Source organism: Enterobacter sp. 22452, from assembly GCF_052045065.1.
GTDB lineage: Bacteria > Pseudomonadota > Gammaproteobacteria > Enterobacterales > Enterobacteriaceae > Enterobacter > Enterobacter mori.
In genome coordinates, this window is the sequence record NZ_JBQEOB010000001.1 from 594485 (window position 1) to 825170 (window position 230686).

A 230686-nucleotide genomic window follows, 5' to 3' on the forward strand; every position below is an offset into this window, starting at 1 on the left:
CGAAATCAAACCCGCGCAGGATAATCTGGCGGTTATAGCGCAGCATCTCCTGGTCGCTCAGCTCCACCGTCATGTCAGCCTCCGAACAGGTGGTTAAAGCGCTCGATCTCAACCCATTCGCCTGCTTCCACATTGCCGCGCTCGCGCTCCAGCACGATAAAGCAGTTGCCCTGGCTGAAGGAGCTGAAAATGTGCGAGCCCTGGTGCCCGGTGGTGCTCACTTCGAGATCACCGTCCGCGTTGCGCGCCAGAATGCCGCGCTGGAAATCGAGACGGCCCGGTGATTTTTTCAGGCGCGTGGCGGCACGCACGCGCAGGCGCTCCGGCAGCGGGTTAGCCTTGTTGCCGGAAAGCTTCGCCAGCAGCGGGATCACCAGCTGGTAGAAGGTGAGTGCCGCAGAGACCGGGTTACCCGGCAGGCCGCAGAACCAGCTGTGTGTGAGCTTGCCAAAGGCGAACGGTTTGCCCGGCTTGATAGCCAGCTTCCAGAAGGCGATTTCGCCCAGCTCTTCAAGGATGGTTTTGGTGTAATCTGCTTCACCCACGGAGACGCCGCCAGAGCTGATGACCACGTCGGCTGCGTTATCCGCCTCGATAAACGCGGCGCGCAGTTTTTCCGGATCGTCAGGAATGATGCCGAGGTTAATCACGTCGCAGCCCAGTTGCTCCAGCATCAGGTGTACCGCCAGGCGGTTGGTGTCGTAAATCTGACCGTCCTGCAGCGGCTGGCCCGGAAGCTGCAGCTCGTCGCCGGTGGAGAAAACGGCAACGCGCACGTTACGGATAACGTCAATTTCAGCAACGCCGAGCGACGCCAGCACCGGCAGCTCACCTACCGTCAGCCTCTGCCCGGCAGAAAAGACCGTCGCGCCAAGGGTGATATCTTCGCCCGTGCGGCGAATGTTCTGGCCCGCTTTAACGTTCGTGGTAAAACGCACGCCGTCGTCGGTCTGTTCGGTCTCTTCCTGCATCACCACGGCGTCGCAGCCAGCCGGAACGGGCGCACCGGTCATGATGCGCACGCAGGTACCCGCAGGCCATTCACCGCTAAACGGCTGACCCGCAAAGGCTTTACCCGCCACCGGCAGGGCGTTACCCGTCTGGAGATCCGCCAGGCGCACCGCGTAACCGTCCATCGCGGAGTTATCAAACCCCGGCACGTTAAGCGGAGAGACAATATCGCGCGCGGCAATACGGCCAAAACAGCGTACAAGCGGCAGCGTTTCAACCTCATGCAGTGGGGTAATGCGGTCAAGCATCTGCGTGAGTGCCGTCTCAAGCGGCATCAGTCCGGCGGTAAAATCCATGGTGGGCTCCTGCGGAGTAACAACGAAAGCGCCCATTATGGCAGAAAAGTGCGGCTAACTGTATGACCCGATGGGTGTACGCTTTACATCACAGTTGCGTCTTTCTATATTCAAAAATCATCTGAAGTTTCATCGACGATAATGATATTTATAGAAAAAGCCGCAAATCAGGCTAACGGGTGATGCGAAATGGTTAATGCGGTAATCGCAATTCATGGTGGCGCCGGGGCAATCACCCGTGCACAGCTCAGTCCCGAGCAGGAAAAGCGCTACATTGACGCGCTGTACGCCATTGTGGAAACAGGCCAGCGGATGCTGGAAGCGGGCGAGAGCGCGCTGGATGTGGTCACCGAGGCGGTGCGCCTGCTGGAAGAGTGCCCGTTGTTTAACGCGGGTATCGGTTCGGTCTTTACCCGGGATGAAACGCACGAGCTGGACGCCTGCGTGATGGACGGTATTACCCTGAAAGCGGGTGCCGTGGCAGGCGTCAGTCGTCTGCGCAACCCGGTGCTGGCGGCGCGTCTGGTGATGGAAGCGAGTCCGCACGTCCTGTTGACGGGCGAAGGGGCGGAGACGTTTGCCTTCGAACACGGAATGGAGTCGGTATCGCCCGATCTTTTTTCCACGGAGGAGCGCTATCAGCAGCTGCTGGACGCGCGTACGGCAGGCAAGACGCAGCTTGACCACGCCGCGCCGCTGGATGAAACCACCAAAATGGGCACGGTCGGCGCAGTCGCGCTCGATAAAGCCGGAAACCTCGCGGCGGCAACGTCAACGGGCGGGATGACCAACAAGCTGCCGGGGCGCGTCGGCGACAGCCCGCTGCCCGGCGCAGGGTGCTATGCCAACAACGCCACGGCCGCCGTGTCCTGTACCGGAACCGGCGAAGTGTTTATTCGTGCTCTCGCGGCCTATGACATCACCGCGCTGATGGATTACGGCGGATTAAGCCTGAGCGAGGCCTGCGAGCGCGTGGTAATGGAAAAACTCCCCGCGCTTGGCGGCGTCGGCGGGTTGATTGCGGTGGATCGTGAGGGCAACGTGGCCCTGCCGTTTAACAGCGAAGGGATGTACCGCGCCTGGGGCTACGCCGGTGATGAGCCCAGTACGGGGATCTATCGTGAATAAGGGGGCAAAACGTGCCGCACAGTGAAGAGCTGGACAACCGCCAGGTATTGGCTGTCCATCAGCTGAATATTGCGTTTCAGGAGGAGCGGCAGTTCATCCCCGCAGTACAGAATTTATCGTTTTCGCTGCATCGCGGCGAAACGCTGGCCATTGTCGGTGAGTCTGGTTCCGGTAAATCGGTTACCGCACTGGCATTGTTGCGCCTGCTGGAGCAAACGGGCGGACAGATCGGCAGCGAGAAAATGCTCCTGCGCCGCCGTAACCGTCAGGTCATTGATTTAAATGAACTGAGTGGTTCGCAGATGCAGGGCGTGCGTGGGGCGGATATCGCCATGATTTTCCAGGAGCCGATGACCTCGCTGAACCCGGTTTTTCCGGTGGGCGAGCAGATTGCCGAGTCCATCCGCCTGCATCAGGGGTTAAGCGGCGATGAAGCGCTCCTCGAAGCGAAGCGGATGCTGGAGAGGGTGCGCATTCCTGAAGCGCAGGCCATTCTGGGGCGCTATCCGCATCAGCTTTCCGGGGGAATGCGCCAGCGCGTCATGATTGCGATGGCGCTCTCGTGCCGTCCGGCGGTGCTGATCGCCGACGAGCCGACAACGGCGCTGGACGTGACGATTCAGGCGCAGATCCTGCAGCTGATCAAAGTGCTGCAGCAGGAGATGGAGATGGGGGTGATTTTTATCACCCACGACATGGGCGTGGTGGCGGATATCGCCGACCGCGTACTGGTGATGCACCAGGGGCACGCCGTGGAGACGGGCACGGTTGAGCAAATTTTTCATGCGCCTGTTCATCCTTACACCAAAGCGCTGCTGGCGGCGGTGCCGCGTCTTGGGGCGATGAACGGCAGCGATTTACCGCGCCGTTTTCCGTTGATGGCTCAGGGCGAGTCGGGCGTGCAGACGGCTGAAACCGAGCAAGACACGGTGGTGCCGGGCAGGCCCATTCTGGAAGTGCGCGATCTGGTCACGCGTTTTCCGCTGCGTAGCGGGGTGTTCAATCGCGTGAAGCGCGAAGTCCATGCGGTGGAAAACGTCAGTTTTGATCTCTGGCCGGGCGAAACGCTGGCGTTGGTGGGTGAGTCGGGCTGCGGTAAATCCACGACCGGACGCGCGCTGCTCAGGCTGGTTGAGACCCAGGCCGGGACCATTACCTTTAACGGCGAGCGTATCGACACTCTGCCAGACAGCAAGCTGCAGGCCGTGCGCCGAGATATTCAGTTTATTTTCCAGGATCCGTATGCCTCTCTCGATCCGCGTCATACGGTGGGGTATTCGATCATGGAGCCGCTGCGGGTGCATAACCTGCTCGACGGGGACGCGGCGCAGCGTCGCGTGGCCTGGCTGCTGGAGCGCGTCGGGCTGAAGCCTGAACATGCCTGGCGTTATCCCCACGAGTTTTCCGGCGGACAGCGGCAGCGCATTTGCATTGCGCGGGCGCTGGCGCTGAACCCAAAAGTCGTGATTGCGGATGAGTCCGTTTCGGCACTGGATGTCTCTATCCGCGCGCAAATCATCAATTTATTGCTCGATTTACAGCGGGATATGGGCATTGCCTTCCTGTTTATCTCGCATGATATGGCGGTGGTGGAGCGTATCAGCCACCGTGTTGCGGTGATGTACATGGGGCAAATTGTGGAAATTGGCCCACGGCGGGCGGTATTTGAAAACCCGCAGCATCCTTACACCCGCAAGCTGATGGCCGCTGTGCCGGTTGCCGATCCTGCGCATCACCACGCCCAGCGCGTGCTGCTGCAGGATGAAATGCCGAGCAATATTCGTAAGCGGGGCGAAACCCTGGAGCGCGTTACGCTTCGGGAAGTCGGTCCCGGTCATTTTGTCGCACCACCGCGTCAGGACAATGCATTCTCGCGGTTATAACGTACACCAGGCAGGAGAACACAATGGTTAAATTTGTTGCTCGTACATGGCTGTTAGCCGCGAGCGTGACGGCGGCGCTGGCCGTCGCCCCCGCGTTCGCTGCCAAAGACGTGGTCGTGGCGGTCGGCTCTAATTTTACGACGCTCGATCCGTATGATGCTAACGACACGCTGTCGCAGGCGGTGGCGAAATCGTTCTACCAGGGGCTGTTTGGCCTGGATAAAGAGATGAAGCTCAAAAACGTGCTGGCGGAGAGCTATACCGTTTCGGACGACGGGCTGGTGTATACCATCAAGCTGCGTTCCGGCGTGAAGTTCCAGGACGGCACAGATTTCAATGCTGCAGCGGTAAAGGTCAACCTCGACCGCGCCAGCAACCCGGAAAATAGCCTCAAGCGCTACAACCTGTATAAAAATATCGCTAGCACCGAGGCGGTTGACCCGGCAACCGTGAAGATCACCCTCAAAGAGCCGTTCTCCGCGTTTATCAATATCCTTGCGCATCCGGCAACGGCAATGATTTCGCCAGCGGCGCTGAAGAAATACGGCAAAGAGATCGGCTTCCACCCGGTCGGGACCGGCCCGTACGAACTGCTTACCTGGAATCAGACCGATTTTGTGAAGGTGAAGAAATTCGCCGGATACTGGCAGCAGGGCTTGCCGAAGCTCGACACCATTACCTGGCGCCCGGTGGTGGATAACAACACCCGCGCGGCGATGCTGCAAACCGGTGAAGCGCAGTTTGCCTTCCCGATCCCGTACGAGCAGGCAGCGTTGCTGGCGAAAAACAGCAAGCTGGAGCTGGTTGCCAGCCCGTCAATCATGCAGCGCTACATCAGCATGAACGTCACGCAAAAACCGTTCGATAACCCGAAGGTGCGTGAAGCCATCAACTATGCCATTAACCGCCAGGCGCTGGTGAAAGTGGCCTTTGCGGGCTATGCCACCCCGGCGACCGGCGTGGTGCCGCCGGCTATCGCCTATGCGCAAAGCTACCAGCCGTGGCCTTACGATCCGGCCAAAGCGCGCGAGCTGCTGAAAGAGGCGGGCTTCCCGAACGGCTTCAGCACCACGCTGTGGTCGTCGCATAACCACAGTACCGCCCAGAAGGTGCTGCAGTTTACCCAGCAGCAGCTGGCGCAGGTCGGCATCAAGGCGCAGGTGACCGCGATGGATGCCGGACAGCGTGCGGCAGAAGTGGAGGGCAAAGGGCAGAAAGAGAGCGGCGTGAGGATGTTCTACACCGGCTGGACCGCCTCCACCGGTGAAGCCGACTGGGCGCTGTCACCGCTGTTTGCCTCACAGAACTGGCCGCCAACGCTGTTCAATACCGCGTTCTACAGCAACCCGCAGGTGGATAAAGACCTGTCTGACGCGCTGAAAACCACCAGGCCGGAGGAGAAAGCGCGCCTCTACAAAGACGCGCAAGATATTATCTGGAAAGAGTCGCCGTGGGTGCCGCTGGTGGTGGAAAAACTGGTCTCCGCCCATAACAAAGCGCTGACCGGGTTCTATATCATGCCGGATACGGGCTTTAGCTTTGACGACGCGGATTTAAAATAACACTCATGCTGAATTATGTTTGTAAACGCCTGCTGGGGCTTATCCCGACGCTGTTAATTGTGGCGGTGCTGGTGTTTCTGTTTGTCCATATGCTGCCGGGGGATCCGGCGCGGCTGATTGCCGGGCCCGAGGCGGATGCGACCGTTATTGAACTGGTGCGCAAGCAGCTGGGTCTCGACAGGCCGTTGTATATGCAGTTCCTGCACTATATGGGCAACGTGCTGCAGGGCGATTTTGGCACCTCGATGGTGTCGCGTCGCCCGGTGTCGGAAGAGATTGCCAGCCGCTTTATGCCGACCTTTTGGTTAACCCTTGCCAGCATGGGCTGGGCGGTGGTGTTTGGTCTCGGTGCGGGGATTGTCGCCGCCGTCTGGCGCAACCGCTGGCCGGATAAACTGGGTATGGCGCTGGCGGTGACCGGCATCTCCTTCCCGGCATTCGCCCTCGGGATGCTGCTGATGCAGATCTTCTCCGTGGAGCTGGGCTGGCTGCCGACCGTGGGCGCGGATACCTGGAAGCACTACATTCTCCCATCGATGACCCTTGGCGCAGCCGTGGCGGCTGTGATGGCGCGCTTTACCCGCGCCTCATTTGTCGACGTGCTGAGCGAAGACTACATCCGCACCGCGCGGGCGAAAGGGGTCAGCGAGAAGTGGGTCATCCTCAAGCACGGTTTTCGCAACGCGATGATCCCGGTAGTAACGATGATGGGGCTGCAGTTTGGCTTCCTGCTGGGCGGCTCTATTGTGGTGGAGAAGGTCTTCAACTGGCCGGGGCTGGGGCGTCTGCTGGTCGATTCGGTCGACATGCGCGATTATCCGGTGATTCAGGCGGAAGTCCTGCTGTTCTCGCTGGAGTTTATTCTTATCAACTTAGTGGTGGACGTGCTTTACGCCGCCATTAACCCGGCCATCAGGTACAAGTAAGATGCGATTGTTGAACTGGCGTCGTCAGGCCGTATTAAATGCTATGCCGGGGCTAAAGCCGGAGCACATCCGCACTCCGTGGTCTGAATTCTGGCGGCGTTTTCGCCGTCAGCCTGTCGCGATGACGGCGGGGCTGTTTGTTTTGCTGCTGATTGTGGTGGCGATCGTTGCGCCGTGGGTCGCGCCGTTTGATGCGGAAAACTATTTTGACTATGACCGTCTGAACGACGGGCCGTCGATGATGCACTGGTTCGGCGTGGATTCGCTCGGGCGGGATATCTTCAGCCGCGTGCTGGTGGGGGCGCAGATCTCCCTGGCCGCCGGGGTCTTTGCGGTGCTGATCGGCGCGGCGATAGGCACGGTTTTGGGTCTCGTCGCCGGGTATTACGAAGGCTGGTGGGACCGCATCATCATGCGCATCTGCGACGTGCTGTTTGCCTTCCCCGGCATTCTGCTGGCGATTGCCGTGGTGGCGATCATGGGCAGCGGCATGGCGAACGTCATCATTGCGGTCGCGGTCTTTTCGATACCGGCCTTCGCTCGTCTGGTGCGCGGCAACACGCTGGTGCTGAAACAGCAGACCTTTATCGAATCCGCCCGCAGTATGGGGGCCAGCGACGCCACGATCCTGTTCAGCCATATTCTGCCGGGTACGGTGTCGTCCATCGTGGTCTATTTCACCATGCGTATCGGCGTGTCGATTATCTCGGCGGCCAGCCTGTCGTTTCTGGGGTTAGGGGCGCAGCCTCCCACGCCGGAGTGGGGCGCGATGCTGAACGAGGCGAGAGCAGATATGGTGATTGCACCGCACGTGGCGATCTTCCCGAGCCTGGCGATTTTCCTGACCGTGCTGGCGTTTAACCTGCTGGGGGACGGGCTGCGCGACGCGCTGGATCCGAGGATTAAGGGGTAGGTTTTTGCAGGATCTTACCCCTCACCCTAACCCTCTCCCCTGAGGGGAGAGGGGACTGCTCTGTGCGGTCTGTTCCCCCTCGCCCCTTTGGGGAGAGGGCCGGGGTGAGGGGTTAAAGATTAAACCCGGCTACCCCACAGGTCATACTCGTCTGCGTTTTCAACCTTCACGCGAATAATATCACCCGGCTTAACGCTGGTTTCGCCGTTCAGGTACACCGCGCCGTCGATTTCAGGGGCATCCGCCATGCTGCGGCCAATCGCGCCCTCTTCGTCAACTTCGTCGATAATCACCAGAATTTCGCGGCCCACTTTTTCCTGCAGACGCTCAGCAGAGATCTGCTGTTGCAGCTGCATGAAGCGATTCCAGCGCTCTTCTTTCACCTCTTCCGGTACCTGGTCCGCCAGCTCGTTGGCGGTTGCGCCCTCTACCGGGCTGTACTTGAAGCAGCCAACGCGGTCCAGACGGGCTTCTTTCAGGAAGTCGAGCAGCATCTGGAAATCTTCTTCGGTTTCACCCGGGAACCCGACGATGAAGGTGGAGCGCAGGGTCAGATCCGGACAGATTTCACGCCACTGCTTGATGCGCGCCAGCTGGCGGTCAACGGAGCCAGGACGCTTCATCAGCTTCAGAATACGCGGGCTGGCGTGCTGCAGCGGGATATCCAGGTACGGCAGAATTTTGCCTTCCGCCATCAGCGGGATCACATCGTCAACGTGCGGGTACGGGTAGACGTAGTGCAGACGCGTCCAGATACCGAGCTTCGCAAGCTGCTCGCACAGGCCGACCATGCTGGTTTTCACCGGCTCGCCGTTGTGGAAACCGGAGCGGTGTTTCACGTCCACGCCGTAGGCCGAGGTGTCCTGGGAGATGACCAGCAGCTCCTTCACGCCCGCGTCGGCCAGACGTTTGGCTTCCGCCAGCACTTCACCGATTGGACGGCTCACCAGATCGCCACGCATGGACGGGATGATGCAGAAGGTGCAGCGATGGTTGCAGCCTTCGGAAATTTTCAGGTACGCGTAGTGGCGCGGCGTCAGCTTCACGCCTTGTTCCGGCACCAGGCTCAGGAACGGGTTGTGCTTGGGTTTTGGCACGTAGTGATGAACATGTTCCAGCACCTGCTCGTAGCTGTGTGGGCCGGTGATCTCCAGCACCTTCGGATGCACTTCGCGGATCTGATCCACTTTCGCGCCCAGGCAGCCGGTGACAATCACTTTGCCGTTTTCTGTCAGGGCTTCACCGATGGCTTCCAGAGACTCCTGAACCGCACTGTCGATAAAGCCGCAGGTGTTGACGATCACCATGTCGGCATTGTCGTAGCTTGGCACCACGTCATAGCCTTCGGTACGAAGTTCGGTCAGGATGCGTTCGGAATCCACCAGGTTTTTCGGGCAGCCGAGGGAGACGAAGCCGATTTTCGGCTGGTGCGTAACATTGCTCATAGGTTAAAAATTCATCAATTATGGAGTTATCAGGGCGGGATTTTACAGCGTATCGCGGGGGATTTATACATTCTTTGCATGGCGGATGCGGTGAGTAAAGGTTGTAACATTGTAAAGAATGTTAATCAGTTAAGAATTATTGATCTCAGGCATTAAATTGTACAAAAAATGACCTTATTCTGAATGTGCAACATGACTGACAGAGGAGGAAATAGCATGTCCGTTGACAGACTGAAACGCGATCTGCTTAACAAGCTGATCAACGCCCGAATCGACCTGGCCGCGTATCTGCAGCTCAGGAAGGCAAAAGGCTATATGTCAGTCAGCGAAAGCGAACATCTGCGTGATAATCTGTTTGAACTTTGCAATTTCATGCGTGAAAAAGCACCGACCCTGAAAGCGGAATACGACGAAAGCGAGCTGATGGCGCTGCGCCGCGCCGCTGAGGTGCTCTCCATTGCAGGGGTATGTTTGATGAACGGACGCCACGACTGCCCTAATTTTATCGCTGTTAACGCGGAGAAGCTTGAAAACTGCCTGACAACGCTCTCTCTTTGCATCATGTGTCTGAACGAGCACGCGAAGCTTGCCCAGCACTGAGCCCGGGGGAGGCGACTCCCCCTTCTGATTAAGCTTTTGTAAAAGTGGTAACGCGGCCGAACGTTGTGGCTAATCTTTATGCCATATGCCGATAAAGGAGCGCGTTATGCATCGATCCTCGCTGATTTTACTGCCTGCGTTATTTTTCCCTTTTTCTCTCCTCGCTGCCCCTGACGCGGTAAAGGTCGAGGTGTTGCAGAACCGACTCGATCACCCCTGGTCAATGGCCTTTTTGCCGGACAATAAAGGCGTGCTCATCACGCTCAGAGCCGGCCAGCTGAAACACTGGCAGGCCGGGAAAGGGTTGTCTGACCCGATTGTCGGCGTGCCCAGGGTGTGGGCAAACGGCCAGGGCGGTTTGCTGGACGTGGTGCTGGCACCTGATTTTGAACAATCGCGACGCATCTGGCTGAGCTATGCCGAAGTGGGCAATGACGGGAAAGCGGGAACGGCGGTGGGCTACGGTCGGCTGAGCGACGATCTGTCGCGCATTGAAGCCTTCCAGGTAGTGTTCCGCCAGATGCCGAAACTCTCCACCGGGAACCATTTCGGCGGTCGGCTGGTGTTCGACGGTAAAGGCTATCTGTTTATTGCCCTTGGCGAGAATAACCAGCGCCCGACGGCGCAGGACCTGGACAAGCTTCAGGGCAAAGTGGTGCGCCTGACGGAGGACGGAAAGGTGCCGCCGGATAACCCGTTTGTGAATACCTCCGGCGCGCGGCCTGAAATCTGGTCCTACGGCATTCGTAACCCGCAGGGGATGGCGATGAACCCGTGGAGCGACACGCTGTGGCTTAACGAGCACGGCCCGCGCGGCGGGGATGAAATCAACATCCCGGAAAAAGGGAAGAATTACGGCTGGCCGCTGGCGACCCACGGCATCAACTACAGCGGCCTGAAAATTCCGGAAGCCAAAGGCGAGCACGCGGAGGGAACGGAAAAACCGCTGTTTGTCTGGAAGGTTTCCCCGGCGGTGAGCGGCATGGCGTTTTACAACAGCGACGTCTTCCCGCAGTGGAAAAACAAACTGTTTATCGGCGCGCTGAAGGAGAAAGACGTCATCGTGCTGAGCGTCGACGGCAATAAGGTGACGGAAGACGGGCGTATTCTGGGTGATAAAGATCGGCGTATTCGCGATGTGCGGGTTGGGCCGGACGGCTATTTATATGTCCTGACCGACGAGACGGACGGGCAGCTGTTGAAAGTCAGCCCGTCCGGCACGTAATCAGGTAACCGGGATCATCACCGCGTTACGGTACGCCGGGCGCTCGCTGAGCTGCTGAAGCCAGCGGTCGAGGTGAGGGCGCGGCGTCCATTTCAGACCCATATTGGTCAGATTCCAGACGAATGGTGCAACCGCAATATCGCCCACGCCGAACGCGTCGCCTGAGAACCATTTGTGCTTCGCCAGCTCGTCGTCAATCATCGCAAACAGGGTCTCACAGGTGTCCTGGGCTGCATGAATGGCGGGATAGTCACGTTCGGTTTCCGGCGTGCGGATAAGCCCCATCAGGATCACGCGGTGAGTGGGAGAGAGCGTCTGGTTTGCCCAGTCCATCCACTTTTCACCCTGAGCACGCTGGGTCGGGCTCTCTACCCACAGACGGCCCTGACCGTACTGCGCGGCAAGGTAACGGACAATGGTGTTGGACTCCCACAGCGTGGCATCGGTCTCATCGTCGCGCAGCAGCGGCACCAGCCCGTTCGGGTTCATCGCCAGGTAGTCGGCCTCTTTGTTCACGCCGAACGACATGCCGGCCATGATTTGATTAAACGGTAAATCCAGTTCCTCCAGCGTCCAGAGCACTTTCTTCACGTTGGTTGAGTTGTTCCTGCCCCACAGCGTAATCATATTTACTCCCGATGAGATGTGAATCCGAGTCAGCTTTTCGCCATGGTGAGATAAACCTAACAATTACGCAACAGAAGACAAAAAAATCGCCTGAATCAAAGCGTAAATGAATGTTATTGCATAAACTTTAATAACTTTACCCTGGTTGGGTTTCTTTAACCGTTTTAGTGCGCTATTACTCATCGCTTCTTGCGACACGGTGATGTGACGTAATTTTTTGAATGGACACTCGGGTGGCATTTATGACGCGAAAACTGACTTCTCTGCGCAGCCTGGCGGCAGGCTCTGCGCTCCTCTTCCTTTTTGCCCCAACGCTCTACGCGGCGGAACAGGCGGCGCCCGAAGCGCCACCGGTGGATGCCCGCGCCTGGATCTTAATGGACTACGCCAGCGGTAAAGTGCTGGCGGAAGGGAATGCCGACGAGAAACTCGACCCGGCCAGCCTGACCAAAATCATGACCAGCTACGTGGTGGGTCAGGCGCTGAAAGCAGGCAAAATTAAGCTTGATGATATGGTCACCGTCGGGAAAGACGCCTGGGCGACCGGTAACCCGGCGCTGCGGGGCTCGTCGGTGATGTTCCTTAAGCCTGGGGATCAGGTCTCCGTTTCCGATCTGAATAAAGGTGTGATCATTCAGTCGGGAAATGATGCGTGTATCGCGCTGGCCGATTACGTCGCGGGCAGCCAGGATTCGTTCATTGGTTTGATGAATGGCTATGCGCAAAAACTGGGCCTGACCAACACCACCTTTAAAACGGTCCACGGTCTCGATGCGCCGGGGCAGTTCAGTACCGCGCGTGACATGGCGCTGCTGGGGAAAGCGCTGATCCACGACGTACCGGACGAATACGCGATCCACAAAGAGAAAGAGTTTACCTTCAATAAGATCCGTCAGCAGAACCGCAACCGTCTGTTGTGGAGCAGCAACGTCAACGTGGACGGGATGAAGACCGGCACCACGGCGGGCGCGGGTTATAACCTGGTCGCGTCCGCTACCCAGGGCGATATGCGCCTGATTTCGGTGGTGCTGGGCACCAAAACCGATCGAATTCGCTTTAACGAATCAGAAAAACTCCTGACGTGGGGCTTCCGCTTCTTTGAAACCGTGACGCCGATTAAACCGGATGCCACGTTCGTCAGCCAGCGCGTCTGGTTTGGCGATAAGAGCGAGGTGAATCTGGGCGCGGGTGAGGCCGGCTCGGTGACTATTCCGCGCGGTCAGCTGAAAAACCTGAAAGCCAGCTTCACCCTGACCGACCCGCAGCTCACGGCTCCGCTGAAAAAAGGCCAGGTCGTCGGGACGATTGATTTCCAGCTTAACGGCAAGTCGATTGAACAGCGTCCGCTGATTGTGATGGAAGCAGTAGAAGAGGGCGGATTCTTCAGCCGGATGTGGGATTTCGTACTGATGAAATTCCACGGGTGGTTTGGCAGCTGGTTTAGCTAAACCTTATGGGTTTTCTCCCTCTCCCTGTGGGAGAGGGCCGGGGTGAGGGCATCAGGCCGCACCCCTCTCAATACATCAACTTCACCTGCTGCGCCTTCGCATGGGCCACAATCTCGTCATCCGGGCGGCAATCGCTCACAATAGCGTCAAACTGCGCCAGCTCGCCCATTCTTGCCGGACGCACCTTGCCAAACTTGCTGTGGTCCACCACCAGCACATGATACTGCGCGGCATTTAACGCCCAGTGCTTCACGGGTAACTCTTCCAGGTTAAAGCAGGTCGCGCCCTGACGCACGTTCACGCCCGCCGCAGAATAAAACGCGATATCCGGGCATAAGTTACTCAACGTGTCCTGCAGGTTCAGCGGCTTAAAGATGGCGTTGCTAGCGTGGAACTCACCGCCGCAGAGGATCACCCGGCATTCGGGTTTCTCCTGCAGCGCCAGAAAGGTGTTCAATGAGTAACAGACGGCGGTAAACGGGAGGCTGCTGTCGATGGCTTCGATGATCCACGGCGTGGTGGTCCCGCAGTCAAAAAACAGGGTTTGATGCGGCTGCACCAGGGAGGCCGCGAGCCGTGCCGCTTTGCGCTTCTCTTCCACCAGACGCGTTTTTTGATCGCTGATCAGGTAATGGCTGGCGCTACGCGGCTCGAGGACGATGTATCCGCCCAGCAGCACAACGGGGGCGCTGTCGCTGTTAAGATCCCGACGAATGGTCATCTCAGAGACGCCGAGCAGCGTGGCGGCTTCCTTGAGGTGCAGTTTATCACTGCGCTTCAGCGCCTGGAGCAGCTGAGCAATGCGGTCATCGCGTCGTGTTTCCATAGATCCTCAGGATGAAAAAGTGAACCCCCGCAGGGCGCGGGTTCAAGTGTAACCTGTCGGAACGGGATTAGTCACGTATCCAGCCTTTGCGGATCGGGAGGGCAAACAGCACGCGATACAGCTGAGACAGCCCGCGGTAAAGCGCCGGGCCAAAGAGGCTCCACAGGATCGCCGCGCTCACGCAGCCGATCAGCCCCACCAGGAACCCGCCCACCATATCCAGCGGCCAGTGAACGCCCAGATAAACGCGGGACCAGGCGATGGCCAGCGCGATACCCATCAGCACTGCGCCAGACCACAGGCGATGCCAGAACAGGAATGCCAGAGCGAAGGTGAAAATCACGGTGCCATGATCGCTTGGGAAGGAGTCGTCAGGCGCGTGGTGCAGGAAATTATAGCCAACGTGATCGACGAACGGACGGTCGTGGGGGAAGGCATGTCCCAGCAGATAGCTGGTCACTACGCTGACACCGATGGCCATCGCCACTTTGATCACCAGCTGGCGCTGTGCAGTGACCTCTTTACGCGGACCCCACAGCCAGAGAACAACGGCCAGTACAGGCACAATCGAGATCACATCTCTGGCAACAAAGGTGGCGAAATCAATCATCCATTCCGGCGAGGCTGGCGTGGCGTTGATGAAATAAAACAGTCCGTAGTTCAGATTCTCTAACATAATGTCGTCACTCTTTCGCAAACCAGGCGGAAACAAGGCCATAGACCACCACCTGGGAAAACCAGACCCACCACCCAGCCCACAGGTTGTGAGAGAAAAAATGCGCCCCGCGCATGACCTGACCGTAGCCCATGGCCAGACCCAATACCGCACCCAGTACGACGAAACTCCAGGCCAGACGTGGACGTTCGCGCCAGAAGGCAAAAAACAGCCCCATCACCATAAAGCCGCTTGACGAGTGGCCGCCCGGGAAGCAACGGCCCGGCCCGCTGTCTGCCGGTACCGCGCTAAACAGGGGGTAAGAAACCGCCTTCCCGCCATACTCCACCAGATCCCACGGACAGCTATGGTGGCTAATGCTTTTCAGCACGCCGACAACCAGTGCACCCAGCCCCATCAGAAGCGCAGCCGTGAGGAGTCGGGCATTGCGCTTGACGACACCGTAAATCAGCGCAACCGCAGCCAGGGCGATAGAGACGTACTTCGCCAGCCGATGGTTGAGCAGGTCCAGCATCGGGTTTTGCTGCAACGGAAAATGGCGCGTCGCTGCGTTATACCAGAAACCGGTGATCCATCTGTCGAGCGTTTCGTCGCGTGAAAGCCAGGTAAACAGGACGGCGAGGACAATCAGCACGAAAAGCTGATAACCATAAAAGTGTGCGGGTAAACGGTAAAGTTGTTTTGTCTTATTTGTCGGTAACTTAGACAATTCTGAAGCGCTGAAGGTGTATGGCATAATTGGGGTCAGTGACGTGAAATAGGGCTATCATAAATCTGTCAACTTAAGGAAACCTTAAACAACGACGATAAGTGCTTTATTTCTGTTTACTATCGATAATTTGCTATCTCGGGCTGCGGCAATTCATTACACTCATCGCGATTTTTTCATCATAAAGAGATTGCATGTTAAACCGTTCTTCTTCCGGTAATCGTCTGGGACGTCAGGCGTTACTTTTCCCTCTGTGTCTGGTGCTCTACGAATTCTCTACCTATATCGGCAACGATATGATCCAGCCCGGTATGCTGGCCGTGGTAGAACAGTACAACGCGGGTATCGAGTGGGTGCCGACCTCCATGACCGCCTATCTGGCGGGCGGCATGTTTTTACAGTGGCTGTTAGGGCCGCTGTCGGACCGTATTGGTCGTCGTCCGGTGATGCTGACCGGCGTGGTGTGGTTTATCGTCACCTGTCTTGCCACGCTGCTGGCGCAAAACATTGAACAATTTACCCTGCTGCGTTTCCTGCAGGGGGTGAGCCTGTGCTTCATCGGTGCCGTGGGGTATGCCGCTATTCAGGAGTCGTTTGAAGAGGCGGTGTGTATCAAAATCACCGCGCTGATGGCGAACGTGGCGCTGATTGCGCCGCTGCTGGGACCGCTGGTGGGCGCAGCCTGGGTACACGTTGCGCCGTGGGAGGGGATGTTCATACTCTTCGCCGCCCTTGCTGCCATCTCCTTCTTTGGTCTGCACCGTGCGATGCCGGAAACGGCTACGCGTCTGGGTGAAAAGCTCTCCCTGAAAGAGCTGGGACGCGACTACAAAGAGGTATTGAAAAATGGCCGCTTTGTCGCGGGTGCGCTGGCGACGGGCTTTGTCAGCCTGCCGTTGCTGGCGTGGATTGCGCAGTCGCCGGTCATTATCATCAGCGGTGAGAAGCTCAGCAGTTACGAGTACGGTTTGCTGCAGGTGCCGATCTTTGGCGCGCTGATCGCCGGTAACCTCGTGCTGGCACGTCTGACGTCGCGCCGCACCGTTCGCTCGCTGATTATTATGGGTGGCTGGCCGATTGCGGCAGGGTTGGTCATGGCCGCGGTCGCTACGGTGGCCTCTTCCCACGCCTACCTGTGGATGACCGCGGGGCTGAGCGTCTATGCTTTTGGTATTGGCGTGGCGAATGCCGGACTGGTGCGCCTGACGCTGTTTGCCAGCGAAATGAGTAAAGGCACGGTGTCCGCCGCGATGGGCATGCTGCAGATGTTGATTTTTACCGTCGGAATTGAGGTGAGCAAGCACGCTTACGCGTTTGGCGGCAACGGGCTGTTCAGCCTGTTCAACCTTGCCAACGGCGTGCTGTGGGTGGGATTAATGGTGGTGTTCCTGAAAGACAAACGCATCGGCAGCGCCCTGCAACCTTGATCTGTTTATTCCCTCTCCCTGTGGGAGAGGGTTAGGGTGAGGGCACCAGACCGCACGCGGTCAATTAAACGGTGCCTCCCCGTTCAACACCTTCTCAATCACATCCAGTACGCCTTCGTCGTTATTATGCGGCGCTTCAAAACGCGCCACCGCTTTAATATGCGGTCTGGCATTGGCCATCGCAAAGCTAAACCCTGACTGGCGCAACATTTCTACGTCGTTACCGCTGTCGCCAAAGGCCACCACGTCGCTGTTCTCTATGCCCCATCGCGCCTGCAAAATGCGCAAACCGTTAGCTTTGTGCACGCCGGGGATTATCAGGTCGATACTGCCGTGACCGGTGGTGACGGGCACCATAATATCGCCCAGTCTTTCATGCAGCAGCGCCTGAATACGCGGAATTTCATCATCGGAAACGTTAAGCCCAAACTTGAAGAAAATATCGTTCAGGTTATCGAAATCACTGACCCTTTCGAGGCGGTGATAATATTTTGAGGCCATATCGATGAAGGCATCGTCATAGGCTTTGAGAGTGTAGGCGCTACCTTTGCCGCAGGCGATAATCTCAATGCCCGGAACGTCATTTAACACGTTCGCGACGGTGTCGAAATGGGCTTTCGACAGTTCACCGTTAAAGACATCTTCACCTTCGCTCACGACCCAGCCGCCGTTTTCGGCGACAAACGCAATCTCATGCGCGATCTCCGGGAAAAAGGAGATCAGCTGGTAGTATTGGTTGCCGCTGGCGACCACAAAACGAATGCCTTGCGCCTTCATGCGCGCGTACTGCGCCAGAAAACGCGCGCGGTTGTACGTCTTCGCATCACTCAGGAAGGTGCCATCCATGTCGACTGCAATCAGTTTAACGCTCATATCCCTTCTCCAGTGTCGTTTGTTCTGCTTCCGGCTTTGCCACCGCGCGCGCCACCAGCGCCGCGATAATGACTAACCCTAAAACCACCAGCATGGCGCTGCGCAGGCCGTAGTGCTCCCCGAGGAAGCCGAGCAGCGGCGGCCCGACCAGGAAGGCGAGGTAACCGGTGGTCGCCACTACGCTGACGCGCGTTGGCGCATCCGGGCCGGTGTCGCTGGCTGCGGAAATGGTCAGCGGGAAGCCAAGTGATGCCCCCAGTCCCCACAGGATCACGGAAACGCCTGCAATCCAGTCCACGTCCACAAAGATGATCATCGCGATGCCTAATCCGCCGAGCAGGGCGCTGGCGCGCACCACCGCCACGCGGCTGTAGCGGTCGATAAACCAGCCGCCGGTGAAGCGTCCGACGGTCATCCCCAGCGTAAACCCGGCGTAAATCAGCGAGCCGGAGGTCGGGCTAAAGCCGTGACCGTCCACCATCAGCAGCGGTAGCCAGTCGTTGGCGGAGCCTTCCGCGAACGCCATTGCCAGCACCACCACGCCGATCAGCATCAGCTGGAAGTCGCGGTAGAAGGGCAGCCCTTTTTCGGCCGAGTGCTGTTCGCCAGCGGAGTTCTTACCGGTGCCGTCCGGGATCGCCCGGATGCCCGTCAGGATCGGAATAATGCACACCAGCGCCGCCAGTAAAATATGCAGATTGGCCGCCATGCCAAACGCCGTCAGCGCCATCCCCACGCCCGCCCCCGCCAGCGTGCCGAGGCTGTAAAAGCCATGCATCATCGGCAGCACGGTTTTGTTCATCTCACGCTCGACAGATGCCCCTTCGACGTTAATCGCCACTTCCGCCGCGCCGAAGCTGCCGCCAAAGACCGTCAGCCCCAGGGCAAACAGGACCGGCGAGGCAAACCACAGCGCTACGCTCAGCACCATCATCCCGAACACCGCGCAGCACATGGTGGTGCGGATCACCGACCGCGTGCCAAAGCGTTTAACCAGCCACGCGGAGCAGAGAATGCCGCTCATGGAGCCTATCGACAGGCCGAACAGCACGATGCCCATCTCGGCGGTAGAGACAGACAAAATATCGCGGATCGCCGGGGTGCGCGTGGCCCAGGAGGCCATCAGCAGCCCGGGAATAAAGAAGAACATAAACAGCGCCCACATGCGTAATTGCAGGGCCTTACGGGGAGAGGTCAGCGTCATTGGGGTAGCACCAGAAGTACAACAATAGCGACAACACTAGCAAGTTTGTGTACATTTGTACACAAACCGGATGAGGAATTTATGAGCAGACCACCCAACGATCCGCACCGCCGGGAAAAAATACTCCAGGCGACGCTGGACACCATCGCTGAGCACGGTATTCACGCCGTCACGCACCGTAAAATCGCCTCCTGCGCGGGCGTACCGCTGGGGTCGATGACCTACTATTTTGACGGTATGGAATCGCTGCTGGAAGAGGCTTTTACGTGGTTTACCCGGCAGATGTCGCAGCAGTACCGGGATTTCTTTGCGGGCGTCACAGGACCGGAAATGGCGTGTGAGTCCATCACTACGCTGATCCACAGCTCGCAGGTGACCACGCCGCACAACATGGCGCTGATGTATCAGCTCTACGCTTTTATGCACCGCAGTGCGGCCCTTAAAACGGTGATGCAGGAGTGGATGAAGATGAGCCAGGATACGCTGGAGCAGTGGTTCGACCCGGTCACCACCCGCGCGCTGGATGCGTTTATTGAAGGGATGACGCTGCATTTTGTCACCGACCGCAAGCCGTTAAGCCGGGACGAGATCCGCGCGATGGTGGGCAGGATCGCGGGCGAGAGCGCTCGTTAGGCCCCCTCGCTCCAGCCAGACCTACTTGCGGCCGATGGGTTTCCCGCTGGCGTCCACGACGGCTTCGCCATCCTCTTTCGTAAACGCCCCTTTTTGCGCGTCCGGCAGGATGTCGAGGACAACTTCAGACGGGCGGCACAGTCGCGTGCCGAGCGGCGTTACCACGATCGGGCGGTTAATCAGGATTGGGTGTTTCAGCATACAATCGATAAGCTGCTCGTCGGTGAAGTTAGCTTCGGCAAGGCCAAGCTGCTCATAGGGCTCCACGTTTTTACGCAGCAGATGCCGCACTGAAATGCCCATATCGGCAATCAGTGTGGTCAGCTTATCGCGCGACGGTGGGGTTTCCAGATAGAGGATAATCTCTGGCTCCGTGCCGCTGTTGCGGATCATCTCCAGCGTGTTGCGCGACGTGCCGCAGGCGGGGTTATGGTAGATAGTGATGTGGCTCATATCAGTGGCTCATTACAGTGTCAGGGAGAGACGAAGTATTGACGGAGTATTAATGCTGCATGTCGTTGTGTAATGGCTAGTTTATCAATTTCAGGCAACAAAAAACCCATCAACCTTGAACCAAAACGGCGGGGTTGATGGGCTCCACAAATTGGGGACATCAAAGAAAAGCAGTGGCAATAGTTATGACTGCCCCCTGATAAAAAAGTTCTGCGCGTAACGAAAATAATTTTCACCACGCGCAAACTTGAGACTTATCCGAGTCCTGGCCAGATGATAATGATCAGCGTACCCGCCAGCGTGAGCAGCACGTTAGCGATAGCATAGGTGCCCGCATACCCCAGCGCCGGGATGTTGCTGCGCGCGGTATCGCTGATGATTTCCATGGCTGGCGCACAGGTACGTGCACCCATCATTGCCCCGAAGAGCAGGGCGCGGTTCATGCGCAGCACGTAGGCGCCGAACAGGAAACAGATAACGACCGGCACCAGGCTGACGATAAGTCCGGAAACCAACATTTGCCAGCCGACGGCCCCCAGGCTGTGGCCGATGCCGCTACCGGCGCTCAAGCCAACGCCCGCCATAAAGACCATCAGACCGAACTCTTTCACCATGTTCAGCGCGCCCTGCGGAATGTAGCCGAAGGTTGGGTGGTTCGCTCGCAGGAAGCCCAGCATGATCCCGGCAAACAGCAGCCCGGCGGCGTTACCGATGCCGAAGCTAAAGTTGCTGAACTGGAAGGTGATCATCCCGATCATCAGGCCGACAATGAAGAAGGCGCAGAAGGCCAGCAGGTCGGTGACCTGGCTGTGAATGGAGATAAAGCCGATACGGTCAGCAACGGTTTTCACGCGTCGTGCGTCGCCGCTCACCTGCAAAACGTCACCTTTGTTGAGCACGACGTTGTCGTCGATGGGCATCTCAATCTGGCTGCGGATCACGCGGTTGAGGAAGCAGCCGTGGTCGGTCAGCTTCAGCTGCGCCAGACGGCGGCCCACGGCGTTATGGTTTTTCACCACGATCTCTTCGGTGACGATACGCATGTCGAGCAGGTCACGGTCGAACACCTCTTTACCGTTGCGGAAGCTCGGATCGAGACGGGCATGGGCGTCCGGGTAACCCACCAGCGCGATGTCGTCGCCCATCTGCAGCACCGCGTCGCCGTCCGGGTTTGCCAGAATGCCGTTGCGTCGAATACGTTCGATGTAACAGCCCGTCTGGCGATAAATGCCCAGCTCGCGCAGGTTTTTGCCGTCGGTCCAGGCCACCAGCTCCGGCCCGACGCGATAGGCGCGGATCACAGGAAGATAGACTTTACGCTTGGTATCCGTGTCCAGACCGCGCTCGCGAGCAATTGTCTGTGCGCTGGTCTGCAGATCCTGGTGCTGCAGCTTTGGCAGGTAGCGCGCGCCCACGATCAGGCTCACCAGACCAATAAGGTAAGTCAATGCATAGCCCAGACTCAGGTGGTCGAGCGCGGTGGAAAGCTGTGCGCCCTGCATGCCGGAATGACGCAGGGTATCACCCGCACCCACCAGCACCGGGGTGGATGTCATGGAGCCTGCCAGCATACCGGCCGTTAACCCGATATCCCAGCCAAACAGTTTGCCCAGTCCTAACGCAATCAGCAGCGCGCTGCCGACCATCACCAGCGCCAGCATCAGGTAATTTTTGCCGTCGCGGAAGAAAATTGAAAAAAAGTTCGGCCCTGCTTCCACGCCGACACAAAAAATAAACAGCATGAAGCCTAAATTAAGCGCATCCGTGTTAATACTGAAATGCTGCTGACCTAATAATAAAGAGACGACCAAAACGCCAATGGAATTACCCAGTTGAACTGAACCCAGGCGCAATTTACCCAGGCAAAGGCCCAACGCCAGTACCACAAATAATAACAGGATGTAATTCCCATTTAACAAGTCTGCGACGTTTATATTCACGGAGGCTAACTTCTTGTTTACCAGTAAGTTGTTGAATGAAAGGACTATTTGGGCTACTGTTTTTAGGGCCAGGGAAAGACTTCACGACTCCCTGCTTCCTAATAAATTCCCTAAAACATGCGCTGGCGGTTAGTTTAATCGTATTAGCTACCAACAGCCACCTATTATCGCATCAGCCTGTGCGTGCTTTGGCAAGGATTGCCGTACTGCTTTATCTGACTGGGCGTCCACTGGACGAAGTTGTATTTGATAGAGATAAGTCAGGAGGATAGTTTGAACATTAAACGAAACTGGGCGGGCGTGGTCAGCTGCTTTTTGCTGTTTACGGTCGTTTGCATGTCGCTCGCTTTTAATGTGAAGGGAGCATTCAGGGCGTCCGGCCATCCGGAACTGGGTTTGCTCTTTTTCATCCTGCCGGGTGCCGCAGCCAGTTTTCTCTCGCGTAAAGGAGAGGTGATCAAGCCTCTGCTCGGGGCCATGTTGGCAGCACCGCTGTGCCTGCTGATGATGCGTCTGATGTATGTCCCGACAAGAAGTCTGTGGCAGGAGCTGGCGTGGTTACTGAGCGGGGTGTTCTGGTGTGCGCTGGGGGCGCTTTGCTATCTGTTTGTGCGCAGCCTGCTGCACCGGCGCAAACATCCGCAATAAAAACGCCCTCGCGGTGAGGGCGTCTTCGCATTACTGAGCGGCAAACAGGCCCAGGTTTTCTTTGGCGTAGGCTTCAAAGTCAGTGCAGCCGCCGATGTGTTTCTGATCGAGGAAGATCTGCGGTACGGTTTCAACCGGCTTGCCGACGGTTTTTTCGAGATCCGCTTTGGTGATGCCTTCCGCGTGGATATCCACGTAGCGGAAGTTGAAGTCATCGCGCTCTTCGGTCAGTTTCTCAGCCAGTTCTTTCGCGCGAACACAGTAAGGGCACCCTGGACGACCAAAAATTACTGCAAACATTTCTCTCTCCTCAAAAAACAAGCCTGACGGCGAATGACACGTATAGTGCCCCATAACCCGCCGTCATTAAAGAAGGTTTCGCCTGTCGCTATAATATCTATGAGCTATGTTTCGCCAATTACACCGTGCACATCATTGCCTATACTGGCTGCCATAGGGTTTTAGCAAGATAAAGAGAGAGAAGATGACGCCAACCATAGACCTGCTCCAGTCCCACCGTTCCATTCGCCACTTCACCGATGAGCCGATTACCGAGGCGCAGCGTGCCGCGATTATTGACAGCGCCAGGGCGACCTCCAGCTCCAGCTTCCTGCAGTGCAGTTCGATTATCCGCATCACCGACCCGGCCATGCGCGAGCAGCTGGTCACGCTGACCGGCGGGCAGAAGCATGTGGCGCAGGCGGCAGAGTTCTGGGTGTTCTGCGCCGACTTTAACCGCCATCTGCAAATCTGCCCTGAAGCCGAACTGGGGCTGGCCGAACAGCTGCTGCTGGGTGTGGTGGATACTGCGCTGATGGCGCAAAACGCCTTTACGGCGGCGGAATCGCTGGGGTTAGGCGGCGTCTACATCGGCGGTCTGCGTAACAACATCGAAAGCGTGACTGAGCTGCTGAAGCTGCCAAAACATGTGCTGCCGCTGTTCGGCCTGTGTCTCGGCTGGCCTGCGGATAACCCGGACCTGAAGCCGCGTATTCCTGCGGCGATGCTGGTGCATGAAAACCACTACCAGCCGGTCAATCAGGACGTCCTGAATCAATATGATGAAGAGCTGGCGAACTACTACATGACGCGCGGCAGCAATAACCGTCGCGATACCTGGACTGACCATATTCGTCGCACCATCATTAAAGAAAACCGCCCGTTTATTCTCGATTATCTTCATAAACAGGGCTGGGCGACGCGGTAGTCCATTCCTCCTGCGCCTCGTGTATGATATGCAGGCTTTATCCATGTCTTCAGAGAGGTGCAGGGTGAAAATTGCCATATTGTCCCGGGATGGAACGCTCTATTCATGTAAGCGCCTGCGTGAGGCGGCGGCAAAACGCGGGCATCAGGTTGAGATCCTCGATCCGATGTCCTGCTATATGAACATCGACCCTGCTGCATCGTCGATTCACTACAAAGGACGCAAGCTGCCGCATTTCGATGCGGTGATCCCCCGCATCGGCTCTCAGATCACCTATTACGGCACCGCCGCGCTGCGGCAGTTCGAGATGCTGGGCAGCTATCCGCTCAATGAATCTGTCGCCATTTCCCGCGCCCGCGATAAACTGCGTTCATTGCAGCTGCTCGCCCGTCAGGGGATCGATCTTCCCGTCACCGGGATTGCCCATTCACCGGACGACACCAGCGATCTGATCGACATGGTGGGCGGTGCGCCGCTGGTCATCAAACTGGTGGAAGGCACGCAGGGCATTGGCGTGGTGCTGGCAGAAACGCGGCAGGCAGCGGAAAGCGTGATTGACGCCTTTCGCGGCCTTAACGCTCATATTCTGGTGCAGGAGTATATCGAAGAGGCCAAAGGTCGCGATATCCGCTGCTTCGTCGTGGGTAATGAAGTGGTGGCGGCCATTGAGCGCCAGGCGAAAGAGGGTGATTTCCGCTCTAATCTTCACCGCGGCGGCATTGCCAGGATCGCGGATATCAGCGAGCGCGAGCGGGAAATTGCCGTGAAAGCGGCGCAAACCCTCGGGCTGGACGTGGCCGGAGTCGATCTTCTGCGGGCGACACGCGGGCCGCTGGTCATGGAGGTCAATGCCTCGCCGGGGTTGGAAGGCGTGGAAAAAACCACAGGTGTCGATATTGCGGGTAAAATGATCGCCTGGATCGAGCTTCATGCCACGCCGGGTTACTGTCTGAAAACGGGCGGTTAAATGGTATTGAGCACGCTTTTTGCGTAATCTATGCAAAGTTTTTATTTAAGAGGCTGCACAGCGATGGATTTACAGGTCGTTCCTACACTGGATACGTTACGTCAATGGCTCGATGATGCCGGTATCACCTTCTTTGAATGCGATTCCTGCCAGGCGCTGCATCTGCCTCATATGCAAAATTTCGACGGCATTTTCGATGCTAAAGTCGATCTCATAAACGACGTGATCCTTTTCTCCGCGCTGGCCGAAGTGAAGCCGTCCGCGCTGCTGGCGCTGGCTTCCGATCTCTCGGCCATCAACGCCAGTTCCTTGACGGTGAAAGCATTTCTCGACATACAGGATGATAATCTGCCAAAACTGGTCGTTTGCCAGTCTTTATTCTCCGGTGCTGGCTTATCCTTTAAGCAGTTCGCCTGGTTTATGCGCTTGAGTGAAGAGCAAATTTCGATGGTCATGATGGAAGCCAATGCACATCATCTGCTGTATAGCGCGGAAGATGACGCAGAGAATAATGATGCATCTCCCAATTTTCTCCACTAAGCCTGTCTGACTTTTGCGCAGTCGCTGCCAGAGCGGCTGCATAACGCCATTTTTTCTGCTGCTTTTAACCTTTCCTTAAAGAATTTTTCACCTCCCTGAAGGCCCTTTCGGCTTATCACGTAGACATAACCTGCATAAAAAATTGATAAAAGGCGTTTTTTCGTCTGGGCTATAGCCGGAGACACGGGCTACAGTTATTCTTGCGATGCTTACAAAAAAGCGAGCGGAACCTGCCAGGAAAGGGGTTTATTTTTATTTCGGGCAGAACGACAAACTATGCATGATTTTTGCATATATCCAGATTGCACAGTTTTGGTTCGTTTGTTAACGAGCTTTCAGAAGGAATAACACTATGATCGCCTTGAATAAAAAATGGTTATCGGGTCTGGTTGCGGGTGCTCTGATGGCCGTCTCTGCCGGCACGCTCGCTGCGGAACAAAAAACGCTGCACGTTTACAACTGGTCTGACTATATCGCGCCGGATACGGTCGCTAATTTTGAAAAAGAGACCGGCATTAAAGTGGTCTATGACGTTTTCGATTCCAACGAAGTGCTGGAAGGAAAGCTGATGGCGGGCAGCACCGGTTTTGACCTGGTGGTGCCCTCTGCGAGCTTCCTTGAGCGTCAGCTGACCGCAGGCGTTTTCCAGCCGCTGGATAAGAGCAAATTATCGAACTGGAAAAACCTCGACCCGGAAGTGCTGAAGCTGGTGGCGAAGCACGACCCGGACAACAAATACGCGATGCCTTATCTGTGGGCGACCACCGGTATCGGCTACAACGTCGATAAAGTGAAAGCGGCGCTCGGCCCGGACGTCAAGCTGGACAGCTGGGATGTGGTGCTGAAGCCGGAAAACCTTGAGAAGCTGAAAAGCTGCGGCGTCTCCTTCCTCGATGCGCCGGAAGAGATTTTCGCGACCGTGCTGAATTACCTGGGCAAAGACCCGAACAGCAACAAAGCCAATGACTACACCGGCCCGGCGACCGATCTGCTGCTGAAGCTGCGTCCAAATATTCGCTACTTCCACTCTTCCCAGTATATCAACGACCTGGCGAACGGCGACATCTGCGTCGCAATCGGCTGGGCAGGTGACGTGTGGCAGGCGGCTAACCGCGCGAAAGAGGCGAAAAACGGCGTGAACGTCTCTTACTTCATTCCAAAAGAGGGGGCGCTGGCGTTCTTCGACGTCTTCGCGATGCCTGCTGATGCGAAGAACAAAGACGAAGCCTATCAGTTCCTCAACTATCTGATGCGTCCGGACGTGATTGCCCACATCAGCGACCACGTTTACTACGCGAACGGTAACAAGGCCTCGGTGCCGCTGGTGAGCGAAGAGATCCGCAATAACCCGGCGATTTATCCACCGGCGGATGTGTTTGCCAAGCTGTTCACCCTGAAAGTTCAGGATCCCAAAATTGATCGCGTGCGTACCCGCGCGTGGACCAAGGTGAAGAGCGGTAAATAAGCTACCGTGAGTCGTAGGCCGGGCAGGCGCTAGCGCCTCCGGCAACAGGCGCACCGATCTGGTGCGCCTGCACCAGTTTTGATCTCTACCGGAGAACACCCCGTGAATGACGCGATCCCCCGCCCGCAGGCGAAAGTCCGTAAAGCGCTGACCCCGCTGCTTGAAATTCGTAACCTCACCAAATCTTTCGACGGCCAGCATGCCGTGGACGACGTCAGCCTGACGATCTACAAAGGCGAAATCTTCGCGCTGCTGGGCGCATCCGGCTGTGGTAAATCCACCCTGCTGCGTATGCTGGCGGGTTTTGAACAGCCTACCGCCGGGCAAATCGTGCTGGACGGCGTAGACCTGTCCAGCGTGCCGCCGTATCAGCGCCCGATTAACATGATGTTCCAGTCCTACGCGCTGTTTCCGCACATGACGGTGGAGCAGAACATCGCCTTTGGCCTGAAGCAGGACAAACTGCCGAAGGCTGAAATTACCGCGCGCGTGGCCGAGATGCTGAGCCTGGTACACATGCAGGAGTTCGCGAAGCGTAAACCGCACCAGCTCTCCGGCGGCCAGCGTCAGCGCGTGGCGCTGGCCCGCAGTCTGGCAAAACGTCCTAAATTATTGCTGCTCGACGAACCGATGGGCGCACTGGATAAAAAGCTGCGCGACCGTATGCAGCTCGAAGTGGTGGATATCCTTGAGCGCGTGGGCGTGACCTGCGTGATGGTTACCCACGACCAGGAAGAGGCGATGACCATGGCCGGACGTATCGCGATCATGAACCGCGGTAAGTTCGTGCAGATCGGCGAGCCGGAAGAGATTTATGAGCATCCGACTACGCGCTACAGCGCGGAGTTTATCGGCTCGGTGAACGTCTTCGAAGGGCTGTTGAAAGATCGTCAGGAAGACGGGCTGGTCATCGAATCGCCGGGGCTGCAGCATCCGCTTAAGGTCGACTCTGATAACTCGGTGTTAGATAACGTGCCGGTCTACGTTGCTCTGCGTCCGGAGAAGATCATGCTCTGTGAGGATCCGCCTGCCGATGGCTATAACTTTGCCGTCGGGGAAGTGGTGCACATTGCCTATCTGGGCGACCTGTCTATTTACCATGTGCGTCTGAAAAGCGGACAAATGCTCAGCGCCCAGTTGCAGAACGAACATCGCTATCGCAAGGGACAGCCGACCTGGGGCGACGAAGTGCGCCTGTGCTGGGACGCGGACAGCTGCGTCGTACTGACGGTATAAGGAGCGATCATGAGTACACTTGAACCTCCAGCCCGCGTCAAAAAACCGGGCGGCTTTGCCTACTGGCTGGCGCGCGTGCAGATGAACCACGGTCGCAAGCTGGTGATCGCCATGCCGTATATCTGGCTGATCCTGCTGTTCCTGCTGCCGTTCCTGATTGTTTTCAAGATCAGCCTGGCGGAAATGGCGCGGGCGATCCCGCCGTATACCAATCTGCTGGACTGGGCCGACGGGCAGCTGACGCTGACCTTAAACCTGGGTAATTTCCTGCAGCTCACCGACGACCCGCTCTATTTCGAAGCCTATTTGCAGTCGCTGCAGGTGGCGGCGATCTCGACGATCTGCTGCCTTCTCATGGGCTATCCGCTGGCCTGGGCGGTCGCGCACAGCAAGCCGTCGACGCGTAACATCCTGCTGCTGCTGGTGATCCTGCCGTCGTGGACCTCGTTCCTGATCCGCGTTTACGCGTGGATGGGGATCCTGAAAAACAACGGCATACTGAATAACTTTCTGATGTGGCTCGGGGTGATCGACCAGCCGTTGACCATCCTGCATACCAACCTTGCGGTCTATATCGGGATTGTTTACGCCTATCTACCGTTTATGGTGCTGCCGATTTACACGGCCCTGACGCGCATTGATTACTCGCTGGTGGAAGCGTCGCTCGATCTCGGCGCGCGCCCGTTGAAAACGTTCTTCAGCGTCATTGTCCCGCTGACCAAAGGCGGTATTATCGCCGGGTCAATGCTGGTCTTTATCCCGGCGGTAGGGGAGTTTGTGATCCCTGAACTGCTCGGCGGCCCGGACAGCATCATGATTGGCCGCGTGCTGTGGCAGGAGTTCTTCAATAACCGCGACTGGCCGGTGGCCTCGGCGGTGGCGATTGTCATGCTGCTGCTGCTGATCGTGCCGATCATGTGGTTCCACAAGCATCAGCAGAAACAGATGGGAGACCACGGATGAACAACTTACCGGTAGTGCGCTCCCCGTGGCGAATTGCGATCCTGGTGATTGGCTTTACCTTCCTGTATGCGCCGATGCTGATGCTGGTGATCTACTCCTTTAACAGCTCTAAGCTGGTAACGGTCTGGGCGGGCTGGTCGACGCGCTGGTACAGCGAGCTGTTCCACGACGATGCGATGATGAGCGCGGTGGGGCTGAGCCTGACCATAGCCGCACTGGCGGCCACGATGGCCTGTGTTCTCGGCACCATCGCCGCGCTGGTGATGGTGCGCTTCGGGCGTTTTCGCGGTTCAAACGGCTTTGCCTTTATGATCACCGCGCCGCTGGTGATGCCGGATGTGATCACCGGCCTGTCGCTGCTGCTGCTGTTCGTTGCCCTGGCGCACGCCATCGGCTGGCCGGCGGATCGCGGCATGCTCACCATCTGGCTGGCCCACGTCACCTTCTGTACCGCCTACGTGGCGGTGGTGATCTCGTCACGTCTGCGCGAGCTGGATCGCTCCATTGAAGAGGCTGCGATGGATCTCGGCGCCACGCCGCTGAAGGTCTTCTTCATCATCACGCTGCCGATGATTATGCCTGCGGTGATCTCCGGCTGGCTGCTGGCGTTTACGCTCTCGCTCGACGATCTGGTTATCGCCAGCTTCGTTTCCGGGCCGGGCGCGACGACGCTGCCAATGCTGGTCTTCTCCAGCGTGCGTATGGGGGTGAATCCGGAGATCAACGCCCTGGCGTCAATTATCCTCGGCGTAGTCGGAATTGTCGGATTTATCGCCTGGTATTTGATGGCGCGCGCGGAAAAGCAGCGGGTGCGTGATATCCAGCGTGCAAGACGCGGCTGAAGCATTTAAAATTTCCAGTGAAGTGCCGCGCATGACGCGGCACTGTTTTTCAGGGAAGTAAAACATTGGGATTCTTTCAAAAAACACGTCATACGCATGCTCGTCCGAACGTTCCTGCGCTGGTGCAGGTGGCGGCGCTCGCCATTATTATGATCCGCTGTCTGGACGTGCTGATGATTCTGAACACCTTAGGCGCCCGCGGCATCGGTGAATTCATTCACCGCAGCGTACAGACGTGGAATCTGACGCTGGTTTTTTTAAGCAGCCTGGTGCTGGTGTTTATTGAAATCTACTGTGCATTCTCGCTGGTCAAAGGGCGCAACTGGGCGCGCTGGGTCTATCTGCTGACGCAAATCATTGCTGCGGGTTATTTGTGGGCGGCTTCGCTGGGCTACGGATATCCTGAACTGTTTAGCATTCCCGGCGGTTCCCGGCGGGAAATTTTCCAGTCGCTGGTGATGCAAAAGCTTCCGGACATGCTGGTGCTCTGCCTACTCTTCGTTCCGGCTTCCAGTCGGCGGTTCTTCCGTCTGCAATAATGTGTATAATCGCAGCCCTCGTGATTCTTAAGGTTTTCATATGCAGTGCGCACTCTTTGACGCCGGACGCTGCCGCTCCTGTCAGTGGATAGAACAGCCGGTCTCTCAACAACTCACCGCCAAAATGGCCGACCTGCAACAGCTGCTGGCAGCACACGCGGTGGGCGAGTGGTGCGCACCCGTCAGCGGCCCGGAGCAGGGCTTTCGCAACAAAGCCAAAATGGTGGTCAGCGGCAGCGTTGAAAAACCGCTGCTGGGGATGCTGCATCGCGACGGCACGCCGGAAGACTTAACCGACTGTCCGCTGTATCCCGCCTCGTTTGAGCCCGTCTTTGCCGCACTGAAACCTTTTATCGCGCGTGCGGGCTTAACGCCTTACAACGTCGCCCGCAAGCGCGGCGAGCTGAAATACCTTCTGCTGACCGAAAGCCAGAAAGACGGCGGCATGATGCTGCGCTTCGTGCTGCGCACCGAATCCAAGCTGGCGCAGCTGCGCGCGGCGATACCGTGGCTGCAGGAACAGCTTTCGCAGCTTAAGGTCATTACCGCAAATATTCAGCCGGTGCATATGGCGATCATGGAGGGGGAGAAAGAGATTTTCTTCACCGAACAGCACGCGCTGGCCGAGAATTTCAACGGTGTGCCACTGTGGATCCGCCCGCAAAGCTTTTTCCAGACTAACCCGGACGTGGCAAGCAGTCTGTACGCCACCGCCCGCGACTGGGTGCGCGCGTTAAACATCCAGCATATGTGGGATCTGTTCTGCGGCGTGGGCGGCTTTGGCCTGCACTGCGCGACGCCAGAGATGCAGCTCACCGGAATTGAGATCTCCGCCGAAGCGATTGCCTGCGCGAAACAGTCCGCCGCCGAGCTGGGGTTAACGAATCTGCGCTTCCAGGCGCTGGACTCCACGCAGTTCGCCACCGGCCAGGGCAACGTGCCTGAGCTGGTGCTGGTGAACCCGCCGCGTCGTGGCATCGGAAAGGCGCTGTGCGACTATCTGAGCCAGATGGCACCGGAATACATCGTCTACTCCAGCTGTAACGCGCAGACCATGGCGAAAGATATCGCTAACCTGCCGGGCTACCGCATTGAACGCGTGCAGCTTTTCGATATGTTCCCGCATACCGCGCATTATGAAGTGTTGACGTTGTTAATCCGTAGGCCGGGTAAGGCGTAGCCGCCACCCGGCATGAACCCCGCACAATGTTCAACAAAATGTGAACTCTTCATCCCGGCGAAATCAGGTAAGCTTACGTCATAAGAAATGAATAAGGCTTACCCATGAAGCAGATCCTGCTGGTGGAAGACGACCACGATATCGCGGCGCTTCTGCGACTCAATTTAGAAGACGAAGGCTACGCCATCACCCACGAGCCCGACGGGGGCAACGCCCTGCAGCGTCTTGAAAAACAGCCGTGGGATGCGGTGATCCTCGACCTGATGCTGCCCAACGTTGACGGTCTGGAGATTTGCCGCCGCATCCGTCAGATGACGCGCTACCTGCCGGTGATCATCATCAGCGCCCGCAGCAGCGAAACCGACCGCATCACCGGGCTGGAAACCGGCGCCGATGATTATCTGGCTAAGCCGTTCTCGGTGCAGGAGCTGATTGCGCGCATCAAAGCGCTGTTCCGCCGCCAGCAGGCGATGGGGCAGGCGCAAACCGACGGGCAAATTCAGGCTCACGGTCTGACCATCGATCCGCTGGCGCGCAGCGTGCTGCTGCACGGCCAGGTGGTTGATCTCACGCCGCGTGAATTCGAGCTGCTCTACTTCTTTGCCCGTCATCCGGGTGAGGTATTTTCTCGCCTGGCGCTGCTGGAGCAGGTCTGGGGCTATCAGCACGAGGGCTATGAGCACACCGTTAACACCCACATCAACCGCCTGCGCATCAAGATTGAGAAGGACGCCGCCGAGCCGGAGATTATTCGCACCGTCTGGGGCAAGGGCTACAAATTTGCGGAGCCAAATCATGATGCGCCGCTTTAGCCTGAGCCAGCGCCTGACGCTGCTGTTCATCCTGTTGATGATGCTCTGCGCCACCGTCGCCTGCGTGGTACAGCTCTACAGCAGTACGCAGTACGGTAATGCGATGGTGCAGCGGCTGTCGGGCGGGCTGGCGCAGCAGATAGTCCAGCGCGAACCGATTCTGGACGCGCAGGGCAGGGTCGACCGAACGTCACTCAAGCCGCTGTTTGACCGGCTGATGACCTTTAATCCGAGCGTTGAGCTGTACGTCGTCTCCCCGGACGGCGATATCCTGGCCGATGCCGCACCGCCGGGCCATATTCAGCGGCAAAAAATCGACCTGGCGCCGGTTCAGACCTTCCTGAGCGGTACCGCTATTCCGGTATTGGGCGACGATCCGCGCAGCCAGAATAAAAAAGTCTTTAGCGCCACGCCGCTGCGGCAGGACGGCGAGCTAAAAGGCTATCTGTACATTATTTTGCAGGGCGAGGAGTCGAACGCGCTGGCGGAGATGGCCTGGCATAAGGCGCTGTGGAGCACGGTGCTGTGGTCACTGCTGTGGGTGGCGCTGTTTGGGCTGCTGGCAGGCCTGCTGGTCTGGTACTGGGTCACGCGCCCGGTAAAAGAGCTGACGGTCGAGGTCGCCGGGCTGGATCAGGACAGCATAAGCGCAATCAGACAACTGGCGGTAGAGACGCCGGACGCGACGGCAAAGGATGAAGTGGCGATCCTGCGCAACAGCTTTATCGAGCTGGCACGCAAAATTACCCAACAGTGGGACCAGCTGGCCGACAGCGATCGCCAGCGCCGGGAGTTTATCGCCAACATTTCGCACGATCTCCGTACGCCGCTGACCTCGCTGCTGGGGTATCTGGAAACCCTGTCGCTAAAATCCGCGACCCTGACGCCGCAGGAGCACCAGCAGTATCTCGCTACCGCGCTGCGTCAGGGGCAAAAGGTACGCCATCTTTCACAGCAGCTGTTTGAGCTGGCGCGCCTGGAGCACGGCGGTATTAAGCCGCAGCGCGAGCGTTTCGCGATGGCGGAGCTGATTTCCGACGTGGCGCAGAAGTTTGAGCTCACCGCCCGCACGCGCGAGGTGAATCTGCATATTGACGTGCCGGGACCGCTGCCGCTGATTAACGCCGATGTGTCGATGATCGAACGCGTGGTGACCAACCTGCTCGATAACGCGATGCGCCATACGCCAACCGGCGGGGAAATTCGTCTGGCGGTCTGGCAGGAGAATGAACGGCTTCAGGTCGAAGTGGCAGACAATGGAACGGGCGTCGATGCCGCGCTGCGAGAGGATCTGTTTCAGCGGCCATCGGCTTTAAATACCCAGGCATCTCGCGAGAATCGCGGCGGGTTGGGACTGTTAATCGTTAAGCGGATGCTGGAACTGCACGGCGGCGGGATCAGGCTGATGGAGTCGGTGAGCGGGGCGCGTTTTCGCTTCTTTGTACCGCTGTAGAATTGCCGGATGACGCTACGCTTATCCGGCCTACAATTCCCCCCGTAGGCCGGGTAAGGCGACGCCGTCACCCGGCAAAAGACATTACTGCGGGAACCACTGGTCGCTAATTTTCTGATACGTACCGTCCGCTTTAATCGCTTTCAGCGCACCGTTCAGTTTTTCCAGCAGAGCTTTGTTATCCGGACGTACCGCGATACCCAGACCCGTGCCGAAGTACTGTGGATCGGTCACTTTTTCCGTGGCGGTGCCCAGCTGCGGGTTGGTCTTCAGCCACTCGTTCACCACGGCGGTGTCGCCGAATACGCCGTCGATACGGCCATTTTTCAGGTCGATAATCGCGTTCTGGTAGCTGTCATAGGCCACGGTTTTCACCTCAGGATGTTTGTCCTGCAGGTATTTCTGGTGCGTGGTGCCGTTTTCCATCCCGATGCGTTTGCCTTTCAGCTGATCGAAAGAGGTATAAGCGCCTTTCTTCGCAATCACCACCGCCGAGTTGGCGTAGTACGGGTCGGTGAACGCAACCTGCTTGCTGCGCTCAGGCGTGATGTCCATTCCGGAGATCACCGCATCGTATTTTTTGAATTTCAGCGACGGGATCAGGCTGTCGAAGGCATGGTTGGTAAAGGTGCAGTCGGCCTGCATCTGTTTGCACAGTGCTTTCGCCAGATCGATGTCGAAACCGACGATCTGGTTGCTGGCATCCAGCGATTCAAACGGCGGATAGGTGGCGGAAACGCCAAAATTGATTTTATCCGCAGCGGATGCGCCAGCGGCGAACGTTGCCAGTAATGCGGCCAGAACTAACTTTTTCATTGTAATGCTCCCGTCTGTCTATCTTGTCATTATGCGCCGTGTCTGCGGCATGGATGTACAATGCCAGTTAATGAATTTATATGCAATAAATATGATTAAATATTATAGTGAGAATAAAAAAAAACGGATAACCCATTGGGTTACCCGCTTTTAAAATACAGATTTATGCATTTTTCTGATTAATTTCTGCGCTCAAACGCCAGCGCTTTACGCTCGATCAGGCGCATCATCAGCGTCAACAGACCGTTAACCACCAGATAAACCAGCCCTGCCGCGCCGAACACCATCACGTCATAGGTGCGTCCGTACAGCAGCTGTCCGTGGCCCATCACCTCCATCAGGGTGATGGTGTAGGCCAGAGATGTACTCTTGAACACCAGCACCACTTCGTTGGAATAGGAAGAGAGCGCGCGCTTGAAGGCGTACGGTAGCAGGATCGCCAGCGTGTCTTTCTTGCTCATGCCCAGCGCCCCGCAGGACTGCCACTGTCCTTCCGGGATGGCACGGATCGCCCCGTAGAACAGCTGGGTGGTATAGGCCGCACTGTTCAGCGAAAGGGCAATCAGGGCACACAGCCACGGCTCAGAGAGCAGATGCCAGATGACCGGATACTCCTGCAGCGACGGGAACTGCCCCGGGCCGTAGTAAATCAGGAAGATCTGCACCAGCAGCGGCGTACCGGTAAACAGGGTGATGTAAGCGCGTACAATCCACACCAGAACCGGCGTTTTCAGCGTCAGGATGATGGTGAAAATAAGCGCCATGATCAGGGCCACGATAATAGACGCCACGGTCAGCGTCAGGCTGGTGTGCAGCCCTTTCATTAGCTCGGGAAAATATTCAAGCATCAGCCTGGTCTCCGTTCAAAGCGCGTCGCTCGCAGGTCAATACGCTTGAGGATGTACTGACTCAGCAACGTGATCACCAGGTAGATCGCCGCCGCCACAATGTACCAGGTAAAGGGCTCCTGAGTACGGGTGGCGATGCTTTTGGTTTGCAGCATCAGATCGTTAACGCTTATCAGGCTCACCAGCGCGGTATCTTTCAGCAGCACCAGCCACTGGTTACCTAGCCCCGGCAGGGCATGACGCCACATCTGCGGCATCACCAGACGGAAGAAAATCGCTGATTTCGACAAACCTAACGCCTGACCTGACTCCCACTGTCCCTGCGGTACGGCCTTCAGCGCACCGCGCAGGGTTTGCGACGCGTACGCGGAATAGAGCAGGGAGAGGGCAATCACGCCGCACAGGAACGGACTGACATCGAAGTTTTCAATCTGCATCTGCACCGGGATCTGTGCAAAACCGAGATTGAGGGTAAAGCCGTCAGACAGCGTGAGCAGCAGCTGCGAGGAGCCGAAATAGATAAACAGGACCACCAGAATTTCCGGTAGCCCACGCAGCACGGTGACCAGCGCGGAGCCTGCCCAGGCGACGGGGAACCATTTTGCTGATTCCCACACCGCAAAGAACATCGCCAGCACGAGGCCGATAATCAGTGCGCAAACGGCAAGGCCGACGGTCATCCCGGCGGCGCTTGCTAAAGGAAAAATTTCATTCATCAGGAATTACTTCTGGAACCATTTTTTGTAGATGGTTTCGTAGGTGCCGTCTTTCTTCACTTTTTCCAGCGCAGCGTTGAATTTCTGCTGCAGCTCAGTGTTGCCCTGACGAACGGCAATCCCCAGACCGGTACCGAAGTAATCCTTATCGGTCACTTTGTCGCCCACTGGCGCCAGCTTGTCGTTCGCTTTCAGCCACTCGGTCACGACAGCGGTATCACCAAATACGCCATCGATACGGCCATTCTGCAGATCCAGCTTCGCGTTCTGGTAGCTGTCATACGGAACGGTGGTGATTTCCGGATGTTTATCCATGATGAATTTCTGGTGCGTGGTGCCGTTCTGCACGCCGACTTTTTTGCCTTTCAGCTGGTCGACAGAGGTGAATTTCCCTTTCTGACCAATGAAGAGGGCGGAGTTGTCGTAGTAAGGGGTAGTAAACAGCACCTGCTTTTCACGCTCAGGGGTGATGTCCATACCGGCCATGACGGCGTCGATGCGGCGGAACTTCAGGCTTGGGATCAGGCTGTCAAACGCCTGGTTGCTGAAGGTACAGGTCGCGTCGATCTCTTTACACAGGGCGTTAGCCAGGTCCACGTCGAAGCCCACAATTTTGTTGTTCGCATCGATGGATTCAAACGGAGGATAAGACGCTTCCGTGGCGAAACGAATGGTCTGGGCTGCGGTAGCGGAAAGGGTAACGCCAGCAAGCAGCACGGCAAGTAATACTTTTTTCATTATATTTCCCCTGACACAATCAATGAGATAAATAGTTTTTGAAGGCATCGGTTTGCGGGTTAGCGAAGCAGCCCGCATCACCTTGCTCAACGATATACCCGTTTTCCATATACACCACTCGGCTGGCGGTTTTACGCGCCACTTCCACCTCGTGGGTAACGATCACCTGCGTAATATTGGTTTCCGCCAGCTCGCGAATGATGCTGACGATCTGGGCGGTGATTTCCGGGTCCAGCGCCGCCGTCGGTTCATCAAACAGCAGTACCGCGGGCTCCATCATCAGCGCGCGGGCAATCGCCACACGCTGCTGCTGACCGCCGGAAAGGTGCAGCGGATAGCGGTCGCTGTAGGGCTTCAGGCGCAGTCGCTCCAGCAGCTTTTCAGCACGCGCTACCGCCTGATCCTTGCTTAACCCCAGCACGCGGCACGGGGCTTCAATCAGGTTTTGCAGCACGGTCAGATGCGGCCAGAGATTGTATTGCTGGAAGACCATGCCGACGTTTTGACGCAGTTCGCGAATCGCTTTATCAGACGGCGTTTTCGCAAAATCAAAATGGTTACCGGCGATAGCCAGCGTACCTGAACGGGGCATTTCAAGCAGATTAAGGACACGCAGAAGGGAGCTTTTGCCTGCACCGCTTGGGCCAAGCAAAACCAGCGTTTCGCCTTCCGGGCAGTTCAGCGTGATGTCAAACAGCGCCTGGTGTGCGCCGTAGAAGCAGTTAATGCCGTTTAGTTTAATACTCATCGGGGCAGTCTTTACTCATCCAGGCAATCTATAGCAATTGAGGCCGCAGATAGTACCGTTGACAGAATAGTTATGCAATATTTCTGCGTTAAAAGTTAAATATAACCCGTGTTTCCTCTTAAACATAGCACAAAATAGCGAAGGGCAAGGGGGGCGAGTATAAATGTCGGCATTCCGCGAGAAATGCCGGACATTTTACGGGGTTAACAATTATTTTACTGATGAGTTAGCGGTTCTCAATCGACTGTCGCAGCGTGCCAGCCGGGGCATGAACGCTGCCGCCGATGTAGCGTACATCGTCGACGGCCCAGCACTGGCCTTCGCGGATCATCAGCACTTCATCCTGCCAGGACTGGGTGCCCTGAGTCAGCTTCACGCGCAGCGGGATGTTTCGCGCATCGGTGTTTGGGATGGTGGAAGCACTCGCGACCTCGGCGCTGTCGGGCAGCGTTGCACGGCTGGAGAACGGGTCCGACTGAAGCAGCGCGTTATGCTGCGGATCGCGGGTCGCATCGTTCAGCAGTTTGGCCAGACCGTCGCTCAAATACGGACGAAGGGCAGTAAGATCGTTACCGCGAAGCTGAATACGATAATCATAGAACTGTTGCGCCACGGTATCCGGGCCACCGTCAATGCAGGGGCCGCTGCGGGTACCGATATCCTTAAAGGCTGGCGTGACCGGGGTGGTGCACGCGCTGAGCACCAGCGCGCAAGGCACTAAAAGCGTTAAAGCAGAGTAGCGCATGTTGATTTCCTTATTTATTAACTATCCTTTCAATCATAGCGTAACGAACCGATAATGCTGGTGGTAAGGCATTGAACGCTAAAGAAGGAGAGAAAGTATGCAGTTTTCAACCACCCCAACCCTGGAAGGGCAACCTATTACCGAGTACTGCGGCGTAGTGACCGGCGAAGCGATTCTGGGCGCCAACATCTTCCGCGACTTTTTTGCCGGTATTCGCGACATCGTCGGCGGACGCTCGGGTGCTTACGAGAAAGAGCTGCGCAAGGCGCGCGAAATTGCCTTTAAAGAGCTGGGCGAACAGGCGAAAGCGCTGGGTGCAGACGCCGTTGTCGGTATTGATATCGACTACGAAACCGTCGGTAAAGACGCCAGCATGCTGATGGTGAGCGTTAGCGGCACGGCGGTGAAAACCCGTCGATGAAACGTTCGTTTTCAACACTCCTGCTGGCGCTGCTGCTGGCAGGGTGCGCCACGGAAAAGGGTGTTATTGATAAAGGTGCCTACGAGCTGGATACCCGCCACCAGGCGCAGGCGGCCTACCCGCGTATCAAGGTGCTGGTTATCCACTATACCGCGGATGATTTTGACAGCTCGCTGGCCACGCTGACGGATAAAAACGTCAGCTCTCACTATTTGATCCCTGCCAACCCCCCGGCACCGGACGGTAAGCCGCGCATCTGGCAACTGGTGCCTGAAAGCGAACTGGCCTGGCATGCGGGGATCAGCTTCTGGCGCGGCACTAACCGGATTAATGATACGTCGGTGGGCATTGAGCTGGAGAACCGTGGCTGGCAGAAAACGGCCGGGGTGAAGCATTTTACGCCGTTCGCACCTGTGCAAATTGCGGCGCTGGTGCCGCTCGCCAAAGATATCATCGCCCGCTACAACATCAAACCTGAGAACGTGGTGGCCCATGCTGACATTGCGCCGCAGCGCAAAGACGATCCTGGCCCGCTGTTTCCGTGGCGCGAGCTGGCGCAGCAGGGGATTGGCGCCTGGCCCGATCCCGATCGCGTCACGTTCTATATCAATAGCCGACCGCACTATCAGGCGGTAGATACCGCCACGTTACTCGATCTGCTGGCGCGTTACGGCTACGAGGTGCCCGAAAATAGCACCCCCGCGCAGCAGAAACGGGTCATCATGGTGTTCCAGATGCATTTCCGTCCTCAGCTGTGGAACGGCGTCGCTGACGTCGAAACGATGGCCATCGCAGAAGCACTTTTAGAGAAATACGGGCAGGGGTAATTCTTCGGAATGCCCCGAAGCGAAAGATTAGCTATTAATGCTCTTCAGATTAATCTTAAGTACATTCTCAATTCATTTTAAGTTAATTGATTTAAAATTGCCCTCAATTAAGATGGACTCATCGATTCACTACATGAATCAATTTAAAAAACAGCGTTGATTTGGTTTTTTTAATTTTAAAAGAATACAAAAGTAACTTTTCGGCAACATTAATGTTTGCCGCATAATTTCTCATTTTAACATCTTAATTAGGTATAACAATGTTAACTATTTTTGCTAAAGGCACGCGTCCTCATAATGAAATGGGCGCTATTATTGAAGCAACCTCAGGATATGAGGAAAAAACATTAAGAAAATGGCAGAAGATATCAACGGAAAACTCAGATAATATTCATATCATTATCAGTGGTGAAGTTGAATTCCGTCGTTCCTCTGATGATTTATGTATTTTTACTCTGCAGGGGCAGTGTATTTTTGGTCTCTCCGCCATTTTTTATAACTCTACACATATGCAGGGCGTTGTACGCAGCAATACCGTGGTGCGCACCATTCATAAAGATGAATTCCAGCGGTTAATGACCCAGCAAGGGCTGTGGCCCGAGTTAACCAAAGTGCTGGCATGGTATATCCTTATGCTCAGCAAGCGTGACGATGTTTTAGTTGCCCGCAGCGCTTATTCCGTGGTGCGTGAGTTTTTAATTGAAATTAATGAGCTTATCGTTCAACAACAGCGTGATATCAATATTTATGATTATATTCAGGAATACACCAACCTGGCACGCAGCACCATTATTAAAATCCTTTCTGACCTGAAAAAAGGGCAATATATTGTGGTGGAAAAAGGGCGACTGCTCAGCCTGACGACCTTACCTGAAAAATACTAATCCCCTCCGGCGTCTCCTTTTATCCCAGAAGGAGACGCCTTCTGCGTCTCATCAACCGGTGGCGCGGGCATTTTTCCCTTCGACATATCATCCTGCTGCTGTTTTAGCGCCTGCATAAACAATTCTTTTAATGAGCTGTCGTCATCCGATTTCATCGCCTGTTCGTGTGCCTCGGTGCCGGGTAAGGTATCGCGCGAGGTGTCATGCGCGACGGGGCTATCCGGTAACGCGCCATCAGGTGCCTGCTGCCAGTCATTTTCGTCGCTATTAATGGGCATATTGTCCATCGGTGGCAGATTTTCCTGCATATTTACCGGCTGGGGTTTTGGATGCGGGTGTGGGAACGGCTTCGTCACGTACACGTAATGCATATCAGAAAGCGTGGTTTCCGGTTTCGCCACGCTCACCTTTTTTATCACGGGCGTCGGGTGGCGCAAATTCCAGTAAACGTGCGCATAAAGACCGGCCGCGATCAGTGCACACAGCCCAAGACACCACAGCGCGGTCACGCTGAGGATGTTACTGAACGACGGTAAACGCCATGAGAACCACACCGGTTCTCCAGTGGTGTAGCTGCGCTGGGCAGCAAGGCAGATGGTAGACATTATGCGTGCTTCTCTTGCGTAGTCGGGTTGGCCTGGGTTGACTGGATCAACACGCTCGGCGTGGTATGGGTTTCGCGCATCAGCTGCATCAGCGTGTCTTCGCCCGGAATACCGTCCACGTGAAGGTGCATTTTCTGCTGGAATTCGCGGGTGCGTTTCATCAGCTCCGCCGTCCAGTTTTTATCGTGCGTTTCGCTTTCGCCCAGCGCCACGCTCAGCTGCTGATCCAGCCATTCGAGATCTTTGCTGCCGCTGGCGGCGGTGATTTCGTCTTTGCCTTCCGGCGTCAGGCGATGCAGGAGGGTGTAATTCCCCGTCGCGTGCTGGTTATACCAGGTGCGGCTTACCTGCCAGGTGCGGTTATTCATCAGCAGGTCGAGGGAATCTTTTCCTGCTCGCGCCACCACGGCGTAGTTAATATGATCGCCCGTTTTCATTTCGCTGACCCACGGATACCCTTCATTCGCCAGCGAGTCCAGGGTGGCATTTCCCTGTTTACACATCAGGTTCACTTTATCGGCATTCTGACACAGCGCGACGTCTGCTGAAGCGTCATACCCCCACATGGCGTAAAGCTGATGCATAGCATCTGGCTGGTTTACCACTTCATGTTCGATGACCGGCAGTTTTGCCGTGATGGAAGAGGTCATCATCCAGCCGCAGGCGGCGAACAGGACGGAGGCGAACAGCCCGATGGAGGCCAGCGTTTTTCCGCGTTTCGGTGCCGGAAGGACTTCACCGGTGGCCAGACGCAAATGACGCGGCCCGACGATCGGCGCACGTTCGGTCCACGCGGCCAGCATGGAAAGGTGCGCCAGCTCGTTCAGCTTGCTGACGTTGCCTTTGGTCAGGGCGTGGATCTTTTTCACGCGAGCGGGCGTCAGCGGGGAGACGTCAGCGCCGTGCTCCTGGCACTGGGCGTCAACATAGCTCAGGAATTCGCGGCAGGTCAGGCTGCGCAGGGTGTGGCTGGTCAGAACAAATTCCTGCAGCGCGGAGTCTGTCAGCATCGTCTCCCGATCTTCACTGCCCATCAGGATGACCGACAAACGCACGTCCAGCTCCTGGGCACGCGTCAGTAGCATGGCCAGCACATCATAGCTGTTGTTCTTCATCGCCTCAGCGTGCGTGATGACCAGCACCTTATGCGTTGCACGGCTATCCCGCCACTGGCGCAGCACGGCATCCACGGCCTGCAGTTTATTTTTGCTCTCTTTCGCCGACGGGTTGAGCTTATACAGCAGGCTGTTGGCGCTCAGCTTTGGAAACGCGTTAATTGAGACGACGGTGCTGCTGCTCTTCAGCGCATCGCTGAACTGCCCCAGCAGTTCACTGTCGTGGTAAAAGAGTCCGGTGATCCCTGCCTGCTGGCTTTTCTCTTTCAGAAGATTGAACACATCCTGATGATAAGGCACCAGAAAATCACCCGATTTACGGGTGATTGTTCTGAACGGAGGGGTACTGAATTTAAAATGACTCTGATACATAGCGACTGACCGTCTCTTCTCTTTAATAGCAATGGGCGAAAAGTAAGGTATGCACCAGCCCTGGTCAATTTAACACCAGAGTAAAAATAACCTGACCGTCGCCTCTAACATTCCCCTTTTTCCCGGTCAATAAATTTCTTCATGAAAGTTAATAGCGAAGCAGATGGTCGGCATTCAGGGTGCTGATTATTATTAACTCACTAAGTGATGCAGCACGTCGCTGCGAATGACTGCTTTGCTAAAAGGCCGGATAAATAATGAGGAACGCACTCCTTTCCCGTGTAATGACACCCTGCATTATGCTTGTCATGCTGATATTTTGCAGCCAGCAGGGTTATGTCGTTTATAAAGATTATAAGAAAGTTACGAATAAGTTAGCGAATGCGGATAAGCCGGCGCTAAAAAACCGTGACGCTGAAAAAAACTTTGGCCTTTTCACCGCTGCAGTGCGTCAAAGCGACGCGCCCGCTGCGGTAAAAGCGCCGTTATCCGCAGAAATCGAAGGCATTATTCGCAGCGATGAATCCTGGCTGTCGTTTGCCGTGATCAAGACACCCGCCGGGCAGCAGAGCTACCGGGAAGGAGAGCCGCTTGTCGGCTTCGATGATGCGTATGTGGATGAAATTAATAAAGATAACGTCGTTGTGCAGTACGAGGGGGCGAAACAGACGCTGGCCCTCAAGAAACCGGCGTATTTTAAGGGCGGCGTTGACAGCGGCCCGGTCACCAAATCGAAAAAAGATGCAGGCGCCGACAGTCTGCATCTCGATGATTATCTGGTGTTAAAACCGTTAATCGATAAGGGCCAACTGGAAGGCTTTAATATTAATCCACGGAATGCGTCTCCTTTTTACAGCGATATAGGACTGGAAAAAGGGGATGTGGTAGTGAAAGTCAACGACGTCGATATGACGAAAGAAGCGCAGGCGAAAAATATCATCGCCAACTGGTCGAAAATGAAAGAGGCGGACGTCGTCGTAAGGCGGCACGCTCACCTTGAAAATATTCGGGTTAATGTTTTAAACAATTAACAAGTGTACATCATGAAGAAATTTCCGTGGGCGTGCGTGGCGCTGACCGCATTGTCGTTATATTCCAGTTCGCTGCTTGCAGCCAACTTTAGCGCCAGCTTTAAAAATACCGATATTCGCGAATTTATCGATACGGTAAGTCGCAATCTGAATAAAACCATTCTGGTCGATCCGTCCGTTCAGGGCACCGTGTCGGTCAGAACCTATAACGTGCTGTCGGAAGAGGAATATTATCAGTTCTTCCTGAGCGTGCTGGATCTCTACGGTCTGTCGGTCATCCCGATGGATAACGGCATGGTCAAAGTGGTGCGGTCCAGCGTGGCGCGTACCGCCGGTGTGCCGGTGGCCGACAGCAAAAACCCGGGCAAAGGGGATGAGATCATCACCCGCGTGGTGCGTATGGAAAACGTGCCGGTGCGCGAGCTGGCCCCGCTGCTGCGCCAGCTGAATGATGCCTCGGGCATTGGCAACGTGGTGCACTTTGAACCCTCCAACGTGCTGCTGTTAACCGGTAAAGCCTCGGTGGTGAACCGCCTGGTGGACCTGGTTGAGCGCGTGGATCGTTCCGGCATGCAGCGTCGTGAAATTGTGCCGCTGCGCTATGCGTCCGCCAAAGAGCTCTCCGATATGTTGAACAACCTCAACAATGAAGAGCAGAAAGGGCAGAACGCACCGCAGCTGGCGACCAAAGTGGTGGCCGATGACGAAACCAACAGCCTGGTGATCAGCGGCACCGAAGATGCGCGTACGCGCACCCGTTCGCTGATTGGCCAGCTCGATCGCGAGCAGAATAACGAGGGTAATACCCGCGTCTTCTACCTGAAATACGCTAACGCCTCGAAAGTGGTGCCGGTGCTGACCGGCATTGGTGAGCAGCTGAAAGACAAAGCTGGCGCGGCGAAAAGCAAAACCACGACCACCAACAGCGATCTGAATATCACCGCCGATGAGTCGACCAACTCACTGGTGATCACCGCCCAGCCAAACGTCATGAACTCGCTGGAGAAGGTGATCGACAAGCTGGACATTCGCCGTCCGCAGGTGCTGGTGGAAGCCATCATTGCTGAAGTGCAGGACGGTAACGGCATGGATTTAGGCGTGCAGTGGACCGGCAAGCACGGCGGCGTGCAGTTTGGCTCGACCGGCCTGCCTATCAGCCAGATCAAAAACGGCACGCTCAAAGGGGCAAGCTTTACCGGCCTGGCGACCGGCTTCTTTAACGGTGATTATGGCGCGCTGCTGACAGCACTCTCTACCAGCGGTAAGAACGACATTCTCTCTACGCCAAGCGTGGTCACGCTGGATAACAAAGAAGCCTCGTTCAACGTCGGTCAGGATGTGCCGGTACTGTCCGGTTCCCAGACCACCAGTGGCGACAACGTATTTAACTCGGTTGAGCGTAAAACCGTCGGTACCAAGCTGAAGATTGTGCCGCAGATCAACGACGGGGACATGATCCACCTGAAGATTGAGCAGGAAGTCTCCAGCGTAGATGCCAGCGCCACCGAAGACGCCAGCCTTGGCCCAACCTTCAACACCCGTACCATCAATAACGAAGTGATGGTTCACAGTGGGCAGACGGTTGTGCTGGGCGGATTGATGGAAAACGTCAACAAACAGAACGTCTCGAAAGTGCCGCTGCTGGGCGATCTGCCGCTGGTGGGTCAGCTGTTCCGCTACACCTCGCAGGACAATTCGAAACGCAACCTGATGGTGTTTATCCACACCACCGTGCTGCGCGATGATGACAACTACAGCGCGGCGACGAAAGAGAAATACGATCAGATCCGCGCGCGTCAGCAGCAGCGTATGGAAGAGCAAAAACTCGGCATTCTGGAAAACAGTGATAGCCCTGTTCTGCCAGCCTATCCAACGCAGAGTCACGCCGCGCCCGTTGGCGTAACCGCGACGTCCGCGTCCCGCAACCCCTTCAAAGAGTAAGCGGAGGTGATGCGTGGATGAACTGACGAAACAGCTTTGTACCAGCAGCTTTGCTAAAGATAACGGCATCCTGTACTGGAACGACGCGGTCTATATCCGTGAAGACGTTCCCGCGTTCGCCCTGCTGGAGATGCGCCGGGTGCTGGGACGCGCCTTTGTGCCCGAGACGCTGAGCGCCGAAGCGTTCGATGAAATGCTGGCCAAAATCTGGCAGCAGAACAGCGGCGTCTCTCAGCAGCTGGTGGACGACATGGATGCGGATATCGATCTGATGGCGTTAACCGAGGAGATCCCGGACAACGAAGATCTGCTCGATAACGACGAAAACTCGCCGGTGATCCGCCTGATCAACGCCATTCTCGGCGAGGCGGTGAAAGACGGCGCATCGGATATCCATATCGAAACCTTTGAGCGCACGCTGAGCATCCGTTTTCGCGTTGACGGCGTGCTGCGCCCGGTGCTGCAGCCTGCGCGCAAGCTCGCGCCGCTGCTGGTGTCGCGTATTAAAGTCATGTCGAAGCTCGACATTGCCGAAAAGCGCCTGCCGCAGGATGGGCGTATCTCGCTGCGCATTGGCCGTAAAGCGATCGACGTGCGCGTGTCGACCATTCCCTCGCAGTACGGCGAGCGCGTGGTCATGCGTTTGCTCGATAAGAGCAACCTGAAGCCGGACATCAACAAGCTCGGACTCATCGATGAAGAGCTGGAAAAACTGAAAGGGCTGATTGGCCGCCCCCACGGCATTATCCTGGTCACCGGGCCGACAGGCTCCGGTAAAAGTACCACCCTGTACGCCATCCTTTCGGCGCTGAACGGGCATGAACGCAACATTCTGACCGTCGAAGATCCGATTGAGTACGAGCTGGAAGGGGTGGGACAGACGCAGGTCAACCCGCGCGTGGACATGACCTTTTCCCGCGGCCTGCGCGCCATTTTGCGTCAGGATCCGGACGTGGTGATGATCGGGGAGATCCGTGACGGTGAAACCGCGCAAATTGCGGTGCAGGCGTCGCTCACCGGTCACCTGGTCATGTCTACGCTGCATACTAACAGCGCGGCGGGGGCCATCACCCGCCTGCGGGATATGGGCCTCGAGTCCTTTTTGATCGGTTCGTCGCTACTCGGCGTCATTGCCCAGCGTCTGGTGCGTCGGCTGTGTTCCCACTGCCGTACCACCAGTCCGCTGGATGACAATGAAAAAGCGCTGTTTAGCTTTATGGATACGCCCCCGAAGGCCATCTATCGCGCCGTTGGCTGCGAGCACTGCCGCCAGAGCGGGTATCAGGGACGCGCGGGCATTCACGAGTTTCTGGTGGTCGACAGCACCATGCGCCGCGCCATTCATGAAGACAAAGATGAAATGTCCATTGAGACCGAGCTTTTCAAACAGGCCTACAGCCTGCGCGAAAACGGCCTGATGAAAGTCATCAGCGGCGTCACCTCGCTGGAAGAGGTGATGCGCGTAACCGCCGAGCGTGGAGGCGATGAATAATGGCTTTCTACGCGTGGACCGCCACCGATGCCGCCGGGAAAACCCAGCGCGGCACGCTGCAGGCGGAAGGGCCAAAGCAGGTGCGTCAGTCGCTGCGTGAGCAGAAGCTGATGCCGCTCACCATCACCGAAACCCATGAAAACGCGGCCAGCACAAAAGCCAAAACCGGGGCCAAACTCTCTGTGCCGGTGCTGTCGATGTTTACCCGTCAGCTGTCGACGCTGGTCAATGCGTCGCTGCCGCTGGAAAGCGCCCTGAAGGCGATTTCGAAGCAGACGGAAGACAAAAAGCTGGCGGTGATGGTGACCGAAATCCGCGAGAAAGTGGTGGAAGGTCATACCCTCTTTGACGCCTTCAGCCAGTTCCCGCGCACCTTCGACAAGCTCTACTGCACGCTGGTGATGGCCGGGGAAAAAACCGGCCATCTGGGCGATGTGCTGGAAAAGCTGGCGGAGTACAACGAGCAGCGCCAGAAGATGAAAAGCAAGCTGACGCAGGCGATGGTTTACCCCATCACCCTGACGGTGGTGGCGGTGGCGGTGATCAGCATCCTGCTGGTGGCGGTCGTGCCGCAGGTGATCGAGCAGTTTGTGCATATGAAGCAGCAGCTGCCGATCACCACCCGTACGCTGATCGCGGTGAGCGATTTTCTGCAGGCGTACGGGATCTATATTGCCGGAGGCCTGTTTGGCGCGGCTGTCGGCTTTAAGGTGTGGGTAAAGAAAAAGGCGAACCGTTTTCGCTGGAACAGCTGGCTGGTGAATGGCTCGCCGATCAAAAAGCTGGTCTGCGCCATCAACAGTGCGCGCTATATCCGCACGCTCAGCATCCTGCAGGCCAGCAGCGTGCCGCTGCTGGAAGGGATGTATATCGCGATGGACGGTATTGAAAACCTCTATGCCCGGCAGGTGCTGGAGCAGGCGGCGGATACCGTGCGGCAGGGGGCGTCTTTGTATAACGCGCTGGACCAGGCGAAACTTTTTCCGCCAACCATGCTGTACATGATTGCCTCCGGTGAAGAGAGCGGGGAATTAGGTTCATTAATGGATCGCGCCGCGGAAAACCAGGAATCGGCATTACAGCATCGAATTACTTTAACACTGTCGGTATTTGAACCGGCACTGGTGGTAACAATGGCGACAGTCGTCTTATTTATCGTGCTGTCAATATTACAACCGCTTCTTCAGCTCAATAATATGGTGGGTTAACTATGTCTTTAAAACGAAATAGCCTGAAGCGTCAGGCCGGGTTTACTTTGCTCGAATTAATGGTGGTCATCGTTATTCTTGGCGTGTTGGCCAGTATGGTGGTGCCAAATTTAATGGGTAATAAAGAGAAAGCGGACAGCCAGAAAGCGACCAGCGATATCGTGGCGCTGGAAGGTTCGCTGGATATGTACAAGCTGGATAACCACCGTTATCCCACCACCGAACAGGGTTTACAGGCGCTGGTCACCAAGCCTGAAATCGCGCCGATCCCGAAAAACTACCGTGACGACGGCTATATTCGCCGCCTGCCGGAAGATCCGTGGGGCAATGATTATATTCTGGTCAGCCCGGGTGAACATGGCGCGGTGGATGTTTTCTCCGCGGGCCCGGATGCCGAAGCCAATACGGCTGATGATATTACCAACTGGTCTTTAGATAAAAAAGAGAAGTAATGAATAAGCAACGTGGGTTTACTTTGCTGGAAATTATTCTGGCGCTGGTGATATTTGCCAGCTGCGCCATGATGGTCGTTTCGACTATTCCCTCGCGCAGCGGTGCGGATATTTTCGGTCAGCAGTTAAAAGCCCTCGTTGAATATGGTTCAGACCGCGCGGTGATGGACGGCAATATCGTCGGGCTGGTGGTCACCACGTCTGAATATCAGCTGGTCGCCTGGGCCGAAAAAGACGGCGAACATCACTGGGAGCCGTTAACCGCCGGGCGCATTGTCACCCACGGCGCGTTCCCGGAAGAGATGCACGTCTCGCTGTCGCCGCAGCGCATTGCTGCCACAACGGACGCGACGCCGCAGATAGTCTTTTTACCGGACGGGGAGATCAGCCGTTTCAGGCTTGAGTTGCAGAGTTTCGACAAAAAGCAGCGCTTTAGCGTGGTGTCGCAGGGCGCATCACCGGTGTCGGTAGAGAACGATGACTAAACGTAAAGAACAGGGGATGACCCTGCTGGAAGTGATGGTCGCGCTGGTGATCTTCTCCACCGCCGCGCTGGCGCTGATGAACTCCGTCTCGCTGAACGTGCGCTTTACTCACGGCCTGGGCGATACGCTGCAGGCGAGCTGGGTGGCGGAAAACCAGCTGGCGGAAGCGAAACTGAGCAACACGTCGTTCCCGGACGCCCAGCAGACGGGCACGGAAATGATGGGGGGGCGGAACTGGACCTGGCGTAAGCAGCGGGTAAAAACCGCAGAAAATCGCTTTGCCGATGAGGTTCAGGTGTATGCCGAGGGCGATGAAGATAAGCCGGTCATTACCCTGCTGGTCACGGAACCCGGAGAGCTGAAATGAGTAAGCAACTTCAGCGTCAGCAGGGCTTTACGCTGCTGGAGATTATGATTGCGCTGACCATCTTCGCAATCATCAGCACCCTGGCCTGGCAAATTCTGGATGGTGCGATGCGTACGTCGAACGCCACCGACGTGGCGGCCACCCGCTTAAACCAGCTTCAGCGCGCCTATAACCTGCTGGAGCGGGATTTCTTCCAGCTTCAGGCGCGCGCCCCGCGCAACGAGCCTGAGGTTTTTATTCAGCATGATGACAGCCTGGAGCTGACCACGCTGAACGGCGTGAGCGGTCAGGTTCAGCTGGAGCGCGTGCGCTGGCGGTTAGAAGATAAAAAACTGTGGCGCGATGTCTGGCCGGTCATCGATGGTCCGGCGGATGCGAAACCGGAAGAGGTGCCGATCCTCAGCGATGTTAAAGAGATGTCGTGGCGCTTCTGGAAAGCGAGCTGGCTGGACAAGTGGACCGACACGGCGCACCAGCCGGACGGCGTAGAGCTGCTGCTGACCATGGAGAATGGCGAGACCTGGCGCTGGGTGTTTACCACGCCGGGAGATATGCCGGACGGGCCTGTGGCACCAAAAGAACAAACGCCTGCCTCGCCGACCGATGCGGCGACGCCAGCACAACCGCAGCCGGTGCCGGCTCCGTCAGGAGAGAACAAATGAGCGGAAAATCGGTTCGGAAACAGCGCGGTGTCGCGCTGCTGGTGGTGCTAATTTTGCTGGTCATGATGTCGGCCCTGGCGGCGAAAATCAGCCAGCAGTTCTGCCGCAATTTGCAGAAAACCCGTTATCAGGTGAGCCAGCAGCAGCTGCGCTGGTCCATTCAGAGCCAGCAAAAAACGATTGAAGATCTGCTCCAGACGTATGCCAGCGGCGAGAGCAAAGGGCTGTCGCCGAAGGGGGAATGGACGGAGCCGGTGGAGACCAGGGGGGAAAACTACACCGTGGTGAGCCAGATTGAGGATGCCCAGACCTGCTTTAACGTCAATAACCTGCTGGCGGCAGATCAAACGCCAGCGGTCCAGACGGCGGGCGCGCTACCGGAAAAACCGGCGAAAGAGCGCATTGTCGAGCAACTGCTGGCCGACAGCGGTATTTCCTCGGGGGATGCCGAAGAGATCTATCAGCAGCTGCTGGACTATCTCGACGGCGATACCACGACGGCAAAAGAGGGGCTGGAGACGGATGCCTGGGCTGGCGTTGAGCCAGCGCGTCAGCCCGCGAATCAGATGATGCGCACCCCGGGCGAACTCAAGCTGCTGCCCGCGTTTCCGGCGGCGGCCTACGGGAAGGTCAGCAAAGTGCTGTGTGCCTTACCCGACAGCGCCAGCAAGGTGGACGTGAATACGTTGACCAGGGAACAGGCGCCGCTGCTGGCCGCGCTGTTTATCGGTTCGCTGAGTGAGGACGAGGCCGCCCGGCTTATCGCCTCCCGCCCGGAAGAGGGCTGGGAGTCGATGGAGGCGTTCCTGAAAGAGCTTGAGACAAATTATCCGCAGACCAAAGACGCCCTCAAGCAGGTTCAGGCGTTGCTTGCGGTGAACAGTAGCTATTTCCGGGTCAACAGTACCGGCAATACCGACGATTTAACGCTGCGCGTCGTCAGCCAGCTTCATGTTGATAATGAAGCCGGGAAGGTGATTACCTGGCAACGTCGCTACCGAATGGTTGAATAACACAAGACGAACTCTATGAAACAAGTGCTTTTTATTCGTCCCGACACGCACGAGGACGGGAACATAATGTGGTGCGAGTCCGGTAGCGACCAGGTGGAACAACGCCAGGGACTGGCGTCACTGGCGGAGCTCGCCGGTCACGCCTTAGCGGCCCGGGTCTGTCTGTTACTGCCGGCCAGTGAAATGATCTTCCGTCACTTCACGTTGCCTAAAAAAGGGGGCGTTGAATTCTCCTGGATGGCAGAAGAGACACTGATTGGCGACGTGGAGACCCTCCACTGGACGGTGCTGAACAACAAAGGGCGCGAAGTTGACGCGGTGGCCATTGAGGCTGCGCGTCTGCAGTACTGGCTCGATCGCTGTGCTGATGCCGGGCTGACGGTGGTGCAGGTGCTGCCGGATGCGATCCTGCTGCCGGTCGCCGAAGGCGGAAGCACGCTGGTTGCCATCGACGAAGGCTACTGGATGCGCTACTCGCCGTTTGGCGCCTGCGAAACCGACGCCGTACTGCTGCCGCTGCTGCTGAGCCAGCAGAGCGCGGGTGAGATTGTCTGTTATGGCGAGGCGCCAGCGGGCGTGCAGGTGGATGAACAACTGGCCTGGCAGCATCCGCTGGTGCTGATCCAGCCGCAGTGGAAAAGCGGCAAAGCCAACCTGCTGCACGGCGGATTTTCGGCCAAAGGCACGAGCGGCGGTTTCCGTTATGCGAAATCCGCCATCGCCGCGGTGGTGGTGCTCAGCCTGGGGCTGCTGATCGGCCCCCGCATTGGCATGGCCTGGATGCTGACCAACCAGGAAAACCTGGCCCAGCAGCAAATGGTTGAGCTGGCCCAGCACTATTTCCCCACGCTGCGTCAGACCACCAACCTGAAGTACCACTTTGGGCAGAACATTAAGAAAGAGAAAAAAGGCGTCTTTCTTCAACTGGAGGCTCTGGAGCAGATCAAAGCCTCGCTCCCTTCGGTTGAACTGAGTGAAGTCGGGTATGACGACACGCAGAATCAGCTTACGCTGAATATCAGCGCCACGGATCCCGCTGCGTTGCAGGCGTTCGTCAATAAGGCCAGTGACACCTTCGACTTTACGCTGCAGCCGGTTTCCAGTGAGGCGCCCTATACCGCCATCATCACAGGGAAATATAAATGAAAGAGAAAATAGGACAATTAAAGGCTCGCTATCAAAGTTACAGCCCACGTGAGCGAAATCTGTTTAAACTGTGCGGCGCGGCGCTCTGCTGCGCAATAATCTGGTACGGGGTGATGCCCCCTCTGGACAGTATGATTAAAAACAGTCAAAGCACGTTATTGAAACAGAAACAAACCCTCAACTGGATGCGTGCAGAAATAAATAAAAATCATCTTCAGGCCAGAGTATTAAAAACCAGTAATCCAAGAAGTGTGGTGGAAGAGAGCGCCAAAGAGATCCACGTTGCGCTGAGTAATATTCAGCAGGACGGTCAAACCATGTCATTTAATATTGACCGGGTAAATGTCTATGAACTGAAAAACTGGCTCAGGGAGGTTAATTTAGTCTCCGGCGTGCGTCTGGAGAAAATGGAACTTACCCCCGTTGATCACCTCAGCGACGTAAAAGCCCAGGTCAAACTTTCCTGGGCGAAAGTGGCATGAACCCGCTAATGCTGCTTCAGGGCAGTCAGATGCCTGCCCTTTGCCTGTTGAGCGGCGCGCTTGGCGGGATTATCGGCAGCTTTCTCGGTGTCGTCGTCGAGCGCATACCGCCGCTGATAAAAGAAGAAGAGGGGGCCGGGAACCTGCTGTTTCCGGCATCCCATTGCCCGACCTGCTCGCACAGGCTCTCCTGGTGGGAAAATATCCCCGTATTGAGCTGGTGCGGTCTGCGCAGCCGCTGCCGTTGCTGTAAAACGCCTATCCCGCTGTGTCTGCTGTTGCTTGAGCTTTCCAGTGCCCTGTTTTTTGCCCTGACGGCGGCGTATGCCTCGTCTGCGGCCGCGCTGATTTCGCTGTGGGTTCTCTGGTGTGGGCTGTTGCCGCTGGCGGCGATTGACGCGAAACATCTGCTGCTGCCGGATTGTCTGACGCAACCCCTGCTGTGGGCAGGGCTGTTAAATCATGCGCTTTTTCAGACCTTACCGTTGTCGGATGCGCTGTACGGCGCGGCGGCGGGTTACCTGTCGCTGTGGCTGATCTACTGGGCATTTCGCCTGACCACCGGTCGTGAAGGATTGGGCTACGGTGATTTCAAACTGCTGGCCGCGCTGGGGGCGTGGTGCGGCTGGCAGGCATTACCCTCTTTATTACTGGCCGCCGCATTAAGCGGTATCGCGTTGTATTTTCTTTTTTATAGAGCTGTTAAAGAAAATAGCGTTATTCCGTTTGGTCCAATGTTGTCACTGGCAGGATTGACTATTTTTATTCTCCAGACGCTGCAATTCACATTCTGATTTGTACGGTCAAGTTTTTTTGGAAATTTTTTCGATAAGGGAATGGAAGGATTTAATTTAATTCCCGGCGTATTGTAAGGGACATAAGCTGTAAGGATTGTCGCTCATGTCTTTTTATGGAGGATATTTTAGCGTATTACCTGTTTTGAACAATTAAGTGTTGTCTACGGTTTTATTGAACTAGCTTATTCACGACTCGCCCATGTTATATGGAATACATGGTTATTTTAATTTTCACAAATAATGTTATCAGGAATTAATAATGAAATTTATGAAGCCTAAATATCTGGCACTTTTTGTTGCGGCTGTCTCCGGCTCCGCATTCGCCGCCGCGCCAGGTACGCCTTCAATCAGCAGTGGTAATGATAAATTTGCCCTCGTTGAAATCGACCAGGCCGCACAGGATTACGGTACGCTCGTTAAAGTGCACAACGATGGCGTGGACGTGAAAGTGGAATGGAACGTCTGGAGCGGCGATGCGCCGACAACCGGTAAAGTTCTGCTCGACGGCCAGACCGTATGGTCAGGCGCAGCCGGTGCTTCTGGCTCTGCGACCTTCAAAGTGAAAAAAGGCGGCCGCTATCAGGAACAGGTTGAACTCTGTAACGCCAGCGGATGTTCCAAAAGCGCAAGCAAGCTGATTATTGTTGCGGATACCGACGGTAGCCACCTGCTGCCGCTGAATACCCCTCTGCAAGAGAACAACAAAACCTTCACTCAGCATACCGACAAAGTCGTGGGTGCGTATTTCCCTGAGTGGGGCGTATACGGCCGTGAATTCCCGGTTGATAAAATCCCGGCAGCTAACCTGAACCACATCCTGTATGGCTTCATTCCAATCTGCGGCGGCGACGGCATCAACGACGGTCTGAAAACCGTTGAAAACGGCAACAGTTTCGCGGCGCTGCAGCGTGCGTGTGCGGGCCGTCAGGACTTCACCGTGGCGATCCACGATCCATGGGCGGCACTGCAGAAACCTCAGTCTGGCGTTTCCAATTGGGACGACCCGTACAAAGGTAACTTCGGTCAGCTGATGGCGCTGAAAAAAGCGCATCCAGACCTGAAAGTGCTGCCATCCATCGGCGGCTGGACCATGTCCGATCCGTTCTACAAAATGAACGACACCGCAATTCGCGCACGCTTTGTGGCCTCTGTTAAAGACTTCCTGAAAACCTGGAAATTCTTCGACGGCGTGGATATCGACTGGGAATTCCCGGGCGGCGGCGGCGTGAACGAAACCCTGGGTAATCCTCAGCAGGATAAAGCCACCTACACCGCAGTGATGCACGATCTGCGCACCATGCTGAACGAGCTGTCAGCGGAAACCGGTCGTACCTATGAGCTGACCACGGCGATTGGTTCCGGTAAAGATAAGATCGAAGACGTGGACTACAACACCGTCCAGCAGTACCTCGACCATATCTTCCTGATGAGTTACGACTTCTACGGCGCATGGAGCAACACCGAACTGGGTCACCAGGCGGCACTGCATGCACCAGCATGGCGTCCTGACACTAACTACACCACCTCAAACGGCGTTGACGCGCTGCTGGAGCAGGGTGTACAGCCAGGCAAAATCGTAGTGGGTGCGGGCATGTATGGCCGCGGCTGGACGGGCGTTCACGGCTACACCGGCGACAATCCATTCACCGGTACTGCAACGGGCGGAGTGAAAGGCACCTGGGAACCAGGCGTTGTTGACTATCGTCAGATTGTTAACGAATACAAAGGCAAACCAGGCTGGGAATACGGTTATGACGCGGATGCGGAAGCACCATACGTCTTTAACAAATCCACTGGCGACCTGATCTCCTATGAAGATGCCCGTTCAACGACCGCGAAAGGTAAGTATGTTCTGGCGAAAAACCTGGGGGGTCTGTTCTCCTGGTCTATCGACTCCGATAACGGCGACATCCTGAACGCCATGAACGAGAGCCTGATGGGCAGCTCAACGCCAGAGCCAGTTGTGACTAACCACGCACCGGTTGCTGTGGCGGCCGATCAGTCTGTGACCGGTCCTGTAAGCGTCACGCTGGATGGTTCCGCTTCTACCGATCCAGATGGCGATGCGCTGACCTACAAATGGACCCAGATTTCGGGTTCCAGCGTCACGCTGACTAACAGTACCAAAGCGAAGGCATCCTTCAACGCAGGCGCTGTGACCAGCAACCAGACCCTGGCATTCCGTCTGACCGTGACCGACGCGAAAGGGTTGAGCAGCACCGCTGACGTTCAGGTTGTGAACAAAGCACCGAAAGCGAACCAGGCACCTGTTGTGAACCAGATGCAGGCTGTGACTCTGGAAGCAGGCCAGTCTTACGCACTGAACGTTCAGGCTGCGGATCCAGATGGTGATGCCCTGACCTACGCATGGAGCGTTCCAGCAGATATGCACGCTACCGGTACTGACACCGCGAACGTTAACATCACTGCGCCGGACGTGAGCGCTGACGCGACCTACACCCTGAGCGTGGTGGTGAGCGATGGCAAAACCAGCGTACAGTCTAACGTCCAGGTTACCGTGACGCCTAAAGCGACGCCGGTTGTTCCAGACGAAGACACCAACCCATCTGACGAAGGCACGACTCCATCTGACGAAGGCACAACGCCGTCTGACGAAGGTTCAGCGTCTAACAGCTGCGACACCCCGGTTGATGCCAATGCCAGCAAATATGCTGCATGGGATTCCAGCAAAGTCTACAACAATGGCGATACCGTAAGCTTCGACCATCTGGTGTGGAAAGCGAAGTACTGGACGCAGGGCAACCAGCCTGGCTTCGGTGCGGATGCATGGGAACTGGTCAGCCAGGTGAAAATGAACTGGCGTGCTGACACCGTCTACAACGGCGGCGACAAGACGACTTACCAGGGCTTCGAGTACCGCGCGAAATGGTGGACTCAGGGCGACAAACCAGGTAACAGCGATGTTTGGGTGAAAGAAGGCGCGTCAGCGGATTGCAAATAATCCTCTGCAGCTGAAATTGTGGGTGTGATATCTGCCCGCAATCACTGACCACACCCCACTTCGGGTGTGGTCAGTAAATTCGAATATTTTAACAGGACGTGTGTAAGGAGAATAAAAATCGACTACGCAGGTGAATAATGAAAAGGTTTCTGTTGCTGTTATTAATATTAAGTCAAAGCGCATTTGCAAATTGCTGGAATAAAGCGGCGCACTATTATCATGTCGACCCGTATTTACTCTATGCCATTGCCAATGTGGAATCGGGAATGAACCCGTATGCCGTCAACACCAACCATGACGGAACGCACGATGTCGGATTAATGCAAATTAACAGCTCGCATTTTCCTGAACTGTCGCGTAGAGGGATTAATGAATATCGCCTGATGACGGAACCCTGCACCTCCATTATGGTTGGCGCCTCTATCTTATCAGGCATGATTAAGGTTTATGGCTACAACTGGGAAGCGGTAGGGGCCTATAACGCCGGGCTGAAAAGGAAAAATTATCCTAAACGTATGGTCTATGCCCATAAAGTCTGGAAAAAGTATCAGCAATTAAAATTAGACGCACATGACAGAACGAACTGGTGAGTTTTTTCTTTTTTGAAGCGTACTTACACGTATTCTTCAGAAAATGAAAAACAGCTGTCTGGAGTTTATTTATTAATGGATTAATAAATAAGCTGGGATTTTATTTACTAACACAAACGTATTTAACAGGAACAATCGAGATGAATAAAAGGACATTACTGAGCGTATTGATTGCCGGTGCCTGTGTGGCACCGATCATGGCTCAGGCCACCATGCTGAAGGCAGAAAGCACCACGCCTTACACCATCAAAGCCAGCGATCTGGCGAAAAAGGAGAAAGAGCTCACTGACTTCCCTCTGATGCAGTCAGTGAAGGATACCATCCGTACACTGGACAACGCTTCAGTTGAGCAGATCGAGCCAGGCCGTGCGTCAAACCCGGTTAACGTAAAACGCGTTGAAGGGATCCTGAAAGAGAGCGACTGGGAATACCTGTTCCCACTGCGCGCGAAGGATTACAGCTACAGCAACTTCCTGAAAGCGGTGGGTAAATTCCCGGCGCTGTGCGACACCTACAAAGATGGCCGCGACAGCGACGCCATCTGCCGTAAAGAGCTGGCAACCATGTTTGCTCACTTTGCGCAGGAAACCGGTGGCCACGAAAGCTGGCGTCCGGAAGCCGAATGGCGTCAGGCGCTGGTCTACGTTCGTGAAATGGGCTGGAGCGAAGGACAGAAGGGCGGTTACAACGGCGAATGTAATACCGACGTGTGGCAGGGGCAAACCTGGCCGTGCGGTAAAGACAAAGACGGTGACTTCCTGAGCTACTTCGGTCGCGGTGCGAAACAGCTGTCCTACAACTATAACTACGGTCCGTTCTCCGAAGCGATGTACGGCGATGTTAAAGTTCTGCTGGAAAAACCCGAGCTGGTGGCGGACACCTGGCTGAACCTGGCGAGTGCGATCTTCTTCTTCGCCTATCCACAGCCGCCAAAACCAAGCATGCTGCAGGTTATCGACGGTACCTGGCAGCCGAACGATCACGACAAGGCTAACGGCCTGGTCCCTGGCTTCGGCGTGACCACCCAGATCATCAACGGCGGCGTTGAGTGCGGTGGCCCGACTGAAATTGCGCAGTCTCAGAACCGTATCAAGTACTACAAAGAGTTCGCAAACTACCTGAAAGTAGAGGTTCCTGCTAACGAAGTGCTTGGCTGTGCCAACATGAAGCAGTTTGACGAAGGCGGCGCAGGTGCCCTGAAGATTTACTGGGAACAGGACTGGGGATGGAGCGCGGATACACCTGACGGCAAAACCTACTCTTGCCAGCTGGTGGGCTACCAGACACCATTCAGCGCGTTCAAAGACGGCGACTACACCAAGTGTGTACAGAAGTTCTTTAACGTGAATATTGTGAATGACGACGGTTCCGCGACCACGCCGGATGAAACCCCGGTAACGCCGACCCCAACGCCATCTGAAGATGAAACCCCGGTCACCCCGACCCCAACGCCTGACGAAACGCCGGTAGAACCGGTTGCTGTCAACCACGCGCCAGTCGCGCAGATTGCCGGTCCAATCGGTGCGGTGGAAGCGGGTGCGCAGGTTTCTCTGAGCGCAGAAGGCTCTACAGACGAAGACGGTAATAAGCTGACCTACACCTGGCGTTCACAGGATGGTCAGACCGTGACTGGCGACGACAAAGCGGTAGTCACCTTCACCGCACCAGAAGCGGCAACAGCGCAGCAGTATGAAGTGAGCCTGACCGTTAGCGATGGTGAGCTGAGCAGCACCACCTCTTACCTGCTGAACGTGAAAGCGAAAGAAGCGGCTCCGTCCAATGACGAAGGCACTTCTGGCTCTTACGCGGCATGGAGCGCGAACAGCAAGTACAACGCAGGCGATATCGTGAACAACCACGGTAAACTGTTCCAGTGCAAACCGTTCCCGTACAGCGGCTGGTGTAACAACTCTCCAACCTACTATGAACCAGGCGCAGGTCTGGCATGGGCAGAGGCCTGGACGGCACTATAAACAGCAAACGGCAACCGAAAGGTTGCCGTTTTAGTCTTTACGAGAGGGCCGGGGTGAGGGCATCAGGCCGCAGAATTCTGTTTTTTGCCGGGTGGCGCTGCGCTTACCTGTGCAGCTTCCCATGATCCCGCAGCCACGCCGCCGTGCGTACAATCCCTTCATCCAGCGTCACAATCGGCTTATACCCCAGCTCGTTCTCCGCGCGCGAAATATCCAGCGTGAAATCAAAATTAAGCTTTGATACCCCATAGTGGGTCAGCGCCGGCTCTTTGGCCGATTTACTGCCAAAACGCTCCATGCTGCGGGCGATCATATCCAGCATCGGATAAGGCACCGAACGGATACGGCAGTTGATCTGCAGCTCGTCGATCAGGCGCTGCACAATGCTGCGAAGCGTGCAGGGCTCGCCGTTGGTGATGTTATAGGCGCGGCCGGAAATCAGCTTATCGCAGTCCGGCTGGCTTGCCAGCCACATGGCGTGGACCGCGTTTTCGTAATAGGTCATATCCACCAGGGCATCGCCGCCGCGTGGCAGCAGCACGCTGCCGTAGTGGTGCATCATCTGCGCCAGACGGGGAATAAACACTTTGTCGTGCGGCCCGAACAGGCTCTGCGGACGCAGTACCGTAAAACGGGTATGCGGATTCGACTGCGCCAGCAGGTCAATCACCTCTTCGCTGGCTGCCTTGCTGCGGGCAAACTCACACGCAAAGCGGGCCGGACGGAAATCTTCCTGCACGTCACGATGGTGGTGATAGTCGAAATAGAGTGACGGAGACGAGATATGGATAAAGTTACGCACGCCCCAGGCGACGGCCCATTCGCCAAGACGGCGGGTTGCCCGCACGTTGGCGAGATCAAAGGCTTCCTGGGTACCCCACGGGGAGGTGAAACTGGAGCAGTGCCACAGCGTATCGATACCGGCGAGCATCACTTTTGCCTGAGAGGAGACCAGCTCCGTCAGGTCTGCATGGACGAACTCTGCGCCCATTTTTTGCAGCAGTTTTCCCATCGCTTCGTTGCGACCGGTAGCCCTGACGCTGATGCCCTTGTTGCGCAGAAATTCGACCGCATTTCGGCCTAAGCCGCTGGTCGCCCCGGTAACCAGTACCTTCATATCAATCCACTGTGTTGAAAAGAATTTCGTGCGCATTCTTTCGTGAATTACGGCGCTATGCAATGGGAAAGGTGAAAGAAAGAGAGTTTTATTTAGATCTTTTCCGTCTTTTGTTCTGCCCGTTGCGCAATCCGCTTTGCCATCCCGCGGAAGATAAACAGGTGCGCTGGGATCATGAACAACCAGTAGAACAGACCGGGCATTCCGTGCGGATGCCACCAGGCGCGGACGTCCAGTTCACGATGGTCGCCTTTGTCTTTCAGGGTAAAGCAAAGACGGCCCAGCCCGGGCGCTTTCATGCCAAACAGCAGCGCCAGCTGTTTTTCCGGTTCGACGATGATGACCTTCCAGCTGTCGACCGCATCGCCCACTTCAAGATACGGGCGAGCAGGGCGGCCTTTTGCCAGCCGGTGGCCCACCAGCAGATCCATCGCACCGCGCGTTTTCCAGAGTACATTGCCGAAGAAATAGCCCTCTTTGCCGCCGATCTGGTTTACCACCTCCCACAGCGCGGCCAGGCTGGCCGTGGTTTTCACCGTGCAGCCCGCCTGTTTCGGGAAATAGCCGTACTCCGGCCGCCAGCGGGCAAAGGCCTGGGCGTCGTAGCCCCAGTCGCTGGAGTTCACCAGCTTCTCTTCTTCTTTCAGGGTATTGCGCACCGCGTCGTCAAAGCGGATCAAATCCTGGGGAATGAGCGCCCGCAGCGCGCGGTCGTCTGCCAGCAGATCGTGTTTTAGCCCCTGAATCAGCGCTTTTGCCGTGGTTGGCGGCACCGACGTAATAACGTTCAAAAACCACACCGAAATCCAGCGGGTTGGAAAGGGGATGGGTATCAGCCAGCGTCGGCGGCCGCTGACGCGCATAAAGTGCTCGAACTGCGCCTGGTAGCTCAATACTTCAGGACCAGCGGCTTCCAGCACGCGGTGTTGCTCCGCCGGGTGGTCCAGCAATGCCACCAGATAATGCAGGAGATTCTCCAGCGCAATCGGCGTGGTGCGCGAACGGACCCAGCGCGGCGGCGTGAGTACCGGCAGGTTGTAGACCATATCGCGCATCACTTCGAAGGCGGCGGAGCCCGCGCCGACGATAATCCCGGCCCGCAGTTCGGTGACGGGAATGTTCGCGCCACGCAGGGTGTCCGCCGTCAGCTGGCGTGCGCGCAGGTGGTCGGACTGCTCGTTTTCGGGAGCCTGTAGCGAGCTTAGGAAAATCACCTGCTTAACCGGCGTTTGCAGCAGGGCGTCGCGGACGTTCATCGCCACCTGACGCTCATGGGCGATAAAATCGCCACCTTCACCCATGCTGTGGACAAGGTAGTAAAGCGTATCGACCCCGTCCAGCAGCGCAGGCAGCGCGACAGGCCAGTTGAGATCGACGTTGTGACAGGTCACGCCGGGCAGGTTTTGCTTTTGCAGGCGCTCGGTGTTACGTGCCGCTGCCCGCACCTGATGCCCCTGCTGGCTTAACGCCGTGGTCAGGTGCTGACCGATATACCCGCTGGCGCCAAGCACCAGAATACGCTGCGGCACGTGATGCTCCTTAACGCTGTAAAAAGGCCTGCCAGTGTTTCACCACGTCCGCCAGCTGTTCGCGGCTCACGTCAAGGTGCATGACCAGGCGCACGACAGATGAGGCGTTGATCAGCACGCCACGTGATTTCATAAATTCGCCCAGTGCGGCGGCGCGCTCATCTCCGACGCGCACGAACAGCATGTTGGTGTCGTGACGCATCACGTCGGCACCAATCTCGCGCAGCTGCGCAGCCATCCACGCGGCGTTGTCGTGATCGTCTTTCAGGCGCGTGACGTTGTTTTTCAGGGCATACAGTCCGGCAGCCGCCAGAATGCCCGCCTGACGCATACCGCCGCCGGTCATTTTGCGCCAGCGGTTAGCGCGCTTGATGTAGTCTGCGTTACCGACCAGCAGAGAGCCCACCGGCGTGCCCAGACCTTTAGACAGGCAAATGGTGAACGAGTCGCAGTATTGCGTAATCTCTTTCAGCTCGCAGCCGTATTCCACCACGGCGTTGAAGATACGTGCGCCGTCCACGTGAAGCCCCAGCTTGCGCTCGCGGGTAAAGTCCCATGCGGCCTTCAGGTATTCGCGCGGTAGCACCTTACCGTTGTGGGTGTTTTCGAGGCTGAGCAGCCTGGTGCGGGCGAAGTGAATATCGTCGGCTTTGATTTTCGCGGCGACCTTATCGAGCGGCAGAGAACCGTCCGGCGCGGCGTCAATCGGCTGCGGCTGAATGCTGCCGAGCACCGCCGCGCCGCCTGCTTCATACAGGTAGTTATGCGCACCCTGGCCGACAATGTACTCTTCACCACGCTCGCAGTGGCTGAGCAGCGCGACGAGGTTAGCCTGCGTGCCGGTGGGCAGGAACAGGGCCGCTTCCTTGCCGCTCAGTTCAGCCGCGTAGCGCTGCAGCTCGTTGACCGTCGGATCGTCACCGTAGACGTCGTCCCCGACCGGGGCGGCCATCATCTCTTCGAGCATGGCGCGGCTCGGGCGGGTAACAGTATCACTGCGTAAATCGATCATGGCATGTCCTTATTATTTAAAAGGCGATGCCAGATGTTTTACCTGAGCCAGTTGGTTTTTGCCAGTTCGATCACCTCGTCACCGCGCCCGCTGATGATGGCGCGCAGCATATAGAGGCTAAAGCCTTTGGCCTGCTCCAGCTTGATCTGCGGCGGGATCGCCAGCTCCTCTTTGGCGACGACCACATCCACCAGCACCGGACCGTCGATGGAAAAAGCGCGCTGCAGGGCTTCATCCACCTCGGACGCTTTCTCCACGCGAATACCGGTAATGCCACAGGCCTCGGCAATGCGCGCGAAGTTGGTGTCGTGCAGCTCGGTGCCGTCCGTCAGGTAACCCCCGGCCTTCATCTCCATCGCCACAAAGCCCAGCACGCTGTTGTTGAAGACCACGATTTTCAGCGGCAGCTTCATCTGCACCACCGACAGGAAATCCCCCATCAGCATGCTGAACCCGCCGTCACCGCACATTGCCACTACCTGACGCTCCGGCGCTGTCGCTTTTGCGCCCAGCGCCTGCGGCATGGCGTTGGCCATCGAGCCGTGGTTAAACGAGCCGAGCAGGCGGCGTTTGCCGTTCATCTTGAGATAGCGGGCCGCCCAGACGGTTGGCGTGCCCACGTCGCAGGTAAAGATAGCGTCGTCGTCAGCGAAATGGCTGATCTGCTGCGCCAGATACTGCGGGTGAATGGCTTTGTCGCTCGGTTTGGCGAGGTCGTCGAGCCCCTTACGGGCATCGCGATAGTCGCTCAGGGCTTTATCAAGGAACTTACGGTCCGTTTTTTCTTCCAGTAGCGGCAGCAGGGCGGTCAGCGTGGATTTGATATCGCCCACCAGCGCCATATCGACCTTGCTGTGCGCGCCGATGCTGGCCGGGTTGATATCAATCTGAATGATTTTCGCATCCGCCGGGTAGAACGGGCGGTACGGGAACTGGGTACCGAGCAGGACCAGCGTGTCGGCGTTCATCATGGTGTGGAAACCGGACGAAAAACCGATCAGCCCGGTCATGCCCACGTCATAGGGGTTGTCGTACTCGACGTGCTCTTTGCCGCGCAGGGCGTGGACAATCGGCGCTTTCAGCTTCCCGGCAAATTCGAGCAGCACTTTATGCGCGCCCGCGCAGCCGCTGCCGCACATCAGGGCGATATTGCTGGAGTAACGCAGCAGCTGGGCCAGCTTTTTCAGCTCCTCTTCAGCAGGCGTTATGACGGGCTGCGGGGCGTGATACCAGTGGGTGCTGGCCCCTTCTGGCGCAGCCTTGAGGGCCACATCGCCCGGGATGACGACCACAGAAACGCCGCGGTTCAGCACGGCTTTACGCATGGCAATCGCCAGCACCTGCGGGATCTGCTCCGGGGATGAAACCAGCTCGCAATAGTGGCTGCATTCACGGAACAGCTCCTGCGGATGCGTTTCCTGAAAATAACCGCTGCCGATTTCGGAAGAGGGGATATGGGCGGCAATCGCCAGAACCGGCACGTGGTTACGGTGACAGTCGAACAGGCCGTTAATCAGATGCAGGTTGCCCGGCCCGCAGGATCCGGCGCAGACGGCCAGTTCGCCCGTGAGCTGTGCTTCAGCCCCTGCAGCAAAGGCGGCAACCTCTTCATGGCGGGTGGGCATCCATTCAATGGTTTTCATCTTGTTGAGGCTGTCGCTGAGTCCGTTCAGGGAATCGCCGGTCACGCCCCAGATACGTTTTACGCCAGCCTGTTCAAGGGTCTTCGCTATGTATGCAGCCACGGTTTGTTTCATGGTTGTCCATCTCCTTTTTGTGATATCGCTTACAAGCTTAGAAGAAAGTCACTGTCTTGCCTGTTTTACCCCCTCATTAAAAGGTGGTTTTCAAATGTCACTCTTCGGCATAATCTGGCTGTACATTGGGTAAAAACAGGAATAATTTCAAATGGTTAAATCATTGTTAACTGCTGTTAATGAAAAGCTATCATGCGACGATCTTGGCAAACTCTTGTTACGACTTGCCGTCGGTGGACTGATGCTGTTTCACGGGTTGCATAAGCTTTTTGGTGGCGTGGGGTTCATCAGCGGCATGCTGGTGGAAAAGGGGTTGCCGGGGTTTATCGCCTACGGCGTGTTGATTGGCGAAGTGGTGGCACCGATCCTGATTATTGTCGGGCTCTTCACGCGTCCGGCCGCGCTGGTGCTGGCGTTTACGATGATCGTGGCGTGGCTGATGGTGGGCACGGGCAAAACCTTTGCGCTGGATGCGGTAGGCGCATGGGCGATCGAAAGCCTGGTGTATTTCTTTATTGGCGCGCTGGCTGTCGCGTTTTTAGGAGCAGGACGGTACGCGGTGGGGAAAGCGCCCGCGTGGCGGTAATGTCGTGGTAGGTCGGGTAAACGCAGTGCCACCCGACAAATAATGGGGGCACTGCGCAAGATTATGCCAGCACCAGATCACCCTGCGGATGACACGAACACGCCAGAACATAGCCTTCAGCAATTTCCGCATCCGTCAGCGTCATGGTGCTGGTGACGCTGTACTCCCCGGAAACCACCTTTGTCTTACAGCAGCCGCACACGCCCGCACGGCAGGCAGCCACTACCGGCACCTTGTTGCTTTCCAGCGCCTCCAGCAGCGTGGTGCCCACGCGGCCAAAGAAGGTTTGCGCTGGCTGAAGTTTGGTGAACTTAACGCCGCTGGTTGCCGCTTCCGCCACCGGTGTGAAGAACTGCTCTTTGAAGAAGCGGGTCACGCCAAGCGCTTTCACTTCATTCTCGACGATATCCATGTAAGGCGCCGGGCCGCAGGTCATCACGGTGCGGTTCGCCATATCCGGCACGCTTTGCAGTAGCTCGCGGCTCAGGCGACCGGGCACAAAACCGTGGGTCGCGTTGTGCTCAGCCACCAGCGTCACCGGATAATCACGCCACTCCTCGGCAAAAATGACATCTTCCGGTGAACGCACGCTGAAGATCACCTGCACGTCAGCCTGAGGGCGATTTTTCGCCAGCCAGCGGCGCATCGACATAATTGGCGTTACGCCACAGCCCGCCGCCAGCAGCAGGAATTTATCGTCTGCTTTGTCGTCACAGGTGAAATCACCCTGCGCGTCGGACAGCCAGATATAATCCCCGCGCTTCACGTCACGCGTCAGCCACTGGGAGCCTGCGCCGTCGTCAATGCGGCGGACGGTGAGCGTGATGTACTCGCTCACGCCCGGCGTTGAAGAGATCGTGTAGGCGCGCAGGGTGTCCGCCGCGTTACGGACGCTGACCAGCGCATACTGGCCCGCGCGGTACGGATAATAGTCATGGCACAGCAGCGACAGCGTCCACACATCCGGCGTCTCCTGATGGATGTGATGAACCTGCATCCGCCACGGACATTGTGAGGTTGGCATGGTCATGAGTTACTCCTTACGCGCTCAGCAGCTGCTTCATGTCATCTTCAACGTTGGTCACGGAACGCAGACCGAATTTCTCGTTCAGCACCGCCAGCAGGTCCGGCGTCAGGAAGCCTGGCGCGGTCGGGCCGGTCACGATGTTGGTTACGCCGAGAGAGAGCAGGGTCAGCAGGATGACAATCGCTTTCTGCTCGAACCATGACAGCACCAGCGACAGCGGCAGGTCGTTCACGCCGCAGCCCAGTTTCTCCGCCAGCGTGACCGCCAGAATGATGGCCGAGTAAGCATCGTTACACTGGCCCGCATCGATCAGGCGCGGCAGACCTTCGATGTCGCCGAAGTCCAGTTTGTTGAAACGGTATTTACCGCACGCCAGCGTCAGGATCAGGCAGTCTTCCGGCACGCGGGTGGCGAAGTCAGTGAAGTAGTTACGCTCGCCGCGCGCGCCGTCGCAGCCGCCGACGAGGAAGATGTGGCGCAGCTTTTCGCGGCTGACGAGGTCAATCAGCGAATCAGCGGCGCCCAGCAGGGTTTCGCGACCGAAGCCGACGGTGATCAGGTGCGGGATCTCGCTGTACGGGAAGCCCGCCATCTGCTGCGCCTGGGCGATAACCGGCCCGAAATCGTCGCCTTCAAGATGGCTCACGCCCGGCCAGCCGACGATGCTGCGCGTCCAGATGCGGTCGTCATACGCGCCGACGGTAGGGTCGATGATGCAGTTAGAGGTCATCACGATAGGGCCAGGGAAGCGGGCGAACTCCACCTGCTGGTTCTGCCAGCCGCTGCCGTAGTTACCGATCAGATGCTTAAACTTGCGCAGCTCCGGGTAGCCGTGCGCGGGCAGCATTTCACCGTGGGTGTAGACGTTAACGCCGGTGCCTTCGGTCTGTTTCAGCAGGTTGTAGAGATCTTTCAGGTCGTGACCGGAAATCAGGATGCACTTGCCCTCGGTCGCCTTGACGTTGACCTGGGTTGGCGTCGGGTGGCCGTAGGTGCTGGTTTCACCGGCATCCAGAATGCTCATTACCTTGAAGTTCATCTGGCCGATTTCCATCGAGCATGCCAGCAGCGCGTTCATATCGGCAGGCCAGGTGCCCAGCCACGCCATGATTTTGTGATATTGGGTGTAGATGTCGTTATCGTACTGGCCGAGAACGTGCGCGTGTTCCATATAGGCCGCAGCGCCCTTCAGGCCGTACAGGCACAGCAGGCGCAGGCCGAGAATGTTCTCGCCAATCGCCGCTTTATCTTTATTCGGGGTGAATTCTGCCGCCTGACGCTGCAGGTCGCCCAGATCGTCGCTCACCAGCTGCAGTTCGGACATCGGGTTTTCCACGCGGGCGCTGGCATCGGCCTTCAGACACTGCGCTTTCAGCGCTTCACGCAGGGCAATCGCTTCGCGGGCATAGCCGACAATGCGCGGAGAATCGAAGTTAACGTTGGTCAGCGTGGAGAAAAATGCGCGAGGGGCGAAGTTGTCGACATAGTGGTCGACAATGCCGTATTCACGGGCTTTAAAGGCCCAGGCGGAAAGGCCTTGCAGGGCTGCAATCAGCAGATCCTGCAGGTCAGATGTTTCTGCGGTTTTGCCGCACATACCCTGTGCGTAGGAGCAGCCATTGCCTGCCGGGGTACGGATGGTTTGTTCACATTGCACACAAAACATAATCACACCTGTTAAAGTTATATTTGATATACATGTTTAAGGTTATGCCTGTGCCAGAACGGTGAAAAGGGCTTTCTGCTACAAAATAGAGGGAGATTGATTTAGCGCAATTTTGGCGGCAGGTTCACTACCGCCAAAGAAGTATCAGGCCGAGAAGAAGGCCATCAGAACGGGAACCAGCAGGCTTAAAATAAAGCCGTGTACGATGGCGGCAGGGACCAGCTCCAGCCCCCCTGAGCGTTGTAAAACCGGCAGGGTAAAGTCCATCGAGGTCGCGCCACACAGCCCCAACGCGGTAGAGCGGCTGCGGCGTACCAGACCCGGGATCAGCATGATGGCAATCAATTCGCGCGCAAGGTCATTGAAGAAAGCGGCGCTGCCAATGACCGGACCGAACGATTCGGTCAGAAGAATACCGGAGAGGGAGTACCAGCCAAAACCCGACGCCATCGCCAGGCCGGTTTTCAGCGGCAGGTCGAGAATAACGGCATTAATCACGCCTGCGACCATTGAACTGGCGACGACGACAATGGCGACTATCATTCCCCGGCGGTTGAGGACAATCTGTTTCAGCGTCATGCCATTATTTCGCAACTGAATACCAATAAGGAACAGCAGGAAGATCAGGGTATATTCGCTGGCCTCCGTGGCGTGCTGTAAAAATGACCATCCGGTAAGGCCCAGCAGAAAACCGAGCACCACGACGCCGCAGAGTTTTAATGATTCCAGCGCCATCGCAATACGGGATGGGAGTTTTTCCTGTTGATGGTTATTTTTCCAGGGAATAGTGCGTTCCAGCCAGAACAGCGCGGCAATATTGCACAGCAAAATAACCACCACGGTGACGACGGAATAATGGAGGATGGAGAGTAAATTCGCTGACAGGTTATCCAGGAAGGCCAGGCTTATCCCCATAAAGAAAAGAATAACGTAGACAATCCAGCTCAGGAATCGATTAATGAGTCTTAATGCAGATTCACGATGCAGCGGAATAAGGTAGCCCACGATCAGGGGCAGCAAAATGATGAGGAGTCCTGAAAACATGAACAGCCGGTCCTTTTGAGTATCTGTTGAGCGCCAGAGACACTACCCAATAAAGGCTGTCAGGTAAAGGAGCAATAAAAAAGCCGGGTGGCGGCTACGCCTTACCCGGCTTGTATATTTGGGGGGGTGCGGCCTGATGCCCTCACCCCGGCCCTCTCCCACAGGGAGAGGGGAAAACCATTAATCGCGTTTTTCCAGCAGGGTGCGGTACAGCACGCCACCCAGAATACCGCCGATAATTGGCATCACCCAGAACAGCCACAGCTGCTCAAGCGCCCAACCGCCCTGGAAGATAGCAACCGCGGTGCTGCGCGCCGGGTTAACGGAGGTGTTGGTCACCGGGATTGAGATCAGGTGAATCAGCGTCAGCGCCAGACCAATGGCGATTGGCGCGAAGCCTGCAGGTGCGTATTTGTCCGTTGCGCCGTGAATAACCAGCAGGAAGCCTGCGGTCAGTACGATTTCAATCACGATGGCAGACAGCATTGAGTAGCCGCCGGGTGAGTGTTCACCGAAACCGTTAGAGGCGAAACCGCTGGCTGCGGCGTCAAAGCCTGCTTTGCCGCTGGCGATCACGTACAGGACTGCGGCTGCAATAATACCGCCAATAACCTGGGCAATAATATAGCCTAATACGTCTTTCACCGGGAAACGACCGCCCGCCCATAAACCCAACGTTACTGCAGGGTTAAAATGACCGCCGGAAATATGCCCTACCGCGAATGCCATGGTTAAGACCGTTAAGCCGAATGCCAGTGCGACACCGACAAAACCAATGCCTAATTCCGGAAATGCCGCTGCCAGCACTGCACTACCGCAGCCGCCAAACACCAGCCAGAATGTACCAAAACATTCTGCCGCTAATTTTCTGAACATAACCACCTCAATAATAAATTTCCGCACGCTATCCTGCGCACGGGTTATATCGCCATAAAGGGATGACGACTCAAAGAGCCTTTATTTTAGAAAGCAACAACACCCCTTCGCCACTTAAATAAATTCGGTTAATTTGATTTAAGGCAATGTGATGTCAATCCTTGTTCAAACTGGAGGTAAATAGAGCATAGTCCAATTTTCAAACGGGAGTATCTTGTTCTGGAAGCACCTTTTCAAATGAAACTTGATGGGTAAATTCTGAATTTTTCGTGCTTCATCGGAATAACGGAGGTGTCTGGCAGTGTCCACTCGGCTCTGCTGCCGCTATACTGCTGATAACTTGAAGGAAAAAGTGGTTATTACGCGGGGGATTTATGCTTCTCGAACGTGTGGAAATTGTCGGGTTTCGCGGTATTAACCGCCTGTCGCTCCAGCTGGAGCAGAATAACGTCCTGATCGGTGAAAACGCCTGGGGTAAATCCAGCCTGCTGGATGCGCTGACACTGCTGCTTTCCCCTGAAGATGACTTGTACCACTTCGTTCACGATGACTTCTGGTTTCCGCCGGGGGATGTCGCGGGGCGCGAGAAGCATCTGCATATCATCCTGACGTTCCGGGAGTCCGAGCCGGGGCGGCATCGCGTGCGTCGTTTCCGCCCGATGTCGCCATGCTGGGTGCCATGCGATGATGACTATCACCGTATTTTCTACCGTCTTGAAGGTGAAATGGCGGAAAATGACGGGGTGTTAACCCTGCGTGAGTTCCTTGATGAAAAAGGCAACCCCATCCCGCTGGAGAATATTGACGATCTGGCGCGCCACCTGATTCGCCTGTCGCCAGTGCTGCGCCTGCGCGATGCACGCTTTATGCGCCGGATCCGCAACGGTTCCGTACCCAATATGCCGGAGGTGGAAGTCACCGCCCGCGAACTGGATTTCCTGGCGCGTGAGCTGGTCTCTCGCCCGCAGAACCTCACCGACGGTCAAATTCGTCAGGGGCTTTCGGCCATGGTGCAGCTGCTGGAGCACTATTTTTCCGAGCAGGGGACGTCACAGTCACGCCATCGCCTGATGCGTCGCCGTTCGCACGATGAACAACGCAGCTGGCGTTATCTTGATATCATTAACCGGATGATAGACCGGCCCGGTGGACGTACCCATCGGGTGATCCTGCTGGGGTTATTCTCGACGCTTTTGCAGGCGAAAGGCACCGTCCGGTTAGACCGGGACGCCCGCCCGCTGCTGCTGGTGGAAGACCCCGAGACACGTCTTCATCCGATCATGCTCTCCGTTGCGTGGCACCTGTTGAACCTGCTGCCGCTGCAGCGCGTGACCACCACCAACTCCGGCGAGTTGCTCTCGCTAACGCCCGTGGAATACGTCTGCCGCCTGGTGCGTGAATCCTCACGCGTATCCGCATACCGGCTGGGGCCGGGCGGCCTGAATGCGGAAGACGGTCGCCGCATTGCGTTTCATATTCGCTTTAATCGTGCTTCATCGCTGTTTGCCCGCTGCTGGCTGTTGGTTGAGGGTGAAACCGAGACCTGGGTTATCAACGAACTGGCACGTCAGTGCGGTCACCACTTCGATGCGGAAGGTATTAAGGTCATAGAGTTTGCCCAGTCGGGATTAAAACCGCTGATCAAGTTTGCCCGCAGGATGGGGATTGAATGGCATGTTCTGGTCGATGGTGATGAAGCCGGTAAAAAGTATGCCGCAACCGTGCGCGGTTTGCTGAATAACGATCGCGAAGAAGAGCGTGACCATCTGACTATGCTCCCCGCGATGGACATGGAACACTTTATGTATCGACAGGGATTTGACGATGTTTTTCACCGCGTGGCGATGATCCCGGTGGATGTGCCGATGAACATGCGGCGGGTGATCGCCAAAGCGATTCATCGTTCGTCGAAGCCGGACCTGGCCATCGAAGTGGCGACGGAGGCGGGAAGGCGAGGCGTGGAGTCCGTGCCCACGCTGCTGCGTAAAATGTTCTCCCGCGTGCTTTGGCTGGCACGCGGGAGAGCGGATTAACGTTGGGTCGCCTGCGTCATTTGTTGGATCAGGCTATCCAGCAGTTCGTAGCGGCGGCGGTATTCAGCACGTTTCTTACTCGCAATCTCTTCCATCGGTTTGCGCGGCATGGTTAACGGCAGCGCGAAATGGCCGCTCTCCTGGCGTTCGCCACCCAGGGAGCGCCAGAAACTGTCGTAATCCGCCAGCAGTTTTCCCTCTTTTTTCTTGCGGTAACGCCAGCTACGGTAAATGTGGGTGGCGTTGCTCACGGCGAGGATCTGTTCAACCGGGAACGCGGTGCCCAGCGTCATCACCGCTTCAACCAGCAGACGTTTCGGGAACAGGCCGTGGCACGCTTTGGTTGCGCCCTGAATCAACTCATGTGGAACGTGCGCTTTTGCGCCCTGTAACCCGCCGATGAACAGCGTGGATTTTCCCTCAAACGGGCACAGCGTAAAGGTCATTTCGGCCAGCACGGTGTTCTGATGGTTGCAGAAGGTAAGGGTCGCTTCACCCTCTTTATCCATAAAGGCATCGGCACACAGGCGAATCGTGAATTGCTGCTCGTCCTTTCCGGTTAGCATCAGCAGCGTCATCCCCTGACTTGAAAGATAGCCCTTGAGCAGCGTCGCGGGGAGGTGTTGGCTCATCGTCTGATAGTGCCCGTTTAGCGCCTCCAGCGCGTTCCGGCGGTTCATACTGACCGTCAGCCACGGACGATGCAGTCGGCACGGCAACCCTGGCTGGACCTGCAAGATTTGCATCAGACGCGGTTGCTTTGCCAGGCTTGCCAGCAGGCGAGCGGTGCTGAAAGGGGAAGCCAGGGAACGTAACATAAATTTGCGTCGATATGAGGGGTTCTGCCACGCCAGACCGGGCGTGATGGCACCGGTTGCCAGACTTTTAAAAAGCGCCCAGCCGGACGTAGGCTGCGGCAGATTGGAATAAGGTGTATCGACTATGGAAGACATGTTAGATCCTGCTTCTGAGGGAAGAACGCTATTTCAGCAGGCGTTTTGTCAACGTCATGTAAACAAATGTGGCCATTTCCAGAAAACAGGGGTTTCGTTGAGGAGTGGTTTAGATAGAATCAACGGTGATGTTAGCCAGAATAATTATTTGGAATATTTATGAACCTTAAGGGAAAACGCAGAAAACTGTTTCTGCTGCTGGCGGTCGTGCTGGTGGTCGGTGGATTCTGGCTTTGGCAGATCCTCAATGCGCCTGTACCACAGTATCAAACGCTGATCGTTCGCCCCGGCGAGCTGCAGCAAAACGTGCTGGCGACCGGCAAACTGGATGCCCTGCGTAAAGTCGATGTTGGCGCGCAGGTGAGCGGCCAGTTGAAAACGCTGTCCGTCGAGATTGGCGACAAGGTCAAAAAAGGCCAGCTGCTTGGCGTTATCGATCCTGAACAGGCCGAAAACCAGATCCGCGAAGTGGAAGCGACGCTGATGGAGCTGCGCGCGCAGCGTGCGCAGGCCCTGGCGGAGCGTAACCTTGCGCAGGTGACGCTGACGCGCCAGCAGGCGCTGGCGAAAACCCAGGCCATTTCGAAACAGGATCTCGATACCGCCGCCACGGAGCTGGCGGTAAAACAGGCGCAGATCGGCACCATCGACGCGCAGATTAAACGCAATCAGGCCTCGCTGGATACGGCAAAAACCAACCTCGACTACACCAAAATCGTCGCGCCGATGGCCGGAGAAGTGACGCAAATCACCACGCTCCAGGGACAGACGGTAATTGCCGCGCAGCAGGCGCCTAACATCCTGACGCTGGCGGACATGGGCACCATGCTGGTCAAAGCCCAGGTTTCCGAGGCGGATGTAATCCATCTTAAGCCGGGGCAGAACGCCTGGTTTACGGTGCTGGGCGACCCGCAGACCCGCTACGAAGGCGTGCTGAAAGACATTCTGCCGACGCCGGAAAAAGTGAACGACGCCATCTTCTACTATGCCCGCTTTGAGGTACCAAACCCGCAGGGCGTGCTGCGTCTGGACATGACCGCCCAGGTACATATCCAGCTGACCGGCGTGAAAAACGTGCTGACCGTTCCGCTCTCCGCGCTGGGTGAATCCGCCGGGGAGAGCCGCTACAAGGTGAAGGTGCTGCGCAACGGCGAAACGCGCGAGCGCGAAGTGGTGATTGGCGCGCGCAACGACACCGACGTGGTGGTGGTGAAAGGGCTGGAAGAGGGCGAGGAGGTTGTCACCAGCGAAAGCCTGCCCGGGGCCGCTAAATGACCGCGCTGCTTGAGCTGAAGGATATCCGCCGCAGCTATCCGTCCGGCGACGGCCCGGTCGAGGTGCTGAAAGGGATCTCGCTGCGCGTGGAAGCGGGGGAGATGGTGGCGATTGTTGGCGCGTCCGGTTCGGGTAAATCGACGCTGATGAACATTCTCGGCTGTCTGGATAAACCCACCAGCGGTACATACCGGGTGGACGGAACGGATGTCTCCACGCTCGACGGCGACGCGCTGGCGAAGCTGCGCCGGGAACACTTCGGCTTTATCTTCCAGCGTTACCACCTGCTTTCTCACCTGAGCGCGGCGCAGAACGTGGAGGTTCCCGCGGTTTATGCGGGCGTCGAGCGGAAGAAACGGCTTGAGCGCGCGAAGGCGCTCTTAACGCGTCTGGGGCTGGCGGAACGCGTGGAGTATCAGCCGTCGCAGCTTTCCGGCGGTCAGCAGCAGCGCGTGAGTATCGCGCGCGCCCTGATGAACGGCGGGCAGGTGATCCTCGCGGATGAACCGACGGGCGCGCTCGACAGCCACTCCGGCGAAGAGGTGATGGCAATCCTTCACCAGCTGCGCGATCAGGGCCACACGGTGATTATCGTCACCCACGACCCGCAGGTGGCGGCGCAGGCGGAACGCATTATTGAGATCCACGACGGCGAGCTGGTGAGCAACCCGCCGCCGCGCGAGTCCCGGGCAGCCGCACCGAAAGAGGCGCTGCCGGCCGCAACCGGCTGGGGTCAGTTCTCCAGCGGATTTCGTGAAGCGCTGACCATGGCCTGGCTGGCGATGGCGGCAAATAAAATGCGCACCCTGCTGACGATGCTCGGCATCATCATCGGTATTGCCTCGGTGGTGTCGATTGTGGTGGTGGGCGACGCGGCAAAACAGCTTGTGCTGGCGGATATCCGCGCTATCGGCACCAATACCATCGATGTCTATCCCGGCAAAGACTTCGGCGACGACGAGCCGCAGTATCAGCAGGCACTGAAGTATGACGATCTGGCGGCTATTCAGAAGCAGCCGTGGGTCAACTCGGCTACGCCTGCGGTCTCGCAGAACCTGCGTCTGCGCTACGGCAACATCGACGTTGCGGCCAGCGCCAACGGCGTCAGCGGCGACTACTTCAACGTCTACGGCATGACCTTCAGCGAAGGGGCGACCTTCAACGCCGAGCAGCTGGCGGGCAGGGCGCAGGTGGTGGTGTTAGACGCCAACTCCCGCAGGCAGCTGTTTCCGAATAAAACCAACGTGGTGGGGGAAGTGATCCTGGTGGGCAATATGCCTGCCACGGTGATCGGCGTGGCGGAAGAGAAGCAGTCGATGTTCGGCAGCAGCAAAATCCTGCGCGTCTGGCTGCCGTACACCACGATTTCCGGGCGCATTATGGGCCAGTCCTGGCTCAACTCCATTACCGTTCGCGTGAAGGAGGGCTACGACAGCGCCATGGCCGAACAGCAGCTTGAGCGGCTGCTCACCCTGCGCCACGGGAAGAAAGATTTCTTCACCTGGAACATGGACGGTCTCTTGAAAACGGCGGAAAAGACCACACGTACTCTTCAGATGTTCCTGACGCTGGTGGCGGTGATTTCGTTGGTCGTCGGCGGTATCGGGGTGATGAATATCATGCTGGTGTCGGTCACGGAGCGCACGCGGGAGATTGGCATCCGCATGGCGGTCGGGGCCAGAGCCAGTGACGTGCTGCAGCAGTTTTTGATTGAAGCGGTGCTGGTGTGTCTGGTCGGCGGGGCGATGGGCATTGCGCTTTCGATGATGATCGCGTTTGCGCTCCAGCTCTTTTTACCGGGTTGGGAGATTGGCTTTTCCCCCGTGGCGATCCTCACGGCGTTCTTATGCTCGACCTTCACGGGTATTTTGTTTGGCTGGTTACCAGCACGCAATGCGGCGCGGCTGGATCCGGTGGACGCACTGGCGCGGGAATAACCCGAAAATAAAAATGCCAGCCGATCGGGCTGGCATTTTGCCTGCGGGGTGTACACAATGAATCAGGGAGCTATGCAACCGCTTCTGCTTCAACGGGGACGATCAGACTGGCGTGATTGCCTTTAGGCCCCTGGTGTACATCGAACCGAACGGACTGCCCGGCTTTGAGCGTCCTGTAACCATCCATCTGAATGGTGGAATAGTGAGCGAAGATATCCTCGCCGCCGCCTTCAGGGCAGATGAAACCAAACCCTTTGGCGTTGTTGAACCACTTAACAGTACCCATTTCCATGCTTCGACATCCTTCGTAAATCTTATAAATTAAGATGGAATGAACCGGTGGTGGAGTGGGGGCTGTTCAAAACCTCGCCATCTCACGCTTGTACAATTTAGATAAACGGAAGAAGCCGTCAAGCGTTTGGCGCTGGAGTTGGGACAATAATCAACCAAAATTTGAGGCAGTTAACGCTATTGCAACAGTTTGTGACAGACATCGCGGATGACAGTAATAGATGATTGTTATCTAACATCTGAGGTAGATTCAAAGTGGTTATGCATAATGGGTAAGACCAACGATTGGCTGGATTTTGACCAGCTGGCGGAAGATAAAGTGCGCGACGCGCTAAAACCGCCATCTATGTATAAAGTTATGTTAATGAACGATGATTACACGCCGATGGAATTTGTTATTGACGTGCTACAAAAGTTCTTTTCTTATGATGTAGAACGTGCAACGCAACTGATGCTTACCGTTCATTATCGAGGCAAAGCGATCTGCGGCATCTTTACTGCCGAAGTCGCGGAAACCAAAGTGGCGATGGTGAACGACTATGCGAGGGAGAACGAGCATCCGTTGCTGTGTACGCTGGAAAAGGCCTGATAAGGCATAAAATTGGGGGAGGTGCCTATGCTCAATCAAGAACTGGAACTCAGTTTAAACATGGCTTTCGCCAGAGCGCGTGAGCACCGACATGAGTTTATGACCGTCGAGCATTTACTGCTCGCACTGCTTAGCAACCCATCTGCCCGCGAAGCGCTGGAAGCCTGCTCCGTGGATCTGGTGGCGCTACGTCAGGAACTCGAAGCCTTCATCGAACAAACCACGCCGGTGCTGCCAGCCAGTGAAGAAGAGCGCGACACGCAGCCGACGCTCAGCTTCCAGCGCGTGCTGCAGCGCGCGGTATTCCACGTCCAGTCTTCCGGACGTAGCGAAGTGACTGGCGCAAACGTCTTAGTCGCCATCTTCAGCGAGCAGGAGTCACAGGCTGCCTACCTGCTGCGTAAACACGAAGTCAGCCGCCTCGACGTGGTTAACTTTATTTCTCACGGAACACGCAAAGACGAGCCTAACCAGGCATCGGATTCCAGCAATCAGGTCAATAACAATGAAGAGCAAGCAGGCGGGGAGGATCGTATGGAAAACTTCACCACCAATCTTAACCAGCTTGCTCGCGTTGGCGGTATCGACCCGCTGATTGGTCGCGATAAAGAGCTGGAGCGCGCGATCCAGGTGCTGTGCCGTCGCCGCAAGAACAACCCGCTGCTGGTGGGTGAGTCAGGCGTGGGTAAAACCGCGATTGCCGAAGGGCTTGCCTGGCGCATTGTGCAGGGCGACGTGCCGGAAGTGATTGCCGACTGCACCATCTACTCGCTGGATATCGGCTCGCTGCTGGCGGGTACGAAATACCGCGGTGATTTTGAAAAACGCTTCAAGGCGCTGTTAAAACAGCTGGAGCAGGACACCAACAGCATTCTGTTTATCGATGAGATCCACACCATCATCGGCGCAGGTGCGGCTTCCGGCGGCCAGGTGGATGCGGCTAACCTGATCAAACCGCTGCTCTCCAGCGGCAAGATCCGCGTGATGGGCTCCACGACGTACCAGGAGTTCAGCAACATCTTTGAGAAAGACCGCGCGCTGGCGCGTCGCTTCCAGAAAATCGACGTCACCGAACCGTCCGTCGAGGAAACGGTGCAGATCATCAACGGCCTGAAAACCAAGTACGAAGCGCACCACGACGTGCGTTATACCGCGAAAGCGGTACGTGCGGCGGTGGAACTGGCGGTGAAATACATCAACGATCGTCATCTGCCGGATAAGGCGATTGACGTGATTGATGAGGCAGGGGCGCGTGCGCGCCTGATGCCGGCCAGCAAGCGTAAGAAAACCGTTAACGTGGCGGATATTGAGTCCGTGGTGGCCCGCATCGCGCGTATCCCTGAGAAGAGCGTTTCTCAGAGCGACCGCGACACGCTGCGCACTCTCGGCAATCGCCTGAAAATGCTGGTCTTTGGTCAGGATAAAGCCATTGAGGCCTTAACTGAAGCGATCAAGATGGCCCGTGCCGGACTGGGGCATGACCACAAGCCTGTCGGTTCCTTCCTGTTCGCTGGCCCGACCGGCGTGGGGAAAACCGAGGTGACGGTTCAGCTCTCGAAAGCGCTGGGCATTGAGCTGCTGCGCTTTGATATGTCCGAGTATATGGAGCGTCACACCGTCAGCCGTTTGATTGGTGCGCCTCCGGGATATGTGGGCTTTGACCAGGGCGGCCTGCTCACCGACGCGGTGATCAAGCATCCTCACGCGGTACTGCTGCTTGATGAAATCGAGAAAGCGCACCCGGACGTGTTCAACATCCTGCTGCAGGTGATGGACAACGGGACGCTGACCGACAACAACGGGCGCAAGGCGGACTTCCGCAACGTGGTGCTGGTGATGACCACCAACGCCGGGGTACGGGAAACCGAGCGTAAATCTATCGGCCTGATCCACCAGGATAACAGCACCGATGCGATGGAGGAGATCAAGAAGATCTTCACGCCTGAGTTCCGTAACCGTCTGGACAACATTATCTGGTTCGATCATCTGTCTACCGAGGTGATCCATCAGGTGGTGGATAAGTTCATCGTCGAGCTGCAGGTTCAGCTGGATCAGAAAGGCGTGTCGCTGGAAGTGAGCCAGGAGGCCCGCAACTGGCTGGCCGAGAAAGGCTACGACCGAGCGATGGGTGCCCGTCCGATGGCGCGCGTGATTCAGGACAACCTGAAGAAACCGCTGGCGAACGAGCTGCTGTTTGGCTCGCTGGTGGACGGCGGCCAGGTGACCGTGGCGCTGGACCAGGCGAAGAACGAACTGACGTACGATTTCCAGAGCGCGGCGAAGCACAAGCCGGAAGCGGCTCACTGAGTGAGTTGAACGTTAATGTTAAAAACCGGGCTTTTGCCCGGTTTTTTTATGCTTGCCAAGGTAAAAGCAAAACGACAACAGTGTTGTCGTTTTTAGTGTTTTCTCCCTCTCCCTGTGGGAGAGGGTTGGGGTGAGGGCATCAGGCCGCAGAAGAATTTTGCGAGGCGCTTTCCAGTTTCCTTCGAAGTCAGTTGCTGGATAAATCTACAGTAATAAAATGGCGGCGCACCTGCAAAATCAGGTGCCGGGATTGGCGTCCTGATTACACACATATGGAAAGATGTTGCTCAACGCAACATCACTGGTTTCGTTCACTCTTTTTTTAGCTGCGGTATAATCCGTATCTTCAAATATGGTGGGCTGAACTGGGGCTTCTTTTGAAGCGCCGATTTTCCATATGGTCGGTACGCCAAACCGGTTCAGTCTGCCACCCGAAGTTGGCGTTTCTGGTGGTAGTTTTCAGCTCTTAATATGGAAATTATGATTATGGAAAACCAGTCTATCTCCCAGCTCTACACCGAACTCTCCCTCAACCCCGATCTCCCAACCCTCGCTGAGCGCTGCAAACTGCTCACCGAAATTCTCCTTGACTGCAAATCACTCCCGCAAACGCAGCCCGTTTGCCGTTGTCTCGGAGCTTACCTGGAAGAGGTGAAATCCGGCCTCACAGAATCAATGCGCGATTTTCAGGTGGTAGAATTTGAGGACGAAGCGGAACAACCGCGACAAAAAGAGTGGTTGCTGGAAGATACAGAAACGAAATGCGACTACTGCCGTGCGTTAAACCACGTGCTGCTGGTGTCGCATTTTGACCGCGATATGTTGCCGCATCTCACGGGATTACTTCACGACATGGCTCATTCTATGGCAGGGGATTTAATCGCTCCTGCACAACCGTGGATGACAATACATCTTCCGAGGCAGCAACACTGAAGCCATAAATAAAAAAGGCCGGGATTATCCCGACCTTTTAAATATTCATCTGCCATTACAGGCGAAAACAATTAGCGACTACGGAAGACAATGCGGCCTTTGCTCAGGTCGTACGGGGTCAGTTCAACAGTCACTTTGTCGCCCGTTAAAATGCGGATGTAGTTTTTGCGCATTTTACCGGAGATGTGCGCAGTTACCACGTGACCGTTTTCCAGCTCTACGCGAAACATGGTATTAGGCAACGTATCAAGTACGGTACCCTGCATTTCAATATTGTCTTCTTTGGCCATCTAATCCTCTGGGGTATCACTACCAAGTTTTGAACCGGCAAGATAATGCCGAAATTCATCAATTAAGTAAAGAATTGCGCGTTTAAAACGCAGCAAAACAGTTTCAGCGCATTGCCCAAGCGTCACGGTACAACCGAACGGAAAGCGCATTCGTAAAGGGGAAACGACAGGATAAACGTCAGGACGTTATCTGAAGCGAGGGTCCCAAACGGCGGCGGGGCAACAGGCAGAAGCTACTCTGCGGCATAATTATAACACCCTCATAAAAAATATGCGGAAAACATTTAGGCATTGCGCAGAAAGAGTGTACGCGGTATCCAGAAGTCGCGCGGGAGCTTCTCCTGACGACAATTATCGAGATGTTCAATGTAGTGGCGGCGGGAGATTTCGACGGCGCCGAGCGAGGCGGTGTGCTCGTTAAGCACCTGGCAATCCATCAATCGTCCGCCACGCTGGGCAAATTCCTCGCAGAACACCAGCAGTGCCGTTTTTGAGGCATTAACCGCACGCGAGAACATCGACTCCCCACAAAACAGCGTTCCCTGAGCCACGCCGTACATGCCGCCCATCAGCTCACCCCCATCCCATACTTCAATAGAATGCGCGTAACCCAGCTCATGCAACTGATGATAGGCGGTGATGATATCGCGAGTGATCCATGTACCTTCGTGCCGATCTTCAGCACAGCCTTCAATGACCTGACCAAAAGCGTGATTCAGGGTTACGCGATACGGCGACTTCGCGTGAAAGCGCTTCATGCTGCGGCTAATGTGAAACTGCGCTGGCCACAATACGGCTCGTGGATCGGGCGACCACCATAAAATCGGGTCGCCTGGGGAAAACCACGGAAAAATCCCGCGCTGATAAGCCATCAACAGACGAGCAGGGCTGAGATCGCCGCCCAGTGCCAGCAACCCGTTAGGTTCACGTAGCGCCCCCTCAGGTGAAGGGAACGCAATATTATGACGAGACAGCTGGACCAGGCGCATGACAGCAGAACTCCAATACGCGAGTGAGGATCGGTACAAATATAGTCTACAGACGTTGTTTAAACTGGTAGTAGCGACCCTGTTTTGCCAACAGTTCTGCGTGACTACCTTGCTCAATAATGTGTCCGTTGTCCATCACAATTATCCGATCGAAACTCGCCAGTCCGCGCAGGCGATGCGTCACCATCAGCACCGTTTTACCGGCCATAACATTCGCCAGCAAATCAAGGATTTGGCTTTCGGTGGTGGCGTCCAGCCCTTCGGTGGGTTCGTCCAGCAACATCAGCGGCGCATCGTGCAGCAGCGCACGGGCAATCGCCAGACGACGCAGTTCGCCACCGGAGAGTTGACGACCGCCTTCACCCAGCCAGCTATTCAGGCCTTCGTCCTCAAGCAGCTTATGTAGCCCGACCTGTTCGAGCGTGGTACGAAGTGCAACGTCAGATGCATCCGGCGCTGCCAGCAGCAGGTTGTCGCGCAGCGTGGCGCTAAAGAGATGCACGCGCTGTGGGACAACGCTGACGGTCTTGCGTAAGATCTGCTCGCTGAAGTCAACCAGCGGCACTTCGTTAAAGAGAATCTGACCGTGCTGCGGATCCCAGGCGCGCGTCAACAGCTGCAGAAGCGTTGACTTACCGCATCCGGTCCGCCCAAGGATAGCAATGTGCTGGCCCGGGTTAACGGAGAGATTGATATCTTCAAGCGCATTCTGCGTCTGTGTGTCATAGGCGAAGGTGACGTTATTCAGCGTCAGCGCAACCTGTGCAGGAACCGCACTCTGTTTAGCAGTGAATTTCACCTCTGGTTCCTGCTCGGCAATCTCGGTGATGCGCAGGGCAGAGGCGATAACCTGTCCAAGATGCTGGAAGGCTCCCGTCACTGGTGCCAGGGCTTCGAAGGCTGCCAGGGCACAGAAAACAAAGAGTGCAATCAGCGGGCCTGGCTGCAGATTTCCACCTACGCCGCCGGAGGCCATCCACAGCATCGCGATAACAGCCACGCCGCCGATGAGCATCATCAGCGCCTGGGAGAAGGCCGTGAGTTCAGACTGTCGACGCTGGGCTTCATGCCAGTTCAACTCCGTACTTTCCATACGCGCCCGGTAACGCTTGCTGGCACCGAAAATGGTCAGTTCTGCCTGTCCCTGCAGCCAGGAGGTCAACTGCTGACGATATTCTCCCCGCAGGCGCGTCAGGCTTTCGCCGGTGGATTTACCGGCGCGATAGAACAGCGGCGGCAGGATAATCAACGTCAGCAGCATAATGCCGCCGAGCGTCAGCGCGATAGGGACGTCCAGAACACACAGACCCAGCGTGACGACAACAATCACCACAAACGCGCCGACTATCGGTGAAATCACGCGCAGATACAGGTGATCCAGCGTATCGACATCCGCCACCACGCGGTTGAGCAATTCGCCCTGACGAAAACGCGCCAGCCCGGCAGGGGAGAGCGGGAGCAGCTTGCTGAACGTGTAAATGCGCAGGTGCTGGAGCACGCGGAATGTGGCGTCATGGCTGACCAGACGCTCGAAGTAACGCCCGGCGGTACGGGTAATGGCGGTGCCACGTACGCCTGCTGCCGGGAGCATGTAGTTAAAGCTGTAGAGCCCGGCGAAACCTGCAACGGCAGAGGCAGACAGGAACCAGCCAGAAAGGGTGAGCAGGCCGATGCTGGCGAGCAGGGTAATAATCGCCAGCACAATCCCCAGCGTCAGCATCCATTTGTGGCGCTTATACAGGGCAAGATAAGGGAGCAGGGCACGCATCAGATGTCCTCCTGACGATTCGCGAGAAGGGCCGCAAAAGGCCCCTGCGCGGCAACGAGTGAGGCATAATCGCCTTGCTCAACGAGTTGACCGTTTTCCATCACCCAAATCTGGTCCCAGTCGGCGATGCCTTCAAGCTGGTGGGTGACCATCAGCGTGGTTTGCTGCTGTGATGCGGCATTAAGCGCTTCCATCACGCGTTGTTCGCTGTGCGCGTCCAGGCTCGCGGCAGGCTCATCCAGCAACATCAGTTGGCAAGGATTCAACAACGCGCGGGCAACAGCCACACGCTGCGCTTGCCCTACGGACAGTCCGGCAGACTGGTCGCCAACGACCGTATCCACTCCCTGCGGGAGCAGCGGCAGAAACTCGCTAACCCAGGCGCGATCGAGGACCGATTGCAACTCGTCTTCCCGCGCGTCCGGGCGAGCCAGAAGCACGTTTTCGCGTAGCGTGGAAGCCGGAAGCTGCGGGTTTTGTCCTACCCAGCTCAGCTGTTTGCGCCAGGCATCAGGCTCCAAATCGCACAACTCAGTTTTATTAATGCACAGCGAACCGGTGTAAGCCATAAAGCCGGAGAGTGCATTTAACAGCGAGCTTTTCCCTGAGCCACTGGTTCCGACCAGCACCACGCGCTGCCCGGCAGGCAGGGTAAAGTTGAGCGGACCTGCCAGCACTTTGCCTTCAGGTGACAGTACAGAAAAATCCTTCGCCTCAATCGTCACGGGCTCTTTGGCGTTCAGAACGATGTCACCACGCTCGGGATGCGCCAGCGGTGTTTCAAGGAAGGTTTTCAGGCTGTCGGCCGCGCCAACCGCCTGTGCTTTGGCATGGTAAAAGGTGCCAAGATCTCGCAGCGGCTGGAAAAACTCCGGAGCCAGGATCAATGCCAGGAAACCTGCTGAAAGCGTTACGGCTGTGCCGTAGTGGCCGAAATCCAGCGCGCCGAGGTAAGAAAACCCGAAGTAGACTGCCACAAGGGCAATCGACAGCGAAGTGAAGAATTCAAGCACGCCAGAGGAGAGGAATGCGAGACGCAGCACCTCCATGGTGCGCTGACGGAAATCCTGAGACGCCAGGCGAATATTTTCCGTTTCCGCTTCACCCCGGCCAAAAATACGCAGGGTTTCCATTCCGCGCAGTCGGTCAAGGAAATGGCCGCTCAGGCGGCCCAGCGCGAGGAAGTTACGTCGGTTAGCATCCGCCGCGCCCATACCGACCATCGCCATAAACAGCGGGATAAGCGGGGCGGTACCCAGCAGGATCAGCGCCGCTACCCAGTTGGTCGGGAAAATCGCAATCAGTATCAGCAGCGGTACGCAAACGGCCAGCGCCATCTGCGGCAGGTAGCGGGCGTAGTAGTCGTGCATATCGTCGATCTGTTCAAGGATCAGCGTCGCCCAGCTCCCCGCAGGTTTACCCTGGATCCAGGCTGGCCCGGCCTCCTGAAGACGATCCAGGACCTTACGGCGGATCTCGTAGCGGATATGCTGCCCGGCATGAAAACCAACGCGTTCACGCAGCCAGACTACCCACGCACGAAGGATAAAAACCAGAATCAGGACAATAAAGGGCAACAGGAGCGCTTCACGCGGAATGTTCTCCATGATCATATGATTAAGAATGCGGGCCAGCAGCCATGCCTGGGCAACAATCAACAAACCACTGACGAGTCCCAGAAGACGGGAAATCATGAGCCAGCGGCGGGAAAGAACGCTTTGCTGTTTAAGCCAGCGTGTTAACTCTTGTTGACGGGTTTTTTCCATTGCGTACTTTGCAGGTGACGTTATAAGAAATTAGACCACTGCATGTTACACGTGGGGAAAAATAAAGGCGACCTGTGGCCGCCTTTATTTACGTTTGTTACTGACTTGTAAAGATTATTTACCTTGTTCAGCCAGTCCGTCGAGGTAGCGTTCAGCGTCCAGCGCGGCCATACAGCCGGTGCCCGCAGAGGTAATCGCCTGACGATAAATATGGTCCATCACGTCGCCAGCCGCGAACACGCCCGGAATGCTGGTCTGGGTCGCGTTACCGTGAATGCCGGACTGCACTTTGATGTAGCCGTTTTCCAGCTCCAGCTGACCGTCGAAGATCGCGGTGTTCGGGCTGTGACCGATCGCCACAAACAGACCCGCCACTTCCAGCGACTCGATGTTATCGGTGTTCTGGGTATCGCGCAGACGCAGACCGGCAACGCCCATCTGGTCGCCCGTGACCTCTTCCAGGGTACGGTGGGTGTGAAGTACGATGTTGCCGCTCGCCACTTTATCCATCAGGCGTTTGATCAGGATCTTTTCCGCGCGGAAGGTGTCGCGACGGTGGATCAGGTGCACTTCAGAGGCGATGTTTGCCAGGTAGAGCGCTTCTTCCACTGCGGTGTTACCGCCACCGATCACGGCGACTTTCTGATTGCGATAGAAGAAACCGTCGCAGGTAGCGCAGGCAGATACGCCGCGGCCCTTGAACGCTTCTTCAGACGGCAGACCAAGGTAACGGGCAGAGGCGCCGGTGGCGATGATCAGCGCGTCACAGGTGTATTCGCCGCTGTCGCCCGTCAGGCGGAACGGACGGTTCTGCAGATCGACCTTATTGATGTGGTCGAACAGAATTTCAGTTTCGAATTTGGCGGCATGCTCGTGCATACGTTCCATCAGCAGCGGCCCGGTCAGGTCGTTCGGGTCCCCTGGCCAGTTTTCCACTTCGGTGGTGGTGGTCAGCTGACCGCCTTTTTCCATACCGGTGATGAGTACCGGGTGCAGGTTAGCGCGTGCAGCATAGACCGCTGCGGTATATCCCGCAGGTCCAGAACCAAGGATTAGCAGCTTACTGTGTTTGGCCGTGCCCATGAGATCCCCATTGTTGTTGGCAGACATTTGGCTGGATTGTAGGGAATTTGTTGTCGTAAAAAAAGAGCGCAGCAATTTTGATATCAATCTGTGTAATAGCCACGGACGATGAATGAGGCGCTATAACATCACTGTTTCGCCTGAAATCCGGTCGTTTATAAGGCAATAAAATGACGATTAATACCCTGCCGTAATGAATATCCGGCATGTTGTACTAAAAATCGATGTTTTGCTTTGACAATCACCTGCGCTTTTGCGAAAACATTCAAGGAAGAAAAAAAACCGCGTTAACCGTGTGCCGCATAGGCATGCACGTAAATGCCATTTTTACCGTGTCAGTGAAATCTACGCATGGCGTGGACAGACGCCATACGTGATGTCGGTGACTGCCTTCGGGCAACGGTCTTCTTACCAACAGAACCCGAATCCGCATCGCGTCTATAGCCTAATAATTCGAGTTGCATGAAGGCGGCGACGCAGCGAATCCCCGGGAGCGTACATCAGTACGTGACTGGGGTGAGCGAGGAACGCCAACGCACAGGCAACTTGAAGTATGACGGATATGATACATAACCAGGCGATGTGATGACTAACGGGTACAGGCTCTGAACAGTGATGTGCACAGGGTCCAGGCAGGAGTAGGGAAGGAATACAGAGAGACAATAATAATGGTAGATAGCAAGAAGCGCCCTGGCAAAGATCTCGACCGTATCGATCGTAACATTCTTAATGAATTGCAAAAGGATGGGCGTATTTCCAACGTCGAGCTTTCAAAACGTGTGGGACTTTCCCCGACGCCGTGCCTTGAGCGTGTGCGCCGACTGGAAAGACAGGGTTTTATTCAGGGCTATACGGCTCTGCTTAACCCGCATTATCTGGATGCCTCACTTCTGGTATTTGTTGAGATTACTCTGAATCGTGGTGCGCCGGATGTGTTTGAACAATTCAACTCCGCTGTACAAAAACTTGAAGAAATTCAAGAGTGTCATCTGGTTTCCGGTGATTTCGACTATCTGTTGAAAACCCGCGTGCCTGACATGTCCGCCTACCGTAAGCTGCTGGGTGAAACCTTGCTGCGTCTGCCGGGCGTGAACGACACCCGTACGTATGTGGTGATGGAAGAGGTTAAACAGAGCAATCGTCTGGTAATTAAGACGCGCTAACACGGAACAGGTGCAAAATCAGCGTAGTTTGATTACACTCCTGTTAATCCATACAGCAACAGTGCCGGGGAGTCCCCGGCGCTGTTGTCCGTTTTAGCAAACAGGCAGGATATGCCTGATACCTGGAGAGCCTTTCTTGAGCCAGGAATACACTGAAGACAAAGAAGTCACACTATCGAAGCTAAGCAGCGGACGTCGTCTCCTCGAGGCTTTGCTGTTAGTTATTGCCCTTTTCGCCGTCTGGCTGATGGCAGCCTTACTCAGTTTCAACCCCTCCGATCCCAGCTGGTCGCAAACCGCATGGCATGAGCCTATCCATAATTTAGGCGGTGTACCGGGTGCCTGGCTTGCGGACACGCTCTTTTTCATTTTCGGTGTGATGGCCTATACCATTCCCGTCATTATCATTGGTGGATGCTGGTTTGCCTGGCGTCATCGTCAGAATGACGACTACATCGATTACTTCGCGGTATCGCTGCGCCTGATTGGCGCGCTGGCATTGATCCTCACCTCGTGCGGGCTGGCGGCTATAAACGCCGACGATATCTGGTACTTCGCCTCCGGTGGCGTCATCGGCAGCCTGCTGAGTTCCGCCCTGCAGCCGATGCTTCACAGCAGCGGAGGTACCCTGACGCTGCTTTGCATCTGGGCCGCAGGGTTGACCCTGTTTACTGGCTGGTCGTGGGTGAGCATCGCCGAGAAGATCGGCAGCTTTATTCTCACTATCCTCACTTTCGCCAGTAACCGTACCCGCCGTGACGATACGTGGGTCGATGAAGACGAATATGAAGATGAGTACGAAGAGGAAGACGAGGCGCCGGTACAGCGTCGTGAATCTCGTCGGGCCCGTATTCTTCGTGGCGCGCTTGCGCGTCGTCAGCGCGTCGCTGAAAAATTTGCCAATCCGCTTGGGCGTAAAACAGATGCGGCGCTCTTCTCCGGCAAACGCATGGATGAAGACGAGCAGGTGGAGTACCGTGCGGCGGGTGCCGCCGTCGATCCTGATGATGTTCTGTGCTCCGGCAACCGTGCGATGCCGGGCGATTTTGACGAATACGATCCGCTGCTGAATGGTCATTCAGTGACAGAGCCGGTCGCAGCCGCTGCCGCCGCAACCACGGCAGCGCAGGCTTTTGCTGCGCCAGCGGAAGCCGTAATGCCATCCGCGCCTGTTCCTGCACCGGAGTCGGTTATCCAGCAACCTCAGGTTGACTGGCAGACTGCGCCGGGTGTTCACACCCCGGAACCTGTTATTGCGCCTGAACCAGAAAGCTATGTTCCTGTGCAGCAGGAACAATGGCAGCCGCCTTATCAGCCGGAGCCTGTGTATGAACCACAGGGGTACCCGGAATATGAGCAGCCGGTCGCACAGCCGTATGTACCGGAACCGGTTGAACCTGCGCAGCCATACGCGCAACCTGAGCCTGACGTGGCGGAAGAGGCGAAACCGTCTCGTCCACCACTGTACTACTTTGAAGAAGTGGAAGAGCGCCGCGCCCGTGAGCGCGAGCAGCTGGCAGCCTGGTATCAACCTGTGCCGGAGCCGGTGCAAGAGCCTGTCACAAAAGCGCCTTCCATTTCCGTACCGCCAGTAGATCCAACGCCTGTGGCAGAGAGCGTGAAGCAAGCCTCTGCCGCCGCCGCCGCTGCGGCACCAGTCTTTAGCCTGGCGACCGGCGGCGCGCCTCGTCCTCAGGTGAAAGAGGGCATTGGCCCGCAATTGCCTCGTCCTAATCGCGTACGTGTGCCCACGCGCCGTGAGCTGGCTTCCTACGGTATCAAGCTGCCTTCCCAGCGTATGGCCGAAGAAAAAGCGCGTGAATCGGACTATGAAGACGACGCCGATGAACTTCATCAGGATGAGCTGGCGCGTCAGTTCGCCGCGCAGCAAAATCAGCGTTACGGTGAAGAATATCAGCACGACGAGCAAATCCAGGAAGATGAAGACGATGCGGCAGAAGCGGAATTAGCCCGCCAGTTCGCCGCTACGCAGCAGCAGCGTTATTCTGGTGAACAGCCTTCGGGCGCGAACCCGTTCTCGCTGACGGATTTTGAATTCTCACCGATGAAAGATCTGGTGGATGATGGCCCTAGCGAACCGTTGTTTACGCCGAGCGTAATGCCGGACGCTGAACCCGTGCGCCAGCAGCCTGCACCTCAGGCCTACGCGCAGCAGCCACATCAGCCTGCGCCACAGCCGCCGCAGTTCCAGCAGCCTGCGCCTCAGCCGCAGGAAAGCCTTATTCACCCGCTGCTGATGCGTAACGGCGATAGCCGTCCGCTGCAGCGTCCAAGCACGCCGCTGCCGTCGCTGGATCTGTTAACGCCGCCACCGTCAGAAGTGGAGCCGGTCGATACCTTTGCGCTCGAACAAATGGCGCGTCTGGTCGAAGCCCGTCTGGCTGATTTCCGCATCAAGGCGGATGTGGTGAACTACTCACCGGGTCCGGTGATCACGCGATTCGAACTGAATCTGGCGCCAGGCGTAAAAGCAGCGCGTATTTCTAACCTGTCACGAGACCTGGCGCGTTCCCTGTCGACCGTTGCGGTACGTGTGGTGGAAGTGATCCCAGGCAAGCCGTACGTTGGCCTTGAGCTGCCGAACAAGAAACGTCAGACCGTTTACCTGCGAGAAGTGCTGGATAACACCAAGTTCCGCGATAACCCGTCCCCGCTGACCGTGGTACTGGGTAAAGATATCGCAGGCGATCCGGTGGTGGCAGATCTCGCGAAAATGCCTCACCTGCTGGTTGCCGGTACCACCGGTTCCGGTAAGTCAGTTGGCGTTAACGCCATGATCCTCAGCATGCTGTACAAAGCGCAGCCGGAAGATGTGCGTTTCATCATGATCGACCCGAAAATGCTCGAACTGTCGGTCTACGAAGGCATTCCGCATCTGCTCACGGAAGTGGTGACGGACATGAAAGACGCCGCCAACGCCCTGCGCTGGAGCGTCAATGAGATGGAACGCCGCTACAAGCTGATGTCTGCGCTGGGCGTGCGTAACCTGGCCGGTTATAACGAGAAAATCGCCCAGGCGGTGCGCATGGGACGTCCTATTCCGGATCCTTACTGGAAGCCGGGTGACAGCATGGATGCCCAGCATCCGGTGCTGGAAAAACTGCCTTATATCGTCGTGCTGGTTGATGAGTTTGCTGACCTGATGATGACCGTCGGTAAGAAAGTGGAAGAGCTGATCGCTCGTCTGGCGCAGAAAGCGCGTGCGGCGGGTATTCACCTTGTGCTGGCGACGCAGCGTCCTTCCGTGGACGTTATTACTGGTCTTATCAAAGCGAACATTCCGACGCGTATTGCGTTTACCGTATCAAGTAAAATTGACTCCCGTACCATTCTTGACCAGGGCGGCGCTGAGTCGCTGCTGGGTATGGGTGATATGCTTTACTCAGGTCCGAACTCCACCTCGCCGGTGCGTGTCCACGGTGCGTTTGTCCGCGATGAGGAAGTTCACGCTGTCGTGCAGGACTGGAAAGCGCGCGGTCGTCCACAATACGTGGACGGGATCACCTCTGACAGCGAGAGCGAAGGCGGCGGCGGTGGCTTTGACGGCGGTGAAGAGCTGGATCCGTTATTCGATCAGGCGGTTAACTTCGTGACCGAAAAACGCAAAGCGTCCATCTCTGGCGTGCAGCGTCAGTTCCGCATCGGCTACAACCGCGCGGCGCGTATCATCGAGCAGATGGAAGCGCAGGGGATTGTGAGCGAGCAGGGGCATAACGGTAACCGCGAGGTGCTGGCTCCGCCGCCGTTTGATTAACCTTCAGCGATTGCAAAGAAGGGTAAATCAGCCAAAATTAAGCATTTTCTTCTGTCGCCTGCCTTCGGGCAGGGCCAGAATAGAAGACGGAAACCCCATATCGGGAAGACGTATTTTAAGGAATAACAATGAAAAAAATCGCTATCGCCTGTGCTTTACTTACCAGTTTTGTTGCCAGCAGCGTCTGGGCTGATGCAGCCAGCGACCTTAAAAGCCGACTGGATAAAGTAAGCAGCTTCCACGCCAGCTTCACGCAAAAAGTGACTGACGGCAGCGGCAACGCGGTGCAGGAAGGCCAGGGAGATTTGTGGGTAAAACGCCCAAATCTCTTCAACTGGCACATGACCCAGCCGGATGAGAGTATCCTGGTGTCTGACGGTAAAACCCTGTGGTTCTTCAACCCGTTTGTTGAACAAGCCACGGCGACCTGGCTGAAAGATGCGACCAGCAATACGCCGTTTATGCTGATTGCCCGCAACCAGTCCAGCGACTGGCAGCAGTACAACATCAAACAAAACGGTGATGAGTTTGTCCTGACGCCGAAAGGCAGCAACGGCAATCTGAAGCAGTTCACCATTAACGTGAGCAGCAACGGCACGATCAATCAGTTCGGTGCGGTTGAGCAAGATGACCAGCGCAGCAGCTACCAGCTGAAAACGCAGCAAAACGGCGCTGTTGATGCATCGAAATTCACCTTTACCCCGCCGCAGGGCGTAACGGTGGATGACCAACGCAATAAGTAAGAGGCATGAGTGGGCAATCTGTCGCTCGATTTTTCAGATAATGCGTTTCAACCTCTGGCCGCTCGTATGCGGCCAGAAAATTTAGCGCAGTACATCGGCCAGCAGCATCTGCTGGCTGCCGGGAAACCTTTGCCACGCGCCATTGAGGCCGGGCATCTGCACTCGATGATCCTCTGGGGGCCACCAGGCACCGGTAAAACGACCCTCGCTGAAGTGATCGCCCGATATGCAAACGCGGACGTTGAGCGGATTTCTGCCGTGACCTCCGGCGTGAAGGAGATCCGCGAAGCGATCGAGCGTGCGCGGCAGAACCGCAATGCAGGACGTCGGACTATCCTCTTCGTGGACGAAGTTCACCGCTTCAACAAGAGCCAGCAGGATGCCTTCCTGCCGCATATTGAAGACGGCACGATCTTCTTCATCGGTGCCACCACGGAAAACCCATCGTTTGAACTTAACTCAGCACTTCTTTCCCGTGCGCGCGTTTACCTGCTCAAATCGCTGACTACAGACGATATCGAAAAGGTGCTCACCCAGGCGATGGATGACAAAGCGCGGGGCTACGGCGGACAAGACATCGTTCTACCGGATGAGACGCGCCTCGCGATTGCTCAGTTAGTTAACGGTGATGCGCGTCGGGCATTGAACACGCTGGAAATGATGGCCGATATGGCCGAAATGGATGATTCCGGCAAGCGGGTGCTGAAGCCTGAATTGCTCACTGAAATAGCCGGTGAGCGCAGCGCGCGTTTTGATAATAAAGGCGATCGTTTTTACGACCTGATCTCGGCGCTGCATAAGTCTGTGCGCGGTAGTGCCCCCGATGCGGCGCTCTACTGGTACGCGCGCATTATTACCGCAGGTGGCGATCCGCTGTATGTCGCACGTCGCTGCCTGGCGATTGCGTCAGAAGATGTCGGTAACGCCGACCCGCGCGCTATGCAGGTGGCTATCTCCGCCTGGGATTGTTTCACCCGCGTCGGCCCTGCGGAAGGCGAGCGTGCGATTGCGCAGGCGATTGTCTATCTGGCCTGCGCGCCGAAAAGCAATGCGGTTTATACCGCCTTCAAAGCAGCAATGTCTGATGCGCGCGAGCGGCCGGACTATGATGTGCCGGTTCATCTGCGTAACGCACCAACAAAGTTGATGAAAGAGATGGGGTACGGGCAGGAGTATCGTTACGCCCACGACGAACCCAATGCCTATGCCGCCGGAGAGGACTATTTCCCGCAGGAGATGGCACAAACCCGCTATTATCACCCCACAAACAGAGGTCTTGAGGGTAAGATTGGCGAAAAGCTCGCCTGGCTTGCCGGACAGGATCAAAATAGCCCTATAAAACGCTACCGTTAGCGCTATCGTTGCGGTAATGTTGGCATAGTATCCCTGTGGCCGCAGGCTGTGGCCACTTTTTCCTATTTTAATTCGATAAGCACAGGATAAGCATGCTCGATCCCAATCTGCTGCGTAATGAGCCAGACGCAGTCGCTGAAAAACTGGCACGCCGGGGCTTTAAGCTGGATGTAGATAAGCTGCGCGCTCTTGAAGAGCGTCGTAAAGTTCTGCAGGTACAAACTGAAAATCTGCAGGCAGAGCGTAATTCTCGATCGAAATCCATCGGCCAGGCGAAAGCGCGCGGGGAAGATATTGAGCCATTACGCCTGGAAGTGAACAAACTGGGTGAAGAGCTGGATCAGGCGAAAGCTGAACTGGACGTTCTTCAGACCGAAATTCGTGATATCGCCCTGGCTATCCCGAACATTCCTGACGACAGCGTGCCTGTCGGTAAAGATGAAAACGACAACGTTGAAGTGAAACGCTGGGGCACGCCTCGCGAGTTCGACTTCGAGGTTCGCGATCACGTGACGCTGGGCGAAATGCATGCGGGCCTGGACTTTGCGGCGGCGGTTAAGCTGACCGGTTCTCGCTTCGTGGTGATGAAAGGTCAGATTGCTCATCTGCACCGTGCGCTGGCACAGTTCATGCTGGATCTGCACACTGAACAGCATGGTTACAGCGAAACCTACGTTCCGTATCTGGTTAACCACGATACGCTGTACGGTACGGGTCAGCTGCCGAAATTTGCCGGCGATCTGTTCCACACCCGTCCGCTGGACGAGGAAGCAGACAGCAGCAACTATGCGCTGATCCCAACCGCGGAAGTGCCGCTGACTAACCTCGTGCGTGATGAAATCATCGACGAAGACGACCTGCCAATCAAACTCACTGCACACTCTCCGTGCTTCCGTTCTGAAGCAGGATCTTACGGTCGCGACACGCGCGGTCTGATCCGTATGCACCAGTTCGACAAAGTTGAAATGGTGCAGATCGTCCGTCCGGAAGAGTCTATGGACGCGCTGGAAGAGATGACCGGCCACGCTGAGAAAGTGCTGGAGCTGCTGGGTCTGCCGTACCGCCGTATGGCGCTGTGCACCGGCGACATGGGCTTTGGTGCCTGCAAAACCTTCGACCTGGAAGTCTGGGTACCAGCGCAGAACACTTACCGTGAAATCTCCTCTTGCTCTAACGTCTGGGATTTCCAGGCGCGCCGCATGCAGGCTCGCTGCCGCAGCAAGTCCGACAAGAAAACCCGTCTGGTGCACACTCTGAACGGTTCTGGTCTGGCTGTGGGTCGTACGCTGGTTGCCGTGCTGGAAAACTATCAGCAGGCAGACGGACGTATTGAGATCCCGGAAGTGCTGCGTCCCTACATGAAGGGCCAGCAGTTCATCGGCTAATAATATGTCTTAAAACAAGAAAGCGCCTCAGGGCGCTTTTTTTATGACTGCTAATTGATACGACTCAATAACCTCTCCCTCTAAAGTAGTAATACTCCTCCGAATGAAAGTCAGCATAAAAAGCTGATAACGAAGAAATTCGTTCTATATAAAACTATATAGCGGTCTGTGCCGCCTCTCTTTTCTTTGTGAGCAACCAAAGTGAGTCTTTATGAAAATCAAAGCGCCTGAAGCGTTAATGGCTGCCGAGGTCACTCGCCGTGGGTTGATGAAAACCACGGCAATTGGCGGCCTGGCTGTAGCCAGCAGCGCCTTCACGCTCCCTTTTACCCGACTAGCATCGGCGACGGATGCATTATCCCCAGCCTCAGCCCCGGAAAAAGTGGTGTGGAGTGCATGTACCGTTAACTGCGGTAGCCGTTGTCCACTGCGCATGCATGTGGTGGATGGTGAAATTAAATATGTCGAAACCGATAACACCGGGGACGATAACTATGAAGGGTTACATCAGGTTCGCGCCTGCCTGCGCGGGCGCTCCATGCGTCGCCGCGTCTATAACCCGGATCGTCTTAAATACCCGATGAAGCGTGTCGGTAAGCGTGGGGAAGGGAAGTTCGAGCGCATTAGCTGGGACGAAGCCTACGATATTATCGCGACCAACATGCAGCGTCTGATCAAAGAGTATGGCAATGAGTCCATCTACCTGAACTACGGCACCGGGACGCTCGGCGGCACGCTGACTCGCTCCTGGCCGCCGGGAAAAACGCTGGTCGCACGCCTGATGAACTGCTGCGGTGGTTATCTTAATCACTATGGTGACTACTCTTCTGCGCAGATCGCTGCTGGCCTGAACTACACCTACGGTGGCTGGGCGGACGGCAACAGCCCGTCCGATATCGAAAACAGTAAGCTGGTCGTCCTGTTCGGTAACAACCCGGGTGAAACGCGTATGAGCGGCGGCGGGGTGACTTACTACCTGGAACAGGCCCGCGCCAAATCCAATGCCCGCATGATCATCATCGATCCGCGCTACACCGACACTGGTGCCGGACGTGAAGACGAGTGGATCCCAATCCGTCCGGGTACCGATGCGGCGCTGGTCTCAGCGCTGGCATGGGTGATGATCACCGAAAACCTCGTCGATCAGCCTTTCCTGGATAAATACTGCGTCGGCTATGACGAGAAAACGCTGCCCGCCAGCGCGCCTGCGAATGGCCACTATAAGGCGTATATTCTCGGACAGGGCAGCGACGGCGTGGCGAAAACGCCAGAGTGGGCGTCCACCATCACCGGGATACCGGCTGAGCGTATTGTTCAGCTGGCGCGCGAGATTGGCTCAGCCAAACCGGCCTACATCAGCCAGGGCTGGGGGCCGCAGCGTCACGCCAATGGCGAAATCGCGACCCGTGCCATCTCCATGCTCTCTATTTTGACCGGCAACGTCGGTGTTCACGGCGGGAATACCGGCGCCCGTGAAGGCTCGTATTCGCTGCCGTTTGAACGCATGCCGACGCTGGACAACCCCGTGCAGACCAGCATCTCCATGTTTATGTGGACGGATGCAATCGAACGTGGTCCTGAGATGACCGCGCTGCGCGACGGGGTGCGTGGCAAAGACAAGCTGGATGTGCCAATCAAGATGATCTGGAACTATGCCGGCAACTGTCTTATCAACCAGCACTCCGAAATCAACCGTACCCATGAAATCCTGCAGGATGACAAGAAGTGCGAAATGATTGTGGTGATTGACTGCCACATGACATCGTCGGCGAAATATGCCGATATCCTGCTGCCGGACTGTACCGCGTCAGAGCAGATGGATTTCGCCCTGGATGCTTCCTGCGGCAACATGTCCTACGTGATCTTTACCGACCAGGCCATTAAACCGCGCTTCGAGTGCAAAACCATCTATGAGATGACTTCTGAGCTGGCGAAGCGTCTTGGCGTAGAGCAGCAGTTTACCGAGGGGAGGACGCAGGAAGGGTGGATGCGCCATCTGCACGAGCTCTCTCGTAACGCTATCCCTGACCTGCCGGACTTCGACACCTTCCGCAAGCAGGGGATGTATAAACAGCGCGATCCGGAAGGGCATCACGTGGCGTACAAAGCCTTCCGCAAAGACCCGCAGGCTAACCCGCTGACCACACCGTCGGGCAAAATCGAAATTTACTCCGAAGAGCTGGCAAAAATTGCCTCCACCTGGGAGCTACCGGAAGGGGATGTCATCGATCCACTGCCAATCTACACGCCGGGTTTCGAAAACTACAACGATCCGCTTACCGCGAAATTCCCGCTGCAGCTGACCGGTTTCCATTACAAGGCCCGCGTCCACTCAACCTACGGTAACGTCGATGTGCTGAAAGCCGCGTGCCGCCAGGAGATGTGGATCAACCCGATGGATGCCAAAGCACGTGGAATCAACAATGGTGACCGCGTACGCATCTTCAATGGTCGTGGTGAGGTACATATCGAAGCCAAAGTCACTCCGCGCATGATGCCTGGCGTTGTCGCGCTGGGAGAGGGGGCCTGGTATAACCCGGATGCAAACCGCATTGACCAGGCGGGCAGTATTAACGTACTGACCACACAGCGGCCGTCGCCACTGGCGAAGGGCAACCCGTCCCACACGAACCTTGTTCAGGTTGAAAAGGTGTAAGGAGTAACCGATGACAACCCAGTATGGATTTTTTATTGATTCCAGCCGCTGCACAGGGTGTAAAACCTGCGAGCTGGCCTGCAAAGATTACAAAGACCTGACGCCGGACGTGAGCTTCCGCCGTATTTACGAATACGCCGGTGGCGACTGGCAGGAAGATAACGGCGTCTGGCATCAGAACGTCTTTGCCTACTACCTGTCAATTGCCTGCAACCACTGCGAAGATCCGGCTTGTACCAAAGTCTGTCCGAGCGGTGCGATGCACAAGCGTGAAGACGGCTTTGTGGTGGTGGACGAAGATGTCTGCATCGGCTGCCGCTATTGCCACATGGCGTGTCCGTACGGTGCGCCGCAGTACAACGAAGCAAAAGGCCATATGACCAAGTGCGACGGCTGCCACTCCCGCGTGGCCGACGGTAAAAAACCGATCTGCGTGGAATCCTGCCCGCTGCGCGCGCTGGACTTTGGCCCGATTGAAGAGCTGCGTAAAAAACATGGCCAGCTTGCTGCCGTTGCGCCGCTGCCGTCCGCGCACTTCACGAAGCCAAGCATTGTGATTAAACCTAATGCCAACAGCCGTCCTACAGGTGATACCACCGGCTATCTGGCAAACCCGAAGGAGGTGTGAGATGGGAAGTGGATGGCATGAATGGCCGCTGATGATCTTCACGGTCTTTGGGCAGTGTGTTGCGGGTGGCTTTATTGTGCTCGCGCTGGCGCTGTTGAAGGGTAATCTCAACGCTGAACAGCAGCAGCGTCTGGTGCTGAGCATGTTTGGCCTGTGGGTACTGATGGGGCTTGGCTTTATCGCTTCTACGCTGCACCTCGGTTCACCAATGCGCGCGTTCAACTCTCTTAACCGCGTAGGCGCATCGTCCCTCAGTAACGAGATTGCCAGTGGGGCGATTTTCTTTGCTGTCGGCGGGCTGGGCTGGCTGCTGGCCGCGCTGAAGAAATTGCCTGCGGCGCTGCGTAGCCTGTGGCTGATTGTGACGATGGTGCTGGGCGTGGTGTTCGTGTGGATGATGGTGCGTGTCTATAACACCATCGATACTGTCCCAACCTGGTACAGCGTCTGGACACCGATGAGCTTCTTCCTGACGATGTTTATTGGCGGGCCGCTGCTGGGCTACCTGCTGCTGCGCGTGGCGGGTGTGGATGGCTGGGCAATGCGTTTGCTGCCTGCCGTTTCGCTACTGGCTTTGGTCGTGAGCGCTGTGGTTGCTCTGATGCAAGGGGCGGAGCTGGCAACGATTCACAGTTCGATTCAGCAGGCATCTGCCCTGGTCCCGGATTACGGTTCTCTGATGGCCTGGCGCATCGTTCTGCTGGCCGCGGCGCTGGTATTCTGGATCGCCCCTCAGCTTAAAGGTTATCAGCCCGCGCTGCCGCTGCTGTCACTGGCCTTTGTGCTGGTACTGGCGGGTGAACTGATTGGCCGCGGTGTGTTCTACGGGTTGCATATGACCGTTGGTATGGCTATCGCCAGTTAGCGTTGTATTTAGTTCTATCAAGTCGGGCCCGAGCGCCCGGCTTTTCTTTTTTCAATCATGAAATTTTTCGACTGTCGTTTTGTTTTAATTTCGGGCATTAATAAATAAAAACAGAGACATAATTAATATCTATAGCAGGCGTGGCATTAGCAGGATAAGTTTTTTAAATCGACAGGGATCATATTGTGCGTGGCGCTTAAATCAGTGGATTGACTTTGTTTTTGCCAGTGGCATGATGCGCACGAAATCTGAACTTCCTCACGGTTTTTAATCCATGACCACCTATACCCGGCCAGTGCTTCTGTTGCTCTGTGGCCTGCTTCTGTTGACCCTGGCGATCGCAGTGTTAAATACGCTCGTCCCGCTGTGGCTCGCCCATGAAAACTTACCGACCTGGCAGGTGGGCATGGTCAGCTCGTCCTTTTTTACCGGGAACCTGCTGGGCACATTATTAACCGGTAGCCTGATTAAGCGTTTTGGCTTTAATCGCAGCTATTATCTGGCTTCGCTGATTTTTGCCGCCGGATGTGCCGGGCTGGGACTGATGGTTGGTTTCTGGAGCTGGATGGCATGGCGCTTTATCGCTGGCGTAGGCTGCGCGATGATTTGGGTGGTGGTTGAAAGTGCGCTGATGTGCAGCGGCACATCACGTAACCGCGGACGCCTGCTGGCGGCCTATATGATGGTTTACTACGTCGGCACCGTGCTGGGACAACTGATGGTCAGCAAGCTGCCAACCGACCTGATGAGCGTTCTGCCGTGGGTTACGGGCATGGTGCTCGCCGCAATCCTGCCGCTGCTGTTTACGCGCATTGTGAACCAGAACAGCGAGCATCAGGAAGCGACCCACATCTGGCCGATGCTGAGGCTGCGTCATGCGCGCCTGGGGATTAACGGCTGTATTATTTCCGGGATTGTGCTGGGTTCACTCTATGGCCTGATGCCGCTCTACCTGAATCATCAGGGCGTGAGCGATTCCGGAATAGGGTTCTGGATGGCGGTGATGGTCAGCGCCGGGATTGTAGGGCAGTGGCCTATTGGTCGTTTGGCTGACCGCTTTGGTCGCCTGCTGGTGCTGCGCGTTCAGGTCTTCGTGGTGATCATGGGATGCCTTGCGATGCTCAGCAATGCCGCCATGGCACCGGCCCTGTTTATACTTGGGGCTGCGGGCTTTACGCTCTATCCTGTTGCGATGGCCTGGGCCTGTGAGAAAGTTGAACATCACCAGCTGGTGGCGATGAACCAGGCGTTGTTACTGAGCTATACCATCGGCAGTTTATTAGGGCCGACGTTTACCGCGATGCTGATGCAGAATTATTCCGATAACCTGCTGTTTATCATGATCGCCAGCGTATCGTTTATTTATCTCTTAATGCTGCTGCGCAAAGCGGGCGAGCACCCAACGCCAGTGGCACATGCCTGATTAAATAAAAGCCTGTCGATGACAGGCTTTTTTGTCCCCATCACAACTAAGAGTTTTACTTATTGTGTGTTTATCTCACCAGGCGATAATTCACAGGAGTCCTACCACAATAAGGCAGCCATCATGTCTATTCGTCGTTTTTCCACTACTGCGCTTGCCGTAGTATTGTCTTTAACGTTTGCAACCGCTCCGGTCATGGCTAATCCTGGAAATGGGAATGGCGGTGGTCACGGAAACGGTGGCGGACAAGGTAATAGCGGCAATCATGGCAACGGGAATTCTGGTGACCATGGTAATAAGCAAAATAACGGTAAGGATAATCCGGGAAAATCGGATAAGAGCTTCAAAAACAGCAAAGATGTCAGTAATGATGTCGACGTTCGCGTGAGCTTCGATCATGCCCGCCATCTGGCACTGAATTACGGCTTAACGGGCTATGATTCTCTGCCTCCGGGGATCGCAAAAAACCTGGCGCGCGGTAAACCACTGCCTCCGGGCATTGCGAAGAAAACTGTGCCAGCGTCTATGCTGGGCCAACTTCCTTCTTATCCGGGCTATGAATGGCGGGTGGTGGGGGATGACCTGGTCTTAATCGCATTGAGTACCGCGATTGTGACCTCCGTTATTAACGGCGTCTTCAAATAGAATATAGAAAAGGCCCGGTTTACCGGGCCTTTTGTTTAATACATCACCTTGTGGCCGTACTGTTCAAGAATACCTTTGACGCGTTCCATGGTCTCTTTTTTCGGCGGCTTCACGCCATCAAGCTTATATTCTTCACCCATCGCCACCCATTTGTGTTTACCGAGTTCGTGATAGGGCAGAAGCTCAATTTTCTCCACGTTGCCCATATCACGGGTAAATTCGCCCAGACGGTGCGCGGAATCATCATCATCTGACCAGCCCGGCACGACCACATAGCGGATCCAGGTTTTGATTCCTTTGTCGGCAATGTATTTGGCAAATTCCAGCGTACGATGGTTGGAGACGCCAACCAGGTTCTGGTGGATCTCATCATTCATCTGTTTGAGATCGAGCATGACCAGATCGGTCACTTCGAGCAGTTCATCAATAACCGGATCGTAGCGGCGTACAAAGCCATTGGTGTCGAGACAGGTATGGATGCCTTCCTTGCGGCAGGCACGGAACCAGTCGCGGACAAATTCAGCCTGCAGGATGGCCTCGCCGCCGGACGCGGTGACACCGCCGCCGGACGCGTTCATAAAGTGGCGGTAGGTCACCACCTCTTTCATCAGATCTTCAACGGTGACTTCTTTACCGCCATGCGTATCCCAGGTGTCACGGTTATGGCAGTACAGGCAGCGCATCAGGCAGCCCTGGAAAAAGGTGATAAAGCGGATGCCCGGGCCATCGACGGTGCCACAGGATTCAAAGGAGTGAATGCGACCAATAATTGACATTGCGGTGATATCTCCAGCATCGGCCCGTCCGGGGCCTGTGTATGCACAGCTCAAAACCGGCTGTGTTAAGTCTGTTTTGGCTGTTATCCATTAAGTATAGATAGCGGACAAAAGAGACTGAGATGGAGAGGGTGCTAAAAAGGCCCCACTGACGTGGAGCCTTTATTGTACGCTTTTTAACGCGTGATTTCAGTCAATTCCAGTTAGATGGACTGAGTGAAAGTACGGGTGATAACGTCCTGCTGCTGTTCTTTAGTCAGGGAGTTAAAACGTACTGCGTAGCCAGATACGCGGATGGTCAGCTGAGGATATTTCTCAGGGTGTTCCATCGCGTCGAGCAGCATTTCACGGTTCATTACGTTCACGTTCAGGTGCTGACCACCTTCGATGGACGCTTCGTGGTGGAAGTAACCATCCATCAGACCCGCGAGGTTAGTTTTACGCACTTCGTCGTCTTTACCCAGCGCGTTTGGCACGATAGAGAAGGTATAAGAGATACCATCTTTCGCGTAAGCAAACGGCAGTTTAGCAACGGAGGTCAGAGAGGCAACTGCACCTTTCTGGTCACGACCGTGCATTGGGTTAGCACCTGGGCCGAATGGCGCGCCAGCACGGCGACCGTCTGGGGTGTTACCGGTTTTCTTACCATACACAACGTTAGAGGTGATGGTCAGAACAGACTGAGTCGGGATAGCGTTACGGTAAGTCGTCAGTTTCTGAATTTTCTTCATGAAACGTTCTACCAGGTCAACCGCCATGTCATCAACGCGAGAGTCGTTGTTACCAAACTGCGGGTATTCACCTTCGATTTCGAAGTCTACAGCCAGGCCGTCTTCGTCACGAATTGGTTTAACTTTCGCATATTTGATTGCAGACAGGGAGTCAGCTGCAACGGACAGACCCGCGATACCACATGCCATAGTGCGAACCACGTCACGGTCGTGCAGCGCCATCAGAGAGGCTTCGTAGCTGTACTTGTCGTGCATGTAGTGGATAACGTTCAGCGCAGTGACGTACTGTTTAGCCAGCCAGTCCATGAAGTGATCCATACGATCCATCACTTCGTCGAAGTTCAGAACGTCGCCTTTGATCGGCTCAGACTTAGGACCAACCTGCATTTTCAGTTTTTCATCAACGCCGCCGTTGATTGCGTACAGCATGGTTTTCGCCAGGTTTGCACGCGCACCGAAGAACTGCATTTGTTTACCAACAACCATTGGGCTTACGCAGCAAGCGATAGCGTAATCGTCGTTGTTGAAGTCCGGACGCATCAGGTCATCGTTCTCGTACTGCAGAGAAGAGGTATCGATAGACACTTTAGCGGCGAATTTCTTGAAGTTCAGAGGCAGTTTTTCAGACCACAGAACGGTGATGTTCGGCTCCGGAGAAGGACCCATGGTGTACAGGGTATTCAGGAAGCGGAAGCTGTTTTTGGTTACCAGAGTACGGCCGTCAACGCCCATACCACCGATTGATTCTGTTGCCCAGATTGGGTCACCAGAGAACAGTTCATCGTATTCAGGGGTACGCAGGAAGCGAACCATACGCAGTTTCATGACCAGGTGGTCAATCATTTCCTGAGCGTCTTGCTCGGTGATTTTGCCTGCTTTGATATCACGTTCGATGTACGCATCCAGGAAGGTGGATACGCGACCGAAGGACATTGCTGCACCGTTCTGAGACTTAACCGCGGCCAGGTAGCCGAAGTAGGTCCACTGGATAGCTTCCTGAGCGTTGGTAGCAGGACCAGAGATATCGCAGCCATATTTAGCCGCCATCTCTTTGATCTGACCCAGTGCACGGTGCTGTTCAGCGATTTCTTCACGCAGACGGATAGTCGCTTCCAGGTTTACGCCGTTTTCCAGGTCAGACTGCAGGGAAACGAACTGTGCGTATTTGTCTTTCAGCAGGAAGTCGATACCGTACAGCGCAACGCGACGGTAGTCACCGATGATACGGCCACGGCCATACGCATCTGGCAGACCGGTCAGAACGCCAGATTTACGGCAGTTCAGAATGTCTTTGGTGTAAACATCGAATACACCCTGGTTGTGGGTTTTGCGGTATTCGGTGAAGATTTTTTTCAGCATTGGGTCCAGCTCGCGGTTATACGCTTTGCAGGAACCTTCAACCATTTTGATGCCACCGAACGGGATGATTGCGCGTTTCAGTGGTGCTTCAGTCTGCAGACCAACGATTTTCTCAAGGGCTTTGTTGATGTAGCCAGCATCGTGAGAAGTGATGGTGGATGCAACGGAGGTGTCAAAATCAACTGGCGCGTGAGTGCGGTTTTCCAGTTTAACGCCTTCCATTACGCTGTCCCACAGCTTGGTGGTCGCGTCAGTTGCGCCAGCCAGGAAGGATTCGTCACCTTCATACGGGGTATAGTTTTTCTGAATGAAGTCACGTACGTTTACTTCATTCTGCCAGTCACCTTTCGCAAAACCTTCCCAGGCTGTGGCTAACTTTTCATTAAGCTCGGACATGTAACACCTACCTTCTTAAGTGGATTTTTTATTTACTGCCTGAGACAACCATTAATGATGGTCGTCGCCACGCAGGTAAATGACCCAGTATGTCAACCCAACTAACAGACCCCCACCGATAATGTTCCCGATAGTGACAGGGATCAGGTTATCAGTAATGAAGTTCATGATAGTCAGGTGAGAGAAACTTTCCGGATTTGAACCAACTGCGGTCCAGAACTCCGGGCTCGCAAAGTTGCGGATAACAATCCCCATTGGGATCATAAACATATTCGCAATACTGTGCTCGAAGCCGCTCGCAACAAACATCGCAACCGGTAGAACCATAATCATGGCTTTGTCCATCAGGCTACGACCCGAGTAGCTCATCCAGACGGCCAGGCAGACCATCAGGTTTGCGAGGATGCCGAGAGCAACAGCTTCGATAAATGTATGGTGCATTTTGTGGTCAGCGGTTTGCAGGACGTTAAGCCCCCAACCACCGTTGGCGGTCATGTACTCGCCAGAGAGCCACATCAACAGAACAAAGAGCAGACAGCCAATCAGGTTACCAACATAGACGTTTAGCCAGTTGCGTGCCAGTTGACCCCAGGTAATTCTTCCGCTGGCTTTCGCCACAACAATCAGCACCGTAGAGGTGAAGAGGTCGGCGCCGCAGATGACGCAAAGAATCAGACCCAGTGAGAAGCAAATGCCGCCAATCAGTTTGGCCATGCCGAAAGGCATCCCGGCAGTACCGGTGGTGGCAGTGATGTAGAAGACGAAAGCGATTGAGATGAACACACCGGCCGTGATCGCCAGATAGAACGTCTTCATCGGGTGTTTCGTTGCTTTATAGACACCCGCTTCTTCGGCAACTTTGGCCATTGCAGCTGGGAGTAAAAGATCAAAAGGGTTGTCAGCTTTCACACTAACTCTCTCTTTATTAAGTCGGCGACGAGATACTAACAAAGCATTATAGAAGAGAAATTGATATAGATCATATCTCGCCTGGCTTATAGGCCCGCAGTGTGTATGGATTTACAGCGAATGCGGAGTAAGTATTTGATTATCCGTATAAAAATAAATTTTAAAAGTTATGAAAAGAGTTGAATTTTTTCGTTAGGCCTCCTGTAAAACAGTTAATTAAAATGGAGTATTTACCACAAAAAGTAACAGTCCAGCCTGGGTAAGTATTATTATATTTACCCGTAATTAACTTAATTATTACAATCAAACGTCATTACCGAAAAAATAAAAAAAAGGGGCAATGAAATTGCCCCGTAATATAGCCCAGACGATTGGATACGCCTACATCTGGTAATGTTATGTGCGCTTATTTTGACCAGTAAGCGGCTTTTGCCTTCTGTAATTTTTCATACGCTTTCAGCAGCGACTGATGCGCCGGGAAGGCTTTCAGATCGCTATCAACAGCCTGCAGGCCATAGAACGGCTCTTCGCCGCTCAGCGCCGCGCTGGCTGCTTCGACGGCATCTGCACCGTACATACGAACAAAGGCATTCAAGTACTGCAGAGGTTCACGGTCCTCTTCCTGAGCGAGCAGCAACAGCGTCTGAAGACAGCGGTAGTAGTTGGTGCGCTCGGCTGAGAAGACGGACTGGTTGAATTCCATTGTCCACTCGGTCCAGGCCAGGGCCTGATCCAGATCGCCACCCGCAAGAGCCAGCATCGCTTTCAGCTCACCAATACGCAGGGTGTACCAGCCGTTGTCTTTACCGGTCGCCAGACCCAGCAGTTCACGCACGCGGGTGAAGTCATCGTGGCCTTCTTCGTCCAGTTGGGCGATCAGGTTCAGATAATCTTCTTTCTCCCACTCGCTGCCCGGCAGAGCCAGCAGCGTTTCGCGCAGGTGCGCGCCCATGCTGTTATTCGCCAGCCACAGATCTTCAGCCGGGTAGATGTCGGACATGCCAGGAACGATAATGCGGCACGCGTAGACGCCCAGATGTTCGTAGTCAGCAATATAGACGTCCTGGTCTTCCGCTTTGAAGATTGCCATCAGCGTGGCGAACTCTTCTTCCGTGGTACCGGCAAAACTCCAGTCCACGAACGGATAATCTGCATCCTGCTTAAACATGTCCCAGGAGATCAAACCGCTGGAGTCGATGAAGTGGGTTTCGAGGTTGGTATGCTCGGCCACTTCTTCATCGTCAAAGGTTGGCGGGGTGAACACGTCGAGATCTTTCAGGCTACGGCCCTGCAGCAGCTCGGTGACGGTACGCTCCAGCGCCACGCCGAAGTCCGGGTGCGCGCCGAATGAGGCGAAGCAGGTGCCGTTGGTTGGGTTAAACAGCACGACGCAGATAACGGGATATTTGCCGCCCAGCGAGCCGTCATAGGCAAAGATTGGGAAACCTTCTGCTTCCAGCTTAGCGATGGATTCCACCACGCCCGGATAGCGCGCCAGCACGTCGGCCGGAATTTCAGGCAGGCTAATGGATTCGGCGATGATGCGGTTTTTGATGTGACGTTCGAAGACTTCAGACAGACCCTGAACGCGCGCTTCATTGCGGGTGTTACCAGCGGACATACCGTTAGATACATACAGGTTGCCGACGATGTTCATCGGGATGTAAACGGTCTTTTCGTCAGACTGGCGGGTAAACGGCAGGGCGCAGATACCGCGCTCCTCGTTACCGGACTGCAGATCGATCAGCATGCTGGCAGTCAGTTCGTTATCTGGATCGTAGAACGCACGCAGGCGCGCGTCGAGAATGCCTTCCGGCAGTTCGTCGTCTTCAGTCAGCGGGAACCATTTTTCGTTCGGATAGTGAACGAACGGGCCGTTAGCGATGGTTTCGCCCAGCCAGAAGTCAGCGAAGAAATAGTTGGTGGACAGACGCTCAAAATACTCACCCAGCGCAGAGGCCAGTGCCGCTTTTTTTGTCGCGCCTTTACCGTTGGTAAAGCACAGGGCACAGTCTTTATCGCGAATATGCACGGACCAGACATGCGGCACCGGATTAAGCCAGGAGGCTTCTTCGATGTTAAAACCCAGGTCGGTCAGTTTCTGCTGGAAGCGAGCGATGGAATCTTCCAGAGCGGCGTCTTTGCCGGGGATAAACGTTTGAGTCATGGCGTTCACTTTTATCGTACGTAAAGCGCGCAATGATACGGGTTTTGCGTGACGGGTGCTATCTTCGGCGAAAATAAAAGGCTGGGCTATGCTTAGTGGCAGTAACTGACTGTTAAGGCATAGAAAAATGAAAGCATTTGATCTCCAGCGGATGGCGTTTGATAAAGTTCCTCCTGAGTTTTTGGGCGAAGTGGCGCTGCGCAGCCTGTATACCTTCGTACTCGTCTTCCTGTTTCTTAAAATCACTGGCCGTCGCGGCGTGCGGCAGATGTCGCTCTTTGAAGTGTTGATCATCCTGACGCTGGGGTCAGCGGCGGGGGACGTCGCCTTTTATGACGATGTGCCTATGGTGCCGGTGTTTATCGTTTTTGTCTCACTGGCGCTACTTTACCGTCTTGTGATGTGGCTGATGTCGAAAAGCGAAAAGCTGGAAGATCTGCTTGAAGGGAAGCCGGTCGTTATCGTCGAGGACGGACAGTTGGCCTGGGAAAACGTGCAAAGCGCCAATATGACCGAGTTTGAGTTCTTTATGGAGCTACGCCTGAACAGCGTTGAACAGCTCGGGCAGGTGCGGCTGGCGATCATGGAAACCAACGGGCAGATCAGCGTCTATTACTATTCTGACGACGAGGTGAAGCCGGGACTGTGTATCCTGCCGGATATGCTGATTGAGCGTTTCAGAACGGTACCTGAAGCGGGCGAATATGCCTGCGTGAGATGCAGCCACGTAGTTGCGATGCTGCCGGGGGATCGTCAACTATGCCCTCGCTGTGCAAATCCGGAATGGACGAAGGTTAGCCGGGCTAAACGCATCACCTGACAGCCATTTTGTCGGTTTTGTCTTAGCGAGGCGGCAGATTGTTTTGTGTGACGCAGGACACATTTCACGGGTCATAAGTTTTAGACATTGCGGCGCGTGTCACTGAATGATAAAACCGATATCCACAGTTATAACTTATGGCTTTTAGCGTGGTGAGGGGAAATGGCTCAAGTCTTTAATTTCAGTTCAGGTCCGGCGATGTTACCGGCAGACGTGCTTAAACAGGCTCAACAGGAACTTTGTGACTGGAATGGTCTCGGTACGTCGGTGATGGAAATCAGCCACCGGGGTAAAGAGTTTATTCAGGTGGCGGAAGAGGCAGAAAAGGATTTTCGCGATCTGCTGAATATCCCCTCGAACTACAAAGTATTGTTCTGTCACGGCGGTGGACGTGGTCAGTTTGCGGGCATTCCACTCAACCTGCTGGGTGACAAAACCACCGCTGATTACGTTGATGCGGGCTACTGGGCGGCCAGTGCGGTAAAAGAAGCGCACAAATACTGCACGCCGAATGTTATCGATGCCAAAGTGACCGTTGACGGTCTGCGTGCCGTAACGCCGATGAGTGAGTGGAAACTTTCCCGTGATGCGGCTTATCTGCACTACTGCCCGAACGAAACCATCGACGGCATCGCTATCCACGAAGAGCCAAACTTTGGTGATAACGTGGTGGTTACCGCGGATCTCTCTTCGACCATCCTTTCCACGCCGCTGGATGTCAGCCGTTATGGTGTGATTTACGCTGGCGCACAGAAAAATATCGGTCCTGCTGGTCTGACGATTGTTATCGTACGTGAAGACCTGCTGGGTAAAGCGCATAAATCCTGCCCGTCGATTCTCGATTACACCGTCCTGAACGATAACGATTCCATGTTCAACACCCCACCAACGTTTGCCTGGTATCTTTCCGGCCTGGTCTTCAAATGGCTGAAGCACAACGGCGGTGTGGCGCAGATGGACAAAATTAATCAGCAGAAAGCCGAACTGCTGTATGGCGTGATCGACAAAAGCGATTTCTACCGCAACGATGTGGCCATCGCTAACCGTTCCCGCATGAACGTGCCGTTCCAGCTGGCCGACAGCAACCTGGATAAAGCCTTCCTGGATGAGTCCTTCGCTGCGGGTCTGCACGCGCTGAAAGGCCACCGTGTGGTGGGCGGCATGCGTGCCTCCATCTACAACGCTATGCCGCTTGAAGGCGTCAAAGCGCTGACCGATTTCATGATCGACTTCGAACGTCGTCACGGTTAATTTGCTGTTATTCACCCCCGCAGTATCCCTGCGGGGTTTTTATTATGTTGAGTTGAGAGTTTAGTTTTCATGGAATCCCTGACGTTACAACCTATCGCGCGGGTAGATGGCACCATCAATCTGCCTGGTTCAAAAAGTGTCTCGAACCGCGCTCTGCTGCTGGCAGCTCTGGCAAACGGCACCACCGTCCTCACAAATCTGCTGGACAGTGATGACGTGCGCCATATGCTCAATGCACTGAAAGCGTTGGGCGTTCATTACACTCTCTCTGACGATCGTACCCGTTGTGAAGTAACCGGCAACGGCGGCGCATTACGTTCCGCTGAAGAGCTTGAGCTGTTTCTGGGTAACGCGGGTACTGCAATGCGTCCGCTGGCGGCAGCCCTGTGTCTGGGCAGCAACAATATTGTGCTGACCGGCGAACCGCGTATGAAAGAGCGTCCGATTGGCCATCTGGTCGATGCCTTACGCCAGGGCGGCGCGCAGATTGACTATCTGGAGCAGGAAAACTATCCACCACTGCGTCTGCGCGGTGGTTTTACCGGCGGTAACGTTGAGGTGGACGGCAGCGTTTCCAGCCAGTTCCTGACGGCACTGCTGATGACCGCGCCGCTGGCACCGCAGGATACGGTGATCGCGATTAAAGGCGATCTGGTTTCTAAACCGTACATTGATATCACGCTGCACCTGATGAAAACCTTCGGCGTTGAGGTGGAAAACCAGTCTTATCAGCGCTTCGTGGTGCGCGGGGCACAGCAGTACCAGTCTCCGGGCAACTACCTGGTTGAAGGGGATGCATCATCCGCGTCCTACTTCCTGGCCGCGGGTGCGATTAAAGGCGGCACGGTAAAAGTGACCGGCATTGGGCGCAACAGCGTGCAGGGCGACATCCGTTTCGCTGACGTACTGGAAAAAATGGGCGCGGTTGTTACCTGGGGCGATGACTTTATCTCCTGTACCCACGGCGAGCTGAATGCCATCGACATGGACATGAACCATATCCCGGATGCGGCGATGACCATCGCCACGGCGGCGCTGTTTGCCAAAGGCACTACCACGCTGCGTAATATCTACAACTGGCGCGTAAAAGAGACGGACCGCCTGTTCGCGATGGCGACCGAGCTGCGTAAGGTCGGCGCAGAGGTGGAAGAGGGCGAAGACTACATTCGCGTGACCCCGCCGGCAAAACTGCAGTTTGCGGAAATCGGCACCTATAACGATCACCGTATGGCGATGTGCTTCTCGCTGGTGGCGCTGTCCGACACGCCTGTGACCATTCTTGATCCGAAATGTACGGCGAAAACGTTCCCGGACTACTTCGAGCAGCTGGCGCGCATTAGCACGCTGGCCTGATACCCTCATGCCGCATCCTCCGATGCGGCATTTCCTTACGCTTCCTGACGAACACTCCCGCTCATTTCTTCTACACTCTGCTTCTATCATTCTGTAATTTGCACGCAAAGGTAACAGTTGCGCACGTTGGCGCGTATAATGCGCGGCGTTCATGTAAACGGTATGCCTTATTTAAGGAGAAAAAGATGACGGCACTTGCCCCGGTAATCACCATTGATGGGCCTAGTGGCGCAGGGAAAGGTACTCTGTGCAAAGCGATGGCAGAAGCATTGCAATGGCATCTTTTAGATTCGGGAGCAATCTATCGCGTGCTGGCTCTGGCTGCGCTGCATCACCATGTGGATGTCGCCTCTGAAGAAGCGCTGGTACCGCTGGCTGCGCATCTGGATGTGCGTTTTGTTTCGACTGATGGCAACCTTGAAGTGATCCTGGAAGGAGAGGACGTCAGCGGGGAAATTCGTACTCAGGAAGTCGCTAACGCGGCCTCCCAGGTCGCGGCCTTCCCGCGCGTTCGCGAAGCCTTGCTGCGCCGCCAGCGTGGTTTCCGTGAAGCCCCGGGTCTGATCGCTGACGGACGTGATATGGGAACGGTGGTATTCCCTGATGCGCCAGTGAAAATTTTCCTCGACGCCTCTTCGGAAGAACGTGCGCAACGCCGCATGCTTCAGTTGCAGGAAAAGGGGTTTAGTGTTAACTTTGATCGCCTTTTATCCGAGATAAAAGAGCGCGATGACCGCGATCGTAACCGCGCCGTTGCCCCACTTGTTCCTGCAGAAGATGCATTAGTGCTGGATTCAACCAGTTTAACTATTGAGCAAGTGATTGAAAAAGCGCTACAATATGCGCGCCAGAAACTGGCACTCGCGTAATCGCGACCGATTTAGTAGTACCCCCGCTGCAATGGATTGACGGCGGGTATGTGAAACAACCCCATCCGGCACGGAGCCAGGTGGACGTTATCTTAACCTGAAGATTAAACATGACTGAATCTTTTGCTCAACTATTTGAAGAATCCTTAAAAACAATCGAAACCCGTCCGGGTTCCATCGTTCGTGGTGTTGTTGTTGCTATCGACAAAGACGTAGTACTGGTTGACGCCGGTCTGAAATCTGAGTCCGCCATTCCGGCAGAGCAGTTCAAAAACGCCCAGGGCGAGCTGGAAATCCAGGTCGGTGACGAAGTTGACGTTGCTCTGGATGCAGTGGAAGACGGCTTCGGTGAAACCCTGCTGTCCCGTGAGAAAGCTAAGCGTCACGAAGCTTGGATCACGCTGGAAAAAGCTTACGAAGAAGCTGAAACTGTGGTCGGTGTTATCAACGGCAAAGTTAAAGGCGGCTTCACTGTTGAGCTGAATGGTATTCGTGCGTTCCTGCCAGGTTCACTGGTAGACGTTCGTCCAGTCCGTGACACCCTGCACCTCGAAGGCAAAGAGCTTGAGTTCAAAGTAATCAAGCTGGACCAGAAGCGTAACAACGTTGTTGTATCCCGTCGTGCCGTTATCGAATCCGAAAACAGCGCAGAACGCGATCAGCTGCTGGAAAACCTGCAGGAAGGCATGGAAGTCAAAGGTATCGTTAAGAACCTCACTGACTACGGCGCATTCGTTGACCTGGGCGGCGTTGATGGCCTGCTGCACATCACCGACATGGCGTGGAAACGCGTTAAGCACCCAAGCGAAATCGTGAACGTTGGCGACGAAATCACTGTTAAAGTGCTGAAGTTCGACCGTGAACGTACTCGTGTATCCCTCGGCCTGAAACAGCTGGGCGAAGATCCATGGGTCGCTATCGCTAAGCGTTACCCAGAAGGTACTAAACTGACTGGTCGCGTTACCAACCTGACTGACTACGGCTGCTTCGTTGAAATCGAAGAAGGCGTTGAAGGCCTGGTGCACGTTTCCGAAATGGACTGGACCAACAAAAACATCCACCCATCCAAAGTTGTTAACGTTGGTGATGTAGTGGAAGTGATGGTTCTGGATATCGACGAAGAACGTCGTCGTATCTCCCTGGGCCTGAAACAGTGCAAAAACAACCCATGGCAGCAGTTCGCGGAAACCCACAACAAGGGCGACCGTGTTGAAGGTAAAATCAAGTCTATCACTGACTTCGGTATCTTCATCGGCCTGGACGGCGGCATCGATGGCCTGGTTCACCTGTCTGACATCTCCTGGAACGTTGCAGGCGAAGAAGCAGTACGTGAATACAAAAAAGGCGACGAAATCGCTGCAGTTGTTCTGCAGGTTGACGCAGAGCGTGAGCGTATCTCCCTGGGCGTTAAACAGCTCGCAGAAGATCCGTTCAACAACTGGGTTGCACTGAACAAGAAAGGCGCAATCGTAAACGGTAAAGTGACTGCAGTTGACGCTAAAGGCGCAACCGTAGAACTGGCTGACGGCGTTGAAGGTTACCTGCGCGCTTCCGAAGCTTCACGTGACCGCGTTGAAGATGCCACTCTGGTTCTGAGCGTTGGCGACGACGTTGAAGCTAAGTTCACCGGTGTTGACCGTAAGAACCGCGCAATCAGCCTGTCTGTTCGTGCTAAAGACGAAGCTGATGAGAAAGATGCAATCGCAACTGTTAACAAACAGGAAGATGCAAACTTCTCTAACAACGCAATGGCTGAAGCTTTCAAAGCAGCTAAAGGCGAGTAATATCAAGTTCTCACCATCATTTGAGCTGTAACGCATTTACAGCGAGAAGGATGAGGAGCAGACTTGACAGATTGCAGGATTCGTCCTGTAATCAATAACAAAGGGCGGCTACGGCCGCCCTTGTTTAATGAGCTGTCCAGCTAATTGGTTTGAAAGGAACCGGAGGAATCATGACCAAGTCAGAATTGATTGAAAGACTTGCCAGTCAGCAACCGCACATCCCTGCAAAGGCTGTGGAAGATGCTGTTAAAGAGATGCTGGAGCATATGGCCACCACTCTTGCCCAGGGCGAGCGCATTGAAATCCGCGGTTTCGGTAGTTTTTCTCTGCACTATCGTGCTCCACGTACCGGGCGTAACCCGAAGACTGGCGATAAAGTTGAGCTGGAAGGCAAGTACGTTCCGCACTTTAAGCCGGGTAAAGAACTGCGCGATCGCGCCAATATTTACGGCAACTGAGTTTTGGCCATAATGGCTAAACTGGGTTTAAAAGAAAGCACCTGCGGGTGCTTTTTTTGTGCCTCTCGTCTGCATTTTTGAATACGTCACGCATTTCCATTCTGACTTTTCTGCAAACCGCTAAAAACGTTGCAGCGCCCGCCGTAACGCCCCTTTTTCCTGTCTGACGACACGCTATTCTCACGGCATACTGCCCGAAACAGGGAGGTATAAATGGAGATCCACATTGTCAGTGTTTGCGCCATTCTGGCCATTATTCCGCTCTATTGGTTACCTGTTTTACCGGAGCCAGAGAGCGTCTGGATGATGATTGCCGCAGGGATCGCGTTAGCCGCGCAGCAAAGAAGATGGCTAACGTTCTCAGGCATCGGGTTGCTCTTTTTTTGCTGGGGCGTATTAGCGGCGCAGGAGAGCGTTTGGCCTTTGAATCATCTCACGACAGGACCGCAGCAGGCGGAGGTGGTCATTACAGCAACCGACGGCGCAACAATGCATCAGGGAAACATTGTCAGTCTCAACAGAAAACGCTGGTGGGGCGTCACTGGGGTGACGCTGTTTGGCAATTATCTGCCCCAAAAAGTGTGTGCCGGTCAACGGTGGTCCATGGTGCTGCATCTTAGAGCGGTACATGGTGAATTAAACGACGGTGGCTACGATTCGCAGAAAAATGCTTTTACCCGACATCAAACGCTGAGCGGGCGTTTTACGCATGCTGAGGTTGTTGACGCACGCTGTAGCCTGCGTTCACGGTATCTGAGCTCACTGCAAAACGCACTCACAGCATACCAGTGGGGGCCGGTGATCCTTGGGCTGGGGATGGGGGAGCGCCTGAATGTACCGCGTGAGATAAAAAATCTCATGCGCGAGACAGGAACAATACACCTGATGGCGATTTCGGGTCTGCACATCGCGCTGGCTGCGTCTATCGTCTGGTTACTGGCAAGAGGGTTGCAATATTTCCTGCCGGGCCACGCTATCCATTGGCAGTTTCCCATGCTTGCAGGTCTGTGCTTTGCGGCTTTTTATGCATGGTTAACGGGGATGCAACCGCCCGCCATGCGCACGGTGGTCTCTCTCATGGTGGTGGCTGCGCTGCGGATTAGCGGCCGTCAATGGTCTCCCTGGCAGGTCTGGTTAGCCTGCGTGGCGGCAATTCTGATTTTTGACCCTGTGGCTGTTCTGTCACAAAGTTTTGCGTTGTCGGCGTTTGCGGTCTCGGCATTAATTTTTTGGTACCAATGGCTACCGCTTCCGAACGGGCGCTGGATCCGCCGAATAAAACCTCTGGCAAATCTCATTCATCTGCAAACAGGGATGCTGTGCCTGCTGCTTCCGTTGCAGGTGCTGATTTTTCATGGTTTCAGCCTGTCTTCATTCCTCGCGAATCTGTTTGCTGTTCCGCTGGTCACGTTTATTTCCGTGCCGCTGATCCTTCTCGGTATGCTGCTCCATCTTTTTCCGCTGGCGTTACTGGAGAACGCTGTCTGGTATGCGGCCGATAAGTCTCTGGCAGGGTTATTCGGGTTGCTGACTCGTTTGCCAGACGGCTGGCTAGATGTTGATGAACGTTGGCAATACCTGACGCTGCTACCCTGGCTTGCCATTATCGGCTGGCGTTTTCGAAGCTGGAAAGTTCTACCGGCTGTATGTCTGACAGCCAGTATTATGCTCGCACTTCCTTTGTGGCGAACGGACAAAACTGACAGCTGGACGCTGCACATGCTGGATGTCGGGCAGGGGCTGGCAATGGTGGTTGAACGTCAGGGGAGGGCTATTTTATACGATACCGGGCTGGCCTGGCCGGGGGGCGATAGCGGGCAGCAGTTGATCATTCCATGGTTACGCTGGCATCACCTGAAGCCAGAAGGGGTGATCCTGAGTCATGAGCATCTCGACCACGCGGGAGGGCTGGCATCGCTGCAAAAAGCCTGGCCCGAAATGTGGGTGAGGAGTCCGCTGCACCAGGATGGGCATCTTCCTTGTTTTCGAGGGCAGCGATGGCAGTGGCAGGGGCTAACGTTCAGCGTCCACTGGCCGCCTGAAGAAGGGCACGCCAAAGGGAACAACCGCTCCTGCGTGGTTAAAATCGACGACGGTGAGCAGAGCATCCTGCTGACCGGGGATATTGAAGCACAGGCTGAAATGGCAATGCTGAGCCACCGCTGGCGCAATCTTGCGTCTACACTCATTCAGGTACCTCACCACGGCAGCAACACCTCGTCTTCTATGCCGTTGGTGCAGCGTGCCGAAGGGAAAATAGCGCTGGCCTCTGCAGCCCGCTATAACGCGTGGCATTTTCCATCCGCGAAAGTAATGCGGCGCTACGGGAAAGAGGGATATACCTGGCTAGACACCCCTCATTCTGGACAAATATCGGTGACATTTTCGCAACATAACAGGCAGATCCGACGCCTGCGTGAGCACAATTTACCGCGTTGGTATCATCAGTGGTTTGGCGCGCCCGTAGATAACGGGTAGAATATGCGGCTATTTCAACAAATGCTGGTTTTTTGAATGCATAACGACAAAGATCTCTCCACGTGGCAAACGTTCCGCCGACTCTGGCCGATGATTGCCCCTTTCAAAGCAGGCTTGATCGTGGCGGGCGTAGCGTTAATCCTCAACGCAGCCAGCGATACTTTTATGCTATCGCTCCTCAAACCGTTACTGGATGACGGTTTTGGTAAAACGGATCGCTCAGTGCTGCTATGGATGCCGCTGGTGGTTATTGGGCTGATGATCTTACGCGGTATTTCCAGCTATATCTCCAGCTACTGTATCTCCTGGGTATCAGGAAAAGTGGTAATGTCCATGCGTCGCCGACTCTTCGGTCACATGATGGGCATGCCGGTCTCATTCTTTGATAAACAGTCTACGGGCACGCTGCTGTCACGTATTACCTACGATTCAGAGCAGGTGGCATCATCGTCCTCCAGCGCGCTGATTACCGTGGTTCGTGAAGGCGCATCGATCATCGGCCTGTTTATCATGATGTTCTATTACAGCTGGCAGCTGTCGCTCATCCTGATTGTGCTGGCACCGGTTGTCTCCATCGCTATCCGCGTTGTCTCAAAGCGTTTCCGCAATATCAGCAAGAATATGCAGAATACGATGGGGCAGGTCACGACCAGCGCTGAACAGATGCTGAAAGGGCACAAAGAAGTGTTGATCTTTGGTGGTCAGGAGGTTGAAACCAAGCGCTTTGATAAGGTCAGCAATAAAATGCGTCTGCAGGGAATGAAAATGGTGTCGGCTTCCTCTATCTCCGATCCTATCATTCAGCTGATTGCCTCGCTGGCACTGGCATTTGTTCTGTATGCAGCGAGCTTCCCGAGCGTAATGGAGACCCTGACTGCAGGGACGATCACCGTAGTGTTCTCGTCCATGATTGCGCTGATGCGTCCGCTGAAATCCCTGACCAACGTGAACGCGCAGTTCCAGCGCGGGATGGCAGCATGCCAGACGTTGTTCAGCATTCTGGATTCCGAGCAGGAAAAAGATGAAGGTACGCGCGTGATTGAGCGTGCAAACGGAGACGTTGAATTCCGCAACGTGACCTTTACCTATCCAGGCCGCGAAGTGGCTGCACTGCGTAATATCAACCTGACGATTCCAGCAGGTAAAACCGTTGCACTGGTGGGCCGTTCCGGCTCGGGTAAATCAACCATTGCCAGCCTGATTACGCGCTTCTACGACATCGATGAAGGCGAAATCCTGTTAGATGGCCATGACCTGCGGGAGTATACCCTGCAGTCGCTGCGTAACCAGGTTGCACTGGTTTCTCAGAACGTGCATCTGTTCAACGACACGGTTGCCAACAACATCGCCTATGCGCGTACTGAAGAGTACAGCCGCGAGCAGATCGAGAATGCCGCACGCATGGCGTATGCGATGGACTTCATCAACAAGATGGATAACGGTCTGGATACCATCATTGGTGAAAACGGCGTGCTCCTTTCCGGTGGTCAGCGTCAGCGTATCGCCATTGCGCGTGCGCTGCTGCGCGACAGCCCAATCCTGATTCTGGATGAAGCGACGTCCGCGCTGGATACTGAATCTGAACGCGCTATTCAGTCAGCGCTGGACGAACTGCAGAAGAACCGTACCTCTCTGGTGATTGCGCACCGTCTGTCGACTATCGAACAGGCTGATGAAATAGTGGTTGTTGAAGATGGCGTGATTGTCGAGCGGGGTAGCCATGCCGATCTGCTCGCCCACCGTGGCGTCTACGCTCAGCTTCATAAGATGCAGTTCGGTCAACAATGATTGCACGCATCTGGTCCGGTGAATCACCGCTGTGGCGACTGCTTCTGCCGCTCTCCTGGCTCTATGGCCTGGTGAGCGGTGCCATTCGTCTGATGTACCGCCTGGGGCTGAAGCGCGCCTGGCGCGCACCGGTTCCGGTTGTGGTGGTCGGTAACCTGACCGCTGGTGGGAACGGCAAAACGCCGGTGGTGATCTGGCTGGTGGAGCAGTTGCAAAAACGCGGTATACGCCCAGGGGTTGTATCGCGCGGCTACGGTGGTAAAGCGACGCACTATCCGCTTCTGCTTACGGCTGATACAACAACGGCCGAAGCGGGTGATGAACCTGTCCTGATCTATCAGCGGACAGGTGTGCCGGTTGCGGTCTCACCGGTGCGCAGCGACGCCGTTCAGGCGCTTCTTGCCGGGCACGCTGCGGACATCATTATCACCGACGATGGCCTTCAGCATTACGCGCTGGCGCGTGATAAAGAGATTGTGGTTATCGACGGCGTGCGCCGTTTTGGCAACGGCTGGTGGCTGCCTGCCGGCCCGATGCGTGAACGCGCGTCGCGTCTTCAGTCCGTTGATGCGGTCATTGTTAACGGTGGCCAGGCTAAGCCAAGGGAAATCCCTATGCATCTTCAGCCTGGCATGGCGGTTAACCTGTTAACGGGCGAGCGTAAGGCGGTTGAACAACTGCCTGCACTGGTGGCGATGGCGGGTATTGGTCACCCTCCGCGCTTCTTCGCGACGCTGGAGCAGTGTGGTGCCCGGCTAGAAAAACGCGTTCCCCTGGCCGACCACCAGGCGCTGGAGGAAGGTCAGGTAGATGCCCTGACCGTACCCGGACAGTCGCTGATCATGACCGAAAAAGATGCGGTGAAATGCCGTGCCTTTGCGAAAGAAAACTGGTGGTATCTGCCGGTTGACGCTGAACTCAGCGGCGAGCAGCCGGAACACTTGCTCAAGGAACTGATTGCGTTGGTGCGATAAACGCTTACGCGGTTCTGGTGGCGCTTTGACTGACAGGAAAACGCATGTCTTTACCGCAACTCTCGCTTTCAGCCGCACGTCATTTACACCTTGCCGCGCAGGGGCTGCTTAAAAAGCCTCGCCGTCGCGCACAACCCTCTGACATTCTCTCCACCGTACAACGCATGTCGTTGCTGCAAATCGATACTATCAACATCGTGGCGCGAAGCCCTTACCTGGTGCTCTTCAGCCGCCTGGGAAATTATCAGACGCAGTGGCTGGACAATGCGCTTAGCCAGGGTGAGCTAATGGAATACTGGGCGCATGAAGCCTGTTTCCTGCCCCGCAGTGATTTCGCGCTGATTCGTCACCGCATGCTCTCTCCGGATAAGATGGGTTGGAAATATCGTCAGGAGTGGATGCAGGAACACGCCGCTGAAATTGAGCAGCTTATCGCGCATATTCAGGAGAACGGTCCGGTGCGTTCGGCTGATTTTGAGCATCCGCGAAAAGGGGCGAGCGGATGGTGGGAGTGGAAGCCGCATAAACGTCATCTGGAGGGGCTGTTTACATCCGGTAAAGTGATGGTTGTGGAGCGACGTAACTTTCAGCGCGTGTACGACCTGACGCACCGCGTGATGCCGCACTGGGACGACGAGCGTGACCTGCTTACGCAGGAAGCGGCCGAAGCCATCATGCTGGAGAACAGCGCCCGCAGTCTGGGGATTTTTCGTCCGCAATGGCTTGCAGATTACTACCGACTCCGTCAGCCCGCGCTTAAACCGTTGCTGGAGGCGTGGCAGCGCGAGCAGCGCGTCATACTTGTCGCTGTCGAAACGCTGGGCGAGATGTGGCTGCATGCCGATTTACTCCCGCTTTTACCACAGGCGCTGGAAGGTAAGCTCCAGGCCACACACAGCGCGGTACTGTCACCTTTCGACCCGGTCGTCTGGGACAGAAAGCGGGCCGAGCAGCTGTTTAATTTCAGCTACCGGCTTGAGTGTTACACCCCCGCGCCAAAACGCCAGTACGGCTACTTTGTTTTGCCTCTGCTGCATAAAGGGCAACTGGTGGGACGTATGGATGCCAAAATGCACCGCAAAACCGGGACGCTTGAAATCATCGCGCTGTATCTTGAAGACGGGGTTAAGGCGACGGCCCCCCTGGAGAAAGGATTATCATCCGCCATTAGCGATTTTGCGCGCTGGCAAGGGGCGAGCAGTGTGACGCTGGGCCGTATGCCGGACGGGCTGTTTACGACCTGCCGAAGTGGTTGGGAAACAGACACTCCCTGAAAAGGGAATGTGTTAAGCTTTAGCGATTACCCATACGGAGGAACTATGGATCACCGTTTACTTGAAATTATTGCCTGCCCGGTGTGCAACGGCAAACTCTACTACAGCCAGGATAAACAAGAGCTGATTTGCAAGCTGGACAGTCTGGCTTTCCCGCTGCGGGACGGTATTCCGGTCCTGCTGGAAAATGAAGCCCGTTCCCTGGTGGCAGAAGAGAGCAAGCCATGAGTTTCGTTGTCATTATTCCGGCGCGCTACGCATCAACGCGTCTGCCGGGTAAACCTCTGGTAGACATCAACGGCAAGCCAATGATTGTGCATGTCCTGGAGCGTGCGCGCGAATCGGGTGCAGACCGCGTCATCGTGGCAACCGATCACCCGGACGTGGCGCAAGCGGTTGAAGCGGCGGGGGGGGAAGTGTGCATGACTCGCGCCGATCACCAGTCCGGCACTGAGCGTCTGGCGGAAGTGGTTGAGAAATGCGGTTTCAGCGATGATACGGTCATTGTCAACGTGCAGGGCGACGAGCCGATGATCCCGGCAGTTATTATTCGCCAGGTGGCGGAAAATCTGGCGCAGCGTCAGGTTGGCATGGCCACCCTTGCGGTACCCATTCATCATGCTGAAGAAGCATTCAACCCGAATGCGGTTAAAGTGGTTATGGATGCCGAGGGCTATGCGCTCTATTTCTCACGCGCGACGATCCCCTGGGATCGCGATCGCTTTGCGGTATCGAAAGAGACCATCGGTGATTCATTCCTGCGCCACATTGGGATCTACGGCTATCGTGCGGGCTTCATTCGCCGCTATGTCAACTGGGCACCGAGCCCGCTGGAGCATATTGAAATGCTGGAGCAGCTCCGCGTGCTCTGGTATGGCGAAAAAATCCACGTAGCCGTTGCCAAAGAAGTTCCCGGAACGGGCGTTGATACGCCGGAAGATCTTGAGCGCGTTCGCGCTGAATTGCATTAATGTTGCCTTCATCCCTCCTTTCGGGGGGGTGTTCTCACCCCACAATTTTTCCTTTCTTACTCTTAATTGATCTCTTCCGGGTGACATCCTTTGCTCACGCGCTCATTATAAAAGCAGTAGCCTTAATGGGGGTAATCTCATATGGAACAGCTGCGTGCCGAACTGAGCCATCTGCTTGGCGAGACGTTGAGCCGGGTCGAGTGTGTGAATGAAAAGGCGGATACCGCACTTTGGGCGCTGTATGACAGTCATGGAAACCCAATGCCTCTCATGGCCAGAAGCTTTACCTCACCCGGCGTCGCCAGACAGCTGGCATGGAAAATATCGATGCTGGCAAGGGAAGGTACGGTGCGAATGCCGACGGTTTACGGTGTCATGACGCATGAGGAACACCCTGGCCCGGATGTCCTGCTTATTGAGCGCCTGCGTGGTGTCTCTGTTGAAGCCCCGGCGCGCACGCCGGACCGCTGGGAACAGCTGAAAGATCAGATTGTCGAGGCGTTGCTGGCCTGGCACCGGCAGGATAGCCGCGGGCTCGTCGGTCCCGTCGACAGCACTCAGGAGAACCTGTGGCCGCTCTGGTATCGTCAGCGGGTGGAAGTGCTGTGGGGAACGCTTAACCAGTTCAACAACACCGGTTTAACCATGCAGGACAAACGCATTCTGTTTCGCACCCGCGAGTGCTTGCCTGCGCTGTTTGACGGCTTTAATGACAACTGCGTGCTGATACACGGCAATTTTACCCTGCGCAGTATGCTGAAAGATCCCCGCAGCGATCAGCTGTTGGCGATGGTTGGGCCGGGCATTATGCTCTGGGCACCGCGCGAGTACGAACTGTTCAGACTATGCGACAGCGCCTCTGCGGAAGGTTTGCTCTGGCATTATCTGCAACGGGCGCCTGTCGCGGAGGCGTTTCTCTGGCGGCGCTGGCTCTATTTGCTCTGGGATGAAGTGGCGCAACTGGTGAATACCGGACGGTTCAATCGCGCCAACTTCGACCTGGCGACAAAATCACTCTTGCCCTGGCTCGCCTGACGCGCCTTTCAGCCATTGCCAGAGGCGTCCGAGCGTCTCGTAACCGACACGATCGCTGTGCATCAACCAGACCGGGGACGGGATAGCTCGTTCCCACGGGTTAAGCGGCGCGTTGATCGCTATCTGGTTAGCCGGTGCGGGTAGGGGGTGTAATCCCTGTTTCTCGAAGAAAATCATCGCTCTCGGTAAATGCGACGCCGATGTTACGAGCAGGAACGGCACGTCGCCGATGGCCTGCTTCACCGCGGCGGCTTCCTCTTCGGTGTCTTTTGGGCTGTCCAGGGTGATGATAGATGAACGCGGCACGCCCAGTGATTCAGCGACGCGTGCGCCAGCCTCCGCCGTACTCACCGGGTTTGTTTTGGCTGCGGCTCCGGTGAAGATCATTTTTGAACCCGGATTAGCAAGCCACAGGCGGATACCTTCGTTCAGGCGCGGCAGGCTGTTGTTGATCAGATTAGAGCTGGGTGCCCAGCTCGGATCCCAGGTATACCCGCCACCCAATACCACGATGTACTCCACTTTCTGATTTCCCTGCCAGGTCGGGTACTTATTTTCGATGGGGCGTAACAGACCATCCGCGACCGGCTGCAGGCTCAGCAGCAGCAGCATCAGCCAGCCGAGGGTGATAAGCGTTTTGCCACTTTTCTGAAAGCGGCTGAACCACACCAGTGCCAGCCCCAACGCGATGAGAAGCAGCAGCAGGGGAAGGGGAAGCATCATGCCTCCGATGTATTTTTTTAGGGTAAAAAGCATCCTTTTTGGTTCCTTTTTTAACCATACAGCAGGCGATTACCCGTGATATTACACCAGAGTGGTTCATTCTCCGCGCGGGTGTGACAAAATAGCGGTTTTGCAGTTAGCGAGTGGAACCTTCCCAATGCGGGATCGCAATTTTGATGACATCGCGGAAAAGTTTTCGCGCAACATTTATGGCACCACCAAAGGTCAGCTTCGGCAGACGATCCTCTGGCAGGATCTGGACAAGCTGTTGGCGGAATTGGGTGACCGACGGTTGCGCGTGCTTGATGCCGGTGGCGGGGAAGGTCAGACTGCAATTCTGATGGCGCAGCGGGGGCACCACGTCACGCTTTGCGATCTTTCTGCTGAGATGGTTACTCGCGCCGAACGCGCGGCAGAAGAGAAAGGTGTGAGCGACAACATGCATTTTATACATTGCGCCGCTCAGGACATTCCCCAGCATTTGGAAACGCAGGTTGATCTGATATTGTTTCATGCTGTGCTCGAATGGGTCGCCGAACCGCAAGCCATGTTAAAAACGCTGTGGTCGATGTTGCGTCCGGGCGGTGCGTTATCGCTGATGTTCTACAATGCAAACGGTCTGCTGATGCGAAACGTGCTGGTGGGCAATTTTGGCTACGTGCAGCAGGGTATGTATAAAAAGAAACGGCGCACGCTATCGCCGGATTTCCCACGTGAACCGCAGCAGGTCTATGGCTGGCTGGAGGAGATAGGTTGGGAGATCACCGGTAAAACAGGCGTGAGGGTGTTTCATGATTATCTGCGTGATAAACAAAAACAGCATGACTGTTTAGACGCCTTAACAGAAATAGAAACGCGGTATTGCCGCCAGGAGCCTTATCTGAGCCTTGGCCGCTATATACACGTCACCGCGCGCAAGCCGCAGAAGCAAGGATAATCTATGAGTGAATTTTCCCAGACAGTCCCCGAACTGGTTGCCTGGGCCAGGAAAAACGATTTCTCCATCACGCTGCCGGTAGACAGACTCTCCTTCCTGCTGGCGGTTGCCACGCTGAACGGCGAACGGCTGGATGGTGAAATGAGCGAGGGTGAACTGGTGGATGCGTTCCGCCATGTCAGTGATGCGTTTGAGCAAACCAGCGAAACCATTAGCGTGCGTGCCAACAACGCAATCAACGATATGGTGCGTCAACGTCTGCTGAACCGCTTTACCAGCGAGCAGGCGGAAGGAAACGCCATTTATCGTCTGACGCCTCTGGGGATCGGCATTACCGATTACTACATTCGCCAGCGCGAGTTTTCGACGCTGCGTCTCTCCATGCAGCTCTCGATCGTGGCGGGCGAGCTTAAGCGCGCCGCCGATGCGGCAGATGAAAACGGTGACGAATTCCACTGGCACCGCAATGTTTACGCGCCGCTGAAGTACTCGGTGGCAGAGATTTTCGACAGCATCGATCTGACCCAGCGTCTGATGGATGAACAGCAGCAGCAGGTGAAAGACGATATCGCTCAATTGCTGAATAAAGACTGGCGTGCAGCCATCTCCAGCTGTGAACTTTTATTGTCAGAAACCTCCGGTACGCTGCGTGAACTGCAGGATACGCTGGAAGCCGCAGGCGACAAGCTGCAGGCCAATCTGCTCCGCATCCAGGATGCGACCATGGCGCACGACGACCTCCACTTTGTCGACCGTCTGGTCTTCGATCTGCAAAGCAAACTCGATCGTATTATTAGCTGGGGCCAGCAGTCGATCGACCTGTGGATCGGCTACGACCGACACGTGCATAAATTTATCCGTACCGCGATCGATATGGATAAAAACCGCGTCTTCGCTCAGCGTCTGCGCCAGTCGGTACAAACCTATTTCGATGCCCCGTGGGCGCTGACCTACGCGAATGCCGACCGTCTGCTGGATATGCGCGACGAAGAGATGGCGCTGCGTGATGAAGAGGTGACCGGTGAATTGCCACCGGATCTGGAATACGAAGAATTTAACGAAATTCGCGAACAACTTGCGGCGATGATCGAAGAACAGCTCGCTGTCTACAAAACCAGACAAGCACCGCTGGATCTTGGTCTCGTGGTGCGCGACTATCTGGCGCAATATCCTCGCGCGCGGCACTTTGACGTTGCCCGCATCGTGGTAGAGCAGGCGGTACGCCTGGGCGTCGCGCAAGCAGATTTCACCGGACTGCCGCCGAAGTGGCAGCCGATCAACGATTACGGAGCCAAGGTACAGGCGCATGTCATTGACAAATATTGAACAAGTGATGCCAGTGAAGCTGGCACAGGCGCTGGCGAATCCGTTATTTCCGGCGCTGGACAGCCAGCTGCGTGCCGGTCGTCACATTGGTCTTGACGAGCTGGATAATCACGCTTTTTTGATGGATTTCCAGGAATACCTGGAAGAGTTTTACGCGCGCTACAACGTGGAGCTGATTCGCGCGCCGGAAGGGTTTTTCTACCTGCGCCCGCGCTCAACCACGCTGATTCCGCGTTCCGTACTCTCCGAGCTGGATATGATGGTCGGCAAAATTCTCTGCTACCTCTACCTCAGCCCGGAACGTCTGGCGAACGAAGGGATTTTCACTCAGCAGGAACTCTACGACGAACTGCTGTCGCTGGCAGATGAAAGCAAACTGCTGAAGCTGGTGAACAACCGTTCGACAGGTTCCGATCTTGACCGTCAGAAATTACAGGAAAAAGTTCGCTCTTCCCTGAACCGTCTACGTCGTTTGGGCATGGTCTGGTTTATGGGCCATGACAGCAGCAAATTCCGCATTACGGAATCCGTCTTCCGCTTTGGCGCCGACGTGCGCGCGGGTGACGACGCCCGTGAAGCGCAGCTGCGCATGATCCGCGACGGTGAAGCGATGCCGGTGGAAAACCATTTGCAGCTCAATGATGAGCATGAAGAGAATCAGCCGGATAGCGGGGAGGAAGAGTAATGATTGAACGCGGTAAATTTCGCTCACTAACGCTGATTAACTGGAACGGCTTCTTTGCCCGAACCTTCGATCTGGATGAGCTGGTTACGACGCTCTCCGGCGGTAACGGTGCGGGTAAATCCACCACCATGGCGGCATTTGTGACGGCGCTGATCCCCGATCTGACGCTGCTGCACTTCCGTAACACCACCGAAGCGGGCGCGACAAGCGGCTCTCGTGATAAGGGTCTGCACGGTAAGCTGAAGGCCGGTGTCTGTTATTCGGTGCTGGACGTCATCAACTCTCGTCACCAGCGCGTGGTGGTGGGCGTGCGTCTGCAGCAGGTCGCCGGTCGCGACCGTAAAGTGGATATCAAACCGTTCGCCATCCAGGGGCTGCCAACGTCCGTGCAGCCGACGGCGCTGCTGACGGAAACGCTGAACGAACGTCAGGCGCGCGTGCTGACGCTGCAGGAGCTGAAAGACAAGCTCGAAACTATCGAAGGCGTGCAGTTCAAGCAGTTCAACTCCATTACCGACTACCACTCCCTGATGTTCGATCTGGGCGTGGTGGCGCGTCGTCTGCGCACGGCATCAGACCGTAGCAAATACTACCGTCTGATCGAAGCGTCCCTGTACGGCGGTATCTCCAGCGCCATTACCCGCTCCCTGCGCGACTACCTGCTGCCGGAAAACAGCGGCGTGCGTAAAGCCTTCCAGGATATGGAAGCCGCGCTGCGTGAAAACCGCATGACGCTGGAAGCCATTCGCGTTACCCAGTCTGACCGCGACCTGTTTAAACACCTTATCAGCGAAGCCACCAACTATGTGGCCGCAGACTATATGCGTCACGCCAACGAGCGCCGCATTCATCTCGATCAGGCATTAGAGTACCGCCGCGAGCTGTTTACCTCGCGTAAGCAGCTGGTGGCCGAGCAGTATAAGCACGTCGAAATGGCGCGCGAGCTGGGTGAGCACAACGGTGCCGAAGGCGACCTGGAAGCGGATTACCAGGCTGCCAGCGATCACCTCAACCTGGTGCAGACCGCGCTGCGTCAGCAGGAAAAAATCGAGCGCTATGAAGCGGACCTCGATGAGCTGCAAATTCGCCTCGAAGAGCAAAACGAAGTGGTGGCTGAAGCCGCCGACATGCAGGAAGAGAATGAAGCCCGCGCCGAAGCCGCCGAGCTGGAAGTGGATGAGCTGAAAAGCCAGCTCGCCGATTACCAGCAGGCGCTGGACGTGCAGCAGACGCGTGCTATTCAGTACACTCAGGCCCTGCAGGCGTTACAGCGTGCCAAAGAGCTGTGTCATCTGCCTGACTTAACGCCAGAAAGCGCCGACGAATGGCTGGATACCTTCCAGGCAAAAGAGCAGGAAGCCACTGAGAAACTCCTGTCACTCGATCAGAAGATGAGCGTCGCGCAAACGGCGCACAGCCAGTTTGAGCAGGCTTACCAGCTGGTGGTGGCGATTAACGGCCCGCTGGCGCGTAATGAAGCCTGGGACGTCGCCCGTGAACTGCTGCGCGACGGTGTGAACCAGCGCCATCTGGCCGATCAGGTTCAGCCGCTGCGTATGCGTCTCAACGAGCTGGAGCAGCGTCTGCGCGAGCAGCAGGAAGCCGAGCGTCTGCTGGCCGAATTCTGCAAGCGTCAGGGGAAAAATTACGATTTCGACGAGCTTGAGGCTCTGCATCAGGAGCTTGAAGCGCGTATTGCGGCACTTTCAGACAGTGTCTCTAACGCCAGCGAACAGCGTATGACGCTGCGCCAGGAGATGGAGCAGCTTCAGTCCCGCTCGCAAAAACTGTTGCAGCGTGCGCCGGTCTGGCTGGCAGCTCAAAGCAGCCTGAGCCAGCTCAGCGAACAGTGCGGCGAGCAGTTTGAATCCAGTCAGGAAGTGACCGAATACCTGCAGCAGCTGCTGGAGCGCGAGCGCGAAGCGATTGTTGAGCGCGATGAAGTCGGCGCCCGCAAGCGGGAAGTCGATGAAGAGATTGAACGCTTAAGCCAGCCGGGCGGTGCGGAAGATGCGCGCCTGAATACCCTGGCAGAGCGTTTCGGCGGTGTACTGCTGTCCGAAATTTATGACGATGTTGGCCTGGATGATGCGCCGTATTTCTCCGCGCTGTATGGCCCGTCGCGTAATGCAATTGTCGTCCCGGATCTGTCGCTGATTTCTGAGCAACTGGCAGGACTGGAAGATTGCCCGGAAGATCTCTACCTGATCGAAGGCGATCCGCAGTCGTTTGATGACAGCGTATTCAGTGTCGACGAGCTGGAAAAAGCGGTGGTAGTGAAAATCGCTGACCGCCAGTGGCGCTATTCTCGCTTCCCGGAACTGCCGCTGTTTGGCCGTGCCGCGCGTGAAAACCGTATTGAAAGCCTGCACGCCGAGCGTGAAACGCTCTCCGAACGCTTTGCGACGCTGTCGTTTGACGTTCAGAAAACCCAGCGTTTGCACCAGGCATTCAGCCGCTTTATCGGTAGCCATCTTGCCGTGGCCTTTGACGCGGATCCGGAAGCAGAGATTCGCAAGCTCAATACCCGCCGTGGTGAACTTGAGCGCGCGATTGCCAATCATGAAAGTGACAACCAGCAGAGCCGCGTCCAGTTTGAACAGGCGAAAGAGGGCGTCGCCGCCCTTAACCGCATCCTGCCGCGCCTGAATCTGCTGGCTGATGACACGCTGGCTGACCGCGTAGATGAAATCCAGGAACGCCTGGATGAAGCGCAGGAAGCCGCGCGTTTTGTGCAGCAGCACGGTAATCAGCTGGCGAAGCTGGAGCCGGTCATCTCCGTTCTTCAAAGCGACCCGGAGCAGTTCGAGCAGTTAAAAGAAGATTACGCCTGGTCACAGCAGGTGCAGCGCGAAGCGCGTCAGCAGGCGTTTGCCCTGACGGAAGTCGTACAGCGTCGTGCCCACTTCGGCTACTCCGATTCGGCAGAAATGCTGAGCGGAAACAGCGATCTGAATGAAAAGCTGCGTCAGCGTCTCGAGCAGGCCGAAGCCGAGCGTACCCGCGCTCGTGAAGCCATGCGTACGCATGCCGCACAGCTGAGCCAGTACAGTCAGGTCATGGCCTCGCTGAAAAGCTCCTTCGATACCAAGAAAGAGTTGTTGAACGATCTGCACAAAGAGCTGCAGGATATTGGCGTTCGTGCCGACAGCGGTGCGGAAGAACGTGCGCGCATTCGTCGCGATGAACTGCACAGCCAGCTCAGCAACAACCGCGCGCGCCGCAATCAGCTGGAAAAAGCGCTGACCTTCTGCGAAGCGGAAATGGACAACCTGACGCGTCGCCTGCGCAAGCTGGAGCGCGACTATCACGAAATGCGCGAGCAGGTCGTGACCGCGAAGGCGGGCTGGTGCGCGGTGATGCGCATGGTGAAAGACAATAACGTTGAGCGTCGTCTACACCGTCGCGAGCTGGCCTATCTTTCCGGGGACGAACTGCGTTCCATGTCGGATAAAGCGTTGGGTGCGCTGCGTCTGGCGGTGGCGGATAACGAACACCTGCGTGATGTGTTGCGCATGTCGGAAGATCCGAAGCGTCCAGAGCGCAAAATCCAGTTCTTCGTGGCCGTTTATCAGCACCTGCGCGAACGTATTCGTCAGGACATCATCCGTACCGACGATCCGGTCGAAGCCATCGAACAGATGGAAATCGAGCTGGGTCGCCTGACGGAAGAGTTGACCTCCCGCGAGCAGAAGCTGGCTATCAGCTCCCGCAGCGTGGCGAACATCATCCGTAAGACCATTCAGCGCGAGCAGAACCGTATCCGCCAGCTGAACCAGGGGCTGCAGAGCGTGTCGTTTGGTCAGGTTAACAGCGTACGTCTGAACGTGAACGTGCGTGAGGCTCACTCTACGCTGCTGGACGTGCTGTCTGAACAACACGAACAGCACCAGGATCTGTTCAATAGCAACCGTCTGACCTTCTCTGAAGCGCTGGCGAAGCTGTATCAGCGCCTGAACCCGCAGATCGATATGGGCCAGCGTACGCCGCAAACCATTGGTGAAGAGCTGCTGGATTACCGTAACTATCTGGAGATGGAAGTTGAGGTTAACCGTGGCTCCGACGGCTGGCTGCGTGCGGAGTCTGGTGCGCTGTCGACGGGTGAGGCTATCGGTACCGGTATGTCGATTCTGGTGATGGTTGTCCAGAGTTGGGAAGATGAAGCGCGTCGTCTGCGCGGTAAAGACATCTCGCCATGTCGTCTGCTGTTCCTTGATGAAGCGGCGCGTCTTGATGCCCGTTCCATCGCCACGCTGTTTGAGCTTTGCGATCGCCTCGATATGCAGCTCATCATCGCGGCACCTGAGAACATCAGCCCGGAAAAAGGGACGACTTACAAACTGGTACGTAAAGTGTTCCAGAACAGCGAACACGTGCACGTTGTCGGTCTGCGTGGCTTTGCCCCGCAGCCACCAGAGTCCATGCCTGGCACCGAAGCAGACGCCTCCTGATACTGCTGTTAGTATAAAAACGCAACTTCATTGAAGTTGCGTTTTTTTATGGATGTTAGAAATGAAATGATAAATCCTTCATTACATTTTTAGTTTTTTTAATAATTAAAATACGGTGCTGCTTTGATTAAAGATATTCATGATAATTATTCTTTGTGCCGATATTACCCAAGGGGGAGGCTTGTTACCCTATTAATAATTTGTTTGTTGAATATGCTCGTAAATTATTATGATTGAGCTGCGTGTACGCTAATTTCATTATATTGTCTGATAGTTCCCCTGCGCATATAGTGCCTCCCTGAAAATTGAATTAACTCTACTCGAGGCCGCTACTATGACACGTCGGGCAAGGAAGCTATTCGCTTGCATACAGATATTCCTCCAGCTTTTCCCCGTTTATCTTATTCCCTCATTTACCACGCATGCGCAGGAGAGAAATCGTCCTGTCGATGAAACTGTACAGGAAAACCAGGACCAGAACGGTAGCGCTGTTGCGCAGGCAGCTGTGCAGGCGGGAACCCTGCTGAGCGGGGATAATACCACTAATGCCTTCGGCAGCGTGGTAGCATCTGCCGCTTCTGGCGAAGCGTCCTCTGCGGTTCAGTCCTGGCTAAACCAGTTTGGTACGGCGCGTGTGAGTATCAGCACGGATGAACGCTTTACCCTGCAAGATTCTGAGCTGGATGTGCTTATTCCGCTCTACGATCAAAAAGAACATCTCTTTTTTACTCAGTTGGGGGGACGTCGACAGGACGAGCGTAATGTTATTAATACTGGTCTCGGTTATCGTTATTTTGCGACCCAATGGATGTGGGGAACCAACGTTTTCTACGATCGGCAAATCTCGGATAATCAACACCAACGCCTGGGAGTAGGGGCTGAACTGGGTTGGGATTATCTTAAACTTTCTGCAAACGGATATTATCGCTTAAGTGAATGGATGTCCTCCACCCGCTATCGTGATTATGACGAGCGCGCGGCGAACGGATTTGATATTCGTGCGGCAGGCTATTTACCCGCTATGCCTCAGCTGGGGGCAAATATTGTTTTCGAGCAATATTACGGCGACAGCGTGGGCTTGTTTGGCGACGATGAAGATGACCGACAAAAAGATCCCTATGCGGTTACCTTTGGTCTCAACTACACGCCGGTTCCACTGGTGACATTTGGTGTTAACCAAAAGCTGGGCAAAGACGGTGAGAACGACACGCAGCTCAATCTGTCGCTAAACTGGACCCCGGGCGTGCCCTTCAGCGATCAGCTTGATCCCTCCGCTGTGGCAATGCGTCGTACGCTGTTGGGAAGCCGTCAGGAGCTAGTGGATCGCAACAACAATATTGTGCTGGAGTACCGCAAGCAGGATCTTATTTCACTGACACTGCCAGTGCAGTTACAAGGTGCAGAGCAGTCTACCCAGAGCGTGACGGCGAAGGTGAAAACCAAATACGGCCTGGATCATATTGAGTGGCAATCAGCCTCCTTCCTCAATAACGGCGGCAAGATCGCAACCGGCAATAGCCCGGAACAGGTTGTGCTAACCCTGCCTGCCTGGCAGGGGAGTGGGTCGAACGACTATATCCTGAGCGCCACCGCCTGGGATAAAAAAGGCAATGCATCAAACGTGAGCAAGATGAAAGTGAGCGTTAGCGGCATTGATATAAATTCGCTCCAGTCAACGACGCGGGTATCATCAGGGGCTATTCCGGCTGATGGCAGCACGACGGCTATCGTTACCGTCGGCCTGAAAACGGTTGCAGGTGAAAATGCCACCGGTCTGGCGTCACGACTGAGCGCAACGCTTACCTCTTCTGCAACCAGCAAAACGAAAATAGCCAGCGATACCGCGCCCCGAAGCGCTGTGATAGGGAGCTTTAGTGAAACGTCGCCCGGGGTGTACGCTGCGACCTTAACTGCAGGCACCACACCGGAAACGCTCACCATTCAGCCTCTCATTGACGGCACACTGAAACTTGCCAGCGTAAAACTCGTTGAGCAGGCCGCTGTGGTGATCCCGCAACTGACCGCGCTGTATGTCTCGGCCACCAGCACGATGGCCAGCGGCAGCAACCCGATCACGCTGACGGCACACGTGACCGATCAATATGGCAATGCACTGAGCAATGCGGCGATAACCTGGTCTGCGGACCGCCCGGAAGCGCTGCTCTCAGCCACGCAGTCGACGACGGATGAATCTGGCACCGCCGAAATTCAGGTAAGCAGTAGTGCGGTCATTACCACAACGATCACCGCACAGGTGGAGCAGGGAAATAGCCTGAGCAGCTCGCTCCTTACTTTTACCGCAGATCGCTCAACCGCAAAAATCGTCTCTCTGGAGACGGAAAAGCAGCAGGTCATCGCCAATAACAACGACACCAGCACGGTGAGCGCCCTGGTGATGGATAGCTATAACCATCAGCTGGAAGGTGTGGCCGTCAACTGGACGGTTGAAAAATCCGATAACGCTAAAATTGCCGATAAAACCACTCAGACCGACAGTCAGGGCGTGGCGACGCTGGATCTGAAATCACTGAAAACGGGCACCATCACGGTATCCGCACAGGTAAACAGCTCAGAGGCGCAGGAAACCGATCCTATTTCCTTTGTGGCCGATAGCAGTACCCAGAAGATAAGCCAGATAAGCGTCAGTAAATTGCAGGCGGTCGCCAACGGCAACGACAGCATTCTGTATGAAGCCACGGTAACCGATGCGCAGGGAAATGCGCTGGCGAATATCCCTGTCAGCTGGACGACCGACAGCGCTACGGCAGCGCTGAGTGAGACCCAGACCACCAGTGACGACAGCGGGAAGACGCACATTACGCTGACCTCGTTGGCCTCGGGCTCGGTGGTGGTCAGCGCAAAAACCGCTGACAGCACGGCGTATCATGCGGATCAAGCCACATTCATTGCTGATGTCACCACCGCGAAAGTGGTTGCGGTAACAAGCAATAAACAGACGGCGACGGCGAACGGCACGGATGCGATCGCGCTTCAGGCAAAAGTAACGGATGCCAATAATAACCTGGTGGAAGGCGCTGAAGTGAGCTGGGCTGTGACGCCGACAACCGGCACGCTTTCTGACGAGCGAAGTACAACGGCAAGCAACGGCATGGCTCAGATCACGCTGAGCTCTGACGCGGTGGCCATCTACAGCGTGACGGCCAGCGTGAATGGCAGTCGTCAGGATATCTCTGGTCTGAGCTTTACCGCTGATAGCGCAACGGCGAAGCTGGAATCGCTCACGGCGAATATCACAACGGGCATTGTGGCTGATAAGGATTCAGTAATCTTAACCGCCCAGGTGGTGGACGCGCAGCAACACCCCGTTGAGGGCGCGACAGTGAGCTGGAGCAGCAGTGAAGCGCGGAGCAGTTTTGATGCAATAACCTCTGTGACCGATGCCAGCGGTAAGGCCGTCGCGACGTTCTCCAGCCTGAAGGCGGGCACTATTACTGTGACGGCAATGACCGGCGCGAGCAGTAAAACCCAAACGCTGGCTGTGGTTGGAAACGCAGACACGGCAAAGATTACCAGCATCAAAGTGGATAATTCACAGGCCGTTGCTGATGGGGCTTCGCCGCTGATGTGGACCGCTACCGCAGCCGATGCCAACGGTAACCTCCTGAGTAATATTAGCGTTAACTGGAGCGCCAGCCTTGATGGGGTGAGTTTAATGCCTGCGAGCAGTTTGACCAATGCCAGGGGTGAGGCCACCACATCGGGGACCTCAGTCAAAGCAGGGAAGGTGACCGTAACCGCCTCGCCTGAGAAAAATAGCGCAGAGAAACTGACCGGTGGAGAGGCGTCATTTATTGCTGACGCTAAAACGGCACGGTTGGTCTCCATCACGCCAGATTCAACGCGCGTGGCAATTAACGGCGCCGGAGTGACTTATACCGTGCTGGCGAATGATGCGAATGGAAACCCTGTACAAGGCGAGAAGGTGACGTGGGAGACGGATATTAACACCTTGTCCGCTTCAGAAAGCGTGACCGACGCGAGTGGAAAGGCGAGCATCACGGTTAAAGGCCAAACGCGAGGGCGGGCGACCGTCAAGGCGACGCTGAACGGCACTATGTTGACGGACAGCAGCGTCACCTTCACGGATATCGTGCTGTACGACTGGAACATTACCGGTTCAACGGCGAAATATCAGGGAACCGTGATTGTTGACTACCCGGCGGTCGGTTTCCTCGCAACCGGTGAAGTGAAAGGCCCTGGCTCGCTTATTTGGCTCGGCAATGCGTCTAAAACCGCATTAACGGTTCCGATGAAAAATGACGCAGGCGAAACGGTGAACGTTATTTTCCAGGGGCAACGCAACCGGTGGGACTGTTCAACCGTCCAGTTCGAGGCCGCGCAATCGTGCCAAACCCAAAAGAATCTGCCTGAAGTGGTCTATAACGCCAGCGATAACCCTTCACTTCCTGCCGGACATTATACGGGGCATATCACCTTTAACGGCGTTGAGTGGCATAACAACAGCCCGCTTCTTGCCTACGATATTACGACCTCATTGACCGTCAATTAATCTGCTGTGCCTGCGGTAGCAATATCGCAGGCATGTTTGATTACGCTTAACTTCTCTCTTCGCCTGCGTTATCTTTAAACTTCTTTACATAAGGTAAGGCAGCAGCGAGCATGCCTTCCTATAATGAATTAAAGCCCCAGTGTGATGGGCATGTCGTGAGAAAACAGGGGGCAAGGGATGTTGCTAAAGAAAAATCGTGGTCATCAGCTGTCAGCGGTGAGTTTATGCCTGGCAGTGATGTTTGCTCCGCTGTTTACCGCCCAGGCAGATGAGCCTGAAGTTGTACCGTCGGACAGTTCTGCGACACTTGGCGTGCAGCCGACGTCGCTGTCACAACCGCTGGATCAGTCGCCAGCGACGGCCATTATGGCCGGTATCAAGCCGCTTCCTGAAGGTATCGATATTGCGTCACTCCAGGGCCAGCTGGCGACTGGGCTGCCTGCTGGCTACACACCGGCTTACATAAGTCAGCTTACGCTGCTTTATGCCTCGCGGGACATGAAGCCAATGTGGGAAGATCGTGATGCGGTGCGTGCTTTCCAGCAACAGCTGGCAGAAGTGGCTATTGCGGGTTTCCAGCCGCAGTTCACAAAATGGGTTGAACTCCTGACTGACCCGTCGGTTACCGGGCTGGCGCGTGACGTCGTTCTGTCAGATGCCATGATGGGCTATCTCCAGTTTGTGGCGGGTATTCCGGTCAACGGCAACCGCTGGTTGTACAGCGATAAGCCGTATAAGCTGGCGACGCCGGCGCTGTCGGTCATAAACCAGTGGCAATTAGCCCTGGATAATGGTGAACTGCCGCGCTTTATTGCCAGCCTGGCACCGGCACATCCACAATATGCCGCTCTGCACCAGTCGCTTCTGGCGCTGGTAGGCGATTCCCGTCCATGGCCTCAGCTACGTGCCGCAGCAACGCTGCGCCCGGGGCAGTGGAGCAGCGATGTTCCTGCCCTGCGCGAGATCCTGATGCGTTCCGGTCTTCTGGACGGCGGGCCACATATAGCCTTGCCTGGCGACGATCCGCAAAACGCTGTCGTCAGCCCGTCGGCGCCGGTAAAAGAGAAAACAGCCGTTGCGCTAAGCAACAAGCCCGCGGCTTACGATCGCGAACTGGTCGCGGCGGTCAAGCAGTTCCAGGCTGCACAAGGGCTGGGCGCAGACGGGGTGATCGGTCCATCCACCCGCGACTGGCTGAACGTCTCTCCGGCTCAGCGCGCGGGGGTGCTGGCGTTAAATATCCAGCGCCTGCGCCTATTACCCGGCACCTTATCCACCGGAATAATGGTGAATATCCCCGCTTACTCGCTGGTCTACTATCAGGACGGTAGCGAAGTGCTGGCATCACGGGTAATTGTGGGTCGACCTGACCGTAAAACGCCGATGATGAGCAGCGCGCTGAATAACGTGGTGGTGAACCCGCCATGGAACGTGCCCCCGACGCTGGCCCGTAAGGATATTCTGCCTAAGGTCTGGAACGATCCTGGATATCTGGAGCGTCATAACTATACGGTGATACGCGGCTGGAACAGCAAAGAGACGATAGATCCCTGGATGGTTGACTGGTCAACGATTACACCGTCGAACCTGCCTTTCCGCTTCCAGCAGGCGCCGGGCGCCCATAACTCGCTGGGGCGCTATAAATTCAACATGCCAAGTTCTGATGCAATCTATCTGCATGATACGCCGAACCACAACCTGTTCCAGAAGGACACGCGCGCGCTCAGTTCGGGTTGCGTCCGTGTGAATAAGGCCTCCGAGCTGGCGAATATGCTGCTGCAGGATGCGGGCTGGAACGATACGCGGATTTCAGATGCGTTGAAACAAGGTGATACCCGTTACGTTAATATTCGACACAACATTCCGGTCAATCTTTACTATCTGACGGCGTTTGTCGGCGAGGACGGGCGCACCCAGTACCGTACAGATATTTACAATTATGATCTCACTGCGCGATCCGGCGCACAAATTTTGCCAAAAGCTGAACAATTAATCAGGTAAATGAAGTAGTTCGGTCAAATTGATTGTCGTAAGTTATGGTGAATACGGGGCGATCTGGCTGTAAGCCGCGTATTCACTGGGGTTGGGCGCCTTGACGTAGGCTGTTTTGACAGTTAAGGTGCCCTTCGTGCGCTAAGCATATTTACGATTTCATTGACCTGTAGACCTGATTATCATGGACAAATTTGACGCTAATCGCCGCAAATTGCTGGCGTTAGGTGGTGTTGCGCTCGGCGCTGCGGCCATCCTTCCGACGCCAGCATTTGCCACCCTCTCGACACCACGTCCGCGTATTTTAACGCTCAACAATCTTCATACCGGTGAGTCGCTTAAAGCGGAGTTTTTCGATGGCAGAGGCTATATTCAGGATGAATTAGCAAGACTTAACCATTTTTTCCGTGATTTCCGCGCGAATAAAATAAAAGCCATCGATCCAGGACTGTTTGATCAGATTTTCCGCCTTCAGGGCCTGCTGGGAACCAGCAAGCCGGTGCAGCTCATTTCAGGATACCGTTCACTCGATACCAACAATGAACTGCGCGCCCACAGCCGTGGGGTAGCGAAAAAAAGCTATCACACCAAAGGGCAGGCAATGGATTTCCACATTGAAGGCGTTTCGTTAGCCAATATTCGCAAAGCCGCGTTATCTATGCGCGCAGGTGGTGTAGGATACTACCCACGTAGCAACTTTGTGCATATTGATACCGGGCCGGTTCGGCACTGGTAATAACGAAACACAGGAGCAGTATGAACTATCGTATTATTCCGGTTACCGCGTTCTCCCAGAACTGTTCATTGATCTGGTGCGAGCAAACTAAACTGGCCGCGCTTGTCGATCCCGGCGGTGACGCTGAGAAAATCAAGCAGGAAGTCGCAGCAAGCGGCGTCACGCTGATGCAGATTTTGCTTACTCATGGTCATCTTGACCATGTGGGTGCTGCGGCTGAACTGGCTGAACACTACGGTGTGCCGGTGATCGGCCCGGAAAAAGAAGATGAGTTCTGGCTGCAGGGGTTACCCGCCCAAAGCCGCATGTTTGGCCTTGATGAGTGTCTGCCATTGACGCCCGATCGTTGGTTAAACGAAGGAGATCGCGTTACCGTAGGGAATGTTACTTTACAGGTGTTGCATTGTCCTGGGCATACGCCAGGCCATATCGTCTTCTTTGATGACCAGTCACGTCTGCTGATTTCCGGCGATGTTATTTTCAAAGGTGGCGTAGGACGCAGCGATTTCCCGCGCGGCGATCACGGTCAGCTGATTCAGTCGATTAAACAAAAGTTATTGCCGCTGGGTGATGACGTCACGTTTATCGCAGGACACGGTCCGATGTCGACGCTGGGCTATGAACGGCTCCATAACCCGTTCCTTCAGGACGAAATGCCTGTCTGGTAACCCGAATAAAAAAAAAGCCTGCATAATGCAGGCTTTTTTATGGGCGCAACTTACAGTACGGCGACAATCGCTTCGCACAGTGGCGCCATGTTGTCAGGCGTCATGCCTGCAACGTTCACGCGGCCAGACGCTACGGCGTACACGCCAAACTCTTCACGCAAACGCAGAACCTGCTCTTTGGTCAGGCCGCTGAAAGAGAACATGCCGTTCTGTTTGATGATAAAGCTGAAGTCGCGGTCAGCGCCTTTCTCAGCCAGCGTGTTCACGAACAGCAGGCGCATACGCTGAATGCGCTGGCGCATATCGTTCAGCTCTTGTTCCCAGATCGCACGCAGGGCATCGTTGCTCAGGATGGTGGCAACAACGGACGCACCGTGTGCCGGTGGGTTAGAGTAGTTAGCGCGGATTACGGACTTCATCTGGCTGAACGCACGATCGACAGTCTCTTCGTTTGCCGCGACCAGCGTACAGGCACCTACGCGCTCATTGTACAGGCCGAAGTTCTTTGAATAGGAACTCGCCACGATCAGTTCCTGATGCACGGCTGCGAACGCGCGCAGGCCTTCCGCATCTTCTTCCAGACCACGGGCAAAGCCCTGATAGGCGAAGTCAAACAGCGGCAGCCAGCCTTTCTCCACGGACAACTTAGCCAGCTGTTCCCACTGCTCCAGCGTCGGGTCGATACCGGTTGGGTTATGGCAGCAACCGTGGAACAGCACCACGTCACCTGCCTGCGCTTCGCTCAGGCTTGCCAGCAGGCCGTCAAAGTCGAGAGAGTGATTTGCCGCGTCGTAGTAAGCATATTCACGTACTTCCAGACCCGCAGAGTTAAAGACGCTCTTGTGGTTTGGCCAGCTTGGGTTGCTCACCCATACGCGCTTAACAGAGGTGTTTTTCGCCAGGAAATCCGCCGCAACGCGCAGCGCGCCGGTACCGCCAGGGGTTTGTGCTGTGCGAGCGCGTTTGCTGCTCACAATTTCGCTGCCTTTACCGAACAACAGTTCCTGAGTGCAGCGACCAAATTCAGGGATACCATCAATACCGAGGTAGTTTTTGGTGGTTTCGTTTTCCAGCAGATACTGTTCAGCTTTTTTAACGCTGGTCAGGACCGGGGTTTTGCCGGTTTCATCTTTATATACACCAATACCCAGGTTGATTTTGCCAGGGCGGTCGTCGGCACGAAACAGATCGGCCAGGCCCAGAATAGGGTCGGCAGGAGCGGCGGTAATGTTCTCAAACATGACGAAGTTCCATTGTGATTACAGAAGTGAAATCCGCTATCAGGTTAACGGTAGATTTACAAAATGCCAACCGTTTGCGACGAAAAGCGTGCGGCTTTTCAAAAGTCGCCATTATTTTCTGTCGGGCATAAAAAAACAGGGCCGAAGCCCTGTTCATTAAGCATATAACAACGTGGTGTACTGATTAGAACTGGTAAACCAGACCTACAGCAACGGTATCATCGTTGTTGATGCCCAGTTTGTTGTCGTCTTTCAGCTGGTTGATCTGGTAGTCAACATAGGTGGACATGTTTTTGTTGAAGTAGTAAGTCGCACCGATGTCGATGTAGTTGATGTAGTCTTCATCACCCACGCCTTCTACGTCTTTCGCTTTAGATTTGTAGTAAGCGATGGATGGACGCAGACCGAAGTCGAACTGGTACTGAGCAACAACAGAGAAGTCCTGAGTTTTGTTAGCGAAGCCGTTGTCCAGGCGAGCCGCGTTACGCATTTCACCGTACAGTGCTGCCAGGTAAATGTTGTTCGCGTCGTATTTCAGACCGGTAGCCCACTGCTCAGCTTTATCGCCTTTACCCCACTGCAGATTCTGCTGGGCATTGGTACGGTCAGCTGCGCCATAAGCACCTACAACACCGAAGCCGTCGAAATCGTAGCTAACAGAAGTTGCCCAGCCGTCGCCGTTGGAACGTGACGCATCGGTACGCTCGTTTTTGCCCAGGTACTGAACGCCAAAGTTCAGACCGTCAACCAGGCCGAAGAAGCCGCTGTTACGGTAAGTCGCCAGACCACCAGTACGGCCAGAGAAGAAGTTATCGCTCACGCCGGTGTCGCCGCCGAACTCTGGCAGCATATCGGTGATACCGATTGCATCATAAACCAGGCCATAGTTACGACCGTAGTCGAAGGAGCCTGCGTCACCGAATTTCAGACCTGCGAATGCCAGACGGGTTTTGTTACCGGACTGTGCATCGGAGCCTTCAGAGTTGTTACCCTGGAAGTTGTATTCCCACTGACCGTAACCAGCCAGCTGATCGTTGATCTGAGTTTCGCCTTTGAAGCCCAGACGCGCGTAAGTTTTGTCGCCATCGTTGCCGTCATTATCAGAGAAGTAATGCAGACCAACAGCTTTCCCGTAAAGATCTAATTTGTTGCCGTCTTTGTTATAGATTTCTGCAGCGTTTGCTGCACCGGCTACCAGCAGGGCAGGGATAACCACTGCCAGGATATTGCGCTTCATCATTATTTATTACCCTCATTGGTTTTTTTATGACACTCGCCACTGCCGTCAATAAATTCTGTCAATAAATATTTCCGGAACTATTGATGAGAGTTAGGTGTCTTTATGTATCTGACAGGCATCTTTCCATTCATAGAACCGTTTCGCTAGCCTGAAAGTGCTACAATTCTCAAGATTAGGTAACAAAAAGAAATAATGTGTAACTAGATGTGTATTTTTGGGAACTTTGTGAACCATCTCAAATTTCAGAGAGACTTGGTTGATTAAGCGGCGGTTTCATTCCTATATATATGAATTGCTTATGTTTAATTTGGCTAAAGGCAATTCATATAAACAGCGGTTAAACAGCTCATCTTTTCTTATGACCGCGAAAGGCCTTCTGGATGGCTGTGAAATTGAATAAAAAATATGCTATTGCTTGAGAATTAAATAAGCACAATAAGAATGCGGAATATTTTTTATTCACAGATATTTCATGGAAACAAAACGTAACAGCTGGTGCTTTTGACGGGGTTGTCTTTTAAAGAGGCTGACTTTGCACTGACATAAACTGACATTGCAGAATAAAATAATGGCCAGCATGTGCTGGCCATTATCATTGATGCGGGTTAGAAGCTTGCGTTACGCGGTGTACGTGGGAACGGAATCACGTCACGGACGTTCTGAACACCGGTTACGTAGGCAATCAGACGCTCGAAGCCCAGGCCGAAGCCTGAATGCGGAACAGTACCGTAACGGCGCAGATCGCGATACCAGCTGTAGTCAGCCGGGTTCAGACCCATCTCTTCCATACGGGCATCCAGGACGTCCAGACGCTCTTCACGCTGAGAACCCCCGATGATTTCACCGATGCCAGGTGCCAGGACATCCATTGCGGCAACGGTTTTACCGTCTTCGTTAAGGCGCATATAGAAGGCCTTAATGTCTTTCGGGTAGTTTTTCACGACAACCGGTGCTTTGAAGTGTTTCTCTGCCAGATAGCGTTCGTGCTCAGAAGAGAGATCCACGCCCCAGTAAACCGGGTTCTCGAACTTCTCACCGCACTTCTCGAGGATGGAAACCGCATCGGTGTAATCCACCTGCGCGAAGTCAGCGGATACAAAGCGCTCCAGACGGGCAATCGCGTCGTTATCCACGCGCTCAGCGAAGAATTTCATGTCGTCTGCACGTTCTTCCAGAACGGCTTTAAACACGTATTTCAGCATGGCTTCCGCCAGGCCTGCCACATCATTGAGATCGGCAAAGGCCACTTCTGGCTCCAGCATCCAGAATTCCGCCAGGTGGCGGCTGGTGTTGGAGTTTTCTGCGCGGAAGGTTGGGCCAAAAGTGTAGATCTTAGACAGCGCACAGGCATAGGTTTCACCGTTGAGCTGGCCGGATACCGTCAGGAAGGCTTCTTTACCAAAGAAGTCTTTGTCGTAATCCACTTTACCTTCCGGCGTACGCGGCAGGTTTTCCATATCCAGCGTGGAAACGCGGAACATCTCACCCGCACCTTCAGTGTCGGACGCGGTGATCAGCGGCGTGGATACCCAGAAGTAACCCTGCTCATCGAAGAAACGATGCAGTGCCTGCGCCAGCGTGTGACGCACGCGGGCTACCGCGCCGATCAGGTTGGTGCGTGGACGCAGGTGTGCCACTTCGCGAAGATACTCAATGCTGTGGCGTTTTGCCGCCATCGGGTAGGTATCTGGATCTTCCACCCAGCCGGTGACTTCAATCGCCGAAGCCTGAATTTCGAAGCTCTGGCCCTGACCAGGCGATGCGACAACCACGCCGGTAACAATGACGGAGCAACCTGTGGTCAGGCGCAGAACGTCATCATTGTAATTGGGCAGAGAATTATTAATGACGGCCTGTACAGGATCAAAGCAGGAACCGTCATAGACGGCGAGGAAGGAGATGCCAGCTTTAGAATCTCGGCGGGTACGCACCCATCCGCGCACGGTGACTTCTTGGTCAACGGCGACACGGCCCTGGAGTACGTCGGCTACAGGCACAACGCTCATAATATTCTCTCTGTTAATTGTCGGAAATGATAAACACTTGTCCGCCCTTATGGGGGGATATCTATGTTACCTGGCATCCGCCATCAGACAAGCAGATTTCGCAGTCTTAAGAGAAGAAATAAGAAATAAATAAGAAGTGGGGAGCCTTTACGGCTCCCGAAAGCGCTTAACTGGCTTTTTTGACCTGCGGCAGATCGAAGGCTTTGCGCAATGCGCGGACAAAGGCTTTGTCATGACAGATGGTTTTACCCGGACTATCAGAGAGTTTCGCCACCGGCTTGCCGTTACATTCCACCAGCTTTATGACGATGTTCAGAGGTTTTACCTGAGGAATATCGCAGGTCAAACGGGTGCCAATACCAAAGCTCAGATTCACTCTGGAGGAGAAATGGCGGTAAAGATCCACGGCTTTGGCTAAATCAAGGTTATCAGAGAAGACCAGGACTTTCGTCATCGGATCAATGCCCAGCTTCTCGTAATGGGCAATGGCCTTTTCACCCCATTCCACCGGGTCTCCGGAGTCATGGCGTAAACCCTGATAACGCTCAGCAAATTCAGGACCGAAGTCGCGCAGGAAGGCATCCATTGTGATGCAGTCGGTGAGGGCGATCCCCAGTTGATTCGGATACTCATCAAGCCATGCGGCCAGAGCCGCGCGCTGGCTATTGGCCAGGTCAGGGCTGATCTGCTGATGCGCCTGGAACCACTCGTGCGCCTGGGTACCCATTGGCGTCAGGTCCAGACGACGTGCAAGGTCGTAATTGCTGGTGCCCACAAACCACGGCTCTTGCTGAAGACGTTTAACGATAGCCTGCTGTACTTCGCGAGAGAAACGGCGGCGAGTGCCAAAGTCCATCAGGCGGAAGCGGGACATATCCAGCCCTTCGGTCAGGTGGGAAAATTCAACCAGCTTATTCTCCAGTGAGGCAACCGCCTGCTCGACGCCGGTTTCCGGCGAACGGTAGCGGTGGGCCAACTCGCTGATCACCGCCAGAAGCGGCACTTCCCACATGATCACTTCACGCCACGGACCGGCAAGGCGGATATTCAGCTTGCCATTATCGTTAGTCACCGTGACCTGCTCTGGCTTGTAGCGGAAGTCGCGCAGCCAGGTAAGGTAGTCAGCTTTAAAGAAGGGCAGGCCGGAAAGCCAGTGATATTCGTCGTCCTGCAGCGCCAGATACTGCATGGCATCGACCTGTTCACGAATGGAATCCGCGTAGATACCCAGCAAGTCGTCGCCCCGGCAGCGAAACTCCGCCGCAACATGAACGTCATGGTAATGGTGGAAAACGGCTTGCTGCATATGCAGTTTATACGCGTCGGTATCCAGCAATGTATGCAGAACAGGAGAAGCGAATTGAGTCATAGGTGCGCAGTAGCATCCTCTCACGGGAGCGTTTAGTACAATAAACAACTCCGGAGTATACCTGTTTTAGTGATTTATTGAACCCCGATCACAACATAAGCGCTCTTTATGGTCGAGGGCATTTTGTGCCTCGTGTTATACAAATGTAGCGAAAAAGGTGTTTGTACCTGAAAAGATGAACATTCTGCATAGCGCGTTTTAGACAACAGGAATATATTGAAACGTTACTCGACAAACGATGCATAAGGTTTTCTATGACACAACAGCCACAAGCCAAATACCGCCACGACTACCGTGCGCCGGATTACCTGATTAGCGATATCGATCTGACTTTTGACCTGGATGCCACTAAAACCGTCGTGACAGCGGTGAGCCAGGTGACGCGCCAGAGCGCGACGGCTGTACCGCTGCGTCTTGATGGTGAAGACCTGACGCTGGTTTCCCTGCACATTAATGATGAAGCGTGGACTGATTATAAAGAAGAAGGCAACCAGCTGGTTATCGACAACCTGCCGGAACGCTTTACGCTGCGCATCGTTAACGAAATCAGCCCGGCCGCGAATACCGCGCTGGAAGGGCTCTACCAGTCAGGCGTAGCGCTGTGTACCCAGTGTGAAGCAGAAGGCTTCCGCCACATTACCTGGTATCTTGACCGCCCGGACGTACTGGCGCGCTTTACCACCAAAATCATTGCCGATAAAACCCTTTATCCGTTCCTGCTCTCGAACGGCAACCGCGTGGGCGAAGGCGAACTGGAAAATGGTCGTCACTGGGTGCAGTGGCAGGATCCGTTCCCGAAACCGTGCTATCTGTTTGCGCTGGTGGCGGGTGATTTCGACGTCCTGCGCGACACCTACAAAACCCGCTCTGGCCGCGACGTGGCGCTGGAACTGTTTGTTGACCGCGGCAACCTTGACCGCGCGCCGTGGGCGATGACCTCGCTCATCAACTCCATGAAGTGGGACGAAGAGCGCTTCGGCCTCGAATACGATCTCGACATTTATATGATCGTCGCCGTCGACTTCTTCAACATGGGCGCGATGGAGAACAAAGGTCTTAACGTCTTTAACTCCAAATACGTGCTGGCGCGTACCGATACCGCCACCGATAAAGACTATCTCGATATCGAACGCGTCATCGGGCACGAATATTTCCATAACTGGACCGGTAACCGCGTCACCTGCCGCGACTGGTTCCAGCTGAGCCTGAAAGAGGGCTTAACCGTCTTCCGCGACCAGGAGTTCAGCTCCGATCTGGGCTCCCGCGCCGTGAACCGCATCAACAACGTGCGCACCATGCGCGGCCTGCAGTTTGCGGAAGATGCCAGCCCAATGGCGCACCCGATTCGTCCGGATAAAGTCATCGAGATGAACAACTTCTACACCCTGACGGTGTATGAAAAGGGCGCTGAAATCATCCGCATGATCCACACCCTGCTGGGCGAAGAGAATTTCCAGAAAGGGATGCAGCTCTACTTCGAGCGTCACGACGGCAGCGCCGCCACCTGCGACGACTTCGTCCAGGCGATGGAAGACGCGTCCAACGTGGATCTGTCCCATTTCCGCCTCTGGTACAGCCAGGCCGGTACACCTGTCGTGACCGTTAAAGACGACTACAATCCGGAAACCGAGCAGTACACCCTGACCATCAGCCAGCGCACGCCGCCAACGGCCGAGCAGGCGGAGAAACAGCCGCTCCACATTCCGTTCAGCATTGAGCTGTACGATAACGAAGGCAAAGTGATCCCTCTGAAGAAGGGCGGTCACCCGGTACACAGCGTGCTAAACGTCACCCAGGCGGAGCAGACGTTTATTTTCGATAATGTTTACTTCCAGCCGGTGCCGGCGCTGCTGTGCGAATTCTCTGCGCCGGTAAAACTGGAGTACAAGTGGAGCGATCAGCAACTGACGTTCCTGATGCGTCACGCGCGCAATGACTTCTCTCGCTGGGATGCGGCGCAGAGCCTGCTGGCAACCTACATCAAGCTGAACGTTAACCGTTATCAGCAGGGCCAGCCGCTGACGCTGCCGGTTCATGTTGCGGATGCCTTCCGCGCGATCCTGCTGGACGAGAACATTGACCCGGCACTGGCGGCTGAAATTCTGACCTTACCGTCCGCGACTGAAATCGCCGAGCTGTTCGAGATTATCGACCCGATTGCGATTGTCGCAGTGCGTGAAGCGCTAACCCGTACGCTGGCTGCCGAACTGGCGGATGAGTTCCTGGCCATTTACAACGCCAACAAGCTGGATGCGTACCGTGTTGAGCATGCCGATATCGGCAAACGTTCCCTGCGCAATACCTGTCTGCGCTATCTGGCCTTTGGTGAGGTGGAACTGGCGAACACGCTGGTCAGCAAGCAGTATCACGAAGCCGATAACATGACCGACGCGCTGGCTGCACTCGCCGCAAGCGTTGCCGCCGAGCTGCCGTGTCGTGATGCGCTAATGCAGGAGTACGATGACAAATGGCATCAGGATGGTCTGGTGATGGACAAATGGTTCATTCTGCAGTCCACCAGCCCGTCCGCCGATGTGCTGAGCACCGTACGTCGCCTGCTGAAGCACCGCTCGTTCACCATGAGCAACCCGAACCGCGTTCGCTCGCTGATTGGCGCGTTTGCCAGCAGCAACCCGGCTGCCTTCCACGCGGAAGACGGCAGCGGCTATCAGTTTATGGTGGAAATGCTGACCGAACTGAACAGCCGTAACCCGCAGGTGGCGTCGCGACTGATTGAGCCGCTGATCCGCCTGAAACGCTACGATGCGAAGCGTCAGGCGAAGATGCGCGCCGCGCTTGAGCAGCTGAAAGGGCTGGAGAACCTGTCTGGCGATCTGTACGAGAAGATTGCTAAGGCGCTGGCCTGATAAAAAGCTTAACCCTCCCTCTCCCACTGGGAGAGGGCCGGGGTGAGGGCATCAGGCATTAGCCGTAATCAACGCGCGCTCATTCACCCCGCGCTTCATCACCCGATCCAACACTTCCGCCTCCAGCTCCGCCAGTTTTGCCGAGCCCACGCGGCGAGGGCGCGGGATATCCACCGTCAAATCCAGACCAATCTTCCCGTCTTCTATCAGCAGCACCCGGTCCGCCATCGCGACGGCCTCGCTCACGTCATGCGTCACCAGCAGTACCGTAAAGCCATGCTCCTGCCACAAGGACTCAATCAAATCCTGCATTTCAATCCGCGTCAGCGCATCAAGCGCGCCGAGCGGTTCATCAAGCAACAGCAGGCCGGGACGGTGAATCAACGCGCGCGCCAGCGCCACGCGCTGTTTCTGTCCCCCTGACAGCGCAGCAGGCCACTCGCCTGCGCGGTTTTCCAGCCCGACGGCGGCCAGCGCCTGACGTGCGTTATCCCGCCAGCTGCCCTTCAGACCGAGACCGACGTTGTCGATAACCGTTTTCCACGGCAGCAGGCGCGCGTCCTGAAACATCATGCGCGTATCGTCCTGAATATTGGCCAGCGGCGTTGACCCTGCCAGGATTTCACCGCCGTTGGGGGCTTCCAGCCCGGCCAGAAGGCGTAGCAGCGTACTCTTGCCGCCGCCGCTGCGTCCGACAACGGCCACAAATTGTCCGGCGGGAATATGCAGATCCAGCCCGTTAAGAATGGTGTTTTCGCCGTAGCGTTTGGTGATGCCGTTAAGCAGTAACGGCGTCCCCTGGTTCAGTCGTGCAGTATTCATGCTTTTGCCTCCTGAAGGGTATAGGCCGGGTTCCAGCGCAGCCAGCTGCGCTCCAGCCACTGGGCGCTGACGTCAGCGAGTTTGCCGAGAAGGGCGTAAAGGATGATGGCTACTACCACCACGTCGGTTTGCAGGAATTCACGGGCGTTCATCGCCAGATAGCCGATGCCGGAGTTAGCCGAAATGGTTTCCGCCACAATCAGCGTCAGCCACATCAGGCCGAGCGCAAAACGCACCCCAACCATAATCGAGGGCAGGGCGCCCGGCAGGATCACGTGTATAAAGAGAGAAAAACCGGACAAGCCGTAGCTTCGCGCCATCTCGACCAGACCGCGATCGATATTGCGGATGCCGTGCCAGGTGTTGATGTAAATCGGGAACAGCGTGCCCAGCGCCACGAGGAAGATCTTGGCGCTCTCATCAATGCCAAACCACAGGATAACCAGCGGGATCAGCGCCAGATGCGGCACGTTGCGCAGCATCTGTATAGACGTATCCAGCAGCCGCTCACCCCAGCGGGACAGGCCGCTGATCAGACCCAGAACCAGGCCGATACTGCCGCCAATGGAAAACCCAATCACGGCGCGCCATGAGCTGATCGCCAGATGCTGCCATAGCTCTCCGCTCACGCTCAGCGACCAGAACGCTTCAACAACGCCCTCCGGAGAGGGCAGAATGCGGCTCGACAGCCAGCCGGTGGACGACGCGAGCTGCCAGAGGGCCACGATGCCGACGGGTAAAAACCACGGCGCGGCGCGCAGCAGCCATTTTTGTGAGGTGGCAGACATGGTCACTCCTTAGCTCTGCGCGGCTTTTCGCGGAATAAATTCGTTCGCCACGGCTTCGCCCTGAAGCTGGAGTTGCTGCGGCTGCGGAATTTCCGGGATGGCGACATCCAGGTGCGGGAATAACAGTTCGCCCACCTTGTAGGCCTCTTCCAGATGCGGATAGCCGGAGAGGATAAAGCTGTCGATGCCCAGGTCTGCGTATTCATTAATCCGCGCGGCCACCGTTGGACCATCGCCGACCAGCGCTGTACCTGCGCCGCCGCGTACCAGACCGACACCCGCCCACAGGTTCGGACTGATCTCCAGATTCTCGCGCTTGCCGTTATGCAGGGACGCCATCCGGTGCTGCCCGACGGAGTCGGTTTTAGCAAACGCGGCCTGCGCCCTGGCGATGGTCTCATCGTCCAGATGCGAGATCAGCCGGTCGGCGGCCTGCCAGGCTTCCTCATTGGTTTCGCGCACAATCACATGAAGGCGAATGCCGAAACGTACCTTGCGACCGTGGGCTGCTGCTTTGGCGCGGACCTGGGCAATTTTTTCTTTCACCAGCTCAGGCGGTTCGCCCCAAGTCAGGTAGAGATCGACCTGCTCGGCGGCCAGATCCTGGGCCACATCCGACGATCCGCCAAAATAGAGGGGAGGGCGCGGCTGCTGCACCGGCGGGAAGTAGAGTTTCGCGTCGCGAACGTGAATATGTTTGCCTTCGAAGGTGACGGTTTCACCTTCCAGCAGGCGTCGCCAGACGCGGGTGAATTCGGCGGAGGCCTCGTAGCGCTCCGTGTGATCGAGGAACACGCCATCGCCCGCCAGCTCCTGCGGATCGCTACCCGTGACAAGGTTAAACAGGGCGCGGCCGTTGGACAGTCTGTCCAGCGTTGCTGCCTGACGCGCCGCCACGGTGGGGGAAACCACGCTTGGACGTAACGCGACCAGGAACTTCAGACGCTGAGTGACAGGGATCATCGACGCGGCAACCAGCCACGCATCCTCGCACGAACGTCCGGTTGGGATCAGCACGCCGGTGAAACCGATTCGGTCCGCCGCCTGCGCAATCTGCTGCAGATAGCCATGGTCAACCGGGCGTGAACCCTCTTCTGTACCAAGATAGTGTCCATCACCGTGGGTGGGTAAAAACCAGAAAAGATTCAGACTCATGATTTAGCTCCTTCTTTGCCTGCGGGCTGCCAGATGCGTTCGCGAATATTGACCTGTTTAGGCACAAGGCGGTTTTGATAGAAAAGGTCAGCGGTTTGCTGCTGAAGGGCGGCGACCTGCGCGTTGACAGGCGCAATGGTGGTCGGCGGACGGTGGCTGAGATAGCTCGCGATCACCGGTTCAGGTAAGCCCATGGTTTTTGCCAGCAGGGTAATGCTTTCCTGACGCTGGCTCTGGGTCAGGGCATCGGCCTGGGTAAAGGTATCCAGTACGCCCTGAATGAATGCGCCGTTTTTCTCCGCGTAAGGACGTGCAGCGAGATAAAACGAGCCGGTTTGTTTCAGCGTGGTACCATCTTTCAGCACCCGCACGCCACCCTGCAGTAAGGCTGCGGAGTAGTACGGATCCCAGATGGCCCAGGCATCCACGTTCTTCTGCTGGAACGCGGCGCGCGCGTCGGCAGGCGTCAGGTATACGGGCTGAATGTCGGTGAACTTAAGCCCGGCCTCTTGCAGGGCGCGCAGCAGCAAGTTGTGTGAGCTGGAACCTTTCTGGAAAGCCACTTTATGGCCTTTAAGGTCGGCAACGCTTTTAATCTCGCTATTTTCAGGGACCAGAATCACCTCTGCTTTCGGTTTAGCGGGTTCAACGCCCACGTAGACCAGATCGGCCCCGGCAGCCTGAGCAAAGATAGGCGGAATATCGCCCGTGCTGCCCAAATCGATACTGCCGACGTTCAAGGCCTCCAGCATCTGTGGGCCTGCAGGGAACTCCACCCAGGAGAATTTGGTGTCCGGGAAGCGTTTTTCCAGAAGCTGGTGGCTTTTCGCCAGCACCATGCTGACGCTGCCTTTTTGATAGCCGATGCGCAGGCTTTCCGGCGCGGTTTCCGCCGCATGAGCCAGCGACGACAGAGCCATCAGCCCTGCCAGCCCGATACGTGTCAGTGTTTTAAACATGAGCGACTCCTTGCGGCGGATTAAAAGCGGGAACCTCGATATCCCGGCGATGCAGCGCATGCCAGAACGTTTCCAGTGCGGCATCAAGGCGTGTTTGCAGATTCGGCGTAAAGTGGGGTTTGTGTTGATAGTCGATGACCTGTGAATCATCTGCGAAAACGCCATGCAGGATCTCCTGTGCTTTCAGGGCGTTCAGCACCGGTTTCAGGGCGTAATCCACTGCCAGTAAATGGGCAACCGTACCGCCCGTAGCCAGCGGCAGCACCACTTTGCCATCCAGCGCGCGCTCCGGAAGCAGGTCAAGCAGGGTTTTCAGTGCGCCAGAAAAAGAGGCTTTATAAATGGGAGTCGCCACAATTAAGCCATCTGCCCCCTTGAGCTGCTCGATCAGGGTTTTCAGCGCGGGGCTGTCGAAACGGGCATACAGCAAATCTTCAGGTTCGAAGTTATGCAGATTCCAGTGGCACACTTCCACATCCAGAGCAGTGAGCTTTTCACGGGCATATTCCAGCAGGGCGCTGGAACGCGAGGGGAACCGTGGACTACCGGCCAGGGTGATGACGCGCATGTTTGCTCCTTATAACTAATTGTTTGCTTTTATCTAACATTCATAACAATTTTAAGGAGTGTGACATCGCCGGGTTATTCCACTAAATGATTTATCTGCAATTTAAATGCGAAAAAGTGCATAAGAAATAGCCGTGCAGGTAAACGTTTGCGTTTTGCGCGATTTTTTTGCCGCAGGTCAATTCCCTTTCCGGGCGGGATCGCACATAATCCCCTCCCGGTTTGCACACCGGGAATCCAGGAGAGTTCATGTACTACCCCTTCGTTCGTAAAGCCCTTTTCCAGCTCGATCCTGAGCGCGCTCATGAATTTACATTCCAGCAATTACGTCGTATTACAGGCACGCCTCTGGCTGCGCTGGTGCGTCAAAATGTGCCGGAAAAACCTGTCCAATGCATGGGCCTGACTTTTAAGAATCCGCTGGGCCTGGCGGCCGGTCTGGATAAAAATGGCGAATGTATTGATGCCCTGGGCGCGATGGGGTTTGGCTCCATCGAAATCGGTACCGTTACGCCGCGTCCGCAGCCGGGTAACGACAAGCCGCGTCTGTTCCGCCTGGTCGAAGCTGAGGGGTTGATCAACCGCATGGGCTTCAACAACCTCGGTGTCGATCATCTGGTTGAGAACGTTAAAAAATCCCATTTTGATGGCGTATTAGGCATCAATATTGGTAAAAATAAAGACACGCCGGTGGAGCAAGGCAAAGATGACTATCTGATTTGTATGGAAAAAGTCTATGCCTATGCCGGTTATATTGCGGTGAATATTTCTTCACCCAATACCCCGGGCCTGCGCTCATTACAATATGGCGATGCGCTGGACGATCTTCTGAGTGCCATTAAAAATAAACAAAACGAGCTCCAGGCGATCCACCATAAATATGTTCCGGTCGCGGTTAAGATCGCGCCGGATCTTTCTATTGAAGAATTGATCCAGGTTGCCGACAGTTTAGTGCGTCATAATATTGATGGTGTGATAGCAACCAATACAACGCTCGATCGTTCTCTCGTTCAGGGAATGAAAAACTGTGACGAAGCGGGTGGGTTAAGTGGCCGTCCGGTACAATTAAAAAGTACGGAAATTATTCGCGCACTCTCTGCTGAATTACAGGGACGTCTGCCCATTATTGGCGTGGGCGGTATCGACTCTGTTATTGCCGCCCGCGAGAAGATGGCTGCCGGGGCATCACTGGTGCAAATTTATTCCGGCTTTATTTTTAAAGGCCCGCCATTGATTAAAGAAATCGTTACTCATATCTAATCTTTTCTCCTAATCAGACAACCAGGGCTTTATTTCCGGCCCTGGTTGTTTTATATTCCGTCACTGTTGCTTATTTAGTCATTATAGTCTTTTATTAATGGTGTTATAAACGAGGCGGCAAACAGGACATTTTTAGTACAGGACGTTTGGGGACGGGAGAGACACATGCGAATTAAACCTGACGATAACTGGCGCTGGTATTTTTGCGACGAGCACGATCGAATGATGCTCGATTTAGCCAATGGCATGTTGTTTCGTTCACGTTTTCCGCGTCGAATGTTAACCCCGGACGCTTTCTCGCCGTCAGGCTTTTGTGTGGACGATGCTGCGCTTTATTTTTCCTTCGAAGAAAAATGCCGCGACCTGATGCTCTCCAAAGAACAGCGCGCTGAGCTGGTCCTGAATGCGCTGGTGGCTATCCGTTTCCTGAAACCGCAAATGCCAAAAAGCTGGCATTTTCTTGCACATGGCATGAGCTGGACCCCGGCAACGGGCGATGCGGCAAGCGTCAATCTGAGTGATACTGCAGAAGAGGTGAATTTACTGGTCGTTGAACCCGGTGAAAACGCCGCGCTCTGTTTGTTAGCGCAGCCCGGCGTGACCATTGCCGGGCGAGTTATGCAGTTAGGTGATGCGATTAAAGTCATGAATGACAGGCTGAAGCCACAGCTGCGCGTTGATTCGTTCAGCCTTGAACAGGCCGTTTAAGCTTCCAGCTGGACGGACGTTTTCGGCACACAGCTGCAGCATAAAATCGTACCGTCATCACCTACCGCCGATTTCTTCAGCGCAGTGACTTCTCCCTCGACCAGTTTGATTCGACAGCATCCGCAAATACCTGCACGACAGGAGTAAGGTACGCGGATCCCTGCCTGTTCCAGTTGCTCAAGTAATACCTGCTGATTGTTGCCACGGATAACTTTACCCTGCCAGTGAATATCGACCCCTGACGAGGGCGCGGACTCGATATCAACAAACTCCTCTTCCTGGCTGGAACCATAAATCCTGGCGGGACCACGGGTGAGGATTTCGACTTCGTCACCGACGCGGATCACGCCGCTGGCGCGCGGGATGAGGTTCTGACCGAAATCCACATCACCGTTGTCCTGGGCGGTACGGAATGACTGCAACGTTTTCAACGGCTCACCGGAAGGATGTTTTTGGCCTTTTTCCGGACTGACAGTGGTGAATATGCAGCGACTACAGGGCTTCACCACGTCGAAAATCACGCTGCCGATGCGGATCACCTTCCAGGTATCTTCGTCCCAGGCGTCGGCACCGGTGACCACCAGGTTAGGGCGGAACTGTTCCATCTGAACGCTGGCTTTGCAGCGGCGCTGTAAATCACGCAGCGAGGCTTCGTTGGTCAGCAGGAACGGGAAGCCATCGGCGAAGGAGAGGGGAACGGCGTCATGGCGCTTCACGCGACGCGTCAGTTCAGGACCAACCCAGCGCAGCTGCACGTCGCGGGAGAAGAACCCGCTCAGCCAGCGGTTAATTTCATCCGGGGCGATGCGCGCGGTAAAATGATTGCCCCACACTTCCGTTGGCGCGTCGACAGGCGCAAAATCGGCAAAGCGAATCACTACGCTGGAACCGTCCGGCGCGGTCAGGTGCAAACCGTCATGAAGTGGAGAAGGGGTAAAGCGAACCATCTGCGGGAACTGGCGTGCGGTAATGAACGTACCGTCAGGCTCGGTGACCATAAAAATGCGATCGAAGGCGAATCCGCTCATGTCGGCCAGTGCGTGAGAGACGCCGATGCCGCGCATGGATTTCACCGGATGAATAAAAAGCCTGGATAACGTCGCCACTGCACACTCCCACAAATGAAAATAAGCCTTCAACTTTATGACATACACGCCATATTAGCTATAATGCGCGACAATTTTCTAAGAGTAAAAGTGACGATATGAATTCTCTGTTTGCCAGTACGGCCCGTGGGCTGGAAGAGCTGTTAAAAACTGAACTGGAAAGCCTGGGCGCGCAAGAGTGCCAGGTGGTTCAGGGTGGTGTCCATTTTGAGGGCGACACGCGGCTTATTTACCAGAGCCTGATGTGGAGCCGTCTGGCGTCGCGCATCATGCTGCCGATGAAGGAGTGCAAGGTCTATAGCGACCTGGACCTCTATACCGGCGTACAGATGATCGACTGGACAGAGATCTTCACGCCAAATGCCACCTTTGCGGTGCATTTCAACGGCGTGAACGACGAGATCCGCAACAGCCAGTACGGTGCCCTGCGTGTAAAAGACGCCATTGTGGACTGCTTCACGCGTAAAAATAAGGAACGTCCAAACGTTGATCGCGAAAATCCCGATCTGCGTATTAACGTCTGGCTGAACGGCGACACGGCGAGTATATCTCTCGATCTGAGCGGCGCGGGTCTGCACCTGCGCGGCTACCGCGATCGCACCGGTATGGCGCCGATCAAAGAAACGCTGGCCGCCGCCATCGTAATGCGCTCCGGCTGGCAGCCGGGCACGCCGCTGCTCGACCCAATGTGTGGTTCTGGTACGCTGCTGATAGAAGCAGCCATGCTGGCAACTGACCGCGCGCCGGGGCTGCATCGCGGTCACTGGGGCTTTAAAGGCTGGGCACAGCACGATGAAGCACTCTGGAAAGAGGTCAAAGACGATGCGCAGACCCGCGCGCGTAAAGGCCTGGCGGAGTACACCTCCCACTTCTACGGTTCGGACAGCGACCCGCGCGTCATTGAGCGCGCGCGCAGCAACGCCCGTCGCGCCGGTATCGGCGAGCTGGTCACCTTCGACGTGAAAGACGTGGCGAACCTGACCAACCCGCTGCCAAAAGGTCCGTACGGCACCGTAATCAGTAACCCGCCATACGGCGAGCGTCTGGACAGCGAGCCGGCGCTGATTGCCCTGCACAGCCTGCTGGGCCGCAATATGAAGGACTACTTCGGTGGCTGGAATCTCTCCCTGTTTAGCGCCTCACCGGAGCTGCTGAGCTGCCTGCAGCTGCGTGCCGATCGCCAGTTTAAGGCGAAAAACGGCCCGCTGGACTGTGTGCAGAAAAACTACCATCTGGCAGAGAAAGCGGCGGACAGCAAGCCGTCCGGCGTGGCGGAAGATTACGCCAACCGCCTGCGCAAGAACCTGAAGAAATATGAGAAATGGGCAAAGCAGGAAGGGATTGAATGCTACCGCCTGTACGACGCCGACCTGCCGGAGTACAACGTGGCGGTTGACCGCTACGCGGACTGGGTGGTGATTCAGGAATATGCGCCACCGAAAACCATCGATGCGCAAAAAGCGCGTCAGCGCATGCTGGATGTGATTGCGGCCACCATCGCCGTGCTCGGCATTACGCCGAACAAGCTGGTGCTGAAAACCCGCGAGCGCCAGAAGGGCAAAAACCAGTATCAGAAGATGGGCGAGAAGGGAGACTTTATCGAAGTGGGCGAGTACAACGCGCGCCTGTGGGTAAACCTGACCGACTATCTGGATACCGGCCTGTTCCTTGACCACCGTATCGCGCGCCGCATGTTGGGCCAGATGAGCAAGGGCAAAGACTTCCTCAACCTCTTCTCCTATACCGGCAGCGCGAGCGTGCATGCAGGTCTGGGCGGGGCGCGCAGCACCACCACGGTGGATATGTCTCGCACCTATCTGGAGTGGGCGGAGCGTAACCTGCGTCTGAACGGCCTGACCGGACGCCAGCATCGCCTGATGCAGGCCGACGTGCTGGGCTGGCTGCGTGATACTGACGAGCAGTTCGATCTGATCTTTATCGATCCGCCGACCTTCTCCAACTCCAAGCGTATGGAGGATAGCTTTGATGTTCAACGCGATCACCTGCGCCTGATGACCGACCTGAAACGCCTGCTGCGTAAAGGCGGCACCATTATGTTCTCGAACAACAAACGCGGCTTCCGCATGGATCATGAAGGCTTAGCCACGCTGGGACTGAAAGCGCAAGAAATCAGCCAGAAAACGCTGTCTCAGGACTTTGCCCGTAACCGTCAGATCCATAACTGCTGGTTAATCTCAGCGGTCTGAAAGGAAATATAAATGTCACTAATTAGCATGCACGGCGCCTGGCTGTCTTTCAGCGATGCGCCCCTTCTCGACGATACTGAACTGCACATTGAAGATAACGAACGTGTTTGTCTGGTAGGCCGTAACGGCGCGGGTAAATCCACGCTGATGAAGATCCTTAACCGTGAGCAGGGTCTGGATGACGGCCGTATCGTTTACGAACAAGATCTGATTGTTTCTCGACTGCAGCAGGATCCACCGCGTAACGTGGCGGGGACCGTCTACGACTTCGTTGCGGAGGGGATCTCTGAACAAGCCGAATACCTGAAGGGCTATCATGAAATTTCGCATCTGGTGATGACCGACCCGAGCGAAAAAAATCTTAATGAAATGGCGCGCCTGCAGGAACTGCTGGATCATCACGGCCTGTGGCAGCTTGAAAGCCGTATCACTGAAGTGCTGGACCAGTTAGGTCTGGATGCGGATATGGAGCTGGCATCACTTTCCGGCGGCTGGCTGCGTAAAGCGGCACTGGGACGCGCGCTGGTCAGCGGCCCGAAAGTGCTGCTGCTTGACGAACCGACCAACCACCTGGACATTGAAGCCATCGACTGGCTGGAAGGGTTCCTGAAGACCTTCAACGGCACCATCATCTTCATTTCGCACGACCGTTCGTTTATCCGCAACATGGCGACCCGCATTGTCGATCTCGATCGCGGCAAACTGGTGACCTATCCTGGCGATTACGACACCTATCTGCTGGAAAAAGAAGAAAATCTGCGCGTAGAAGAGCTGCAAAACGCTGAGTTTGACCGCAAGCTGGCGCAAGAAGAGGTCTGGATCCGCCAGGGTATCAAAGCCCGCCGTACCCGTAACGAAGGCCGCGTGCGTGCGTTAAAAGCGATGCGTAACGAGCGTAGCGCCCGCCGTGAGGTGATGGGTAGCGCGAAGATGCAGGTGGAAGAGGCATCCCGCTCGGGCAAAATCGTCTTTGAGATGGAAGACGTGAATTACCAGGTTGACGGCAAAGTGCTGGTGAAAGACTTTTCCGCTCAGGTTCAGCGTGGCGACAAAATTGCCCTTATTGGCCCGAACGGCTGTGGTAAAACCACGCTGCTCAAGCTGATGTTAGGCCAGCTGCAGGCTGATAGCGGCCGCGTTCACTGTGGTACGAAGCTGGAAGTGGCCTACTTTGACCAGCACCGCGCTGAGCTTGACCCGGACAGAACGGTGATGGATAACCTCGCTGAAGGTAAGCAAGAAGTGATGGTTAACGGTAAGCCGCGCCACGTGCTGGGTTATTTGCAGGACTTCCTGTTCCATCCGAAACGTGCAATGACACCGGTACGCGCGCTGTCTGGCGGTGAGCGAAATCGTCTGCTGCTGGCACGTCTGTTCCTGAAGCCAAGTAACTTGTTGATTCTCGATGAACCAACCAACGATCTGGATGTCGAAACGCTGGAATTACTGGAGGAGTTAATCGACGGTTATCAGGGAACCGTGATGCTGGTGAGCCACGATCGTCAGTTCGTTGATAACACCGTGACCGAGTGCTGGATTTTTGAAGGTGAAGGCCGGATTGGTCAATACGTGGGCGGTTATCATGACGCGCGTGGACAACAAACCCAGTCACTGCTGCAAAAACAGGCAAAATCCAAAAGTGCACCGGAACCGGTTATAGCAAAAGCAGAAACTGTCAAAAAATCTCCTGCTAAAATGAGCTATAACCTGCAGCGCGAACTGGAAGGCTTACCTCAGCGTCTTGAAGAACTGGAAGCTGCTCTTGAAACGCTGCAAATTCAGGTTGCTGATGCGTCATTCTTTACGCAGCCGCACGACTATACTCAGAAAATATTGGCTGAACTGTCCGCGGCTGAAAAAGCCCTGGAAGAAGCATTTGAGCGCTGGGAGTACCTCGAGTCTCTGAAAAACGGCGCATAAACAGGGATTATCTATGTGTGACCAGCACCACGCCGACAGGCATATATTATGCTCGCAATGCGATATGCTCGTGGCGTTGCCAGAGCTTGGTCACGGACATAAAGCCCTGTGTCCACGTTGCGGCGCAACGTTGACGACGGAGTGGGACGCGCCAAGGCAGCGTCCCACTGCTTATGCCCTTGCTGCATTGTTCATGCTGCTGCTTTCCAACCTCTTCCCTTTCATTTATATGAAAGTGGGCGGCATGACCAGCGAGGTCGATCTGCTTGAAATTCCTGGCGTGATGTTCTCGGAAGATTACGCCAGCCTCGGCACCTTTTTCCTCCTCTTTGTCCAAATCGTCCCGGCGTTCTGTCTGGTGGTGATCCTGTTGCTGGTAAACCGCGTCAGGATGCCCGCATCCCTTAAAATTAAACTCGCGCGTATCCTGTTCCAGCTGAAAAGTTGGGGGATGGCCGAGATCTTTCTGGCGGGGATTCTGGTCAGTTTCGTCAAGCTGATGGCCTATGGTGATGTGGGAATTGGCAGTAGCTTTATTCCCTGGTGCCTTTACTGTGTATTACAGCTGCGCGCCTTCCAGTGCGTAGACAGGCGATGGGCGTGGGATGACATCGCGCCAGCACCGACGCTTGCGCAGACGGTTAAGGTCGGTGTGCCGGGTATCCGTCAGGGGCTGCGCTCTTGCTCATGCTGTACCGCCGTTCTGCCCGCGGATCTCGATGTGTGTCCTCGCTGCGAAACGAAAGGCCATGTACGTCGTAAAAATAGCCTGCAGTGGACGATGGCGTTGCTGGTCACATCAATCATGCTCTATCTGCCAGCCAATATTCTGCCCATTATGATCACCGATTTACTCGGCGACAAAATGCCCTCAACCATCCTTGCTGGGGTCGTTTTGCTGTGGGGCGAAGGATCCTATCCGGTGGCTGGCGTGATCTTCATCGCCAGTATTATGGTGCCGACCTTAAAAATGATCGCCATTGCCTGGCTCTGCTGGGACGCGAAAGGTCACGGTAAACGCGACAGCGAACGCATGCACCTGATCTACGAAGTTGTTGAATTTGTTGGCCGCTGGTCAATGATTGATGTGTTTGTCATTGCCGTTCTCTCTGCGCTGGTGCGCATGGGAGGACTGATGAGTATTTATCCCGCAATGGGAGCGCTAATGTTTGCGTTGGTCGTCATTATGACCATGTTTGCGGCCATGACCTTCGACCCTCGTTTATCGTGGGATCGTGAGCCCGAGTCAAGCCATGAGGAAGAGTAAGAGCATGGAAAATAAGAGTGGAGAGGCGAAAGTGCAGAAGGTCAAGAACTGGTCTCCGGTGTGGATTTTCCCCATCGTAACCGCGCTGATCGGTGCATGGATCCTGTTTTATCATTACAGCCATCAGGGACCGGAAGTCACGCTTATCACCACCAATGCAGAAGGTATTGAGGGGGGCAAAACCACCATCAAAAGCCGCAGTGTGGATGTGGGCGTGGTTGAAAGTGCAACCCTGACGGATGATTTGACGCACGTTGAAATCAAGGCGCGTTTAAATTCCGGTATGGAAAAATTGCTGCATGGCGATTCGGTTTTCTGGGTAGTTAAACCGCAGGTAGGACGTGAGGGGATCAGCGGGTTGGGGACGCTGCTGTCCGGCGCCTATATTGAGCTGCAGCCGGGTAAGAAAGGGGGCCAGCCGGGACAATACGAGCTGCTGGACTCTCCGCCGCTTGCGCCACCGGATGCGAAAGGCATTCGCGTGATCCTGGACAGTAAAAAAGCGGGCCAGCTCTCGCCTGGCGATCCCGTGCTGTTCCGCGGCTATCGCGTGGGTTCAGTTGAAACCAGTACGTTTGACGCGCAAAAACGCACCATTAGCTATCAGCTCTTCATCAATGCGCCAAACGATCGTCTGGTCACCAGCAACGTCCGCTTCTGGAAAGACAGTGGGATCGCGGTAGATCTGACCTCGGCGGGTATGCGTGTCGAAATGGGATCCCTGACCACGCTGTTTGGCGGTGGCGTCAGTTTTGACGTGCCGGAAGGGCAGGATTTGGGCCAGCCGGTTGCAGAGAAAACGGCGTTCAGACTCTTTGACGATCAAAAAAGTATTCAGGATGCGCTTTATACCGATCACGTTGACTTCCTGATGTTCTTCAAGGACTCGGTCCGTGGTCTTCAGCCGGGTGCACCGGTCGAATTCCGCGGTATTCGACTCGGGACTGTAGGACAGGTTCCGTTCTTCGTGCCGGGACTTCAGCAGATGCTGGATGACGATTACCGTATTCCGGTGCTGATCCGCATTGAGCCGGAGCGTCTGCTCAATCAGATTGGCGAAAATCAGGATATTGCCACCCATATCAGCCAGCTGATGGAGCGCGGTCTGCGAGGTTCGCTGAAAACCGGAAACCTGGTCACCGGTGCGCTGTATGTGGATATGGACTTCTATCCTAAAGCGCCAGCGATTACCGGTATTCGTGAATTCGGGGGCTATAAAATTATCCCAACGGTCAGCAGCGGTCTGGCGCAAATTCAGCAGCGTCTGATGGATACGCTCGATAAGATTAACAATCTGCCGCTTAATCCGATGCTGGAAGCCGCGACAGGTTCGTTACATCAAAGTCAGGCGACGATGCAACGTCTGCAAACGACGCTGGATAATATTAATAAGATCACGGCAAGCCAGTCCATGCAGCAGCTGCCGCAGGATATGCAGAAAACGTTGCGTGAACTCAACCGTAGCATGCAGGGCTTCCAGCCGGGTTCAGCGGCGTACAACAAGATGGTGGCCGATATGCAACGTCTTGATCAGGTCTTACGTGAACTGCAGCCTGTGCTGAAAACGCTCAATGAGAAGAGCAACGCACTGGTGTTCGAAGCGAAAGATAAAAAGGATCCTGAGCCGAAGAGGGCTAAACAATGAAAAAATGGCTAGCGATTGCAGGAGCGATGGTATTAACGGCCTGTAGCTCGGGTAGTGATAACAAAAGCTACTATCAGTTGCCGCTGACGACCCAGGCGAGCGCACAAAGCACCGCCTCGCAGGGCAACCGTCTGTTATGGGTGGAGCAGGTTGCGGTGCCGGATTATCTGGCTGGCAACGGCGTGGTGTATCAAACCAGCGACGTTCAGTACGTTATTGCCAGCAATAACCTGTGGGCCAGCCCGCTGGACCAGCAGTTGCGCAATACGCTGGTAGCGAATCTCAGCAGCCAGCTTCCTGGCTGGGTTGTTGCATCACAGCCGCTGGGAAGCGACCAGGACACGCTTAACGTCACCGTGACGGGCTTCCACGGCCGCTATGATGGCGTCGTTGTGGTGAGTGGAGAATGGCTACTGAATCATCAGGGGCAGCTGATTAAGCGTCCTTTCCATCTGGAAATGAAGCAGCAAAAAGATGGATATGATGAGATGGTGAAAGTGCTGGCCCAGGGTTGGGCGCAGGAGTCTGCGAGTATCGCCAGAGAGATTTCCAGACTGCCATAAGTAAAATTCATCGACAAAAGCCGCTATCAGATTCTCGCTGATTGCGGCTTTTTTTTCATTTTGGCTTCAGGTTGTTACTTGTGCTGCATCACATTTTTTGTACAAATGATCTTCTGCTTAGCTCACAAATATGACACCCGTATGAATTTTGAACGTTGACGCTGAGGCTAATTCGGGTTATTCGTTATCTGTGCTTGCACACTTTGCAATCACTGTTTTCTTTCCACCAGACAAAAGAATGAGGGAAACGAGGCATGAAGAGACAGAAACGAGATCGCCTGGAAAGGGCTCATCAACGTGGTTATCAGGCTGGCATCGCCGGACGTTCTAAAGAAATGTGTCCCTATCAGACTTTGAACCAAAGGTCTCAATGGTTAGGGGGCTGGCGAGAAGCCATCGGAGACAGGGCAGTACTTGCTTGATAGCGTCTCTTTAAAAAAGAAACCTCCGCAGAGCGGAGGTTTCGCCTTTCTGAAGCAGCTAAAAGCCGGGCTTAGAAAGCAGAGGTATCCTGGAACAGACCCACTTTCAGATCGTTCGCGGTATAAATCAGACGACCATCTACCAGCACTTCACCATCCGCCAGGCCCATGATCAGACGACGGTTAACGATGCGCTTGAAGTGGATACGGTAGGTGACTTTCTTCGCGGTAGGCAGTACCTGACCGGTGAATTTCACTTCACCCACGCCCAGCGCGCGGCCTTTGCCTTCGCCACCGAGCCAGCCCAGATAGAAGCCAACCAGCTGCCACATCGCATCGAGGCCCAGGCAGCCAGGCATTACCGGATCGCCAATAAAGTGGCAACCGAAGAACCACAGGTCCGGGTTGATATCGAGTTCTGCTTCTACGTAACCCTTATCGAAGTTACCGCCGGTTTCGGTCATTTTCACGACACGGTCCATCATCAGCATGCTTGGGGCCGGTAACTGTGGGCCTTTAGCGCCAAACAGTTCACCACGACCAGAGGCAAGAAGGTCTTCTTTTGTATAGGATTCGCGTTTATCTACCATGTTCTCAGTAAGCCTTATTTTAGTGAAGGACGCAGGATAGCTAACACGTGTACGCTGAACAAGTCCGATCAGTTTGAACTAAACCAACTTAACCAACGTAACGGCCAGGGATAACGATGACGAGCATCCGGCTGTGTTGCCTGAGCAATGCGCTCCTGAATGGTCTGCATCAGCGTGGTTTGACCCTCGCCATCCCATACCAGGTTTGTCAGTAAGGGTAGTGCATCCTCAATGCCTTCGATGGCCCACAGGGTGAATTGTTCCTGTTCCACCGCATCAAGCAGTTCCTGGCTCAGGCTCAAATGGCGCGCGTTTGGCGCAGGAATAATAACGCCCTGTTTGCCGTTTAACCCACGCTGCTGACAAATGGAGAAGAAGCCTTCGATTTTCTCGTTCAGACCACCGACCGGCTGGGCGCGGCCAAACTGATCCACGGAACCCGTAATGGCGATGTTCTGATTAATCGGGACTTCTGCCAGGGCGCTGATCAAGGCGCACAGCTCGGCCATTGAGGCGCTATCGCCATCGACTTCACTGTAGGACTGCTCAAACGTCAGGGACGCAGAGAAGGGGATCTGCTGCTCAAGCTGCAGCTCGGACATCAGGAAAGCCTGCATGATCATCATGCCTTTAGCATGAATGTTTCCACCCAGCTCCGCTTTCCGCTCAATATCCGTAAATTCACCGTCACCAATGTGAACAACACAGCTGATACGGGAAGGCTCGCCGAATGCACGGGGGTGGCCAGGGAACTCAATTACGGACAAGGCGTTAATCTGACCGATTCGTTCGCCTTCGGTCTCGACCAGAATCTGTTCCAGCAGGATTTCATCCTGCATGCGGTCCGCAAGATAGCCTTCGCGCCACTCTCGCTGGGCAAGCATCTGGGTCAATTGTTCGCCTGTGAAAGCGCCTTCGCCGCTGATCACACCCACTTCACGCAGCTGTTTGCCGATCCAGAGTGGGCAAAGCGGCAGGGTTTCCTGGTCGCCGGTGTAGCGTACCGCTTCGCGGATTAAGCCCGGCCATGCGTCAGCCGCAGGGGTTGGCAGCGCAAAACGTTCAGCAACGGCCATCACCCACTGGCACCACTGCGCCATATCATCCGCATCGGCAATTTGAATGTTGTCTTCGTATTCGCTGTAAACCGCCTGATCCGCCAGCTCTGGCTCCATTTCCTGGAAGTCGGCCAGAGACTCACGATCCCCCGTCAGCACGACGGTCAGAGAGAGCGGCATTGACGGGATGGATACAGGCAGAGGGCGAGACTCGTCATAGCCTACCCAGTCGAAGCGCTGCTGGCTCACGATCGTTTTCAGACGCATCCACAGCAGCGGTTGCGACATCAGGGTGCGCAGGGAAATAATAAGTACGCCGCCGTTTGCGCGATGCACCAGCCCTGGCTGCAGTGAGAGCTCACCGTTAAACTGACGAAGACAACCAAACAGTTGTTCTGCCTCGACCCAGTTAGCGGTAACTACTTCGCCCTGCGCAGCAAAACGGTCATCAGCCTGCGTAGCGGGGGCGAAAGTGACATTATGCCCTGTGATACGATACTCGCCGCCGAAAACAGCATTCGCTTCCGGTTTCAGCTCGCGCATGGCATCACCCAGAAGCGTCAAATACTCGGCTTCTTCCGGGGCTTTGAGCAGCATGAAGGGAGATGTTGCCCATGGGCTTAACACCTGCTCCAGCGCGTAATGCAAACGCGGTTGTGTATCGCTAAGTATGAATTCGTGTTCTTGTGCGAGGTCTGGCTGTGCAAACAGTTCCTGATAGCTCTCGGTATCCGGAACCAGGTCACGCCATGCTAGTTTCGTAATGGTCAAAGTTGATGTTTTTTAGTCAGATGTAAAACCGTGGAGTATACCGTAAGCGAGGGGCTCTTCCCAAGCAGGATTGGGGATTTCAATGAGTGAATCTCAAGCGATGTTTCACAGGATATGATTTCTTTTCAGCAGATTGCCAAAAAACTGATATTCTGAACAGAGTTACGTGGTAACACTGAGATCGCAATGAAATATCAACAACTGGAAAATCTCGAAAGCGGCTGGAAATGGAAGTACCTGGTCAAAAAGCACCGTGAAGGGGAGCTGATCACCTGCTACATCGAAGCCAGCGCTGCGCAAGAGGCCGTGGATATTTTGCTGACCCTCGAAAATGAACCGGTACAGGTGAATAGCTGGATTGAGAAGCATATTAATCCCGCCCTGTTAAACCGGATGAAGCAAACTATCCGTGCGCGGCGAAAACGGCATTTTAATGCTGAGCATCAGCACACCCGTAAAAAATCAATCGACCTGGAGTTTATGGTCTGGCAGCGTCTGGCGGGGCTAGCGCAACGTCGAGGAAAAACGCTGTCAGAGACCGTAGTACAACTGATTGAAGATGCCGAGCACAAAGAGAAGTATGCCAGCCAGATGTCGACGCTGAAGAACGATCTTCAGGCTCTGCTGGGTAAAAAGTAGTTTCTTACTTTTCTTCAGACAATAAAAAACCCCGCATGGCGGGGTTTTTTTATAAGACGATAACTTATGCCGCAGGCTGAGTTACAACGTCTTTGATACCTTTAACTTCGATCTCAACGCGACGATCTGGTGCCAGGCAGTCGATCAGTGCAGCGCGAGCTTTCACGTTGTCACAGGTAGAACCGGTCACTGGGTTAGATTCGCCCATACCACGTGGGGAGATCTTGTTAGCTGGGATACCTTTAGATACCAGGTAATCAACTACAGACTGAGCACGTTTCTCAGACAGTTTCTGGTTGTAAGCGTCAGAACCGATACGGTCGGTGAAGCCCAGAACCACTACAGAACCATCTTTAGGATCCAGGTTGCTCAGCTGGGTGTACAGCTGATCCAGTGCCTGCTGACCTTCTGGTTTCAGGGTAGCTTTGTTGAAGTTGAACAGAACGTCAGACTTCAGAGTGAAGTGCTTGGTCTGTACTTCTGGAGCTGGAGCCGGAGCTGGAGCTACGATTGGTGCAGCATCTTCCTGCTGACCGAAACGGTAAGAAACACCAACGCTCAGCATGCCGTTGTCTGGACGAACGCCAACGGTAGCACCGTCACCAATGTTGTTAACCCACTGGTATTCCAGACGGGTAGCGATGTCACGGGTCATAGCCCACTCAACGCCACCAGCGAATACTGGGGAAACACCGGTGTCATGGTCGTCGCCAGCGATGCTGTTGCTGGAGTCTGCACGCCATACCATGCCGCCCAGACGGGTGTACACGTCCAGATCGTCAGTTACTGGGTAACCCAGTTTAGCGGTCAGCTGAACGCCTTGAGCTTTGAAAGCGCCATTGACGTTGTCGCCTTTGTATGGCATACGACCTAACCAGTCGTAACCCATTTCAAAACCAACATACGGGTTAACCTGATAGCCACCGAACGCGCCTGCACCCAGCTGGCTCTCGTGAGTCGGGCCATCGTTGTTCAGGCTGCTGTTGTACCAGCCGGTGTCATGGAACTGAGACCAGCCCAGTTTACCACCTGCATACCAGGTATTATCTTTCGGAGCGGCCTGCGCTACGGTAGCGAAGCCAGCCAGTGCCACTGCAATCGCGATAGCTGTCTTTTTCATTTTTTGCGCCTCGTTATCATCCAAAATTTGCCATGAAGATCTCTGCAGAGAAATCACGGTTAAATCCTTCACCGGGGGGCGTGGTCAAATATAAATCTACCGATATCTTCGGCTTAGGCCGAGCACCCCTGGCGATGTAAAGTCTACAACGTAGATGAAAACTTACAAGTGTGAAGTCTGTCAGGCATATGAAAAAAAAAGTTCCGTATACCGAATATTTAACATTTCTTGAACGAAAATTGTGCAGCAAAATTAACGAGAACCGCTCCAGACAAGCCTTGCCGAAGATTTGACGCGTTGAACTATTTCTGCATCTTATGGTCGAAAAAAATTCCAGGAAAACTCCTAATTTCACTCAATGATACAAATTTGAGTGAATTTTTAGCCCGGAATGTTGTCCTCTGCGATAAGAATCTGCACGAACCGGTCGCATAATAAACCCCATCGCGTGACCTTCTTCCGCTGCTTCCGTCAGTCTCAGGTGTTCCTCTTCCGACAGTTCATCAGGCAGCCATCCGATCACCACACTGTAATTCCCTGTGCGTAAGGCCCGAATCATTGAATCTACCGTATCGCAGGGTGAGAGTTGGTTAATCTGCATCACTTTCGCCAGCGGCAGGCCCGCAGACAGAACCCACTCGCGGCTCAATTTTTGTTGTGGCGTTAGCCAAAGCTGCCAGCGTGATTGCTGACCAAGCTGTTGCAACAGCGGCAGTAATAAGAGTTGCGTTAACAGAGGCTGGTCTTCACGGTAAACCACTTCACTGATAAGCCCTGTAGAATCACGCCCGACGGATTTCTGCGCGACATTGCCAGCGGTAGAAGAGAGAGATGTTGAGCGATTTGCATAGCCTGAAGTGTACATATTCATTCCAGCCCTGTAGTTACTGTATGGATATACAGTAACCCCTGTATGCATAAAGATCAACCTCATTTTCGGAAAGAGACTCGCAAATTTCACCCATTCTTGGTGCGCCATAAAAAATCATCTTGCCCTCCAGCAATAAGTTGCCTATTTTCCTGCTAACGGATCCGTTAGTGAGAAATATCGTTGTTAATAATTGATTTTTAATGGAATTATCATGAAAAAGATATCTTATGAGCGGATTTATAAATCGCAGGAATACCTCTCACCGTTAGGCGAAATTCATCATCGGGCGCTATTCGGTGGGTACACCCTGGCGGTGGATAATGCGGTTTTCGCGATGGTGTCGGAGGGGGAACTCTACCTCCGGGCCTGTGAAGAAAGTGCCAGGTATTGTGTAAAAAACGCCTCTTCGTTTCTGACGCTGATGAAACGCGGCCGACCCGTCCTGCTTAATTACTATCGGGTGGACGACGGGCTGTGGCAGGACAGGGACAAATTGCTCCAGCTTTCCTCCTTTGCTCTCGACGCGGCAAGGAAGGAGCGCTGCCAGCGCCATCAGCGCAACCGGCTAAAAGATCTTCCGAACCTGACCTTTCAACTTGAGGTGCTGCTTTTAGAAGCAGGCATCGCTAATGAGGAAACCTTACGGGAACTGGGCGCCAGGAAATGCTGGTTAAAGATGAGGTCTAAAAACAAGGCCTTAAGTATTAAGGTGCTGTTCGCGCTGGAAGGTGCCATCGAAGGGCTACATGAAGCGGCGCTCCCGGCCGACATTCGCCGGGAGCTGACAGAGTGGTTTAATGCGCTGCCCGAGAGTCAGGAGCATCATTCCTCAAGGTAGCGATCTGCTGCTGCAGCCGGCAGATTTCCGGCAGCAGGGCAATCAGCAGGCCGATTTGCTGCAGGACCAGCGGTGCTTTGTTGTCGGCGCCCGGGTCAAGGTGGGCAATACGTTGGGCCAGTTCATCCAGCGATTGTTGAACGCGCGGCTCATCGGCTGGCCGATGGTGAAGCGCATCATCGACGTAGCAGACGGCATCATCCAGTAAGGCGAGAATGCCCGGGTTGGTCAGTTTCTCACGGTGTGCGCCCAACGTAGAAATATAGCTAGTGAACGTATGATTCAGACACAGCAGACGAAAAGCGGTTTCCCGAATTTCCGCGGTGGCGCGCGGTTCCGTGGACATGTTCGAGACCACCGACGCCAGTTCCGCATCGCTGTTATGCGCATCGCGTCGGGCAATACGATAAGCAAGGCGGTTATCGCGCCCCTGGTGGTATTGCTCAAGGATCGCATCAAGGTACCGGCAGTTTGCATTCATCGCCCTGTCTAACACACGCGGCAAATTACGAAAACGCCAGTCGGGCCAGATGAAACTCACCGCCGCCCAGGCGATAGCGCAGCCAATGAGCGTGTCGATCACGCGGGGCAGGGCAACTTCAAACCCTTCTCCCAGCAGGTTAAAGCACAGTAAAACCAGCAGCGTGATGAACATCGTCGCGTGGGCGTATTGCACATTACGGAAGGCGAAGAACAGTACGCCGGTAATGACGATCAGCACCAGTTGGCCTTCGATGGACGGCACGAAATAGAGCACCGGCAGGCCAATGGCGACGCCTACCAGCGTTCCAATAATACGTAACGCCAGGCGGTGGCGGGTGGCGTTATAGTTGGGCTGGCAGACAAACAGGCTGGTGAGCAGGATCCAGTAGCCGTGGTGTAAACCGGTTATTTGAATAAACGCGTAACCCACGCAGAGCACCAGTGACATTCTCACCGCGTGACGAAACAGGGCAGATTCCGGCGTAAAATTGCGGCTCAGCCGCAGCCACATGTCGCTAACGCTATGCACGCTGTCATCAGCAAGCTGATTATCGGCATCGTTGCCCGGCATGGCCATCGCCTGTTCGGATTCAATCGTCGCGAGCTGAGCATCGATTGCCCGCAGGTTATTAAGCAAAAAACCCAGCGCTTTTATATGTTCCGGTGCGGTTCCGCTGGCCTGCACGCGGTCGATTGCCGCATCAAGATGGCTAAACGCGCGCTCAAACCGCGGGTCATGCTGATAGGGCGTTCGCAGTAAAATTGAACGCGCTAGCTGCTGGCACGCCTGAGACTGCATGGAAAGTAACCGCTGGAAGCGGAACATCACGTCGCTGTAGCGGAACGTTTCACGCAGGGCGGCATACTGAACGTGCGAAGAGCTGGCGCGCTCATGGATGTCCTGAGCGGCAAAGTAGTAGTGAAGTGTTCTTCGCGTCCCGCGTTGGCCGCGGTCTCCGCGAAGTCGGGTCAGCAGGGAGGCTTTGGTCTGGTTCAGCGTGGCGACCAGCTGGCCGTTTGCCAGCGCCAGATCGTAAAGAGGGGCCTGACTTTCCTCTTCGATATCCGGGTCAAACAGCCGGGATTTCAGCTCCAGATAATGAGCCAGCTGCTCATAGCTGCGAGCAAGATTATCCTGCAGAGGGCGCACCGGGAAGATGAGGTGCCCTGTTAACGTCAGGAGGTTATACCAGATGGCCCCCAGCAATAGCAGCACGGGTTGCTGGTACCACTGATCGTACAGCGACACACCCAGCATGGTGTAAATAGCAATCAGCAGCGCGCCAAATGCGATGGTGGCATAACGCTGTCCAAGCCCGCCGAGCAGAATAAATCCGCTGGTGGAGAGCGTAAGACCTAAGGCAAACAGCCAGGGCCACGGGAAGAGCAGCTCGACGGACGCGGACGCAATAAAGAAACAGACAAGAGTGATAACCAGGTTGCGCAGACGCCCGGCCAGACGGTCATCGAGGTCCGCAAGCGCCCCCGCAACCACCCCTAACGTGAGCGGAATCGTGAGCTTAACGTCATTCAGCCACCACGGCAGGGCAACGGTGCCACAAAGAGCGATAAAAATTCTGACGTTATAAAGCCAGATGCTGTTCCAGGTATAACGGCGAAGCAGTGGGCTTAGCATGAGCGCGGCCAGTCCTTATTACTGAAAACGACGGCGAGCATTGGCCTCACGCGCGGCTTGCGCCACCTCAACCGGGACGACCCTACGTCCAACCGGCCACAGGGCAATGACGGCAATTTTAAAGTTCGCGATCCCAACAGGAATGCCAATAATCGTCACGCACTGGGCGATACCGGCAAAAATGTGCATCAGGCACAGCCACCAGCCAAAGAAAATCAGCCACAGAATATTCAGTACGGTGCCGCCGGTATTCATCAGCGCGTTTTTACCTTCCGGGTTCAGTTCATCAACGTGGACAGCCTCATTACCGTAGGGAATAAAGGAGAGTTTGGTGATTTCCCAGCAGGAGCGCGTCAGCGGCAGGGTAAAGATAAGCACGATGCTGACCAGAGTGGCAAAAAGCCAAGAAAGGGTGGTGGCAAAACCGCCCAGCACAAAATTCAACACATTCAGAACGGTACGCATAAACCCTCACTTCCTTTCGATAAAATTAACGCCCACTGATTGTAACGTTTTTTTAGGCTGGAGCACCTTAAAACTGGCAGTTAAACTATCAGGCAAATTATCTCTTCGTGGATCCGGCTGGATATGGAACTGAAAGCAACGTCAATGGGCAAACGCCTGGCTCAACACCCTTACGACAAGGTTGTGCTCCTTAACGCGGGAGTGAAAGTCTCCGGGGAACGCCACGAATATCTCATTCCCTTCAATCAAATGTTGGCGATCCACTGTAAACGTGGGCTGGTGTGGGGCGAGCTGGAGTTCGTTTTGCCTGCCGATAAAGTGGTGCGCCTTCACGGTACTGAGTGGGGGGAAACCCAGCGTTTTCATTACCATCTGAACACGCTCTGGCAGCAGTGGAGCCAGGATATGAGCGTGATTGCCGCCCAGGTTTTGCAGCAGGTACTGGATGAAATCGCGCAGAGCGATGCCCAACACAAATGGCTCACGCGCCAGCAAACTGCGGGACTGCAGCAAAAAATAAAACAGGCGCTGACTGCGTTGCCGTTCCCCGTAGCGCGTCTCAATGAGTTTGAAAATTGCCGTGATGCATGGCGGAAGTGCCAGGCATGGCTGAGCGATATTGATAAAAGTCGCATGGCGCATAACCAGGCCTGGACCGATGCCATGCTCACCCAATATGCTGATTTCTTCAGCACGGTCGAGTCATCGCCGCTTAACCCTGCGCAGGCGCGTGCGGTGGTCAACGGTGAACAGTCGCTGCTGGTACTTGCGGGCGCCGGGAGCGGTAAAACCTCGGTGCTGGTGGCTCGCGCAGGCTGGCTTCTGACCACTGGCGAGGCCGTTGCAGACCAGATTCTGCTGCTGGCATTTGGTCGCAAAGCCGCACAGGAGATGGACGAACGTATCCAGGCGAGACTGCATACCCAGGATATCTCGGCCAGAACGTTTCATGCGCTTGCGCTGCATATCATTCAGCAGGGCAGCAAGAAAGTCCCGTCCATCAGTAAGCTGGAAAACGACACGCAGGCGCGCCAGGCGCTGTTCATTAAAACGTGGCGGCAACAGTGCAGTGAGAAAAAAGCACAGGCAAAAGGCTGGCGTCAGTGGCTGGAGGAAGAGCTGAACTGGGCGGTGCCGGAAGGCAGTTTCTGGCAGGACGACAAGCTGGCACGTCGGCTCGGCTCGCGTCTCGATCGTTGGGTCAGCCTGATGCGCATGCACGGCGGTTCACAGGCCGAGATGATTGAAAGCGCGCCGGAGGCGATCCGCGCGGTATTTTCAAAGCGCGTGAAGCTGATGGCTCCGATGCTAAAAGCCTGGAAAACGGCACTGAAAGAGGAGAATGCCGTCGATTTCTCCGGGCTTATCCATCAGGCCATTATCATTTTAGAGAAGGGGCGTTTCGTCAGCCCGTGGAAGCACATACTGGTGGATGAGTTTCAGGATATCTCTCCGCAGCGTGCTGCTCTGCTCTCGGCGCTGCGGGCGCAGAACAAACATGCGTCGCTGTTTGCGGTGGGGGATGACTGGCAGGCCATCTATCGCTTTAGCGGGGCGCAACTTTCACTGACGACAGCGTTTCACCACTATTTTGGCGAAGGCGATCGCAGCGATCTGGACACCACCTACCGCTTCAATGCGCGCATTGGCGAAATAGCCAACCGCTTTATTCAGCAGAACCCGCACCAGCTGACCAAACCGCTCAATAGCCTGACGCCGGGGGATAAAAAAGCGGTCACCCTGTTAGCAGAAGATCAGCTTGAGCCGCTACTGGATAAACTGAGCGGCTACGCGAAACCCGACGAACGCATTCTGGTGCTGGCGCGCTATCATCACCTCAAACCGGCCGCGCTGGAAAAGGCCGCTACACGCTGGCCGAAACTGCAGCTTGAATTTATGACAATTCACGCCAGCAAAGGGCAGCAGGCTGATTATGTGATTGTGGTGGGGCTTAAAGAGGGCAGCGACGGTTTCCCGGCCCCGGCCCGTGAGTCGGTGATGGAAGAGGCCCTGCTGCCGGTACCGGAAGATTTCCCGGATGCAGAAGAGCGACGTCTGCTGTATGTGGCGATAACCCGCGCGCGTCATCGCGTATGGCTGTTGTTCAATAAAGAGGAGCCATCCGTGTTTGTCGATATTCTGAAGAGTATTGATGTGCCGGTGGCGCGTAAACCATAGCGATGCAAGGCAAGATTTTGTAGGCCGGGTAAGGCGTAGCCGCCACCCGGCAAAAAAGCTACTTCAGTCTCTCGGAAAGATAGCGCTGATAGTCCGGAATAAGGATATCAACCGGCGAGTTAAACTGCGGCGATTCAATGATGAAATCCGCCGTCGACAGGTTTGTTGCCACCGGAATATTCCACACTGTCGCCAGGCGCAGCAGCGCTTTAACATCCGGATCGTGCGGAACCGCGTTCAGCGGATCCCAGAAGAAAATCAGCACATCAATTTTCCCTTCCGAAATCTGTGCGCCTACCTGCTGATCGCCGCCCATCGGGCCGCTCAGCATGGCGTTCACTTCGAGACCCGTTTCGCGCTGGATCAGATTGCCGGTTGTACCGGTCGCTGAGAGGGCGTGCTTTTCCAGCAATGACTGATGGCGGCGAACCCAGTTAAGCAGCATTTGTTTACAGTGATCGTGCGCAACCAGAGCAATGTGTTTGCGTTCCGGGAGCGTGCGTGTTGTCAGTTCCATAATCATATCCATCAGGTTAACTGACTACACGATGACGGGAACCGCCTGATGCTGCAAGAGAAAGGCGTAAAAAATGTGGCTTACGACGAAGGTTGTTGTTTTGCCCACTGCAAAAAACGGGCGCGCGTATCGGGATCGGCCTGCTGGAACCAGAATTTCAGGCGTTGCTCCGTCAGCGTCTGGGACTGAGGCGGTATAACATCCAGCTCTGAAACACCGGATAACAGCGTACTGTCGTCGGCCATCATGGTGGCAAACTGCGGAAGAGAGGCGCGCTTACCCGCTTTGTTATAAGACTCGGTTGCGGCCTCGTAGTCCGTGCCTTTTGGCGAGGTGGTTAGCGCCAGAATATCAAGCTTCACCGGGATCGGCATCGAATCCCCATCCAGCAGCTCAACGCGCGGCGCGGCGTCGAAAGCGACGGACTCTTTTTCGCTCTCAAGCCGCGGCAGGGTAATGTTTACCTGACTGACCCGCTGGGTATTAAAGCTGACAATCAGTGGGGGAGAGATGTACATCCGTTGTTCATGGTTCGCAAGACCGATCGTTTTTTCTACCCGAAACACCAGCTGATGCGGCCCGTTATCCAGTTCGATGCTCTCTGCGCCGCGCAATAATGAACTGGAGACTTTTTTTCCGTCCAGCACCAGCAGGTCAATATCAGTAGAGAGCCGAAGCGTGGTTGCAAAAACGCAAACCGGCATCACTAACGCAATCACAGCAGAGACAATGCCGGTTTTCATAGGTGACTCCAGATGAAAATATACCCGCAAGAATGTATCAAAATTTTTCGATAATCACGTTTACTAACATATAGACATAAATCACCGTTTTGCCCTCATACATCTGTATGGGATGGATGGTTGAGATGTGCGCTTTGGCGTACACTTTGAAAAAAGCCAGGAGAAAAACCATGAGAGAGAATGATATTGCCGAGATTTTGACATCCACGCGCACGATCGCGCTGGTGGGTGCCAGCGATAAACCGGATCGTCCAAGTTATCGCGTGATGAAATACCTTCTCGATCAGGGCTATCACGTGATCCCCGTTTCGCCGAAAGTGGCGGGAAAAACGTTATTAGGCCAGCAGGGCTACGCCACGCTTAACGATGTTCCGGAAAAAGTGGACATGGTAGATGTGTTCCGTAATTCCGAGGCGGCATGGGGTGTCGCGCAGGAAGCGATTGCCATTGGTGCGAAAACGCTGTGGATGCAGTTGGGCGTCATCAACGAACAGGCTGCCGTACTGGCGCGCGAGGCGGGTCTACAGGTGGTTATGGACAGATGCCCTGCGATTGAAATCCCCCGGCTGGGGCTGGCTAAGTAAAAAAAAAGGCCCGATTATCGGGCTTTTTTTACACGCTCAGTTGCGCAGGCGCGGCGCCTGCAACTGCTTGCGGATAGTCTGCGCTAATTCATCCATCGTGGGTTGCTCCGGATGTTCATCCTGCAGCTCACTGCTTAACTGCGCCTCAGCGAGGTAGGTGTGAACGGGTTGCCCGTCGTCACCTTCCATCACCACGTGGTACCAAGGCGCGGCACGAAGCTCTGCATCAACCGCCAGCTCGTCGGCTGACGGTTCGTCAAGGGAATACTCCGGGTCGATATCCACGACCACACCCAAATACCCAAGCAAGGTGTGGCGGACCTGCTGGCCGATACCGAATTTGCTGGCAATCATAGTCACCTCCCGGGAAACATTACTTACACACGATGTGAGGGCAATATTTCTCTTTTCAAGTTACATGACGCGACAGGCAAACCCTTTCAGATACAGCCCTTCCGGGTAGGTAGCGATCACCGGATGATCGGCCGCCTGACGGAACTGCTCTATAAATTGTACATCACGACCAGCATCTATTGCGGCATCGGCGATGATTTTCTGAAATAAATCTGTGGTCATCAGGCCGGAGCAGGAGAACGTGAGCAGAACCCCGCCCGGGTTCAGCAGCTGGATAGCCAGCATGTTGATATCTTTATACCCGCGGCATGCACCCATCAGCTGGCTTTTGTTTTCCACAAACTTAGGCGGGTCCATGACGATAACGTCGAACTTCTCGCCCTGGTCGCGATATTTACGCAGCAGTTTAAAGACGTCATCACGTACAAACTCCGCTTTGCTCAGGTCCAGTTTGTTTAGCTCAACGTTCTGTTTCGCCACGTCCAGCGCTTCCTGTGACGTATCCACGCTAACGACCTGGGCACAGCCGCCCATCAGCGCAGACACCGCAAAACCACCCGTGTAGGAGAAGCAGTTCAGCACGCGCTTGTTCGCCACGTACTGACGAGTTGCCAGACGGCTGTCGCGCTGGTCGAGGTAGTAACCTGTTTTGTGGCCGCCCTGAATGTCCACCAGCAGCTTCATGCCGTGTTCTTCGATAGGCAGCAGGGCAGGCGGTAATTCACCGGTAACTGGCCCTTGCGTCAGCTCCATGCCCTCTTTTTTACGCACCGCCACATCGCTGCGGTCATAAATGGCGCATTCCGGGAACAGAGACTGAAGGGCGCTGATCAGGGCAGCACGCTGATATTCCGCACCTGCGCTTAACAGTTGCAGCACCATGAAGTTGCCAAAGCGATCAATGGTGACACCCGGCAGGCCGTCGGACTCACCGGCGATCAGCCGATAGCTGTCCAGTCCGTCACGTTTTGCCAGCCACTCACGCCACTGCTGAGCCTGCTGCAGGCGGCGGACGAAGAAATCGATATCGATGCTTTCATCTTTATCGAACGTCCAGACGCGAGCGCGGATCTGCGATGCTGGCGAGTATGCGCCGCGCGCTAACCATTTCCCCTGATGGTCAACGATATCGATGGTTTCACCGAGGTTGGCTTTACCTTCCATACGCGCAACCGCGCCGGAAAAGACCCAGGGATGGCGGCGCAGCAATGACTTCTCGCGCCCTTTGGCTAACACTAAACGTACACTCATAATTTGCTATTCTGTCGATTTCAGGAAATGGCGCGTAGATTACCACATTCAGCAAGGCGCAATCATCTGCGGATGCCATTGAGCGTTTCGGCACAAAATCAAATCGCTTAAGCACATTACGGCACTGCGGCGGGATATACAGTGGGCTTCCGGTTCAGCAAAGGAAACCCCCATGAAAAAGCACAATGTAATCACAATAGCCGCTCTGGCGGCGATGAGTTGTCAGGTTTTAGCCGCAACGCCTTTCAGCATGACCAGTCAGGATATTTCCGGCGAACGCCATTTGGCGCAACAGCAGGTGTTTGAGGGATTTGGCTGCCACGGTGGGAATACCTCACCGCAGTTGGCATGGACCAATCCGCCCGCCGGTACGAAAAGTTTTGCCGTCACGGTTTATGACCCGGATGCGCCTACCGGCAGCGGCTGGTGGCACTGGACCGTGGTCAACATTCCCGCGAAGACGCAGACGCTGCCAGCCGATGCGGGTAACCCGAACGGCGAAAAATTACCCGTAGGCGTTGTGCAGGGGCGTAATGATTTCGGTTATTCTGGATTCGGTGGCGCATGTCCCCCCGCAGGGGATAAGCCTCATCGCTATCAGATCACCGTCTGGGCGCTGGACGTGGATAAACTGCCCGTCGATAAAAATGCCAGCGGCGCGCTGGTCGGCTTTATGCTCAATAGTCACGTTCTGGCAAAGGCTCAGTTAACAGCAATCTACAGCAGATAAGGATGGCGGTGTGCAGGAGTTTCATTTTCGACATAAACATCTCACGGCGGGTGAAGTGAGTGCCAGCAAAATGCATCGCCTGCACCAGGTTAAACTCTTTTTTCCGGCGATTTGTCATATCACTCACGGCAGTAAGGTGATTGTGCAGGATGGCAACCGCCTGGTGGCAACCCGGGATGAGCTCATCATTATCCCTGCCAATACGGCGATGGAGATTATCAACCAGCCTGCAAACGGTCTGTTTCACTCGGATTTGCTGATGTTATCGCCGGAAATTGTTGCCGGGTTCAAAGCGCATTACCTGAAATCCTGGCCGCGCACGACGCTGCATTCGCTCTGCGCTCCGCTGAGCGAGGGGCTGGCGTTTATGTGGGATAACCTGCTGCACGCCGTGCGTCAGGATTTACCGGAGGCGCTGCAAAAGCATCAGGCCTTTGGGCTTTTGCTGGCACTGCTGCATGACGGCGTGGCAGGTCCGCTGCTTATTGAGCGAAACAATAACCTGACCGAGCAGGTGCGACAGTTCATTATGCTGTCGCCCGCAAGAGCCTGGACCGCGCAGGATGTCGCCAGCCGTCTGGCCCTGAGCGTGCCGACGATGCGCAGACGGCTACGTGAAGAGTCGCAGAGTTTTCGCCAGATTATGGAGGAGGTAAGAATGGCCGTTGCTTTGTCACAGCTGCAGTCAACCCGATTACCGATTGGCGAAATCGCATTACAATGTGGGTATCTTTCCAGCTCTCGTTTCACCGCCCGTTTCCGGCAACACTATGGCTGTTTGCCGAAAACGCTACGTTAAGGAGAAGAAATATGTCTAAAGTCTGCACCATCGCCTGGGTTCACGGCGTCGTTCAGGGGGTCGGATTTCGCTACAGCACCCAGCGCGAAGCAATTGAGCTTGGGCTAACGGGATACGCGCGAAACATGGATGACGGCAGCGTTGAGGTGGTCGCCTGTGGCGAAGCGGAGCAGGTTGAGAAGCTGGTGGCGTGGCTGAAAGCGGGCGGGCCGCGAAGTGCGCGGGTTGATAAGGTTTTAACGGAACCGCATCAACCCGGTCGGGAGTACGTTAACTTCGGTATTCGCTATTAAATGCACTTCACCGGCTTAGGCAGGCCGGCAATCTTTGTTGCCTGTTTTGCCGGGCCCTTTGGAAACAGGCGATACAGATAACGGCTGTTACCTTTCTCTTCGCCGAATTTATTGGCCATGGCTTTGACCAGCATACGAATAGCCGGAGAGGTGTTGAATTCGAGATAGAATTCGCGCACGAAACGCACCACTTCCCAGTGTTCGGGGGAAAGTGCAATTCCTTCCTTTTCCGCAATCACCGCTGCCAGCGCTTCGCTCCACTGGCCACTCTCTTTGAGATAACCGTCGTTATCGGTCTCGATCTCTTTGCCTTCAAAACTCAACATAATCATTCACGCATCAGTCAAAAACCGCAGCAGTGTATCAAAAAACAAAGCCCCGCATAAGCGGGGCCAGGTTTACATTACTGTGGCTTTAATCGCGGCTGGCGAAGCCCAGGATGCTCAGCAGGCTGACGAAGATGTTATACAGCGACACATACAGGCTCACGGTAGCGCGGATATAGTTCGTCTCACCGCCGCGAATGATGTTGCTGGTTTCAAACAGGATGGCACCTGAAGAAATCAGAATAAACACGGCGCTAATTGCCAGGTGCAGGGCAGGCAGCTGCAGGAAGATGTTTGCCACCATACCCACCAGCACGACCACGACGCCCGCCATCAGCATACCGCCGAGGAAGGACATGTCCTTACGGGTAGTCAGCACGTAGGCCGAGCAGCAGAAGAACACCAGCGCGGTACCGCCCAGCGCCATACCGATAAGGTCGCCCATACCTGCAGACAGATACGCATTCAGCATCGGCCCCAGGATGTAGCCCAGGAAGCCAGTGAAGGCAAACGCAGACAGAATACCAACTGGTTTGTCAGCGGTTTTGTAGGTCAGGAACATCAGACCATACATCCCCACCAGCGTCAGGATCAGCCCCGGAGACGGCAGCATCAGCACGGTGCTGGCGGTGGCGGTGATCGCCGAAAATGCCAGCGTCAGGCTAAGCATGAAATAGGTATTGCGCAGCACCTTGTGGGTACTGAGTAGCGATGTGCGGTCGCGTGAAGAAGTAATTATACGATCCATGAGTCACTCTCTTATGACAGATGTAATTAACGGCAAGAATAGGAAACGGCGCGCCAGTCTCAAAGTGGTTTTACCCATCTTTACTCAGCACGTTAGCGCTGATGCTGGTTATTTCTTCTGCGAAAATCATTTCCCACAGGATGAACAGCGGATTACGAATTTTATTCAGATCAACCTCTTATAGGTTACTGAAAAATATTGCCTTATTTCAATCCGAGCGCTAAGAGTTATTCCCGGATCGTCATAAAACAGACAATAAGGCGAAGGACATGAAACCACAAACACGCACTAACTTTACACTCTCTTTGTTAACCGCGGCCATTCTGTGCACCAGCACGGTAAGCTGGGCGGCTAACGTGCCGGCAGGAACGCAACTGGCAGAGAAGCAGGAACTGGTCAGGAACAACGGCAGTGAACCCTCATCGCTTGACCCGCATAAAGTCGAAAGCGATGTCGAATTCAATATTATCAGCGATTTATTCGAAGGGCTGGTCAGCGTTTCTCCGAACGGTGATATCCAGCCGCGGCTGGCGGAGAAATGGGAGAACAAAGACAACACCGTCTGGACGTTCCATCTGCGTCCTGGCATCACCTGGAGCGACGGCACCGCCATTACTGCAGAAGATGTGGTCTGGAGCTGGCAGCGTCTGGTCGACCCTAAAACCGCCTCGCCGTACGCCAGCTATCCGGGCAACATGCACATCATCAACGCCGCAGAGATTGCGCAGGGTAAACAAACGCCCGATAAACTGGGCGTGAAAGCCATCAACGACACTACGCTTGAAGTCAAGCTCACCCAGCCAAATGCCGCTTTCCTGGCGATGCTGGCGCACCCTTCGCTGGTGCCGGTGGATAAAGTGCTGATTGGGCGTTTCGGTGATAAATGGACCAAACCCGAGCATTTCGTCAGCAGCGGTGCTTATAAACTGTCGCAGTGGGTGGTCAACGAGCGCATTGTGGCCGAGCGCAACCCGCGCTACTGGGATAACGCGCATACCGTTATCAATAAGGTGACGTACCTGCCCATCACCTCTGAAGCCTCGGATGTGAACCGCTATAAGGCCGGTGAAATCGACATCGTTTATACGGTGCCGATCAATCAGTTTGCGCAGCTCAAGAAAACGCTGGGCAGCGAACTGGATGTTTCTCCACAGCTTGCCACGTACTGGTATGAGTTCAACACCACCCGTCCACCGTTTAATGATGCCCGCGTGCGCAGGGCGCTGAACATGGCGCTGGATAAAGACATCATCGCGGAGAAAGTGTTAGGGCAGGGGCAGCGTCCGGCGTGGCTCGTCAGCCAGCCGGATATCGGCGGTATCACGCTAAAAAACCCGGATTACGCCAGCTGGCCGATGGAAAAACGCATTGCCGAAGCCAAAAAACTGCTCAACGAAGCCGGTTTTAACGCCAGCCACCCGCTGCGCTTTAATCTGCTCTACAACACGTCTGAATCGCACCAGCGCATTGCCATCGCGGCCAGCTCAATGTGGAAGAAAAATCTTGGGGTGGAGGCGAAGCTGCAAAATCAGGAGTGGAAAACCATGCTGGATACCATGCACACCCACAACTTTGACGTGGTGCGCTACGCCTGGATTGCGGATTACGATGATGCGGCGACGTTCCTCAACAACTACCGTACCGGAGACAGTGAAAACACCAGCCAGTACAGCAACCCGGAGTATGACCAGGCGTTAGTCAACGCGGCGAAAGCGAAAACGTCGGAAGAGCGCGGCAAATTCTACCAGCAGGCAGAGGATCTTTTAGGGCGCGACGTGCCTGCGATCCCGGTCTATCACTACGTGCGTACACACTTGGTGAAACCGTGGGTGGGCGGATTCACGCCGGATAAGCTGGGGTACTACTACACCAAAGATATGTACATCAAGAAGCACTAAGCCTGAACGCTGCATTATGTGCTGAGAAAACGGCCAATACGTTGTCAATTCAACCGATTAAACGCGTATTGGCTATTTTTAAAGCGAACGAATGCCGTGGCTCTTTACAGCACGCAGAGAGGTGTTTATAGTTCGCCTCACTTAGGAAGCGTGGCCGAGCGGTTGAAGGCACCGGTCTTGAAAACCGGCGACCCGAAAGGGTTCTAGAGTTCGAATCTCTACGCTTCCGCCAAATATAAACCCCAGGTTGCTCGTCAACCTGGGGTTTCTTCTTTTGGATTGGCCGATCCGGCTCACATTTTTAAAAAACCACTATTCCCCTATATAAAACAGGCGTTATCATTCACGCCGTAAATATCTTGCTATCTCTCACCGAGGCTTTGATGCTGGAGAATGTTTTCATCAGATAATCAGTTTCCCGCTCTTTTCAGGACGGACTGGTTATCGCTGCGCTTAAACCTTACGCACGCACCTGCAGGTGTGGGCTCGTTTTTACGCATGATGATTACACAGGTTTTCCAGTATGAATTTATCCCGTCAGGAACAACGAACCTTACACGTTCTCGCCAAAGGTGGACGTATTGTGCACGTCCGCGACAGTTCTGGCCGCGTCACGTCCGTTGAGTGCTACACCCGTGAAGGGCTGGTGCTGAGCGACTGCACGCTTAACGTCTTTAAAAAACTCCGCACTAAAAAGCTGATCCGATCCGTCAACGGGCAGCCTTATCGCATCAATACAACCGGGCTGAACAACGTTCGCGCCCAGCTGGATAATCGTTAACCGGAATAAACAACGCCACCCTTGGGTGGCGTTGGCCTACGGTGGAGCGTGCGAAATGTAGGCCGGGCAAGCGCAGCGCCACCCGGCAAGAAATAAGAAAGGTGACGTCTAAGAGCGGATAAAGGCCAGAATGTCCGCGTTGATAGTATCCGCATGGGTGGTATGCATCCCGTGTGGGAAGCCCGGATAAACTTTCAGTACGCTGTTCGCCAGCAGCTTGTCCTGCAGTAAAGAGGCATTTTTATACGGCACAACCTGATCGTCGTCGCCCTGCAGCACCAGTACAGGAACCGTGATGGCTTTTAAATCCTCCGTCTGGTCGGTCTCTGAAAACGCCTTAATTCCCTCATAGTGAGCCTTGGCACTTCCGATCATTCCCTGGCGCCACCAGTTTTGAATGGTGCCCTGTGAAACGTCGGCCCCGTCCCGATTAAAGCCGTAGAAAGGACCGCTGGCGACGTCGAGGTAAAACTGGGCGCGGTTAGCCGCCAGCGCTTTGCGGAAGTCGTCGAAAACCTCGATAGGCGTTCCACCGGGGTTAGCGTCCGTTTTTACCATCAGAGGCGGGACGGCGCTGACGAGCACCGCTTTGGCGACGCGCCCCTGCGGTTGTCCGTACTGCGCAACATAGCGGGCGACCTGGCCGCCGCCGGTGGAGTGGCCGACGTGCACGGCGTTGCGCAGGTCCAGGCTTTCAACCACGGCCGACGCATCGGAGGCATAATGATCCATATCATGGCCTTCACTCACCTGATCAGAACGCCCATGACCACGACGGTCGATAGCGATAACGCGATAGCCTTCCGCAAGGAAGAAGAGCATCTGGTTATCCCAGTCATCGGCACTTAAAGGCCAGCCGTGGTGGAAAACAATGGGTTGCGCCTCTTTTGAACCCCAGTCTTTGTAGAAAATGTTGACGCCGTCTTTCGTTGTTACGAATGCCATACCGCAAACTCCTCAGTTAAAGGCAACATGATCGCAGGCTGAAAGGCTCGCACCCTCATAGCCCTAATCGATCCGGCTTTTTGACGTTCACCGTACCGGTAGAACCTTTAAAGTGTAGGAGAAATAGTGGAAATAGAAGGTTTCATTACCGTTAAAGGCAGCCATACACCCGCTGGCTGCGGGGGAACAGGCCTTACGTTTCGACCCGCATCAAAAATAAGGGGGATAATTTCAGATAATGTCCTTTCCGGTTTATTTGTCTCGAGAAAATGCGCGTCGTTTCCCGGCCTTGTTGCAGAAGCGAAAGGCTGGTCTATGCTCAAAACACTAACTCGCCTTTCGCTGGTTGTCTGAAAATAAAAGAATTTTTGCCTGTGGGGTCGTGGTGATGAAAAGGATCCAACTTGCGTTTCTACCCTGTTTTGCCGCCTTGATCGCTTTCTCATCCTTTGCTGCCGAGCCCCGTCAGGAGCCTACGGAGCAGGAGCGCGCGCGCACGGTCTATATCTTCCATCAACCGATTGTCATGCTGCAGGCAAAATTTGGCCTTACCACGCCCGAAGAACGTGTGTTACGCATCCGCAATACCCTGCGTAATTTTACCCAGGCGGACGTCAGCGAGCCGCTAAAAATTGTCCCCGTGACCCGCTACAACCAGCAGGGACGGCTGATTGTGATGAACAGTAAGCCGGTGATGCTGCTGACCGAGTCTGATTTAGACGAAGGGGACGATCTCACCCTCGACCAGGCCGCAAAGAGAGTGTTAACGCGAATGGAAGCGCAGAGAGCGGCGCTAAGCGATCAATACAATACCGGCTGGTTGACCCTCTCGGGCGTAAAAACGATAGCGGGGCTTCTGGCACTGGCTCTGCTGTGTTATGGCGCCTGGCGATCCTGGCGCTGGTTCAGACGCCTGTACCACAGGCGTATTCTGGAGAATCGGAGTTGGGTGCCGCAAAGCTGGCGGCGTTATATCGGTGCCATTGAAATCCGACTCTACGCGCTACTGATGATTGTGTTGGGGCTTATCGGATTCTATGTCTGGCTTAGCTGGGCATTCAGTCTCTTTCCCTGGACGCGCGTGTGGGGCACATCGTTGGGAGACTGGTCGATACGCGTCGCGCGAGAAATCGCGTTATCCATTGTGTCTGCTTTACCGGGGCTGATGATTGTCCTGATTATTTTCATCATTACCGCGTTTATTCTGAAGCTGCTGAAACTGGTGCTCAATCAGGTGGAAGCAGGGCGTTTACAACTCCCCGGCATTCACCCGGAAACGGTAGGCGCGACCCGTAAGTTAATTTCCGTTGCCGTCTGGCTCTTTGCGCTCTCAGCCGCGTACCCGTTTTTACCCGGTGCGAATTCGCTGGCCTTTAAAGGTATTAGCGTCTTCTTTGGCCTGATGCTCACGCTGGGATCGGCGGGGGTGATGAACCATGCGATGAGTGGTCTGGTGCTGATTTACTCCCGCGCCCTGCGAAAAGGCGATGTTATTCGTGTGTCGGAAAATGAGGGAAAGGTCAGCGAAATCGGCATGCTCGCCACCAAAATCATCACCCGCGAGAACTATGTGGTGACCGTGCCTAATGCGGTGATGGTGAGCGGCAAGATCACCAATCTTAGCGCGCAGCAGTCGGATGGCAGCGTTAACCTGACGGTGGGCGTAACCATCGGTTACGACACCCCGTGGCGTCAGGTGCATGCCATGCTGGAGCTGGCGGCCAAACGGGCAAAAGGGATTGATCTCTCCGAACCGCCGCTGGTGCGTCAGTTAGGGTTAATGGACTGGTATATCGCGTATGAACTGCAGGTACGGCTGCAGCCAGATCTGTCTCTTGCTATTGCCCGTAATGAGCTGCACAGCCATATTCAGGACGTCTTCAACGAGTTCAACGTACAGATTATGTCGCCGAACTTTGTGATGCAGCCGGAGGGCAGTGTGATGGTTGCCAAAGAAAACTGGTACCCGGCACCTGCGGCCCCTCCGCCGGGAGAAAAATAATGTACCTGTTCTGAAGTGAGGTGGCCGCCAGGGAAGGCGGTATCGTAGGATTATAGCTTCTGGTCAACGATCGCTGATAAAGAGAAAGCTCATAATGGTTTATTTAAGGGTTAGACAGAATTCATTAAAAATCGAAGTGGCGTAATCTCAAGGGCTTTATGCCATATAGCCGTGAGGTCGACGATACCTGCCATTGAGAACAGGACTAACTTCAGAATATAGCTGTATTATCCGCGTCTTTAAAATAAACCAGAAAATAGTCGTGTGGATCGTTTTTTGGGGTGCCAACTTGTTCCAGCCACGGTAAGAGATTACGCCAGAGAGAAAGTTTATATTTACTGATATTGATTATATTCATGAAAAATCGCTTATCGCAGTGAATAGTCTCTGCGGAAATTTATAAAGGTGGAATTGTTGTCTGCGTACAAAGCCTGGTATGAAAAAGAGCCTATATCAGAAACCACTGAAAAATAAGATTCACTTATCCAAAAATAAACGTTTACATTTTAGCCGCTGACTGGATAAACAATAGGCACATTGAGAAGGGATAACAACCAACACCTAAATTATTCAATTTCCTGCTTTACATCGCCCCCGGAGATGTTTATAGTGCGCCTCACTTTGGAAGCGTGGCCGAGCGGTTGAAGGCACCGGTCTTGAAAACCGGCGACCCGAAAGGGTTCTAGAGTTCGAATCTCTACGCTTCCGCCAAATTCGAAAACCCTGCGATAGCAATATCGCAGGGTTTTTTCGTTTTACAGCGCAATCACCAGTTCCCCGGAATGGCTTCGAGAACAGCACAGCGCCACCTGCTGGTCCGGCGCGCCTTTTTCCGCCGCCGACTGCACGCTATCCCGGTGATCCACCACGCCGTCAATCACCGGCGTCAGGCACGCGCCGCAAATCCCCATTTCACACGACAGCGGCACGTCTACACCGTTTTCCTGCAATACCTGGGCGATGGTTTTATCCGCAGGTACCGGCCAGCGCTCGCCGGTGGAGGCCAGTTTAACCGTAAAGATCTCGCCCGCGACGTCGCTTGTGGCAGTGGCCGCGGGCTGAAACGCCTCGCTGTGAAGATGGGCGTCATCCCATCCCTTCGCTGTGGCCACCTCGCGCACTTTTTCCATAAAACCCGCTGGTCCACACACCCAGGCATGAAATCCCACCTCCGGCACCGGAAGATGCTCACCCAGCGCTGTGCGCGGGCTGGCGGTATGAATGATGCACTCACTGCACTGCGAGAGCTCGCGCGCAAACGCCGCGCTTTCGCGGTTTCTGACATAATAGTGCAGGGTAAACGGCGTTCCGGCCGCCTTCAGCTGCAGGGCCATCGCATACAGCGGCGTAATGCCAATTCCTGCCGCCAGCAGCAAAACCCGCTCTGCCTGACCAAGCGGAAACTGATTGCGCGGGGCGGAAATCACCAGCTTCTGCCCGGGACGCAGCGTCTCGTGAACGTAGCGCGACCCGCCGCGCGAGGCGGTTTCCCGGCCCACGCAGATAAGATAGCTTTCTTCTTCACAGGCCCCGGTCAGGGAATACTGGCGCACCACGCCGCAGGGCAGATGCACATCAATGTGCGCGCCGGGCTGCCACGTCGGGAGTGCTTTACCGTCTTCAGACACCAGCCTGACAGCGAGGCTTTTGTCGCCCTCGCGCCACAGCCCGTCAACAATCACGCTCAGCATATCGGTCTCCGTCATACCAGGAAAAACTCGCCAAAGCCCATTTTTTTCAGTCCCCGACGGTAGGCTATTGAGCTTTTGTCAGCGGGAATATGGGCTTCCAGCGTCAGGTCCAGCGGCAGGCTTTCCGGACGCTGGGTTTCCACCATCAGGCGATCCTCTTCGAAGATGCGCAGGTTAAAGGCATGCACGTCTTCCACCGGAATATGCAGGTCAAGGTTGCGCGCAATAGGGGCGAACATGCGGGTCACGCGCGATGACACGGGCGACGCGGCGTTCATGATCACCAGTCTCGACTCACCCGGAAAATGAATCGTCAGAGTGGCGGTAAACGGCAGATGCATTTCAAAATGGCGCAGCCACTGGAACCCTTCTGGCGCCTGCACGGGTGAACCGGCGGGATAGTTGCTCACGGAGCTCCAGTAATCCGCCACGAAGCCGAACGGCGTCTCCTGTGGCTGATAGGCGGGCACAAGCTGATTATTGGGATCGGCAAAGGTATCAGTGTGGATCCACGCAAAGTGCGCCACGTCCAGAAACCCCTCCACCTGTCGCCCGGCGAAGCCATTCACCTCGAATGCCGGGCAGTTGATCTGCTGAAAGCCTGCGTCATCCCAGTGCGGCATGGTGGGCAGCGGCGCAGGATTGTCCGGGTCAAAGGCCAGGCAGGTCCAGATTAGGCCGAAGCGCTCCTCCACGGCGTAGTTAATCAGGTTCAGCTTCGCCGGAACGGGCTGGTCGGGACTGGACGGAATACGGTTGCAGCGCCCGTCCTCCCCGAAGCGTAAACCGTGATAGGGGCAGATAACCCCGTGTTCGTCGTGAAAGCCGAGCGTCAGCGGCACGCCGCGGTGCGGGCAGACGTCCCGGGCGACCACGACCTGGTCGTGGATCCGGTAAATTACCAGCTGTTCATCCAGCAGGGTCGCCTTGACAGGCGCCGGGCCGACGTCACAGGCGCGCGCGACCGGATGCCAGCATTTCGCCAGGCGTAGCCAGTCCTCTGGCTCAAACGTGCAGTGGGTGGGTGGAGTCGGTTCTCTTTTCATCGTTATCCCTCTTACGTTCAGCCTAACGGGCCGCCCTGAATGGTCTCGCACAGACCGTTGATGATGCGCTCGCCGGTCTCCTCTTTGAGCTCCTGATACCAGGCCTGCGTCAACGCCATGTCTTTCCCGTGGGTGACGTCGCAGCGTTTACGCGCCTTCAGCACCAGGTCGCGCACCCGGTCGCAGCGCAGCGCTTCGTACTGCCGCAGCGCCAGCGTAATGCTGTGGTTTTCACGCAGGCATTCCCCCAGCACCACGGCATCTTCCATCGCCGCACAGCCGCCCTGGCCGATATCCGGCGTGGTGCTGTGCGCGGCATCGCCGAGCAGCGCGACGTTGCCGCGCACCAGGCTGTCGAACGGCTCAATGTCGTGGATTTCAATGCGGTTTGTGGTCTCGGGATCCAGCGCCGCGATAAGCGTCTGCACCGGCGGCGCCCAGCCGCGGAAGTAGCCCGTGAGATCGGCGCGCAGGGTGGTGCGATCCTCCGCCAGGCCCGCGGGCAGCGGCACGTCAAAAAAGAAGTAGAAACGACCGCCGGAGACGGGCATCAGCGACACGCGTTTGCCTTCGCCAACGAAGGTGGTCCACTGGTGCGCCGGGGCAATCTCTTCATCAATCTTTACCAGCCCGTTCCAGTTCACGTACCCGGCGTAGCGGCGCTCCGGGGTGTATCCCAGCACGTACGGACGAACCGCCGAGTGGCTGCCGTCGGCGGCAATCAGAAAATCGCCTGTTGCCGTGGTGCCATCGGTAAAGGTCACGCTCACGCCCGCGTCGTCTTCATGAACGTGTTCCACACGCTTGCCGAACTGCACCCTGTCGCGACCCCAGAAGTCCAGCATTTCGCGCTGGAGTTCAGCGCGCGAGACGGGGCAGGGACGCCCTCCGGTACGCTCAACCAGCGGGGCAAGGCTAAAGCGGGTCAGGGTCTCGCCGCGCCGGTAATCTTTGTAGGCCATAAAACGCATCGGACCGCCGTAAGTCTCGATGATGTCGCCCATGCCGAGGTGCTGCATGCATTTCACGCCGTTAGGCCAGATGGAGATGGCTGCCCCGACGGGCCTGATCTCTCTTACGGCTTCAAACACGGTACAGTCGATGCCCGCTTTCTTCAGCGCGACGGCGGCGCTCAGGCCGCCAATTCCCGCACCAATAACGATTGCTTTCATGCTTCTCTCCTTTTGCAGGGTGTAAAAACATTCAGCAATTTGCGTACCAGGCTGCAGAGTGGCGAAAACGGCGTTGTGAGCGGTGAGTTTGCACTGCTAAGGTGCGCAAACGCGGTGAATGTGCCTTTTTATGAATCAATAATTTCCTGTTGAACTATACGGAATCGACTGTTTCACACCTGCGCTCAGAATGGCGTGGTTTGTGCAAGAGCCCGGAGGATGACAATAAAGGAGACGCTATGATCGCACTGCATGAGTTCAATCATCTTTCCCACGAAAAGGCGTTAGCGCTGATTCACCCCTGCGTGGCGCTCCCCGGCTGGGCCGACGCGCTGGCTCTGGGGCGGCCCTACGCCAACCGGGACGAATTGTTCAGTACGGCGAAAGCGCTGACGCAAGCCTGGGACGAAGCGGCGCTAGCGCAGGCCCTGAGCGCCCATCCACGCATCGGGGAAAAGCCGGCGGGCTCACAGGCGGAGGCGGCGCTGTCGCGCCAGGAGCAGGGCGCGGTGAATGAAGGCGATGCTGACCTTGCTCAGGCGCTGCGCGAGGGGAATGCCCGCTACGAAGCTCGCTTTGGGCGCGTCTTTCTCATCCGCGCGAAGGGCCGCAGCGGCGAAGACATTTTACAGGCGCTGCACGCGCGCCTTGAAAACAGCGATGCGCAGGAAGTACGGGCTGCACTCGAACAGCTGCGGGACATTACGTTACTACGTCTGGAGGGAGTCATTAGCGAATGAGTACGTTAAGCACGCATATTCTGGATATCTCGACGGGCAAACCGGCGCAGGGCGTGACGGTCCATCTTCAACAGGAGGGGAAGACGCTCGCCACGGGCGTGACCAACGCGCAGGGGCGCATCGCCGCGTTCGTTCCCTCTCTGCCCGCAGGCCGCTATCGGCTGGTGGCGGAGATCGGCGCGTGGTTTAGAGAAACCGGTCGCGACACGCTCTACCCCTGCGCGCAAATTGATTTTGTGACGGGGGAAACGGCAGACGAGCACTTCCATCTGCCGTTTGTGATTGCGCCCGGCGGGTGGTCAACCTACCGGGGCAGTTGACCATACCCGCGCGCCGTTAACCCAGGTCTCGCTGATGTTGCGCTCGTCGCCCAGGGTCATCAGCACGAAAAGCTGCTCGTAGATATCCTTGCAGCGGCGATTGCGCAGGCGCTGCAGCGGCGTCACGTCGGGGTCGATAACCACAAAATCCGCCTCTTTGCCGGGCGCGAAGTTGCCAATCTTATCGTCGAGCCTGAGGGCGTGCGCGCCGCCCAGCGTGGCGTGGTAAAACGCCTCGCTGGCGCGCAGGCGGTAGCTCTGAAGCTGGCCGACCTTGTAGGCTTCCCCCAGGGTGCGCAGCATGCTGAAGGTGGTGCCCGCACCGACGTCGGTGCCGATGCCCATCCGCACCTTGTGCTGCCAGCAGGCGGGCAGGCGAAACAGCCCGCTGCCGAGAAACAGGTTCGAGGTGGGGCAAAACGCCACCGCCGAACCGGTGTCATGCAGGCACTGCCACTCGCTGTGGTGAAGATGAATCGCGTGGGCAAACACGCTGCGCTCGCCGGTCAGGCCGTAGTGGTGATACACGTCCAGATAGCGCTCGTGCTCCGGCCAGAGGTCGCTTACCCAGGCCACTTCGTTGGGGTTTTCACTCAGATGGGTCTGCAGCCAGGTATCCGGGAACTCCTCTCTGAGCAGGCTGACCGCGGCAAGCAGCTCGGGTGATGAGGTCGGGGCAAAGCGCGGCGTAATGGCATAGCCCAGCCGCCCCCGGTGGTGCCAGCGCTGAATCAGCTCCCGCGTCTGCCGGTAGCTCTGCTTCGCGTCTTCGCTCAGGTAGTCCGGCGCGTGTCTGTCCATCATTACCTTTCCGGCGATAAGTCGCATATTGAGGCGCAGGGCTTCGGTAAACAGCGCCTCGACCGATTCCGGATGCAGCGTGCAAAACACCAGCGCGGTGGTGGTGCCGTTGCTCACCAGCTGCTGAATGAAAAATTCGGCGATCTCTTTCGCGTAGGCTGCATCGGCAAACTGGCTCTCCACCGGAAAGGTGTAGGTGGTCAGCCACTCCAGCAGCTGTTCGCCAAAGGCGCCGATCATCTCCGTTTGCGGGTAATGGACGTGGGTGTCGACAAAACCGGGCAGCAGCAGCCTGCCGCGCAGGTCGGTGTAGCCCTTGTGGGGGTCAAGATACTGCTCGCCCTCCTGCCACGGCATCTGCGCCAGGATTTTCCCGCTCTGTATAAACAGCAGCCCGTCCTCAAGGTAGCGCGCGTGCCGGGCAATCGCGTCTGCGCTGTCGCAGACCTGGGCAATATCAAAAAATGCACCGCGGATCGCTGTCTGGTAATCCATCATGGTTCCTGCCTTAGTGTTTGCGTAGCGGGGTGATAAGGCGCAGCAAGAACGGTGCCAGAATGAACGGGCCGCAGATAAGCTGCGGCCAGAAGGAAGGGTTACTCTTTTTGCGTCGCCACGCGGGAGCTGAACGACGTCGCGCCTGCCGTCTCGCGATCTTCCCGCGCCAACCAGCGATAGGTCACGCCGCCGAGGAAGACGCCGATGAACCAGCTGAAGTTCGCCACCTCATGCAGGGCCGGAATAAAGCTAATCACCAGTCCCACGGCAACGGATGGGATCAGCGCGCCAATGGCTTTCGGATTAAAGCCGTTGCGGTACCAGTATTTGCCCTTAGGCGTGTCGTCGAACAGATCGTCGACCGACACCTTGCCGCGTTTAATCAGGTAGAAGTCGGCAATCAGAATGCCGAACAGCGGGCCGATGAACGCCCCGAGCACATCCAGGGTGTAGTGGATAAGCTCCGGCGAGTTGAACAGGTTCCACGGGGTGAGCAGGATCGAGCCGACGGCGGCAATCATCCCCCCGGTGCGGAAGCTGATTTTCTGCGGCGAACAGTTAGAGAAATCAAACGCCGGGGAGACGAAGTTCGCGACGATGTTGATCCCGATGGTGGCGGTGATCATCGTCAGCAGGCCAATCGCCACTGCCAGATCGTTGCCCACGCGGCTGACGGTTTCAATCGGGTCGGTGATCATGCGGCCAAACAGCGACTGGGTGCCGGAGACAATGACCACGGTGACGATGGAGAACAGCAGGAAGTTAAACGGCAGGCCCCAGCGGTTGCCGCGGCGGATCTCGCCCATGCTTTTGCCGTAGCGGGAGAAGTCGCCAAAGTTGAGCAGCGGGCCGGAGAAATAGGAAACCACCAGCGCGGTCGCGGTGATCATCTGCCAGGTCTGCTCGCCCGCGCTCAGGGATTTGCTGGCGAGGGTGAAGGAAATGCCGTCAAAACCGGTCTTGTATACAATCCAGCCTGCAAGGGCCAGCATCACCACGTAGACCGCCGGACCGGCGATATCAATAAAGCGCTTGATGGCGCTCATGCCGTGCCAGAAGACCATCGCCTGCAGTACCCACATGATGGCAAAGCAGATCCAGCCCAGATGCGACAGGCCCAGGAACGCGCCGGTGGTAAGCGAAGAGAGAGACGTCCAGAACTTCAGCGCCACCAGCATCAGGGCGTTGGCGGCCAGATAGGTCTGAATGCCGTACCACGCGAAGGCAATCAGCCCGCGGATCACCGCCGGAATATTGGCCCCGAAGACGCCAAACGCCTGACGGCTGATCACCGCGTAAGGCACGCCCGCCATCTGGCTCGGTTTGGCCACCAGGTTGGCGCACAGCTGCACGATGCAAATCCCCACCAGCAGGCAAAGCAGCACCTGCCAGCTTGCCAGTCCGAGCGTAAAGAAGCTCGCGGCGACAACATACCCCCCCATGCTGTGGACGTCCGACATCCAGAACGAAAAGATGTTGTACCAGCTCCAGTTCTGGTCACGCGTCGGTGCCAGATCCTCATTGCAAAGACGTGGGCTGTAAACCGCACCGGAATCAGCGGCCGTACCCTGCTGCGCGTTTTGACTGTTTGGCATGAAACCTGCTCCTGTGAATGAAAACCCGTTGAGTGGGAGTGCAGACGGTATTGCAGGATCCAGGCCAAAATAATAAATCTTGTATGCAATATTTTATTTTTATGTATACGATTCGATAACGAAGAGTAAAAGACGGAGTGGTGAATGAACAACATAAACGCCCTGCAGACCGCGCCAGACCTGCATGACAAAGATGAATCGATCTTTCAGGCGCTGATGACCGCGATTGTCGAACATCAACTGCTGCCGGGGAGCAAACTGCCGGAAGAGGCGCTGGCCGAGGTGTTTGGCGTGAGCCGCACGGGCATCCGAAAGGTGCTGCAGCGACTCGCGGCTGTGCAAATGGTCACCTTAACGCCCAAGCGTGGTGCACACGTTGCCAGCCCGACGGTGGAAGAGGCGCAGCATATCTTCCGCACCCGCGCCCTGCTGGAGGTGGCCAACCTGCCGGACGTGCTGGTCCGCTGTCAGCCGCCGCACCTTGCCGCGCTGGAGGCCATTATTCGTCAGGAGCAGCAGGCGCACGAGGCGTACGACGGCCCGGCGGCGATCCGCCACTCTGCCAATTTCCACATTCAGCTGCAGGCGATCTCCGGCAACCAGGTGCTGACGGAGATGGTGACCAGCCTGAGCCAGCGCTCCTCGCTGGTGATTGCCACCTGGGGCGCGCCGTGGCGTCAGGGCTGTCGCTGCAACGATCACGAACAGCTTGTGGATCTGCTGCGTCAGAAAGCGCTCCAGCCGCTCAGCGATGCCTTAATGCACCATTTTGAACATATCATCGCCAGCCTCTGCTTCGAGCGGGCGGGCGAGTGCCTGCCTGATTTTGCCCGGCTGTTTGCCGGCCACAAGGAGTCGTAATGTCCTCTGTCTGTATACAAGTGATCAACCCCAACACCAGCCTCGCGATGACGGAAACCATCGGCGCGGCGGCCCGCGCGGTGGCGGCACCGGGGACGGAGATCCTCGCGGTCTGCCCGAGCGCGGGCGTGCCGTCTATAGAAGGCCACTTTGATGAAGCCATCGCCGCCGTGGGCGTTCTCGAACAGGTCAGGCTCGGCAGAGAGCAGGGCGTGGATGGTCACGTCATCGCCTGCTTTGGCGATCCGGGCCTGCTGGCGGCGCGCGAGCTGGCGCAGGGGCCGGTGGTCGGAATTGCGGAAGCCGCCATGCATATGGCGACGCTGGTGGCGACGCGCTTTTCAGTAGTCACTACGCTGCCGCGCACGCTGATTATTGCCCGTCATCTGCTGCACCAGTATGGCTTTCAGGATCGCTGCGCGGCGCTGCACGCTATCGATCTCCCGGTGCTGGCGCTGGAAGACGGCAGCGGTCTGGCGCAGGAAAAAGTGCGCGCGCGCTGTATACAGGCGCTGAAAGAGGACGGATGCGGCGCTATCGTGCTGGGCTGCGGCGGCATGGCGACGCTGGCGCAGGAGTTGACGCGCGAGCTGCGCGTGCCGGTCATCGACGGCGTCAGCGCGGCGGTGAAGATGGTGGAATCGCTGGTGGCGCTGGGGCTCTCGACCAGCAAGCACGGGGATCTGGCCTTCCCGGAGAAAAAAGTATTAAGCGGACAGTTTCAGGCATTGAATCCATTTTGAAGGTGAGGGGAGACGTAATGGCGCTTTTTGAACAGGATTACCCGCGGGATCTGCGCGGTTACGCAGGCAACCCGCCGCACGCGCGGTGGCCAAATCAGGCGCGCATCGCGGTGCAGTTTGTGCTCAATTATGAGGAAGGGGCGGAAAACCACGTTCTGCACGGCGATGCCGGGTCGGAGCAATTCCTGTCGGATATCATCGGCGCGGCCAGCTACCCGGATAAACACATGTCGATGGACTCCCTCTACGAATACGGCAGCCGCGCCGGATTCTGGCGGATCCACAATGAATTTCAAAAGCGCGGCCTGCCGCTGACGGTCTTTGGCGTGGCGATGGCGCTGGCGCGTCACCCGGAGATCGTCGAGGCAATCAAGGGAGCGGATTACGACGTGGTGAGCCACGGCTGGCGCTGGATACACTATCAGCACATGGATATCCAACAGGAGCGCGAACACCTGCACAAAGCGGTGCAAGTGTTGACTGACCTGTTCGGCAAGCCGCCAGCGGGCTGGTACACCGGGCGCGACAGCCCCAATACGCGTCAGCTGGTGGTGGAGCACGGCGGCTTCGACTATGACAGTGACTACTACGGCGACGACCTGCCCTTCTGGACGGAAGTGGCCTGCGGTGACGGCACCCGCAAACCGCACCTGATTGTGCCCTATACGCTGGATGCGAACGACATGCGCTTCGCCACCGCGCAGGGGTTTAACACCGCCGAGCAGTTTTATACGTACCTGAAGGACAGCTTTGACGTGCTATATGCAGAGGGCGAGAGTGCGCCGAAGATGATGTCCATCGGCATGCACTGCCGCCTGCTGGGGCGGCCGGGGCGTTTTCGCGCGCTGCAGCGGTTCCTGGATTACGTGCAGCAGCATGAGCGGGTGTGGGTTTGTACCCGCCAGCAGATTGCGGAGCACTGGCGGGAAGTGCATCCGTTTCAGAAATAATTGTGCCGTGTTTTGCCGGGTGGCGGCTGCGCCTTACCCGGCCTACAGGACGTCGCATGCCCGGTGATATTACGACATCAAACTCACCTGCGCCGCCACGATGCGCCACCCGTAGGCAAACCGCACCCACGTCTGCTGCTGGCGGCCAATGCGCTCCGTGCCCTCCCGGGTAAACTCGGTGCTGCATACGGCATAATCCTCACCGAAGGTGGTGATGACGGTGTGGCGCAACGTTCGCTGCAGCCCGGCGGACGGGCGCGTCGCGCGAAAGGCGCGGATTTCATCAATCCCGTACAGGTTTTCACCCGCCCCCAGACGCACCGTGTTTTTGTCGTGCCAGAACAGCTCGTCCAGCACCGCAACGTTGTTGCTGACCAGCGCGTCTTCATAGCGGTAAAACGTGGCGGTCACCTCGGCAACCACCCACGGCAGGTTAATGTCATCGTGATTCATCATGCGGCCACCTCCGCCGGGCGGGCATCGGCGATCCCACTCTCTTCCAGCACGCGCGCGACGCGCAGGCACGCCTGCTCGTTAAACGGCGCGGCAATCAGCTGCAGGCCAATCGGCGCACCCTGGGTGGTGCGCAGCGGAACGGTGGTCACGGGCAGGCCCAAAAATGATATCGGCTGGGTCAGCATCCCCATGCTGGCGCGAATGGGGAGCGGCTGGCCGTTAATCTCCATGGTCTGCTCACCCGCGAGCGTCGCACTGCGCGGCGTTGCCGGGGCGATCAGCACGTCGGCCTGCGCGAAGAGGGTTTTAAACGCCTGCCGGGCGTGCGCGCGAAACCGCTGGGCCTGAATGTACCAGGCGGAGGGGATCATCGCCCCGGCCAGCAGCCGTTCGCGGGAATGCGGCTCAAAACGCTCGGGCTCGCGGCGAAGCGCGGGCAGGTACTGGTTTCCCCCTTCGGAGGCGCTGATGATAAACGCTGCGGAGCGCGCCAGCTCGGCGTCCGGGAACTGCAGCTCATCCTGCACGTCGAGCGCCTTCGCCACCCGGGCCACGGCGTCTCTGGCATCCGCGTCGCACCAGGTGGTGAAGTAGCCGCCGAGCACCGCGCAGCGCAGGCCGTCAAGCCCGCGCTCAAGCAGGGGGCGCGTCTGCTCGCGCGAGCTCTCTGCCTGAAAACCGTCGCTGCTGTCCCGCCCCTGCAGCGCGTCATACACGGACGCCAGGTCGCACACGCGGCGGGCAAAGGGGCCGATATGATCCAGGCTCGCGACAAACGGATGGCTGCCGGATCGCGACAGGCGGCCAAAGGTGGGCTTCAGGCCATAGATGCCGCACAGGGAGGCCGGAACGCGAATCGAGCCGTTGGTGTCGGTGCCGAGCGAAAAGTGCACCAGCCCGGCGGCCACGGCGGCGGCTGAACCGCCGGACGACCCGCCCGCAATGCGCGCCAGATCGTGCGGGTTACGCGTCGTGCCGTAGTGGCTGTTTTCGGTAGTGAAGCCGTAGGCGTAGGCGTCCATATTTACCATCCCGGTCAGCAGCCCGCCCGCGCTGCGCAGCTGGCGCACTGCGAAGCTGTCAGCGGCCGCGGCGGGCCGCTGGCTGAACAGCTTTGCCCCGGCGAGGGTGGTGTGACCGGCAACGTCGAACAAATTTTTTACCGCGTAGGGCACGCCCGCCAGCGGCGGCAGGGGGCGCTTCTCGCGGCGCAGAGTGTCGATACTCTCGGCCTCGGCGAGCATGCGTTCTTCCGTCACGGCGGTCCAGGCGTTGATCTGCGGGTTAACGCGCGCAATTGCCTCCAGCGTCTGGCGAGCAATCTCGCGGGCGCTCAGCTCGCCTGCGCTCAGCGCATGCTGGATCGCGCTGATACTCATCTCGTGTAGCCTCATGCTTTGTATACTCCTGCGATCTCCAGACGGTCATCGAGCGGCAGCGCCATCAGCGGGGCGGCCAGGGCGGCAATGCGGCTGAACTGCAACTGCAGCTCGGCACGGCGGGCATCGTCCAGCGTCACGCCGAGCACGGACTCCATTTGCGCAAGATACGCATGCCAGTCGGGTTGTTGTGTCGTCATTTTTTCTCCTCAGAATCCGGCGGCCGCGCCGTTGCTGCGCGGGTCAAATGCCCCTTCGAACAGCCCGTTGGGGTGGCGGACAATCGCGCCCGCGTGGCCCATCGCTTCACTGAAGTCCGGGAACATTTCTACCTCATGTCCCCGCGCGCGGAGCTGCGAGACCGTCTCAGCGCTAAAGCGCCCTTCAAGTTTTAACGTGTCCGAGGTTTGTCCCCAGGTGCGACCCAGCAGCCAGCGCGGGCGGGAAATGCTTTCCTGTAAAGGCACGCCCTGAATCGCGTAGCGGGTAAAGAGCGCGGCCTGGGTTTGCGGCTGTCCGTCGCCGCCCATCGAGCCGTAGACCATCACGCGTCCGTCATTAAGACGTGCCGCCGCCGGGTTCAGGGTATGGAAGGGCTGCTTGCCCGGCGCGAGGGCCAGAAGATGATCGGGATCGAGGCTGAAAGACGCGCCGCGGTTCTGCCAGACGATGCCGGTGTCGGGCAGCACCACGCCGCTGCCGAACTCGTGATAGATACTCTGGATAAACGACACGGCGAGCCCGCTGTTATCCATCACCCCCATCCACACCGTATCGCCGGGGCCTTTACCGGTACCCCACGGCGCGGCGCGGCCGTCGTCAACCCTGTTGGCAAGCGCCTGCAGAGCGGCAGGATCCAGCAGTTTCTGAACATCGGTTTTCAGCTCGCGCGGGTCGGTGATGTGGGCATCGCGCAGGCCAAAGGCCAGCTTGGTAGCTTCAACGATGCGGTGAATGGTGTCGGCATCGTCGGCCTCCGCCATGTTCAGCCGATCGGTGATGCCGAGTATCGCCAGCGAGACCAGCCCCTGCGTCGGCGGGGCGTGGTTAAAGATCTCCCCCTGCTGGTGCTGCAGCCTCAGCGGCGAGGTGCGCCGGGCAGCGTGCGCGTGTAAATCGGCCAGCGTCACGGGCAGGCCCAGCGTCTCCATGCCGTGCGCCAGTACGTCCGCCAGCGGGCCTCGATAAAAGCTGTCCAGACCGTCTTCCACCAAACGCGTCAACGTCGTGGCTATGGCGGGCTGGTAAAAACGGCTCCCGACCTGCGGCGGCTTACCGTCCACCAGCCAGGTTTCCGCGAAGCCGGGGACGGCCTTCAGTTCGTCGAATTTACTGGCCGTGGCATGAGCCTGAGAGGCCGTGACCGGGGTGCCGTTCTGCGCATAGTCAATGGCGTCGGCCAGCAGGCGAGCCAGCGGCAGCGCCTTGCCGGTCATCTCGCGCGAAACCTTCAGCGCCTCGTCCCAGCCGCTCACCGTACCGGCGACGGTCAGCGCCGCACGGGGTCCGCGATGGGGGATATGCGCCAGACCGTCGTAGGCGGCGAGCGTTGCCAGCGATCCCGCCGCGCCGCTGGCATCAATGGTGACAGGTTCGCCTTCCGGCGGCACGATAAGCCAGAAGCCATCGCCGCCCAGCCCGTTCATGTGCGGGTAAACCACGGCAATGGTGGCCGCCGCGGCGACCATTGCCTCTATCGCGCTGCCGCCTTCGCGCAGCACCGCCAGCGCACTCTGGCTGGCGAGATGGTGGGGCGCAACGGCCATGCCGTGCGTGGAGACATTACTTTGCATGAAGCATCCTCGTAACCCTGAAAGTCACAAGGTGCTGCAAAAGCTGTTCCAGTTCTGAAAGAAAAGTTTCAGTAAACTGGCACGTATAATGAATACGCAGAATAAAAGGTACAATGTGATGAAACAAAAGTTACAGAGGCGCTATGGAACAGTTAGATGAACGTCTGAAAGCACAGTACCCGTCGCTGTCGCCGCAGGAGCAGCGGGTGGCGGATTTTATTTTCGATCATTTTGACGACCTGATTAGCTACAACAGCGCCGAGCTGGCGCAGCTGAGCGGGGTGTCGAAAGCCACGGTCAGCCGCCTGTTTAAGCGTCTGGGCTATGAGAAATATAAGGACATGCGCGACGAGCTGCGCACCCTGCGCCAGAGCGGGATGCCGCTCACCGATAACCGCGATGCGGTGCAGGGCAATACGCTGCTGGCGCGCCACTATAAGCAAGAGATGGCGAACCTGACCCAGTGGGTCAATGCCCTCGACGCGCAGCAGTTTGCCGACGCCATGGCCTGCATGGTGAAGGCGCGGCGCATCGTCATTATCGGCATGCGTAACGCCTATCCGGCGGCGCTGCACCTGCGCCAGCAGCTGCTGCAGGCGCGCGGTCAGGTGATGGTCCTGCCGCAGCCGGGGCAGAGCCTGAGCGAAGAGCTGGTGGATTTAACGCCGAACGATCTGGTGGTAATGATGGCCTTTCGCCGCCGCCCGCGCATTATCCGCCCGCTGATGCAGCAGCTTCAGAGCAGCGGTATTCCGGTGCTGCTGATGTGCGAGCCGCAGGCTCACAGCCTGTTTCCGCTGGCGAGCTGGCAGCTCTGCGCCCCGCTGGACAGTGTCTCGGCCTATGACAGCTACTCCTCGGTCAACAGTCTGATCAACCTGCTGGCGAATGCCTTCCTGCATGAAATTCTCGATAAAGGCCGTCCGCGCATTCACGACATTGCCTCCCTCTACCAGCAGCTGGACGAACTCGAACAACGATAATGGGGCATCAGGCTGGTGCTTTGCATTGAAATGGTGCAGCCAGACGGGGCGAAAATGGAGAGCATTTTCGCCCCGTCCGCGTTTTATCAGGCTTTACAAGAATATTCCCCGCTTCGCCTTATCTGGCACATTAGTTGCAAAATCACATTCAAAGAATCTTTTGTTTCATGTTAACGTTACGGGGAAGCACCATGAAAAAATTGTTGATTGCACTGGCCGGGGCCGCATGCCTCTTCACACAGCTGCCGGCAAAGGCTGACCAGCTTCAGGATATCGAGAAGCGCGGCACTATCCGCATTGCCGTTCCGCAGGACTTCCCGCCGTTTGGCTCGGTGGGGACCGATCTGCAGCCGCAGGGCTATGACATCGACATGGCGCGCTATCTGGCCAAACAGATGAAGCTCAAGCTGCAGCTGGTGCCAGTGACCAGCGCCAACCGCGTGCCGTATCTGCAAACCGATAAGGTGGATCTGGTCATTTCAAGCCTCGGTAAAAACCCGGAGCGCGAGAAGGTGATCGACTTCAGCCGCGCCTACGCGCCGTTCTTCCTCGGCGTGTTTGGCCCGAAAGGCGCCGAGCTGAAAGACGCCGCCGCGCTGAGCGGAAAAACCATCGGCGTGACGCGCGGGGCGGTGGAGGACATGGTGCTGACCGGCCTGGCGCCGAAAGACGCGGACGTGAAGCGCTACGAAGACAACAACACCACGCTCTCCGCCTACTTCTCCGGCCAGGTGCAGTACGTGGCAACCGGCAACCTCGTGGTGGCGGCCATTTCGCGCCAGAACGCGGATAAAGCCCCGGTCCCGAGCTTTATGCTGAAAGACTCGCCGTGCTTTATTGGCCTGAAGAAAAACGAACCGGCCCTGAAGGCAAAAGTGGATGCGCTGATTGAGCAGGGCATCAAGGACGGCACGCTGAACGGCCTGTCTGAGCAATGGCTGAAGGCCCCGCTGCCGGCAAGCCTCGGCGTTTAAGGCTATGGCTGAGCAACTCGATTTTTCAGCGCTCTGGCCGTACTGGCCGGAGCTGCTGGCGGGGCTGTGGGTCACCGTTCAGCTGACGGTGATGGCGACCGTCGGCGGCCTGGCGATAGGGATTTTCGGGGCGGCGATCCGCAGCGGACGCACCACCTGGTTCAGCCGGCTCTGGGGCGCGTACGTGGAAATCATCCGCAACACGCCGTTTGTGGTGCAGCTGTTTTTCATCGTCTTCGGCCTGCCGAATCTGGGGCTGAAGATGACGGCGGGGGAAGCGGCGCTGCTGGCTATGGTGGTGAACCTTGGTGCCTACAGCACCGAGATTATCCGCGCGGGCATTCAGGTCACGCCGAAAGGGCAGTGGGAAGCCGGACGTGTGCTCGGCCTGACCCGTCTGCAGACCTTTATCCGCGTGGTGCTGCCGCCCGCGCTGCAGCGCATTTACCCGGCGCTGGTGAGCCAGTGCATCATCGTGATGCTCGGCTCGTCGGTGGTGTCGCAGGTCTCGTATGAAGAGCTGACCTTCGCCGCCAACCTGATCCAGTCCAGAACGTTTCTGAGCTTTGAGGTTTATCTGGTGACAACCGGCATTTACTTAGCGCTGTCGATTACCCTGCGCCAGCTGATGATGGCGGCAGGACGCAAATGGCTGGGGGTGCAGGCATGATGACCACCTTTACCGACTGGGACATTATTCGCAACCTGCTGCTGGCCGGGCGCTGGACGGTGCTGCTGTCGCTGGTGGCGTTCGTCGGCGGCGCGGCGGTGACGTTGCCGCTCCTGCTGCTGCGCCTGACGGGCGGGCGGGCGGTGAGGCGCATTATCCGCGGCTACATTGAGCTGTTCCAGGGCACGCCGCTGCTGATGCAGCTGTTCCTTGCCTTCTTTGGCGTGGCGCTGTTCGGCATCGACGTTTCGCCGTGGACCGCCGCCTCGCTGGCGTTAACCTTCTACACCAGCGCGTTTCTGCTCGATATCTGGTTTGGCAGTATTCGCGCCTTGCCGAAAGGGCAGTGGGAAGCCTCGCGCTGTCTAGGGCTGACCTTTGGCCAGACCCTGTTTCGCGTGGTCGCCCCGCAGGCGCTGCGCATCGGCATCGCCCCGACGGTCGGTTTTGCCGTGCAGGTGATCAAAGGCACCGCGCTGGCGTCGATTATCGGCTTTATCGAGCTGACCAAGGCCGGGACGATGCTGACCAACGTGACCTATCAGCCGTTTAAGGTCTTTGCGCTGGTGGCGCTGGGCTACTTTATTCTGTGTTATCCGCTGTCGCGCTACAGCCGCTATCTGGAGACGAAATTCAATGCCTCTCATCACCATTAATCAGGTGCAGAAGTACTACGGCGATAACCACGTGCTCAAGGGCGTCGATCTGGATATCGACATGGGCCAGGTGATCTCCATTATCGGGCGCAGCGGATCGGGCAAAAGCACGCTGCTGCGCTGCATCAACGGGCTGGAAGGCTATCAGGACGGCAGCATCAAGCTCGGCGGAATGACCATTACCGACCGGGATTCTCAGGCGCGTGAAATCAGCCGCTCGGTCGGGATGGTGTTCCAGAGCTTCAACCTGTTCCCGCACATGACGGCGCTGGAAAACGTAATGCTCGCCCCGCGTCGGGTGCTGAAGAAAAGCGCCGCCGAATGCCGCGAGCTGGCGCAGCGCATGCTGGAAAAAGTCGGCCTCGGTGACCGTCTGGATTACTACCCGTCGAGCCTCTCCGGCGGCCAGCAGCAGCGCGTGGCGATTGCCCGGGCGCTGGCGATGTCGCCAAAAGTTTTACTCTGTGACGAGATCACCTCCGCGCTCGACCCGGAGCTGGTGGGCGAAGTGCTCAGGGTGCTGGAGCAGCTGGCCGCCGAGGGGATGACGCTGATACTTGTTACCCATGAAATGAATTTTGCCCGCGAAGTGGGCGACCGCGTGGTGTTTATGCACCAGGGGAAAGTCTGGGAGCAGGGCGACAGCAAAACGCTGTTCGCCAACCCGCAGACCACGGAACTGAAGCAGTTCATCTCCTCCGTGCGCGGCCTCAACTGATAAGGACTGACTAATGGATATCGCACACTTTCCGCAAATCAACCCGCCCCAGCGCCTGCTGATGGGGCCGGGCCCGATCAACGCCGACCCGCGCGTGCTGCGCGCCATGTCGAGCCAGCTGATCGGCCAGTACGATCCGGCCATGACCCACTACATGAACGAGGTGATGGCGCTCTATCGCGGGGTGTTTCGCACCGAAAACCGCTGGACGATGCTGGTGGACGGCACCTCCCGCGCGGGAATTGAAGCTGTTCTGGTCTCCGCCATTCGCCCGGGAGATAAGGTGCTGGTGCCGGTCTTTGGCCGCTTTGGTCATCTGCTGTGCGAAATTGCCCGCCGCTGCCGCGCGGAAGTGCATACCATTGAGGTGCCGTGGGGCGAGGTGTTCACGCCGGACCAGGTCGAGGATGCGATTAAGCGTATTCGCCCGCGCCTGCTGCTGACCGTGCAGGGCGACACCTCCACCACGATGCTGCAGCCGCTCGCGGAGCTCGGTGCCATCTGCCGCCGCTACGACGTGCTGTTTTATACCGACGCCACCGCGTCCCTCGGCGGTAACGCGCTGGAGACCGACGCCTGGGGGCTGGATGCGGTGTCGGCCGGGATGCAGAAGTGCCTCGGCGGCCCGTCGGGCACGTCGCCGATCACCCTGAGCGCGCGCATGGAAGAGGCGATCCGCCGCCGTAAATGCGTCGAGGAAGGCATTCGCACCGACGCCCACCGCGACGGCGACGAGGAGATGATCTACTCCAACTACTTCGATCTCGGCATGGTGATGGACTACTGGGGGCCGGAGCGGCTGAACCACCACACCGAAGCCACGACCGCGCTGTTTGGCGCCCGCGAATGCGCGCGGCTGATCCTGCAGGAAGGGCTGGATAACGGCATCGCCCGCCACAGGCTGCACGGCGATGCGCTGCTGAAGGGCATTCAGGCGATGGGGCTGGAGACCTTCGGCGACCTGAAGCACAAGATGAACAACGTGCTGGGCGTGGTGATACCGCAGGGCGTCAACGGCGACCAGGTGCGCAAGCTGATGCTGGAGGATTTCGGGATTGAAATCGGCACCTCGTTTGGCCCGCTGCACGGCAAAGTGTGGCGCATTGGCACCATGGGCTACAACGCGCGCAAAGACTGCGTGATGACCACCCTGAGCGCGCTGGAGTCGGTGCTGAACTATCTGAAATTCACCACCACGCAGGGTGCCGCCATGCAGGCCGCGTGGGACCACTATCGCCGCGAGACGCCGCAATGAGCCCGGCGGCAGAACGGGTGATGGCGCGCGCCGACGCGCTGGCCGCCATCAGCGAAACCCCGGATGCGCTGACAAGGGTCTACCTCTCGGCGCAGCATCTGCAGGCCAACCAGCTGGTCGGAGAGTGGATGCGCCAGGCGGGTATGACCGTCTGGCAGGACAGCGTGGGCAATATCTGTGGACGCTATGAGGGCGTGCAGGAAGGGGCGCAGGCGGTGCTGCTCGGCTCGCATCTGGACACGGTGCGCAACGCCGGGCGCTACGACGGCATGCTCGGGGTGCTCACCGCCATCGAAGTGGTGGACAGCCTGCACCAGCAGGGGCTGCATCTGGCCCAGGCGGTCGAGATTGTCGGCTTTGGCGACGAAGAGGGCACCCGTTTTGGGATCACCCTGCTAGGCAGCCGGGGCATTACGGGCACCTGGCCGCAGGGCTGGCTGGAGACGTGTGATGCCAGTGGCATCAGCGTGGCGCAGGCGATGGTGCAGGCGGGGCTCGATCCCGCCCGCGTGGCGCTGGCGGCACGCCATCAGGACGATTTCAGCGCCTGTCTGGAACTGCATATCGAACAGGGACCGTGTCTGGAGCAGGAAGGTCTGGCGCTGGGCGTGGTGGAAGCCATCAACGGCGCGCGTCGCCTTAACTGCCGCTTCACTGGCGAGGCCGGGCATGCGGGCACCGTGCCGATGAACCATCGTAAAGATGCCCTGGCCGCCGCCGCCGAATGGATGGTGTTCATTGAACACGCGACCCTGCAGCAGGGCGGCAATCTGGTGGCGACGGTCGGTGAACTGCGCTGCCTGCCCGGTGCGGTCAACGTGATCCCCGGTGAGGTTGCGCTCTCGCTGGATATTCGCGGCCCGCAGGATGCCCCGCTGGACGCGCTCCTCGCGGAACTGCTGGCGCAGGCGCAAACCATCGCCGCTCGTCGCGGGCTGAGCTTCAGCGCCGAGGAGTTTTACCGTATCGCCGCCACGCCGTGCGATGCGCGTTTGCAGGATCTGCTGGGGCAGGCCGTTGAGTCGGTGCAGGGGCGCTCATTATCGCTGCCGAGCGGTGCCGGGCATGACACCATCGCGCTGGCAGAACGCTGGCCGGTCGGCATGCTCTTTGTGCGCTGCAAAGGGGGCGTCAGCCACCATCCGGCGGAATCGGTGATGGCTGAGGATGTTGCCCTGGCGATTGAGGCGTTTGGGCTAGCGGTGAGAAAACTGGCTGACGGTGGCGCGCGTTAAGCCACCGAACGCACCGCATCGTCGATATCCGCGCTCACCCGGACATCCTGCTCGTCAAAGACCATGCAGTGGCGATCGTCGAAGACCACGTCTATCTTCTGCCAGGGCGCGAACTTCACGTCGCCCGGCAGCAAGATCTTCACATTGTCATGGCCATAGCATTGCCCAAACAGGTAAGTATTGTTTCCCAGTCGCTCCACCACTTCACAGTTAAATTCCAGCCGCGTGCCGCGGTGAAGGTCGGTGGTTAAATGTTCCGGACGGATGCCCAGCGTGACCTGACTGCCCGGCTGCAGCGGTGTGGTGGTTATCGCGAGCGTGAGCGACTTCTGCTGTGATAGCCTGACGCTAAGCTTGCCCGGCTGCCAGGTTTCAACGGTCGCGGGGAGAAAGTTCATCTTCGGCGAACCGATAAACCCGGCGACAAACTTATTCGCCGGCTTGTAGTAGAGATCCATCGGCGCGCCCATCTGCTCCACCTTGCCGTAGTTCATGACCACAATTTTGTCGGCCAGGGTCATCGCTTCGATCTGGTCGTGGGTGACATACACCATGGTGGTTTTTAGCTCCTGGTGCAGGCGAGCGAGGTGCAGGCGCATCTCCACGCGCAGTTCGGCATCCAGGTTGGAAAGTGGCTCATCGAACATAAAGACGCGCGGGTTACGCACGATAGCGCGGCCAATCGCGACGCGCTGGCGTTGCCCGCCCGAGAGCTGTTTGGGTTTGCGGTCCAGCAGGTGGGAGAGCTGCAGCGTTTTGGCGACCATCTCGACCTGATGGCGGATCTGATCTTTCGGCACTTTATTCACCTTCAGCCCGTAGCCCATGTTTTCGGCCACCGTCATATGCGGATAGAGCGCGTAGGACTGAAAGACCATCGCCACACCCCGATGGGAAGGGGCGATGTCGTTCATTACCTCGTTACCGATCAGCACTTCACCCTCGCTTATCTCCTCCAGCCCGGCAATCATGCGCAGCATAGTGGATTTGCCACAGCCGGAAGGCCCGACGAATACGGCAAACTCACCGTCCTCAATATCAAGATTAACGTTGTGGAGCGTGACGGTGTCGCCAAAGCGCTTGGTGACATTCCTCAATTGTATGTTCGACATCAGTGTTCCCCAGGTAAATCGCCCAGCAAGTTTTACGTATAACAATTGTGTTCAACGTGGCCGGACGGTGCAATTTGTCTGCCTTGACTATAACTTCCAGCATTCATGCGCCCTATACAGATATTCCATTAATGTTATGACGATCACACAACTTACAGTTTTATGTAGAGTTATCATGATGTGAAGGGTAGCGTATAACAAACCAAAGGCATTTGGTGTCAGACGTACAACGCCAGTTTTATCAGGATATATAGCGGGGTTTGTAGGGCGTCAGATGCAATAACAGCCATAAAATTGTTATACCTTCACATGAGGTTGATAATGAAAAAGAACATACTCGCTGCTCTGATCCTCTCTACGCTCGCGGTACAGGCTCACGCCACCGCGCAGATTAACGTCTGGGAAGACATCAAGAAGTCGTCCGGTATTAAAGATGCGGTCGCGGACTTTGAAAAACAGTACGACGTTAAGGTCAACGTGCAGGAAACCCCTTACGCACAGCAGCTGGAAAAACTGCGCCTGGACGGCCCGGCAGGCATTGGCCCGGACGTGCTGGTCATTCCTAACGATCAGCTGGGCGGCGCCGTCGTGCAAGGGTTATTGACCCCCCTGAATCTGGAGGCTAAGCAGACCGAACAGTACACCCCGGCCTCGATTAACGCCTTCAAAATGGATAACACCCTCTACGGCGTGCCGAAAGCGGTTGAGACGCTGGTGCTGATCTACAACAAAGATCTCATCGACAAGCCGCTCAACTCGCTGCAGGACTGGTATGACTTTTCTAAAAAGCAGCGCGCAAAAAACCAGTACGGCCTGCTCGCCAAGTTTGATCAGATCTACTACAGCTGGGGCGCGATCTCCCCGATGGGTGGCTACATCTTCGGTCAAAACGGCAAAGGCGGCTATAACGCCAGCGACGTCGGCCTGAACAAGCCGGGTGCGGTAGAAGCCGTGACGTACCTGAAAAAATTCTACGCTGACGATATTTTCCCGGCCGGGATAGTCGGTGACAACGGCCTGAACGCTATCGACTCCCTGTTCACCGAGAAGAAAGCGGCTGCCGTGATCAACGGCCCGTGGGCGTTCCAGCCGTATGAAGCGGCAGGCATCAACTACGGCGTGGCGCCGCTGCCCACGCTGCCGGACGGCAAGCCAATGAGCTCCTTCCTCGGCGTGAAAGGCTACGTCGTTTCCACCTGGAGCAAGGACAAAGCGCTGGCGCAGAAATTTATCGAATTCATCAACCAGCCGCAGTACGTGAAAACCCGCTACGTGGCCACGCGGGAGATCCCGCCGCTGACCGCAATGATCGACGACCCGGTAATCAAGAACGACGAGAAGGCGAGCGCCGTTGCGGTGCAGGCCGCGCGAGCCACCGCCATGCCGGGTATCCCTGAAATGGGCGAAGTCTGGGGGCCGGCCAACGCCGCGCTGGAGCTGAGCCTGACCGGCAAACAGGATCCCAAAGCCGCGCTGGACAGCGCAGAGAAACAGGTCCAGATGCAAATCGAAGCCATGCAGGCCAGCAACCAGTAATTTTCTGACGTCGCAGAACGGGAGGCTGCTCTCCCGTTTTATTGAAAGGAGTTGTCTGTGAGTATCATCCCGGAAAATTTTGCCAGACCGCACGGGGCCGGGCGTCACGCCTGGACCGGCCTGCTGCTGGCGGTCATCCCCGGCTTCGGCCAGTTCTATCACCGCCAGTGGCTGAAGGGCGTTATCTTCCTGGTGCTGCTGGCCAGTTTTATCGGCGTTTTTGCCGATTTCCTGCGCGAAGGGCTGTGGGGGCTGGTGACGCTGGGGGAGGAAGTGCCGCGGGATAACTCCATCTTCCTGCTGGCAGAAGGGATCATTAGCGTACTGATCGCCGCATTTGGCGTGATGGTGTATTACCTGTCGATGCGCGATGCCTGGGTCAACGGTCGAAAACGCGATGAAGGGCTGGGGCTAAACAGCGTGCGTAAGCAGTATCAGATGCTGCTAAGCGACGGCTTTCCGTATCTGATGATCACGCCGGGCTTTATTTTGCTGGTGTTTGTGGTGGTTTTCCCGATCCTCTTCGGTTTTGCCATTGCCTTTACTAACTACAATCTTTACCACACGCCGCCGGCTAAGCTGGTGGACTGGGTTGGGTTTAAGAACTTCATCAATATTTTCACGCTCTCCATCTGGCGCTCAACCTTCTTTGACGTCCTGCAGTGGACGGTGGTCTGGACGCTGCTCGCCACCACGCTGCAATGTACCGTGGGCGTGCTGCTGGCTATTCTGGTGAACCAGAAAGACCTGCGCTTTAAGCCGCTTATCCGCACCATCTTCATTCTGCCGTGGGCGGTGCCGGGCTTTGTCACCATTCTGGTGTTTGCCGGAATGTTCAACGACTCTTTCGGTGTGATAAACAACGCCATTCTGGCCTTCTTCGGCATTGCGCCTAAAGCCTGGATGACCGATCCGTTCTGGACCAAAACGGCGCTGATCCTGATGCAGACCTGGCTCGGCTTCCCGTTTGTTTTTGCTATGACAACCGGCGTGCTGCAGGCGATCCCTGACGATCTGTACGAAGCGGCGACCATGGACGGGGCCAGCAGTGCGACCAAGCTGCGCACCATCACGCTGCCGCTGGTGCTGTACTCGATTGCGCCAATACTGATCACCCAATACACCTTCAACTTCAATAACTTCAACATCATCTACCTGTTCAACAACGGCGGGCCGGCGGTGGTGGGGTCCAATGCGGGTGGGACAGATATCCTGGTGTCGTGGATCTACAAGCTCACCATGTCGTCGTCGCAGTACGCGATTGCGGCGACCATCACTATCCTGCTGTCGATCTTTGTCGTCGGCCTGGCGCTGTGGCAGTTCCGCGCCACCAAATCTTTCAAAAACGACGACATGGCGTAAGGGACGTAACAATGGCTCAATCACAAAGTATTAAACGTGAGAAGTGGGTACGCCTCTCGCTCTCCTGGCTGGTTATCGTGCTGGTGTCGACGATTATCATCTACCCGCTGGTGTGGACGGTCGGCGCGTCGTTCAACGCGGGTAATAGCCTGCTCAGCTCCTCAATTATTCCTGAGAACTTTTCGGTGCAGCACTACGCCGACCTGTTTAACGGCCAGGTGAACTACATGACCTGGTACTGGAATTCGATGAAAATCAGCTTCCTGACCATGGTGCTGACCTTAATCAGCGTCAGCTTTACCGCCTATGCCTTTTCGCGCTTTCGCTTTAAGGGACGCCAGAACGGGCTGATGCTGTTCCTGCTCCTGCAGATGATCCCCCAGTTCTCGGCGCTGATTGCCATCTTCGTGCTGTCGCAGCTTTTGGGCCTCATCAACAGCCATCTGGCGCTGGTGCTGATCTACGTGGGCGGCATGATCCCGATGAATACCTACCTGATGAAAGGCTACCTCGACGCCATCCCAAAAGATCTGGATGAATCCGCGCGCATGGACGGGGCCAGTAATTTCCGGATTTTCATCGAAATTATCATGCCGCTATCGAAGCCGATTGTGGCGGTGGTGGCGCTGTTCTCCTTCACCGGGCCGCTGGGGGATTTCATCCTCTCCAGCACGATTCTGCGCACCCCGGATAAATACACTTTACCCATCGGGCTCTATAACCTGGTGGCGCAAAAAATGGGTGCCAGCTACACCACCTACGCGGCAGGCGCGGTGTTGATTGCGGTGCCGGTAGCGATCCTCTATCTGGCCTTACAAAAATACTTCGTCTCCGGCCTGACCTCCGGGAGTACCAAAGGATAATCATGAAAAGACTCAAACCTGCTTTACTTGCCGTTTGCCTCTCATGTGGCCTGGCCGCGAGCGCGTTTGCTGCGGACGGGGTGAAAACGCGTCCTTTTAACGCCATGCCCACGGACTTTATCAAGGGCGCGGATATTTCGACGCTGCTGGAAGCGGAACAACATGGCGCCAAATTTTATAACCAGAGCGGCCAGCAGCAGGACGCGATTGCTATCCTCAAAGCCAACGGCGTGAACACCGTGCGCCTGCGCCTGTGGGTTGATCCGCAGGATGCCGACGGCAACACCTACGGCGGCGGCAGTAATAATCTCGAAAACACCCTCGCGCTGGCGAAGCGCGTAAAGGCGCAGGGCCTGAAGCTGCTGCTCGATTTCCACTACAGCGATTTCTGGACCGATCCGGGCAAACAGTTCAAGCCAAAAGCCTGGGAGAAGATGGACTATCCGCAGCTGAAAACGGCTATTCATGACTATACCCGCGACACGATCGCCCGCTTTAAGAAAGAGGGCGTATTGCCGGACATGGTGCAGATAGGAAACGAAATTAACGGCGGCATGCTGTGGCCGGAAGGGAAAAGCTGGGGGCAGGGCGGCGGCGAATTTGACCGCCTGGCCGGGCTGCTCAACGCCGCGATTGGCGGGCTAAAGGAGAACCTGACCGACGGCGAGCAGGTGAAAATCATGCTCCATCTGGCCGAAGGCACCAAAAATGACACCTTCCGCTGGTGGTTTGATGAAATCACGAAGCGCGACGTGCCGTTCGATATCATCGGCCTGTCGATGTACACCTATTGGAACGGCCCGGTTAGCGCGCTGAAGGCCAATATGGATGACATCAGCAGGCGCTATAACAAAGACGTGATTGTGGTGGAAGCGGCCTACGGCTACACGCTGGAGAACTGCGATAACGCCGAGAACAGCTTCCAGGCCAAAGAAGAAAAGGACGGCGGCTATCCCGGCACCGTTCAGGGTCAGTACGACTATATTCACGATTTAATGCAGTCCGTTATTGATGTGCCTGACCGTCGCGGCAAGGGCATCTTTTATTGGGAACCGACCTGGATTACCGTTCCGGGCACCACGTGGGCCACCAAAACCGGCATGAAATATATCCATGACGAATGGAAAGAGGGTAATGCCCGCGAGAATCAGGCGTTATTTGATTGCCAGGGTAAAGTGCTGCCGTCAATAACGGTATTTAACTAGTTTTTATCTCCATTCAGGACGTTTTAAATATGAATAAATTTGCGCCTTTAAGTCCAAAGGTCGCGGCGTTATTGCATGGCGCCGACTATAACCCGGAGCAATGGGAGAATTACCCCGGTATTATTGAAAAAGATATCGCCATGATGCAGCAGGCGAAATGTAATGTCATGTCGGTGGGGATATTTAGCTGGGCGAAACTGGAGCCGCAGGAAGGAGAATATGATTTTGCCTGGCTGGACAGCATTATTGAAAAACTCTATGCGGCGGGCATTCATATATTTCTCGCTACGCCGAGCGGCGCACGTCCGGCATGGATGTCGAAAAAATATCCGGAAGTGCTGCGCGTCGGGCGCAACCGCGTCCCCGCGCTGCACGGCGGGCGTCATAACCACTGCATGTCGTCTCCGGTCTACCGCGAAAAGACGATGAAAATTAACAGCCTGCTGGCGGCGCGTTATTCGCATCATCCGGCGGTGCTGGGCTGGCATATCTCCAATGAGTACGGCGGCGAATGCCACTGTAGCCTGTGCCAGGAACGCTTCCGCGACTGGCTAAAGGCGCGCTACAAAACCCTCGACGCGCTGAACCATGCGTGGTGGAGTACCTTCTGGAGCCATACCTACACCGACTGGTCGCAGATTGAGTCCCCCGCGCCGCAGGGAGAAATGTCGATTCACGGCCTGAATCTCGACTGGCGCCGCTTCAATACCGCGCAGGTCACCGATTTTTGCCAGCATGAAGTGGCACCGCTGAAGGCCGCCAATGCCGAACTGCCGGTGACGACCAACTTTATGGAGTATTTCTACGATTACGACTACTGGCAGCTGGCGAAAGCGATCGACTTCATCTCCTGGGATAGCTACCCGATGTGGCACAAGGAGAAAGACGAAACGCAGCTGGCCTGCTATACCGCCATGTACCATGACATGATGCGCAGCCTGAAGGGCGGTAAACCCTTTGTGTTGATGGAATCCACGCCGAGCACCACCAACTGGCAGCCGACCAGCAAGCTGAAAAAGCCGGGGATGCATATTCTCTCCTCTATTCAGGCGGTGGCGCACGGGGCGGATTCTGTGCAGTACTTCCAGTGGCGTAAGAGCCGCGGGTCGGTGGAGAAATTCCACGGTGCGATTATCGATCACGTGGGGCATCTTGATACTCGCGTCGGGCGCGAAGTGACGCGTCTGGGGGAGATGCTGGCGCGTCTGCCTGAGGTGGTGGGGTGCCGCACTGACGCGCGCGTGGCCATTATCTTTGACCAGCAAAACCGCTGGGCGCTGGACGATGCCGAAGGCCCGCGCAACATGGGGCTGGAGTACGAAAAAACCGTCAACGAACACTATCGCCCGTTCTGGGAAAAGGGCATCGCGGTCGACGTCATCGACGCTGACGGCGATCTGAGCCGCTACGCGCTGGTGATTGCCCCCATGCTCTACATGGTGCGTGAAGGTTTCGCCGAGCGGGCGGAAGCCTTTGTGGCTGCGGGCGGGCATCTGGTGACGACCTACTGGAGCGGGGTAGTGGATGAGACCGATCTCTGCCACCTCGGCGGTTTCCCGGGCCCGCTGCGCAAGCTCCTCGGCATCTGGGCGGAAGAGATTGACTGCCTGGGCGAGGGGGAGCGAAACCTGGTTCAGGGGCTGGCGGGCAATGCGGCGGGCCTGCAGGGGCCGTATCAGGTCAGGCATCTGTGCGAGCTGATCCATACTGAATCCGCGCAGGCGCTGGCGACCTACCGGGATGATTTCTACGCCGGTCGCCCTGCGGTGACGGTCAACCGCTTCGGCAAAGGCAAGGCGTGGCACGTGGCGTCGCGCAACGACCTGCCGTTCCAGCGCGATTTCTTCGCCGGGATTATCGACGAGCTGGCGCTGCCGCGCGCAGTCGAAGGGGATTTCCCTCCGGGCGTGGTCGCGACGGCGCGCACGGATGGCGAAACCGCCTGGGTGTTTGTGCAGAACTACACGGCCCAGCAGCAGCTCATCACGCTGCCGCAGGGGTATACCGACTGTATGACCGACGCCGCCGCTGCGGGCGATACCGTGCTGCTGGCGTGGGACTGCCGGGTGCTTAGGCGTAAGGCGTAAGAACCGCCCGGCGGCGCTGCGCTNGTAAGCGCAGCGCCACCCGGCAACAAGGCACAAAACGCCTGCTCCCCGAGCGGGCATTTTTTTATCTGCATAACAGAGAGGCGTATTATGGACAGTCAAATTACCCAGCGTTTGATTCCGGCATTTGGCGGCGACGATAATATCGAGCACGTCGAAGCCTGTATTACCCGCCTGCGCGTGACGGTAAAAGATTTAAATAAGGTCGATTCACAGGCGTTACAGAATGAGGGGGCGCTGGGGGTGATTATTATCGGTCAGCAGGTGCACGCTATATTCGGCAGGCAGTCTGATACGTTACGGAAATTATTAGACGAACATTTTAATCAGTAAATATAAAAAAGGGATAGCCAAAGTAATGGCTATCCCAAAGCAGTAAAATAGACTGCAGGTTGCTGGAGATACGATAACGATTAACGCAAATTATGAATTAAGACTTACGACTTACCACCAGGCCTCGACCTGCACACCAAAGTTCCAGGTATTGTTGGCCGTGCCATCCTCGAAGGACTGCCCTTTTTCGGAGTCATTCAGATAGGAGGCGAACACGCGCAGTTCAGGACGTGACATAAACTCAGGGCCATCTGCCAGGCCCAGCGCGAGGGTGTACTTCTCGCCGCTCTGCTTGTACTTAGTGCCGTCGGTGTAAGTATCTTCCTGGTAGAATCCGCCCACTTCGCCAATCAGACGCACGTATTCGGTGAACTGATACTGTGCGCGCCCCACCAGCGATACCAGGCGTGATTTGTCCGTATACTGCGTGGTGTCGTCTGCCGAGCCCCATGTCAGGACGTGGTTAAAGGAGAACTTGTCGGTAATCGGAATTAAGCCGGTGTTAATCACGCGGTAGCCGGTGGCGTCGTTCACGTAGTTCCACATGTCGTACCAGCCCCCACCCTGTGACACCATGTTCTGGGCCAGACCTTTATTGGCGTACTGCAGCACCAGCTTGTTATAGCCGCCAAACATATCCTGGCTGATTTCACCGGTGACCATCACGCCGTTATCGGCCTCGTACAGCCCGCCGTACTCTTTCTGCTTGTTGGTCGGGTTTGGCATGGCGTAATCAATACCCACTTCCGTCCACGCGCCCGCCCACGGCTTCCAGCCCGCATAGCGAAGGTCGATGTAGTTGATGTTAACGTCGCTGTCGCCATCCACGCGGTAGTCCACGTCGTTGGCATCGCCGCGGATCCACGCAACGGAGACTGCGCCCGGGCCAAGCGTGTAGTTCTCGATACCCGCACCGGATCCGGAAATATTCCAGTATTTGGTATCAATGATGTGCAGGTCATGGCGCTGGTAGTAGCGCTTACCGCCCCAAATCACCGCATTGGGATCCCCAGGGATCAGCCCCTTGATCTGCAGGTTAAGCTGGCGCAGGCCGAACTGGGCATCGTCATCTAAGGTGGTTTCATTGTCGTTGGAGCCGTCTGAGACCATGCTCACCATGCTGTCGAGATAGAAACTGACGTCGTTCTTTTTGTATACCTCCGAGCCTAGCTCCAGCTCGCCGTAGGTGTCGGCCTCGTTACCCAGACGGCCAATTTTGTTTTTTTGCCACTCTTCCATCCCACCATCCCGTGAGACGCCCACGCCGGAGCGAAGATATCCATGAAAATCAATCGGTACTGAAGACGCTGCAAACAGCGAAGGCGATGCCAGCGCGGCAGCCAACGCAACAGATACAGAGCGGATCGTCGTGTTCATTGTAACCCTCTTATTGTTTTGTAATACGTTCACAAATCCGCTGTCATAAAATGCCTAAACCCGTTAACTGGCAATTACACGATCCGAAATGTGTGATTAACTGCAAATAAAATAGACAATTTTGTTACAGGTAATGAGATTGGACACAAATTATGGCATTGTGAGCGTCATACTTTTTGATGGGGTTATGTCCGCAGCGAGAGGGTGGTAAGCGTTTTTTTTCAGCACCCCTGTTACAATCAGCGCATAACAACATAAGGAACCGGACCATGAAGTCGAAAAGCGCAACGTTAGAGGACGTGGCACGCCATGCGGGCGTCTCCTATCAGACCGTGTCCAGGGTACTGAATAAATCTGCCAATGTATCCGACGCCACGCGCAGCAAGGTGGAGAAATCCATAGAGTTATTGCGGTATGTACCCAACCGACTGGCTCAGCAGCTGGTGGGCAAGCAGAGCCAGACCGTTGGGCTGGTGACCATTTCGCTGGCGCTGCACGCGCCTTCGCAGGTTGCGGCGGCGGTGAAACGCTATGCCAATGTGGAAGGCTACCAGGTACTGATCTCAATGATTGATGAGAACGTCAACCACAGCATTCAGGACTCCATCAACGAGCTGAAATCTCAGCTGGTGAGCAAAGTGATCATCAACGTGCCGCTGGAGGCTGAAGCGGCGCAGAAAATCGCCACCGACAACGATGACATTGTCTGCCTGTTCCTCGACGTGGACCCGTACAGTTCCGTGTTTAACGTTTCGTTTAACCCGGCGGACGGCACCCGCGCCAGCGTCAAATATCTTTACGAACTGGGTCATCGCGACATTGCCCTGCTGGCGGGACCGACGTCTTCCGTGTCGGCGCAGCTGAGGCTGAAAAGCTGGATCGAGACCCTGAAGGGCTACGGCCTGGAGCCGGCATCGGTCATTCGCGGCAACTGGGATGCGCAAAGCGGTTATTCGGGAGCGTTGCAAATGCTGCGGGAAACGGCGCAGTTTACCGCCGTGCTGGTGGCTAACGACCAGATGGCGCTCGGCGTGCTGAGCGCGTTCCATCAGCAGCAGATTTCAATTCCGGGCGAGAAGTCGGTGATTGGCTACGATGACACCTATGAAAGCTCGTTCTTCTACCCGGCGCTGACGACGGTATCGCTGGATTTAGATCTGCAGGGTAAAGAGGCGGTGCGCCGTATTCTCGACAGCGGTGAAGAGAATGCCCAGCGCATGTCCTCGATTTTACCTGCCCGTCTGGTGGTGCGTCAGTCCACCGGACCAAAAGGGGAGAAGGGGAAAAACCTGCAGGCGCTTGCCCAGCAGCTGCGTGAGATCGCGCATCAGCTCGGCGATGCGTAGCGAAGTGAGCACCTCAATCACGTGAATGAGGTGCTCGCAAGCTTACTCCAGCCCCAGCGTGTACTGGGCAATTTTGAAATAGATAATCAACCCGGTCCCGTCAATCAGCGTGGCGATAAACGGCGCGGACACCACGGCAGGGTCGATCCGGCAGCGCTTGAGCACCATCGGGATCACGGACGACACAATCGCGCTCCAGAGCGTGATACACACCAGCGTCAGGCTGACGATAAACGTGATCTCCAGGCCGATACCCATCATCCAGGCGCGGATACACCCGGCGATACCGAGCGTGGCGGCAATCATCAGCGAGGTGGTCATCTCTTTGCGCAGCACGCGCCCGACGTCGCGAAGGTGGACTTCTCCCAGCGCCATCGCGCGCACCAGCGTGGAGGTGATCTGCGTCCCGCTGTTGCCGCCCGTGCCAATCAGCAGCGGAATAAAGAACGCCAGCGCAATGGCGGACTCCAGCGCCTCCTCGAAATGTTGGATCACCGAGCTGGTATAGGCTTCCGCGACAAACAGCAGCAGCAGCCAGACGGAGCGTTTTTTCCACAGGCTAAAGGCGCTGGTTTCCAGATACGGCTTTTCCAGCGGCAGCGTTGCACCCTGAAGCTGCGCATCTTCGGTGACGTCATCTTCCAGCAGATGGGCGATCTCGCGCTCGGTCAGGCAGCCGACGAGCTTGCCGTGCGTGACCACGGGCACCACATCCGCCCCGGCGTGGGCCAGCACGCCTGCCACGTCCGCACGTTCATCTTCGGGTTTTACCTGAATAAATTCCGAAATCATCAGCGCCTTAACGGACTGCAGCGTATCGGTAGTCTGCAAAAGTTTGCGCACGGCAATCATGCCCGCGAGGCGGCCGTTATCTTCGATAAAAATATGCGATGGAATATCGTCGTCTTTTAATCTTTGAAAAAACTGCTCGCGCGCGAGGGCCACGCATAATGAAATATCAAGGACGATAAAGTCAGTATTCATATATTGCGCGATCGCGCTGTCATTGAATGCCAGATTTTGGTTGTGGATAGCGTAAGACATAGTGAATTCCCTTTGAATAATAACATCTCTCAGGGGCGAGCAAGACAGGGCATGTCGAAGAGGAGATCCCCACGTCCTGGGTTCAGCACTGTACACCGTATCCCGTGAGGGAAGTTATACTGACAAAGCCTTGATTCGACAGTGCCTGTTTTACCCTGTGCCGGTTCTCTCGAACCCACCAGAGCGATAACGTGTATTTGTACAGGAGCCTCGCCATAACGAGATCGTTGTAAAGCGTGAGGGATAATACGCTTATTTCATTTTGCCGCTCAGGAAATTAAATAATGTTTAAGAATGGTTTAGAAGAATTTTATTAATTAAACGTTGAGGGTTTATTTAAGTTTATTCATTTTAAATGGAGGATGACATAATTCGTGGGGGAAGGGTAAATGGCGTGGTTTGATACGTTGTTGGATCATTTTGCGCTCTACCCGGCACATCTGTTCGCGCTGTTATTCGTGATGGCGCTGAGTAAATCCACGGTGCTGGTCTCCTCCGCGCTGCCGCCCGCCTCGGTGATGCTGCTGGCGGGCATCAGCGTCGGCCAGGGGAGCATGCATCCTGCGCTGGCGTGGCTTGCCGTGGTGATGGGGGCAACGGCGGGGTCGGTGCTGAACTACCATATCGGCCAACTGATGGGGCATACCCGGCTGGTCACGCGTTTCACGTCGAAGCATGCCGATAAGTTCTTGCGGGTACAGCACCAGCTGCAAAAGAACGGTGTCATCGTGCTGTTTACGTCGCGGTTTCTGGCGGTGTTACGTTACGTTGTGCCGCTGGCGGCAGGGATGCTCAGGCTGAATGCAGTCAAGGTCTACGCCGTCAGCCTGCTTTCCGCCTGCGTATGGGCGGCGCTGTATGTCGGCGCGGTCACCGGCATCAGCGCCTTTTGAGTTACAAACTTCCCATTCCGCCGTCTACCAGCAGCTCCGTTCCTACCGTATAGCTCGACTCGTCGGACGCCAGATAGAGCGCGGCTTTTGCCAGCTCCGTCGTCGAGCCCATTCTGCCGAGCGGCACCAGCTTGATGACCTCTGCCATCATCGCGTTAAGCGCCTCATCGCTCAGGCCCGTCTTCGAAAACGCCGGGGTTTCCACCGGACCGGGGCTCAGACCGTTGACGCGGATCCCGCGCGGCAGCAGCTCCGCCGACAGCGTGCGCGCCAGAGACAGCAGGGCGGCCTTGCTCGCGGCATACACGCTGCTGGTGGGCAGGCCGATGCGCGCGCTCACGGAGCCGCAGAGGATAACCGACGATGGGTTATTCAGCAGCGGCAGCAGCGCCTGAATTAAAAAGAACGGTCCCTTCAGGTTGATGCCCATCAGGCGGTCCCAGGCATCCTCCTGCCAGGCTTCCAGCGGCGCGTGCGTTACGTCGCCAGCGTTGAGAAACACCGCGTCGAGGCGCGGCCAGCGAGCGGCGAGGGTTTCCGCCAGCGCTTTTTGCGACGCGATATCGCCCGCATCGGTCGGGATCACCCAGGCCTTATCGCCAAGAATACGTTCTGCTTCGGCGAGGGTGTCCGGGTTGCGTCCGGTCACGGCGACGCGCGCGCCTTCGGCGATAAACGCCTGCGCGGTGGCAAGACCGATGCCGCTGGTGCCGCCGGTAATCAGCGTATATTTATCTGTTAAACGACCCATGTTCTTCTCCTGAAATGTCACTGGAGAAAGCACTATAGAAACGTTAGTATCGAAAGGAAACCAGGTACCAAATGGATACTAACGCGGCAAGAGGTGTGCTATGGCAGAAATGCTGGACGTGTCATGCGAAAAAAAATCTGAGGTTTACACCTGCCCAATGACGCAGTTTGTGAACCTGATTTCCGGTAAATGGGCGATCCCGATCCTCTATCGCCTGATTATCCTCAATACGCCCGTGCGGTTTGGCGAACTGCTGAGGGCGGCCGCGCCCATCACCCAAAAAGAGCTGACCAAACAGCTTCGCCTGTTTGAACAGCGCGGGCTGGTGACGCGGACGGTCTATCCGGAGATCCCGCCGCGCGTGGAGTATCAGATAACCGACCTTGGGCTAACCCTTCAGGGGGCGCTTTCTCCGCTGGCCGCCTGGGTGAGCGAATACGGCGACCAGCTGGAGCGTTAGGCTAGCGTTTTACGTAGCGCGGTGCCGGAATGCCGGTGCGCGCGCTGTTGAACAGCTCAAGGCGCGCCGCTTCGTAGCGCTCCCACAGGCCTGCATCATGCATCGGCGGGATGGTGATCGGTTCGCCCTGATCCAGACCCGCCAGCGACGCATCGACCATATCGTCGGTGGTCATCACCGAGCCTTCCGGCAGATCGTTCACCGTGACGCCTGAATGGCTCCAGATTTCTGTCGCCGTGGCGGCGGGCAGCACGGCCTGAATGCGCACATTGCTCTCGGCAAACTCTTCCTGTAGCCCACGGGTAAAGCTCAGTACCCACGCCTTGGTGGCGCTGTAGAGCGCGCTGCCCGCCCGCACGTGCAGGGCCAGCACGGACGCGATATTGATCAGCGTGCCGCGATTGTTCTGCGCCAGGCGGGGCAGGATGGCGTAGGTCAGACGCATCAGCGCCGTGGTGTTCAGGGTGTTGATGGCCTGATGCTGCGCTACTTCACCGGCGAGGAACGGCGCCATCTGGGCGGTGCCCGCGTTGTTAATGAGCGTGTCAATGGCGGTATTGCTGCGCAGCTCCTCTTCCACGGCGCGGATCCCGGTCTCGTCGGTGAGATCGGCCACCAGAATATCGACGGCCACGCCATAGCGCGCGCGCAGGTCGGCAGCGAGGGTTTTCAGGCGATCCTCGCGGCGGGCAACCAGCACCAGGTTGGCACCGCGCGCGGCAAGATGATCGGCATAAACGGCACCAATCCCGGAAGAGGCGCCCGTAATCAGGGCGGTGGTGATTTGCGTAGTCATCGTGTGTTACCTCAAAGCAAAGTGGGTTATTTGGTTTCAATATGAAACTTAATTAACTCTCTGCCATTTGGTTTTATAATGCAACCATTTTGGTGGGCATTTTGTGCTTTTGCCATCGGGAACGATCAGGAGGGGAGTTTAGCCACGATCTCTTCAGGCGTCAGTTCGCGCCCATCGTCGGCAATAAGCGCCAACCTGCGCAGGGGTTTGCGCTGTTCGCTATCGACCAGCACGGTGCCACATTCGTTTTCAGCAAACAAAAATTCATTCCCCCACTGGGACAGGGCAACCAGCACCGTTTGCAGGGCGCGCCCTTTATCGGTCAGGACATATTCCTGCCAGGCGCTGCCGTCGGACGCGGGCTGAAGCCGGAGGATCCCTTCGTCGACCAGCAGCTTCAGCCGCGTGGTCAGCATGTTTTTTGCGATACCGAGGCTTTTCTGGAACTCGCCGAAGCGTTTAATCCCGCGCAGCGCGTCGCGCACGATCAGCAGCGACCACCAGTCGCCGATGATATCCAGCGAACGGGCGACGGGGCAGGTGCTCTCTTCAAGGCGGGTACGTTTCACGGTCAATTCTCCGGTAGGGTGTGGTTTTATTATAAAACTAATTGGCACACACCGTAAGCACGTTAATCATCAGTTTGAGAAATGCTTCCCGAAAAAACTGTCACGAATGTGTCACACTCGCCGCAACAATAAAACGCGTGAGGAATAAGGGATGAGAAAAGCACTACTCGCAGTTGCAGTCGCAGGTACCCTTTCAGTGACCTTTGGCGCACAGGCGCAGGAGACGCCAGACGGATATCAGCTGGAGCAAGTTTTAATCATGAGCCGTCACAACCTGCGCGCGCCGCTCGCCAATAACGGCAGCGTGCTGGAGCAGTCCACGCCGAAGCAGTGGCCGGAGTGGGAAGTGCCGGGCGGTCAGCTCACCACCAAGGGGGGCGTGCTGGAGGTCTATATGGGCCATTACATGCGCGAGTGGCTGGCGCAGCAGGGAATGGTAACCACCGGAGAATGTCCTCCTGCGGATAGCGTTTATGCCTACGCCAACAGCCTGCAGCGCACCGTCGCCACCGCGCAATTCTTTATCACCGGCGCGTTCCCGGGCTGCGACGTTCCCGTGCACCATCAGGAAAAAATGGGCACCATGGATCCGACCTTTAACCCGGTGATTACCGATAATTCGCCGGAATTCCGTGAAAAAGCGCTGAAGGCAATGGAGACGGAACGGCAGAAAATGCAGCTTGGCGAAAGCTATAAGCTGCTGGAGCAGATGACGAACTACGCGGATTCTCCGTCCTGCAAAGAGAAAAAGGTCTGCTCGCTGGCAGACGCGAAAGACACCTTCAGCGCCGACTATGAAAAAGAGCCAGGCGTATCCGGGCCGCTGAAAGTGGGTAACTCGCTGGTGGATGCGTTTACGCTGCAGTATTACGAAGGCTTCCCGGCCGACCAGGTGGCCTGGGGTGAAATCAAAACTGACCAGCAGTGGCGTGTGCTGTCGAAGCTGAAAAACGGTTACCAGGATTCGCTCTTTACCTCCACCGAGGTGGCGCAAAACGTGGCGAAACCGCTGGTGAAATATATCGATAAAACGCTGGTCACCGAACAGGCAAAAGCGCCGAAAATCACCCTGCTGGTGGGGCATGATTCGAACATTGCTTCCCTGCTCACCGCGCTGGATTTCAAACCGTATCAGCTGCACGACCAGCAGGAGCGCACCCCGATTGGCGGCAAGATTGTCTTCCAGCGCTGGCATGACAAAAATGCCAACCGCGAGCTGATGAAAATTGAGTATGTCTACCAGAGCTCAGAGCAGCTGCGTAACGCCAGCGTGCTGTCGCTGCAGTCGCCTGCGCAGCGCGTGACGCTGGAGCTGAAAGACTGTCCGGTGGATGCGAACGGCTTCTGCCCTGTCGATAAATTCAATGCGGTCATGAATAACGCGGCGAAGTAAAAGAGAACCCCCCGCTGCGGCGGGGGGCAACGCTTAGACGTTTTTACGTTCGATGGTTTGCTCACCCCAGAAGAGCGAGTCTTTATCCGTTTTTTTGAAGGCGCGCACCAGCACCTCATCGTTACCTTCCTCCCAAATCTGCTCGGCCAGCTTTTCATCGTATTTCGCGACTTCAAAGATAGCTTCGGCAATCTCCGGAGAGGTATTGCGTAAACTTGCCCATTCGCCCACGTGGTGAGCTTTGGATTCTTGAGTTGGCATGCTTGTCCTCCTGTTGGGTGTTAGCCGTTCAGTTTTTTGGCCAGACCCGCGACGTGTTCACCCTGGTAGCGGGCGATAGCCAGTTCTTCATTGCTTGGCTGGCGTGAACCGTCCCCACCGGCAATGGTGGTCGCACCGTAAGGCGTACCGCCGCGCACCTGGGAAACGTCAAACAGCTCCTGCGCGCCGTAGCCAATCGGCACAATCACCATCCCATGATGAGCAAGGGTAGTCCAGGTTGAGGTAATCGTCTGCTCCTGACCGCCGCCGGTGCCGGTAGAGCTGAAAACGCTGGCGAGTTTGCCGTAGAGCGCCCCGGATGCCCAAAGTCCGCCAGTTTGATCGAGGAAGGTGCGCATCTGGCCCGACATATTGCCGAAGCGGGTCGGGGTGCCGAAGATAATGGCATCATAATCTGCCAGCTCCTGCGGGGTGGCGACCGGGGCGTTTTGCGTTTTCCCCCCGGCTTTCGCGAAGGCTTCCGCCTGCATGGTTTCCGGTACGCGTTTGACCACAACCTCCACGCCATCAACCCTGTTTGCACCTTCTGCGACCGCGTGAGCCATGGTTTCAATGTGTCCATACATGGAATAATAGAGCACCAGAACTTTTGCCATTTTGCATCACTCCTCGTTTGTTTTTTCTGACAGCGGATCGCTGCGTTCTTTTAAAGATATGCCATCACAGCCAGACTGCAAAAATGAACGGCATTTCTTTGATTTATAACAATATGATTACAAAAATGGCTTTGTAGCAAAATGAAACAACTTTCTCTCAGTCGAATTTTGAAATGATAAGAAAGGCTTATGAGTTACCGTCGCGTCGTCTCACCCAAAAGACTGAGATCATGTTGCAGAATATTACCTCTGGCTTGCTGGATAGCCGCATTCCACTAAGCTTAGTTTCACGCGGCACAGATAAAGGCACTGTCCTTGAGTCGCGAGGTGAAAGAATCCTCTTTTACTGAATGCAATATGATGTCTAATGTTTCACACTCTGGAGGTTAGAGATGGCAAACCATCGTGGTGGTTCAGGTAATTTCGCTGAAGACCGTGAAAGAGCATCAGAAGCAGGTCGTAAAGGTGGCCAGTCCAGCGGGGGTAACTTCAAAAATGACCCTCAGCGCGCATCAGAGGCTGGTAAAAAAGGGGGCAAAAACAGCCACGGCAGCAATAAGTAACACGCCGGGTTGAACCCCTGCCGCCGGGATTTCCCGGCGGTTTTTTTATTTCTGCAACATTGAACTGTAACCAAAGGCAACGCACACTAGAGAATTGATCTTAATTACGAGTGCCGCATGTCTGTCTCACGCTTCAAATTCTCCATAAAACCGCAGGAAGCCATCCTCATTCTCATCACCATGTTCTGGGGCGGGACGTTTCTGGCCGTTCAGTACGCGGTAACCCTCAGCGATCCGTTCTTTTTTGTCGGTCTGCGCTTTGCGACGGCGGCGCTGGCCGTAGGGCTGATTTCACTTAAAACGCTGCGGGGGCTGACGCTTAAAGAACTTAAGGCCGGCGTGGCGATTGGTGTGGCGATAGCGATGGGCTACAGCCTGCAGACGTGGGGTTTACAGACTATCTCCAGCAGCAAATCCGCGTTTATTACCGCCATGTATGTGCCGCTGGTGCCGCTATTGCAGTGGCTCTGCCTCGGCAGAATTCCGGGCCTGATGTCCTGTATTGGCATCGTGCTGGCGTTTATCGGCCTGATCTTACTTGCCGGGCCGGAAAATAACCTGCTGGCGCTGGGACCGGGCGAAATCATCACCCTGATTGGGGCGATTGCCATTGCGGCGGAAATTATTCTGATTAGCGCCTGGGCGGGGAAGGTGGACGTCAAGCGCGTGACGGTGGTGCAGCTCGCCACGGCGTCGCTGGTGGCCTTCGCGACGATGGTTCCGGCAGGGGAGTCCGTACCGCCGATGTCCACCGGGCTGGTTGTGGTCGCACTGGGGCTGGGTATCTTCAGCGCCATTATTCAGGTCACCATGAACTGGGCGCAGCGCAGCGTATCGCCAACCCGTGCGACGGTGATTTATACTGGTGAACCGGTCTGGGCAGGGATTTTTGGACGACTCGCCGGGGAGCGTCTGACGCTGCTGGCCCTGGTGGGCGCGGCATTTATCGTCGCCGGGGTGCTGGTGAGTGAGTTAAAGTTAAAAAAACGACGTAAGTCGATTGCCGGGTTAGGCACTGAACAAGGGGCAGATAGCTAACAACGCGCACGCTGCCCGTTTTGTCCGGCGGCGCTTCGCTTGCACGGGCCTACAATTGGCATGTAGGCCGGGTAAGCGTAGCGTCACCCGGCTATTTCAGGTTCAGGGGGTGATGGCTTCCGCTTGCGCTTCATCCCCTTTGCGGCGGCTCAGCAGGGCGTTCAGCAGAATTGCCCCGAAGGTCGCCGTACCAATCCCGCCAATCGTGAATCCGCCCAGCGTCAGGGCGAAGTCGCCTGCGCCCAGCACCAGCGTGACCGCCACCATAATCAGGTTGCTGTTCTGGCTGAGATCGACGCGGTGCTGCACCCAGATGCGCGCCCCGGCCACGGCGATCAATCCAAACACCACAATCGATGCGCCGCCGATGACCGGTGACGGAATAGTGTGGATCAGCGCGCCGAACTTCGGTGAGAAACCGAGCAGTATCGCCATCACCGCCGCCGCGACGAAGACCAGCGTGGAGTAGACTTTGGTGACCGCCATCACGCCGATGTTTTCGGCATAGGTGGTAACGCCGCTGCCGCCCACGGAACCGGAAAGCATGGTCGCCAGCCCGTCACCGACGAATGCGCGCCCCATGTACGGATCCATGCTGCGTCCGGTCATTCCGGCGACCGCTTTCAGGTGACCTAAGTTCTCCGCCACCAGGATCACCGCCACCGGTGCGATAAGCATCATCGCCTGAGCGTTAAAGGTGGGTGAGGTCACCTGCGGCAGGCCGAACCAGGCAGCCTGGTGCAGCAGCGTAAAATCAACCGGTTTGCCCAGGCCAAAAACGTTCGCCAGCAGGGCGTAGACCAGGCAGGCGACAATCAGCCCAACCAGGATCAGCAGACGCTGGATCATGCCCCGCGTAAACACCGCCACCACGCCGATGCACAGCACCGTGATCACCGCCATCCAGCTTTCAAACGGCGAGGCGGAGACGCTTCTGACCGCAATCGGTGCGAGGTTCAGGCCAATCGCCATCACCACGGCGCCCGTCACGACGGGGGGCATCATTCGTTCTATCCAGCGCGTGCCGATTTTCATCACCACCAGACCAATCAGGGTGTACACCAGGCCGCAGGCGATGATGCCGCCGAGGGCCACGCTCAGGTTGGGGTTGATCCCCTGGCCGTTAAACCCGGTGGTGGCGATGACCACCCCGACAAAGGCGGCGCTGGAGCCGAGATAGCTGGGCACGCGCCCGCCGGTAACAAAAAAGAACAGCAGGGTACCGATACCCGACATCAAAATAGAGAGGTTGGGATCGAGTCCCATCAGCATCGGCATCAGCACCGTCGCGCCAAACATGGCAACCGCGTGCTGCACGCCCATCACCATCGTCTGCCCGAGCGGGAGGCGTTCATCCGGCGCGACCACGCCTGCTTCTGTGGAGGTCGATTTCAACTGCCAGTGGGGAAATCCGAACATGGTCTGTCTCCTTAAGGCGGGTTAACAGGCGGGTCGCATAAGCGCGTGGTAGCCGCGGTCAAACCACACCAGCCCTTGCGGCGCGGGGTGGCGAATAATCGAAACAATGTCGCAAAACAGAATGTCGTGGGTACCGACGCTGACCACCTGGCTGATGCGGCAGTCAAACGAGGCCAGCGCATCCTCCAGGCGCGGGCAGCCCGTGTCGCCCGTCTGCCAGCGGGCGGCGGAAAAGCGTTCCTCCATCAGCGTTTTCCCGCCAAACAGATTGGACAGCGGCTCCTGTCCGGCGCTAAGGGTATTCACGCAAAGGGTGCGGTTTTCGCTAAACGTTGGCCAGACGGACGCCCCGCGGTTCAGGCACACCAGCAGGGTGGGCGGTGAATCCGTGACGCTGCACACCGCGCTGGCGGTGAAGCCTGCCCTCCCCGCCGGGCCGTCGGTGGTGATGATGTTGACCGCCGCGCCGACGCAGGCCATAGCGTCGCGAAAGGTTTGTTTATCCGGTGTCATGACAATCGCTCCTTTACGCCAGCCCGCAGGCATCGTCGAAGGTCAGACGCGGCAGGCGCCCGTAAAGTTTGCTGGTATCGCCATAGCCAATGTTGATCAGCAGATTGCTTTTAAGCGTGGTGCCGGTGAAAAAGGCCTCGTCGATCTTTTGCCGGTCAAATCCCGACATCGGGCCAGTGTCCAGCCCCAGGGCGCGACAGGCGAAAATCAGGTAGGCAGCCTGCAATGAGCTGTTGCGAAAGGCGGTCTCTTCCGCATGCGCGGGGCTGGAGGTAAACCAGCTCTTTGCATCGCCGTGCGGGAACAGCTCGGGCAGGCGCTCGTAGAATTCACCGTCCCAGGCGACAATGGCCGTGACCGGGGCGGTGAGCGTTTTCTCGAGATTGCCGCTGGAGAGCGCCGGGCGCAGCTTCTCTTTTCCCTCTGCGCTTCGCACAAACACAATTCGCGCCGGGGAGCAGTTGGCGGACGTTGGCCCCCATTTCATCAGGTCGTAGATTTCGTGCAGCGTTTCGTCGCTGACAGGCATATCCTGCCAGCCGTTATGGGTGCGGGCGCCGGTGAACAGCGTTTCCAGCGCGGCGGGCGTAATGGCTTCGCTCATTAAAGCTCCTTATAAAACGGGTTCAGGACTGTGCAGCAGGCTGGCAAGCCCGTTCAGCAGCAGGGTGTTAAAGGTGTCCGGCTCGGTGACGTTGCAGGCATGCCCGCCCTGGCGCATCATCACGCTGTGGCTGTGCGGGATCGCCGCCTGCAGCTCGGACGAGCAGACAGCGGGCACCAGCATGTCGTCGGCGGAACAGATGATCTGTACCGGGCAGCGAATGCGCGCGGCATGGGGGCGGAAGTCGGCTTTTTTCAGTGCGCTCAGTCTGCGCAGCAGGTTGGTTTTACCCTGGAAATGGGCCAGCGCCAGCGCTTCTTCTGCCTCCAGGCGAGGCGCGCGGGCGGCCATCCAGTCTGCCGGGTAGAGAAACAGCGGCTGCGCCTCGACCCAGGCCTGCGCGCCGCCGGAATGCAGCAGACGTTCGCGAACGTCAAAACAGCGGCGGGTATGGGCATTGAGGGTGAGCCAACCGTTAATACACACCAGCGCAGAAACCGCGTCGGGTTTATCGATCGCCAGCTGCAGGCCGACCAGCGCGCCCAGCGCGTGACCCACGACGGTGTAGCGTAAGATCCCGGCATCCGTAAGCGCCTGAGCCAGTTCATCGGCCATCTGCGCCAGGCTATAGCCTTCAGGAAGGGTATCCGGGTTATTACCCGTCCCTCGCTGGTCATAGCACACCACCTGATACTCCTTTTCCAGCGCGGCGAACTGGGGCAGCCAGTAGCTGCCGCTGCCCCCAAGTCCGGCAATCAGCACTACCACCGGCGCGCCCTCGAACGGGGGCGGCGAGAGGGAAAGTTTCATGGCAGCCTCACTTCGCGATGTGCGCAACGGTGGCGATTTCAACCAGCGCCTCTGGCTTCACCAGCCCGCACTGAATGCAGAACCGCGCCGGTTTATCGCCGGGGAAAAACTCGGCGTAGATCTCGTTAATCGCGGCGTAGTTTTTCCAGTCGGTGATAAAGATGCTGTTGAAGGTCACATCCTCCATGGTGCCACCCGCCGTTTCGATCACTTTTTTGATCGTCTCCAGCACGTGGCGGGTTTGCGCCTTTGGGTCGTTGATAAACACCACGTTGTTGTCTTTATCAAACGGCAGCGTGCCGGAGACATACACCACGCCGTCGGCGAGGGTGCCGGGAACAAACGGGGCAATGGGCGTGCTGGTGCCCGGCGGAATGATTACGGATTTCGGCATCAGGTGTCTCCTCAGGCGATACGGGCAAGCGGGGGATTCAGGGCGTCGCAGAAATCATTGACGTTACTGACCCAGCCAAAAAAGGTTTCGATATTGAACAGGGCGGCTTTCTGGGCGAATTCCGGCCCGGCCTGGTGGGTCGCGTCTTCCAGTACCACGCCAAAATACTCGAGGAAAAAGCCGTCGCGCAGGGTCGACTCCACGCAGACGTTGGTGGCGATCCCGGTGAACACCAGATGGCGAATGCCCCGGCTGCGCAGCAGGCTGTCGAGCGGGGTGTTGAAAAAGCCGCTGTAGCGCGGTTTCGGCAGAACGATATCGCCCGCCTGCGGGACCAGTTCGTCCACCAGCTGATAGTCCCAGCCGCCTTTCGCCAGCAGCTTGCCCTGCAGTTCGGGCCTTTTACGCATGGTTTTCAGGGCGTTCGACTTGTGGAAGTTGGGTGAGCCAGGACCGCCTGCCTCGACGTACTGGTCATCCCAGCCGTTCTGGAACCAGATGATGAGCATCCCCGCGGCGCGCGCGGCGGCGACGGCGGTTTTGATGTTCTCAATCACCGGCTGGGTGGCGGAGACGTCGAACCCCGCCAGATCCAGATAGCCGCCCTGGCTGGCGTAGGCGTTTTGCATGTCCACTACGATCAGCGCGCTCTGCTCCGGCGCAAAGGTGATGGCTTCCGGGCGTGCGTTAAGGGTCGTCATTACGCCACCTCCTTCGTGATGGCAGGGATGTGGGCGCGGCACTGCATCAGCGGCTGGATGCGCTCGCCGAAGGTCTCCACGCCGGTCAGGAAATCATCGAAGGTCAGCAGGACGCCTTCCGCCCCGGGTACGGCCGCCACTTCGTCAAGCATTCTGGCCACGCTGGCATAAGAGCCGACCAGGGTGCCCATGTTGATATTGACCGCAGAGGTTGGGTCGGCCATCTGGCGCACGTTGGTATCCGCCCCGGAGCGGGTATCCTTCTGGCTCTGCTCGGTGAGCCAGCTCAGGGCCTCCTCGTCGGCACCGTCCTTATAGCGCTCCCATTTCGCGCGCGCGGCGTCGTCGGTTTCGTCGGCAATCACCATAAACAGCACGTAGGAGCCCACGTCGCGCCCGGTTTTGTCGGCGGCCTCTTTCATGCGCGCGGCGGTCGGGGCGAAGGCGGCAGGCGTGTTGACGCCTTTACCGAAGCAGAAGTTGAAGTCGGCGTATTTCGCCGAGAATTCCATACCCGCGTCGCTCTGCCCGGCGCAAATCACCTTCATGGGGACCGAAGGCTGCGGGCTGACGCGGCAGTCGTTCATGGTAAAGAAGTCACCTTTGAAGTCGCTTTTACCGGTGCCCCACAGGTCGCGCAGCACCTGCACGTATTCGGTCAGGTAGTCGTAGCGGCGAGAGAAGTAGTCGTCACCCGGCCAGAGCCCCATCTGCTCGTACTCCGGCTTTTGCCAGCCGGTCACCAGGTTAACGCCAAAGCGCCCGCCGGAGATGGAGTCGATGGTGGAGGCCATGCGCGCCACGATCGCTGGCGGTAAGGTGAGGGTGGCGGCGGTGGCGTAGATTTGGATCCGCGAGGTGACCGCGGCCAGCCCGGCCATCAGGGTAAAAGACTCCAGGTTGTGATCCCAGAATTCGGTTTTGCCGCCAAAGCCGCGCAGCTTGATCATCGAAAGCGCAAAGTCGAAATGGTAGTGCTCCGCTTTCTGCACGATGGCTTTATTCAGCTCAAAGGTCGGCATGTATTGCGGTGCGGTGGTCGAGATAAGCCAGCCGTTGTTGCCGATGGGTACAAATACGCCAATTTTCATCACGAACCTCTCTTCATTACGTCGCAGGTGTAAGGATGTTTTTGCAAAGGGAATGCCAGTTTTGAAAATGACAGTGTTATTAATGTGTTAACCAGAGGTTGGTGGATTGATGCGTCTAAATGTGGACTAAATGGTCAAAAACATTGCACAGAAAACAGGCATTCATGCGCGATCGGAGTGCAGGATATCGTGGCGAGACGGGGGTTTTGCTATGCTGAGGGCAACGCAGAATAAGGAGAGCGGGAATGACACAAGGCGCA

Annotated in this window: 208 protein-coding genes, 2 tRNA genes, 1 pseudogene and 1 riboswitch (2 of these 212 cut by a window edge); of the genes and pseudogenes, 124 read left to right on the forward strand and 87 right to left on the reverse strand. The window is 56.2% G+C overall.

Going from position 1 to position 230686, the window contains the following annotated elements:
* Together moeB and moeA are read right to left on the reverse strand one after the other, a co-directional pair.
* Positions 1-73, reverse strand: partial view of a molybdopterin-synthase adenylyltransferase MoeB gene (moeB, locus tag ACTJJA_RS02875; protein WP_440666078.1) — the start only. 680 nt of this gene lie to the left of the window's left edge; only the first 73 of its 753 coding nucleotides appear in the window; the start codon lies at positions 71-73; its stop codon lies beyond the left edge, outside the window.
* A gap of 1 nt (position 74) precedes the next feature.
* A complete protein-coding gene (gene moeA / locus ACTJJA_RS02880) occupies positions 75-1307 on the reverse strand; it encodes a molybdopterin molybdotransferase MoeA (protein ID WP_440666080.1) in 1233 nt (410 codons plus the stop codon).
* Positions 1308-1496: 189 nt separating this feature from the next.
* On the opposite strand from moeA, the gene iaaA reads away from it, so the two are divergent.
* Genes iaaA through gsiD form a run of 5 tightly spaced genes read left to right on the forward strand, consistent with a single transcriptional unit; the run spans position 1497 to position 7719 of the window.
* Entirely contained in the window at positions 1497-2435 is a 939-nt protein-coding gene (gene iaaA / locus ACTJJA_RS02885) for a beta-aspartyl-peptidase (protein ID WP_010428988.1), read from the forward strand.
* Positions 2436-2446: 11 nt separating this feature from the next.
* Positions 2447-4318 carry a glutathione ABC transporter ATP-binding protein GsiA gene (gsiA, locus tag ACTJJA_RS02890; protein WP_440666082.1) on the forward strand — a complete coding sequence of 624 codons (1872 nt, stop codon included), beginning with the start codon at positions 2447-2449 and terminating at the stop codon, positions 4316-4318.
* A 23-nt stretch (positions 4319-4341) separates the two neighbouring features.
* The gene (gsiB, locus tag ACTJJA_RS02895; RefSeq protein ID WP_440666084.1) at positions 4342-5880 is read left to right on the forward strand and encodes a glutathione ABC transporter substrate-binding protein GsiB; all 1539 of its coding nucleotides are present in this window, start codon (positions 4342-4344) and stop codon (positions 5878-5880) included.
* Positions 5881-5885: 5 nt separating this feature from the next.
* Positions 5886-6806, forward strand: coding sequence for a glutathione ABC transporter permease GsiC (gene gsiC / locus ACTJJA_RS02900; RefSeq protein WP_120158414.1), 921 nt, complete (start codon positions 5886-5888; stop codon positions 6804-6806).
* 1 nt (position 6807) lies between these two features.
* Positions 6808-7719, forward strand: coding sequence for a glutathione ABC transporter permease GsiD (gene gsiD, locus ACTJJA_RS02905; RefSeq protein ID WP_010429000.1), 912 nt, complete (start codon positions 6808-6810; stop codon positions 7717-7719).
* A gap of 119 nt (positions 7720-7838) precedes the next feature.
* On the opposite strand, the gene rimO is transcribed toward gsiD, so the two are convergent.
* Positions 7839-9164, reverse strand: coding sequence for a 30S ribosomal protein S12 methylthiotransferase RimO (rimO, locus tag ACTJJA_RS02910; RefSeq protein WP_126543519.1), 1326 nt, complete (start codon positions 9162-9164; stop codon positions 7839-7841).
* Between the two features lie 216 nt (positions 9165-9380).
* Here rimO and bssR point away from each other — a divergent pair, with 216 nt between their 5' ends.
* The gene (bssR, locus tag ACTJJA_RS02915; protein ID WP_108415945.1) at positions 9381-9764 is read left to right on the forward strand and encodes a biofilm formation regulator BssR; all 384 of its coding nucleotides are present in this window, start codon (positions 9381-9383) and stop codon (positions 9762-9764) included.
* Positions 9765-9870: 106 nt separating this feature from the next.
* A complete protein-coding gene (locus tag ACTJJA_RS02920; RefSeq protein ID WP_440666088.1) occupies positions 9871-10989 on the forward strand; it encodes a PQQ-dependent sugar dehydrogenase in 1119 nt (372 codons plus the stop codon).
* On the opposite strand, the gene ACTJJA_RS02925 is transcribed toward ACTJJA_RS02920, so the two are convergent.
* The gene (locus tag ACTJJA_RS02925) at positions 10990-11616 is read right to left on the reverse strand and encodes a glutathione S-transferase family protein (protein WP_440666090.1); all 627 of its coding nucleotides are present in this window, start codon (positions 11614-11616) and stop codon (positions 10990-10992) included.
* A 242-nt stretch (positions 11617-11858) separates the two neighbouring features.
* Between ACTJJA_RS02925 and dacC the strand changes: the two genes are divergently transcribed.
* Positions 11859-13064 (forward strand): serine-type D-Ala-D-Ala carboxypeptidase, encoded by a 1206-nt coding sequence (gene dacC / locus ACTJJA_RS02930; protein WP_089599029.1) that lies wholly within the window; start codon positions 11859-11861, stop codon positions 13062-13064.
* A gap of 67 nt (positions 13065-13131) precedes the next feature.
* Here dacC and deoR read toward each other — a convergent pair whose 3' ends face one another.
* The 3 genes from deoR to ACTJJA_RS02945 all read right to left on the reverse strand — a co-directional run bounded on the left by deoR (position 13132) and on the right by ACTJJA_RS02945 (position 15302).
* A complete protein-coding gene (deoR, locus tag ACTJJA_RS02935; protein WP_010429018.1) occupies positions 13132-13890 on the reverse strand; it encodes a DNA-binding transcriptional repressor DeoR in 759 nt (252 codons plus the stop codon).
* A gap of 67 nt (positions 13891-13957) precedes the next feature.
* Complete coding sequence (gene ybjG / locus ACTJJA_RS02940) at positions 13958-14566, reverse strand: undecaprenyl-diphosphate phosphatase (RefSeq protein ID WP_237846589.1); 609 nt, start codon at positions 14564-14566, stop codon at positions 13958-13960.
* A gap of 7 nt (positions 14567-14573) precedes the next feature.
* Positions 14574-15302, reverse strand: coding sequence for a phosphatase PAP2 family protein (locus ACTJJA_RS02945; RefSeq protein WP_440666093.1), 729 nt, complete (start codon positions 15300-15302; stop codon positions 14574-14576).
* Between the two features lie 167 nt (positions 15303-15469).
* Between ACTJJA_RS02945 and ACTJJA_RS02950 the strand changes: the two genes are divergently transcribed.
* A complete protein-coding gene (locus tag ACTJJA_RS02950) occupies positions 15470-16702 on the forward strand; it encodes an MFS transporter (RefSeq protein WP_010429024.1) in 1233 nt (410 codons plus the stop codon).
* A 60-nt stretch (positions 16703-16762) separates the two neighbouring features.
* Here the strand turns inward: ACTJJA_RS02950 and ACTJJA_RS02955 are convergent, their stop codons facing one another.
* Together ACTJJA_RS02955 and ACTJJA_RS02960 are read right to left on the reverse strand one after the other, a co-directional pair.
* A complete protein-coding gene (locus ACTJJA_RS02955) occupies positions 16763-17575 on the reverse strand; it encodes a Cof-type HAD-IIB family hydrolase (protein WP_440666095.1) in 813 nt (270 codons plus the stop codon).
* Complete coding sequence (locus tag ACTJJA_RS02960) at positions 17565-18779, reverse strand: MFS transporter (protein WP_440666097.1); 1215 nt, start codon at positions 18777-18779, stop codon at positions 17565-17567. The genes ACTJJA_RS02955 and ACTJJA_RS02960 overlap by 11 nt, the downstream gene beginning before the upstream one ends.
* Positions 18780-18860: 81 nt before the next feature.
* On the opposite strand from ACTJJA_RS02960, the gene ACTJJA_RS02965 reads away from it, so the two are divergent.
* Positions 18861-19412, forward strand: coding sequence for a TetR/AcrR family transcriptional regulator (locus ACTJJA_RS02965; protein WP_440666099.1), 552 nt, complete (start codon positions 18861-18863; stop codon positions 19410-19412).
* A 21-nt stretch (positions 19413-19433) separates the two neighbouring features.
* Here the strand turns inward: ACTJJA_RS02965 and arsC are convergent, their stop codons facing one another.
* Both arsC and ACTJJA_RS02975 read right to left on the reverse strand, forming a co-directional pair.
* Complete coding sequence (gene arsC, locus ACTJJA_RS02970; RefSeq protein WP_440666101.1) at positions 19434-19865, reverse strand: glutaredoxin-dependent arsenate reductase; 432 nt, start codon at positions 19863-19865, stop codon at positions 19434-19436.
* Positions 19866-20119: 254 nt separating this feature from the next.
* Positions 20120-21805 carry an aspartate:alanine antiporter gene (locus ACTJJA_RS02975; protein WP_089598996.1) on the reverse strand — a complete coding sequence of 562 codons (1686 nt, stop codon included), beginning with the start codon at positions 21803-21805 and terminating at the stop codon, positions 20120-20122.
* A gap of 273 nt (positions 21806-22078) precedes the next feature.
* Here ACTJJA_RS02975 and ACTJJA_RS02980 point away from each other — a divergent pair, with 273 nt between their 5' ends.
* Positions 22079-22453, forward strand: a complete 375-nt coding sequence (locus tag ACTJJA_RS02980) for an inner membrane protein YbjM (protein WP_042716356.1) — start codon at positions 22079-22081, stop codon at positions 22451-22453.
* Between the two features lie 30 nt (positions 22454-22483).
* On the opposite strand, the gene ACTJJA_RS02985 is transcribed toward ACTJJA_RS02980, so the two are convergent.
* A complete protein-coding gene (locus ACTJJA_RS02985) occupies positions 22484-22753 on the reverse strand; it encodes a GrxA family glutaredoxin (RefSeq protein ID WP_010429050.1) in 270 nt (89 codons plus the stop codon).
* A 184-nt stretch (positions 22754-22937) separates the two neighbouring features.
* Between ACTJJA_RS02985 and nfsA the strand changes: the two genes are divergently transcribed.
* The 11 genes from nfsA (at position 22938) to ACTJJA_RS03040 (ending at position 33657) form a co-directional block, all read left to right on the forward strand.
* Entirely contained in the window at positions 22938-23660 is a 723-nt protein-coding gene (nfsA, locus tag ACTJJA_RS02990) for a nitroreductase NfsA (protein ID WP_126543537.1), read from the forward strand.
* 64 nt (positions 23661-23724) lie between these two features.
* Positions 23725-24627 (forward strand): 30S ribosomal protein S6--L-glutamate ligase, encoded by a 903-nt coding sequence (gene rimK, locus ACTJJA_RS02995; protein WP_440666104.1) that lies wholly within the window; start codon positions 23725-23727, stop codon positions 24625-24627.
* 63 nt (positions 24628-24690) lie between these two features.
* On the forward strand, positions 24691-25167 hold the full coding sequence (locus ACTJJA_RS03000) for a YbjN domain-containing protein (RefSeq protein ID WP_010429060.1): 477 nt from the start codon (positions 24691-24693) through the stop codon (positions 25165-25167).
* A 352-nt stretch (positions 25168-25519) separates the two neighbouring features.
* The gene (potF, locus tag ACTJJA_RS03005) at positions 25520-26632 is read left to right on the forward strand and encodes a spermidine/putrescine ABC transporter substrate-binding protein PotF (protein WP_010429062.1); all 1113 of its coding nucleotides are present in this window, start codon (positions 25520-25522) and stop codon (positions 26630-26632) included.
* A gap of 102 nt (positions 26633-26734) precedes the next feature.
* Positions 26735-27868: a putrescine ABC transporter ATP-binding subunit PotG gene (gene potG / locus ACTJJA_RS03010; protein ID WP_042716353.1), complete on the forward strand. Its 1134-nt coding sequence runs from the start codon at positions 26735-26737 to the stop codon at positions 27866-27868.
* Positions 27869-27877: 9 nt separating this feature from the next.
* Positions 27878-28831: a putrescine ABC transporter permease PotH gene (potH, locus tag ACTJJA_RS03015; RefSeq protein ID WP_440666107.1), complete on the forward strand. Its 954-nt coding sequence runs from the start codon at positions 27878-27880 to the stop codon at positions 28829-28831.
* The gene (gene potI / locus ACTJJA_RS03020) at positions 28828-29673 is read left to right on the forward strand and encodes a putrescine ABC transporter permease PotI (protein WP_042716350.1); all 846 of its coding nucleotides are present in this window, start codon (positions 28828-28830) and stop codon (positions 29671-29673) included. The genes potH and potI overlap by 4 nt, the downstream gene beginning before the upstream one ends.
* A gap of 65 nt (positions 29674-29738) precedes the next feature.
* Positions 29739-30212 carry a YbjO family protein gene (locus tag ACTJJA_RS03025; RefSeq protein WP_126543541.1) on the forward strand — a complete coding sequence of 158 codons (474 nt, stop codon included), beginning with the start codon at positions 29739-29741 and terminating at the stop codon, positions 30210-30212.
* A 40-nt stretch (positions 30213-30252) separates the two neighbouring features.
* Positions 30253-31392 carry a 23S rRNA (uracil(747)-C(5))-methyltransferase RlmC gene (rlmC, locus tag ACTJJA_RS03030; RefSeq protein WP_440666110.1) on the forward strand — a complete coding sequence of 380 codons (1140 nt, stop codon included), beginning with the start codon at positions 30253-30255 and terminating at the stop codon, positions 31390-31392.
* Positions 31393-31496: 104 nt separating this feature from the next.
* Positions 31497-32204: a response regulator transcription factor gene (locus ACTJJA_RS03035; protein WP_089599001.1), complete on the forward strand. Its 708-nt coding sequence runs from the start codon at positions 31497-31499 to the stop codon at positions 32202-32204.
* Entirely contained in the window at positions 32188-33657 is a 1470-nt protein-coding gene (locus ACTJJA_RS03040; RefSeq protein WP_440666112.1) for a sensor histidine kinase, read from the forward strand. The genes ACTJJA_RS03035 and ACTJJA_RS03040 overlap by 17 nt, the downstream gene beginning before the upstream one ends.
* 84 nt (positions 33658-33741) lie before the next feature.
* Here ACTJJA_RS03040 and artJ read toward each other — a convergent pair whose 3' ends face one another.
* The 6 genes from artJ to ACTJJA_RS03070 all read right to left on the reverse strand — a co-directional run bounded on the left by artJ (position 33742) and on the right by ACTJJA_RS03070 (position 38268).
* Positions 33742-34473, reverse strand: coding sequence for an arginine ABC transporter substrate-binding protein ArtJ (gene artJ, locus ACTJJA_RS03045; protein ID WP_033145047.1), 732 nt, complete (start codon positions 34471-34473; stop codon positions 33742-33744).
* A gap of 179 nt (positions 34474-34652) precedes the next feature.
* Complete coding sequence (artM, locus tag ACTJJA_RS03050; RefSeq protein ID WP_440666114.1) at positions 34653-35321, reverse strand: arginine ABC transporter permease ArtM; 669 nt, start codon at positions 35319-35321, stop codon at positions 34653-34655.
* A complete protein-coding gene (gene artQ, locus ACTJJA_RS03055; RefSeq protein ID WP_047346958.1) occupies positions 35321-36037 on the reverse strand; it encodes an arginine ABC transporter permease ArtQ in 717 nt (238 codons plus the stop codon). Before artQ ends, artM begins: the two co-directional genes overlap by 1 nt.
* A 6-nt stretch (positions 36038-36043) precedes the next feature.
* Positions 36044-36775 (reverse strand): arginine ABC transporter substrate-binding protein ArtI, encoded by a 732-nt coding sequence (gene artI, locus ACTJJA_RS03060; protein ID WP_008500032.1) that lies wholly within the window; start codon positions 36773-36775, stop codon positions 36044-36046.
* A gap of 19 nt (positions 36776-36794) precedes the next feature.
* A complete protein-coding gene (gene artP / locus ACTJJA_RS03065; RefSeq protein WP_440666116.1) occupies positions 36795-37523 on the reverse strand; it encodes an arginine ABC transporter ATP-binding protein ArtP in 729 nt (242 codons plus the stop codon).
* A 226-nt stretch (positions 37524-37749) separates the two neighbouring features.
* Positions 37750-38268 (reverse strand): lipoprotein, encoded by a 519-nt coding sequence (locus ACTJJA_RS03070; protein ID WP_440666118.1) that lies wholly within the window; start codon positions 38266-38268, stop codon positions 37750-37752.
* A gap of 97 nt (positions 38269-38365) precedes the next feature.
* Between ACTJJA_RS03070 and ACTJJA_RS03075 the strand changes: the two genes are divergently transcribed.
* The 3 genes from ACTJJA_RS03075 (at position 38366) to ACTJJA_RS03085 (ending at position 40400) form a co-directional block, all read left to right on the forward strand.
* On the forward strand, positions 38366-38689 hold the full coding sequence (locus tag ACTJJA_RS03075) for a heavy metal-binding domain-containing protein (protein WP_006174327.1): 324 nt from the start codon (positions 38366-38368) through the stop codon (positions 38687-38689).
* Complete coding sequence (locus tag ACTJJA_RS03080; protein WP_440666120.1) at positions 38686-39516, forward strand: N-acetylmuramoyl-L-alanine amidase; 831 nt, start codon at positions 38686-38688, stop codon at positions 39514-39516. The genes ACTJJA_RS03075 and ACTJJA_RS03080 overlap by 4 nt, the downstream gene beginning before the upstream one ends.
* Before the next feature lie 260 nt (positions 39517-39776).
* Entirely contained in the window at positions 39777-40400 is a 624-nt protein-coding gene (locus ACTJJA_RS03085) for a helix-turn-helix domain-containing protein (protein ID WP_440666121.1), read from the forward strand.
* Here the strand turns inward: ACTJJA_RS03085 and ACTJJA_RS03090 are convergent.
* Together ACTJJA_RS03090 and ACTJJA_RS03095 are read right to left on the reverse strand one after the other, a co-directional pair.
* Positions 40397-41005 carry a hypothetical protein gene (locus ACTJJA_RS03090; protein ID WP_440666123.1) on the reverse strand — a complete coding sequence of 203 codons (609 nt, stop codon included), beginning with the start codon at positions 41003-41005 and terminating at the stop codon, positions 40397-40399. The genes ACTJJA_RS03085 and ACTJJA_RS03090 overlap by 4 nt on opposite strands.
* On the reverse strand, positions 41005-42492 hold the full coding sequence (locus ACTJJA_RS03095; RefSeq protein ID WP_440666125.1) for a peptidoglycan-binding protein: 1488 nt from the start codon (positions 42490-42492) through the stop codon (positions 41005-41007). The genes ACTJJA_RS03090 and ACTJJA_RS03095 overlap by 1 nt, the downstream gene beginning before the upstream one ends.
* 299 nt (positions 42493-42791) lie before the next feature.
* On the opposite strand from ACTJJA_RS03095, the gene gspC reads away from it, so the two are divergent.
* The 15 genes from gspC (at position 42792) to ACTJJA_RS03170 (ending at position 59093) form a co-directional block, all read left to right on the forward strand.
* Positions 42792-43523 carry a type II secretion system protein GspC gene (gene gspC / locus ACTJJA_RS03100; RefSeq protein ID WP_440666565.1) on the forward strand — a complete coding sequence of 244 codons (732 nt, stop codon included), beginning with the start codon at positions 42792-42794 and terminating at the stop codon, positions 43521-43523.
* A gap of 12 nt (positions 43524-43535) precedes the next feature.
* The gene (gene gspD, locus ACTJJA_RS03105; RefSeq protein ID WP_440666127.1) at positions 43536-45464 is read left to right on the forward strand and encodes a type II secretion system secretin GspD; all 1929 of its coding nucleotides are present in this window, start codon (positions 43536-43538) and stop codon (positions 45462-45464) included.
* 13 nt (positions 45465-45477) lie between these two features.
* Positions 45478-46956, forward strand: coding sequence for a type II secretion system ATPase GspE (gspE, locus tag ACTJJA_RS03110; RefSeq protein WP_440666129.1), 1479 nt, complete (start codon positions 45478-45480; stop codon positions 46954-46956).
* Entirely contained in the window at positions 46956-48164 is a 1209-nt protein-coding gene (gene gspF, locus ACTJJA_RS03115) for a type II secretion system inner membrane protein GspF (RefSeq protein WP_440666131.1), read from the forward strand. Before gspE ends, gspF begins: the two co-directional genes overlap by 1 nt.
* 2 nt (positions 48165-48166) lie before the next feature.
* Positions 48167-48616 carry a type II secretion system major pseudopilin GspG gene (gene gspG, locus ACTJJA_RS03120; RefSeq protein WP_042716894.1) on the forward strand — a complete coding sequence of 150 codons (450 nt, stop codon included), beginning with the start codon at positions 48167-48169 and terminating at the stop codon, positions 48614-48616.
* A complete protein-coding gene (gene gspH / locus ACTJJA_RS03125; protein ID WP_440666133.1) occupies positions 48616-49101 on the forward strand; it encodes a type II secretion system minor pseudopilin GspH in 486 nt (161 codons plus the stop codon). Before gspG ends, gspH begins: the two co-directional genes overlap by 1 nt.
* Positions 49094-49468: a type II secretion system minor pseudopilin GspI gene (gene gspI, locus ACTJJA_RS03130; protein WP_440666135.1), complete on the forward strand. Its 375-nt coding sequence runs from the start codon at positions 49094-49096 to the stop codon at positions 49466-49468. The genes gspH and gspI overlap by 8 nt, the downstream gene beginning before the upstream one ends.
* Positions 49465-50130: a type II secretion system minor pseudopilin GspJ gene (gspJ, locus tag ACTJJA_RS03135; protein ID WP_440666137.1), complete on the forward strand. Its 666-nt coding sequence runs from the start codon at positions 49465-49467 to the stop codon at positions 50128-50130. Before gspI ends, gspJ begins: the two co-directional genes overlap by 4 nt.
* Positions 50127-51143, forward strand: coding sequence for a type II secretion system minor pseudopilin GspK (gene gspK, locus ACTJJA_RS03140; protein WP_440666139.1), 1017 nt, complete (start codon positions 50127-50129; stop codon positions 51141-51143). The genes gspJ and gspK overlap by 4 nt, the downstream gene beginning before the upstream one ends.
* A 15-nt stretch (positions 51144-51158) precedes the next feature.
* The gene (gspL, locus tag ACTJJA_RS03145; protein ID WP_440666140.1) at positions 51159-52289 is read left to right on the forward strand and encodes a type II secretion system protein GspL; all 1131 of its coding nucleotides are present in this window, start codon (positions 51159-51161) and stop codon (positions 52287-52289) included.
* Entirely contained in the window at positions 52286-52771 is a 486-nt protein-coding gene (locus ACTJJA_RS03150; protein WP_440666142.1) for a type II secretion system protein M, read from the forward strand. The genes gspL and ACTJJA_RS03150 overlap by 4 nt, the downstream gene beginning before the upstream one ends.
* A complete protein-coding gene (locus ACTJJA_RS03155) occupies positions 52768-53565 on the forward strand; it encodes a prepilin peptidase (protein WP_440666144.1) in 798 nt (265 codons plus the stop codon). The genes ACTJJA_RS03150 and ACTJJA_RS03155 overlap by 4 nt, the downstream gene beginning before the upstream one ends.
* 262 nt (positions 53566-53827) lie before the next feature.
* Complete coding sequence (locus ACTJJA_RS03160; RefSeq protein WP_440666146.1) at positions 53828-56530, forward strand: glycosyl hydrolase family 18 protein; 2703 nt, start codon at positions 53828-53830, stop codon at positions 56528-56530.
* A gap of 137 nt (positions 56531-56667) precedes the next feature.
* Positions 56668-57120 (forward strand): type III secretion system invasion protein IagB, encoded by a 453-nt coding sequence (iagB, locus tag ACTJJA_RS03165; protein WP_440666147.1) that lies wholly within the window; start codon positions 56668-56670, stop codon positions 57118-57120.
* Positions 57121-57260: 140 nt separating this feature from the next.
* Positions 57261-59093 carry a glycoside hydrolase family 19 protein gene (locus ACTJJA_RS03170; protein ID WP_440666149.1) on the forward strand — a complete coding sequence of 611 codons (1833 nt, stop codon included), beginning with the start codon at positions 57261-57263 and terminating at the stop codon, positions 59091-59093.
* Positions 59094-59196: 103 nt separating this feature from the next.
* Here the strand turns inward: ACTJJA_RS03170 and ACTJJA_RS03175 are convergent, their stop codons facing one another.
* The 4 genes from ACTJJA_RS03175 to poxB form a co-directional block, all read right to left on the reverse strand.
* The gene (locus ACTJJA_RS03175) at positions 59197-60210 is read right to left on the reverse strand and encodes an NAD-dependent epimerase/dehydratase family protein (protein ID WP_023335096.1); all 1014 of its coding nucleotides are present in this window, start codon (positions 60208-60210) and stop codon (positions 59197-59199) included.
* A 92-nt stretch (positions 60211-60302) separates the two neighbouring features.
* Positions 60303-61739 (reverse strand): DUF2867 domain-containing protein, encoded by a 1437-nt coding sequence (locus ACTJJA_RS03180; protein ID WP_440666151.1) that lies wholly within the window; start codon positions 61737-61739, stop codon positions 60303-60305.
* Positions 61740-61749: 10 nt separating this feature from the next.
* Positions 61750-62751 carry a low-specificity L-threonine aldolase gene (gene ltaE, locus ACTJJA_RS03185; protein WP_440666153.1) on the reverse strand — a complete coding sequence of 334 codons (1002 nt, stop codon included), beginning with the start codon at positions 62749-62751 and terminating at the stop codon, positions 61750-61752.
* A gap of 38 nt (positions 62752-62789) precedes the next feature.
* Complete coding sequence (gene poxB / locus ACTJJA_RS03190) at positions 62790-64508, reverse strand: ubiquinone-dependent pyruvate dehydrogenase (RefSeq protein WP_440666155.1); 1719 nt, start codon at positions 64506-64508, stop codon at positions 62790-62792.
* Between the two features lie 151 nt (positions 64509-64659).
* On the opposite strand from poxB, the gene ACTJJA_RS03195 reads away from it, so the two are divergent.
* Complete coding sequence (locus tag ACTJJA_RS03195) at positions 64660-65094, forward strand: DoxX family protein (RefSeq protein WP_440666157.1); 435 nt, start codon at positions 64660-64662, stop codon at positions 65092-65094.
* Positions 65095-65155: 61 nt separating this feature from the next.
* On the opposite strand, the gene hcr is transcribed toward ACTJJA_RS03195, so the two are convergent.
* From hcr to aqpZ, 4 genes are all read right to left on the reverse strand, one after another.
* Positions 65156-66124, reverse strand: a complete 969-nt coding sequence (gene hcr / locus ACTJJA_RS03200; protein ID WP_440666159.1) for an NADH oxidoreductase — start codon at positions 66122-66124, stop codon at positions 65156-65158.
* Between the two features lie 10 nt (positions 66125-66134).
* Positions 66135-67787: a hydroxylamine reductase gene (gene hcp, locus ACTJJA_RS03205; RefSeq protein ID WP_440666161.1), complete on the reverse strand. Its 1653-nt coding sequence runs from the start codon at positions 67785-67787 to the stop codon at positions 66135-66137.
* A 144-nt stretch (positions 67788-67931) separates the two neighbouring features.
* A complete protein-coding gene (locus ACTJJA_RS03210; RefSeq protein WP_010429149.1) occupies positions 67932-68831 on the reverse strand; it encodes a lysine exporter LysO family protein in 900 nt (299 codons plus the stop codon).
* A 180-nt stretch (positions 68832-69011) separates the two neighbouring features.
* Entirely contained in the window at positions 69012-69707 is a 696-nt protein-coding gene (aqpZ, locus tag ACTJJA_RS03215; RefSeq protein ID WP_010429151.1) for an aquaporin Z, read from the reverse strand.
* Positions 69708-70081: 374 nt separating this feature from the next.
* Between aqpZ and ACTJJA_RS03220 the strand changes: the two genes are divergently transcribed.
* The gene (locus ACTJJA_RS03220) at positions 70082-71740 is read left to right on the forward strand and encodes an ATP-dependent endonuclease (RefSeq protein ID WP_042717575.1); all 1659 of its coding nucleotides are present in this window, start codon (positions 70082-70084) and stop codon (positions 71738-71740) included.
* On the opposite strand, the gene ACTJJA_RS03225 is transcribed toward ACTJJA_RS03220, so the two are convergent.
* Entirely contained in the window at positions 71737-72693 is a 957-nt protein-coding gene (locus tag ACTJJA_RS03225; protein ID WP_440666164.1) for a VirK/YbjX family protein, read from the reverse strand. The two genes, ACTJJA_RS03220 and ACTJJA_RS03225, sit on opposite strands and share 4 nt — an antisense overlap.
* A 159-nt stretch (positions 72694-72852) precedes the next feature.
* On the opposite strand from ACTJJA_RS03225, the gene macA reads away from it, so the two are divergent.
* Together macA and macB are read left to right on the forward strand one after the other, a co-directional pair.
* The gene (macA, locus tag ACTJJA_RS03230) at positions 72853-73968 is read left to right on the forward strand and encodes a macrolide transporter subunit MacA (protein ID WP_440666166.1); all 1116 of its coding nucleotides are present in this window, start codon (positions 72853-72855) and stop codon (positions 73966-73968) included.
* A complete protein-coding gene (macB, locus tag ACTJJA_RS03235) occupies positions 73965-75905 on the forward strand; it encodes a macrolide ABC transporter ATP-binding protein/permease MacB (protein WP_010429159.1) in 1941 nt (646 codons plus the stop codon). Before macA ends, macB begins: the two co-directional genes overlap by 4 nt.
* 70 nt (positions 75906-75975) lie before the next feature.
* Here macB and cspD read toward each other — a convergent pair whose 3' ends face one another.
* On the reverse strand, positions 75976-76197 hold the full coding sequence (gene cspD, locus ACTJJA_RS03240) for a cold shock-like protein CspD (RefSeq protein WP_006174390.1): 222 nt from the start codon (positions 76195-76197) through the stop codon (positions 75976-75978).
* Positions 76198-76464: 267 nt separating this feature from the next.
* On the opposite strand from cspD, the gene clpS reads away from it, so the two are divergent.
* The 3 genes from clpS (at position 76465) to ACTJJA_RS03255 (ending at position 80025) form a co-directional block, all read left to right on the forward strand.
* Positions 76465-76785, forward strand: coding sequence for an ATP-dependent Clp protease adapter ClpS (clpS, locus tag ACTJJA_RS03245; RefSeq protein ID WP_006174393.1), 321 nt, complete (start codon positions 76465-76467; stop codon positions 76783-76785).
* Positions 76786-76812: 27 nt separating this feature from the next.
* Positions 76813-79092 (forward strand): ATP-dependent Clp protease ATP-binding subunit ClpA, encoded by a 2280-nt coding sequence (clpA, locus tag ACTJJA_RS03250; RefSeq protein WP_089597777.1) that lies wholly within the window; start codon positions 76813-76815, stop codon positions 79090-79092.
* Positions 79093-79572: 480 nt separating this feature from the next.
* Positions 79573-80025, forward strand: coding sequence for a hypothetical protein (locus ACTJJA_RS03255; RefSeq protein ID WP_440666169.1), 453 nt, complete (start codon positions 79573-79575; stop codon positions 80023-80025).
* Positions 80026-80096: 71 nt separating this feature from the next.
* On the opposite strand, the gene infA is transcribed toward ACTJJA_RS03255, so the two are convergent.
* The 5 genes from infA to trxB form a co-directional block, all read right to left on the reverse strand.
* Complete coding sequence (infA, locus tag ACTJJA_RS03260; protein WP_002211347.1) at positions 80097-80315, reverse strand: translation initiation factor IF-1; 219 nt, start codon at positions 80313-80315, stop codon at positions 80097-80099.
* Positions 80316-80599: 284 nt separating this feature from the next.
* Positions 80600-81304, reverse strand: coding sequence for a leucyl/phenylalanyl-tRNA--protein transferase (gene aat / locus ACTJJA_RS03265; protein ID WP_440666171.1), 705 nt, complete (start codon positions 81302-81304; stop codon positions 80600-80602).
* Positions 81305-81350: 46 nt separating this feature from the next.
* The gene (gene cydC, locus ACTJJA_RS03270; protein ID WP_440666173.1) at positions 81351-83072 is read right to left on the reverse strand and encodes a heme ABC transporter ATP-binding protein/permease CydC; all 1722 of its coding nucleotides are present in this window, start codon (positions 83070-83072) and stop codon (positions 81351-81353) included.
* Entirely contained in the window at positions 83072-84838 is a 1767-nt protein-coding gene (gene cydD, locus ACTJJA_RS03275; RefSeq protein ID WP_148399736.1) for a heme ABC transporter permease/ATP-binding protein CydD, read from the reverse strand. Before cydD ends, cydC begins: the two co-directional genes overlap by 1 nt.
* Before the next feature lie 114 nt (positions 84839-84952).
* Positions 84953-85921 (reverse strand): thioredoxin-disulfide reductase, encoded by a 969-nt coding sequence (gene trxB, locus ACTJJA_RS03280; RefSeq protein ID WP_010429185.1) that lies wholly within the window; start codon positions 85919-85921, stop codon positions 84953-84955.
* 668 nt (positions 85922-86589) lie between these two features.
* Here trxB and lrp point away from each other — a divergent pair.
* The 10 genes from lrp (at position 86590) to ACTJJA_RS03330 (ending at position 100557) form a co-directional block, all read left to right on the forward strand.
* Positions 86590-87084, forward strand: coding sequence for a leucine-responsive transcriptional regulator Lrp (lrp, locus tag ACTJJA_RS03285; RefSeq protein ID WP_002439523.1), 495 nt, complete (start codon positions 86590-86592; stop codon positions 87082-87084).
* Between the two features lie 136 nt (positions 87085-87220).
* The gene (locus tag ACTJJA_RS03290) at positions 87221-90859 is read left to right on the forward strand and encodes a DNA translocase FtsK 4TM domain-containing protein (protein WP_440666177.1); all 3639 of its coding nucleotides are present in this window, start codon (positions 87221-87223) and stop codon (positions 90857-90859) included.
* Positions 90860-90987: 128 nt separating this feature from the next.
* A complete protein-coding gene (gene lolA / locus ACTJJA_RS03295) occupies positions 90988-91602 on the forward strand; it encodes an outer membrane lipoprotein chaperone LolA (RefSeq protein WP_010429202.1) in 615 nt (204 codons plus the stop codon).
* 9 nt (positions 91603-91611) lie between these two features.
* Entirely contained in the window at positions 91612-92955 is a 1344-nt protein-coding gene (gene rarA, locus ACTJJA_RS03300; RefSeq protein WP_042717436.1) for a replication-associated recombination protein RarA, read from the forward strand.
* A gap of 92 nt (positions 92956-93047) precedes the next feature.
* Positions 93048-94340 carry a serine--tRNA ligase gene (gene serS / locus ACTJJA_RS03305; RefSeq protein ID WP_010429208.1) on the forward strand — a complete coding sequence of 431 codons (1293 nt, stop codon included), beginning with the start codon at positions 93048-93050 and terminating at the stop codon, positions 94338-94340.
* A 211-nt stretch (positions 94341-94551) separates the two neighbouring features.
* The gene (gene dmsA / locus ACTJJA_RS03310) at positions 94552-96996 is read left to right on the forward strand and encodes a dimethylsulfoxide reductase subunit A (protein ID WP_440666180.1); all 2445 of its coding nucleotides are present in this window, start codon (positions 94552-94554) and stop codon (positions 96994-96996) included.
* 10 nt (positions 96997-97006) lie between these two features.
* Positions 97007-97624 carry a dimethylsulfoxide reductase iron-sulfur subunit DmsB gene (gene dmsB / locus ACTJJA_RS03315; protein ID WP_089597769.1) on the forward strand — a complete coding sequence of 206 codons (618 nt, stop codon included), beginning with the start codon at positions 97007-97009 and terminating at the stop codon, positions 97622-97624.
* Position 97625: 1 nt separating this feature from the next.
* Positions 97626-98489, forward strand: coding sequence for a dimethyl sulfoxide reductase anchor subunit family protein (locus tag ACTJJA_RS03320; RefSeq protein ID WP_440666182.1), 864 nt, complete (start codon positions 97626-97628; stop codon positions 98487-98489).
* Between the two features lie 274 nt (positions 98490-98763).
* Positions 98764-99912 (forward strand): MFS transporter, encoded by a 1149-nt coding sequence (locus ACTJJA_RS03325; protein ID WP_010429220.1) that lies wholly within the window; start codon positions 98764-98766, stop codon positions 99910-99912.
* 123 nt (positions 99913-100035) lie between these two features.
* The gene (locus ACTJJA_RS03330; RefSeq protein WP_120158466.1) at positions 100036-100557 is read left to right on the forward strand and encodes an anti-virulence regulator CigR family protein; all 522 of its coding nucleotides are present in this window, start codon (positions 100036-100038) and stop codon (positions 100555-100557) included.
* 35 nt (positions 100558-100592) lie between these two features.
* On the opposite strand, the gene pflA is transcribed toward ACTJJA_RS03330, so the two are convergent.
* From pflA to ycaO, 4 genes are all read right to left on the reverse strand, one after another.
* A complete protein-coding gene (gene pflA, locus ACTJJA_RS03335) occupies positions 100593-101333 on the reverse strand; it encodes a pyruvate formate lyase 1-activating protein (RefSeq protein WP_010429226.1) in 741 nt (246 codons plus the stop codon).
* A gap of 203 nt (positions 101334-101536) precedes the next feature.
* Positions 101537-103819 carry a formate C-acetyltransferase gene (pflB, locus tag ACTJJA_RS03340; RefSeq protein WP_089597765.1) on the reverse strand — a complete coding sequence of 761 codons (2283 nt, stop codon included), beginning with the start codon at positions 103817-103819 and terminating at the stop codon, positions 101537-101539.
* 51 nt (positions 103820-103870) lie between these two features.
* Positions 103871-104728 carry a formate transporter FocA gene (focA, locus tag ACTJJA_RS03345; RefSeq protein ID WP_126543592.1) on the reverse strand — a complete coding sequence of 286 codons (858 nt, stop codon included), beginning with the start codon at positions 104726-104728 and terminating at the stop codon, positions 103871-103873.
* A 406-nt stretch (positions 104729-105134) separates the two neighbouring features.
* Positions 105135-106895: a 30S ribosomal protein S12 methylthiotransferase accessory factor YcaO gene (ycaO, locus tag ACTJJA_RS03350; protein WP_440666185.1), complete on the reverse strand. Its 1761-nt coding sequence runs from the start codon at positions 106893-106895 to the stop codon at positions 105135-105137.
* A gap of 127 nt (positions 106896-107022) precedes the next feature.
* On the opposite strand from ycaO, the gene ACTJJA_RS03355 reads away from it, so the two are divergent.
* The 13 genes from ACTJJA_RS03355 (at position 107023) to ACTJJA_RS03415 (ending at position 121950) form a co-directional block, all read left to right on the forward strand.
* Positions 107023-107715 carry a DUF421 domain-containing protein gene (locus ACTJJA_RS03355; RefSeq protein ID WP_421511921.1) on the forward strand — a complete coding sequence of 231 codons (693 nt, stop codon included), beginning with the start codon at positions 107023-107025 and terminating at the stop codon, positions 107713-107715.
* A 162-nt stretch (positions 107716-107877) separates the two neighbouring features.
* Complete coding sequence (serC, locus tag ACTJJA_RS03360; RefSeq protein WP_440666187.1) at positions 107878-108966, forward strand: 3-phosphoserine/phosphohydroxythreonine transaminase; 1089 nt, start codon at positions 107878-107880, stop codon at positions 108964-108966.
* A 69-nt stretch (positions 108967-109035) separates the two neighbouring features.
* A complete protein-coding gene (aroA, locus tag ACTJJA_RS03365; RefSeq protein WP_010429243.1) occupies positions 109036-110319 on the forward strand; it encodes a 3-phosphoshikimate 1-carboxyvinyltransferase in 1284 nt (427 codons plus the stop codon).
* A gap of 185 nt (positions 110320-110504) precedes the next feature.
* Positions 110505-111188 carry a (d)CMP kinase gene (cmk, locus tag ACTJJA_RS03370; protein WP_010429248.1) on the forward strand — a complete coding sequence of 228 codons (684 nt, stop codon included), beginning with the start codon at positions 110505-110507 and terminating at the stop codon, positions 111186-111188.
* A gap of 110 nt (positions 111189-111298) precedes the next feature.
* Positions 111299-112972 carry a 30S ribosomal protein S1 gene (gene rpsA, locus ACTJJA_RS03375; protein ID WP_010429251.1) on the forward strand — a complete coding sequence of 558 codons (1674 nt, stop codon included), beginning with the start codon at positions 111299-111301 and terminating at the stop codon, positions 112970-112972.
* A 170-nt stretch (positions 112973-113142) separates the two neighbouring features.
* Positions 113143-113430: an integration host factor subunit beta gene (ihfB, locus tag ACTJJA_RS03380; RefSeq protein ID WP_003858233.1), complete on the forward strand. Its 288-nt coding sequence runs from the start codon at positions 113143-113145 to the stop codon at positions 113428-113430.
* 213 nt (positions 113431-113643) lie between these two features.
* Entirely contained in the window at positions 113644-115908 is a 2265-nt protein-coding gene (locus ACTJJA_RS03385; RefSeq protein ID WP_440666190.1) for a ComEC family protein, read from the forward strand.
* Positions 115909-115944: 36 nt separating this feature from the next.
* A complete protein-coding gene (gene msbA / locus ACTJJA_RS03390; RefSeq protein ID WP_089598356.1) occupies positions 115945-117696 on the forward strand; it encodes a lipid A ABC transporter ATP-binding protein/permease MsbA in 1752 nt (583 codons plus the stop codon).
* On the forward strand, positions 117693-118670 hold the full coding sequence (gene lpxK / locus ACTJJA_RS03395) for a tetraacyldisaccharide 4'-kinase (RefSeq protein WP_440666193.1): 978 nt from the start codon (positions 117693-117695) through the stop codon (positions 118668-118670). The genes msbA and lpxK overlap by 4 nt, the downstream gene beginning before the upstream one ends.
* A gap of 44 nt (positions 118671-118714) precedes the next feature.
* A complete protein-coding gene (locus ACTJJA_RS03400) occupies positions 118715-119944 on the forward strand; it encodes a winged helix-turn-helix domain-containing protein (RefSeq protein ID WP_440666195.1) in 1230 nt (409 codons plus the stop codon).
* Positions 119945-119989: 45 nt separating this feature from the next.
* Positions 119990-120172 carry a protein YcaR gene (gene ycaR, locus ACTJJA_RS03405; RefSeq protein WP_006174474.1) on the forward strand — a complete coding sequence of 61 codons (183 nt, stop codon included), beginning with the start codon at positions 119990-119992 and terminating at the stop codon, positions 120170-120172.
* The gene (gene kdsB, locus ACTJJA_RS03410; RefSeq protein ID WP_182402769.1) at positions 120169-120915 is read left to right on the forward strand and encodes a 3-deoxy-manno-octulosonate cytidylyltransferase; all 747 of its coding nucleotides are present in this window, start codon (positions 120169-120171) and stop codon (positions 120913-120915) included. The genes ycaR and kdsB overlap by 4 nt, the downstream gene beginning before the upstream one ends.
* Positions 120916-121056: 141 nt before the next feature.
* On the forward strand, positions 121057-121950 hold the full coding sequence (locus ACTJJA_RS03415; protein ID WP_042713970.1) for a YcbJ family phosphotransferase: 894 nt from the start codon (positions 121057-121059) through the stop codon (positions 121948-121950).
* On the opposite strand, the gene elyC is transcribed toward ACTJJA_RS03415, so the two are convergent.
* Positions 121927-122706 carry an envelope biogenesis factor ElyC gene (elyC, locus tag ACTJJA_RS03420; protein WP_440666197.1) on the reverse strand — a complete coding sequence of 260 codons (780 nt, stop codon included), beginning with the start codon at positions 122704-122706 and terminating at the stop codon, positions 121927-121929. The two genes, ACTJJA_RS03415 and elyC, sit on opposite strands and share 24 nt — an antisense overlap.
* Before the next feature lie 124 nt (positions 122707-122830).
* Here elyC and cmoM point away from each other — a divergent pair, with 124 nt between their 5' ends.
* From cmoM to ACTJJA_RS03460, 8 genes are all read left to right on the forward strand, one after another.
* Complete coding sequence (gene cmoM, locus ACTJJA_RS03425; protein WP_010429276.1) at positions 122831-123610, forward strand: tRNA uridine 5-oxyacetic acid(34) methyltransferase CmoM; 780 nt, start codon at positions 122831-122833, stop codon at positions 123608-123610.
* 3 nt (positions 123611-123613) lie between these two features.
* Positions 123614-124936 (forward strand): chromosome partition protein MukF, encoded by a 1323-nt coding sequence (mukF, locus tag ACTJJA_RS03430; protein WP_440666199.1) that lies wholly within the window; start codon positions 123614-123616, stop codon positions 124934-124936.
* Positions 124917-125621, forward strand: coding sequence for a chromosome partition protein MukE (mukE, locus tag ACTJJA_RS03435; RefSeq protein ID WP_003858208.1), 705 nt, complete (start codon positions 124917-124919; stop codon positions 125619-125621). The genes mukF and mukE overlap by 20 nt, the downstream gene beginning before the upstream one ends.
* Entirely contained in the window at positions 125621-130072 is a 4452-nt protein-coding gene (mukB, locus tag ACTJJA_RS03440) for a chromosome partition protein MukB (RefSeq protein ID WP_440666202.1), read from the forward strand. Before mukE ends, mukB begins: the two co-directional genes overlap by 1 nt.
* Before the next feature lie 505 nt (positions 130073-130577).
* Complete coding sequence (locus ACTJJA_RS03445) at positions 130578-134603, forward strand: Ig-like domain-containing protein (RefSeq protein ID WP_440666204.1); 4026 nt, start codon at positions 130578-130580, stop codon at positions 134601-134603.
* A 177-nt stretch (positions 134604-134780) separates the two neighbouring features.
* Positions 134781-136604, forward strand: coding sequence for a L,D-transpeptidase (gene ldtD / locus ACTJJA_RS03450; RefSeq protein WP_440666206.1), 1824 nt, complete (start codon positions 134781-134783; stop codon positions 136602-136604).
* 175 nt (positions 136605-136779) lie between these two features.
* On the forward strand, positions 136780-137331 hold the full coding sequence (locus ACTJJA_RS03455) for a YcbK family protein (RefSeq protein WP_010429293.1): 552 nt from the start codon (positions 136780-136782) through the stop codon (positions 137329-137331).
* Between the two features lie 20 nt (positions 137332-137351).
* A complete protein-coding gene (locus ACTJJA_RS03460; protein ID WP_089598364.1) occupies positions 137352-137999 on the forward strand; it encodes an MBL fold metallo-hydrolase in 648 nt (215 codons plus the stop codon).
* A gap of 50 nt (positions 138000-138049) precedes the next feature.
* Here the strand turns inward: ACTJJA_RS03460 and ACTJJA_RS03465 are convergent, their stop codons facing one another.
* The 4 genes from ACTJJA_RS03465 to pncB form a co-directional block, all read right to left on the reverse strand.
* The gene (locus ACTJJA_RS03465) at positions 138050-139240 is read right to left on the reverse strand and encodes an amino acid aminotransferase (protein WP_131635544.1); all 1191 of its coding nucleotides are present in this window, start codon (positions 139238-139240) and stop codon (positions 138050-138052) included.
* 184 nt (positions 139241-139424) lie between these two features.
* Positions 139425-140480: a porin OmpF gene (ompF, locus tag ACTJJA_RS03470; protein WP_010429301.1), complete on the reverse strand. Its 1056-nt coding sequence runs from the start codon at positions 140478-140480 to the stop codon at positions 139425-139427.
* Positions 140481-141085: 605 nt separating this feature from the next.
* On the reverse strand, positions 141086-142486 hold the full coding sequence (gene asnS, locus ACTJJA_RS03475) for an asparagine--tRNA ligase (RefSeq protein ID WP_440666211.1): 1401 nt from the start codon (positions 142484-142486) through the stop codon (positions 141086-141088).
* A 166-nt stretch (positions 142487-142652) separates the two neighbouring features.
* A complete protein-coding gene (gene pncB, locus ACTJJA_RS03480) occupies positions 142653-143855 on the reverse strand; it encodes a nicotinate phosphoribosyltransferase (RefSeq protein ID WP_440666212.1) in 1203 nt (400 codons plus the stop codon).
* A gap of 254 nt (positions 143856-144109) precedes the next feature.
* On the opposite strand from pncB, the gene pepN reads away from it, so the two are divergent.
* Positions 144110-146722, forward strand: coding sequence for an aminopeptidase N (gene pepN / locus ACTJJA_RS03485; protein ID WP_089598367.1), 2613 nt, complete (start codon positions 144110-144112; stop codon positions 146720-146722).
* Between the two features lie 51 nt (positions 146723-146773).
* Here the strand turns inward: pepN and ssuB are convergent, their stop codons facing one another.
* The 5 genes from ssuB to ssuE are packed head-to-tail and all read right to left on the reverse strand — an operon-like array spanning position 146774 to position 151014.
* Positions 146774-147544 carry an aliphatic sulfonates ABC transporter ATP-binding protein gene (ssuB, locus tag ACTJJA_RS03490; protein ID WP_440666215.1) on the reverse strand — a complete coding sequence of 257 codons (771 nt, stop codon included), beginning with the start codon at positions 147542-147544 and terminating at the stop codon, positions 146774-146776.
* Positions 147541-148332: an aliphatic sulfonate ABC transporter permease SsuC gene (gene ssuC, locus ACTJJA_RS03495; protein WP_023311016.1), complete on the reverse strand. Its 792-nt coding sequence runs from the start codon at positions 148330-148332 to the stop codon at positions 147541-147543. The genes ssuB and ssuC overlap by 4 nt, the downstream gene beginning before the upstream one ends.
* A 9-nt stretch (positions 148333-148341) precedes the next feature.
* Complete coding sequence (gene ssuD / locus ACTJJA_RS03500) at positions 148342-149487, reverse strand: FMNH2-dependent alkanesulfonate monooxygenase (protein WP_048979743.1); 1146 nt, start codon at positions 149485-149487, stop codon at positions 148342-148344.
* Positions 149484-150446: a sulfonate ABC transporter substrate-binding protein gene (locus tag ACTJJA_RS03505; protein ID WP_089598368.1), complete on the reverse strand. Its 963-nt coding sequence runs from the start codon at positions 150444-150446 to the stop codon at positions 149484-149486. Before ACTJJA_RS03505 ends, ssuD begins: the two co-directional genes overlap by 4 nt.
* Complete coding sequence (gene ssuE / locus ACTJJA_RS03510; protein WP_421511935.1) at positions 150439-151014, reverse strand: NADPH-dependent FMN reductase; 576 nt, start codon at positions 151012-151014, stop codon at positions 150439-150441. The genes ACTJJA_RS03505 and ssuE overlap by 8 nt, the downstream gene beginning before the upstream one ends.
* A gap of 248 nt (positions 151015-151262) precedes the next feature.
* On the opposite strand from ssuE, the gene pyrD reads away from it, so the two are divergent.
* Together pyrD and zapC are read left to right on the forward strand one after the other, a co-directional pair.
* On the forward strand, positions 151263-152273 hold the full coding sequence (pyrD, locus tag ACTJJA_RS03515; protein WP_010429325.1) for a quinone-dependent dihydroorotate dehydrogenase: 1011 nt from the start codon (positions 151263-151265) through the stop codon (positions 152271-152273).
* A gap of 165 nt (positions 152274-152438) precedes the next feature.
* Complete coding sequence (zapC, locus tag ACTJJA_RS03520; RefSeq protein ID WP_042716264.1) at positions 152439-152981, forward strand: cell division protein ZapC; 543 nt, start codon at positions 152439-152441, stop codon at positions 152979-152981.
* Here zapC and ACTJJA_RS03525 read toward each other — a convergent pair.
* Positions 152978-154087 (reverse strand): YcbX family protein, encoded by a 1110-nt coding sequence (locus ACTJJA_RS03525; RefSeq protein WP_109081285.1) that lies wholly within the window; start codon positions 154085-154087, stop codon positions 152978-152980. The two genes, zapC and ACTJJA_RS03525, sit on opposite strands and share 4 nt — an antisense overlap.
* A gap of 98 nt (positions 154088-154185) precedes the next feature.
* Between ACTJJA_RS03525 and rlmKL the strand changes: the two genes are divergently transcribed.
* The 6 genes from rlmKL to rmf all read left to right on the forward strand — a co-directional run bounded on the left by rlmKL (position 154186) and on the right by rmf (position 162111).
* Complete coding sequence (gene rlmKL, locus ACTJJA_RS03530) at positions 154186-156294, forward strand: bifunctional 23S rRNA (guanine(2069)-N(7))-methyltransferase RlmK/23S rRNA (guanine(2445)-N(2))-methyltransferase RlmL (protein ID WP_010429329.1); 2109 nt, start codon at positions 154186-154188, stop codon at positions 156292-156294.
* 12 nt (positions 156295-156306) lie between these two features.
* Positions 156307-158214, forward strand: a complete 1908-nt coding sequence (locus ACTJJA_RS03535) for an ABC transporter ATP-binding protein (RefSeq protein WP_440666219.1) — start codon at positions 156307-156309, stop codon at positions 158212-158214.
* 13 nt (positions 158215-158227) lie between these two features.
* Positions 158228-159481 (forward strand): membrane integrity-associated transporter subunit PqiA, encoded by a 1254-nt coding sequence (gene pqiA / locus ACTJJA_RS03540; protein ID WP_174339303.1) that lies wholly within the window; start codon positions 158228-158230, stop codon positions 159479-159481.
* 4 nt (positions 159482-159485) lie between these two features.
* Positions 159486-161126 (forward strand): intermembrane transport protein PqiB, encoded by a 1641-nt coding sequence (gene pqiB / locus ACTJJA_RS03545; protein WP_348578198.1) that lies wholly within the window; start codon positions 159486-159488, stop codon positions 161124-161126.
* Positions 161123-161689, forward strand: a complete 567-nt coding sequence (gene pqiC, locus ACTJJA_RS03550; protein WP_420984986.1) for a membrane integrity-associated transporter subunit PqiC — start codon at positions 161123-161125, stop codon at positions 161687-161689. Before pqiB ends, pqiC begins: the two co-directional genes overlap by 4 nt.
* A gap of 254 nt (positions 161690-161943) precedes the next feature.
* A complete protein-coding gene (rmf, locus tag ACTJJA_RS03555; protein ID WP_010429337.1) occupies positions 161944-162111 on the forward strand; it encodes a ribosome modulation factor in 168 nt (55 codons plus the stop codon).
* Between the two features lie 71 nt (positions 162112-162182).
* On the opposite strand, the gene fabA is transcribed toward rmf, so the two are convergent.
* Both fabA and ACTJJA_RS03565 read right to left on the reverse strand, forming a co-directional pair.
* A complete protein-coding gene (fabA, locus tag ACTJJA_RS03560) occupies positions 162183-162701 on the reverse strand; it encodes a bifunctional 3-hydroxydecanoyl-ACP dehydratase/trans-2-decenoyl-ACP isomerase (RefSeq protein WP_010429339.1) in 519 nt (172 codons plus the stop codon).
* Positions 162702-162769: 68 nt separating this feature from the next.
* Positions 162770-164530: an AAA family ATPase gene (locus tag ACTJJA_RS03565; protein ID WP_010429343.1), complete on the reverse strand. Its 1761-nt coding sequence runs from the start codon at positions 164528-164530 to the stop codon at positions 162770-162772.
* A 186-nt stretch (positions 164531-164716) separates the two neighbouring features.
* On the opposite strand from ACTJJA_RS03565, the gene matP reads away from it, so the two are divergent.
* A complete protein-coding gene (gene matP, locus ACTJJA_RS03570; protein ID WP_010429344.1) occupies positions 164717-165169 on the forward strand; it encodes a macrodomain Ter protein MatP in 453 nt (150 codons plus the stop codon).
* A 64-nt stretch (positions 165170-165233) separates the two neighbouring features.
* Here the strand turns inward: matP and ompA are convergent, their stop codons facing one another.
* Positions 165234-166289, reverse strand: a complete 1056-nt coding sequence (gene ompA / locus ACTJJA_RS03575; RefSeq protein ID WP_010429345.1) for a porin OmpA — start codon at positions 166287-166289, stop codon at positions 165234-165236.
* A gap of 355 nt (positions 166290-166644) precedes the next feature.
* Entirely contained in the window at positions 166645-167154 is a 510-nt protein-coding gene (gene sulA / locus ACTJJA_RS03580; RefSeq protein ID WP_089598374.1) for an SOS-induced cell division inhibitor SulA, read from the reverse strand.
* A gap of 217 nt (positions 167155-167371) precedes the next feature.
* Between sulA and ACTJJA_RS03585 the strand changes: the two genes are divergently transcribed.
* The gene (locus ACTJJA_RS03585; RefSeq protein ID WP_421511941.1) at positions 167372-167998 is read left to right on the forward strand and encodes a TfoX/Sxy family DNA transformation protein; all 627 of its coding nucleotides are present in this window, start codon (positions 167372-167374) and stop codon (positions 167996-167998) included.
* Here the strand turns inward: ACTJJA_RS03585 and yccS are convergent.
* Both yccS and ACTJJA_RS03595 read right to left on the reverse strand, forming a co-directional pair.
* Complete coding sequence (yccS, locus tag ACTJJA_RS03590; protein WP_089598375.1) at positions 167955-170117, reverse strand: YccS family putative transporter; 2163 nt, start codon at positions 170115-170117, stop codon at positions 167955-167957. The genes ACTJJA_RS03585 and yccS overlap by 44 nt on opposite strands.
* 18 nt (positions 170118-170135) lie before the next feature.
* Complete coding sequence (locus ACTJJA_RS03595) at positions 170136-170582, reverse strand: YccF domain-containing protein (RefSeq protein ID WP_100165146.1); 447 nt, start codon at positions 170580-170582, stop codon at positions 170136-170138.
* Positions 170583-170705: 123 nt separating this feature from the next.
* Here ACTJJA_RS03595 and helD point away from each other — a divergent pair, with 123 nt between their 5' ends.
* Positions 170706-172760: a DNA helicase IV gene (gene helD / locus ACTJJA_RS03600; protein WP_440666226.1), complete on the forward strand. Its 2055-nt coding sequence runs from the start codon at positions 170706-170708 to the stop codon at positions 172758-172760.
* 58 nt (positions 172761-172818) lie between these two features.
* On the opposite strand, the gene mgsA is transcribed toward helD, so the two are convergent.
* Together mgsA and csgI are read right to left on the reverse strand one after the other, a co-directional pair.
* The gene (mgsA, locus tag ACTJJA_RS03605; protein ID WP_008499922.1) at positions 172819-173277 is read right to left on the reverse strand and encodes a methylglyoxal synthase; all 459 of its coding nucleotides are present in this window, start codon (positions 173275-173277) and stop codon (positions 172819-172821) included.
* A gap of 80 nt (positions 173278-173357) precedes the next feature.
* Positions 173358-174020 (reverse strand): curli synthesis inhibitor, encoded by a 663-nt coding sequence (gene csgI / locus ACTJJA_RS03610; RefSeq protein ID WP_174339306.1) that lies wholly within the window; start codon positions 174018-174020, stop codon positions 173358-173360.
* Positions 174021-174190: 170 nt separating this feature from the next.
* On the opposite strand from csgI, the gene ACTJJA_RS03615 reads away from it, so the two are divergent.
* Entirely contained in the window at positions 174191-174604 is a 414-nt protein-coding gene (locus ACTJJA_RS03615; protein WP_010429357.1) for a CoA-binding protein, read from the forward strand.
* A gap of 36 nt (positions 174605-174640) precedes the next feature.
* Here the strand turns inward: ACTJJA_RS03615 and hspQ are convergent, their stop codons facing one another.
* Together hspQ and rlmI are read right to left on the reverse strand one after the other, a co-directional pair.
* Complete coding sequence (hspQ, locus tag ACTJJA_RS03620) at positions 174641-174958, reverse strand: heat shock protein HspQ (protein ID WP_010429359.1); 318 nt, start codon at positions 174956-174958, stop codon at positions 174641-174643.
* Between the two features lie 60 nt (positions 174959-175018).
* On the reverse strand, positions 175019-176209 hold the full coding sequence (gene rlmI / locus ACTJJA_RS03625; protein ID WP_440666230.1) for a 23S rRNA (cytosine(1962)-C(5))-methyltransferase RlmI: 1191 nt from the start codon (positions 176207-176209) through the stop codon (positions 175019-175021).
* 172 nt (positions 176210-176381) lie between these two features.
* Between rlmI and ACTJJA_RS03630 the strand changes: the two genes are divergently transcribed.
* The 3 genes from ACTJJA_RS03630 to yccX are packed head-to-tail and all read left to right on the forward strand — an operon-like array spanning position 176382 to position 178031.
* Complete coding sequence (locus ACTJJA_RS03630; RefSeq protein WP_440666232.1) at positions 176382-176939, forward strand: kinase inhibitor; 558 nt, start codon at positions 176382-176384, stop codon at positions 176937-176939.
* Between the two features lie 10 nt (positions 176940-176949).
* Positions 176950-177738, forward strand: coding sequence for a helix-turn-helix transcriptional regulator (locus tag ACTJJA_RS03635; protein ID WP_440666234.1), 789 nt, complete (start codon positions 176950-176952; stop codon positions 177736-177738).
* Positions 177739-177749: 11 nt separating this feature from the next.
* Positions 177750-178031 (forward strand): acylphosphatase, encoded by a 282-nt coding sequence (gene yccX, locus ACTJJA_RS03640; RefSeq protein ID WP_237846829.1) that lies wholly within the window; start codon positions 177750-177752, stop codon positions 178029-178031.
* On the opposite strand, the gene tusE is transcribed toward yccX, so the two are convergent.
* Positions 178028-178357 carry a sulfurtransferase TusE gene (gene tusE / locus ACTJJA_RS03645; protein WP_042718304.1) on the reverse strand — a complete coding sequence of 110 codons (330 nt, stop codon included), beginning with the start codon at positions 178355-178357 and terminating at the stop codon, positions 178028-178030. The two genes, yccX and tusE, sit on opposite strands and share 4 nt — an antisense overlap.
* An 88-nt stretch (positions 178358-178445) precedes the next feature.
* The gene (yccA, locus tag ACTJJA_RS03650) at positions 178446-179105 is read right to left on the reverse strand and encodes an FtsH protease modulator YccA (RefSeq protein ID WP_023335168.1); all 660 of its coding nucleotides are present in this window, start codon (positions 179103-179105) and stop codon (positions 178446-178448) included.
* 269 nt (positions 179106-179374) lie between these two features.
* Between yccA and ACTJJA_RS03655 the strand changes: the two genes are divergently transcribed.
* The 3 genes from ACTJJA_RS03655 to ACTJJA_RS03665 all read left to right on the forward strand — a co-directional run bounded on the left by ACTJJA_RS03655 (position 179375) and on the right by ACTJJA_RS03665 (position 181784).
* On the forward strand, positions 179375-181003 hold the full coding sequence (locus tag ACTJJA_RS03655; protein ID WP_440666237.1) for an ABC transporter substrate-binding protein: 1629 nt from the start codon (positions 179375-179377) through the stop codon (positions 181001-181003).
* 144 nt (positions 181004-181147) lie between these two features.
* Positions 181148-181235: transfer RNA gene (locus ACTJJA_RS03660), tRNA-Ser, on the forward strand.
* A gap of 291 nt (positions 181236-181526) precedes the next feature.
* Entirely contained in the window at positions 181527-181784 is a 258-nt protein-coding gene (locus ACTJJA_RS03665) for a YjhX family toxin (protein WP_032674491.1), read from the forward strand.
* 108 nt (positions 181785-181892) lie between these two features.
* On the opposite strand, the gene ACTJJA_RS03670 is transcribed toward ACTJJA_RS03665, so the two are convergent.
* The gene (locus tag ACTJJA_RS03670; RefSeq protein WP_440666239.1) at positions 181893-182729 is read right to left on the reverse strand and encodes an alpha/beta fold hydrolase; all 837 of its coding nucleotides are present in this window, start codon (positions 182727-182729) and stop codon (positions 181893-181895) included.
* A gap of 388 nt (positions 182730-183117) precedes the next feature.
* Here ACTJJA_RS03670 and ACTJJA_RS03675 point away from each other — a divergent pair, with 388 nt between their 5' ends.
* The gene (locus ACTJJA_RS03675) at positions 183118-184731 is read left to right on the forward strand and encodes a mechanosensitive ion channel domain-containing protein (protein ID WP_440666241.1); all 1614 of its coding nucleotides are present in this window, start codon (positions 183118-183120) and stop codon (positions 184729-184731) included.
* 623 nt (positions 184732-185354) lie between these two features.
* Positions 185355-185442: transfer RNA gene (locus tag ACTJJA_RS03680), tRNA-Ser, on the forward strand.
* A gap of 44 nt (positions 185443-185486) precedes the next feature.
* On the opposite strand, the gene ACTJJA_RS03685 is transcribed toward ACTJJA_RS03680, so the two are convergent.
* Genes ACTJJA_RS03685 through hpxO form a run of 3 tightly spaced genes read right to left on the reverse strand, consistent with a single transcriptional unit; the run spans position 185487 to position 188640 of the window.
* Positions 185487-186422 (reverse strand): PDR/VanB family oxidoreductase, encoded by a 936-nt coding sequence (locus tag ACTJJA_RS03685; RefSeq protein ID WP_440666568.1) that lies wholly within the window; start codon positions 186420-186422, stop codon positions 185487-185489.
* An 11-nt stretch (positions 186423-186433) separates the two neighbouring features.
* Positions 186434-187468, reverse strand: a complete 1035-nt coding sequence (gene hpxD / locus ACTJJA_RS03690; protein ID WP_440666243.1) for a molybdenum cofactor-independent xanthine hydroxylase subunit HpxD — start codon at positions 187466-187468, stop codon at positions 186434-186436.
* Positions 187469-187485: 17 nt separating this feature from the next.
* Positions 187486-188640, reverse strand: coding sequence for an FAD-dependent urate hydroxylase HpxO (gene hpxO / locus ACTJJA_RS03695; protein ID WP_010429402.1), 1155 nt, complete (start codon positions 188638-188640; stop codon positions 187486-187488).
* Between the two features lie 239 nt (positions 188641-188879).
* Here hpxO and uraD point away from each other — a divergent pair, with 239 nt between their 5' ends.
* Together uraD and uraH are read left to right on the forward strand one after the other, a co-directional pair.
* Positions 188880-189380, forward strand: coding sequence for a 2-oxo-4-hydroxy-4-carboxy-5-ureidoimidazoline decarboxylase (gene uraD, locus ACTJJA_RS03700; RefSeq protein WP_440666246.1), 501 nt, complete (start codon positions 188880-188882; stop codon positions 189378-189380).
* Positions 189377-189700: a hydroxyisourate hydrolase gene (gene uraH, locus ACTJJA_RS03705; protein WP_440666248.1), complete on the forward strand. Its 324-nt coding sequence runs from the start codon at positions 189377-189379 to the stop codon at positions 189698-189700. Before uraD ends, uraH begins: the two co-directional genes overlap by 4 nt.
* On the opposite strand, the gene guaD is transcribed toward uraH, so the two are convergent.
* Together guaD and ACTJJA_RS03715 are read right to left on the reverse strand one after the other, a co-directional pair.
* Positions 189680-190996 carry a guanine deaminase gene (gene guaD, locus ACTJJA_RS03710; RefSeq protein ID WP_440666250.1) on the reverse strand — a complete coding sequence of 439 codons (1317 nt, stop codon included), beginning with the start codon at positions 190994-190996 and terminating at the stop codon, positions 189680-189682. The two genes, uraH and guaD, sit on opposite strands and share 21 nt — an antisense overlap.
* A 101-nt stretch (positions 190997-191097) precedes the next feature.
* Entirely contained in the window at positions 191098-192594 is a 1497-nt protein-coding gene (locus tag ACTJJA_RS03715; protein ID WP_440666252.1) for an NCS1 family nucleobase:cation symporter-1, read from the reverse strand.
* A 144-nt stretch (positions 192595-192738) separates the two neighbouring features.
* Here ACTJJA_RS03715 and ACTJJA_RS03720 point away from each other — a divergent pair, with 144 nt between their 5' ends.
* The 3 genes and pseudogenes from ACTJJA_RS03720 to puuE all read left to right on the forward strand — a co-directional run bounded on the left by ACTJJA_RS03720 (position 192739) and on the right by puuE (position 195148).
* A complete protein-coding gene (locus tag ACTJJA_RS03720; RefSeq protein ID WP_440666254.1) occupies positions 192739-193455 on the forward strand; it encodes a GntR family transcriptional regulator in 717 nt (238 codons plus the stop codon).
* Positions 193455-194331: pseudogene (gene hpxA / locus ACTJJA_RS03725) on the forward strand (allantoin racemase). Before ACTJJA_RS03720 ends, hpxA begins: the two are co-directional and overlap by 1 nt.
* A complete protein-coding gene (gene puuE / locus ACTJJA_RS03730; RefSeq protein ID WP_440666569.1) occupies positions 194249-195148 on the forward strand; it encodes an allantoinase PuuE in 900 nt (299 codons plus the stop codon). The pseudogene hpxA and the gene puuE overlap by 83 nt, the downstream one beginning before the upstream one ends.
* A 69-nt stretch (positions 195149-195217) precedes the next feature.
* Here puuE and hpxZ read toward each other — a convergent pair whose 3' ends face one another.
* From hpxZ to hpxW, 4 genes are read right to left on the reverse strand one after another with little or no spacing between them, the layout of a single operon-like run.
* Entirely contained in the window at positions 195218-195604 is a 387-nt protein-coding gene (gene hpxZ / locus ACTJJA_RS03735) for an oxalurate catabolism protein HpxZ (RefSeq protein ID WP_440666256.1), read from the reverse strand.
* Positions 195601-196998 (reverse strand): AtzE family amidohydrolase, encoded by a 1398-nt coding sequence (locus ACTJJA_RS03740; protein WP_440666258.1) that lies wholly within the window; start codon positions 196996-196998, stop codon positions 195601-195603. The genes hpxZ and ACTJJA_RS03740 overlap by 4 nt, the downstream gene beginning before the upstream one ends.
* Positions 196995-197183 (reverse strand): oxalurate catabolism protein HpxX, encoded by a 189-nt coding sequence (gene hpxX, locus ACTJJA_RS03745; RefSeq protein WP_237846920.1) that lies wholly within the window; start codon positions 197181-197183, stop codon positions 196995-196997. The genes ACTJJA_RS03740 and hpxX overlap by 4 nt, the downstream gene beginning before the upstream one ends.
* Before the next feature lie 9 nt (positions 197184-197192).
* The gene (gene hpxW, locus ACTJJA_RS03750; protein ID WP_440666260.1) at positions 197193-198776 is read right to left on the reverse strand and encodes an oxamate amidohydrolase; all 1584 of its coding nucleotides are present in this window, start codon (positions 198774-198776) and stop codon (positions 197193-197195) included.
* A gap of 143 nt (positions 198777-198919) precedes the next feature.
* Between hpxW and hpxU the strand changes: the two genes are divergently transcribed.
* The 7 genes from hpxU (at position 198920) to hpxK (ending at position 205267) form a co-directional block, all read left to right on the forward strand.
* Positions 198920-199759, forward strand: coding sequence for a MurR/RpiR family transcriptional regulator HpxU (hpxU, locus tag ACTJJA_RS03755; RefSeq protein ID WP_440666261.1), 840 nt, complete (start codon positions 198920-198922; stop codon positions 199757-199759).
* A 191-nt stretch (positions 199760-199950) separates the two neighbouring features.
* Positions 199951-200733, forward strand: a complete 783-nt coding sequence (locus ACTJJA_RS03760; RefSeq protein WP_440666263.1) for a transporter substrate-binding domain-containing protein — start codon at positions 199951-199953, stop codon at positions 200731-200733.
* A gap of 4 nt (positions 200734-200737) precedes the next feature.
* On the forward strand, positions 200738-201403 hold the full coding sequence (locus tag ACTJJA_RS03765) for an amino acid ABC transporter permease (RefSeq protein ID WP_440666265.1): 666 nt from the start codon (positions 200738-200740) through the stop codon (positions 201401-201403).
* The gene (locus ACTJJA_RS03770) at positions 201403-202059 is read left to right on the forward strand and encodes an amino acid ABC transporter permease (protein ID WP_071787484.1); all 657 of its coding nucleotides are present in this window, start codon (positions 201403-201405) and stop codon (positions 202057-202059) included. The genes ACTJJA_RS03765 and ACTJJA_RS03770 overlap by 1 nt, the downstream gene beginning before the upstream one ends.
* Complete coding sequence (locus ACTJJA_RS03775; RefSeq protein WP_119934775.1) at positions 202040-202777, forward strand: amino acid ABC transporter ATP-binding protein; 738 nt, start codon at positions 202040-202042, stop codon at positions 202775-202777. Before ACTJJA_RS03770 ends, ACTJJA_RS03775 begins: the two co-directional genes overlap by 20 nt.
* Before the next feature lie 13 nt (positions 202778-202790).
* Positions 202791-204032, forward strand: coding sequence for a pyridoxal-phosphate-dependent aminotransferase family protein (locus ACTJJA_RS03780; RefSeq protein ID WP_440666267.1), 1242 nt, complete (start codon positions 202791-202793; stop codon positions 204030-204032).
* The gene (gene hpxK / locus ACTJJA_RS03785) at positions 204029-205267 is read left to right on the forward strand and encodes an allantoate amidohydrolase (RefSeq protein WP_440666269.1); all 1239 of its coding nucleotides are present in this window, start codon (positions 204029-204031) and stop codon (positions 205265-205267) included. The genes ACTJJA_RS03780 and hpxK overlap by 4 nt, the downstream gene beginning before the upstream one ends.
* Here the strand turns inward: hpxK and ACTJJA_RS03790 are convergent.
* Entirely contained in the window at positions 205264-206379 is a 1116-nt protein-coding gene (locus ACTJJA_RS03790; protein WP_440666271.1) for an ABC transporter ATP-binding protein, read from the reverse strand. The two genes, hpxK and ACTJJA_RS03790, sit on opposite strands and share 4 nt — an antisense overlap.
* Before the next feature lie 321 nt (positions 206380-206700).
* On the opposite strand from ACTJJA_RS03790, the gene ACTJJA_RS03795 reads away from it, so the two are divergent.
* The 6 genes from ACTJJA_RS03795 to ACTJJA_RS03820 all read left to right on the forward strand — a co-directional run bounded on the left by ACTJJA_RS03795 (position 206701) and on the right by ACTJJA_RS03820 (position 213786).
* Positions 206701-207915: an extracellular solute-binding protein gene (locus ACTJJA_RS03795; protein WP_440666273.1), complete on the forward strand. Its 1215-nt coding sequence runs from the start codon at positions 206701-206703 to the stop codon at positions 207913-207915.
* A 57-nt stretch (positions 207916-207972) separates the two neighbouring features.
* On the forward strand, positions 207973-209277 hold the full coding sequence (locus tag ACTJJA_RS03800) for a carbohydrate ABC transporter permease (RefSeq protein ID WP_024909615.1): 1305 nt from the start codon (positions 207973-207975) through the stop codon (positions 209275-209277).
* 11 nt (positions 209278-209288) lie between these two features.
* Positions 209289-210140 (forward strand): sugar ABC transporter permease, encoded by an 852-nt coding sequence (locus ACTJJA_RS03805; protein ID WP_042715482.1) that lies wholly within the window; start codon positions 209289-209291, stop codon positions 210138-210140.
* Positions 210141-210142: 2 nt separating this feature from the next.
* Positions 210143-211345 carry a glycoside hydrolase family 53 protein gene (locus ACTJJA_RS03810; protein WP_440666276.1) on the forward strand — a complete coding sequence of 401 codons (1203 nt, stop codon included), beginning with the start codon at positions 210143-210145 and terminating at the stop codon, positions 211343-211345.
* 29 nt (positions 211346-211374) lie between these two features.
* Positions 211375-213432, forward strand: a complete 2058-nt coding sequence (locus tag ACTJJA_RS03815) for a beta-galactosidase (RefSeq protein ID WP_440666278.1) — start codon at positions 211375-211377, stop codon at positions 213430-213432.
* A 111-nt stretch (positions 213433-213543) separates the two neighbouring features.
* Positions 213544-213786, forward strand: coding sequence for a glucose PTS transporter subunit EIIB (locus tag ACTJJA_RS03820; protein ID WP_072250618.1), 243 nt, complete (start codon positions 213544-213546; stop codon positions 213784-213786).
* Between the two features lie 111 nt (positions 213787-213897).
* On the opposite strand, the gene ACTJJA_RS03825 is transcribed toward ACTJJA_RS03820, so the two are convergent.
* Positions 213898-215163 (reverse strand): maltoporin, encoded by a 1266-nt coding sequence (locus ACTJJA_RS03825; protein WP_010429455.1) that lies wholly within the window; start codon positions 215161-215163, stop codon positions 213898-213900.
* A gap of 269 nt (positions 215164-215432) precedes the next feature.
* Between ACTJJA_RS03825 and ACTJJA_RS03830 the strand changes: the two genes are divergently transcribed.
* Entirely contained in the window at positions 215433-216509 is a 1077-nt protein-coding gene (locus ACTJJA_RS03830) for a LacI family DNA-binding transcriptional regulator (protein WP_010429458.1), read from the forward strand.
* A 42-nt stretch (positions 216510-216551) separates the two neighbouring features.
* Here ACTJJA_RS03830 and ACTJJA_RS03835 read toward each other — a convergent pair whose 3' ends face one another.
* Positions 216552-217553 carry a magnesium transporter gene (locus ACTJJA_RS03835; protein ID WP_440666281.1) on the reverse strand — a complete coding sequence of 334 codons (1002 nt, stop codon included), beginning with the start codon at positions 217551-217553 and terminating at the stop codon, positions 216552-216554.
* A 60-nt stretch (positions 217554-217613) separates the two neighbouring features.
* A riboswitch (M-box (ykoK) riboswitch) is annotated at positions 217614-217783 on the reverse strand.
* Positions 217784-217942: 159 nt separating this feature from the next.
* Here ACTJJA_RS03835 and ACTJJA_RS03840 point away from each other — a divergent pair.
* Complete coding sequence (locus tag ACTJJA_RS03840; RefSeq protein WP_440666283.1) at positions 217943-218446, forward strand: DedA family protein; 504 nt, start codon at positions 217943-217945, stop codon at positions 218444-218446.
* Position 218447: 1 nt separating this feature from the next.
* Here the strand turns inward: ACTJJA_RS03840 and ACTJJA_RS03845 are convergent, their stop codons facing one another.
* Positions 218448-219197, reverse strand: coding sequence for an SDR family oxidoreductase (locus ACTJJA_RS03845; RefSeq protein WP_440666285.1), 750 nt, complete (start codon positions 219195-219197; stop codon positions 218448-218450).
* A gap of 100 nt (positions 219198-219297) precedes the next feature.
* Here ACTJJA_RS03845 and ACTJJA_RS03850 point away from each other — a divergent pair, with 100 nt between their 5' ends.
* Entirely contained in the window at positions 219298-219657 is a 360-nt protein-coding gene (locus tag ACTJJA_RS03850; protein WP_042718861.1) for a winged helix-turn-helix transcriptional regulator, read from the forward strand.
* Position 219658: 1 nt separating this feature from the next.
* Here ACTJJA_RS03850 and ACTJJA_RS03855 read toward each other — a convergent pair whose 3' ends face one another.
* Positions 219659-220453 carry an SDR family NAD(P)-dependent oxidoreductase gene (locus ACTJJA_RS03855; protein ID WP_440666287.1) on the reverse strand — a complete coding sequence of 265 codons (795 nt, stop codon included), beginning with the start codon at positions 220451-220453 and terminating at the stop codon, positions 219659-219661.
* A 125-nt stretch (positions 220454-220578) separates the two neighbouring features.
* Positions 220579-221022 (reverse strand): winged helix-turn-helix transcriptional regulator, encoded by a 444-nt coding sequence (locus ACTJJA_RS03860; RefSeq protein WP_126543657.1) that lies wholly within the window; start codon positions 221020-221022, stop codon positions 220579-220581.
* A 151-nt stretch (positions 221023-221173) separates the two neighbouring features.
* Between ACTJJA_RS03860 and agp the strand changes: the two genes are divergently transcribed.
* Positions 221174-222415: a bifunctional glucose-1-phosphatase/inositol phosphatase gene (gene agp, locus ACTJJA_RS03865; protein ID WP_010429482.1), complete on the forward strand. Its 1242-nt coding sequence runs from the start codon at positions 221174-221176 to the stop codon at positions 222413-222415.
* Positions 222416-222448: 33 nt separating this feature from the next.
* Here agp and ACTJJA_RS03870 read toward each other — a convergent pair whose 3' ends face one another.
* Positions 222449-222676 carry a YccJ family protein gene (locus ACTJJA_RS03870; protein ID WP_155022706.1) on the reverse strand — a complete coding sequence of 76 codons (228 nt, stop codon included), beginning with the start codon at positions 222674-222676 and terminating at the stop codon, positions 222449-222451.
* Positions 222677-222696: 20 nt separating this feature from the next.
* A complete protein-coding gene (gene wrbA, locus ACTJJA_RS03875; RefSeq protein WP_010429487.1) occupies positions 222697-223293 on the reverse strand; it encodes an NAD(P)H:quinone oxidoreductase in 597 nt (198 codons plus the stop codon).
* A gap of 392 nt (positions 223294-223685) precedes the next feature.
* On the opposite strand from wrbA, the gene ACTJJA_RS03880 reads away from it, so the two are divergent.
* Positions 223686-223856: a general stress protein gene (locus ACTJJA_RS03880; protein WP_001273664.1), complete on the forward strand. Its 171-nt coding sequence runs from the start codon at positions 223686-223688 to the stop codon at positions 223854-223856.
* A gap of 117 nt (positions 223857-223973) precedes the next feature.
* Positions 223974-224894 (forward strand): DMT family transporter, encoded by a 921-nt coding sequence (locus ACTJJA_RS03885; RefSeq protein ID WP_440666291.1) that lies wholly within the window; start codon positions 223974-223976, stop codon positions 224892-224894.
* 102 nt (positions 224895-224996) lie between these two features.
* Here ACTJJA_RS03885 and rutG read toward each other — a convergent pair whose 3' ends face one another.
* From rutG to rutA, 7 genes are read right to left on the reverse strand one after another with little or no spacing between them, the layout of a single operon-like run.
* Positions 224997-226313 (reverse strand): pyrimidine utilization transport protein G, encoded by a 1317-nt coding sequence (rutG, locus tag ACTJJA_RS03890; protein ID WP_010429495.1) that lies wholly within the window; start codon positions 226311-226313, stop codon positions 224997-224999.
* A gap of 21 nt (positions 226314-226334) precedes the next feature.
* Entirely contained in the window at positions 226335-226826 is a 492-nt protein-coding gene (rutF, locus tag ACTJJA_RS03895; protein WP_440666293.1) for an NADH-dependent FMN reductase RutF, read from the reverse strand.
* 13 nt (positions 226827-226839) lie between these two features.
* On the reverse strand, positions 226840-227430 hold the full coding sequence (locus ACTJJA_RS03900; protein WP_440666295.1) for a malonic semialdehyde reductase: 591 nt from the start codon (positions 227428-227430) through the stop codon (positions 226840-226842).
* Between the two features lie 9 nt (positions 227431-227439).
* Positions 227440-228240, reverse strand: coding sequence for a pyrimidine utilization protein D (gene rutD / locus ACTJJA_RS03905; protein ID WP_440666297.1), 801 nt, complete (start codon positions 228238-228240; stop codon positions 227440-227442).
* Positions 228241-228247: 7 nt separating this feature from the next.
* Positions 228248-228634, reverse strand: coding sequence for a pyrimidine utilization protein C (rutC, locus tag ACTJJA_RS03910; protein WP_025755881.1), 387 nt, complete (start codon positions 228632-228634; stop codon positions 228248-228250).
* An 11-nt stretch (positions 228635-228645) separates the two neighbouring features.
* Positions 228646-229335, reverse strand: coding sequence for a pyrimidine utilization protein B (rutB, locus tag ACTJJA_RS03915; RefSeq protein ID WP_440666299.1), 690 nt, complete (start codon positions 229333-229335; stop codon positions 228646-228648).
* On the reverse strand, positions 229335-230426 hold the full coding sequence (gene rutA / locus ACTJJA_RS03920; protein ID WP_239632241.1) for a pyrimidine utilization protein A: 1092 nt from the start codon (positions 230424-230426) through the stop codon (positions 229335-229337). Before rutA ends, rutB begins: the two co-directional genes overlap by 1 nt.
* A gap of 245 nt (positions 230427-230671) precedes the next feature.
* Here rutA and rutR point away from each other — a divergent pair, with 245 nt between their 5' ends.
* Positions 230672-230686, forward strand: partial view of an HTH-type transcriptional regulator RutR gene (rutR, locus tag ACTJJA_RS03925; protein ID WP_010429525.1) — the beginning only. 624 nt of this gene lie beyond the right edge of the window; only the first 15 of its 639 coding nucleotides appear in the window; the start codon lies at positions 230672-230674; the stop codon falls past the right edge of the window.

Coding starts and splice junctions, on each gene's coding strand:
- cspD (WP_006174390.1), bottom strand. CDS start 76,197: ATGGAAATGGGTACTGTTAAGTGGTTCAACAACGCCAAAGGGTTTGGT.
- gsiD (WP_010429000.1), top strand. CDS start 6,808: ATGCGATTGTTGAACTGGCGTCGTCAGGCCGTATTAAATGCTATGCCG.
- ACTJJA_RS03415 (WP_042713970.1), top strand. CDS start 121,057: ATGGAACAGCTGCGTGCCGAACTGAGCCATCTGCTTGGCGAGACGTTG.
- rutA (WP_239632241.1), bottom strand. CDS start 230,426: ATGAAAATTGGCGTATTTGTACCCATCGGCAACAACGGCTGGCTTATC.
- ACTJJA_RS03195 (WP_440666157.1), top strand. CDS start 64,660: ATGGTTAAATCATTGTTAACTGCTGTTAATGAAAAGCTATCATGCGAC.
- ACTJJA_RS03880 (WP_001273664.1), top strand. CDS start 223,686: ATGGCAAACCATCGTGGTGGTTCAGGTAATTTCGCTGAAGACCGTGAA.
- ACTJJA_RS03835 (WP_440666281.1), bottom strand. CDS start 217,553: ATGTCTTACGCTATCCACAACCAAAATCTGGCATTCAATGACAGCGCG.
- ACTJJA_RS03775 (WP_119934775.1), top strand. CDS start 202,040: ATGCCTCTCATCACCATTAATCAGGTGCAGAAGTACTACGGCGATAAC.
- ACTJJA_RS03080 (WP_440666120.1), top strand. CDS start 38,686: ATGAAACGTTCGTTTTCAACACTCCTGCTGGCGCTGCTGCTGGCAGGG.
- clpA (WP_089597777.1), top strand. CDS start 76,813: ATGCTCAATCAAGAACTGGAACTCAGTTTAAACATGGCTTTCGCCAGA.
- ACTJJA_RS03795 (WP_440666273.1), top strand. CDS start 206,701: ATGAAAAAGAACATACTCGCTGCTCTGATCCTCTCTACGCTCGCGGTA.
- ACTJJA_RS03825 (WP_010429455.1), bottom strand. CDS start 215,163: ATGAACACGACGATCCGCTCTGTATCTGTTGCGTTGGCTGCCGCGCTG.
- ACTJJA_RS03505 (WP_089598368.1), bottom strand. CDS start 150,446: ATGTTTAAAACACTGACACGTATCGGGCTGGCAGGGCTGATGGCTCTG.
- rlmKL (WP_010429329.1), top strand. CDS start 154,186: ATGAATTCTCTGTTTGCCAGTACGGCCCGTGGGCTGGAAGAGCTGTTA.
- ssuB (WP_440666215.1), bottom strand. CDS start 147,544: ATGAATACTGCACGACTGAACCAGGGGACGCCGTTACTGCTTAACGGC.
- aat (WP_440666171.1), bottom strand. CDS start 81,304: ATGCGCCTGGTCCAGCTGTCTCGTCATAATATTGCGTTCCCTTCACCT.
- hpxO (WP_010429402.1), bottom strand. CDS start 188,640: ATGAAAGCAATCGTTATTGGTGCGGGAATTGGCGGCCTGAGCGCCGCC.
- rlmI (WP_440666230.1), bottom strand. CDS start 176,209: ATGAGTGTACGTTTAGTGTTAGCCAAAGGGCGCGAGAAGTCATTGCTG.
- gsiC (WP_120158414.1), top strand. CDS start 5,886: ATGCTGAATTATGTTTGTAAACGCCTGCTGGGGCTTATCCCGACGCTG.
- mukE (WP_003858208.1), top strand. CDS start 124,917: ATGTCATTGACAAATATTGAACAAGTGATGCCAGTGAAGCTGGCACAG.
- gspC (WP_440666565.1), top strand. CDS start 42,792: ATGCTTGTCATGCTGATATTTTGCAGCCAGCAGGGTTATGTCGTTTAT.
- ACTJJA_RS03255 (WP_440666169.1), top strand. CDS start 79,573: ATGATTATGGAAAACCAGTCTATCTCCCAGCTCTACACCGAACTCTCC.
- ACTJJA_RS03820 (WP_072250618.1), top strand. CDS start 213,544: ATGGACAGTCAAATTACCCAGCGTTTGATTCCGGCATTTGGCGGCGAC.
- moeA (WP_440666080.1), bottom strand. CDS start 1,307: ATGGATTTTACCGCCGGACTGATGCCGCTTGAGACGGCACTCACGCAG.
- elyC (WP_440666197.1), bottom strand. CDS start 122,706: ATGCTTTTTACCCTAAAAAAATACATCGGAGGCATGATGCTTCCCCTT.
- ACTJJA_RS02945 (WP_440666093.1), bottom strand. CDS start 15,302: ATGCCATACACCTTCAGCGCTTCAGAATTGTCTAAGTTACCGACAAAT.
- cydD (WP_148399736.1), bottom strand. CDS start 84,838: ATGGAAAAAACCCGTCAACAAGAGTTAACACGCTGGCTTAAACAGCAA.
- hpxZ (WP_440666256.1), bottom strand. CDS start 195,604: ATGATGAATCACGATGACATTAACCTGCCGTGGGTGGTTGCCGAGGTG.
- cydC (WP_440666173.1), bottom strand. CDS start 83,072: ATGCGTGCCCTGCTCCCTTATCTTGCCCTGTATAAGCGCCACAAATGG.
- ACTJJA_RS03085 (WP_440666121.1), top strand. CDS start 39,777: ATGTTAACTATTTTTGCTAAAGGCACGCGTCCTCATAATGAAATGGGC.
- ACTJJA_RS03780 (WP_440666267.1), top strand. CDS start 202,791: ATGGATATCGCACACTTTCCGCAAATCAACCCGCCCCAGCGCCTGCTG.
- ACTJJA_RS03535 (WP_440666219.1), top strand. CDS start 156,307: ATGTCACTAATTAGCATGCACGGCGCCTGGCTGTCTTTCAGCGATGCG.
- ACTJJA_RS03040 (WP_440666112.1), top strand. CDS start 32,188: ATGATGCGCCGCTTTAGCCTGAGCCAGCGCCTGACGCTGCTGTTCATC.
- rpsA (WP_010429251.1), top strand. CDS start 111,299: ATGACTGAATCTTTTGCTCAACTATTTGAAGAATCCTTAAAAACAATC.
- hpxD (WP_440666243.1), bottom strand. CDS start 187,468: ATGAAAAGAGAACCGACTCCACCCACCCACTGCACGTTTGAGCCAGAG.
- ACTJJA_RS03790 (WP_440666271.1), bottom strand. CDS start 206,379: ATGTCGAACATACAATTGAGGAATGTCACCAAGCGCTTTGGCGACACC.
- cmk (WP_010429248.1), top strand. CDS start 110,505: ATGACGGCACTTGCCCCGGTAATCACCATTGATGGGCCTAGTGGCGCA.
- ACTJJA_RS03885 (WP_440666291.1), top strand. CDS start 223,974: ATGTCTGTCTCACGCTTCAAATTCTCCATAAAACCGCAGGAAGCCATC.
- potI (WP_042716350.1), top strand. CDS start 28,828: ATGAACAACTTACCGGTAGTGCGCTCCCCGTGGCGAATTGCGATCCTG.
- msbA (WP_089598356.1), top strand. CDS start 115,945: ATGCATAACGACAAAGATCTCTCCACGTGGCAAACGTTCCGCCGACTC.
- artI (WP_008500032.1), bottom strand. CDS start 36,775: ATGAAAAAAGTATTACTTGCCGTGCTGCTTGCTGGCGTTACCCTTTCC.
- trxB (WP_010429185.1), bottom strand. CDS start 85,921: ATGGGCACGGCCAAACACAGTAAGCTGCTAATCCTTGGTTCTGGACCT.
- aroA (WP_010429243.1), top strand. CDS start 109,036: ATGGAATCCCTGACGTTACAACCTATCGCGCGGGTAGATGGCACCATC.
- uraD (WP_440666246.1), top strand. CDS start 188,880: ATGATCGCACTGCATGAGTTCAATCATCTTTCCCACGAAAAGGCGTTA.
- ACTJJA_RS03090 (WP_440666123.1), bottom strand. CDS start 41,005: ATGTCTACCATCTGCCTTGCTGCCCAGCGCAGCTACACCACTGGAGAA.
- nfsA (WP_126543537.1), top strand. CDS start 22,938: ATGACGCCAACCATAGACCTGCTCCAGTCCCACCGTTCCATTCGCCAC.
- agp (WP_010429482.1), top strand. CDS start 221,174: ATGAGAAAAGCACTACTCGCAGTTGCAGTCGCAGGTACCCTTTCAGTG.
- rutD (WP_440666297.1), bottom strand. CDS start 228,240: ATGAAACTTTCCCTCTCGCCGCCCCCGTTCGAGGGCGCGCCGGTGGTA.
- ACTJJA_RS03320 (WP_440666182.1), top strand. CDS start 97,626: ATGGGAAGTGGATGGCATGAATGGCCGCTGATGATCTTCACGGTCTTT.
- ACTJJA_RS03655 (WP_440666237.1), top strand. CDS start 179,375: ATGAAACCACAAACACGCACTAACTTTACACTCTCTTTGTTAACCGCG.
- potF (WP_010429062.1), top strand. CDS start 25,520: ATGATCGCCTTGAATAAAAAATGGTTATCGGGTCTGGTTGCGGGTGCT.
- wrbA (WP_010429487.1), bottom strand. CDS start 223,293: ATGGCAAAAGTTCTGGTGCTCTATTATTCCATGTATGGACACATTGAA.
- rlmC (WP_440666110.1), top strand. CDS start 30,253: ATGCAGTGCGCACTCTTTGACGCCGGACGCTGCCGCTCCTGTCAGTGG.
- ACTJJA_RS03855 (WP_440666287.1), bottom strand. CDS start 220,453: ATGACTACGCAAATCACCACCGCCCTGATTACGGGCGCCTCTTCCGGG.
- yccA (WP_023335168.1), bottom strand. CDS start 179,105: ATGGATCGTATAATTACTTCTTCACGCGACCGCACATCGCTACTCAGT.
- ACTJJA_RS03715 (WP_440666252.1), bottom strand. CDS start 192,594: ATGCCAAACAGTCAAAACGCGCAGCAGGGTACGGCCGCTGATTCCGGT.
- rmf (WP_010429337.1), top strand. CDS start 161,944: ATGAAGAGACAGAAACGAGATCGCCTGGAAAGGGCTCATCAACGTGGT.
- kdsB (WP_182402769.1), top strand. CDS start 120,169: ATGAGTTTCGTTGTCATTATTCCGGCGCGCTACGCATCAACGCGTCTG.
- cmoM (WP_010429276.1), top strand. CDS start 122,831: ATGCGGGATCGCAATTTTGATGACATCGCGGAAAAGTTTTCGCGCAAC.
- poxB (WP_440666155.1), bottom strand. CDS start 64,508: ATGAAACAAACCGTGGCTGCATACATAGCGAAGACCCTTGAACAGGCT.
- ACTJJA_RS03325 (WP_010429220.1), top strand. CDS start 98,764: ATGACCACCTATACCCGGCCAGTGCTTCTGTTGCTCTGTGGCCTGCTT.
- artJ (WP_033145047.1), bottom strand. CDS start 34,473: ATGAAAAAGTTAGTTCTGGCCGCATTACTGGCAACGTTCGCCGCTGGC.
- ACTJJA_RS03155 (WP_440666144.1), top strand. CDS start 52,768: ATGAACCCGCTAATGCTGCTTCAGGGCAGTCAGATGCCTGCCCTTTGC.
- macA (WP_440666166.1), top strand. CDS start 72,853: ATGAACCTTAAGGGAAAACGCAGAAAACTGTTTCTGCTGCTGGCGGTC.
- infA (WP_002211347.1), bottom strand. CDS start 80,315: ATGGCCAAAGAAGACAATATTGAAATGCAGGGTACCGTACTTGATACG.
- lrp (WP_002439523.1), top strand. CDS start 86,590: ATGGTAGATAGCAAGAAGCGCCCTGGCAAAGATCTCGACCGTATCGAT.
- ACTJJA_RS03170 (WP_440666149.1), top strand. CDS start 57,261: ATGAATAAAAGGACATTACTGAGCGTATTGATTGCCGGTGCCTGTGTG.
- artQ (WP_047346958.1), bottom strand. CDS start 36,037: ATGAATGAAATTTTTCCTTTAGCAAGCGCCGCCGGGATGACCGTCGGC.
- gspG (WP_042716894.1), top strand. CDS start 48,167: ATGTCTTTAAAACGAAATAGCCTGAAGCGTCAGGCCGGGTTTACTTTG.
- hpxX (WP_237846920.1), bottom strand. CDS start 197,183: ATGACGACACAACAACCCGACTGGCATGCGTATCTTGCGCAAATGGAG.
- ACTJJA_RS03850 (WP_042718861.1), top strand. CDS start 219,298: ATGGCAGAAATGCTGGACGTGTCATGCGAAAAAAAATCTGAGGTTTAC.
- mgsA (WP_008499922.1), bottom strand. CDS start 173,277: ATGGAACTGACAACACGCACGCTCCCGGAACGCAAACACATTGCTCTG.
- ACTJJA_RS03805 (WP_042715482.1), top strand. CDS start 209,289: ATGGCTCAATCACAAAGTATTAAACGTGAGAAGTGGGTACGCCTCTCG.
- ACTJJA_RS02950 (WP_010429024.1), top strand. CDS start 15,470: ATGTTAAACCGTTCTTCTTCCGGTAATCGTCTGGGACGTCAGGCGTTA.
- rutB (WP_440666299.1), bottom strand. CDS start 229,335: ATGACGACCCTTAACGCACGCCCGGAAGCCATCACCTTTGCGCCGGAG.
- ACTJJA_RS02955 (WP_440666095.1), bottom strand. CDS start 17,575: ATGAGCGTTAAACTGATTGCAGTCGACATGGATGGCACCTTCCTGAGT.
- pflB (WP_089597765.1), bottom strand. CDS start 103,819: ATGTCCGAGCTTAATGAAAAGTTAGCCACAGCCTGGGAAGGTTTTGCG.
- pncB (WP_440666212.1), bottom strand. CDS start 143,855: ATGACTCAATTCGCTTCTCCTGTTCTGCATACATTGCTGGATACCGAC.
- aqpZ (WP_010429151.1), bottom strand. CDS start 69,707: ATGTTCAGAAAATTAGCGGCAGAATGTTTTGGTACATTCTGGCTGGTG.
- sulA (WP_089598374.1), bottom strand. CDS start 167,154: ATGTACACTTCAGGCTATGCAAATCGCTCAACATCTCTCTCTTCTACC.
- arsC (WP_440666101.1), bottom strand. CDS start 19,865: ATGAGCCACATCACTATCTACCATAACCCCGCCTGCGGCACGTCGCGC.
- clpS (WP_006174393.1), top strand. CDS start 76,465: ATGGGTAAGACCAACGATTGGCTGGATTTTGACCAGCTGGCGGAAGAT.
- dacC (WP_089599029.1), top strand. CDS start 11,859: ATGACGCGAAAACTGACTTCTCTGCGCAGCCTGGCGGCAGGCTCTGCG.
- ACTJJA_RS03770 (WP_071787484.1), top strand. CDS start 201,403: ATGACCACCTTTACCGACTGGGACATTATTCGCAACCTGCTGCTGGCC.
- asnS (WP_440666211.1), bottom strand. CDS start 142,486: ATGAGCGTTGTGCCTGTAGCCGACGTACTCCAGGGCCGTGTCGCCGTT.
- ycaR (WP_006174474.1), top strand. CDS start 119,990: ATGGATCACCGTTTACTTGAAATTATTGCCTGCCCGGTGTGCAACGGC.
- pqiC (WP_420984986.1), top strand. CDS start 161,123: ATGAAAAAATGGCTAGCGATTGCAGGAGCGATGGTATTAACGGCCTGT.
- artM (WP_440666114.1), bottom strand. CDS start 35,321: ATGCTTGAATATTTTCCCGAGCTAATGAAAGGGCTGCACACCAGCCTG.
- ACTJJA_RS03400 (WP_440666195.1), top strand. CDS start 118,715: ATGTCTTTACCGCAACTCTCGCTTTCAGCCGCACGTCATTTACACCTT.
- ACTJJA_RS03585 (WP_421511941.1), top strand. CDS start 167,372: ATGAAAAAGATATCTTATGAGCGGATTTATAAATCGCAGGAATACCTC.
- ACTJJA_RS03150 (WP_440666142.1), top strand. CDS start 52,286: ATGAAAGAGAAAATAGGACAATTAAAGGCTCGCTATCAAAGTTACAGC.
- rutC (WP_025755881.1), bottom strand. CDS start 228,634: ATGCCGAAATCCGTAATCATTCCGCCGGGCACCAGCACGCCCATTGCC.
- ACTJJA_RS03665 (WP_032674491.1), top strand. CDS start 181,527: ATGAATTTATCCCGTCAGGAACAACGAACCTTACACGTTCTCGCCAAA.
- ACTJJA_RS03670 (WP_440666239.1), bottom strand. CDS start 182,729: ATGGCATTCGTAACAACGAAAGACGGCGTCAACATTTTCTACAAAGAC.
- gspJ (WP_440666137.1), top strand. CDS start 49,465: ATGAGTAAGCAACTTCAGCGTCAGCAGGGCTTTACGCTGCTGGAGATT.
- ihfB (WP_003858233.1), top strand. CDS start 113,143: ATGACCAAGTCAGAATTGATTGAAAGACTTGCCAGTCAGCAACCGCAC.
- hpxK (WP_440666269.1), top strand. CDS start 204,029: ATGAGCCCGGCGGCAGAACGGGTGATGGCGCGCGCCGACGCGCTGGCC.
- ACTJJA_RS03035 (WP_089599001.1), top strand. CDS start 31,497: ATGAAGCAGATCCTGCTGGTGGAAGACGACCACGATATCGCGGCGCTT.
- gspH (WP_440666133.1), top strand. CDS start 48,616: ATGAATAAGCAACGTGGGTTTACTTTGCTGGAAATTATTCTGGCGCTG.
- ACTJJA_RS03815 (WP_440666278.1), top strand. CDS start 211,375: ATGAATAAATTTGCGCCTTTAAGTCCAAAGGTCGCGGCGTTATTGCAT.
- ACTJJA_RS03220 (WP_042717575.1), top strand. CDS start 70,082: ATGCTTCTCGAACGTGTGGAAATTGTCGGGTTTCGCGGTATTAACCGC.
- zapC (WP_042716264.1), top strand. CDS start 152,439: ATGCGAATTAAACCTGACGATAACTGGCGCTGGTATTTTTGCGACGAG.
- csgI (WP_174339306.1), bottom strand. CDS start 174,020: ATGAAAACCGGCATTGTCTCTGCTGTGATTGCGTTAGTGATGCCGGTT.
- dmsB (WP_089597769.1), top strand. CDS start 97,007: ATGACAACCCAGTATGGATTTTTTATTGATTCCAGCCGCTGCACAGGG.
- gspI (WP_440666135.1), top strand. CDS start 49,094: ATGACTAAACGTAAAGAACAGGGGATGACCCTGCTGGAAGTGATGGTC.
- bssR (WP_108415945.1), top strand. CDS start 9,381: ATGTCCGTTGACAGACTGAAACGCGATCTGCTTAACAAGCTGATCAAC.
- serC (WP_440666187.1), top strand. CDS start 107,878: ATGGCTCAAGTCTTTAATTTCAGTTCAGGTCCGGCGATGTTACCGGCA.
- iaaA (WP_010428988.1), top strand. CDS start 1,497: ATGGTTAATGCGGTAATCGCAATTCATGGTGGCGCCGGGGCAATCACC.
- yccS (WP_089598375.1), bottom strand. CDS start 170,117: ATGCTAAGCCCACTGCTTCGCCGTTATACCTGGAACAGCATCTGGCTT.
- potH (WP_440666107.1), top strand. CDS start 27,878: ATGAGTACACTTGAACCTCCAGCCCGCGTCAAAAAACCGGGCGGCTTT.
- rutG (WP_010429495.1), bottom strand. CDS start 226,313: ATGTTCGGATTTCCCCACTGGCAGTTGAAATCGACCTCCACAGAAGCA.
- ACTJJA_RS03465 (WP_131635544.1), bottom strand. CDS start 139,240: ATGTTTGAGAACATTACCGCCGCTCCTGCCGACCCTATTCTGGGCCTG.
- dmsA (WP_440666180.1), top strand. CDS start 94,552: ATGAAAATCAAAGCGCCTGAAGCGTTAATGGCTGCCGAGGTCACTCGC.
- artP (WP_440666116.1), bottom strand. CDS start 37,523: ATGAGTATTAAACTAAACGGCATTAACTGCTTCTACGGCGCACACCAG.
- hcr (WP_440666159.1), bottom strand. CDS start 66,124: ATGACCATGCCAACCTCACAATGTCCGTGGCGGATGCAGGTTCATCAC.
- ACTJJA_RS03385 (WP_440666190.1), top strand. CDS start 113,644: ATGGAGATCCACATTGTCAGTGTTTGCGCCATTCTGGCCATTATTCCG.
- ACTJJA_RS03765 (WP_440666265.1), top strand. CDS start 200,738: ATGGCTGAGCAACTCGATTTTTCAGCGCTCTGGCCGTACTGGCCGGAG.
- ACTJJA_RS03615 (WP_010429357.1), top strand. CDS start 174,191: ATGAGAGAGAATGATATTGCCGAGATTTTGACATCCACGCGCACGATC.
- gsiB (WP_440666084.1), top strand. CDS start 4,342: ATGGTTAAATTTGTTGCTCGTACATGGCTGTTAGCCGCGAGCGTGACG.
- ACTJJA_RS03330 (WP_120158466.1), top strand. CDS start 100,036: ATGTCTATTCGTCGTTTTTCCACTACTGCGCTTGCCGTAGTATTGTCT.
- ACTJJA_RS03870 (WP_155022706.1), bottom strand. CDS start 222,676: ATGCCAACTCAAGAATCCAAAGCTCACCACGTGGGCGAATGGGCAAGT.
- mukF (WP_440666199.1), top strand. CDS start 123,614: ATGAGTGAATTTTCCCAGACAGTCCCCGAACTGGTTGCCTGGGCCAGG.
- ACTJJA_RS03720 (WP_440666254.1), top strand. CDS start 192,739: ATGAACAACATAAACGCCCTGCAGACCGCGCCAGACCTGCATGACAAA.
- ACTJJA_RS03845 (WP_440666285.1), bottom strand. CDS start 219,197: ATGGGTCGTTTAACAGATAAATATACGCTGATTACCGGCGGCACCAGC.
- uraH (WP_440666248.1), top strand. CDS start 189,377: ATGAGTACGTTAAGCACGCATATTCTGGATATCTCGACGGGCAAACCG.
- ACTJJA_RS03810 (WP_440666276.1), top strand. CDS start 210,143: ATGAAAAGACTCAAACCTGCTTTACTTGCCGTTTGCCTCTCATGTGGC.
- ACTJJA_RS03460 (WP_089598364.1), top strand. CDS start 137,352: ATGAACTATCGTATTATTCCGGTTACCGCGTTCTCCCAGAACTGTTCA.
- ompA (WP_010429345.1), bottom strand. CDS start 166,289: ATGAAAAAGACAGCTATCGCGATTGCAGTGGCACTGGCTGGCTTCGCT.
- ACTJJA_RS03675 (WP_440666241.1), top strand. CDS start 183,118: ATGAAAAGGATCCAACTTGCGTTTCTACCCTGTTTTGCCGCCTTGATC.
- guaD (WP_440666250.1), bottom strand. CDS start 190,996: ATGGATTACCAGACAGCGATCCGCGGTGCATTTTTTGATATTGCCCAG.
- ACTJJA_RS03740 (WP_440666258.1), bottom strand. CDS start 196,998: ATGAGGCTACACGAGATGAGTATCAGCGCGATCCAGCATGCGCTGAGC.
- hspQ (WP_010429359.1), bottom strand. CDS start 174,958: ATGATTGCCAGCAAATTCGGTATCGGCCAGCAGGTCCGCCACACCTTG.
- ACTJJA_RS03830 (WP_010429458.1), top strand. CDS start 215,433: ATGAAGTCGAAAAGCGCAACGTTAGAGGACGTGGCACGCCATGCGGGC.
- ACTJJA_RS02965 (WP_440666099.1), top strand. CDS start 18,861: ATGAGCAGACCACCCAACGATCCGCACCGCCGGGAAAAAATACTCCAG.
- helD (WP_440666226.1), top strand. CDS start 170,706: ATGGAACTGAAAGCAACGTCAATGGGCAAACGCCTGGCTCAACACCCT.
- lolA (WP_010429202.1), top strand. CDS start 90,988: ATGAAAAAAATCGCTATCGCCTGTGCTTTACTTACCAGTTTTGTTGCC.
- ACTJJA_RS03225 (WP_440666164.1), bottom strand. CDS start 72,693: ATGTCTTCCATAGTCGATACACCTTATTCCAATCTGCCGCAGCCTACG.
- ACTJJA_RS03760 (WP_440666263.1), top strand. CDS start 199,951: ATGAAAAAATTGTTGATTGCACTGGCCGGGGCCGCATGCCTCTTCACA.
- ACTJJA_RS03095 (WP_440666125.1), bottom strand. CDS start 42,492: ATGTATCAGAGTCATTTTAAATTCAGTACCCCTCCGTTCAGAACAATC.
- pqiA (WP_174339303.1), top strand. CDS start 158,228: ATGTGTGACCAGCACCACGCCGACAGGCATATATTATGCTCGCAATGC.
- deoR (WP_010429018.1), bottom strand. CDS start 13,890: ATGGAAACACGACGCGATGACCGCATTGCTCAGCTGCTCCAGGCGCTG.
- rutF (WP_440666293.1), bottom strand. CDS start 226,826: ATGACACCGGATAAACAAACCTTTCGCGACGCTATGGCCTGCGTCGGC.
- ACTJJA_RS03355 (WP_421511921.1), top strand. CDS start 107,023: ATGAAAGCATTTGATCTCCAGCGGATGGCGTTTGATAAAGTTCCTCCT.
- ACTJJA_RS02960 (WP_440666097.1), bottom strand. CDS start 18,779: ATGACGCTGACCTCTCCCCGTAAGGCCCTGCAATTACGCATGTGGGCG.
- gspD (WP_440666127.1), top strand. CDS start 43,536: ATGAAGAAATTTCCGTGGGCGTGCGTGGCGCTGACCGCATTGTCGTTA.
- ACTJJA_RS03685 (WP_440666568.1), bottom strand. CDS start 186,422: ATGCTGAGCGTGATTGTTGACGGGCTGTGGCGCGAGGGCGACAAAAGC.
- ACTJJA_RS03630 (WP_440666232.1), top strand. CDS start 176,382: ATGAAAAAGCACAATGTAATCACAATAGCCGCTCTGGCGGCGATGAGT.
- serS (WP_010429208.1), top strand. CDS start 93,048: ATGCTCGATCCCAATCTGCTGCGTAATGAGCCAGACGCAGTCGCTGAA.
- ACTJJA_RS03455 (WP_010429293.1), top strand. CDS start 136,780: ATGGACAAATTTGACGCTAATCGCCGCAAATTGCTGGCGTTAGGTGGT.
- ssuC (WP_023311016.1), bottom strand. CDS start 148,332: ATGTCTGCCACCTCACAAAAATGGCTGCTGCGCGCCGCGCCGTGGTTT.
- ACTJJA_RS03160 (WP_440666146.1), top strand. CDS start 53,828: ATGAAATTTATGAAGCCTAAATATCTGGCACTTTTTGTTGCGGCTGTC.
- ACTJJA_RS03900 (WP_440666295.1), bottom strand. CDS start 227,430: ATGAGCGAAGCCATTACGCCCGCCGCGCTGGAAACGCTGTTCACCGGC.
- mukB (WP_440666202.1), top strand. CDS start 125,621: ATGATTGAACGCGGTAAATTTCGCTCACTAACGCTGATTAACTGGAAC.
- macB (WP_010429159.1), top strand. CDS start 73,965: ATGACCGCGCTGCTTGAGCTGAAGGATATCCGCCGCAGCTATCCGTCC.
- lpxK (WP_440666193.1), top strand. CDS start 117,693: ATGATTGCACGCATCTGGTCCGGTGAATCACCGCTGTGGCGACTGCTT.
- ACTJJA_RS03210 (WP_010429149.1), bottom strand. CDS start 68,831: ATGTTTTCAGGACTCCTCATCATTTTGCTGCCCCTGATCGTGGGCTAC.
- ltaE (WP_440666153.1), bottom strand. CDS start 62,751: ATGATCGATTTACGCAGTGATACTGTTACCCGCCCGAGCCGCGCCATG.
- gspK (WP_440666139.1), top strand. CDS start 50,127: ATGAGCGGAAAATCGGTTCGGAAACAGCGCGGTGTCGCGCTGCTGGTG.
- hpxW (WP_440666260.1), bottom strand. CDS start 198,776: ATGCAAAGTAATGTCTCCACGCACGGCATGGCCGTTGCGCCCCACCAT.
- ACTJJA_RS03000 (WP_010429060.1), top strand. CDS start 24,691: ATGGATTTACAGGTCGTTCCTACACTGGATACGTTACGTCAATGGCTC.
- ompF (WP_010429301.1), bottom strand. CDS start 140,480: ATGATGAAGCGCAATATCCTGGCAGTGGTTATCCCTGCCCTGCTGGTA.
- ssuD (WP_048979743.1), bottom strand. CDS start 149,487: ATGAGTCTGAATCTTTTCTGGTTTTTACCCACCCACGGTGATGGACAC.
- ACTJJA_RS03070 (WP_440666118.1), bottom strand. CDS start 38,268: ATGCGCTACTCTGCTTTAACGCTTTTAGTGCCTTGCGCGCTGGTGCTC.
- pyrD (WP_010429325.1), top strand. CDS start 151,263: ATGTACTACCCCTTCGTTCGTAAAGCCCTTTTCCAGCTCGATCCTGAG.
- gspL (WP_440666140.1), top strand. CDS start 51,159: ATGAAACAAGTGCTTTTTATTCGTCCCGACACGCACGAGGACGGGAAC.
- ybjG (WP_237846589.1), bottom strand. CDS start 14,566: ATGTTAGAGAATCTGAACTACGGACTGTTTTATTTCATCAACGCCACG.
- tusE (WP_042718304.1), bottom strand. CDS start 178,357: ATGTTGAGTTTTGAAGGCAAAGAGATCGAGACCGATAACGACGGTTAT.
- ACTJJA_RS02985 (WP_010429050.1), bottom strand. CDS start 22,753: ATGTTTGCAGTAATTTTTGGTCGTCCAGGGTGCCCTTACTGTGTTCGC.
- ACTJJA_RS03075 (WP_006174327.1), top strand. CDS start 38,366: ATGCAGTTTTCAACCACCCCAACCCTGGAAGGGCAACCTATTACCGAG.
- hcp (WP_440666161.1), bottom strand. CDS start 67,787: ATGTTTTGTGTGCAATGTGAACAAACCATCCGTACCCCGGCAGGCAAT.
- ACTJJA_RS02920 (WP_440666088.1), top strand. CDS start 9,871: ATGCATCGATCCTCGCTGATTTTACTGCCTGCGTTATTTTTCCCTTTT.
- iagB (WP_440666147.1), top strand. CDS start 56,668: ATGAAAAGGTTTCTGTTGCTGTTATTAATATTAAGTCAAAGCGCATTT.
- rimO (WP_126543519.1), bottom strand. CDS start 9,164: ATGAGCAATGTTACGCACCAGCCGAAAATCGGCTTCGTCTCCCTCGGC.
- ACTJJA_RS03175 (WP_023335096.1), bottom strand. CDS start 60,210: ATGAAGGTACTGGTTACCGGGGCGACCAGCGGCTTAGGCCGAAATGCG.
- pqiB (WP_348578198.1), top strand. CDS start 159,486: ATGGAAAATAAGAGTGGAGAGGCGAAAGTGCAGAAGGTCAAGAACTGG.
- ssuE (WP_421511935.1), bottom strand. CDS start 151,014: ATGCGCGTCATCACCCTGGCCGGTAGTCCACGGTTCCCCTCGCGTTCC.
- yccX (WP_237846829.1), top strand. CDS start 177,750: ATGTCTAAAGTCTGCACCATCGCCTGGGTTCACGGCGTCGTTCAGGGG.
- pepN (WP_089598367.1), top strand. CDS start 144,110: ATGACACAACAGCCACAAGCCAAATACCGCCACGACTACCGTGCGCCG.
- ACTJJA_RS03595 (WP_100165146.1), bottom strand. CDS start 170,582: ATGCGTACCGTTCTGAATGTGTTGAATTTTGTGCTGGGCGGTTTTGCC.
- hpxU (WP_440666261.1), top strand. CDS start 198,920: ATGGAACAGTTAGATGAACGTCTGAAAGCACAGTACCCGTCGCTGTCG.
- ycaO (WP_440666185.1), bottom strand. CDS start 106,895: ATGACTCAAACGTTTATCCCCGGCAAAGACGCCGCTCTGGAAGATTCC.
- matP (WP_010429344.1), top strand. CDS start 164,717: ATGAAATATCAACAACTGGAAAATCTCGAAAGCGGCTGGAAATGGAAG.
- fabA (WP_010429339.1), bottom strand. CDS start 162,701: ATGGTAGATAAACGCGAATCCTATACAAAAGAAGACCTTCTTGCCTCT.
- pflA (WP_010429226.1), bottom strand. CDS start 101,333: ATGTCAATTATTGGTCGCATTCACTCCTTTGAATCCTGTGGCACCGTC.
- ACTJJA_RS02925 (WP_440666090.1), bottom strand. CDS start 11,616: ATGATTACGCTGTGGGGCAGGAACAACTCAACCAACGTGAAGAAAGTG.
- gspF (WP_440666131.1), top strand. CDS start 46,956: ATGGCTTTCTACGCGTGGACCGCCACCGATGCCGCCGGGAAAACCCAG.
- ldtD (WP_440666206.1), top strand. CDS start 134,781: ATGTTGCTAAAGAAAAATCGTGGTCATCAGCTGTCAGCGGTGAGTTTA.
- ACTJJA_RS03840 (WP_440666283.1), top strand. CDS start 217,943: ATGGCGTGGTTTGATACGTTGTTGGATCATTTTGCGCTCTACCCGGCA.